The organism is Vibrio fortis (assembly GCF_024347475.1).
Taxonomy (GTDB): domain Bacteria; phylum Pseudomonadota; class Gammaproteobacteria; order Enterobacterales; family Vibrionaceae; genus Vibrio; species Vibrio fortis.
Window position 1 is genome coordinate 230,685 of sequence record NZ_AP025488.1, and the last position, 230,686, is coordinate 461,370.

Annotated in this window: 207 protein-coding genes and 2 pseudogenes (2 of these 209 only partly in view); 107 read left to right on the forward strand and 102 right to left on the reverse strand. The window is 45.9% G+C overall.

The window, feature by feature from the left end; genetic code table 11:
• From OCV50_RS15615 to OCV50_RS15625, 3 genes are all read right to left on the reverse strand, one after another.
• On the reverse strand, positions 1-602 hold the 5' portion of the coding sequence (locus OCV50_RS15615) for a LysR substrate-binding domain-containing protein (RefSeq protein WP_239839290.1). The gene continues 340 nt to the left of window position 1, outside the view; only the first 602 of its 942 coding nucleotides appear in the window; it begins with the start codon at positions 600-602; the stop codon falls past the left edge of the window.
• Positions 603-746: 144 nt separating this feature from the next.
• A complete protein-coding gene (locus OCV50_RS15620) occupies positions 747-2,219 on the reverse strand; it encodes a methyl-accepting chemotaxis protein (RefSeq protein WP_261904827.1) in 1,473 nt (490 codons plus the stop codon).
• Positions 2,220-2,223: 4 nt separating this feature from the next.
• Complete coding sequence (locus OCV50_RS15625; protein WP_261904828.1) at positions 2,224-3,087, reverse strand: ABC transporter substrate-binding protein; 864 nt, start codon at positions 3,085-3,087, stop codon at positions 2,224-2,226.
• A 351-nt stretch (positions 3,088-3,438) separates the two neighbouring features.
• Between OCV50_RS15625 and trhO the strand changes: the two genes are divergently transcribed.
• From trhO to OCV50_RS15640, 3 genes are all read left to right on the forward strand, one after another.
• On the forward strand, positions 3,439-4,422 hold the full coding sequence (gene trhO, locus OCV50_RS15630) for an oxygen-dependent tRNA uridine(34) hydroxylase TrhO (RefSeq protein WP_261904829.1): 984 nt from the start codon (positions 3,439-3,441) through the stop codon (positions 4,420-4,422).
• Between the two features lie 133 nt (positions 4,423-4,555).
• Positions 4,556-4,819 carry a YdcH family protein gene (locus OCV50_RS15635; protein WP_032553577.1) on the forward strand — a complete coding sequence of 88 codons (264 nt, stop codon included), beginning with the start codon at positions 4,556-4,558 and terminating at the stop codon, positions 4,817-4,819.
• Between the two features lie 92 nt (positions 4,820-4,911).
• The gene (locus OCV50_RS15640; protein WP_261904830.1) at positions 4,912-5,382 is read left to right on the forward strand and encodes a GNAT family N-acetyltransferase; all 471 of its coding nucleotides are present in this window, start codon (positions 4,912-4,914) and stop codon (positions 5,380-5,382) included.
• 40 nt (positions 5,383-5,422) lie between these two features.
• On the opposite strand, the gene OCV50_RS15645 is transcribed toward OCV50_RS15640, so the two are convergent.
• Complete coding sequence (locus OCV50_RS15645; protein WP_261904831.1) at positions 5,423-8,350, reverse strand: alkaline phosphatase family protein; 2,928 nt, start codon at positions 8,348-8,350, stop codon at positions 5,423-5,425.
• A 282-nt stretch (positions 8,351-8,632) separates the two neighbouring features.
• On the opposite strand from OCV50_RS15645, the gene OCV50_RS15650 reads away from it, so the two are divergent.
• Positions 8,633-9,790 carry a GGDEF domain-containing protein gene (locus OCV50_RS15650; RefSeq protein ID WP_261905214.1) on the forward strand — a complete coding sequence of 386 codons (1,158 nt, stop codon included), beginning with the start codon at positions 8,633-8,635 and terminating at the stop codon, positions 9,788-9,790.
• Here the strand turns inward: OCV50_RS15650 and OCV50_RS15655 are convergent.
• A complete protein-coding gene (locus OCV50_RS15655; protein WP_239839296.1) occupies positions 9,787-10,068 on the reverse strand; it encodes a hypothetical protein in 282 nt (93 codons plus the stop codon). The genes OCV50_RS15650 and OCV50_RS15655 overlap by 4 nt on opposite strands.
• 314 nt (positions 10,069-10,382) lie before the next feature.
• Between OCV50_RS15655 and OCV50_RS15660 the strand changes: the two genes are divergently transcribed.
• Positions 10,383-11,228 (forward strand): pirin family protein, encoded by an 846-nt coding sequence (locus OCV50_RS15660; protein ID WP_390905162.1) that lies wholly within the window; start codon positions 10,383-10,385, stop codon positions 11,226-11,228.
• A gap of 136 nt (positions 11,229-11,364) precedes the next feature.
• Here the strand turns inward: OCV50_RS15660 and ppnP are convergent, their stop codons facing one another.
• A complete protein-coding gene (gene ppnP, locus OCV50_RS15665) occupies positions 11,365-11,646 on the reverse strand; it encodes a pyrimidine/purine nucleoside phosphorylase (RefSeq protein WP_032553586.1) in 282 nt (93 codons plus the stop codon).
• A gap of 294 nt (positions 11,647-11,940) precedes the next feature.
• Here ppnP and OCV50_RS15670 point away from each other — a divergent pair, with 294 nt between their 5' ends.
• The gene (locus OCV50_RS15670; RefSeq protein WP_261904832.1) at positions 11,941-12,405 is read left to right on the forward strand and encodes a DUF2850 domain-containing protein; all 465 of its coding nucleotides are present in this window, start codon (positions 11,941-11,943) and stop codon (positions 12,403-12,405) included.
• A gap of 373 nt (positions 12,406-12,778) precedes the next feature.
• Positions 12,779-15,319: a glycosyl hydrolase family 18 protein gene (locus OCV50_RS15675; protein ID WP_261904833.1), complete on the forward strand. Its 2,541-nt coding sequence runs from the start codon at positions 12,779-12,781 to the stop codon at positions 15,317-15,319.
• A gap of 115 nt (positions 15,320-15,434) precedes the next feature.
• Here the strand turns inward: OCV50_RS15675 and OCV50_RS15680 are convergent, their stop codons facing one another.
• The gene (locus tag OCV50_RS15680; protein ID WP_261904834.1) at positions 15,435-16,280 is read right to left on the reverse strand and encodes an alpha/beta hydrolase; all 846 of its coding nucleotides are present in this window, start codon (positions 16,278-16,280) and stop codon (positions 15,435-15,437) included.
• Between the two features lie 140 nt (positions 16,281-16,420).
• A complete protein-coding gene (locus tag OCV50_RS15685) occupies positions 16,421-17,011 on the reverse strand; it encodes a TetR/AcrR family transcriptional regulator (RefSeq protein ID WP_261904835.1) in 591 nt (196 codons plus the stop codon).
• Positions 17,012-17,206: 195 nt separating this feature from the next.
• Here OCV50_RS15685 and OCV50_RS15690 point away from each other — a divergent pair, with 195 nt between their 5' ends.
• Positions 17,207-18,163, forward strand: coding sequence for an AEC family transporter (locus OCV50_RS15690; protein ID WP_261904836.1), 957 nt, complete (start codon positions 17,207-17,209; stop codon positions 18,161-18,163).
• A gap of 124 nt (positions 18,164-18,287) precedes the next feature.
• Positions 18,288-19,328, forward strand: a complete 1,041-nt coding sequence (locus OCV50_RS15695; RefSeq protein WP_261904837.1) for an acyltransferase — start codon at positions 18,288-18,290, stop codon at positions 19,326-19,328.
• A gap of 85 nt (positions 19,329-19,413) precedes the next feature.
• On the opposite strand, the gene OCV50_RS15700 is transcribed toward OCV50_RS15695, so the two are convergent.
• Complete coding sequence (locus OCV50_RS15700) at positions 19,414-20,238, reverse strand: AraC family transcriptional regulator (RefSeq protein WP_261904838.1); 825 nt, start codon at positions 20,236-20,238, stop codon at positions 19,414-19,416.
• A gap of 110 nt (positions 20,239-20,348) precedes the next feature.
• Between OCV50_RS15700 and OCV50_RS15705 the strand changes: the two genes are divergently transcribed.
• The gene (locus tag OCV50_RS15705) at positions 20,349-20,825 is read left to right on the forward strand and encodes a YHS domain-containing (seleno)protein (RefSeq protein ID WP_239839304.1); all 477 of its coding nucleotides are present in this window, start codon (positions 20,349-20,351) and stop codon (positions 20,823-20,825) included.
• Between the two features lie 88 nt (positions 20,826-20,913).
• Here the strand turns inward: OCV50_RS15705 and OCV50_RS15710 are convergent, their stop codons facing one another.
• The gene (locus OCV50_RS15710; RefSeq protein ID WP_261904839.1) at positions 20,914-22,380 is read right to left on the reverse strand and encodes a bifunctional NUDIX hydrolase/phosphatase PAP2 family protein; all 1,467 of its coding nucleotides are present in this window, start codon (positions 22,378-22,380) and stop codon (positions 20,914-20,916) included.
• Positions 22,381-22,498: 118 nt separating this feature from the next.
• Between OCV50_RS15710 and OCV50_RS15715 the strand changes: the two genes are divergently transcribed.
• Positions 22,499-23,122: an START domain-containing protein gene (locus OCV50_RS15715; RefSeq protein WP_261904840.1), complete on the forward strand. Its 624-nt coding sequence runs from the start codon at positions 22,499-22,501 to the stop codon at positions 23,120-23,122.
• Between the two features lie 37 nt (positions 23,123-23,159).
• Here the strand turns inward: OCV50_RS15715 and OCV50_RS15720 are convergent, their stop codons facing one another.
• From OCV50_RS15720 to OCV50_RS15735, 4 genes are all read right to left on the reverse strand, one after another.
• Complete coding sequence (locus OCV50_RS15720) at positions 23,160-23,690, reverse strand: DNA mismatch repair protein (protein ID WP_239839307.1); 531 nt, start codon at positions 23,688-23,690, stop codon at positions 23,160-23,162.
• A gap of 8 nt (positions 23,691-23,698) precedes the next feature.
• The gene (locus OCV50_RS15725; RefSeq protein WP_261904841.1) at positions 23,699-24,085 is read right to left on the reverse strand and encodes an MAPEG family protein; all 387 of its coding nucleotides are present in this window, start codon (positions 24,083-24,085) and stop codon (positions 23,699-23,701) included.
• Positions 24,086-24,739: 654 nt separating this feature from the next.
• Positions 24,740-25,207: a YjiG family protein gene (locus OCV50_RS15730; protein WP_032553605.1), complete on the reverse strand. Its 468-nt coding sequence runs from the start codon at positions 25,205-25,207 to the stop codon at positions 24,740-24,742.
• Positions 25,207-25,944 carry a nucleoside recognition domain-containing protein gene (locus OCV50_RS15735; protein ID WP_239839309.1) on the reverse strand — a complete coding sequence of 246 codons (738 nt, stop codon included), beginning with the start codon at positions 25,942-25,944 and terminating at the stop codon, positions 25,207-25,209. Before OCV50_RS15735 ends, OCV50_RS15730 begins: the two co-directional genes overlap by 1 nt.
• A 536-nt stretch (positions 25,945-26,480) precedes the next feature.
• Between OCV50_RS15735 and OCV50_RS15740 the strand changes: the two genes are divergently transcribed.
• On the forward strand, positions 26,481-26,645 hold the full coding sequence (locus OCV50_RS15740; RefSeq protein WP_239840482.1) for a hypothetical protein: 165 nt from the start codon (positions 26,481-26,483) through the stop codon (positions 26,643-26,645).
• 178 nt (positions 26,646-26,823) lie between these two features.
• Entirely contained in the window at positions 26,824-28,260 is a 1,437-nt protein-coding gene (nhaD, locus tag OCV50_RS15745) for a sodium:proton antiporter NhaD (RefSeq protein WP_261904842.1), read from the forward strand.
• Between the two features lie 94 nt (positions 28,261-28,354).
• Here nhaD and OCV50_RS15750 read toward each other — a convergent pair whose 3' ends face one another.
• The 3 genes from OCV50_RS15750 to OCV50_RS15760 all read right to left on the reverse strand — a co-directional run bounded on the left by OCV50_RS15750 (position 28,355) and on the right by OCV50_RS15760 (position 30,730).
• Positions 28,355-28,726 (reverse strand): hypothetical protein, encoded by a 372-nt coding sequence (locus tag OCV50_RS15750; RefSeq protein WP_261904843.1) that lies wholly within the window; start codon positions 28,724-28,726, stop codon positions 28,355-28,357.
• Between the two features lie 89 nt (positions 28,727-28,815).
• A complete protein-coding gene (locus OCV50_RS15755) occupies positions 28,816-29,301 on the reverse strand; it encodes a methylated-DNA--[protein]-cysteine S-methyltransferase (RefSeq protein WP_239839312.1) in 486 nt (161 codons plus the stop codon).
• A gap of 37 nt (positions 29,302-29,338) precedes the next feature.
• A complete protein-coding gene (locus tag OCV50_RS15760; RefSeq protein WP_261904844.1) occupies positions 29,339-30,730 on the reverse strand; it encodes a DNA-3-methyladenine glycosylase 2 family protein in 1,392 nt (463 codons plus the stop codon).
• Positions 30,731-30,960: 230 nt separating this feature from the next.
• Here OCV50_RS15760 and OCV50_RS15765 point away from each other — a divergent pair, with 230 nt between their 5' ends.
• Positions 30,961-31,164 (forward strand): hypothetical protein, encoded by a 204-nt coding sequence (locus OCV50_RS15765; RefSeq protein WP_032553612.1) that lies wholly within the window; start codon positions 30,961-30,963, stop codon positions 31,162-31,164.
• Positions 31,165-31,315: 151 nt separating this feature from the next.
• On the opposite strand, the gene OCV50_RS15770 is transcribed toward OCV50_RS15765, so the two are convergent.
• The gene (locus OCV50_RS15770; protein WP_239839314.1) at positions 31,316-32,206 is read right to left on the reverse strand and encodes a LysR family transcriptional regulator; all 891 of its coding nucleotides are present in this window, start codon (positions 32,204-32,206) and stop codon (positions 31,316-31,318) included.
• 156 nt (positions 32,207-32,362) lie between these two features.
• On the opposite strand from OCV50_RS15770, the gene OCV50_RS15775 reads away from it, so the two are divergent.
• Both OCV50_RS15775 and nagB read left to right on the forward strand, forming a co-directional pair.
• Positions 32,363-32,716 (forward strand): DUF413 domain-containing protein, encoded by a 354-nt coding sequence (locus OCV50_RS15775; protein ID WP_239839315.1) that lies wholly within the window; start codon positions 32,363-32,365, stop codon positions 32,714-32,716.
• A 467-nt stretch (positions 32,717-33,183) separates the two neighbouring features.
• Entirely contained in the window at positions 33,184-33,984 is an 801-nt protein-coding gene (gene nagB / locus OCV50_RS15780) for a glucosamine-6-phosphate deaminase (RefSeq protein WP_032553615.1), read from the forward strand.
• Between the two features lie 389 nt (positions 33,985-34,373).
• On the opposite strand, the gene OCV50_RS15785 is transcribed toward nagB, so the two are convergent.
• The 3 genes from OCV50_RS15785 to OCV50_RS15795 form a co-directional block, all read right to left on the reverse strand.
• Positions 34,374-34,910 carry an MltR family transcriptional regulator gene (locus tag OCV50_RS15785; protein WP_239839316.1) on the reverse strand — a complete coding sequence of 179 codons (537 nt, stop codon included), beginning with the start codon at positions 34,908-34,910 and terminating at the stop codon, positions 34,374-34,376.
• 50 nt (positions 34,911-34,960) lie between these two features.
• Complete coding sequence (locus OCV50_RS15790) at positions 34,961-36,109, reverse strand: mannitol-1-phosphate 5-dehydrogenase (RefSeq protein WP_239839317.1); 1,149 nt, start codon at positions 36,107-36,109, stop codon at positions 34,961-34,963.
• A 142-nt stretch (positions 36,110-36,251) separates the two neighbouring features.
• A complete protein-coding gene (locus OCV50_RS15795; protein ID WP_261904845.1) occupies positions 36,252-38,141 on the reverse strand; it encodes a PTS mannitol transporter subunit IICBA in 1,890 nt (629 codons plus the stop codon).
• 540 nt (positions 38,142-38,681) lie between these two features.
• On the opposite strand from OCV50_RS15795, the gene OCV50_RS15800 reads away from it, so the two are divergent.
• The 4 genes from OCV50_RS15800 (at position 38,682) to norW (ending at position 43,424) form a co-directional block, all read left to right on the forward strand.
• The gene (locus OCV50_RS15800) at positions 38,682-39,551 is read left to right on the forward strand and encodes a glycerol kinase (RefSeq protein ID WP_239839319.1); all 870 of its coding nucleotides are present in this window, start codon (positions 38,682-38,684) and stop codon (positions 39,549-39,551) included.
• A 256-nt stretch (positions 39,552-39,807) separates the two neighbouring features.
• Positions 39,808-40,464: a nitroreductase family protein gene (locus OCV50_RS15805; RefSeq protein WP_261904846.1), complete on the forward strand. Its 657-nt coding sequence runs from the start codon at positions 39,808-39,810 to the stop codon at positions 40,462-40,464.
• 319 nt (positions 40,465-40,783) lie between these two features.
• The gene (norV, locus tag OCV50_RS15810; protein WP_261904847.1) at positions 40,784-42,259 is read left to right on the forward strand and encodes an anaerobic nitric oxide reductase flavorubredoxin; all 1,476 of its coding nucleotides are present in this window, start codon (positions 40,784-40,786) and stop codon (positions 42,257-42,259) included.
• A gap of 1 nt (position 42,260) precedes the next feature.
• Positions 42,261-43,424, forward strand: a complete 1,164-nt coding sequence (norW, locus tag OCV50_RS15815) for an NADH:flavorubredoxin reductase NorW (protein WP_261904848.1) — start codon at positions 42,261-42,263, stop codon at positions 43,422-43,424.
• A gap of 271 nt (positions 43,425-43,695) precedes the next feature.
• Here norW and gltS read toward each other — a convergent pair whose 3' ends face one another.
• The gene (gene gltS / locus OCV50_RS15820) at positions 43,696-44,922 is read right to left on the reverse strand and encodes a sodium/glutamate symporter (RefSeq protein WP_261904849.1); all 1,227 of its coding nucleotides are present in this window, start codon (positions 44,920-44,922) and stop codon (positions 43,696-43,698) included.
• Positions 44,923-45,236: 314 nt separating this feature from the next.
• The gene (locus tag OCV50_RS15825; RefSeq protein ID WP_032553629.1) at positions 45,237-45,593 is read right to left on the reverse strand and encodes a YibL family ribosome-associated protein; all 357 of its coding nucleotides are present in this window, start codon (positions 45,591-45,593) and stop codon (positions 45,237-45,239) included.
• Positions 45,594-45,777: 184 nt separating this feature from the next.
• On the opposite strand from OCV50_RS15825, the gene OCV50_RS23315 reads away from it, so the two are divergent.
• Positions 45,778-45,969: a hypothetical protein gene (locus tag OCV50_RS23315; protein WP_390905163.1), complete on the forward strand. Its 192-nt coding sequence runs from the start codon at positions 45,778-45,780 to the stop codon at positions 45,967-45,969.
• A 7-nt stretch (positions 45,970-45,976) separates the two neighbouring features.
• Positions 45,977-46,519: a DUF4344 domain-containing metallopeptidase gene (locus tag OCV50_RS15830; protein WP_390905164.1), complete on the forward strand. Its 543-nt coding sequence runs from the start codon at positions 45,977-45,979 to the stop codon at positions 46,517-46,519.
• Between the two features lie 89 nt (positions 46,520-46,608).
• On the opposite strand, the gene OCV50_RS15835 is transcribed toward OCV50_RS15830, so the two are convergent.
• Complete coding sequence (locus OCV50_RS15835) at positions 46,609-46,995, reverse strand: tautomerase family protein (RefSeq protein ID WP_239839325.1); 387 nt, start codon at positions 46,993-46,995, stop codon at positions 46,609-46,611.
• Positions 46,996-47,293: 298 nt separating this feature from the next.
• Here OCV50_RS15835 and OCV50_RS15840 point away from each other — a divergent pair, with 298 nt between their 5' ends.
• The 15 genes from OCV50_RS15840 (at position 47,294) to ahpF (ending at position 60,651) form a co-directional block, all read left to right on the forward strand.
• Positions 47,294-47,863 carry an LON peptidase substrate-binding domain-containing protein gene (locus tag OCV50_RS15840; protein WP_239839326.1) on the forward strand — a complete coding sequence of 190 codons (570 nt, stop codon included), beginning with the start codon at positions 47,294-47,296 and terminating at the stop codon, positions 47,861-47,863.
• 83 nt (positions 47,864-47,946) lie between these two features.
• Positions 47,947-48,576: a sigma-70 family RNA polymerase sigma factor gene (locus tag OCV50_RS15845; protein ID WP_261904850.1), complete on the forward strand. Its 630-nt coding sequence runs from the start codon at positions 47,947-47,949 to the stop codon at positions 48,574-48,576.
• The gene (locus OCV50_RS15850) at positions 48,569-49,285 is read left to right on the forward strand and encodes a ChrR family anti-sigma-E factor (protein WP_261904851.1); all 717 of its coding nucleotides are present in this window, start codon (positions 48,569-48,571) and stop codon (positions 49,283-49,285) included. Before OCV50_RS15845 ends, OCV50_RS15850 begins: the two co-directional genes overlap by 8 nt.
• Before the next feature lie 72 nt (positions 49,286-49,357).
• Positions 49,358-50,305, forward strand: coding sequence for a YbgA family protein (locus OCV50_RS15855; RefSeq protein WP_261904852.1), 948 nt, complete (start codon positions 49,358-49,360; stop codon positions 50,303-50,305).
• Positions 50,302-51,699, forward strand: a complete 1,398-nt coding sequence (gene phrB / locus OCV50_RS15860; RefSeq protein WP_261904853.1) for a deoxyribodipyrimidine photo-lyase — start codon at positions 50,302-50,304, stop codon at positions 51,697-51,699. Before OCV50_RS15855 ends, phrB begins: the two co-directional genes overlap by 4 nt.
• 28 nt (positions 51,700-51,727) lie before the next feature.
• Positions 51,728-52,159, forward strand: a complete 432-nt coding sequence (locus OCV50_RS15865; protein WP_261904854.1) for a nuclear transport factor 2 family protein — start codon at positions 51,728-51,730, stop codon at positions 52,157-52,159.
• A gap of 1 nt (position 52,160) precedes the next feature.
• On the forward strand, positions 52,161-52,874 hold the full coding sequence (locus tag OCV50_RS15870; RefSeq protein WP_261904855.1) for an SDR family NAD(P)-dependent oxidoreductase: 714 nt from the start codon (positions 52,161-52,163) through the stop codon (positions 52,872-52,874).
• Positions 52,875-52,876: 2 nt separating this feature from the next.
• Entirely contained in the window at positions 52,877-54,130 is a 1,254-nt protein-coding gene (locus OCV50_RS15875) for an NAD(P)/FAD-dependent oxidoreductase (protein ID WP_261904856.1), read from the forward strand.
• Complete coding sequence (locus OCV50_RS15880; RefSeq protein ID WP_261904857.1) at positions 54,127-55,002, forward strand: DUF1365 domain-containing protein; 876 nt, start codon at positions 54,127-54,129, stop codon at positions 55,000-55,002. The genes OCV50_RS15875 and OCV50_RS15880 overlap by 4 nt, the downstream gene beginning before the upstream one ends.
• 31 nt (positions 55,003-55,033) lie before the next feature.
• Positions 55,034-56,314, forward strand: coding sequence for an SAM-dependent methyltransferase (locus tag OCV50_RS15885; RefSeq protein ID WP_261904858.1), 1,281 nt, complete (start codon positions 55,034-55,036; stop codon positions 56,312-56,314).
• Positions 56,292-56,816, forward strand: coding sequence for a DUF2878 domain-containing protein (locus OCV50_RS15890; RefSeq protein WP_239839336.1), 525 nt, complete (start codon positions 56,292-56,294; stop codon positions 56,814-56,816). The genes OCV50_RS15885 and OCV50_RS15890 overlap by 23 nt, the downstream gene beginning before the upstream one ends.
• Before the next feature lie 3 nt (positions 56,817-56,819).
• Positions 56,820-57,383, forward strand: coding sequence for a chalcone isomerase family protein (locus OCV50_RS15895; RefSeq protein ID WP_261904859.1), 564 nt, complete (start codon positions 56,820-56,822; stop codon positions 57,381-57,383).
• Between the two features lie 15 nt (positions 57,384-57,398).
• The gene (locus tag OCV50_RS15900) at positions 57,399-57,920 is read left to right on the forward strand and encodes a DUF3833 domain-containing protein (RefSeq protein ID WP_261904860.1); all 522 of its coding nucleotides are present in this window, start codon (positions 57,399-57,401) and stop codon (positions 57,918-57,920) included.
• Positions 57,921-58,212: 292 nt separating this feature from the next.
• Positions 58,213-58,770, forward strand: coding sequence for an alkyl hydroperoxide reductase subunit C (gene ahpC, locus OCV50_RS15905; protein WP_032553653.1), 558 nt, complete (start codon positions 58,213-58,215; stop codon positions 58,768-58,770).
• Positions 58,771-59,052: 282 nt separating this feature from the next.
• A complete protein-coding gene (ahpF, locus tag OCV50_RS15910) occupies positions 59,053-60,651 on the forward strand; it encodes an alkyl hydroperoxide reductase subunit F (protein WP_239839339.1) in 1,599 nt (532 codons plus the stop codon).
• Between the two features lie 95 nt (positions 60,652-60,746).
• Here the strand turns inward: ahpF and OCV50_RS15915 are convergent, their stop codons facing one another.
• Genes OCV50_RS15915 through OCV50_RS15940 form a run of 6 tightly spaced genes read right to left on the reverse strand, consistent with a single transcriptional unit; the run spans position 60,747 to position 67,475 of the window.
• A complete protein-coding gene (locus tag OCV50_RS15915; protein ID WP_261904861.1) occupies positions 60,747-62,570 on the reverse strand; it encodes a bifunctional sugar phosphate isomerase/epimerase/4-hydroxyphenylpyruvate dioxygenase family protein in 1,824 nt (607 codons plus the stop codon).
• Positions 62,571-62,581: 11 nt separating this feature from the next.
• Positions 62,582-63,652: a Gfo/Idh/MocA family protein gene (locus OCV50_RS15920; RefSeq protein ID WP_261904862.1), complete on the reverse strand. Its 1,071-nt coding sequence runs from the start codon at positions 63,650-63,652 to the stop codon at positions 62,582-62,584.
• 43 nt (positions 63,653-63,695) lie between these two features.
• Complete coding sequence (locus tag OCV50_RS15925; RefSeq protein WP_261904863.1) at positions 63,696-64,625, reverse strand: AEC family transporter; 930 nt, start codon at positions 64,623-64,625, stop codon at positions 63,696-63,698.
• 9 nt (positions 64,626-64,634) lie between these two features.
• Entirely contained in the window at positions 64,635-65,900 is a 1,266-nt protein-coding gene (locus OCV50_RS15930) for a TRAP transporter large permease (RefSeq protein ID WP_261904864.1), read from the reverse strand.
• 9 nt (positions 65,901-65,909) lie between these two features.
• Complete coding sequence (locus OCV50_RS15935; RefSeq protein WP_261904865.1) at positions 65,910-66,410, reverse strand: TRAP transporter small permease; 501 nt, start codon at positions 66,408-66,410, stop codon at positions 65,910-65,912.
• Positions 66,411-66,470: 60 nt separating this feature from the next.
• Positions 66,471-67,475 carry a TRAP transporter substrate-binding protein gene (locus OCV50_RS15940; protein WP_261904866.1) on the reverse strand — a complete coding sequence of 335 codons (1,005 nt, stop codon included), beginning with the start codon at positions 67,473-67,475 and terminating at the stop codon, positions 66,471-66,473.
• Between the two features lie 423 nt (positions 67,476-67,898).
• Between OCV50_RS15940 and OCV50_RS15945 the strand changes: the two genes are divergently transcribed.
• From OCV50_RS15945 to OCV50_RS15965, 5 genes are all read left to right on the forward strand, one after another.
• Positions 67,899-69,116: a LysR family transcriptional regulator gene (locus OCV50_RS15945; protein WP_261904867.1), complete on the forward strand. Its 1,218-nt coding sequence runs from the start codon at positions 67,899-67,901 to the stop codon at positions 69,114-69,116.
• Positions 69,117-69,214: 98 nt separating this feature from the next.
• On the forward strand, positions 69,215-70,156 hold the full coding sequence (locus OCV50_RS15950) for a DUF1932 domain-containing protein (RefSeq protein ID WP_261904868.1): 942 nt from the start codon (positions 69,215-69,217) through the stop codon (positions 70,154-70,156).
• 30 nt (positions 70,157-70,186) lie between these two features.
• Entirely contained in the window at positions 70,187-71,140 is a 954-nt protein-coding gene (locus OCV50_RS15955; protein WP_261904869.1) for a Gfo/Idh/MocA family oxidoreductase, read from the forward strand.
• Positions 71,141-71,151: 11 nt separating this feature from the next.
• The gene (locus OCV50_RS15960; protein WP_261904870.1) at positions 71,152-72,156 is read left to right on the forward strand and encodes an aldo/keto reductase; all 1,005 of its coding nucleotides are present in this window, start codon (positions 71,152-71,154) and stop codon (positions 72,154-72,156) included.
• Between the two features lie 65 nt (positions 72,157-72,221).
• Positions 72,222-72,956: a PIG-L deacetylase family protein gene (locus tag OCV50_RS15965; protein WP_032553670.1), complete on the forward strand. Its 735-nt coding sequence runs from the start codon at positions 72,222-72,224 to the stop codon at positions 72,954-72,956.
• Positions 72,957-73,078: 122 nt separating this feature from the next.
• Here the strand turns inward: OCV50_RS15965 and OCV50_RS15970 are convergent.
• The 7 genes and pseudogenes from OCV50_RS15970 to OCV50_RS16000 all read right to left on the reverse strand — a co-directional run bounded on the left by OCV50_RS15970 (position 73,079) and on the right by OCV50_RS16000 (position 78,485).
• Positions 73,079-73,857: pseudogene (locus tag OCV50_RS15970) on the reverse strand (helix-turn-helix transcriptional regulator).
• A 20-nt stretch (positions 73,858-73,877) separates the two neighbouring features.
• Positions 73,878-74,411: a YbhB/YbcL family Raf kinase inhibitor-like protein gene (locus OCV50_RS15975; RefSeq protein WP_261904871.1), complete on the reverse strand. Its 534-nt coding sequence runs from the start codon at positions 74,409-74,411 to the stop codon at positions 73,878-73,880.
• Between the two features lie 239 nt (positions 74,412-74,650).
• Complete coding sequence (locus tag OCV50_RS15980) at positions 74,651-75,490, reverse strand: class III extradiol dioxygenase family protein (RefSeq protein WP_032553675.1); 840 nt, start codon at positions 75,488-75,490, stop codon at positions 74,651-74,653.
• Between the two features lie 2 nt (positions 75,491-75,492).
• Positions 75,493-75,843 (reverse strand): protocatechuate 4,5-dioxygenase subunit alpha, encoded by a 351-nt coding sequence (locus OCV50_RS15985; protein ID WP_105058664.1) that lies wholly within the window; start codon positions 75,841-75,843, stop codon positions 75,493-75,495.
• A 1-nt stretch (position 75,844) separates the two neighbouring features.
• On the reverse strand, positions 75,845-76,723 hold the full coding sequence (locus tag OCV50_RS15990) for an amidohydrolase family protein (RefSeq protein ID WP_261904872.1): 879 nt from the start codon (positions 76,721-76,723) through the stop codon (positions 75,845-75,847).
• 27 nt (positions 76,724-76,750) lie between these two features.
• Positions 76,751-77,815 carry a 4-oxalomesaconate tautomerase gene (locus tag OCV50_RS15995; RefSeq protein ID WP_261904873.1) on the reverse strand — a complete coding sequence of 355 codons (1,065 nt, stop codon included), beginning with the start codon at positions 77,813-77,815 and terminating at the stop codon, positions 76,751-76,753.
• On the reverse strand, positions 77,808-78,485 hold the full coding sequence (locus OCV50_RS16000; RefSeq protein WP_261904874.1) for a 4-carboxy-4-hydroxy-2-oxoadipate aldolase/oxaloacetate decarboxylase: 678 nt from the start codon (positions 78,483-78,485) through the stop codon (positions 77,808-77,810). Before OCV50_RS16000 ends, OCV50_RS15995 begins: the two co-directional genes overlap by 8 nt.
• Before the next feature lie 283 nt (positions 78,486-78,768).
• On the opposite strand from OCV50_RS16000, the gene OCV50_RS16005 reads away from it, so the two are divergent.
• Both OCV50_RS16005 and aroQ read left to right on the forward strand, forming a co-directional pair.
• Entirely contained in the window at positions 78,769-79,608 is an 840-nt protein-coding gene (locus OCV50_RS16005) for a shikimate dehydrogenase family protein (RefSeq protein ID WP_261904875.1), read from the forward strand.
• Positions 79,609-79,621: 13 nt separating this feature from the next.
• Positions 79,622-80,065, forward strand: a complete 444-nt coding sequence (gene aroQ / locus OCV50_RS16010; protein ID WP_261904876.1) for a type II 3-dehydroquinate dehydratase — start codon at positions 79,622-79,624, stop codon at positions 80,063-80,065.
• A gap of 25 nt (positions 80,066-80,090) precedes the next feature.
• Here aroQ and OCV50_RS16015 read toward each other — a convergent pair whose 3' ends face one another.
• The 4 genes from OCV50_RS16015 to OCV50_RS16030 form a co-directional block, all read right to left on the reverse strand.
• Positions 80,091-80,435: a ribosome recycling factor family protein gene (locus OCV50_RS16015; protein WP_261904877.1), complete on the reverse strand. Its 345-nt coding sequence runs from the start codon at positions 80,433-80,435 to the stop codon at positions 80,091-80,093.
• An 8-nt stretch (positions 80,436-80,443) separates the two neighbouring features.
• Positions 80,444-80,911: an OsmC family protein gene (locus OCV50_RS16020; protein WP_261904878.1), complete on the reverse strand. Its 468-nt coding sequence runs from the start codon at positions 80,909-80,911 to the stop codon at positions 80,444-80,446.
• Positions 80,912-80,920: 9 nt separating this feature from the next.
• On the reverse strand, positions 80,921-81,313 hold the full coding sequence (locus OCV50_RS16025; RefSeq protein ID WP_261904879.1) for a GFA family protein: 393 nt from the start codon (positions 81,311-81,313) through the stop codon (positions 80,921-80,923).
• Between the two features lie 100 nt (positions 81,314-81,413).
• A complete protein-coding gene (locus tag OCV50_RS16030; protein WP_261904880.1) occupies positions 81,414-82,346 on the reverse strand; it encodes a LysR family transcriptional regulator in 933 nt (310 codons plus the stop codon).
• Positions 82,347-82,479: 133 nt separating this feature from the next.
• Between OCV50_RS16030 and OCV50_RS16035 the strand changes: the two genes are divergently transcribed.
• Positions 82,480-83,163, forward strand: coding sequence for an SDR family oxidoreductase (locus OCV50_RS16035; RefSeq protein ID WP_261904881.1), 684 nt, complete (start codon positions 82,480-82,482; stop codon positions 83,161-83,163).
• 84 nt (positions 83,164-83,247) lie between these two features.
• The gene (locus OCV50_RS16040) at positions 83,248-84,441 is read left to right on the forward strand and encodes an MFS transporter (protein ID WP_261904882.1); all 1,194 of its coding nucleotides are present in this window, start codon (positions 83,248-83,250) and stop codon (positions 84,439-84,441) included.
• A 322-nt stretch (positions 84,442-84,763) separates the two neighbouring features.
• Here OCV50_RS16040 and rlmJ read toward each other — a convergent pair whose 3' ends face one another.
• The 13 genes from rlmJ to OCV50_RS16105 form a co-directional block, all read right to left on the reverse strand.
• Positions 84,764-85,633, reverse strand: coding sequence for a 23S rRNA (adenine(2030)-N(6))-methyltransferase RlmJ (gene rlmJ, locus OCV50_RS16045; RefSeq protein WP_261904883.1), 870 nt, complete (start codon positions 85,631-85,633; stop codon positions 84,764-84,766).
• Positions 85,634-85,845: 212 nt separating this feature from the next.
• A complete protein-coding gene (gene secF, locus OCV50_RS16050; protein ID WP_261904884.1) occupies positions 85,846-86,787 on the reverse strand; it encodes a protein translocase subunit SecF in 942 nt (313 codons plus the stop codon).
• 2 nt (positions 86,788-86,789) lie between these two features.
• Positions 86,790-88,589: a protein translocase subunit SecD gene (gene secD / locus OCV50_RS16055; protein ID WP_261904885.1), complete on the reverse strand. Its 1,800-nt coding sequence runs from the start codon at positions 88,587-88,589 to the stop codon at positions 86,790-86,792.
• Between the two features lie 151 nt (positions 88,590-88,740).
• Positions 88,741-89,199, reverse strand: coding sequence for a hypothetical protein (locus OCV50_RS16060; RefSeq protein WP_261905216.1), 459 nt, complete (start codon positions 89,197-89,199; stop codon positions 88,741-88,743).
• Between the two features lie 212 nt (positions 89,200-89,411).
• Entirely contained in the window at positions 89,412-92,201 is a 2,790-nt protein-coding gene (locus OCV50_RS16065) for an insulinase family protein (RefSeq protein WP_261904886.1), read from the reverse strand.
• A 183-nt stretch (positions 92,202-92,384) separates the two neighbouring features.
• Entirely contained in the window at positions 92,385-93,194 is an 810-nt protein-coding gene (locus OCV50_RS16070; protein WP_261904887.1) for a LytR/AlgR family response regulator transcription factor, read from the reverse strand.
• Between the two features lie 37 nt (positions 93,195-93,231).
• Positions 93,232-94,260, reverse strand: a complete 1,029-nt coding sequence (locus tag OCV50_RS16075; RefSeq protein WP_261904888.1) for a sensor histidine kinase — start codon at positions 94,258-94,260, stop codon at positions 93,232-93,234.
• Entirely contained in the window at positions 94,260-95,588 is a 1,329-nt protein-coding gene (locus OCV50_RS16080; RefSeq protein WP_390905165.1) for a hypothetical protein, read from the reverse strand. Before OCV50_RS16080 ends, OCV50_RS16075 begins: the two co-directional genes overlap by 1 nt.
• Positions 95,589-95,598: 10 nt before the next feature.
• A complete protein-coding gene (locus OCV50_RS16085) occupies positions 95,599-96,351 on the reverse strand; it encodes an outer membrane lipoprotein-sorting protein (protein ID WP_390905169.1) in 753 nt (250 codons plus the stop codon).
• A 61-nt stretch (positions 96,352-96,412) separates the two neighbouring features.
• Entirely contained in the window at positions 96,413-97,696 is a 1,284-nt protein-coding gene (locus OCV50_RS16090) for an ABC transporter permease (protein ID WP_261904889.1), read from the reverse strand.
• Complete coding sequence (locus OCV50_RS16095) at positions 97,684-98,382, reverse strand: ABC transporter ATP-binding protein (protein ID WP_261904890.1); 699 nt, start codon at positions 98,380-98,382, stop codon at positions 97,684-97,686. The genes OCV50_RS16090 and OCV50_RS16095 overlap by 13 nt, the downstream gene beginning before the upstream one ends.
• A gap of 28 nt (positions 98,383-98,410) precedes the next feature.
• On the reverse strand, positions 98,411-99,103 hold the full coding sequence (locus OCV50_RS16100; protein WP_261904891.1) for a hypothetical protein: 693 nt from the start codon (positions 99,101-99,103) through the stop codon (positions 98,411-98,413).
• A gap of 233 nt (positions 99,104-99,336) precedes the next feature.
• Entirely contained in the window at positions 99,337-100,314 is a 978-nt protein-coding gene (locus OCV50_RS16105) for a DUF1214 domain-containing protein (RefSeq protein WP_261904892.1), read from the reverse strand.
• 116 nt (positions 100,315-100,430) lie between these two features.
• Between OCV50_RS16105 and OCV50_RS16110 the strand changes: the two genes are divergently transcribed.
• The gene (locus tag OCV50_RS16110) at positions 100,431-101,312 is read left to right on the forward strand and encodes a LysR family transcriptional regulator (protein ID WP_261904893.1); all 882 of its coding nucleotides are present in this window, start codon (positions 100,431-100,433) and stop codon (positions 101,310-101,312) included.
• A gap of 114 nt (positions 101,313-101,426) precedes the next feature.
• Here the strand turns inward: OCV50_RS16110 and OCV50_RS16115 are convergent, their stop codons facing one another.
• Complete coding sequence (locus OCV50_RS16115) at positions 101,427-102,302, reverse strand: NAD(P)-dependent oxidoreductase (RefSeq protein ID WP_261904894.1); 876 nt, start codon at positions 102,300-102,302, stop codon at positions 101,427-101,429.
• A gap of 12 nt (positions 102,303-102,314) precedes the next feature.
• Entirely contained in the window at positions 102,315-103,217 is a 903-nt protein-coding gene (locus OCV50_RS16120) for a LysR family transcriptional regulator (protein ID WP_261904895.1), read from the reverse strand.
• Positions 103,218-103,299: 82 nt separating this feature from the next.
• Here OCV50_RS16120 and OCV50_RS16125 point away from each other — a divergent pair, with 82 nt between their 5' ends.
• On the forward strand, positions 103,300-103,557 hold the full coding sequence (locus OCV50_RS16125) for a DUF2798 domain-containing protein (RefSeq protein ID WP_261904896.1): 258 nt from the start codon (positions 103,300-103,302) through the stop codon (positions 103,555-103,557).
• Positions 103,558-103,690: 133 nt separating this feature from the next.
• Here the strand turns inward: OCV50_RS16125 and OCV50_RS16130 are convergent, their stop codons facing one another.
• From OCV50_RS16130 to phhA, 4 genes are all read right to left on the reverse strand, one after another.
• Complete coding sequence (locus OCV50_RS16130) at positions 103,691-104,407, reverse strand: YebC/PmpR family DNA-binding transcriptional regulator (protein WP_239839377.1); 717 nt, start codon at positions 104,405-104,407, stop codon at positions 103,691-103,693.
• 96 nt (positions 104,408-104,503) lie between these two features.
• Entirely contained in the window at positions 104,504-104,713 is a 210-nt protein-coding gene (locus OCV50_RS16135; RefSeq protein ID WP_239839378.1) for a DUF3283 family protein, read from the reverse strand.
• Between the two features lie 205 nt (positions 104,714-104,918).
• The gene (locus OCV50_RS16140) at positions 104,919-105,257 is read right to left on the reverse strand and encodes a 4a-hydroxytetrahydrobiopterin dehydratase (protein WP_239839379.1); all 339 of its coding nucleotides are present in this window, start codon (positions 105,255-105,257) and stop codon (positions 104,919-104,921) included.
• Entirely contained in the window at positions 105,247-106,041 is a 795-nt protein-coding gene (phhA, locus tag OCV50_RS16145) for a phenylalanine 4-monooxygenase (RefSeq protein ID WP_261904897.1), read from the reverse strand. The genes OCV50_RS16140 and phhA overlap by 11 nt, the downstream gene beginning before the upstream one ends.
• A gap of 281 nt (positions 106,042-106,322) precedes the next feature.
• Here phhA and OCV50_RS16150 point away from each other — a divergent pair, with 281 nt between their 5' ends.
• Positions 106,323-108,293 (forward strand): acetoacetate--CoA ligase, encoded by a 1,971-nt coding sequence (locus OCV50_RS16150; protein WP_261904898.1) that lies wholly within the window; start codon positions 106,323-106,325, stop codon positions 108,291-108,293.
• A 42-nt stretch (positions 108,294-108,335) separates the two neighbouring features.
• Here the strand turns inward: OCV50_RS16150 and OCV50_RS16155 are convergent.
• The 6 genes and pseudogenes from OCV50_RS16155 to OCV50_RS16180 form a co-directional block, all read right to left on the reverse strand.
• A pseudogene (locus OCV50_RS16155) lies at positions 108,336-111,008 on the reverse strand (polysaccharide lyase 6 family protein).
• 437 nt (positions 111,009-111,445) lie between these two features.
• Entirely contained in the window at positions 111,446-112,135 is a 690-nt protein-coding gene (gene maiA / locus OCV50_RS16160) for a maleylacetoacetate isomerase (protein ID WP_261904899.1), read from the reverse strand.
• A 14-nt stretch (positions 112,136-112,149) separates the two neighbouring features.
• On the reverse strand, positions 112,150-113,187 hold the full coding sequence (locus OCV50_RS16165) for a fumarylacetoacetate hydrolase family protein (protein WP_261904900.1): 1,038 nt from the start codon (positions 113,185-113,187) through the stop codon (positions 112,150-112,152).
• A gap of 9 nt (positions 113,188-113,196) precedes the next feature.
• On the reverse strand, positions 113,197-114,327 hold the full coding sequence (locus OCV50_RS16170; protein WP_261904901.1) for a homogentisate 1,2-dioxygenase: 1,131 nt from the start codon (positions 114,325-114,327) through the stop codon (positions 113,197-113,199).
• On the reverse strand, positions 114,320-115,393 hold the full coding sequence (gene hppD / locus OCV50_RS16175; RefSeq protein ID WP_239839386.1) for a 4-hydroxyphenylpyruvate dioxygenase: 1,074 nt from the start codon (positions 115,391-115,393) through the stop codon (positions 114,320-114,322). The genes OCV50_RS16170 and hppD overlap by 8 nt, the downstream gene beginning before the upstream one ends.
• Before the next feature lie 345 nt (positions 115,394-115,738).
• Complete coding sequence (locus OCV50_RS16180; protein ID WP_261904902.1) at positions 115,739-118,114, reverse strand: response regulator; 2,376 nt, start codon at positions 118,112-118,114, stop codon at positions 115,739-115,741.
• An 86-nt stretch (positions 118,115-118,200) separates the two neighbouring features.
• Between OCV50_RS16180 and OCV50_RS16185 the strand changes: the two genes are divergently transcribed.
• Positions 118,201-118,959, forward strand: a complete 759-nt coding sequence (locus tag OCV50_RS16185; RefSeq protein WP_261904903.1) for a substrate-binding periplasmic protein — start codon at positions 118,201-118,203, stop codon at positions 118,957-118,959.
• Positions 118,960-119,034: 75 nt separating this feature from the next.
• Here OCV50_RS16185 and OCV50_RS16190 read toward each other — a convergent pair whose 3' ends face one another.
• Positions 119,035-119,583, reverse strand: coding sequence for an NADAR family protein (locus tag OCV50_RS16190; protein WP_239839389.1), 549 nt, complete (start codon positions 119,581-119,583; stop codon positions 119,035-119,037).
• A 205-nt stretch (positions 119,584-119,788) separates the two neighbouring features.
• Positions 119,789-119,983, reverse strand: a complete 195-nt coding sequence (locus tag OCV50_RS16195) for a PA3496 family putative envelope integrity protein (protein WP_032553733.1) — start codon at positions 119,981-119,983, stop codon at positions 119,789-119,791.
• A 363-nt stretch (positions 119,984-120,346) separates the two neighbouring features.
• Between OCV50_RS16195 and OCV50_RS16200 the strand changes: the two genes are divergently transcribed.
• The 3 genes from OCV50_RS16200 to OCV50_RS16210 are packed head-to-tail and all read left to right on the forward strand — an operon-like array spanning position 120,347 to position 122,586.
• Positions 120,347-121,171: an ABC transporter ATP-binding protein gene (locus OCV50_RS16200; RefSeq protein WP_261904904.1), complete on the forward strand. Its 825-nt coding sequence runs from the start codon at positions 120,347-120,349 to the stop codon at positions 121,169-121,171.
• Between the two features lie 9 nt (positions 121,172-121,180).
• The gene (locus OCV50_RS16205; protein WP_239839391.1) at positions 121,181-122,113 is read left to right on the forward strand and encodes an ATP-binding cassette domain-containing protein; all 933 of its coding nucleotides are present in this window, start codon (positions 121,181-121,183) and stop codon (positions 122,111-122,113) included.
• Positions 122,110-122,586, forward strand: a complete 477-nt coding sequence (locus OCV50_RS16210) for a transcriptional regulator (RefSeq protein WP_261904905.1) — start codon at positions 122,110-122,112, stop codon at positions 122,584-122,586. Before OCV50_RS16205 ends, OCV50_RS16210 begins: the two co-directional genes overlap by 4 nt.
• 382 nt (positions 122,587-122,968) lie before the next feature.
• Here the strand turns inward: OCV50_RS16210 and OCV50_RS16215 are convergent, their stop codons facing one another.
• Positions 122,969-124,942, reverse strand: a complete 1,974-nt coding sequence (locus OCV50_RS16215; protein ID WP_239839393.1) for a replication initiator protein RctB domain-containing protein — start codon at positions 124,940-124,942, stop codon at positions 122,969-122,971.
• Positions 124,943-126,227: 1,285 nt separating this feature from the next.
• Between OCV50_RS16215 and OCV50_RS16220 the strand changes: the two genes are divergently transcribed.
• From OCV50_RS16220 to OCV50_RS16235, 4 genes are all read left to right on the forward strand, one after another.
• Positions 126,228-127,445: a ParA family protein gene (locus tag OCV50_RS16220; protein WP_239839394.1), complete on the forward strand. Its 1,218-nt coding sequence runs from the start codon at positions 126,228-126,230 to the stop codon at positions 127,443-127,445.
• A 5-nt stretch (positions 127,446-127,450) separates the two neighbouring features.
• Positions 127,451-128,425: a ParB/RepB/Spo0J family partition protein gene (locus tag OCV50_RS16225; RefSeq protein WP_261904906.1), complete on the forward strand. Its 975-nt coding sequence runs from the start codon at positions 127,451-127,453 to the stop codon at positions 128,423-128,425.
• An 87-nt stretch (positions 128,426-128,512) separates the two neighbouring features.
• Entirely contained in the window at positions 128,513-130,657 is a 2,145-nt protein-coding gene (locus tag OCV50_RS16230) for a tRNA(Met) cytidine acetyltransferase TmcA (RefSeq protein WP_261904907.1), read from the forward strand.
• Positions 130,658-131,051: 394 nt separating this feature from the next.
• Positions 131,052-132,728, forward strand: a complete 1,677-nt coding sequence (locus OCV50_RS16235; protein WP_261904908.1) for a DUF342 domain-containing protein — start codon at positions 131,052-131,054, stop codon at positions 132,726-132,728.
• A gap of 89 nt (positions 132,729-132,817) precedes the next feature.
• Here the strand turns inward: OCV50_RS16235 and OCV50_RS16240 are convergent, their stop codons facing one another.
• The 6 genes from OCV50_RS16240 to OCV50_RS16265 form a co-directional block, all read right to left on the reverse strand.
• Complete coding sequence (locus OCV50_RS16240) at positions 132,818-134,932, reverse strand: type I secretion system permease/ATPase (protein WP_261904909.1); 2,115 nt, start codon at positions 134,930-134,932, stop codon at positions 132,818-132,820.
• Positions 134,933-134,947: 15 nt separating this feature from the next.
• A complete protein-coding gene (locus tag OCV50_RS16245; RefSeq protein WP_239839399.1) occupies positions 134,948-136,858 on the reverse strand; it encodes a bifunctional diguanylate cyclase/phosphodiesterase in 1,911 nt (636 codons plus the stop codon).
• 5 nt (positions 136,859-136,863) lie between these two features.
• Positions 136,864-137,535: a transglutaminase-like cysteine peptidase gene (locus OCV50_RS16250; protein WP_261904910.1), complete on the reverse strand. Its 672-nt coding sequence runs from the start codon at positions 137,533-137,535 to the stop codon at positions 136,864-136,866.
• Positions 137,536-137,597: 62 nt separating this feature from the next.
• Positions 137,598-138,989 (reverse strand): HlyD family type I secretion periplasmic adaptor subunit, encoded by a 1,392-nt coding sequence (locus OCV50_RS16255; protein WP_239839401.1) that lies wholly within the window; start codon positions 138,987-138,989, stop codon positions 137,598-137,600.
• A gap of 111 nt (positions 138,990-139,100) precedes the next feature.
• Positions 139,101-140,390 (reverse strand): sigma-54-dependent transcriptional regulator, encoded by a 1,290-nt coding sequence (locus OCV50_RS16260; RefSeq protein WP_261905219.1) that lies wholly within the window; start codon positions 140,388-140,390, stop codon positions 139,101-139,103.
• A gap of 48 nt (positions 140,391-140,438) precedes the next feature.
• Positions 140,439-142,256 (reverse strand): sensor histidine kinase, encoded by a 1,818-nt coding sequence (locus tag OCV50_RS16265; protein ID WP_261904911.1) that lies wholly within the window; start codon positions 142,254-142,256, stop codon positions 140,439-140,441.
• Positions 142,257-142,423: 167 nt separating this feature from the next.
• Here OCV50_RS16265 and pdxH point away from each other — a divergent pair, with 167 nt between their 5' ends.
• The gene (gene pdxH, locus OCV50_RS16270; RefSeq protein WP_261904912.1) at positions 142,424-143,059 is read left to right on the forward strand and encodes a pyridoxamine 5'-phosphate oxidase; all 636 of its coding nucleotides are present in this window, start codon (positions 142,424-142,426) and stop codon (positions 143,057-143,059) included.
• Positions 143,060-143,229: 170 nt separating this feature from the next.
• On the opposite strand, the gene OCV50_RS16275 is transcribed toward pdxH, so the two are convergent.
• From OCV50_RS16275 to OCV50_RS16285, 3 genes are all read right to left on the reverse strand, one after another.
• Entirely contained in the window at positions 143,230-143,964 is a 735-nt protein-coding gene (locus OCV50_RS16275; protein WP_261904913.1) for a helix-turn-helix transcriptional regulator, read from the reverse strand.
• A gap of 446 nt (positions 143,965-144,410) precedes the next feature.
• Entirely contained in the window at positions 144,411-146,240 is a 1,830-nt protein-coding gene (locus tag OCV50_RS16280; RefSeq protein ID WP_261904914.1) for a formylglycine-generating enzyme family protein, read from the reverse strand.
• Positions 146,241-146,384: 144 nt separating this feature from the next.
• Positions 146,385-147,488, reverse strand: a complete 1,104-nt coding sequence (locus OCV50_RS16285) for a PEGA domain-containing protein (protein WP_261904915.1) — start codon at positions 147,486-147,488, stop codon at positions 146,385-146,387.
• 469 nt (positions 147,489-147,957) lie between these two features.
• On the opposite strand from OCV50_RS16285, the gene OCV50_RS16290 reads away from it, so the two are divergent.
• The 5 genes from OCV50_RS16290 (at position 147,958) to OCV50_RS16310 (ending at position 155,157) form a co-directional block, all read left to right on the forward strand.
• Entirely contained in the window at positions 147,958-148,782 is an 825-nt protein-coding gene (locus OCV50_RS16290) for a helix-turn-helix domain-containing protein (protein WP_261904916.1), read from the forward strand.
• A 185-nt stretch (positions 148,783-148,967) separates the two neighbouring features.
• Positions 148,968-152,099: a bifunctional proline dehydrogenase/L-glutamate gamma-semialdehyde dehydrogenase PutA gene (gene putA, locus OCV50_RS16295; RefSeq protein WP_261904917.1), complete on the forward strand. Its 3,132-nt coding sequence runs from the start codon at positions 148,968-148,970 to the stop codon at positions 152,097-152,099.
• Positions 152,100-152,110: 11 nt separating this feature from the next.
• Positions 152,111-152,815: a 1-pyrroline-5-carboxylate dehydrogenase gene (locus OCV50_RS16300; RefSeq protein ID WP_261904918.1), complete on the forward strand. Its 705-nt coding sequence runs from the start codon at positions 152,111-152,113 to the stop codon at positions 152,813-152,815.
• Between the two features lie 110 nt (positions 152,816-152,925).
• Positions 152,926-154,452: a sodium/proline symporter PutP gene (gene putP, locus OCV50_RS16305; protein ID WP_261905220.1), complete on the forward strand. Its 1,527-nt coding sequence runs from the start codon at positions 152,926-152,928 to the stop codon at positions 154,450-154,452.
• 462 nt (positions 154,453-154,914) lie between these two features.
• On the forward strand, positions 154,915-155,157 hold the full coding sequence (locus tag OCV50_RS16310; RefSeq protein WP_239839409.1) for a hypothetical protein: 243 nt from the start codon (positions 154,915-154,917) through the stop codon (positions 155,155-155,157).
• Positions 155,158-155,256: 99 nt separating this feature from the next.
• Here OCV50_RS16310 and OCV50_RS16315 read toward each other — a convergent pair whose 3' ends face one another.
• Positions 155,257-155,427 (reverse strand): hypothetical protein, encoded by a 171-nt coding sequence (locus OCV50_RS16315; RefSeq protein WP_261904919.1) that lies wholly within the window; start codon positions 155,425-155,427, stop codon positions 155,257-155,259.
• Positions 155,428-155,710: 283 nt separating this feature from the next.
• Between OCV50_RS16315 and OCV50_RS16320 the strand changes: the two genes are divergently transcribed.
• A complete protein-coding gene (locus OCV50_RS16320; protein WP_239839411.1) occupies positions 155,711-156,199 on the forward strand; it encodes an Lrp/AsnC family transcriptional regulator in 489 nt (162 codons plus the stop codon).
• An 84-nt stretch (positions 156,200-156,283) separates the two neighbouring features.
• Here OCV50_RS16320 and OCV50_RS16325 read toward each other — a convergent pair whose 3' ends face one another.
• On the reverse strand, positions 156,284-156,991 hold the full coding sequence (locus tag OCV50_RS16325) for a DUF445 domain-containing protein (protein WP_239839412.1): 708 nt from the start codon (positions 156,989-156,991) through the stop codon (positions 156,284-156,286).
• A 204-nt stretch (positions 156,992-157,195) separates the two neighbouring features.
• On the opposite strand from OCV50_RS16325, the gene dmeF reads away from it, so the two are divergent.
• Together dmeF and OCV50_RS16335 are read left to right on the forward strand one after the other, a co-directional pair.
• Positions 157,196-158,113, forward strand: a complete 918-nt coding sequence (dmeF, locus tag OCV50_RS16330) for a CDF family Co(II)/Ni(II) efflux transporter DmeF (RefSeq protein WP_261904920.1) — start codon at positions 157,196-157,198, stop codon at positions 158,111-158,113.
• 9 nt (positions 158,114-158,122) lie between these two features.
• Positions 158,123-158,539 (forward strand): MarR family winged helix-turn-helix transcriptional regulator, encoded by a 417-nt coding sequence (locus tag OCV50_RS16335; RefSeq protein ID WP_261904921.1) that lies wholly within the window; start codon positions 158,123-158,125, stop codon positions 158,537-158,539.
• Between the two features lie 192 nt (positions 158,540-158,731).
• On the opposite strand, the gene OCV50_RS16340 is transcribed toward OCV50_RS16335, so the two are convergent.
• Positions 158,732-160,582, reverse strand: a complete 1,851-nt coding sequence (locus tag OCV50_RS16340) for an ABC transporter ATP-binding protein (RefSeq protein ID WP_261904922.1) — start codon at positions 160,580-160,582, stop codon at positions 158,732-158,734.
• A 433-nt stretch (positions 160,583-161,015) separates the two neighbouring features.
• Here OCV50_RS16340 and OCV50_RS16345 point away from each other — a divergent pair, with 433 nt between their 5' ends.
• Complete coding sequence (locus tag OCV50_RS16345) at positions 161,016-161,990, forward strand: arginine deiminase-related protein (protein WP_239839416.1); 975 nt, start codon at positions 161,016-161,018, stop codon at positions 161,988-161,990.
• A 58-nt stretch (positions 161,991-162,048) separates the two neighbouring features.
• Here the strand turns inward: OCV50_RS16345 and OCV50_RS16350 are convergent, their stop codons facing one another.
• The 5 genes from OCV50_RS16350 to OCV50_RS16370 form a co-directional block, all read right to left on the reverse strand.
• A complete protein-coding gene (locus tag OCV50_RS16350) occupies positions 162,049-162,672 on the reverse strand; it encodes an esterase/lipase family protein (RefSeq protein ID WP_261904923.1) in 624 nt (207 codons plus the stop codon).
• 150 nt (positions 162,673-162,822) lie between these two features.
• Positions 162,823-164,445 (reverse strand): phosphoethanolamine transferase, encoded by a 1,623-nt coding sequence (locus tag OCV50_RS16355; protein ID WP_261904924.1) that lies wholly within the window; start codon positions 164,443-164,445, stop codon positions 162,823-162,825.
• A 248-nt stretch (positions 164,446-164,693) separates the two neighbouring features.
• Positions 164,694-165,272, reverse strand: a complete 579-nt coding sequence (locus OCV50_RS16360) for a porin family protein (protein ID WP_261904925.1) — start codon at positions 165,270-165,272, stop codon at positions 164,694-164,696.
• A gap of 246 nt (positions 165,273-165,518) precedes the next feature.
• The gene (locus OCV50_RS16365) at positions 165,519-166,994 is read right to left on the reverse strand and encodes a Na+/H+ antiporter NhaC family protein (protein ID WP_261904926.1); all 1,476 of its coding nucleotides are present in this window, start codon (positions 166,992-166,994) and stop codon (positions 165,519-165,521) included.
• Positions 166,995-167,011: 17 nt separating this feature from the next.
• Complete coding sequence (locus OCV50_RS16370) at positions 167,012-168,355, reverse strand: glutamine synthetase family protein (RefSeq protein ID WP_261904927.1); 1,344 nt, start codon at positions 168,353-168,355, stop codon at positions 167,012-167,014.
• 343 nt (positions 168,356-168,698) lie between these two features.
• Here OCV50_RS16370 and OCV50_RS16375 point away from each other — a divergent pair, with 343 nt between their 5' ends.
• From OCV50_RS16375 to OCV50_RS16415, 9 genes are all read left to right on the forward strand, one after another.
• Complete coding sequence (locus tag OCV50_RS16375) at positions 168,699-169,445, forward strand: gamma-glutamyl-gamma-aminobutyrate hydrolase family protein (protein ID WP_261904928.1); 747 nt, start codon at positions 168,699-168,701, stop codon at positions 169,443-169,445.
• A 16-nt stretch (positions 169,446-169,461) separates the two neighbouring features.
• The gene (gene puuR, locus OCV50_RS16380; RefSeq protein ID WP_032553788.1) at positions 169,462-170,019 is read left to right on the forward strand and encodes an HTH-type transcriptional regulator PuuR; all 558 of its coding nucleotides are present in this window, start codon (positions 169,462-169,464) and stop codon (positions 170,017-170,019) included.
• Positions 170,020-170,055: 36 nt separating this feature from the next.
• Positions 170,056-171,540 carry an aldehyde dehydrogenase gene (locus OCV50_RS16385; RefSeq protein ID WP_261904929.1) on the forward strand — a complete coding sequence of 495 codons (1,485 nt, stop codon included), beginning with the start codon at positions 170,056-170,058 and terminating at the stop codon, positions 171,538-171,540.
• Positions 171,541-171,571: 31 nt separating this feature from the next.
• Positions 171,572-172,849 (forward strand): NAD(P)/FAD-dependent oxidoreductase, encoded by a 1,278-nt coding sequence (locus OCV50_RS16390; protein ID WP_261904930.1) that lies wholly within the window; start codon positions 171,572-171,574, stop codon positions 172,847-172,849.
• 25 nt (positions 172,850-172,874) lie between these two features.
• Positions 172,875-173,741 carry an N-carbamoylputrescine amidase gene (gene aguB, locus OCV50_RS16395; RefSeq protein ID WP_261904931.1) on the forward strand — a complete coding sequence of 289 codons (867 nt, stop codon included), beginning with the start codon at positions 172,875-172,877 and terminating at the stop codon, positions 173,739-173,741.
• Positions 173,742-173,750: 9 nt separating this feature from the next.
• The gene (gene aguA / locus OCV50_RS16400; RefSeq protein WP_261904932.1) at positions 173,751-174,833 is read left to right on the forward strand and encodes an agmatine deiminase; all 1,083 of its coding nucleotides are present in this window, start codon (positions 173,751-173,753) and stop codon (positions 174,831-174,833) included.
• A gap of 87 nt (positions 174,834-174,920) precedes the next feature.
• Complete coding sequence (locus OCV50_RS16405; protein WP_261904933.1) at positions 174,921-176,348, forward strand: NAD-dependent succinate-semialdehyde dehydrogenase; 1,428 nt, start codon at positions 174,921-174,923, stop codon at positions 176,346-176,348.
• 15 nt (positions 176,349-176,363) lie between these two features.
• Entirely contained in the window at positions 176,364-177,635 is a 1,272-nt protein-coding gene (gene gabT / locus OCV50_RS16410; protein ID WP_150869815.1) for a 4-aminobutyrate--2-oxoglutarate transaminase, read from the forward strand.
• A 326-nt stretch (positions 177,636-177,961) separates the two neighbouring features.
• On the forward strand, positions 177,962-178,618 hold the full coding sequence (locus OCV50_RS16415; protein ID WP_261904934.1) for a Qnr family pentapeptide repeat protein: 657 nt from the start codon (positions 177,962-177,964) through the stop codon (positions 178,616-178,618).
• A 55-nt stretch (positions 178,619-178,673) separates the two neighbouring features.
• Here the strand turns inward: OCV50_RS16415 and OCV50_RS16420 are convergent, their stop codons facing one another.
• The 4 genes from OCV50_RS16420 to OCV50_RS16435 form a co-directional block, all read right to left on the reverse strand.
• Positions 178,674-179,018 carry a hypothetical protein gene (locus tag OCV50_RS16420; RefSeq protein WP_261904935.1) on the reverse strand — a complete coding sequence of 115 codons (345 nt, stop codon included), beginning with the start codon at positions 179,016-179,018 and terminating at the stop codon, positions 178,674-178,676.
• 185 nt (positions 179,019-179,203) lie between these two features.
• Positions 179,204-179,989 carry an EAL domain-containing protein gene (locus OCV50_RS16425; protein WP_261904936.1) on the reverse strand — a complete coding sequence of 262 codons (786 nt, stop codon included), beginning with the start codon at positions 179,987-179,989 and terminating at the stop codon, positions 179,204-179,206.
• Positions 179,983-181,884 carry a methyl-accepting chemotaxis protein gene (locus OCV50_RS16430; protein ID WP_261904937.1) on the reverse strand — a complete coding sequence of 634 codons (1,902 nt, stop codon included), beginning with the start codon at positions 181,882-181,884 and terminating at the stop codon, positions 179,983-179,985. The genes OCV50_RS16425 and OCV50_RS16430 overlap by 7 nt, the downstream gene beginning before the upstream one ends.
• 116 nt (positions 181,885-182,000) lie before the next feature.
• A complete protein-coding gene (locus OCV50_RS16435) occupies positions 182,001-182,729 on the reverse strand; it encodes a UTRA domain-containing protein (protein WP_261904938.1) in 729 nt (242 codons plus the stop codon).
• 211 nt (positions 182,730-182,940) lie between these two features.
• Here OCV50_RS16435 and OCV50_RS16440 point away from each other — a divergent pair, with 211 nt between their 5' ends.
• Genes OCV50_RS16440 through OCV50_RS16465 form a run of 6 tightly spaced genes read left to right on the forward strand, consistent with a single transcriptional unit; the run spans position 182,941 to position 188,282 of the window.
• The gene (locus OCV50_RS16440) at positions 182,941-184,023 is read left to right on the forward strand and encodes an ABC transporter substrate-binding protein (RefSeq protein WP_239839436.1); all 1,083 of its coding nucleotides are present in this window, start codon (positions 182,941-182,943) and stop codon (positions 184,021-184,023) included.
• A 28-nt stretch (positions 184,024-184,051) separates the two neighbouring features.
• Entirely contained in the window at positions 184,052-184,918 is an 867-nt protein-coding gene (locus OCV50_RS16445; protein ID WP_261904939.1) for an alkaline phosphatase family protein, read from the forward strand.
• On the forward strand, positions 184,915-185,817 hold the full coding sequence (locus OCV50_RS16450; RefSeq protein ID WP_261904940.1) for an ABC transporter permease: 903 nt from the start codon (positions 184,915-184,917) through the stop codon (positions 185,815-185,817). The genes OCV50_RS16445 and OCV50_RS16450 overlap by 4 nt, the downstream gene beginning before the upstream one ends.
• A complete protein-coding gene (locus OCV50_RS16455) occupies positions 185,817-186,602 on the forward strand; it encodes an ABC transporter permease (RefSeq protein WP_261904941.1) in 786 nt (261 codons plus the stop codon). The genes OCV50_RS16450 and OCV50_RS16455 overlap by 1 nt, the downstream gene beginning before the upstream one ends.
• On the forward strand, positions 186,602-187,621 hold the full coding sequence (locus OCV50_RS16460; RefSeq protein ID WP_261904942.1) for an ABC transporter ATP-binding protein: 1,020 nt from the start codon (positions 186,602-186,604) through the stop codon (positions 187,619-187,621). The genes OCV50_RS16455 and OCV50_RS16460 overlap by 1 nt, the downstream gene beginning before the upstream one ends.
• Before the next feature lies 1 nt (position 187,622).
• Positions 187,623-188,282 carry an HAD family hydrolase gene (locus tag OCV50_RS16465; RefSeq protein ID WP_261904943.1) on the forward strand — a complete coding sequence of 220 codons (660 nt, stop codon included), beginning with the start codon at positions 187,623-187,625 and terminating at the stop codon, positions 188,280-188,282.
• Between the two features lie 93 nt (positions 188,283-188,375).
• Here the strand turns inward: OCV50_RS16465 and OCV50_RS16470 are convergent, their stop codons facing one another.
• Positions 188,376-189,239 carry a MurR/RpiR family transcriptional regulator gene (locus OCV50_RS16470; protein WP_261904944.1) on the reverse strand — a complete coding sequence of 288 codons (864 nt, stop codon included), beginning with the start codon at positions 189,237-189,239 and terminating at the stop codon, positions 188,376-188,378.
• An 89-nt stretch (positions 189,240-189,328) separates the two neighbouring features.
• Positions 189,329-190,603, reverse strand: coding sequence for an amino acid deaminase (locus tag OCV50_RS16475; RefSeq protein WP_261904945.1), 1,275 nt, complete (start codon positions 190,601-190,603; stop codon positions 189,329-189,331).
• Positions 190,604-190,779: 176 nt separating this feature from the next.
• Here OCV50_RS16475 and OCV50_RS16480 point away from each other — a divergent pair, with 176 nt between their 5' ends.
• The 15 genes from OCV50_RS16480 (at position 190,780) to OCV50_RS16550 (ending at position 209,214) form a co-directional block, all read left to right on the forward strand.
• A complete protein-coding gene (locus OCV50_RS16480; protein WP_261904946.1) occupies positions 190,780-192,213 on the forward strand; it encodes an N-acyl-D-amino-acid deacylase family protein in 1,434 nt (477 codons plus the stop codon).
• 85 nt (positions 192,214-192,298) lie between these two features.
• On the forward strand, positions 192,299-192,691 hold the full coding sequence (locus OCV50_RS16485; protein ID WP_008216122.1) for a RidA family protein: 393 nt from the start codon (positions 192,299-192,301) through the stop codon (positions 192,689-192,691).
• Positions 192,692-192,897: 206 nt separating this feature from the next.
• Positions 192,898-194,412, forward strand: a complete 1,515-nt coding sequence (locus OCV50_RS16490) for a sodium:solute symporter family protein (RefSeq protein ID WP_239839444.1) — start codon at positions 192,898-192,900, stop codon at positions 194,410-194,412.
• Positions 194,413-194,502: 90 nt separating this feature from the next.
• Positions 194,503-195,450, forward strand: coding sequence for a sugar kinase (locus tag OCV50_RS16495; RefSeq protein ID WP_261904947.1), 948 nt, complete (start codon positions 194,503-194,505; stop codon positions 195,448-195,450).
• A gap of 20 nt (positions 195,451-195,470) precedes the next feature.
• Positions 195,471-196,103, forward strand: a complete 633-nt coding sequence (locus OCV50_RS16500; protein ID WP_261904948.1) for a bifunctional 4-hydroxy-2-oxoglutarate aldolase/2-dehydro-3-deoxy-phosphogluconate aldolase — start codon at positions 195,471-195,473, stop codon at positions 196,101-196,103.
• Positions 196,104-196,242: 139 nt separating this feature from the next.
• Entirely contained in the window at positions 196,243-198,693 is a 2,451-nt protein-coding gene (locus OCV50_RS16505; protein ID WP_261904949.1) for a beta-N-acetylhexosaminidase, read from the forward strand.
• Positions 198,694-198,930: 237 nt separating this feature from the next.
• Positions 198,931-200,610, forward strand: a complete 1,680-nt coding sequence (locus OCV50_RS16510) for an LruC domain-containing protein (RefSeq protein ID WP_261904950.1) — start codon at positions 198,931-198,933, stop codon at positions 200,608-200,610.
• Between the two features lie 10 nt (positions 200,611-200,620).
• A complete protein-coding gene (locus OCV50_RS16515; protein WP_261904951.1) occupies positions 200,621-201,061 on the forward strand; it encodes a hypothetical protein in 441 nt (146 codons plus the stop codon).
• A 320-nt stretch (positions 201,062-201,381) separates the two neighbouring features.
• A complete protein-coding gene (gene betI, locus OCV50_RS16520) occupies positions 201,382-201,984 on the forward strand; it encodes a transcriptional regulator BetI (RefSeq protein WP_261904952.1) in 603 nt (200 codons plus the stop codon).
• Positions 201,985-202,051: 67 nt separating this feature from the next.
• Positions 202,052-203,512, forward strand: coding sequence for a betaine-aldehyde dehydrogenase (betB, locus tag OCV50_RS16525; RefSeq protein WP_261904953.1), 1,461 nt, complete (start codon positions 202,052-202,054; stop codon positions 203,510-203,512).
• A 27-nt stretch (positions 203,513-203,539) separates the two neighbouring features.
• Entirely contained in the window at positions 203,540-205,252 is a 1,713-nt protein-coding gene (gene betA / locus OCV50_RS16530; protein ID WP_261904954.1) for a choline dehydrogenase, read from the forward strand.
• A gap of 97 nt (positions 205,253-205,349) precedes the next feature.
• Positions 205,350-206,315, forward strand: a complete 966-nt coding sequence (locus tag OCV50_RS16535) for a choline ABC transporter substrate-binding protein (protein WP_261904955.1) — start codon at positions 205,350-205,352, stop codon at positions 206,313-206,315.
• Between the two features lie 60 nt (positions 206,316-206,375).
• Positions 206,376-207,218, forward strand: coding sequence for a choline ABC transporter permease subunit (gene choW / locus OCV50_RS16540; RefSeq protein WP_239839454.1), 843 nt, complete (start codon positions 206,376-206,378; stop codon positions 207,216-207,218).
• 2 nt (positions 207,219-207,220) lie between these two features.
• Complete coding sequence (gene choV, locus OCV50_RS16545) at positions 207,221-208,429, forward strand: choline ABC transporter ATP-binding protein (protein ID WP_261904956.1); 1,209 nt, start codon at positions 207,221-207,223, stop codon at positions 208,427-208,429.
• A 287-nt stretch (positions 208,430-208,716) separates the two neighbouring features.
• Complete coding sequence (locus OCV50_RS16550) at positions 208,717-209,214, forward strand: MarR family winged helix-turn-helix transcriptional regulator (RefSeq protein ID WP_239839456.1); 498 nt, start codon at positions 208,717-208,719, stop codon at positions 209,212-209,214.
• Positions 209,215-209,288: 74 nt separating this feature from the next.
• Here OCV50_RS16550 and OCV50_RS16555 read toward each other — a convergent pair whose 3' ends face one another.
• Positions 209,289-211,625, reverse strand: coding sequence for a putative bifunctional diguanylate cyclase/phosphodiesterase (locus OCV50_RS16555; protein ID WP_261904957.1), 2,337 nt, complete (start codon positions 211,623-211,625; stop codon positions 209,289-209,291).
• Positions 211,626-212,098: 473 nt separating this feature from the next.
• Between OCV50_RS16555 and OCV50_RS16560 the strand changes: the two genes are divergently transcribed.
• Positions 212,099-213,412, forward strand: coding sequence for an ABC1 kinase family protein (locus tag OCV50_RS16560; protein WP_261904958.1), 1,314 nt, complete (start codon positions 212,099-212,101; stop codon positions 213,410-213,412).
• A gap of 87 nt (positions 213,413-213,499) precedes the next feature.
• Here OCV50_RS16560 and OCV50_RS16565 read toward each other — a convergent pair whose 3' ends face one another.
• From OCV50_RS16565 to OCV50_RS16575, 3 genes are all read right to left on the reverse strand, one after another.
• A complete protein-coding gene (locus OCV50_RS16565) occupies positions 213,500-214,129 on the reverse strand; it encodes a bifunctional 4-hydroxy-2-oxoglutarate aldolase/2-dehydro-3-deoxy-phosphogluconate aldolase (RefSeq protein ID WP_261904959.1) in 630 nt (209 codons plus the stop codon).
• Between the two features lie 4 nt (positions 214,130-214,133).
• The gene (locus OCV50_RS16570; RefSeq protein WP_261904960.1) at positions 214,134-215,093 is read right to left on the reverse strand and encodes a sugar kinase; all 960 of its coding nucleotides are present in this window, start codon (positions 215,091-215,093) and stop codon (positions 214,134-214,136) included.
• A 115-nt stretch (positions 215,094-215,208) separates the two neighbouring features.
• Positions 215,209-216,642 (reverse strand): PTS transporter subunit EIIC, encoded by a 1,434-nt coding sequence (locus tag OCV50_RS16575; RefSeq protein ID WP_261904961.1) that lies wholly within the window; start codon positions 216,640-216,642, stop codon positions 215,209-215,211.
• Positions 216,643-216,902: 260 nt separating this feature from the next.
• On the opposite strand from OCV50_RS16575, the gene OCV50_RS16580 reads away from it, so the two are divergent.
• Positions 216,903-218,102, forward strand: coding sequence for an enolase C-terminal domain-like protein (locus OCV50_RS16580; protein WP_261904962.1), 1,200 nt, complete (start codon positions 216,903-216,905; stop codon positions 218,100-218,102).
• A gap of 214 nt (positions 218,103-218,316) precedes the next feature.
• Here the strand turns inward: OCV50_RS16580 and OCV50_RS16585 are convergent, their stop codons facing one another.
• On the reverse strand, positions 218,317-219,024 hold the full coding sequence (locus OCV50_RS16585; RefSeq protein ID WP_032553830.1) for a GntR family transcriptional regulator: 708 nt from the start codon (positions 219,022-219,024) through the stop codon (positions 218,317-218,319).
• Between the two features lie 187 nt (positions 219,025-219,211).
• Between OCV50_RS16585 and OCV50_RS16590 the strand changes: the two genes are divergently transcribed.
• Together OCV50_RS16590 and OCV50_RS16595 are read left to right on the forward strand one after the other, a co-directional pair.
• Positions 219,212-219,757, forward strand: a complete 546-nt coding sequence (locus OCV50_RS16590; RefSeq protein WP_261904963.1) for a glutathione peroxidase — start codon at positions 219,212-219,214, stop codon at positions 219,755-219,757.
• 9 nt (positions 219,758-219,766) lie between these two features.
• Positions 219,767-220,213: a DUF3429 domain-containing protein gene (locus OCV50_RS16595; RefSeq protein WP_261904964.1), complete on the forward strand. Its 447-nt coding sequence runs from the start codon at positions 219,767-219,769 to the stop codon at positions 220,211-220,213.
• A 42-nt stretch (positions 220,214-220,255) separates the two neighbouring features.
• Here the strand turns inward: OCV50_RS16595 and OCV50_RS16600 are convergent, their stop codons facing one another.
• Positions 220,256-220,822, reverse strand: coding sequence for a sugar O-acetyltransferase (locus OCV50_RS16600; RefSeq protein WP_261904965.1), 567 nt, complete (start codon positions 220,820-220,822; stop codon positions 220,256-220,258).
• Positions 220,823-220,935: 113 nt separating this feature from the next.
• Positions 220,936-221,934, reverse strand: coding sequence for an adenosine deaminase (gene add, locus OCV50_RS16605; protein WP_261904966.1), 999 nt, complete (start codon positions 221,932-221,934; stop codon positions 220,936-220,938).
• 125 nt (positions 221,935-222,059) lie between these two features.
• Here add and OCV50_RS16610 point away from each other — a divergent pair, with 125 nt between their 5' ends.
• The 4 genes from OCV50_RS16610 (at position 222,060) to OCV50_RS16625 (ending at position 226,403) form a co-directional block, all read left to right on the forward strand.
• The gene (locus OCV50_RS16610; RefSeq protein WP_261904967.1) at positions 222,060-222,995 is read left to right on the forward strand and encodes a LysR family transcriptional regulator; all 936 of its coding nucleotides are present in this window, start codon (positions 222,060-222,062) and stop codon (positions 222,993-222,995) included.
• Between the two features lie 124 nt (positions 222,996-223,119).
• Entirely contained in the window at positions 223,120-224,586 is a 1,467-nt protein-coding gene (locus tag OCV50_RS16615; RefSeq protein ID WP_261904968.1) for a glutathione synthase, read from the forward strand.
• A gap of 242 nt (positions 224,587-224,828) precedes the next feature.
• Positions 224,829-225,338, forward strand: coding sequence for a TetR/AcrR family transcriptional regulator (locus OCV50_RS16620; RefSeq protein WP_261904969.1), 510 nt, complete (start codon positions 224,829-224,831; stop codon positions 225,336-225,338).
• A 9-nt stretch (positions 225,339-225,347) separates the two neighbouring features.
• Positions 225,348-226,403, forward strand: a complete 1,056-nt coding sequence (locus tag OCV50_RS16625) for an alcohol dehydrogenase family protein (RefSeq protein WP_261904970.1) — start codon at positions 225,348-225,350, stop codon at positions 226,401-226,403.
• Positions 226,404-226,512: 109 nt separating this feature from the next.
• Here OCV50_RS16625 and OCV50_RS16630 read toward each other — a convergent pair whose 3' ends face one another.
• The gene (locus OCV50_RS16630; protein WP_261904971.1) at positions 226,513-227,595 is read right to left on the reverse strand and encodes an HDOD domain-containing protein; all 1,083 of its coding nucleotides are present in this window, start codon (positions 227,593-227,595) and stop codon (positions 226,513-226,515) included.
• 214 nt (positions 227,596-227,809) lie between these two features.
• Here OCV50_RS16630 and OCV50_RS16635 point away from each other — a divergent pair, with 214 nt between their 5' ends.
• Positions 227,810-228,124, forward strand: coding sequence for a hypothetical protein (locus tag OCV50_RS16635; protein WP_261904972.1), 315 nt, complete (start codon positions 227,810-227,812; stop codon positions 228,122-228,124).
• Between the two features lie 62 nt (positions 228,125-228,186).
• Here OCV50_RS16635 and OCV50_RS16640 read toward each other — a convergent pair whose 3' ends face one another.
• Together OCV50_RS16640 and OCV50_RS16645 are read right to left on the reverse strand one after the other, a co-directional pair.
• Entirely contained in the window at positions 228,187-229,086 is a 900-nt protein-coding gene (locus OCV50_RS16640) for a homocysteine S-methyltransferase family protein (RefSeq protein ID WP_261904973.1), read from the reverse strand.
• Positions 229,087-229,270: 184 nt separating this feature from the next.
• On the reverse strand, positions 229,271-230,080 hold the full coding sequence (locus OCV50_RS16645; protein WP_261904974.1) for an SDR family NAD(P)-dependent oxidoreductase: 810 nt from the start codon (positions 230,078-230,080) through the stop codon (positions 229,271-229,273).
• A 231-nt stretch (positions 230,081-230,311) separates the two neighbouring features.
• On the opposite strand from OCV50_RS16645, the gene OCV50_RS16650 reads away from it, so the two are divergent.
• On the forward strand, positions 230,312-230,686 hold the 5' portion of the coding sequence (locus OCV50_RS16650; RefSeq protein WP_261904975.1) for an MATE family efflux transporter. It continues 1,005 nt past the right edge of the window; the window shows 375 of its 1,380 coding nt (coding positions 1-375); the start codon lies at positions 230,312-230,314; its stop codon lies off the right edge, out of view.

Below are 230,686 nucleotides of genomic sequence, written 5' to 3' on the forward strand. Positions count from 1 at the left end.
AATCGATAATTCAGACACTCTTCTAATGTGACTTGTTGTTGCTTGGCTAAAGGGTGATTTCGCGAGACGTAAAAAACGGGATAGGTCGTCGCTATGCATTGAGATGGAAACTCCGATTCATTGTCTGGCTTATCAACATGAAACGAGAAATCCACGCTTCGGTCGGCTAGCTGTTGAGTGGGCTCTTTGGCGACTGGGAACTCAACTAAACTCGCCTTTGGAGCGTGCTCTTTGAGCGCAGTAATCAAAGGAATACTGACAAAACCACTCATCAAAGGAGGCAGTGAAATAGCGAATGTTTGGTCACACGATTCTGGTGTAAACGCGGATCTGGCAATCAGACTCTGCATGTTTCGAAGTAACTCTTCCAAGGGCTCTTGCAGTTCCAATGCCTTCTGCGTCGGCACCAAGCCATTGGATTCACGATAAAATAAAGGGTCGTCAAACAATTCACGTAAACGCCCCAAGGTTCGACTCATTGCGGGTTGCGACAAGTACAGCGCTTGTGCCGCTCGGGTGACATTGCGTTCTTTGATTAAAACGCTCAAGGAGACCAATAAGTTGAGATCAAGACGAGAAAGCTGTTGTTCTAGAGTTACCATCTACATGCACCTAAGTTATATCACTTTATTACTATTATCCTTTTTGAAATAAAAATCACCTTTATTAAGACTCTAAAAGACAGAAAGCCCCACCGAAGTGGAGCTTTTGCGTTGTAGCTCAGCTACAGGGTATGGACAGGCAATCTAGTATTTGAAGCGATCAATTTGCCCTGATAGCTCCTCGGTGTGACCCAAGATATCTTCTGCCAGTGATTGCAGGTTGCCATTGACTGTCTGCATGCGGCTCGCACTCGCATCCAGCAAGTTCATGTCATCAGCCACAGTAGAGCTCACATTTGATTGCTCTTCACAAGCTGAAGCGACAGAGTCAACCATCTCATTAATTGAAGAGACTGAGCTGATGATACTGATCAAGGCTTCTTGGATTTCATCCGAGCTCTCTTTAGTTTTCTCCACCAGCTGTTTCGACTTCTGAGTGGCATCAAAAGAGGCCGATGCTTCTACTTGTAAGCGCTCAATAATGGTTTCGATTTCATTGGTAGATTCGTGCGTCTTCGATGCCAAAGCGCGAACCTCGTCAGCAACGACCGCAAAACCACGTCCACTTTCACCCGCACGTGCCGCTTCAATCGCTGCGTTCAGCGCAAGTAAGTTGGTTTGCTCAGCAATGGCTTTGATTACCTCAATCACACGACCAATGTCATCACTACTTACCTTCAATGAATTTGCACAATCCGCAGCACTCTCTAGGCTTTGTACCAGTTCACCGATGTTCTGTGCATTCACTTCAATCGTTTGGCCGCTGCGGTGGCTAAGCTGCAACGCATCGTTTGATTGATGCAGCGTATTTTCAGTGTGTGCTGCGATCTCTTTCGTCGCGATATTGAACTGCTCAATCTTGCTCAGGCTCTCGTGAGTTAGGCTCGTTTGTTGGGTGGTTTGAACGTTCATCTCATCACGCAAGTTCGCAATCGCGTGACCATTACCTGTAAGGTGTTGTGTGGTTTTTGCTGTATCAACAATGATGCTCTGTACGGTCGCTACGAACTGGTTAAACGCGCTCGCAAGCTCAGTGACTTCATCATCCCCTTTCTCTTCCACTCGAGACGTCAGGTCACCACCACCAGCAGCAATGTCATTCATGTTCTCAGACATCTGTTTGATTGGCGCAACCACTTTACGGTCGAGTACAAAAGAGATAAGAAGTAAGTTAATCGCAAAGACACTGAACATGATCAACGACGATACCTGCATGGCATTGGCCAGTTCATCACGAGCGGCTTGCTGATTAAAACCAATTTCGACTTCACCGACAGGCAGGTTATCCCAGGTAATAGTCAGTGACGACAGCGTTTCTACAGGCAAAGAGTTAACACTCGCTAGCGCCTTACCGTTTTGATCGAGAACTGAAATAGAGGCGATAGAGCTCTTTTGTGCGTAAGCATCAATGATATTCTGAACCAGTGCTTTGTCGTACACATAAACAGGTTCTTGTAGGATAACCTCAAGCTCTGAGACCACTTCAGAGGCATTGAGTTGCGCCTGAGACTCTGCGGCATTCTTACTAATGAAGTACTGAGCTGGCAGAGCAACCGCTGCCACTAACACCATGACCAATGCGATCATCAGTACCATTTTCTTTGTTAATTTGTTCATGTGACTACTTCCGATTCGCTAGTGGGTCAAAATAGTATTTTTCAGGCATCGCCTGTGTCTGTTGTGTGAGGTATGGGTTATCAAGATCGATAATGACGCGTTCTTGTAACTTGGCGAGTGACAGCGCCATCTTTACTTCTTTGTCAGCAAAGAACATCTCTTCATAAGTGCCGTCTTCAAAGATCTCATTGATGATACTAAGCAGATGTTGCTGTAGCTCACTCTCACCTTTCTTTACGAAAAACATGTAAGGCATTCGATAGCGCAGCATGATATGGCTGTCTACGGCAAGCGGTAGCTCAGGATGGGATTCGACCTCAGCAAAGGGTTCCATCACACCGCGAGCAAAGAAATGACAGCGATTGCCCGCCAACATCATTTCAAAGATATTCGGATACTTAAGCGATTTCGCCGTTTTGATGTTGTTGGCGTCAATGATGAAAGTGTCTGGCCACGTTTTACCTGAGCAGATAGTGAACCTCTGCAGATCAGGCAAGTTTTGAACTCCGGCAAGCAGGTTATGATCGTTTTGATGGATCAAACCAATGCGCATACCGAGCATGCCCCGAAATATTGGGAAGTGCACCGGATCAAAGCGCTGCTCCATATCAATACTGGTCGCAGTCCATATTACATCCAGCTTGCCAGACTCTAAGTCCGCCATCACCCTAGAGCCAGCAGGCTCACCCGTTTCGGCATAAACAAATTCGATACTGTCAAAGCGCTCTGAGCGCGCTACCACCTCTTTGATGAGTGTTAAATGCAGCTTTTGGTCGTCAGGCTTACCCGCGACTTTTAGTGGCTCAGCAAATAATGGCATTGAGGTCATACTCGTAACCAGAGCCATTACTGATATTAGTTTCTTCACATCTATCCCCCGTCGATATTGATGCTGTTACCTTATTATCTCGGTAACAGAATAGCAAACTGTAACTTTTTGAGTTTGATATGTGACATATATGGCATTTTGTATGGATTAAATTTTTAAATTGTCATTCATACGAAACAGATGATGAGAAGGCTATCTTTGAAAGTGAGGAGGAAGAAAAACCCTTAGAAAGTAAAAACCACACATAAAGAGGTGCTATATAGCCCTAACTTTGGTTGGTTTTTGTGCTCGACAAGCTTAGCTATACTCACGCCGAAAACTATTTATAAATCCCTCACTGACAAGTGAGATTGCTCTGGAATTACGCTCCAGCTCGCGAAAGGAAAAGTCATGTCTCAATATGTTGTATGCGCACTCTACAAGTTTGTCGCACTGGATGATTACCAAGATATCCGCCAACCACTTACTCAACTGCTTCTCGACAATCAAATCCGTGGCACCTTGCTGCTTGCCCAAGAAGGCATCAATGGCACGGTAGCTGGCTCACGCGAATCAATCGACGCTCTGCTTGCTTGGTTCAAGCTTGATGAGCGCCTAGCTGATGTTGTCTACAAAGAGTCGTTCAACGAACAACAACCGTTCAACCGCACTAAGGTTAAGCTCAAAAAAGAGATCGTAACCATGGGTGTGGAGGGAATCGACCCTCGCCATGTCGTGGGTACATACGTAAAGCCAAAAGACTGGAATGAACTGATCTCAGATCCTGATGTGGTACTGGTCGATACTCGTAACGACTACGAAGTCGACATCGGTACTTTCAAAAATGCGGTCAATCCAAACACAGAAACCTTCCGTGAGTTCCCGCAATACGTTGAAGACAATCTGGATCCTACTAAACACAAAAAGGTAGCGATGTTCTGTACTGGTGGCATTCGCTGTGAAAAGTCGACGGCTTACATGAAAGAGCAAGGCTTCGAAGAGGTGTATCACCTTGAAGGCGGCATCCTAAAGTATCTAGAGGAAGTGCCTGAAGAAGAGAGCATGTGGGAAGGTGATTGCTACGTGTTTGATGGCCGTGTTGCGGTTAACCACCAGCTTGAAAAGAGTGGCTATGATGTATGTAACGCTTGTCGTTTGCCAATCACTGAAGAAGACAAACAGTCTGCTGATTTTGAAAAAGGTGTAAGCTGCCCTAAGTGTATCGACAAGCACACTGAAGAGCAGAAGCAACGCTTTAGAGAGCGTGAAAAGCAGGTACAGCTGTCTGCGGCTCGTGGTGAGACTCACGTCGGTGGCGATGCTGCACAGCTGATCGAACAGAGAAAACAGCAAAAACTCGAAAAGAAAGCTCAACAACGAGCAAACAATAAATAATTGTTATTTTTGAGATAGATAGGGCACTTTTGGTGCCCTTTTTTATTACTTTCGAGCTTTGCGTTCAGTGACACATTTCTTTAATGGTTGTGCTTCTATACTGATAAGCAAACACCTGAATGAGGACACTCGAATGCTCAATGAAAACCACGCTTTTATCCTAGATTTCCCTGAGTTCAAACTCGATATCGTGCAACTTAACCACGACGACCCTAAGTTCAAAAACAACATGCAGAAGTACCACGAACTCGACTACACCATTCGCGAACTTGAAGTTTCTGGCAGTCCAATCGATGACGACAACATGCACAATCTAAAAGTAGAACGCATGGAACTGAAAGACACCCTCTACAAGCAGCTTTCTCGCCACCATCAACTTGCTGAAGAGTCCAAATAAAAAGAAATCGAATTCAAGTAACAACGACACATAGCTATATAGATACAGTGATACATAGATAAATAGATAGATACAGGGACGTTCTTTCAACAATGAAACAAGGTGTCGAGCCTCATCCATTACGCTACTCGCCAATTCTTCCTTCAGAAGCTGAAACGCAGTTTTCTATGATAAAAGAGGCACTCTATTGTCATGTCGAAGCCGTATTTGGGTGGGATGATGAATATCAAAGGCAACGAGTAAACAATGACTATCAACTAGACTGGTTTTATTGGATAGATGATGGAGATGATCGAGTCGGTTTAGTCTGCTACAAACCCTACCAAAACGCCTACCATGTACACTTACTGATCATATTCACGCCTTACCAGAACCAAAAGCTAGGGTGTCGAGTAATGAGAGATATCCAAGAGCTCGCCATCAAAGAAAAGCGTGAAACGATTACTCTTTCTAGCTTTAGACGCAATCAGCCAGCGATCGCTTTCTATCAAAGGTTGGGCTATCAGATAACCGATGATAGCGAAGCAGATTTTGTTAGTATGTCGCTTCGTATCAACGAATAGAGACGCCGTTACAAACCGCCTCTATCCGCTGTTCTCTAGACTATTTTTGAATGTCTAACTTATCGACAAGAGACGGGAAGCCCCAACCGTTTTCACCAACCACAACCTGCTCACCCGTTAGGTACTCAAACAAGGTGGGGGCCAATGAGCCATTCGCTTCGATCGTCAGTGGTGTTGAACTTTCGCCAATCGGCTCACCCCAGAAACCAATAAAGGCATCTTTCTCAAGATAATCTTCACCGGCATGTCGCCCCGGCACCTTGGTGTTGTAACCAATCCCCTCTTTCGGAAATAGATTCACCGTACCGGCTCTATCTTCCAAGTAGATATTGGCCAACTGGTTTACTGAATCGGGCCTTGGTGTAAATCGTGTCAGTTGCGTCCACTCATCTGCGTGACACCAAGTCGAAGGCTGAGACTTAACTGCGCGATTTAAGCACTTATCGACCAAACGAGAGTAAGCGGCAAACTCGGCATCGGTAGGTTTAGGAAGGTAAGTGTTAAGTTGTTGCGTATTCAGTAACTGTGGACGCTGACCAGTCTCTAGTGACTCATAAAACAGCTTGTCTCCTTGACGTGTAATCAACTCATCCACACGCAACTGGTCACGGTTACCAATCACTCTTACAGAGCAACTCTCCTCAGTACAAGCCTGCTCGCGCACGACCATATAGTCCAGCGATTCGGGTAGACGCTTTGCTATCTGATCAATGATATCGATGTGGGTATCTTTAGGGGCTGCCAACGGAGTCCACTCAGTTAACTCTTGATACACGGGCTGTACCTTCCAACCCTGCTGCGAGTTAAAGAAGTCCATCATAAAGTTACCCCCCGCAGTCGAAGCCACCACGACATCCACCGCCTTAAGGCTTGGGTAATCGAGAGCATTAGTGATCTTCGGACCTTCCCCTTCATCGGATGAAATTTTCTCAACCACGATTGGATAATCAAGCTCTTGCTGAAGACCTTCTAGTACCTGTTTTTCTGGGTTAAGCGCATAGAATACTGGCGTTAAACCGTGATCTCCGGCCATGCCCCACAAGGTTCGCGAATAGACACCTGCAGACTTATAAGTGTTCTCCACTTGTGTCAGCCAGTAATCCAAGCGGTTGAGCTCACCAGTTGGCATCAGAATTTCATCGCTAAACGGGCCAGTGAAGTGAGCAAAATGATCCGGCCACGGGTTATAGATCAAGGTGTAATCCGGCATACCTTGTCCATCTAACTTAGCGTATTGGGATATCGCCTGCTCGACCTGTGCCTTTTTGGCAAACTTGGTGAAAAGATCAAAGCCAGAGATCCTTTCATAAGATTGGATATCTTCGATTAGCGCTTGGCGCATTTCGGTCAGAGACTGCTCTACATCCGCTCGTTGTTCTAACTCTTTCAAGCAGCGCTTTTCGCCATAGTCACGCAAAGACTCACCGAATCCAAGATTCACCAAGCCATCGTAAGTGGTGTGTGCGTTCCAGTCGTACTGAGCATTGCAGTTCAACGTCTTTAAGTAGTTAAGGCGATCAAACATGGTTTGGACCTTGTTATCTGCCATCAACACATCTAGCTGCAGTGCATCATTACCGAAGAAGTAATATGCGCGGTCGATCTCTCGATCAACGAAGTGGAAGTTCGGAACGCCTGTTCCGCCCTCTCCTGAAACTCTCGCACCGGTTTTAATGATCGGCAGATTGCGAACACTGATGGTTGGCGTTGAAGAGATACCAACTCGGCTAATATTGGCCTTGTTTTCGTTGTATAGTCTCTTAAAGAAAGGCAAATAGTACTGGTCTTGATACGCCTGTTCAGCCAATTGCGCCATAAAACTCACCTGTTGCTCATGTGGCGGCTCAATCACTTGTTCAAGCTTAGGTTTGTACTGTTCGCGGTTTTGATGGTGCTGATTCGCAATCGAGATAAATGGGGCAGTCGGGTCAACCAAACCTTCAATCAAACCTTGCTGTAAGCCATCAACGGTCACTTGCACCGCGAAGCGACGGTTTTGCTGAGAAGAGAGAAATTCAATCAAATCTTGCGGATTGTCATCAAAGGCTTGCCGCATCCAATCATCAAGTGCGTCTGTTCTCTCTTCTTTAAATACAAATTGGCGATATGCCTTGAGCAAGTTGAGACGAACAAAATCGATCAGGGTGACGGTGAGAGCTTGTGCCTTGTTGTTCGGTTTATTAGCGTTTTCCGGCTTACCATCTTCGACAATGGTCATCAATGCTGAGCGAATGTCGCTTGGCTCCATGCCTTGCGCCGCCTTGTCGATCAAACCCACAACAATCGGTTGGATTTTATTGATGATAGCCAAATCTTGTTCGCTATCAGTAAGGTAAGTATAGCTATCTGGCAGAGTATCCATATCTCGCCACACACCTAAATCAAACAAGGCATCGTAGATCACCACCATATTGGCAATAAACTTGTCATCTACCCGAATGCCCTCATGGTGCCCCGTTGATTCTGTTGACGTGTCTGGCTGCTGATGACTCTCCGAATGTGCTTCGCTTATTTCTTCGGCATCGCCAAAATGGTACAAGCTATGTTCAAAGCCCTTTAGCGTGGGTTCATCGTAAATTGTCGCCAGATACTCTTTAAACACATCTTCACTACCAATGCCTGCATAACGGTCATAATAGCTATACAGAAAATAACCAAGAGGAATCGAGTAAGTAGGATTTGATAACTGAGCGATGACACGCGCTTTGGTTTTCGCATCCAATGGCAGCGCTAATATGTAAGTGTCTAACGTCACGCCAGCAATCGTAAACAGAGCAGCATCGCGAGTCAGAGTTGCAGAATAGCTCAAACTCGACACAACCTGATTTTTCAAAACTTCACTTGAACTGAATACACCACCAATTACAGGAGTTTCTGAAAGTTGTGCCTGCACACCACTCGCCACTAGGCTTAACGGAAATATGCCCAGAACAAGCGCTGAACGATAAGGACGAAAAAGCTTCTTCATTGAATATCCTTTGACTTCGCGATCGATTTATAAAACTGGCGTATTGTTTCATTCCACATTCATTAGTCAACCTTAGTTTGCGACGAGAAAAAATGACAGCCTGTCTGTTATTGAGTGAACTGATACTTACAGAGTGAGTTATTTATATGAAACTTAGAGACTAATCACACTATTAGCTGTTATTTGTATCATTTATTGGAGCAATTTAACCTAAGATTAAGAACATTAATTTCCACTATGGCGTACAAAATGAACAAGTTGGTCGGAAGACACCTAGAAGAGATGGCCGATATTCGTTCGACTCGAAAACAGAAAATCGTCTACTCCTTTTCGCTAACCTCTGCAGCGTTGTTTGTTTTCTATACTTGGGCATATTTCCAAGATGGCTATTACACCCTGTCTGTCTTTGAAATGATGTTCGCCATTATTGCCGTCATTAACGCCGTTTATATTAAAAAGGTTCAAGAACCCCACTATTGTGAATTGTTGTTGAGCTGCGTATTGCTAATCCAAGGTGTTGTGCTGTTTCTCTATAGCGGAACCATCCCTGAGCGTATGCTTTGGCTTTATCCGATCTTAGCCGCGGTTATCTTTATTAATGAATTTCGCATGGGGTTGATCCTCAGTGTTACCTTCTTACTTTTTCTTAGCAGTTTGATGGCATTTATCCCTCATAAATTCGCACTGCCGTTCAACAGTACACACCGCTTCTCTCTAAGTCTTGTGACCATGAGTGCCGTGTGCCACGTGTCATCTTATTACTACACCAAGGCTGTGGGCTATATTCAACGCTTATATCAAGAAGGGATTGAAGACCTTGCTTACCGAGATCAACTCACAGGGCTTGCCAATCGTTGGAGCTTTGAACGTTGGGCAATCGAGAAACTCAACACCGTCAATACGAATAATAGTGTGACGGCTTTGGTCTTCTTAGATATCGATAACTTCAAAACCATCAATGACAGCTTTGGTCATGATGTTGGCGACAGTGTTCTACAACACTTTGCCCAGCGATTGAAAAATAACCTTCGCAGTAAAGACCGATCAACTCATAAGCATGACTATTCGATTGCCCGCTTCGCTGGCGATGAGTTTGTATTAATGCTCTATGATGTGAGAAGCAAGCAAGATTTAGATGGCATTTTGCAGAGAATCAGCGGCTTGTTTGAAAACGAAAACCTGACCAACAATCAAGTCGGCACACTCACCTTAAGTATTGGGGTGGCAATGTATCCTAGTGACGCGACCGATCTTGCAGAGCTGACACGCTGTGCAGACAAAGCGATGTATTATGCCAAGCACTCTGGTAAAAACCGTTTCGCTTATTACCAAGACGATCTCACGACACCACTCATTGAGGATGGGCACTGTTCTGAGCCGCGCAAAGCCATCGAGACAATACCAAGTAATGTCACCGCTTTACACCAGCAATCTAGTTAGCCAGCCATATACATAGCCCATAGGCTGACCAGACCAATAATCACTATCCAAACAACTTGACGCTGCTTGCTCGGACTCATTCTCTTTGGTTTAAGAACCGGTTTAAACGCCGCGTTTTTTGCTGATTGGAAGAAAGGTCTATCAAGCTCTTCCTTCTTTTTTCTGCGTCGAAATGCCGCGTTTGCCACTTCGGTAAAACGCTGACGTTGATCAGTGGTGAAGTCGTTTTCGAAACCAACTCGGCCACTTCTATCGTTGTGTTTAGATTGCACAGCCATCGTCGCCTCCTTGGCTAGACTATCCCTTATTGTAAGTATAGTCAGTAATCGCGAACTTTCTGATATTCAAGATCACGATTATCACCCAAGCTCACTGCAACAACGTTAACATCTTCTTTTGAAAATCTTTGAACTGCCATAAATAGCAGCAACAAAACGAACTCATTCCCTATGAAATCGACGCTTCACTGGCGCGTAACCTTCCATTTTTCACTTGTTCGAATTTTTCAAACAAGCCCGTCAGTTTTGTGCCCTGTTTGAGATTGTGCTTCCTACTTAGACTATAGGTATTGAAACATTTGGAGATAACAACCATGGAAAATCGACGTATTACACAAATCATGAATGCTCAGGCAACGTCCGACGGCGATGGTGTGAAAATCCAACGAGCTGCAGGATTCAACAACGCCAGCTTCTCGCCTTTCTTAATGATTGATGAACTCAAATCCGATGAGAGTAAAGATTACGTGGGTGGCTTTCCACCGCACCCTCATCGCGGAATCGAGACTCTCACTTATATGCTCCAAGGTCATTTCCAGCATAAGGATCATATGGGCAATGTCGGTGAGCTACGCAGTGGTGGCGCTCAATGGATGGCCGCAGGTCGCGGAGTGATTCACAGTGAAATGCCAATGATGGAAGAAGGCTCTCTGCATGGTTTCCAAATATGGATAAACCAACCTGCTCGCGACAAGATGAAGCCTGCTCAATACCACGACTTTCAAAGTGAGACCATTACTGAATGGGGTAACGAGAAGATGGGGCTACTGCGACTTATCGCTGGCAACGCATCAATTGAGGGCACACAACTATCCGGGCCATTGCAAACAACGGGGGTACCACTCAATGTTTCAGACTGGCGAGCACAATCAGATCAAACGCTGACGCTCACAACCGAAAATGATCACAACGCGTTCGTTTATGTTTATAAAGGCTCGGTTGAATTAGGGTCACAATCTCTCGTTGCTGGACAATTGGCGCTATTGAGTAAGGCTGAAATTCTGGAGATGATCGCGAAGGAAGAGTCTGGAGTACTGATTTTTTCGGGAGAACCCATTAACGAACCTGTTGTTCATTATGGCCCGTTTGTAATGAATAGCATGAAAGAGATAGAACAGACGATCCATGACTTTAACAATGGCGTCTTTGAAACCTATTAAGAATTTTGTCTTCTCGTTGGAAGGCTACTAAAACGTGACGTTATCCACTGCCAAGAATATCGTTCACTGATTCGCCACGCTCGATTGGAGCGTGGCTTTTTTCTTGGTCGCTTAGCGAGTACAGCAACCGACAGTATTACAAGTACTCACAAAGGTAAGCAGTCGCTTCCGCAACCTTAACATCGAATGAAGAATCACCTGCTACTTCAAACGAATCACCTGATTTAAACGTTGACCAATCGTCTTCACCAACACGCTTAATCGTTAATGCACCTTTGACTACTGTCATTCTTTCTGGGGCAGCCGTACCAAATGTAAACTCACCCGCTTGCATCACACCTACACTGACATCTTCACCCTCTTGTGAAAAACCAAGAGATTTAACGCCACCATCGAAATAGGTATTTTCTTTAATCATTGTACTTCCTTGTCTTTAATCAGAACGGCGTGAGCTTATCAAATGCCTCATCACCAAAATTACTTGCTTGAATGTTTTAACTAATTCACCCGTTTCCTACAAGCAATTAATCGTCATAAGTTAGTGCTTTTGAGTGTTCAATCAACTCGCTGCAAATACCAAACTAGCGCCCACTCGAAGTGTGAGTTTGCTTCACAATGTGGATCCTGCTTCTAACTTTGACAACTTTCATTGCAAACTGAGTATTCAATAAATAAAATCGTCCTTTGGAAGATGAAGGAAACAGCCATAAAAATGGGACAAAAGGATTCGAAAAGCAGAGACTTATTGACTCAGGCGCTGTTTTACCTACTTTTATTGATGGGGCTTATTGCCGCCGTCTTTGCCAGTTATACCGCTTATCAAACGCATCAGAAGTTTATCGATCCGAGTAATGTCTACGGCACATGGATTGAGGTAGGCGCGCCTCCTTATGACACCGATATCCTTTCCCTATCTGAACAAGGTGTGGTGATGAACCATCGCCTAATCAGCACCAACTTTAAGTTCAATGGCAAGACCATCACCATCAATACCGGGTCTGGAGAAACCGTGTACGCGATAAGTGGCACCTTCAATTCACCTCAACTTAAGCGCTTAGTTCCAAACATCCCTACGCAGCAATTCGTAAAAGAAGGGTATGAACATACCGCTATCCCTCTAAACAGCAGCGCTGTACAGCAAAGACGCGCTTCTTTGGCTGAGCAATTCAGCAAATAACCCGTTCATTTCAAAGCACATCTGATTATTCGCTGTTTTTAAAAACACTACACTACTTCCATTTTTCAACATAAAAATATGCAACTTCAAAAATTTGCATCATGTCGTGTCGTAAAAACTCACTTATGAGACCATTCCACTGGTTGCGATAATTTTATAAAACATGGACTCGACCTCTCACCCATAGCGCAACAACTTTGTAACAAGTTGTGATTTTTTCGTTGTCCATCGAAAACGGATTTATTTTCACTTATGAAATAAAAACTCTCTCGAATACTGAACTCGACGCCTCACCTTAGGGGCTGATTCGAAGATACAGCCGATTTAGCTGACCGCTGTGTACTTCAACCACATTCAAGGAGTGAGAGAAAATATGATTCGTTTAAACACGTGTGCGACCGGCATAGCACTAGCGCTATCAGGCACGGCACTGGCCGCACCTACCGCACCAAGCATTGATATGTATGGTTCCAATAACCTGCAGTTCTCAAAGATTGAACTTGCGATGGAGACAACCTCTGGCTACAACGACATGGTTAAATACCATGACAAAGCCAAGATCGCGGTTAAGTTTAACCAATGGAGTGGTACCGCTGGCGATACGTACAACATCTACTTTGATGGTGTAAAAGTAGCGACTGGCGCGATTACTGGTAGTCAAACCACCGCGTCGTTTGAATATGGCCAAGGCGGTTTGTATCAGATGGAAATCGAGGCCTGTGACGCAACGGGATGTAGTAAAAGTGCACCAGCACAAATCACCATTGCCGACACCGACGGTTCTCACCTTGCTCCACTCACTATGAACATCGACCCGAACAACAAGACTTACAATACAGACCCTAACACGGTAGTAGGTACTTACTTTGTTGAATGGGGTATCTATGGTCGAGACTACACTGTCGACAACCTACCAGCTGACAACCTGACCCACATCCTTTACGGCTTCATCCCAATTTGTGGTCCAAATGAATCAGTAAAATCGGTCGGTGGTAATAGCTTCAACGCACTGATGACTGCCTGTAAGGGTGTCAATGATTATGAGGTGGTTATTCACGACCCTTGGGCCGCGTTCCAAAAGAGCTTCAATCAAGCAGGTCATGAATACAGCACGCCTATCAAAGGCAACTATGCAATGATGATGGCTCTGAAGCAGCGCAATCCAGATCTAAAAATCATCCCTTCAATTGGTGGTTGGACGCTATCAGATCCCTTCTTTGACTTTACAACTAAAGCCAACCGAGACACCTTTGTCGCGTCGGTGAAAAAGTTCTTAAATACGTGGAAATTCTATGATGGTGTCGACATCGACTGGGAATTCCCAGGTGGCGGCGGTGCAGCGGCTGACCTCGGCGACCCTGTTAATGACGGCCCAGCTTACATTGCTTTAATGGCTGAGCTGCGCGCGATGCTAGACGAACTTGAAGCTGAAACCGGCCGCACCTACGAACTCACATCTGCAATTGGTGTCGGTTACGACAAGATCGAAGACGTAAACTACGGCGATGCTATCCAATACATGGATTACATCTTCGCAATGACTTACGACTTCTACGGCGGTTGGAACAACGTTCTCGGCCATCAAACGGCACTCAACTGTGGCAACTTTATGCGTCCAGGCCAGTGTGACGGCAGTGGCATTGATGAAAACGGCGAACCATACAAAGGTCCAGCTTACACCACAGACAATGGCATTCAGCTACTGCTTGCGCAAGGCGTGCCTGCAAACAAACTGGTTGTTGGTACTGCTATGTATGGTCGAGGTTGGGAAGGCGTACTTCCATCGACTCTGACTGACCCGAACGACCCAATGACAGGCGTTGGTAACGGTAAGCTGAAGGGCAGCACCGCTCAAGGCGTTTGGGAAGATGGTGTTATTGACTACAAAGGCATTAAAGCCAATATGTTAGGCGCAAATAATCAGGGCATTAATGGCTTTGAATACGGCTATGACGAGCAAGCTGAAGCGCCTTACGTTTGGAACAGAACATCAGGTCAATTGATCACTTTTGATGACGACCGCTCTGTGAAAGCGAAAGGTGCTTATGTGCGCAGCCTTGGCCTTGCGGGTCTTTTCTCATGGGAGATTGATGCAGACAATGGCGATATCTTAAATGCGATGCACGAAGGCTTGGCCGGTGGCACAACTGACCCAGTCAACCGCAAACCAACTGCATCGGCAGGTGCAGACCAATCAGTTGAGGGCCCAGCTTCTGTTTCTCTAGATGGCAGCGCTTCAAAAGACAGCGATGGCACCATTGCAAGTTATGCTTGGTCTCAAGTGAGCGGTACAGCTGTAACTCTGGCTAACGCCAATGCCGCTGTTGCAAGCTTCGATGTTGTAGAAGTGACTCAACAAGAGACGCTTACTTTCAGCCTGACAGTAACAGACAACGAAGGCGCAACATCAACAGACACTGTGGTAGTCACAGTAACACCGAAGAACACAGACCCAGTCAATACGGCTCCTGTCGCGGTTGTTTCGGCGCCTGCTGAGGTGAACGCTGGTGATGTTGTTGTGGTAGACGCCTCAGGCTCAACCGATGCAGACAACGATACATTGAGCTTCACATGGAATGTACCCGCTGAACTTAACGCAACGGTTCAAGGTGCATCTGTGAGTTTCGTTGCTGGTGAATATACGCAAGATACTCTGTTTAACTTCTCGGTTACGGTGAGTGATGGTTCGGAAACATCTGTTGCTTCTACTTCAGTAAAAGTCCTTAAGAAAACAACGGGCGGTAGTACGTGTAGCAATGCTTGGGATGCCAACACTGTCTACACAGGCGGTGACCAAGTGACTCAAGGCAATACGCTTTGGGAAGCGAAATGGTGGACGAAAGGAGATGATCCTTCACAGTCTGGCCAATGGGGAGTTTGGAAAGAAATTGGCCCTGCAAATTGTGCTAACTAAGATCAGTGAAAATCTAGTCTCAGCTAAAACCTAGGCTCAAGCCCAATTAACAAAAAGGCCAATCTCATCGCAGATTGGCCTTCTTCAGATCTGACATTTATCTAGAACGACGCGATTAAATCAGTGCGTCGAAGCTTTCAAAAACTTGCGGGCATTTCATCACTCGACCGTGCCCCTGGCCTTGAGTCGTCACCAAGGTCACTCGCTCCATCTCGTTCGCAGCACGCTCCGACACCGAGTACTTAGTGAACTTGTCTTTCTCATCATGCACGATGATGGTATTGGATTGGCGAAGCGCCAGTTTGCCATAAGGGTCGACCGACTGAATTGGGTAATTGAACTGCTCTTCAACTTCACCAACCACCGCTTCAAAGAGCTTCATTGAGTAACCCGATCGAGCCACGCTGCCGAACAAGTTTTCTAAGTAGTCGAGCACTGGCGCGATCAAAAGAAGTGGCTTGTTCTCAAGCTTAGCGTGTTTGCACTCTAACGCCGAAGCCGTGCCCATACTGTGCCCAACTAAACCAGCAACGTCTTCGATGGTATCTAGAATCGCTTCTAAGCCTTTAACAAATGCTGGAATGTGACCGTACACACCATCACTACCACCATGCGCAGGGTGGTCATAAGCAAGTGCGGTAAAGCCTTTGGCTGCAATATGCTCCATCAGAGGATAAAACTGACTCGCGGTACCAGACCAGCCATGAGTGAGCACCCAAACCGGACCAGAACCAAGTGAGTATGTTTTTAGAACACCGTCACGAGTTGTGACTTCGCCCTTAATTAAACCTTGTGGCTCACTGTTCTTGGGCTCTGAACGGACTGGCGTTAGTAGGAGCTTACGCGCAGTTTTTTTAGCGTGGCTTGGCGCAAGAATGTAGTGCAGGTTAGTCGTCGCACCAATCAAACTGCGCTTGAAACTGAATTTCGTTGAGGTGTTGAAATAAATTTTGTCACTCATGACGGTTCCTTTTGTCCACTCTATAGTGAGTTGGCCTGTTAGCTCAGCCGAAAAAGAACGACCGTGCTTTTTGTTATTTTAAAAAATGGCACCCATCATTGGGAGCCAGTTTGTCTATATTCTGTCTATTTTCTAACGGGTTATCGCTTCCAACTCGCGATTAATCGTTCTACACCATTCCAAAAATGGTCGTGACTCGCCTGTTGACCATGTAGTGAATAGAACAAATTCGCACTCAAGTACAAACCATACAACTCAAAGATGGCCTGTTTAGGTTCTAAGTCGGCTCTAAATTCCTGATTATCAATGGCTTTGGTGATCTGAATCGTCAAGTAATCGATCCAAACTGCGATCGTTTTCTGCAGTGCTTGCTGGATAACCGACTTTTCACTAGCAACATCTTTCCACGCATCGATAAACATACAACTGCCTTGAAAGGAGTGATTCCAACCGAGCCAGTTATCGAGTAGCTGTTTCAGTTTCGCTTCAATATCACCATCACCCAACTCGCGAGCAGGCACGATGACACGTTCAGTGAAAACTTGATTCGAATATTCAAGAACCGCTAACTGCATGTTCTCTTTAGAGTTGAAGTGAGCAAAAAGACCACTTTTCGACATGCCACATTGCTTTGCCAACTCGCCAATGGTCAAACTTTCCAGACCATTTTCACTCGCTAGGGCAAAGGCATGACTTAAAATATGCTCTTTAGTTATTCTTCCTTTACTCATCATTCATCACATAAAATTGAGACCTTTTATTTTTAGCACGTTCGTTCTTTTTTGCAATTATTTTTTGGTTCTGCTCAAAATTTGATTTCTGTGTCGATGTTATTTGTGGAAAAATGCGACAGTACTCAATGCGTTTTAATTCATCGTCGCTTATTGCTGCGATCACTCTTCATAAAAACCTAGCAAGGACTGCACATGACCTCTCTTTGGCAACAATTTGCGTTTTCCGCCTCAATTACTGGGCCTATCTGCTTAATGTTGGTGCTCGGTGTCATGCTCAAACGCATTGGGTTGATCAACGAAAACTTTATCGATGTTGCCTCAAAGGTGGTTTTTCAGGTCACCCTGCCAGCGATGTTGTTCTTAAGCATTGTTCAGTCTGATCATGACTTCGCTGCCAGCGGTAAATTGGTGGTATTCGGCGTCGTCGCTAACTTCCTGTTCTTCCTATTTACGACGCTGTCGACTCGGTTGGCTTTTTCAGAACCAAAAGATCAGGGTGTCATCGTTCAAGGAGGCTTTCGAGCTAACACCGCCATCATCGGTTTAGCTTATGTAGCGAACATTTATGGAAACGATGGCGTTGCACTGGCTGCAATTTATGTCGCCTCTTTGACTGTGCTTTACAACATTCAAGCCGTGGTCGCGCTTACACCCAAAGGACAAGAGTCTGGTCAACAAGCGGTACAAGTTATTGTCAAAACCCTCACCAAGAACCCGCTGATCATCGCAATTACACTTGGCGTCGTGTTCTATGCACTATCGATCCCTGTACCTAAAATGGTCTCTGACGCAGGGCAGTACTTCGCCAATATGACGCTCCCGCTGGCACTTCTATGTACCGGTGGATCGTTAGATATTGGCTCTCTAAAGAAAGAGAAAGCTTCAACTTGGTTTGCCACCAGCTATAAATTGGTACTGGCTCCATTGACCATTACACTCGCGGCGCTGTTTTTTGGCTTTAAAGAACAAGATCTCGGACTCATCTTTTTGATGAGCGCAGCTCCAACGGCTGCCGCTAGCTATGTCATGGCGAGAGCAATGGGCGGTAATTCAACCTTAGCCGCCAATATCATTGCGCTGACAACCGTGATGTCACTAATCACTTGTACCCTTGGCATATTTACCTTGAAAGCAACTGGATTAATATAGCTGCGAGTCGCTTCAAATAAACAGGCTTTGACTGGGTAATAACCGCACTTTCTTTTGATTTAAAGCTAGAGCAAGACACGAGAACACTGCTAACTTCTGGGAAAATTTTTCTAAGAGTCTTGTTATGTCTACCGCTAGTTCAAAGCCGTCCACACATATTGCCAGCCTAGAGTTAGGTCGTGTGGTGGCTATTTTGGCGATCATCGGCTTACACTGCCAAATGGCCCTCTCTTATGCACTAATCGATGAGGTGCCATGGGTAGGCTATGTTCTCAACCAAGCAGCTCGCTTTGCCGTTCCGCTGTTCTTTTTAATTTCTGGTTACCTCATTCAACCCAAGCTCACTCGTTCACCTTGGAGCACATTAACGAGTTACTCCAAGCCGCTTCTCAAGGTTTGGCTGGCCTGGAGCGTCATCAGTTTATTGATGCCGTTTAACTTGGGCAAAGTCATGGAAGTCGGTTACCTCGCAGAGCGTGAAGGTTACTGGAGCTTCCTAATGTCGACACCACTGAACAGCTTATTCGAAGGTGGTTTGGTGCACCTATGGTTCATCCCTGCTCTTATTTGTGCCGTTGCCATTCTCGCACTGCTCATCGAAATGAGCCTAACCAAAGCGATCTTGCCTTTGGCGCTCGCGTTATACCTCTACGGAATCTTGGCTGGTAGCTACGCTCCTCTGACTGAATTGGAAGCGCCGATTTTCACACGCAATGGGCCATTCTTCAGCACGCTACTCGTTGCCATTGGATTCATGATTCGACAAAACAGTTGGCGACTCACTTCAATGCAATCTATTGCGATGGCTGCATTGGGAATGATCATCCACTTTGGAGAGGCTGCTTGGTTGATGGGATTTGACGTCGCATTCAACATCAATGACTTCTTAGCGGGCACAACGCTCTGGGGCACTGGCGTATTCATGTGGCTACTGGCAAACCCAAACATAGGTGACAATCGTTGGATTCGAGCCATTTCAAGCCGAATGCTGGGTATCTATGTCAGCCATCTACTGCTAATCATCGTGATGTTTAATATATGCGGAATACTCGGTATTACAGGTTTGTCGAAAGACATTCTCACTTACAGCATGACGATAATTCTAAGCTTCGGCTTAGTCGTCGCACTTGAGAAAAGCCCATTACGTAGCATATTGCTTCGCTAATTCATTCTCTGATATAGCCTACTCAAAAAACAGCCCCGCTCATTGCAATCAACGAGCGGGACTCCCTTTCCCAATACACTTTTCGTCAATCCAAGCTCTCTTTCAACCATTGCCTTGGCGATACACCTGCGACATGCTGGAAAGCGCGTGAGAACCCTGAATAGCTGGTGTATCCCACCTCATCGGCTACCCAGTTAATCGGCTTATTTTGTAGCAATAGCGACTGAGCAACGGACACACGCCATTTCTGCACATAGTCCCCCGGAGTCTCCCCGACTTCGCGTTTGAATGTTTCAATGAACTGAGTGCGAGACATTGCAGCAAGAGAGGCCATCTCAACCACAGAATAGTGACGCGCCGGAAGCTGATGTATAGCAGACACCACCGATGCAAGGCGCGGGTGAGCAAGTGCAGAAAACACACCTTTGTTTATCTTCTGCTCCTCAATCAGGTGTCGAAAGATCAGCGCCATCAAGGCATCGCTCAACCTATCCATTAAATATTGCTGACCCGAAGATTGCTGAGTCGATTCGCGAAACAGCGCATCAATCACGTGGCTTAAATTTGGGGCGCTTTTAAAAGGAATGACAATCACCTCTGGCAACGCAGACAACAAGGGGTTTGTCTGACCAGAACGATATTCGACACTAGCACATACCAATTCAGCCCCCTCCCCAACACCTTCTATTGCGTGCGAGGTGTTGTTTGGTAGGTACACAATACAGGGCTCAGAAAGTTGTTTAGGCTCACCACCATTTCGGGCTAACACTAACTCACCACGAGTTAATACATGTAAATGTCCTTGTGTGCCTTGTTCCCCATTAAAAGACGACACTCCACACAAACGACCAGAGTAAAAAACACCGGTGCGTATCGAAAAATATTCCATCAGTTGTGACAACAGGTCCATAGCATCTCCGAACGATTCGCCTACTTTTTAGGTCTTTTGTCTCTCTATAGACCGGACAAGTCCGCTAATTTATTCATACAAGCTAACCAAACAGAGACAAGGAATACGCTATGTCACCTATCAAATCAGCAGGTAAAAAATTCACTCTTGCAGCAGCACTAATTGGCGCGAGTTTTTCAGTGATGGCAGCAGATATCGACATGAGCGTCGATAGCAATGATTTGGCGATTAAAGGCTATGACCCTGTAGCCTACTTTACGGATGCAGGCGCAGTACAAGGTTCACCTGAATTTACGGCCACCTATAAAAATGCCATTTATCAATTTGCGAGCAGTGAAAACCGCGACCAGTTTCGTGCAGATCCACAAGCGTATGCACCTCAATACGGCGGCTATTGTGCATTTGGTGTGGCAATGGGTAAGAAGTTTGAAACAGACCCTAACGCATGGAAAATTGAAGACGGTAAGCTCTACTTGAACTTAGATAAATCTGTTCAAAAACGTTGGTTGGAAGATACTCAAGTATTTATTCAAGATGCCAACACCAACTGGACAAGCATCAAGACTGTTGAGGCTGACAAGCTTTAAAAAGACACCGCTTTTCACTTCCTGCCTTTTAATCAAAACGGAAGAGTATGACTCTTCCGTTTTTTTCCCTTTAGATGAATGTGCCTCTCTAACAATGCTTAAAGCGTCGAGTGAGATAAGGCGAACCCACTAAGATCCAGAGCACCCCAATCAAAATAGCCAGTGCATTCACCGCTAAGAGTACGATACTGGTTGTTGCAGACGAGACTAAAGCCATGCTCACTCCTGCAATCACCATCACACCGATTATTGAAGCAATAACTTGCTGCCAAGGGTTAAGTTTCAAAACGTTCGATTGCTGATTATTCATAAACAAAGAAATGAACAAGCCAAGCGCGGCAAACCAAGCAAACACATAGAGAGGCTGCAACAGTTGTAAGGTACCAAAGAGATAAACCACCAGTAACAACAGCCACAAACGCTTCGATTCAACTAACCGCTTCTGATCTGCGCCTCTAAATTGGTAGACCTTCAACGACAGTAAAGCAATCAAACCACCTAAGCCGATTCCGGCGATAATGTCTGTCGGGTAATGAACACCCAACCAAACCCTAGCTGCGCCAGCAAGAAGCGACAGTGCAAACCAACTGACAATCGCTGTACTTGGACTGATATAGCCATGCTGTTCACCTCGCTTTGTTATCCAACCTAGTAACAACCCGACAACTGCCGCCGCTTGGGTTGTGTGACCACTCGGAAAACTAAATCCGCTGGCTTGAGCTTGCTGCAAGCTTGGAAGCAGATAGAAAGGACGTGGAATGGCGAAACCCATTTTTAGAAGGTTGACGGAATAAGCCGTGGCGAGCAGTGCAAAGGCAAGCGTCAGACCATAACGTAGGGGCAACAATAATAAGAACAGCACCAGTAATCCGACCGCAAATGCCCCTTCACCTAAGCCATTACCAATAGTGAGTAAGCTACCGATGATTGGCATTGATTTAGCCCAAGCTTGAAAAGAGACCATAAACGGTAATTGCTCTGTATGAAGTTCACTTGCTCCATTGATCAAGTCCTCGAGCACATGAAAAGCGCTGGTGTGGCTCGTCTTGATCCAAGATTTTAGAGCGTCGCTATCACTTGGATAACGGTACTTATCAACAACAGATGGCGTTAAAGGCGCAAGGTAAACCTGACGAATTTCTTTACCAAAGTGCTTGGAGTTAAGAGCAGGGATGATTTTCGCACCGAAACGGTTCTCGATAGCAGGGTCTATATAACCAACACTCTCTTTGGACTGGCAAGCAAAAACAACTCGATTGTCGTCAATATCAAGCCGCTCTCCCACATCGACAGTTATCCCTGTCTCTTCGAACGTTTCTCGTTTCGCGGCAGCCTGAAATGTCTCATCACTATCAATATAACCACCGGGCAAAGAAAGCGTGCGCGTCAGGTAATCTTGAACAAGAACAACCTCACCATCACTATTACGAATGACGCAAGTCGCACCTTTGGGTTGATAAGGCTTAACCTGCTGTGAATCCTGATTTGGTTGAGCAAAGACCGACAAACTGAGTACGCTGATAAAGACGAAAAGTGGCAGTAACGCATGTTGCAAAATAAAGCGCCCATAGTTGTAATAATTAGGTTGCTATTATGTTCCAATAAAGCCTCTCTGTTCCAGCCAAGTTTAGCTATACTCGGACTTAATAAGTCTTTATTTTTCAGGAAGAAGAATGACTCTACTCCGGATCTTTGTAGTTAGCCTTTTCACCTATTCAACGCTTGCTTTTGCCACACCTTGGGCCTTTGTAAAAAGCGAAGATGGCATCACAATCCACAAACGCGACCACGGCAATGGCTTGGTAGAAGTTCGAGCTCAAATGCAGGTCGAGACCAGCTACTCCGGATTCTTGTTGTTACTAGAAGACAGCGACAATGTGCCCAACTGGATCGATAATGTGTCCCACAGTGAAGTGCTGATGCAGATCTCCGCTAACGAAAACATTGTCTATACCCAATTCAAAGCTCCATGGCCGGCTCGTGACCGAGACATGGTTACCTACTCCAAATACGAGGTCGAAGAAGGACAATTTACTCTGACGATCAAAGACGCGTCGAACTACCTTGCAAAGGAATCTGGGTATATTCGCATTCGCGACGTGGACGCTATTTGGACTCTACAGCCGCTCACTAACGGCTTCACACACATCAACTACACAGCCTATGTGAACGCAGGTGGGATACTGCCTGATTGGCTAATGAATCGCTTGTCAGCCAACAACGCTTTTAGCACCTTTCAAAAGCTCAGAAATCAGCTTCCAAAGTACCAAGGGAAACAGCACCCAAATTTAAATTAATAACGAATCAATACAGGTCGTCAGAAAGCTCACTACCCTAACTTCGCCTTGCCAAATCGCGAGCGAGAATCAAAGCTAAGCCAAAGATTTGCAGAAAAAGGGCAATGTTTTTATAGAGCGTCATTTGCTCTTCTAGAGCCTGAAGAAGCTCGGATAGGGTTAGATTATCGAGATAAAAATCATCAATGCGTGTCCGTTGCGATTGCTGAGCTTGATTAATCATCATCATAATCTGAGAAAGGTTTTCAACGGTGATCTCAGGCACCTCTCCGCTCACCCACACACCTAACTGGCCTCGCATCGCTTCCTCTAACTCAGGTGTGACCGCAGAGTTGGATGAGGTACTGATGTCCATATGTAGCAGCATGGATTCTCGCTTACGTTCTAACGTCTCTATAGTGTTCCACGCCAGCTGAATAGAGTAGATATTACCCTGCTGACGCTCGCGATATTGGGCTTGCTCAACCACCATTTTGTCGAGCACTAGGCTCGACACAACAATGGCGAGAATGTTGAGCACCAAGCCGGCTAATACGATCATCCATGGTGGAGGGAGGCGTAACGCCATGGCTATCCTTACATAAGTTTATCAAATGGCAGATAAACCAAGTTTAGGACAACCAGAGACACCATGCTGCCAAAGGTTAAATACATACCTTGTTTTCGGCCTTTTAGGCTGCGAGCAAGAATGCTCTTCCCGTGAATGATACGCCCCGCGATAAAAGCGATGCCGATGATATGAATCAACCAGACATTGACACCGTTAAACTCTAACAGCGCCATTAAAATCACAGTTATCGGGATATAGTCCATCGCATTACTCTGTGCAGATCGCGCGATTTGCAGCGATTCGACACCACCATCAGCATGGGCGACCTGATTCTTCCTTCTCTGCTTGATCACCTCAACGGCTAACCAGAGCATAATGAGGGCGAGTATAGACGCGTATAACGCTGTAACCATGATATTTCCTTATCTTCAATAATAACTGACGAGTATAAGCCTTCTTGATTCAGTCAAGCTTGCTCATCTCCTTGTAAGAGATCTCTCACAACCGACGTAAGAGATCTCAAATAAGCTTCGCAGAATATACTCAAAAAACAAACTCAACTTATTGTTTTCTAATGAACAGCGCACAAATCTTTCTAATTATTGAACTGAATTATAGTTTTGCTCCATTGCGAGTGAAGTCACAAGAGTGTTTAATTAACTTGTCGACAGGGAGTTGGCAGGAACAGGAAAAGCCTAATGGATTGGGTATCTTCAGGATGAAGATTTGATAGCACAGGAAGGGTTATCAGCAAGGAAGTCACACTCTAGGATGAGTTGCTTATCAGGATGATAAGGTCAGGACACCGCTAGGAAGGCGATGAATTGGATAGGTTAATGGAGTTAACCAAGTCAAGGAACGATGCAGGGAGCATACGTTACCTTATTTAAGAATAAATAAGAGACAACGTTGGTAGCAGGAAGGCTACGAAAAAGAACAGACCCCGTTTGGTGTAAGCCAAACGGGGTTTCTCTATTTTAGGGACTCGATAAAAATCACCAATATAACGCTTCGCCTTTTGTCGCGTTCAATCTGATTCATTTCTTGGTCTCTAAATAGTCAGTCGGCTATAAAAGTACATTCATGACCAACATCGCGCCGAACGCATTCAATACAGAGATAGCAATCATCACTGGAATATAACGGCCTTCCGTACCGATAGGTCCCATAATACGTCCCATGTATTGCACTTGAGAGCCCATTAGATAAATCGCAGGCGCTAAGATCGCAATGTGAGTCCCGTTTAAAATACCTTGGTCAAACAGCGTAATAACAACGCCCACAGCGCCGCCCATCGACATCCAAGCTCCGATTAGTACTGCAGCGGCTTCACCCGGAAGACCAAACACAGCCATAATAGGGGCGAACACACTGCCCATCAGATCGAGTGCACCAGTGATTTGCAATGCCTTGATGATCACAAAGGCCATCAGCACGTTTGGCAGGGTCGACGTAGTCGCGATCACCCAGCCTTTTTTAGCACCTTCAACGAAAATATCCGTCACCATAGGTTTCTTTGCTTTTACTTCGCTCATTATGCTGCCTCCTCTGTCATATTTTGTTTTTTATTGGAGTCCGACTTATCTTCTTTGCCCTCTGTGATATTTAGATAAATACGGAATAGGTTGGCACCAACAAACTTAAAGACAAACATCACCGCAACAGCAAGGCCGATCGAAGATGAAACCGCTAATGAACCATCGATCGTGGTGAGGGTGAACAGCACGGCACCAGAAGAGAAAAAGTTTACAATGGCAGCACCAGCCGTGAATTGGAACATGGTAAACACATCGGTTTCACGCTTAGTCAAATGCCCCTCGTCTTTGAGCTGCCTAGTCATAGCGGCCCCGGCATCCGTACTTTGTAAAGACGCAATCAAGGCTAGGCCCGAATTACCTGGAATCCCCATCAATGGACGTAGAAGAGGTGTTAACAACTTGCGAGCAGCCTCTAGTGCGCCGTAGTGTTCAAGGACATTAATCATTCCTAACGCAAACATCACAGTTGGAATCAAAGTCAGCGCGAAAATGAAACCGTCACGCGCGCCACTGCCGCCCTTACCACGTAGTGATGTGGTGGCAGCTTGGACGCCGTCTGCTGTCTCACTGACATCATAGGCGACCTTACCGAACGAACCATTTAGCGTGGTAAAGTCAAAAACGCCATACCACTCATTAGATTTGAGCAGGCCGGAAAAGAACACTATCGCGAATGCGAGAGCTATATAACAACCAATCGTCACTTTACGATCGGTTTGAGCAGGATTAGTCATAATTGCCTCTATACATCTTGTTTATGTGGAACAGAACACGTATAGATAGTGCAAAGTAATGCACATTGAGATAATGACCAAAATCAAGAGAGCAATAATATTACCCAATCAAACATAAGCAAAATATAAAACTGTGAATTAGCTTAAATTGCAGGTTATGAGGCTATATATTATTTAATAATTAGAATACAAAACCAATTATTGATAGAAAACAAACCATAAACAATTGCCAACATTAAGTATCAACTTCCTCAATTTAAATAACACTCCGTTCTCATTATCTCTGAAAGTCATGTGCGAGATCTCTTACACTAAATTTCACTAAAATTATATTTCCAATACATTACATACACTTAGAGTATGAGACTAAACCCCAAACAGACCGTACAGAGCACTGAATAGGCACTATTTACGAGCTTGATGATGCTGAGCCTTAACAGCAAAGATATGAGCTCAAAGTGAAATTTCAGCGTTCATGGCTGCTATAGACTGCGATCAGCCAATAGGAAGGAAAGAGAGCAGTGGTTATTATGGAAATGAGAACATTAAAATACCAAGTAATGGGCAAAGGTATGTGGATCAGTGCAACTGTTTCACGTGTTGTCGCTGACAAACTTGCGCTGGAGTACCAATCTTACGGTTGGCCCGTTGAAGTGTGTACCGTTGATCAAGCTGTCGTTTTTGATCGCAGTGCTGCTTAATATTGGCAACCACAGATAAAGCTCTATCAACAAATGAGTTGGTAGAGCTTTTTCATTTTTATCTCTAATACGATTCACTAATCTCTTGAATTATTAAGAGTTCTATCACACTACGCAGCCATATTTAGGTCTACGCTTTTACGCGTACAGACTCATCTAATTTCATGGAGCGTAAATTATGGCAGGCACAAAGATCTTCGTCTTTCTCTTGGCGATTCTTCCCTCTTTATCTTTTGCCAGTGAGACAGGAACAACTCACGCCCTCAATCTCACTCAGTCTTCAATTGGCTATCTGTGTCTGGCCATTTTCGTTATCGCCTACGTGTTTGTGATGATGGAAGAGTATCTGCAATTGCGAAAATCGAAGCCAGTTCTGCTCGCAGCTGGCCTCATATGGATTGCGATTGGCTTAACCTACCAAAACCATCAACAAATTGAAGTCGCCCAACAAGCCTTAGAGCACAACCTTTTAGAATACGCAGAGTTGTTACTGTTTCTACTTGTGGCTATGACCTACATCAGCGCCATGGAGGAGCGTCGCCTATTCGATGCGCTGCAAGCATGGATGGTGGGAAAAGGCTTTAACTACCGTTCACTGTTTTGGCTCACCGGTATTCTGTCGTTCTTTATTTCTCCAATTGCCGACAACCTAACCACTGCGTTATTAATGTGCGCTGTGGTTCTCAAAGTCGCAGGCTCAAACCCGAAATTTGTTAACCTTGCCTGCGTTAATATCGTGATCGCGGCCAATGCGGGCGGCGCATTTAGCCCGTTCGGTGACATCACCACACTTATGGTTTGGCAAGCGGGCTATGTGAGCTTCTCGGAGTTCATGCCATTGTTTATCCCATCAGCAGTCAACTACCTCGCTCCTGCGTTAATTATGTCTTACTTTGTTCCGACCACGCAGCCAGACACCGTCCACCAGCATGTTGAGCTCAAACGCGGTGCAAAGCGCATTGTATTTCTGTTTATCATGACCATAGCAACCGCCGTTACCTTCCACGCTGTGATTCATTTCCCTCCAGTGATCGGCATGATGATGGGGCTAGCGTATCTGCAATTCTTTGGCTTTTTCTTGCGCAAAACGCTACCCAAATCATTGGCGAAGAAGAAAGCAATTGCGATTGCCAACCATGATGAAGCGGCACTCAAACGCTTAGGTTCAGTGGTGCCATTCGATGTGTTCAGACGTGTATCTCACGCCGAGTGGGACACACTGTTGTTCTTCTATGGTGTTGTAATGTGTGTGGGTGGTTTGAGCTTGCTCGGCTACTTAGAACTAGCATCAGGCGTCATGTACAGCCAATGGAACCCGATTTGGGCCAACATCATGGTGGGTATCCTCTCTGCGATCGTCGACAATATTCCTGTGATGTTCGCAGTGCTATCCATGGAGCCAAGCATGTCGATTGGCAACTGGCTTCTTATCACCTTAACGGCAGGGGTTGGGGGTAGCTTGCTTTCGATAGGCAGTGCTGCTGGTGTCGCTTTGATGGGGGCAGCGCATGGCAAATACACCTTCTTTGGTCACCTAAAATGGATGCCTGTTATCGCGATCGGTTATGCCCTCAGCATTGCCGTACACCTCGCAATGAATTCGAGTCTGTTTTAAAACCTAACTTGATCACAGGCTAAAAAGACAAAAGCGCGGTAAAGCGCTTGAAATGGAGGTATTCGCCGAGTGGGTTCGTTAGCAGCTCGGCGAATTACTGTTTCGATTCAGGGACTCGTGTCCAAACGTTGCTCAATTGAAGGCCCGGACAGCCGTTGCAAGTCAGCTTTCTTCCATCGTTGTGAATGCGCATCACTAACCCTGGACCTATTTTGCTGCTCGCTGAGTTTAGTTCGATACTGATCAAATCATCGTCGACGCTGTAGTCGCGAGTGATGCTGATATCCGTGGTTTGGTAGCGTACTTTGCCCGATTCAAAGATCAAATAGCTCTCGTTTTCCGGGTTTTCATACATACCGCTGAATAGGACCAATTGAGGAACCTCAAATGGTTTCGTTGTCTCGCTCAAACACCCAGTCAATAAAACGCTACTACACCCAATCGCCGTAATAAATTGTCGGTTCATAGAGTTTTCTATTTTTATATTTCTTTATTAAGTTTTTAAATAATAAGCAGTGATTTATATAAATACCAGAAAACAATAAGAGCATTTATTCAACTAATTGATAGAATGCCTTCTAATTTCAACAGCGCGGACTTTCTTTCGACACCGCCCGCATAGCCGGTCAGTTTGCCGTTTTTACCAATAACGCGATGACAAGGCACTATGATAGAAACTGGGTTCTTTCCATTAGCCAAGCCGACGGCTCTGACCGCTTTGGGATTGCCGATTTCATCTGCAAGCTGTTGGTAGCTCCATGTTTCACCAAAAGGAATACGCGTTAGAGCTTGCCAAACTGACTGTTGGAATGGCGTCCCTTCGGCTGCAATTGGTACAGAAAAATGGTCTCGCTCTCCGGCAAAATATCCATCTAGCTGTTGCTTAGTTTTCTCAAACAACGCAAAACTATCATCTTGTATGCCCAGATCTTCTGGCTTAGTGGTATGCGTTTCAAACCAAATACCCAATAATCCTTCATCGCAGCCTTGTATCGTCACAATACCCAGTGGGCTGGTGTAATAAGTAAATCGTTTCATCATTGTCATTCGTTCTCTTAACGGTGCTTCACCGCGAAATTTAAAAATGGCTCCAGCAATGGAATGTTGCGTAGCTACCCCATGGTGAGACCTTACTTGCTGTCACGGTAGGGTGTTGATCGATGTATTTCTTCACGATTAAATCACCTGTGAGCAGGTGATCCGGTTCGCTCAAACCTCTCAGTAATGCGTACTGTACTGTCCAAGGGCCAATGCCTTTAATATCGAGCCATTGGCTTGGATGTTGATGATTGTTCTCAACCATATAAACCGCAAATCTGTGTAAGGTATCTTTTCGACTCTGCGGCATTCTTAAAAAGCTAATGTCAGCCTGAGCAACTTGTTCAGGCGTTGGAAAATAGGTCGCTTGTTCTTTTGGTGACAACTGCTTGGCCAGCAAATTCAATTGACCTATCGCCGCTTTCACCGACACCTGCTGCCCCAAAATAGCGCGCACACCGGCTTCCCAAGGCGACCATACTCCAGGAATACGAATACCGGACTCTTGGATCAATGAGGCGTCGACATTGCCTAGGTGCGCTTCAACTCGATTGATGTCGACATCGAGATCGAACATTCGACGGATTTGACGAATCAAATTTCTCAACTGATTCATCTGGCTGAGTTCGAACTCAACTTCCAGCACATTGGTTGGGTGTTTGCTGCTCTTAACGCAACGAATACGAAACCACCCTGTCGCCTCATTGATGATTACCGTTCGTTGATAGTAATCCTCCCCGACTTCCTCAACACCCTCAATCATACGTTTGCGATAAAAGTTCAACATGTGCTGCCAGTTAATCGTCCCTTTCATGGGTAAAGACACAATATTGGTCGTCGCGCTGTAAGATCCGGACTTTCGGATCTGTGATGGAGACAATTTCAGCACCTTAAGAAAGGCATCATTAAATCGGCGTGTACTCTTAAATCCACAAGCAAACCCAATATCAGTAATGCTCATCTGACTATTATGCAGGAGCTGCTTTGCAAACATGAGTTGGTTATAGATTGCGTATTGCTTAGGGGAAACGCCCATATATTTACTGAATAAGCTGCGAAGATAGCGGTCTGAGATGCCTAAGCGCTGACACAGAGCCGCACTGTTACCTTCGGCTAAACCACCTTCTTCAATCAGCTTTTGTGCTCTGAGAAAAGTCGTCTCAACGCCCTTCCAAGCTGGCGAGAAAGGGACGCTATCTGGGCGACAACGCAGACAGGGGCGATAACCCGCTTGCAGTGCCTGCGCTTGATTCGAGAAATATTCGACGTTTTGTTCTTTCGGTGGCGAAGCTGGACAGATGGGGCGACAGAAGATCCCTGTCGTCTTCACGGCAATAAAAAACAGTCCATCAAAGCGTGCATCTCTCGCAAGGCGCGCTTGTTGACACTGAGCACTGCTCAGATCGCTGTATTGATGAATCTTGCCTTCCATATGCCTACCTTAAAAACCATAACACTAAGTGATGAGTTAAAGTGTAACGACAAGCGAAACGAACGCTAGCCATTTTCGGAAGTGAATATGCATTAAATTGAATTTTTTAATTTGCTTTTGGCAGAGTTCAACTACCCTTAAGAGGGAAGAGAGGGTTCTCTCGCAACGTCACAGCTGTCACTTGGCGCTTAAGATGCCGAGGCTAGCTGAATAACAAGGATAAATTGGCTATGGATCTGCACACCTGTCGCATTGTTCTCAAGAACAAGCAAGTTCTCACCTGTCAGTCTGTCGAACAGTCTCTTGGCTTTCTCGAAGATACTTCGCAAAGCGGCATCTCAATGATTGAGATTGACGCCACTGACGGTCATCAAATCCACTCTTACATGTCTCACTCGTTAGAAGAGTCTATTGAGAACTTAATGAATTTATGACATCTCTCATGTGTCGCTCGCCTTCGCTGGCTTAAAACTATAATGGCTCTCAATCGGGAGCCATTATTTCTTTATCTATCTATTTCTAAGAGTCTATGAGTCTGAGTACTCAGCCTTTTGACCAACTTCTACCAATCACAACCCAAACGGGCTATTCAGGCGCAATCTCAGCGGCTTGCTGCAGGGTATAGGCTGTAGATGGGTCAATCTCTTTAACCAACTCTTCCACCTGCATGATTGCATCCACCGAAGTACTCGATTTACGGTAGCTCAGATAAATCGGACGATACCAATCTTCTACCCCTTTTACCTTGTGCAGCTGACCTGACTCAATAAAGGGTTCAACCAAAGATACTGGAAGATACGCACTGCCGCCTTTTTCTAGAATAAAGTCCAGCGCTATACGCGCTGTTGATGTGCGTAGATAAGGAGCTGGCACTTTTGGGTGTCGCTCTGCATGCTCTGAGCCGAAACGCGTTCCCCAATCCACATAGACGTATTTGTTTTGGAATACGCTTTCAAGGTCGTCGGGCTGTGTCGATACCAAGACGAGAACTAAATCCGCGACCTTTTTGCAGTTCAGCTCCTCCGCTTTGATCTGATCGAAAGCAAAGGCCATATCCAGCGTGCGCTCTAGCAGATTTCGGTTGAGTTGCTCGCGACCCATAACCTCAGCCATAAAGCCGTAACCACCGAAAGAGTCTGTCACTACACTCAAACAGTTCTGCAAGTAAGCATCCCAGATATTTGGTGTACCGCCCAAGGTTAATTGAAGCGCCTTACCACTCTCTAAAGAGAGTTCAAACTTAGCCTGTTGAAGCGTTGAGACCATCACTTCTGCATAGCCTATCAAACGCTCACCAGAGGAAGTCAGCTTAATATTGTTGCGATCACGTATAAAAAGCTGAGTATCAAAATAGCCTTCAAGCTGTTTGATACGGGCACTCACGGCCGCTTGTGTTAAATACAAGTTTTCAGCAGCACGACCAAAATGGCGCACCCTTGCAACCTCAAGAAAGGTTCTAAATACTTTCACATCCATCAAATACATCTCTGTAATAAATCTGCTAACTAGCAGATCTAGGATTGTTTATCGTAAGGGCAAAAAGGTTTTGTTTTCCATTTTTCCCTTTTAACAATATTTTCGCGTGAGCAACAAAAACACTAATTTCAATCCAACCACATTACTGAGGCTGTTATGTCTGAGACCGAATTCCGACACGGAAAAAAACGTTTTTATGACACCAATAAATTCCCAAGAGGGTTTGCTAAGTCAGGTGATTTTACTCTTGTCGAAGAAGAAATCCTAACCTTGTTTGGTGATACCATGCTAGCACTTGAATCGGGCGAACTTGCACCGACGAATGCTGAAGAAAAACACTTTGTGAAAGTGTTATCGCACCCTCACAAGGCGAAGTCTAAGTTAGAGCGTGTTTGGTTGAAATACATCCAGCTTGCTCGCGGGCGTCGTCGCTTCCACACTCTTAATGGCTGCAAACGTGGCGACGTACCAAGAGAAGAGTACGACAGCGAGTTAGTGTTGGAAGATTAATCTTCTTAGCTCAAGGTGTTTCCACGCCTTGAGCTTACTGACCTACGTACGCCCTCTACAAGTGTAGCGAATAAGCGCTCCTTTACAATATTTTTATAAATTTCATAATGATAGCGAGATTCTTCTCATTATCACGCCTCTGCGCGCCTCAAGCTTAAAGCAACCGAAAACTCTTCACTTATCATTCTAAACAGCAAAAATAAATTTCGTTTTTTTGAGCTCGCGTTTTGCGACAAATCAAGAGACGATAATTCAAACAAAAACTCCTTTTATGACAAGCAGATGAAGCTTGTTTAACGATGATAAATATCCCTATATATATTGTGCAATTTTGAGACTTACTGTCACAGATATCATTAAAAAACTAAAAATTTGACCTAAAACAATGGCAGAAACAGATCACTTATTTTATAATGCGAATTAATGTTTCAGCACACTATAAATTATTTATCTTAGGGGCTACAAAAATGAGACTTATTCCTTTAAACAACGCGGCACAAGTAGGTAAATGGGCAGCTCGTCACATCGTTGACGCAATCAAAGCATTCAACCCAACAGCTGATCGTCCATTCGTTCTTGGTCTACCTACTGGTGGCACACCACTAACGACTTACAAAGAGCTAATTGCGCTATACAATGCGGGTGAAGTTAGCTTTAAAAACGTTGTTACATTCAACATGGATGAGTACGTAGGTATCGATCCTAACCACCCTGAGTCTTACCGTACTTTCATGTACACAAACTTCTTCAACCACGTTGATATTCAAGAAGAGAACATCAACCTACTAGATGGCCAAGCAGAAGACATCGACGCTCACTGCGCAGCTTACGAAGAAAAAATCCGTTCTTACGGTAAAATCAACCTGTTCATGGGCGGTATCGGCATCGATGGTCACATCGCATTCAACGAACCAGGTTCTTCTCTAGCATCTCGTACTCGTATCAAGACGCTAACTGAAGAGACTCGCATCGCGAACTCTCGCTTCTTCGACAACGACATCAACCAAGTGCCAAAATACGCACTAACTATCGGTGTTGCGACTCTACTAGACGCTGAAGAAGTAATGATCCTGACTATGGGTCACAACAAAGCGCAAGCTCTACAAGTTGCTATCGAAGGTTCTGTAAACCACATGTGGACTGTTACAGCGCTTCAAATGCACCGTAAAGCTATCATCGTTGCTGATGAGCCAGCTCAACAAGAGCTTAAAGTTAAGACTCTACGCTACTTCCAAGAGCTAGAAGCTGAGAACATCCAAGACCTATAATCTCAGGTTTTGTTGAAACGAAAAGCCACCTCGGTGGCTTTTTTTGTGCCTGCTATTTGCCACCTACCGATAGAGTAAATTCAGAGAGAAGTGAGACTAGCGGAGACAAAGTCAACTGCGTGCAAAACGCCAATGGCAGTGAGAAGTCATTCTGAAAACAGTGAAGTAGCGAAGATAATGAAGAAAGATAAGAGCGAGAATAAATAGAAGAAAGCGAGCTTTCCCTAACTCAAGTTGGCAACCTATAGGGGAAGGTTGATCTAAGCCGAGCTGACTACACTCAAAGGCTAAAACTCAAAGAAAGGGAAAGCGGTGCAATTAGATAAATGAAATAACCAGAATCGATGGCTTAAGCGACCGAAAATAGACAGCTGAAACGCAAAAAGCGATCACACAATCAGTGCGTTGTCGCGACAAAGAGTATTGATGAGATCAGTAATGGCTAGAACGATGGTCGACTGAACCTTCTGATTGTGGCGCCCCAAAAACATATCGAGCATTGGACCCGACATCGACGCAACCATGTCAGCATCGTATTCAATCGGCATGATCTTTTGAATGGCGTGAATTCGATTTAGCTCAAACAGAACATTAGGGTCAGTGAAAGAAACCTCATCACCTTGAATTTTCGCCCACTCTTTCAAGGTGACAAAAATCTCTAGGTCATCATAGACTTCTTTACTGATGACACCCAAACCTAGCAGCAATTTAGCGCGAACCATGATCTCGCCTAGTGGACCTCCACTGTTAAGGAGAGGCTCAACAACAAACTTCACTGCGGTGTCATCTTTCTGGAATATGCTTTTCAGAACCGTATCTACCGTGTCATCCAATGCATCGTAAGCCGCCATAAAACAAGCATTGGCTGTCGTCGCCTCTGCAAGTGCTTCAAGGAGTTCTGTTTCATGGCTAGGATGTATTGGCATAACGGCTCTGCAATAAGAAAGTGCCACAGAAGTGGCACTTTGATGATTTATCATTTCAATGCTTGGTAAGCTTGTTCCGCTAGTTTAACAACTTCTGAGTCGATATTCAGCTCAGAATAATGCGCTAATGTCTCAGCAAAACCTTTTTCTGCGAACATTGCTTGAAGTTCAACCGCTTGAGGGTCATCTTCATTCTTGTAGTGGAATGCTGCAGCAATTGCTTTAATCAAATTCTCATTTGGTAAGCCGTATTCTAGCGTACCATTCAATGGTTTGACTAGACGATCTTGTGGGCTAAGTTTACGGATTGGTTGACGGCCAACACGGTCAACTTCGTCACGTAGGTAAGGGTTTGCGAAACGACCCAGAATCTTTTGAATGTAAGCTGCGTGAGCTTCAGGATCAAAACCGTAGCGTTTGATCAGCACCGCACCACTTTCTTCCATCGTTGCCGTAACTTGCGCGCGAATCTCATCATTCTCAATAGAGTCTTTAATTGTCTCAAGACCTGCAAGTACACCTAGGTAAGCCGTAACTAGGTGGCCAGTGTTAAGAGTAAATAACTTACGCTCAACAAACGCCATTAGGTTGTCTGTACACTCCATGCCTGGAATGCTTGGGATCTCGCCTTTGAACTGAGTCTCATCCACGATCCACTCGCTGAACGTTTCAACCGTTACCGCTAGAGGGTCTGTCTCACCCGCTTCTGCAGGCGGTACAATACGGTCAACCGCTGAATCAACGAAACCGATGTTCTCTTCAGTGAATGCTTTCATCTCATCAGATAGATGCTCAAGCACTGCCGCTTTAAGCTGGCTAGTACCACGAACCATGTTCTCAGCTGCGATGATGTTCATTGGCGCAGTGTTGCCTGCTGCTGCACGCTTCTCGATACCTTGAGCAATCGACTTAGAAATGATCTTTAATACTGTTGGACCAACCGCAGTAGTGATTAGGTCTGACTCAGCGATGCAGTCAATCACTGCGTCTGTCGCTGAGTTAACTGCCGTTACGTTCTTAACAACTTCAACAACGCACTCTTCGCCAACAATCTTAACTGGGTACTCTTTACGCTCGATTAGCGCATTAACGACTGTCTCATTTACGTCTGCAAAAGTGACTTCAAGACCTGCATCAGCAAGTAACTTACCAATGAAACCACGACCGATATTACCAGCACCGAAATGTAACGCTTTCATAATGTTTAGACCTTTTAACTGTGTAATCTATATAGGTGACGGTTCAACAACTTACTTCTAAACCGTGAGCTATCTAGACTGGGAAAATGAGGCCAGGGGGGACTGGCCTCGTTCACTCAGGAGCTTGACTTAAAGCTTCTTATTATCCGTTTAGAATCTTCAGAACATCCTCTGGATTAGTGGTGTTCTGTAAGCGTTCCACTGCTTCTTCGTCATCAAGTGAATTCGTGATAGCCATCAGTACCATGTTGTGCTCGTCACCTTGAGCGGCAATACCGATTACCATCTTCGCGATATCGTCTTCGTCTTCGCCCCATTGAATACCTTCTGGGTACTGACAGAATACGATGCCGGTTTTTTGTACGTGCTGTTTCGCTTCAATCGTGCCGTGTGGTACTGCGATAGACTCACCTAGGTAAGTAGAAACCAGTTCCTCACGAGCAAACATGCCATCAACATAAGCTGGTGCTACGTTGCCAAGTTTTACTAGTTGCTCACCAGCAAACTTAATCGCTTCATTCTTGTCTGTTGCTTTAAGACCAAGGAATACTGCATCGCTTGTTAGCGCTAGACCTTCTTCTTTAGACTCTTCTTGTGCTGGCGCTGCTGCAGGCGCTGCTTTTGCTTCGCCGCTCTGTGCTTCAACAAGCTCTGCTACTAGGTTGTCGTATACCGCACCATCTAGGAAGTTGCTTAGAGACATATGCATTGCACCAGGAATGGTTTTACGTGCACGGTCTGTTAGGTCTTTGTGTGTAATAACAATCTGTGAATCTGCTGGCAGGTTGTTAATCGCGTAGTTAGTTACTGTGATGTTTAGGCCTGCTGCATCCACTTTCTTACGTAGTAGACCTGCACCCATTGCACTTGAACCCATACCCGCGTCACATGCTACGTATACCGCTTTCACATCTGCTAGGTTGATGTCTGCACCTGTTGCTGCACCTTTAGAAGACGCTTTCATGTCTTTCATTTGTGCAGATGCTTTCTCTAGTGAATCTTCGTCGTCACCTTGTGCTGTTGTTTTAAGAAGAATTGACGCTACGACAAACGATACTGCTGTTGCTGCGATAACCGATAGAATCACACCGATGTAAGAACCTTTAGGTGTCATCAGTAGAATCGCGAAGATAGAACCTGGAGACGCTGGAGAGATTAGACCCGAGCTGAACATTACGTTAGTGAATACACCAGCCATACCACCTGCGATAACCGCTAGAATCAGACGTGGGTTCATTAGAACGTAAGGGAAGTAAATTTCGTGGATACCGCCTAGGAAGTGGATGATAGAAGCACCCGCAGCAGACTGCTTCGCACTGCCTTTACCAAATACCATGTAAGCAAGTAGTAGACCTAGACCTGGACCTGGGTTCGCTTCGATTAGGAAGAAGATTGAACGACCGATCTCTTCAGACTGCTGAATACCTAGAGGAGAGAAGATACCGTGGTTGATCGCATTGTTTAGGAAAAGGATTTTCGCAGGCTCTACAAAGATAGATGCAAGAGGTAGTGCACCCGCTTCAACCATTGCGTTAACACCAGCCGCTAGACCACCGGAAAGTACTTTCACTGCAGGACCGATTGCAAGGAATGCAATGATTGCGCAGATCATACCGATGATACCAGCAGAGAAGTTATTCACGAGCATCTCGAAGCCGCTCTTCACTTTACCGTGAACTGCTTCATCGAATTTCTTGATTGCAATACCACCTAGTGGACCAACAATCATTGCTCCCATGAACATTGGGATGTCCGTACCAACGATAACACCCATTGTTGTGATGGCACCAACAACCGCACCGCGGTCACCGCCAACCATTTTACCACCAGTGTAACCAATCAGTAGTGGCAGCAAGTAAGTGATCATTGGACCAACCATAGACGCTAGCGTTTCGTTAGGAAGCCAACCAGTTGGAATGAATAGTGCAGTAATGAAACCCCACGCAATGAATGCGCCGATGTTTGGCATTACCATATTGGATAAGAAACGACCAAAGTTTTGAACCTTAATCTTAGCTTCTGGTGATAACATAGGTAGAACCCCGTAGTGTATTGGTTGGTCAAATGACCGAAAGTGTGTGCTCAAAAGTTGAGTAAAATCTAACACAAGATTTTGAAAACGCACGTTCGCGCCAATTTAGTGATCCAAATCACATAGGAAAAACAACAAGGAGTTATCAATAATGACTTTGATCACATATTTAAGGTGAATCTAAATTACAACCCCAAATAGATGAGATTAAGTCTCATTTAATGATGATTTAGATCACACTTTACCCCCAGAGGGTAAAAAATAATTAGTGACTTAAATCACACTTTAGACAACACCACTCAATAAAGCACAGATCGCAGGCTAAAAACACAGCATACCAAGTCTAATTTATATGCATCAAAGTGACTTAAAATAGATATTATGTAATTTAATTACACAATTGTCGTGTAGGGACATTTAACTACTAATCAAAGTTACGGTTCTCATATCATCAGGTGTCTACTCTTCTTATGTACAATTAATGATATAAAGAGAACAACGAAATACATCGGATGCCGACGAATCAGAAGAGTGCCCCTTATGACATCAGATAAGCTATCAACATCAGCACTTGCCAAACTAAAAGGTCTAGAGCCCAAAGTTCTTTTTAACCAGTTAAAGAGTGCTGGCTATATTGTACGAAATGAGGATAAGTGGGTATTAACGGAACGTGGCGAAGCGTTCGGTGGAGAATATGTCGAGCACACAAAGTTCGGTCAATTTATCGTTTGGCCTGAAAACCTACTAATCGATACCGCTTCTACTGCTGGAACCACCCTTACAGCGACTCAGCTCGGTCAATCACTTCAACTCAGCGCTAAAAAGATCAATCTATTGCTCAATGAACTGGGTTGGATTCGCCGTGAAGATGATGGATGGCACGTAACGAACACGGGTTTAAAAGTGGGTGGTGAACAAAGAGAAGATAAAGTCAGCAATAATGTTTTTGTGGTTTGGCACGATACGGTGGCCAAGAACAAGCGCCTCAAACAATCTGTGGTTGAGTTTCTAGGTAAAGATGCGGAAAGCCATTCAACGGATGTCTCCTTTTCTAGCTTTAGACAGAAATTCGAAGCCAAGCACCGCACCTTAGATGGGCACTACGTTCGATCCAAGGGTGAACTCATTATCGATAACTGGCTTTATATGGCGGGAGTTGTGCATGCCTACGAGCGACCTCTCCCTATCGCAACTGAAATCGTCAGTGATTTCTATTTACCATCCGGTAAGGTCTATATCCAATTCTGGGGAAGTGACAAAGGCGCAACAGACGCCAAGCAAAAAGAGGCAACGCTGCAAGCTTATAAAGAGCACGGTTTTGACCTAATTGAAATCTATCCCGAGGATATTCCTAACCTCGATAGTGTGCTCCCTCCTCTATTAAGACAATTCGGCATTAAGGCCTATTAAACGACTCCACCCCCTCAGTAACACCAATAATCCAACCAAGCTCACATGATTATGGACAATTTAGTCCATAGTCATTTGAGATCTTCGCTATTTTTCTCTTACTTAAGTTCCTTTATCTTACACCCATCGATTTGAGCTACCGCAGATTCTCGATCATTGGGGCATGTTCGATGACCAGTTAGGTTGTCCGTTTATTGTTGACGTTACTGAACATTAAACCCTAAAACATTTATTCATATAGATACTAGGAGCCAACATGACTCATCCAATCATCAAAGATTTGAACACTCGCTACACTGCTAAAAAATACGATGCTGACAAACGCATCTCTGCGGAACATATGGACATCATCAAAGAAGCGCTGCGTCTATCTGCGTCTTCTATTAACTCTCAGCCTTGGAAATTCATTATCATTGAGAGTGACGAAGCTAAACAACGCTTCCACGACACTTTTGAAAACATGCACCAGTTTAACCAACCGCATGCAAAAGAAGCGTCTCACACTATTCTTTTTGCTCACGATCCTAAGTTCACAAAAGAGAAATTTGCTAAGCGTGTAGATGCTGAAGTAAGTTCAGGCCACCTTCCAGCAGACATGTACGACATGTTCATGGGTGCTTACGCATTCGCAGACATGAATACAGACGAAGAAGGTTTCAACGGCAACTGGACTAAAGCTCAGGTTTACATTGCTTTGGGTAACATCCTACACACTCTAGCGCGTCTAGGTATTGCATCTACTCCAATGGAAGGTGTTGATTCTGCACTGATTGGTGAGAAGTTTGCTGAAGAGCTAGAAGGTCACGTTGTTGATGTAGCACTAGCAATTGGCTACCACAAAGATGGCGAAGACTATAACCACGGCCTGCCAAAAGCGCGCCTAGCATTAGAACAAGTTGTAGAGACCCTATAATTCGTCTCTAAGATACGATCATCGTTCATATAATCGCACTGCTTTATTTGGCCAGACACACGTCTGGCCTTTTTTGTGTCTGGAAAGAAATCAAACCAATCTAACGAAAACATTTCAATCATTCTTACTTCCCAACGTCGCTTACACCCCTAACGCAAAGGGACACATAAGAGTCATAAAGACCCAAAAAACAGCAAAGTCAAAATGACACAAAACAAAAGAAACCATCAAAAATAATCCATTAAAATCAAAAATTTAAAAAGTTGGCACGAGCGATGCAATGTAGACCTTAGAAACATTCATAGAAGGTAGTATCGTTATGACAATTCACGTTAAATCAAATGTCCATTGGGTTGGTATTCACGACTGGGAAACTGAGCACTTCCACGGCAAAGAGTACCATATGAATAAAGGGACAAGTTACAACTCGTACTTGATTCGTGAAGAGAAGACTGTGTTGGTTGACACGGTAGACCATAGATTTACTGATCAGTTCTTGGCAAACCTAGAGATGGAGATTGACCTCAATGAGATCGACTACATCATCTGTCAGCACGCTGAGGAGGATCACTCAGGGGCGCTCTCGGCGCTCCTAGCTAAAATTCCTAACACACCCGTTTATTGTACTGAAGCTGGCGTTAACTCCATCGTTGGTCACCACCACCAGCCCGACTGGAACTTCCGCACAGTGAAGACAGGTGACACGTTAGATATTGGTAACGGCAAACAGCTTATCTTCGTTGAAATGAAAATGCTGCACTGGCCTGACTCTATGGCGACCTATCTTACCGGTGATGAGGTGCTATTTAGTAATGACGCTTTTGGTCAGCACTACTGCGACGAGCGTCTATTTAACGACCAACTCGATCAAGTAGAGCTTCACGAGCAGTGTTTACGCTACTTCTCGAACATCCTGACGCCATTCGCCCCTCTGGTAAAAGCCAAGATAGAAGAAGTGCTGAGTCTTGGTGTGCCGATCGATGTCATCGCCACCTCACATGGTTGCATCTGGCGTGACAACGCAACTCAGATTGTCGAACAGTATTATGAGTGGTCTAAAGCGTACAAAGAAGATCGCATCACCATTGTTTACGACACCATGTCGAACAATACTCGAATGATGGCCGATGCCATTGCCAAGGGTATTCGTCAGGGTAGCCCTAATACTGCGATTAAGGTCTTTAACATTTCGAAGCACGATAAGAATGACATTCTCGCTAACATCTTCCGATCTAAGGGTGTGCTCGTTGGCTCTTCGACTATGAATAACGTCATGATGCCCCAAATTGCTGCACTCCTTGAAGAGATGCATGGCCTGCGCTTCGCCGACAAAAAAGCTGCTGCTTTTGGTTCATCGGGTTGGACTGGTGGTGCCGTCAAACGTATCGACCATCGCTTACGTGAAGCAAACTTTGAGGTGAGCCCACCACAGCACATCCATTGGAAACCAGATACCGATGCTCTGCGTCAGTGTATTGATTACGGTGCGACTCTGGCCGAGGTCTGGAACCAAGATGAGTCATACAGCCAGCCTAAAGTAGTCGAGCCGCAAGCAACCAGATTAGAAGCATCGGACACGCAAACAGACGCACCTGACTCTGAAAAAGTTGAACAACCACTGCCACATGCCGACGACTGTACTTGCTGGCGCTGCACTGTTTGTGAGTGGGTTTACGATCCTAAACAGGGCGAGCCAAACCAAGATGTCGCTCCAGGCACACCTTGGAATCAAGTACCCGATAGCTTCCTATGCCCTGAATGCCACTTGGGCAAAGAAGTGTTTGTGGAGGTGTAACATGGCTCCCATCATTGTTATAGGCAGCGGTTTTGCTGCCTTACAAACCATCAAGATGATACGTAATAGTGACGCTGAACGGCCAATCACGGTGATCACCGCAGACCAAGGGGTGGAATACAACAAACCAAGCCTGTCGCATGTGTTCAGTGAAAAGCAGTGCCCAAGCGATCTTGTCACGCATACGCCACAACAGCTTGAGCAAAAATACCGTGTATCCATGATCACCAATACACGAGTCACCTCACTCAACACTGATGATCGCACCTTGATCACGGAGCATGGTGAGCGTTATAGCTACTCGAAACTCGTATTGGCGACAGGCGCAAACACCTTTGTGCCACCAGCATTGGCAGAGCATCAAACCTCGCTATTAACCATGAACAGTTTGCAAGAGTTCACTCAAGGTCACGAAAGACTTCAAAAAGCCAATACCGTCGCGGTAATAGGGGGTGGACTTATAGGCGTCGAACTCGCTCTAGATCTGCAATCATCCGGTAAGGAAGTGACCATTGTCGAGCCTGCTCCAACGCTACTCGCAAGCTTACTCCCTCGGTTTATTGCAGGAGAGCTAGAAAACGCTCTAACTGACGCAGGTGTGCAAGTTAAGACGCGCTCGCAGATCACGCACATAACAGATAACGGACGAAACAAAACCTTATCGCTTGATGTGCCGACATTCGCCTCAAATGAACAAAAGCAATCTATAGACGTCGATGAGGTGATCGTTGCGGCGGGGCTTAAACCCAATATCGCACTGGCTAAACAAGCCAGTATCGCTACTCAACGCGGCATTTTGGTTAATGAACAGATGCAGACTAGCGCACCGGATGTTTACGCGATTGGTGACTGCGCCGAGATAGAGGGGCAAATACGCGCTTACTTGCAACCGGCTATCTTATCGGCCAATGTGCTTGCGAAGCAGTTGATTGGGCAGCCGAGCAAGCTAGCCTTACCGCACATGATGACAAAAGTGAAAACGCCTAAGTACCCGATACTGTTTTCAGGAACCTTTGGAAAAGATGACCGTTGGGAGGCCAGCATCAAGTCTAATGGTATCGTAGCAAGGGCCTTTGACGAAAACAGTAAAATGGTAGGCTTTGTGGTCACAGGTGAAGAGTCTTCCTCTTCTTTTGCGTTATTTCGTGAATTGCAAACGGCTTAATGCACAACAAGAGTCGAAAAGAAGAAAAAAATGGGCGGTTCAAACCCAAGCTGAACTGCCCAATAATTAACTCAAGAAGAGCGATTCCGAGTTACAAATCTAATGAACCTAAAAGGTAACACGGCTTACGCAATTATGGTGTAAGTGCTTGTAAGCTAGTCACTTAATAATCCCTTACTTTGTTACTGGCTTTGTATTTTAGCTACAAAAAAAGCTCCACGATTAACGTGGAGCTTTTCATTTAAGGGGGCTTGTTTAATCACTAAGCAGATTAACCAATAAACGAAATATAGCCTTGAAGGATGATCAAGTTAACGATATCGATGAAGAATGCACCCACAATCGGTACCACCATGAAAGCTTGTGGCGAAGGACCAAATCGATTCACCAATGAGCCCATATTCATCACTGCCGTTGGCGTTGCGCCCAAGCCAAAACCACAGTGACCACCAGACATTACCGCGGCATCGTAGTTTGAACCCATCACTTTGAACGTTACGAAGTACGAGAACAAACCAAGAACGACGGCTTGCACGGTCAAAATCACTAAGAATGGGATAGCCAGATCAAAGATGTTCCACAATTTCAGGCTCATCAACGCCATAGCTAGGAACAGAGATAGAGACACGGTACCCAGAATATCCACCGTTTCACTGTCTGTTTTGTGCAGCTTCGTCACTTCGAATACGTTGGTGATGAACACACCGATAAACAGTGCGTAAACAAAGTCTGGGATCATCAGCCACTTAATTTCAAAGGTCGATACCCACTGCTCTAAGTACTTAGCACCAGTAATACAGATAAGAAGGATAAACAGAACTTCAATCACCTTCTTGGCTGTTACTTTGTCTTCTTCATACTCGTTGTAAGTCACAAGCTCTGGGAAGCGTTCGTGGGTATGCGTGCCCGTACCGTACTCTGATTCAAGGTTGTTTTTATCAATCAGCTTTTGTGCAACTGGGCTACCAATCAAACCACCGATGATCAGACCAAAGGTCGCTGAAGCCATCGCGATTTCTAGTGTATTGGCAATACCATAAGTATCAGCAAAGGTTTGAGACCAAGCCGCACCGGTGCCATGACCACCCGACAGCGTAATTGAGCCTGCGATAAGACCCATTAGTGGATCTAACCCCAATCCAGTTGCCAAGGTAACGCCCACACCATTCTGAATAATGATGTATACCGATGCGACAGCAAGGAATAGAAATACCTTTGCACCGCCTTTCATCAACTGGGTGTAGTTCGCGGCTAGGCCAACCGTTGCGAAAAACATCAACATAAATGTGTTTTGCAACGGTAGAGAGAACTCTAAATCAATGCCGTTGAAATGAAGACCTGTGATTGCAAGCGCGACAAGCAAGCCACCAACAATGGGCTCTGGGATATTGTACTTTTTAAGAACTGGGAGCTTCGCGTTAACAAAATGACCTAGAAACAAAACGCTTATCGCGATTAGGAAAGATTCTAGTGGCCCTATTGAAATTAAATGATTCATATCACCTCTATATTTTTACGTTCCTCATCTTCCCTAATGAGTCTAGTTTTATCTGTAGTTTTTGGTGCTGCTCTACCTGTGTTTATGCAAATGGTGAGATAGTGAGTTTATAAAACGCTCCACAATAGAGCGAAAGACAACCAAGATGTTAGTCCTAGGTCAAATTTGACGAGGTTTAGGGTGTTTTGTGACCATAATCACCTCGAAAATTCACGACAACATTTGGTAACTTTTAGTATTAACCATCGTTCTGGAAACCTAAAAAAGCAAAAAGGAGCTATTAATAGCTCCTCTTTCATTACCAGCTTTGGCAATTAGAATTTTTTCGGTGCGTAACCAGTCATAACCTCTAGACGAAGCTCTTTGCCGATCTTTGTCATTGGGTGAACAACTACAAGTCCCTTTACAGACTTTTTCAGTTTGCCCATATCCGCTTGCTCAGCTTTGGTAATTTCACGGCTAAAAGGCATATCTAGCAATGCTTTACGCTCTTTGTTTACGTCGTAGCTTTGCTTGTGTTTCAGCTGTGCAATTTTCTTGGTTAGCTTTTTAATTTCGTCTTCAAATTGACGAACAACGGGACGATCATTACGAGCCTTAGCAGCCGCTAACTTGTGGCGACACTTGTCTAGACGGTTGTTAATTTGTTGAAGTTCGTTTTTAGCACTCATAATAATTTCCTAAAATTAAGCAAGCCAATGCGGATTGGGGCGCGGAGTATAGCACAAGGGTTGACTCGAACCGAAATTTATCTGCTAAATACACTCCAAGCTAAATATAGCCTACACTCACAAACGATCGTTAGACTCTAAATTTCGACACTAGAGCTCAAAAACAGAACAATAGGAAGTGAATATGCAAGCCATCAGGAAGACTGTGACTCTCGGTTTTATGACATGTGCGCTACTTGCCACCCCTTATGCGTCATCAGAAACGCGACTCCCTGATAACATCACCATCGAATATCTAAAACCCACCAACCAACAAGACTCGAACATTAAAAAAGCCATTCAAGACGCCGTTGGTGATTCGATATGGTGGAAATGAAGGCCCAATGTATGACCCAAGTACGCATGTCGTTCATATGCCATACACCTTCTACGCAGAGTCGGCGAACTACTACCGTAAAAACAAGTATCAAGAGAAGTATGACAAGTCACCTGAAGCGGGAGCCGTCGATACTTTGCTGCATACACTTCTGCATGAAGCGGCCCATGCTTACATCTACGATCACAAGATACCGGTGTTAGGCAAAGAGGAAGATGCCGCCGACAACTTTGCGACTCTCATGTTGATTGATTACATTGAACATGGCGCTGACGCGGCAATCAGCGCAGCCGATCTATTCGCTTATGAGTCTGATGATCGACCTGAATACTACGATATGGGGGACTATATCGACGAGCACAGCTTCGATCTCCAACGTTACTTTTCGACACTCTGCCTCGTTTACGGCAGCGATCCAGAAAGTCACAGCAATCTGTTAGATGAAGTTGAAAATGACTACTTAAAAGATCGCAAAGAATTTTGCATCGAAAACTACGACACTCTAAGCACCAATTGGCATCACTATTTAACCACCCCAACAGACGATTAAATTCATCACATTAAGTATCAAACCAATAAGCCTTGAGCGACGTGTTTGACGCTCAAGGCTATCAAAGATGCACAAGCTATTAGTAACGTTTAGACATTGATTTTATATTTTAGGTCTTGGGCTTCATCGCCCGTCATACCGCGAAAGCCCCAGCAGTGTGACGGCTGTTCTTTAATGGTGATCTCGATATCAATAGGTGACAATCCCAACTGGCGTTCAACCTCACTGAAAATGGTCTTGATGAGTCGCTTTTTCGTCCCTACTGTGCGCCCTTCCATCATGTTGATCTCAATAACCGTATAAGCCTCAGTACGACCTTGAGGGAAAAAGAAATCTTCTTTATCTAAAGGGACAAAACGGTGCGCTCGTTTATCGTCAGGTAAACCTAACTCTCGGTTTAAGCACTGTTGTAATACGTCTGACAACTGCTGCTTAATCGGGTTTATGTGTTCCTTAATTCCATAAATTACAATCATGACCATTCCTTGGATTTCGATGATTTGAGTACGTTCAACGAGTTCTAAAACTATGCTACGAGTCTGTATCAACCACATCACACATACTACGCAATAATCTCTATAAAAGAGAGTGTCATTGCTTCTTTTCTAGACAGCTCTAACAGAATGCTCGATGCCCAGTCATTCTCCATGAACTGAATACTATGGCAGTTTGATCGAAAATAAATAGCCCAGCGTATACCAATAACAACCTCTCTTTCAGCACTACGGATGATTAAGAAAGAGCATCTTTATTATTTATTGGGGCAGGCTTTCAATGGAAACAAAAACTGACTACGCAATCTTCCCATTGCCACTCTTCATTCTCCCCGGCGGTCGACAACGCCTGAGAATTTTTGAGCAAAAATATCTCACCATGGTAGCGCAAGCTGCTCAAGGGGACGGTTTCGTCATTGCAACTCACGACAATCGCAACAACAGCCCACTCAAAGACTGGGGCACTAAGGTAAAAATTGTCGACTTCAATCTGTCTGACGACAAGCTACTCGAGATCGACGTAGAAGGTGAGTACTTGGTAAAGCTATTCAACGCTCGAAGAGACGAAACAGGACTCTTGAAAGGCGATTTTGAGACCCTTCCTCACTGGCCAAGTCTGGACTGCCAGCTTCCTCCTGTGTTTAGCGATTTTTTAGTGCAGCTATTCAGAGAGCATGATGCGATCCGAGAACTCTACCCCAATACGAATTTTGAAGACCCACAGTGGATTTGTGCTCGACTTCTGGAAGTCATGCCGCTACCGATAGAAAAGAAAATACGCTTTACCTCTCCATCAAGTTTTCCTGCGCTGGTTCCTTTTTTAAATCAGATAATTACTGGGCAAGAATAACAAATAATTTTTTTCTTTTTGTTTGATCCAAACATCACTTTCTTCCGTATTACTCCTCAAACCCGGATGAAGGTTAGTCTATTATGCAATTAGGTAAAGTAAAAAACGAAAAAGCCAAGGAGTCTGTCATCGTACCCGACAGTAAAGTGCCGCCAGAGTTATCCAGCTGGCTAGTTTTAGTTGCATCTCATCGAGACAAGCAAGCGTTCACACGTCTGTTTCAGTTTTTCGCACCCAAAATCAAACGTTTCGGCATCAATAAGTTGGGGAGCGCAGCCTCTGCCAATGAATTGGTCCAAGACACAATGACCAACGTTTGGAAAAAAGCGCACCTCTACAATAGTGAGAAAGGGGCTGCGACGACTTGGGTCTACACGGTAATGCGAAACGCAGCATTCGACATGTTACGTAAGGTCAAAGCAAAGGCCGAGCAAAACATCGCTGATGACATTTGGCCCATCGATGCGGCTTTATCTGAAGCGAGCGATGACGAAAGCGAGTACAGCGATCATTTAATGAGTCGACACGTTCGCAATCAAATAGACAAATTGCCACCCGCGCAGAGAACCATCGTTGAAGGGGTTTATTATCAAGAGCTGTCTCAAGAACAATTGGCGCAGCAACTCGGAGTGCCTCTCGGCACAGTGAAATCAAGACTGAGACTCGCACTCGCCAAGTTGAAGCTTCATATGGGAGAACAGAACCATGATTAAACATCACCCAACTGCGGAAATACTCAAAGACTTCGCCACTGGAGAGCTTCCAGACTCTCTCTCTTTGATCGTATCGAGCCATGTAGAGATGTGTGAACAGTGCCAAGCCGAAGTTATGCGTCTAACCGAGCTCGCTGCATCCGATAGTTTTGGTTCAGATGAAATCATCGCTGATGAGCTAATTGAAAATCAGGTTAATGCGGTTTTACATGGCAATGATGACATTAATTCTGCCGACTTCGACATGAGCTTAATTGACAGCATCACTGCGGATGAACAACTCGATGTCGTTGTTGCGAGTGAAGAACGCTCACCACAACGAATAAAAGTCGCCGATACAGAATTCGAATTACCACGTGCTCTAAACCAAGTGGTGAGAAAAGACTGGCTCAACCTAGGCAAGATCTCACGAGCTCGACTCGATTTTGAAGATGGCGACCATCACACCAGTCTTCTGCACATCGACAAAGAAGGCGCTGTACCTTGCCATACCCACAAAGGCTTTGAGATCACCCTGCTTTTAGAAGGCAGTTTTGAAGACGAAATGGGTGAATACCATAAAGGCGATTTCATCTGGTTGGATGGTGAACATACTCATCAACCTTTCACTAAGGAAGGATGTGTGTGTCTGACGGTGTCAAGCGATGCTCTATACTTTACAAAAGGTGTGAGTCAATTATTTAACCCAATTGGCAAATTCATTTATTAATGATTGAAACAAGTTAATAAACACACCATCTTATATACAACGTCTTGAGTAATGTTTAAAAGGATTTGACCTATGAACAAAAAAATAAAAATCGGCATCAGCGCTTGTGTTGCAGGACACAAAGTTAGATTCGATACGGGTCATAAACGCTCTCGTTTCTGTACCGACGACCTAGCCGACTACGTTGAGCTAGAGCCAGTGTGTCCAGAGATGGGAGTCGGGCTTCCAACGCCCCGCCCTACGATTCGCCAAACCAGAATGTTGGATGATGTGATTCACGTGTCTCGTCCAGACGGTACTGGTGACGTCACCAACGAGCTCATTGAATATGGGCAAAACTATGCGAAAAATAACGAGCATATTGCCGGTTTTATCGTGTGCCAAAAAAGCCCGACATGCGGCATGGAACGCGTAAAAGTGTACCATCACCACGGCCGTGGCTCTGAATCGACAGGCATTGGTATGTTCACCAAACAGTTGATGGATCATAACCCGCTGTTACCGATAGAAGAGAACGGTCGTTTGAATGATCCGATTCTTCGCGAGAACTTCATGACTCGCGTATTCACATATCAGAAGTGGCTCGACTTGGTCGATGAAGGCGTTACCAAGCACAAACTTATCCAGTTCCACAGCGCGCACAAGTACCTTGTAATGTGCCACCACGTCGAAGGCTATAAAGAGCTCGGTAAACTTTTGGGTGAAAGTGATCTGGAAATTAACGAGCTCGCTGAACGCTATATCGAAGGGCTAATGACAGCGCTGCAACATCACGCCAATCGTGGTACGCATGCCAACACACTTCAGCATTTGCAAGGCTACTTCAAAAAGCAGCTTAGCAGTACGCACAAGAAAGAGCTGTCACGCCAAATCAATGATTTCCGTGAGGGTGTTATCCCGTTATTGGTGCCTCTAACGCTGATCAATCACTACTTGATGGAGTACCCGAACGAGTACTTACAATCACAAGTTTATCTGAACCCGCACCCACAAGAACTTAAGTTGAGATACGGATATTGAGCACTCTACTCTGGATACGACGCGACCTGCGCGTTCATGACAATCCAGCTTTGATCTCTGCAATTGAAAACGGCGCTACTCACGCCGTTTTTATTTCTACACCTAAACAGTGGCAGCAACACCACTTAGCACCGATTAAAGCGGACTTTATTTATCGTCATTTAACTTTGCTTTCGGAGCAGCTCGCCTCGTTGGGCGTTGAGCTTGTTCATTTAAAAGCAACCGATTTTACCGACCAAGCAAGCACTCTTGCCCGTTACTGCCACGCGCATAGCATTACCGAAGTAGTTGCCAACTCTGAGCCAGAAGTAGACGAGCAGCAGAGAGACGAAGCGGTTCGCGATCTCGGTATCCCATTGACCATCTTTGATTGCGACACCATAGTTCCTGTTGGGCGAGTTCTCAACCAACAAGGCGAAATGTTCAAGGTGTTTACTCCTTTCAAAAAGGCTTGGCTCAAATACGTTCAAGGCTCTGGTATTGACTGCGCCCATTATCCGAAAGTTGCGTCAGAAAACGCACAACCCAAACTAGACACCTTATCCCGAGAGTACGATTTTGACTTCCCGAGGGAGGACTCCTCCCGCTGGCCGTTAGTCGACAATGTACTGGGTCAAGTCGTGCCGCAATTTCTCGCTGAGAAGCTTTATCACTACGCAGAAAATCGAGATATCCCATCAATAAAAGGGACCTCTGGGCTTTCACCCTATCTTGCCATTGGCGCTATCAGCCCACGCTGGTTAGCCATTCAACTGATTCAAGAACACCCGGAACTTTTGGTCGATACTCAATGTGCTGAGTTTTCTTGGCTCAACGAACTTATCTGGCGTGATTTTTATAAGCACCTGATATTTCACCACCCAAGGTTGGTTAAGGGTGAAAACTTCCAAGAGAAATACAACGGCCTCACTTGGCACAACAATCAAGATGACTTCCAGCGTTGGTGTGAAGGCAAAACCGGCTACCCATTGGTGGACGCTGCCATGCGCCAATTGCTCGAAACAGGATGGATGCATAACCGCCTGCGAATGGTGGTTGCCAGCTTCTTAACCAAACACCTGTTAATAGACTGGCGTTGGGGCGAGCGCTTCTTTATGGAGCATCTTATTGATGGTGATTACAGTGCCAACAATGGTGGGTGGCAGTGGGCTGCGAGCACCGGCTGTGATGCACAACCTTACTTTCGAATTTTCAACCCGATCACGCAGAGTGAAAAGTTTGATCCTAAAGGAGTTTTCATCCGTAAGTATCTTCCAGAGCTGCAAAACATTCCCGATAAAGACGTGCATTTCCCGCACACATTCATCGCTAAGAGTGGACAAAACAGTAGTTATTGGGGACCTGTCGTTGAGCACAAAGAAGCACGATTAAGGGCCCTAGATTTTTATAAATAGCACGACAGATGGAAGTGAGAGTGAACCCATGGAAAATTCACGATGGCTAGATAATTTTCTTGATATGTATAGGCAGCTGGGTACTGAAGACTTTGGTGCACTCCAAGATGTATACCACCAAAACGTCCTATTCAAAGATCCACTTCATCAAGTAGATGGGCTAGACGCACTTACCCGTTACTTTGAGAACATTTACACCAATGTAGCTAGTTGCCACTTTACTATTGTCAGTACATTTAAATCGGGTGAGGAAGCAGCTGTCTATTGGTCGATGGAGTTTACACACAAGCAACTCAATGGACGCAAGCCTATCACCGTTGAAGGGCACTCTCATTTAAAGATGAAAGACGATCTGGTGATTTATCATCGAGATTATCTTGATGTGGGCTCCATGCTCTATGAGCACATCCCAGTTCTTGGCTGTGCGATTAAATCCATTAAGCGAAGAGCGAGTCAATAGCATGAGAATCCTCATTACAGGTGCTACCTCAGGCATCGGTCGCGATTTAGCAATCAAATATGCTCAGCTCGGGCACTCCGTTATCGCCTGTGGTCGCAGCCAAGACAAACTCGATTCATTAACGAGCGAACACAGCAGTATCGAACCACTGTGCTTTGATCTTTTGGATTACGAAAACTATCCGAACATCGGTTCAGATAAAGGCCTCGATATGGTCATCTTGAACGCAGGTGATTGCGAATACATCGATGACCCCATTAACTTTGACGCAAAGCTGTTTGAACGAGTGATAAACATCAATTTGGTTTCCATCGGTTATGCGTTAGAAGCTTGGCTTAAATCTATTAGGCCCGGAGGGAGAGTTGTCTTAGTAAGTTCCAGTGCAGGGTTCTTGCCGCTACCAAGAGCAGAAGCCTATGGCGCTTCTAAAGCTGCACTTACTTATTTAGGCCGAACGCTCGCCGTCGACCTCGCAGCACACAATATCCACGTATCTCTCGTTCACCCTGGCTTTGTTGACACCCCACTAACTGAGCGAAACACGTTCTCTATGCCTATGATTATAAGTAGTGAACAAGCCGTTCAAAGAATCATCAGTGGACTCGAACAAGGAAAGAGCGAAATAGATTTTCCTCGCAGGTTTATCTTCATCATGAAGTGTCTGCGATTTTTACCTCAGTCGGTTTGGCATAAGCTTGCCTCAAGGATGGTATAACAATGAAAAAAATTGCCATTATTGGCTCCGGAATCTCCGGACTCACTTGCGCACACGTATTAGATAAACACCACGACGTCACGGTTTTTGAGAAAAATGATTACGTAGGTGGGCACACCGCCACCGTCGATATTGAACACCAAGGCAAGGCATTTTCTATCGACACAGGTTTTATTGTTTTCAATGATCGCACCTACCCCAACTTTAACAAACTGCTAGAGCAACTTGGCGTCGATCGCCAAGAGACAGAAATGAGCTTCAGCGTTCATAACACTGGCACTCAGTTTGAATACAATGGTCACAGCATCAACTCGCTGTTTGCCCAACGAAGCAATGTCTTCAAGCCACAGTTTTGGACCCTGATTCTCGAGATCATTAAATTCAATAAGCTGTGTAAAGAACGCTTTCAAAACAATCAGTTTACCGAGGATGAAACCCTAGGCGACTTCCTAAACCATTACCGTTTTTCCGACTTTTTCAGCCAGCACTACATACTGCCTATGGGGGCCGCTATTTGGTCGACAAGCTTGGAAGAGATGGAGCAGTTTGAGCTTAAGTTCTTTATCCAATTCTTCTTCAACCATGGGTTACTCGATATCACCAACAGGCCACAGTGGTACGTGATTCCAAAAGGTTCACGCTCCTATGTCGACGTTATCCTATCTCGCTTATCTAAACCCGTTCAGCTCAACAGCCACATCAAACAGGTGACCCGCTACGAAAGCGAAGTTGCCATTGAATTTGAATCCGGTGATGTAGAAACATTTGATGAAGTGATCTTCGCTTGTCACTCTGATCAAGCACTGGCGCTATTAGGCGATGCCACAGAACAAGAGCAAGCGGTGTTGGGTGAGATCCCATACAGTCGCAACGAAGTGGTGCTTCACACAGACACCAAGCTGTTACCAGACCGTAAGCTTGCATGGGCAAGTTGGAACTATATGTTAGATGGCAACAGCCAACGACCAGCTTGTGTTACCTATAACATGAACATCCTGCAAGGCATTGAAGACGAAACCACCTTCTGCGTCACCCTCAATCAGAGAGAAGCTATCAATCCAGATAAAATCATTCGTCAGTTTATTTATCATCACCCAGTACTCAACTCCAACACCGTTCAGGCACAACAGCAGCGTGAAACCATGTGCGGGCACAATCGCACTCACTTTGCTGGTGCTTATTGGTATAACGGATTCCATGAGGATGGCGTACGCAGCGCTCTCGACGTCACCAAGCGCTTTGGGTTAGGGCTATGAGTACGGCAACTCGCCATTTCGATGAAAACACAGAGCGCAGTGGTATCTACTGGGGCAATGTAAGGCACCGCCGTTTTGGTGCCATTACCCACGAGTTTAGCTATCAGCTCTATATGATGGGTCTCGATTTAGACGAGGTTGAGCAAACAACCGCGCGCAGCTTTGTATTCGGGACTCGTTGGTTCAACCCAATCCGGTTTGTTGAGTCAGATTATGTGCCCGAAAAAACCTTCGATGGAAATAAGACGTCAAACAACTATGAATCGCAAAACAGCGACCAAACGTTAAACCGCAGTGAACCAAAATCTCTAAAGCAGCGTATAGCACTCAAAGTGAAATTACTGGGCGGGCATTGGAGCGAATCTAACCGCGTCACTATGCTCGCACAGTGCCGTTGTTTCGGGATTTATTTCAGCCCAATCAACTGCTTCTTTTGCTTTGATGAAAACCTGGAGTGCCGTTACATGCTTGCAGAGGTCAGCAACACGCCTTGGCGCGAACGACACTACTATTTGATCGATATGCAGCAAGAATTGAAGGCAAAGAAAGATTTCCATGTGTCACCGTTTATGGATTTAGACATGACTTATCACTGGAAGATTAAGCCTCCATCTCGCCGCACTTTAGTCCATATTGAGAATCACAGGGACGAGCAATACCCCGGAGACAAAAAGGTGTTTGACGCCACGCTGGCATTAGAGAAACAACCGATGACTGCCAGTGGTATCCGACAAACGCTAATGCGAACTCCGGCTATGACCGTTAAGGTTGTGCTAGGCATTTATTACCAAGCTTTGAAACTGTTCATCAAAAAGGTGCCCTTTATCTCGCACCCAGACTCAGTATCTAAGCCACCACAATACAAGAATTAACTAAGACGAGAATTTTCTCAGCGAGGTCTACATGGAACAGCTTGCCAAACAAAATCACAACATCAAGCAGCAGCCTCAAACCGCAGTGCTGAACAAAAATTGTAAGTATCGAAGCCTTGTTTTTACCATCTTAGAACGCTTACAGGGAGGTCAACTCGAAGTAATCGAAGGGGATGAGCATTCAATATTTGGCGACAGAGAAGCGACGCTTCACGCCGAAATCGTTATTCATGATTCTAGTTTCTTCAAAGACGTTGTTCTTAACGGCAGCATCGGTGCTTCAGAAGCGTATATCGATGGAAAATGGACAAGCCCGCACCTAACTCGTGTTATTCAAATCATGGCTCGCAACCAGCAACAACTCGACGAACTTGACGATAAGACACAATGGCTTAGCAAGATAAAAAACTTATTCCTAAGAAAGCAGAATGCCAACACAGAGCAAGGTTCAAAGCGCAACATCTTAGCCCATTACGATATTGGTAATGAGCTGTACGAGCGCTTCCTAGATCCATCAATGCAATACTCCTCTGCTATCTACAGCGAGCAAGCGAGCCAACTAGCAGACGCTCAACAAAACAAGATGCGTACCATCTGTGAACGTTTGGAGCTCACCGAGCAAGACAGCGTGGTAGAGATAGGTACAGGATGGGGCGGACTCGCAATCTTCATGGCGCAAAACTACGGCTGTCACGTCACAACCACGACCATTTCTGATGCTCAGCACGAGCTTGCTAAGCAGCGTATTGAAGCTCTCGGGCTAAGCAAAAAAATAACCCTACTCAAAGAAGACTACCGTAATCTATCCGGACAGTACGACAAGTTAGTCTCTATCGAGATGATTGAAGCCGTTGGTCATGAGTATCTTCAAACCTTCTTTACCACCTGTTCTCAACTTCTTAAACCGACTGGAAAAATGTTGATACAAGCGATCACCATCGCAGACAGCCGCTACGAGAAGTATCGCAAAGGGGTCGATTTCATCCAGAAGTACATCTTCCCAGGAGGCTGTTTACCATCTGTAGCCGTCATGACCGGACACCTCGCTCAAAGCACTGACCTTGTTGTCCAAGAAATTGATGACATCGGTTTGCACTACGCGCGCACTCTAAATGATTGGAATGTCGCCTTTGAACAGAGCTGGGATGAACTACAAAGCCTAGGGTACTCAGAAGAGTTCAAGCGACTATGGACCTTCTACTTCTGCTATTGCGAAGGCGCCTTCCTAGAACGCGTGATAAGCACTCATCACATTGTGGCGCGTAAGCCTCGCTACTTTGGAGCAAAAGATGAAACGGTTCTGGATTATTAACCTTGTTCTGTTTCAAGCCACTTGGGTAAGCAGTGCCTTTTTTACTGAGCAAGCCGTCTTTATAGCGCCGCTGTTGGTGGCGCTTCATTTCTTTCTCTCACCCACTCGTCGCGACGACTTCCGTGTTCTACTGCTGCTGCCTATCGGCCTACTTCTTGATAGCTTGATGATCGGTCTTGGCACCTTTTCCGCTCATCCAAACATTGCGAATCAAACTTGGTTTCCAGTGTGGCTCGCTTGTTTATGGGTGATGTTCTTAATCAGTTTCAACCACAGTCTTAATTGGATAATGAAATGTCCGAAAGTGATCCTCTTTCTCCTTGGCTTCGTAGGAGGTACTAGTAGCTACTGGGGCGGCATCAAGGCTGGTGCGCTTCAGGCCACATGGCCAGATGTTTGGGTGTTATCCACCCTTGCGGTCAGCTGGGGTTTAGTGATCCCACTGTTAGTGGCCGGCTACTCGTATCTAAACAAGCCTAATATGGCGGAGACAACGAGGTGACTTATGGCTTATTCATCACAGGGTCGTGCTAAAGCTCAGCGCCACCCTCATTATTCTCAATGGAAGCGCTACGTACTGTCGGTGCTTGCAACACTGTTTGCGTGCAGCGCCCTTGTCTTTCATAACGCCGCCAAGGCGTCGCCAGTCGGTGACTTAAATAAGCAAGGCGAAGGTGAGATGACCTATCTTTTTTGGACGCTGTACAACGCCGAGCTCTACACCACCCCCACTCGCACAGAACAAGCACTGAAAATTGAATATTATCGTGATATCGAGAGCAAAGACCTCGTCGATGCCACGCAAGACCAGTGGGAAAAGCTCGGCTATTCAGACAGCAAAATAAAAAGCTGGATCGCCCCACTTTACGACATGTGGCCTAACGTCAAACAAGGCAGTACTCTGACGATTCGCGTATCAGAAAATCAACAAAGCCAATTCTATTTTGATGAGCAACCGATCGGCACCATTACTGATACCCAATTCGGCCCAGCCTTTCTCTCTATTTGGTTATCGGAAAACACGTCCGAACCAGAACTCCGTCAGCAGCTCCTCGGGCTCAACAAATAAAACAGGACATGATGAATGAAAACAGGATGGTTACTTCTACTTTGCTCTCTACTAATTGGGTGTGGCTCAGCCAACTTATCCGAACATACGGGCACCACACCTGAGCTCAAACTCGAAGAATTCTTTGACGGCAACCTTATCGCCTATGGAATGGTACTTGACCGCTCTGGCAACCTGCTGCGCCGTTTTAAAGCGGATTTGGTCGCAGAGTGGCAAGGAGATCAAGGCGAAATCAAAGAGTGGTTCCGCTTCGCCGATGGTGAGCGTTCCACACGAATTTGGAAGCTGACCAAAACTGGAGACAATACCTACACTGGCACCGCGGGAGATGTGATAGGCGAAGCCTATGGCGAAACCCAAGGCTCGGCACTCTACTGGCAATACACCCTCGAGATAGAAGTAGACGGTTCGATGTATGAAGTAACGCTTGATGACTGGATGTTCTTAATGGACGACAAACGCCTGTTCAACAAAACTGAGATGTCCAAGTTCGGCTTCAAGGTCGGCGAAGTCATACTGTTTATCGAAAAGCGCTAACTACTGCTAACGCCAAGACACACATATCAGTTAAACACGCACAGCAGCGCATCAAACAAACCTCGACTCACTCTTTGAGTTGAGGTTTGATGTTTATACGTCCTCAAATCAGCTTTCATAGCACTGTCCTATCACTAGGTTTTCCTTTCAATAGCTTTTGCCTTTCATACTTGATAGCTATCTCCTATCAGAACAATAGAAACGTCCGAATTTACCCTCTGAGCCTCTCGGGGCAATATATATCCATCGACGCAAGGCAGCGTCAAAACAACAAATTAAAGAGAGTAAAATCATGATCAACACAGAAATCAAACCATTCAACGCAACAGCATTCAAAAACGGCGAGTTCGTAGAAATCACAGAGCAAGACGTGAAAGGTAAGTGGGCAGTATTCTTCTTCTACCCAGCAGATTTTACTTTCGTATGTCCTACTGAACTTGTAGACCTACAAGAGAAATACGCAGAGCTTCAGTCTCGCGGCGTTGAAGTTTACTCAGTATCAACAGACACGCACTTCTCTCACAAAGCATGGCACGATACGTCTGACAAAATCGGTACTATCGAGTACTTCATGGTAGGCGACCAAACTGGCACTATCACAAACAACTTCAACGTAATGCGTGAAGGTCAAGGTCTAGCAGACCGCGCTACGTTCCTAATCGACCCAGAAGGTGTTATCCAAGCAATGGAAATCACTGCTGAAGGCATCGGTCGTGACGCTGAGGACCTACTACGTAAAGTGAAAGCAGCTCAGTACGTTGCAAACAACCCAGGTGAAGTTTGCCCAGCAAAATGGAAAGAAGGCGAAGAGACACTAGCACCATCTCTAGACCTAGTAGGTAAGATCTAAGCATCTGCTAACCGATTCTACAGGCGCACCTCAGCCTGCCTCCTAAAGGGCTTTGGCGCGCCGCTTTAATACTCAAAACCACATCCACGCGATGTGGTTTTTTTGTTTTTATTCAAAATGTTAGAAGAAACTTTTCGAGTCGATTAGTTTCACCGATTATTGATAGGTTTTACCTACCAAACTAATAGAAACGTCCGAATTTACCAATTGTGATGGTCAAGGCAATATAGCTCCATCAGCGCAAAAGAGCGCCCCCGAACAGAAAAGAAAAGTAGGCATATCATGTTAGACCAAGCAATGAAGCAACAACTGCAAACATACTTAGAATTCCTAAAAAATGACGTTAAGCTCGTTCTTAGCCTGGATGAAAGCGAAACAGCAAGCAAACTAGAGAAGCTGGCAAATGACATCTCAGAACTATCGAGCAAAGTTGTGGTTATCCGTGACGATAGTGCAAGTGATCGCAAGCCAATCATGCAAGTTCTAAACACAGAAAAAGGCACGAGCATCGGTTTCGCTGGTCTACCTATGGGTCACGAGTTCACGTCATTGGTATTGGCACTTCTACATAGTGGTGGTCACCCAATCAAGCTTGACGATGAAGTGATTGAGCAGGTCAAAAACCTTGGTCAACCGCTGAATGTTGAAATCTTCATTTCGCTGTCTTGCCAAAACTGTCCAGAGGTTGTGCAGGCATTCAACATGATGTCTGCAATCAACCCGCTGATCAAAACAACCATGATTGATGGTGCAGCCTTCCAAGACGAAGTGAAGTCTCGCGACATCATGGCGGTACCTAGCGTATTCATTAACGGCGAATTGTTCGGTCAAGGTCGCATGTCACTGGCAGAGATCCTAAACAAAGTCGATTCAGGCGCAGCAGAGAAAAAAGCACAAGCATTAAGCAAGACTGCTCCTTTTGATGTACTAGTTGTCGGTGGTGGTCCAGCAGGTTCTTCAGCAGCAATCTACGCAGCACGTAAAGGCATCCGCACTGGTGTAGTTGCAGACCGCTTTGGTGGTCAAGTAATGGACACAATGGCAATTGAAAACTTCATCTCAGTGAAAGCGACAACAGGACCTAAACTGGTTGCAAGCCTAGAAGAGCACGTAAAAGAGTACGGTGTTGAAGTGATGACTGAGCAACGCGCAGCCAACATCATCGACGCTGAAGACACAGAAGACGGCTACATCCACGTTGAGTTAGAGAGCGGTGCAACACTTCGAGCTCGCACTGTAATCACAAGTACAGGTGCACGCTGGCGTGAAATGAATGTTCCTGGTGAGCAAGAGTACCGTAACAAAGGCGTAGCGTACTGCCCACACTGTGACGGCCCACTGTTCAAAGGCAAGAAAACAGCGGTAATCGGTGGTGGTAACTCAGGCATCGAAGCCGCAATCGACCTAGCGGGTATTGTTGAACATGTAACGGTTCTTGAGTTTGCAGACACACTGCGTGCTGACCAAGTACTTATCGACAAAGCAAACGCAACACCGAACATCGAAATCATCAAGATGGCACAAACAACACAAGTGCTTGGCGATGGCAACCGAGTAACAGGCCTTGAGTACAAAGACCGCAACACTGATGAGCTAAAACAGATTGAGTTGGCAGGTATCTTTGTTCAAATCGGTCTAATGCCAAACAGCGAATGGTTGAAAGGCACTAAGGTTGAGCTATCACCACGTGGTGAAATCGAAATTGACGCACATGGTGCAACATCAATGAAGGGTGTGTTTGCTGCAGGTGACGTAACAACCGTTCCTTACAAGCAGATCATCATCGCGATGGGTGAAGGTGCAAAAGCAAGCCTAGGTGCATTTGACCACCTAATCCGCAACCCAGCACCAGTCGCTAAAAAAGTAGCAGAAATGGCTTAATCAAATCGCGCACTAAGCCTATCAAAATAGCAAACCACCACTGAATTCAGTGGTGGTTTTTTGTTTTGCACAACAGATAGGTATGCTGATTAGGTTTAATCTTGATAAGACTGGGAAGCCAGACGAATAAAAGCGTTGGTTTCCCCGTATTTTTTATACTCGCCTACACGCTGCACCACTTCAAAGAACAGGCCATTCACTTCCTTGGTATAGAAGTGGAAAAACGCACCTGTATCGTCTTCGGTGTAAAGAATATTGTTTTGTTGCAGCTGTTCAATCGACTCATCTTCTAAATCGAACTGTGCCTGAATATCTAGGTAGTAGTTATTCGGGATCTTCAATTGATAGATAGGCGATAGGTTAGCCGCTGCTTTGAAGATGTCTCGGCACTCAATCGCAATCTGGTTGATGCTCGCCCCGTTAGAATCATTTAGGAATCGCTGAGCCGAAGTGCGCTTAGCACTGGTGCTGTTGAGTGCGATCTTAATGTTCTCGTTCGGGCTTTTAATGGTACGACTGGTTATCAGGCCGTTGATGTCTGGCAGATCGAAGCTCTCTTCCGGCACAAAGCCAAAGATGGATTTGTAGAAGAACAGATTTGATAGCAAGGTTTCAGGTGGCACCACTTGACCAATATGGTCAACGCGAATCAAATTATCATTTAGCGCAGATGTTTGCTCGACGAGCTTAAAGTCAACATCGTAGAACTTGTCTGCTTGGTTCTCATCTAACAGATGAATCATTAAGTTGCTTGAACTCTTGAGCGTTGGAATATCCAGCTCATTTTCTTGGCGAGCTTGGAAAATCGCTGGGCTATTGTAGCGTTTTGCCAGTTCAACCAAACGATCTGAATCTTTGGTTAATACGCCTAACGCACACACAGATTCACCATGACCTTCTAAGTAAGCCTGAGCGTTGCTGTTTTTCTCGTAGTTAAAGACGAAGTTAATATCACCTACTTGGTAAAGGTCGACATTCTTGCTCTTGTGGCAATGTGTTTTGCTAAAGCCTAATGACTCAATTACATCGGTAAATGGGTTATCTTCACGCTCTTTTACCGCAAATTCAATGAAGCTCAAATCAGACACGCTCGGCATCTCAAACAAATTGTTGGTCTGATCTTCTAGCCATTTCAGTGAGCGCACACCATCAACTGCTTTCTCTTTCGGAGAAGAGGCTCGGAACTCATCGTTAAACACTTCATGAGAGAGGTAATCATCGTAACCTTTATCTTTGAGTGTTTTCACAAAGTCGATAACTGGGAAATCGCCTTGCCCCGGGAAGCAACGGTAGTGGCGGCTGTATTGCAAAATATCCATCTGCATTTTTGGCGCATCAGCGACCTGCACTAAAGCAATCTTTTCCACTGGAATATCTTCACGCAGCGTATCCAGTGTGTTGCCACGAGCAAACATGTGAAAGGTGTCCAATACCACACCAAGGTTCGGATGATCGACCATCTTCACCAAATTCCAAGCGTCATCGTAATCGGCAATATGACGCCCCCATGCCAGCGCTTCGTAACCCAATTCCATGTCTTCACGCTTGGCCAGTTCTGCCAAGGCATGCAGATCTTCAGCGCAGCGGTCAAGATTATTGGTCGAAAGTGGATTGACGTTACTGCACATCATTAGCCGTTTCGTACCCAGTTGATGTGCCAGATCCATCTTGCGCTCCATCATCTTGTATTTCTTTTGACGAAGACCATTTGGCATCCCTTCCATATCTCGGAAAGGTTGTAGAACCAAGATCTCAAGCCCCATGCTGTCAGCGATACGTTTAACATCGGCTGCAGAACCACGGTACTGAGTTAAATCATTTTCAAAAATTTCGATGGCATGAAAACCGGCTTTTGCCGCTGCATGCATCTTCTGTTCCAGAGTGCCAGATAGACAAACGGTCGCAATTGAATACTTCATCCTGAACTCCCCTAATTAACCAGTGCAGTAACATCTTGAACCGGAACGTACTGCTCCGTTTCTGTCGCTTTGATGATGGCGTCGATCACCAACAGGTTTTGTAGGCCATCGTAAATGCTGACTTTTGGCGTCTGTTCTTCGCCACGAATGAGAGCGCAGAAATGCTCAAGTTGACGCTTAAGTGGATCTTCACGCGTTACTGGTTCTTGGCGCTCTTCCATTGCATTCCACCAAGAAGGCGTCACACCCTCTTTAAAAGACTTAATCTGCATCGTCGGGATCGATAGCGAGCCGTTAGTGCCAGCCACGTGGTAGCAATCTTCAGTTTCGTAAGTCGCGTAGGTCTTGTTCTCTTGCGAGGTTTGTTCCCAGCTGCGCGGGCTTGCCGAGGCATCGGACAACATGAATGAACCCAGTGTACCGTTGGCAAATCGCAGCGAGATTGCGGTTGTATCTTCCACTTCGAACTCGCGGGTCGCGCTTGAATTGAGCGCTTGGACACCAACAATATCGCCAACCAGATGACGCAGATTGCCAATCTCATGAATCATATTAATTAAGATCGGGCCGCCACCTTTAACTTTGCGCCACTCGCCTTCGTTGTAGTAGTAATCAGGCTTGTAGAACATCGCGCTGCCCATGATAGATACCGTCTTACCCAGTTCGCCGCTGTCGATGATCGACTTAGCTGTCTCAAGCAGTGGGCTATAAGCACGGTGGTGGCCAACCAGCATTTTTGCTTCTTCACGATTTGCGTGTTTAAGAAGCTCAATAGCATCTTCTATCGAATCAGTAACAGGCTTCTCGACAATCGCAGGCACGCCAGCATTGATACACTCGTGCGCTTGAATAGCATGCAGGCGATTTGGTGTCGCCAAGATCACACCGTCTGGCTTGTCTTGAGCAAACAGCTCTTCTAAGCTGGCGTAAACCTTAACGCCATATTCTTCGCCAACCTCTTTTGCACCCGGAGAAGGATCAACAATCGACGCCAACTGACATTGCGCGTTTTCAGAAACCAGTTTGATGTGTGTTTTCCCGATCAGACCTGCCCCAGCGACAGCAATTTTAACTTGTTCCATGTTATGACCTTATTTTTCATTCACGCTCTACAGGCGTCTATTTTTATGATGATGTTGTGATAGCAATTACGACGGACAGCGAGAGTCCAGAGGCCACCGTCGTGATAATTAGAGTGTTTAAACAGAAGCGTTGTTGTTGATATAGCCCACCTAAAATGGGGTAGATGGACAACATCGGTGACGCTGCAAAGATCAACAAGACATACTTAAGATCCCCTTCTACGGGTAGCGTCATCAGCAGTGCAACGACCACCAACGGGAAAAACACCAGCTTCATAGAAGAGACAAAAGCGATTCGTCTGAACTGCTCAAATTTCAGTGACTGCCCCAGCGCCCCACCGATAGCAAACAGAGCCAATGCAACCGATGTTTTCGCAAAAATGGATACCCCTTCCGTCACGAATTCTGGCAAGCGAATCCCCGCGATATTCACGACCAAGGCAAAGCTGATTGCTAGAATAATTGGGTTTCGACTAATACGACCCGCGACAATCTTTAGCTGCTCACTGATGCTTGACGAACGACCTTGAGCGAACTCCAGTGAAATCAAACTCAATGGGATAAACACCAGATTCTCAATCAGCACACACATTAAAAATGCTTCAATGAACTGACCGTCGTACAGCGATAACACCACTGGAAAACCGACGAATGCGCTGTTTGGCATTCCACTACCCAGACCATTAATAAAGCTTTCAGTCCAAGTGGACTTAAGTAAGCCTTTGCTGACCAATATCGCGACAGTCATCGCGCTTAAACCAGCAATGGCATACACCAGCATGAAATTGACGTGGATGACCTGCCCTAATTCAATGCTGCTCAAGCTGCTGATGATCACGGCTGGCAGCGATACATACAGCACGAACTTGCTCACCTCAGCGACGAATTGTTGGCTAAAAAAGCCTTTTTTGGTCGTGAGGAACCCTACTGCCACGATAAAAATCAGTGGCAGCAACACTTCAAATACAAACATTGTTTTTCTCTAGTAGCCGAATAACTTCGGTAGGAAGAGCACGCTCTGTGGTACGAAAGTGATAAAGAACAGCACCACGACTTCCAGTAGGAATAGAGGAATAACTTGCTTAGATATCGCAGCAATCCCGACCTTGGAGATGGTATTGGAGACAAACAGACAGATGCCCATTGGTGGTGTAATCAAACCAATCATTAGGTTGAAGATAACCACAATGCCAAAGTGAACAGGGTCGATACCAAAGCTCATCGCAATCGGATGGAAGATTGGGATCAGAATCAGCATGGCTGCAATACCCTCAAGGAACAGGCCCACCGCCAGTAGGATTAGGTTCACCATGATTAGGAACATAATCGGATCTGAGATAGTGCTAAGCACCTGTTGGCTAATGTATTGAGGTACACGCGAGAACGTCAGCAGCCAGTTTGCAACAGAGACAACAGCAATCAGAATCAATACGATAGAAGAGTCGCGCATTGAGCGCATAAACACTTCAGGTAAGTCGCTGAGTTTGATTGATTTGTACATGAACATGCCGACCGACAGCGCATAGAATGCAGCAAAAGCAGCCGCTTCAGTCGGCGTTACAATACCCATTAGAATTGAGCCAAGGATAAAGATTGGCATCGTTAGCGGTACAAAGGCTTTAACCAAAGCCTTGCGACGACTGGTTCGAACACCGTTGTTCACAATCTTATGTTTAGTCGCATAAAAGAAAACAAACACTGACAGGGCGATTGCCGACAAGACACCCGGAACAATACCCGCTAAGAACAGAGCTGGAACCGAGACACCACTGGCAATAAGCGCATAGATGATCACCGGAATACTCGGTGGGATCATAGGACCAATCACCGAAGAGGCAGCGGTCAGTGCTGATGAGAACTCTTTGCTGTAGCCCTCTTTTTCCATTTGAGGAATAAACACTCGGCCCAGTGCCGAAGTGTCTGCGACCGCTGAACCTGAGATTCCGGCAAACATCACCGAAGACCAGATATTTACTTGTGCTAAACCACCGCGGAAGTGTCCCACCAAGGCGTTAGCAAAATCGATAATACGATTCGTAATACCACTCTTGTTCATCAGCTCACCAGCGAGAACAAACAGTGGAACAGCCAGAATAGAGTATGAGTCTAATCCGCTAAAAATTCGTTGTGCAACAAGGCTGATTGAGATTGGAGTGCTCGTTACGTAGAACGACATAGCCAAAATAATGGCAAACACTAGCGGAACACCAAATACGAGCATACCGCCCATTAAAGCTATTGATGGCATAGTAGATCCTTATACATCGCCTTGAGTGAGAGAAGAGACTGGCGCATTGGCGCGTCGAGATAGCGTGACGTGTTGTGCTAAACGCAATAGAGCGGCAACAAACAGACAGATACCACCAACCACTAGCGCAGACTGGAAGTAGTACATGCTCAAGCCAATACCCGGTGATTCGATACCACCGCGTTTCATGACAAATAGGTAGCCGGAGTAAGTCATGATGCCCGCCGATACTAGCACTGCGATATCAACCACAATCGCCAATACCTTTTGGAAAATCGCCGACTTGACTGAATCTAGAACTGCAAATTTAATGTGCAATCCTTCTAAGTAACAGAGAGACGTACCAAACATCACACCGTAGATCATTGAGTACTTACACAGCTCTTCACCCCATAGAACTGAGGTATTGAAGAAATAGCGTGAGATAGTAGTGACCAGCATGACTGCAAACAGTACAAACAGAGACGAACCTGCGCAGAATGCCAATAGTTTTTTATATTGTTCCATCATAATTCCCTATCTCCTTGGGAAAGCGCAGCATTGAGACCATCAATGCTGCGAACATCAGAGTTACTTCGTTGCAGTCTCAACCGCTTGGAGTGCGCCATCGATCCATTTCGAATCTACGGTGCCTTCAAGCCATTTGATTACCGCTGGCTGAGTTTTGTCGCGGAATTGCTTCTGCTGCTCTGCTGTCAATGACGTGATCTTCATGCCCTTCTTACCTAGCGTTTCTAGACCTTCTGCAGAGTTAACCTGCTGAACAGCTCGGCCAACCGTACCTGCAACTTGCGCTGCACGGTCGATGATCGCGCGGTCTGCATCCGATAACCCTTGGTAAAAGTCATCATTCATTAATAAGAAATCGGTGCCATAAACATGACCATCCAGCGTGATGTACTCTTGTAGCTCGTAGAACTTATTTGCGCTGATAACGCTCACTGGGTTTTCTTGGCCATCAATAACACCGGTTGTTAGAGCTGCAGGTACTTCAGGGAAGGCAATAGGCGTTGGCTCAGCGCCTAAAGATTTCAGCAACTCAACATAAAGCGGGGTTGTCATTACACGAATTTTTAGACCTTTTAGGTCGTCAGGAGATTTGATTTCACGCTTCGAGTTTGTGAAATGACGAAAACCTGTTTCACCGTACGCTAGGTTGCGCAAGCCAGTCTGTTTTAAACACTGCTCATTGAGCTGCTGGCCAAACTCACCATCTAACACTTCCCAAGCAACAGGTGCTGAAGGGAATAAGTACGGAATCTCTAGAACATTGGCTTCTTTACATAGCTTAGAATAAGCACCAGACACCATTGTCATGGTCAGCATTCCCTCTTGCGCAGACTGAAGCAGTTCAGTTTCGCCACCAAGTTGACCCGATGGGTAGATGTTGACTGCAATACGACCGCCAGACTCCGCCTCTACGATATTTTTAAATACCTGAGTCGCTGCACCCTTCTTAGAAATCGTCCAATCCTGAGAGTCAACGTGACCAATCGTAATGTCGATATCCGCAGCTGATGTGTTTGCAGCAAATGCCAGTGATACAGCCAGTGATAGTGTTTTTATAGTTTTCATTCGATGGAACCTCCTGTTTCATTGCCGATAAAACTAACACTGGGAATTAACAAAACAAAATTCACTTACTGAAAGCATTATTCAAAAATTAGATAACCTGCGTTATAAAAGAGTTGTTCATAAATAAAAATAAACATAAAAAATCAAAAACTTAAAACCAAAGAACAAGCATAATTTCCATCAATAATTGATTAAATTTGATATTTTACAAATTCGTTAAATTTGGAGAATGAAGTCACACTTTAGAAACAATATATCATTCGCTACTTCATTGAGTGTTTGAATTCCGTTACTAATATGTCCATAGATAAGGGCGTCGAGTATTTCGAGCTACATCATACTTAGAGTTATAACTCTAAGTTTAAAAAGTGTGATTTATTTCATATTCCATGCTGTAAATACAATCAATAGTAAGGAAGCGGTGTGTTTAATATTCCCAATTTACGTCACCTTAGGGCCATTTCTGAAGTCGTTCATACAGGAAGTATCAGTAAAGCCTCTGACACAGTTTTTCTCTCTCAACCCGCAATCACACAAGCCATTTCCAAGCTCGAGAAAAGCATGAACAGCGAACTCTTCGAACGCACTAGCGATGGCATGACACCAACCAAACAAGGTGAAGCCTTTGCTTTGCGAATTGATCGCGCTCTAGAAAGCATCAGTCAGGGCATCTCGAATGCGCTTAAAATTGCCACTAAACAACGCAAAAATAGCGTTCAACGTTACCTGTTCAATATCACAACCACACAGTTAAAAGCCCTGGTTGCTGTTGCAAATGGACAGAGTTTTACTGAAGCCAGTCGACTACTCGAAGTGTCTCAGTCATCGGTCTATCGCGCCTCTAAAGATCTCGAAGAAATTCTGGGCTTTACCCTTTTTGAAAAGACCAGTACAGGTATTGCACTCTCTAAGGCTGGAGCCATACTAGACAAAGCGAGCAAGCTTGCTTTTGTTGAGATAAAACAAGGACTTGATGAGGTTAACCTGCTCAGTAATCGACACAGTTCAGTGATCACTGTTGGCTGTTTGCCTCTGGCAAGAACCTGCTTACTTCCAAGTACCATTAATGAGTTTTCTAAGGCCTACCCAGACTGCCAAATACACGTGATTGATGGCCCTTATAAAGACCTGCTTAACCACCTCAAATATGGCGAAATTGATATTTTAATAGGTGCGCTACGCTTTCCTGTACCCAGCACCGATATCCGTCAAGAGACGTTATTTGAATCGAAAAACACCATTTTGTCGCGAGCTGACCACCCTTTAGCGACTAAAGAGAAAGTCAGTATCAAAGAGCTTCAAGAGTCGAGTTGGGTTGTCTCCTCCAGTGCAACACCCGCACGTAAAATGTTCGAAGATATGTTTACCAAGGCATCGCTTGAGATACCCAATCGCTTAATTGAAGCCAGCTCGCAAATGCTAGTCAAAGAGCTATTACTAGGTAGTGATCGATTAACCCTTCTTTCTCAACATCAAATCAGGCGTGATCTCGACGAGGGTCATTTAGTCGCTCTCCCTTTTGAAGGTGAAGAGCAATCCAGACCCATTGGTTTAACAGTTCGAAAAAACTGGTTTGCCACTTCTGTACAAACTCACTTCTTGCAATTATTGCGAACAAACGGGGTAAAAATGTCTTTGTAATAACCCTATTATTTTCAAAATTGAATACCCTTTGACTTAATTTGATTATCCGCACCCAATACCAAATGTTAGTGTTTGACCATAGCCAAAGATAATTAATGAAGAAAAAGGTGGTTATAGTGAAAGTCAGTAGGATCGCATTTATTGGTTTTGGCGAAGCAGCTACAACATTTATTTCTTCTTGGAAGAATAGAGCACCAGAAATAATAAACGCCTTTGATATAAAGACGAACAATATATTCACCAGAGAACGGAAACTTCTCGAATATATTGATAAAGGTGTGCAAGGGACATTTCGCCCTGACGAAGCAGTACAAGGGGCACAACTTATTTTTTCTCTAGTCACTGCAGATCAAGCTGAAAGCGCACTGCATCAGATAGTAGATTCTCTGACTAAGAAACAAATTGTGCTCGACTTTAACTCTTGTTCACCGCAAACCAAACAACGATTAGCACAGACCGTTGAAGCACAAGGCGCAGACTACATCGACATTGCCATTATGGCACCAGTGTTGACATCACAGCCCAATATTCCGCTCTACCTGTCCGGCCAGAAAGCGAAAAAAGTCGCGGAGTACTTAACGCAACTTGGTTTCGACACAGAGGTTATCTCAGAAAATGTGGGGGATGCTTCTAGCATCAAGATGTTGCGCTCAATAATGGTCAAGGGTTTAGAAGCACTGACGACCGAGTGTATGTTGGCCGCGCGTAAATCTGGCGTTGAGCATCATGTCCTCAAATCACTAAGCAAAACCTACCCAGAGTTAGAGTTGAGCCACTTAAGCCGTTACCACATGGAGCGGATGCTCAACCATGGTGAAAGACGCCACGCAGAATTAAAAGAGGTCGCAGCGACCTTAAACGAGCTAGGCATGAGTCACTCGATGGTCGAAGGAGCAATGAACTGGCATCAGTCGCTCGGTGAACTCAACATCGAAACGTCAGAGCAGTCTCTCGCTCAACTGTCTGACCAGATCATAGAAAAACTGCAGGTCGCAGATAATGAATCGACCGCAACTAAATTACAAAATATCCAATAGTTTAATCGCTTGAATACAAAAGGAATGATTATGAAAGTGTGTGTAGTAGGCGCTACGGGTGCATTCGGCCAAAAACATTTAGAGGCACTGCGTAATATCGACGACGTTACCGTTACTGCGATGGTTGCCCCTGAAGCGGACAAGCTTGATCAACTGATCACAGATTACAATCAAACGGCTCAAGGCTTCTCTTCACTTGAAGAAGCACTCAAGTCTGACAACATCGATGCTGTGATTCTAGCCACACCAACTCAAATGCATGCTGAGCAAGCTATCGCATGTATGGAAGCTGGCAAGCATGTTCTGGTCGAAATCCCAATGGCAGACAACATTGAAGACAGCTACAAAGTGGTTGAGACTCAAAAGAAAACGGGTGTTGTTGCTATGGCTGGTCACACTCGCCGCTTTAACCCAAGCCATCAGTGGATCCACAACAAGATCGCATCTGGCGAGCTAAACATTCAACAAATGGATGTTCAAACCTACTTCTTCCGTCGCACCAACACCAATGCCAAAGGTGAACCACGCACTTGGACTGATCACCTACTATGGCATCACGCTTGTCACACTGTTGACCTTTTCCAATACCAAACCGGTGAGAAGGCATCAAAGATTCAAGCACTGCAAGGCCCGATTCACCCAGAGCTCAACATCGCTATGGACATGAGCATTGGCATGAAAACGCCATCTGGTGCGCTATGTACGCTATCACTATCTTTCAATAACGACGGTCCATTTGGCACCTTCTTCCGCTACATCTGTGACGAAGGCACCTACATCGCTCGCTACGACGATCTATTCGATGGCAAAGAGAACCCTATTTCATTGGAAGGTGTCGCGGTTTCAAACAACGGCATCGAGCTAATCGACCGTGAATTCTTCGATGCGATTCGTACAGGCCGTGAGCCAAACTCAAGTGTCGCAAGCTGCCTGCCAGCCATGGAGACACTGCACGCATTAGAACAACTGCTAGAGCAAGAGTAAGGAGCCCGGCGATGATTACACTAGGTGAGCACTCACTCGCGCCAGTCGCCCTTGGATGTATGAACGTTTCTCACGCATACGGAACACCTCCAAGTGAAGAGCACAGCATCAAGCTACTTAATAAGGCGCTTGATCTTGGCTACAACATGCTGGATACCGCAGCTCTTTATGGTTTTGGTAACAACGAGAAACTACTCGCTAAAGCAGTAGGTCATCGCCGTAATGAATTCTTCCTTGCCAGCAAGTGCGGCATGTTTAAAGGCCCCGATGGTAAACGCGCGATTGATGGTCGCCCAGAGACAATACGCAAGACATGTGAAGAGTCACTGCAGCGTCTCAATACCGATGTGATTGACCTCTACTACCTGCACCGCTGGGACAAAAATGTGCCGATTGAAGAGAGCGTTGGCGAGCTGTCTAGGTTGGTTGATGAAGGCAAAATCAAACACCTCGGCCTATCTGAGGTATCGGCAACCACGCTGGAAAAGGCACACCAGATCCACCCGATAGCAGCGGTTCAATCGGAGTATTCATTGTGGTCACGCAACGCAGAGATCGCAGTGATTAATAAATGCCAAGAGCTAGGAAGTACCTTTGTGTCTTTCAGCCCTGTGGGGCGCGGCATCCTGAGTGGCGAGCTGCAAAGCAATCAATTTGTCGATGGTGATATTCGCAATGCGATGCCGAGATTCAATGCAGAGAACTTTGAATCTAACTTGTCGGCTGTAAATAGGTTCGCTTCTCTGCTGCCAATTTTTGCTGAAGAGAACGTATCACTACCTGCGCCAACTCTGGCTCAATTTGCCTTGGCATGGACGCTGGCTAAAGCATCTCACTCGATTGCACTACCAGGCACCACTAACTTTAAGCATCTAGAAGATAACTTAAACGCACAGCACTACACGGTTTCGAACGCCCTGCTAGAACTGGTTGAGCGCACTGTACCGCAAAAGGCATTTGTTGGCGGTCGCTACAACGCGCCTACTCAAGCCGAAATCGATACCGAACAATTTTAACCAAATAAAGAACATAAAAGACACGCTCATCAGACGAGCTCAAGAGTAAATAAAGGATTAATAACATGACAACAAAGAAAACAGCTTTAGTAATCAGTGCCCATTCAGCAGATTTTGTATGGCGTTGTGGCGGTGCCATCGCCCTTCACCAGAAGCTGGGCTACGAAGTGACCATTGCATGTCTTTCATACGGTGAGCGTGGCGAGTCTGCAAAGCTATGGAAACAAGAAGGCATGACACTTGAAGACGTTAAGCGTATTCGTCATGAAGAGGCAACAGCAGCAGCGGCAGCTCTTGGCGTAAGTGACATTCGTTTCTTTGACTTCGGTGATTACCCACTTGAAATCGACAAAGAAGGTAAGTACCAGATCGTTGACCTGATCCGTGAGATTCAACCAGAATTCATCATGACGCACTCTAAATGGGACCCGTACAATACAGACCACATGTACGCAACTGAGATCACTCTGCAGTGCCGCATGATCGCACAAGCTTGGGGTCATAACCCAGGTGAGAAAGTACTAGGCGCACCTCAGGTTTACCTATTCGAACCGCACCAAAGCGAGCAGATGGAATGGAAACCAAATACCTTCCTAGACATCTCTGAAGTGTGGGAAAGCAAGAAAGCCGCTATTGAGTGCATGCAAGGTCAAGAGCACCTGTGGACCTTCTACGAAAACCTAGCAGAAAACCGTGGCAACCACTTTAGACGTAACTCAGGTGGCCAAGCGGGCGGCAGAAGCTGTCAACACGCTGAAGGTTTCCAAGCGATCTTCCCGCAGTGTGTTGATTCGCTGTAAAGCCTCTAAACAACCACACCGGCCAACAAGCAAACAGATAAATAACCTAAGCCCCGCTACACTGCGGGGCTTTTTGTTATCGTTAATCATCTACCCTTCTCAGGGCGCAGCAAACATCCGAGCTAAGCCGATACTGTTTTAAGGTAATCAGTCGGCGTCAGTCCGAATTTCTCTTTAAAACGCTGGCTAAATCGCCCTTCAGACAGATAACCACACGCCAAGGCTAACTGAGCAACATTGCTGTAGCCACTCTGTATCAGATACAAGGCATGAGCTAAGCGAACTTCCGTGAGCACCTCTCGAAATTGGGTACCTTCTCGCTTTAATTTACGAATCATGGTCGCACGACTCATGGCAAATTGCGCAGCAACATCGTCCAGAGCATGCTTGTCACTGGGTGAGCGAGACAAGTGGCGACTCAGCTGCTGACGAAAGCTGGTATTTATGCTTGGAAAGAGTTGATGTAGAACGCCTTTTTCTGCCAACTGCTGATATAAACCAAGCACCCAAAAACGCTGCGTCTCACCACTTATCGTTTGGGATTCAAGCGAAAACAGCGCATTCAGAGTACTTTGCAGTGCCTTGTCAGATTGAAAAATGGCTCACTCTTTTCACAAGCTCTATTGCTACTCAGTTCCAGCATCGTCTCTGTCGGAGAGCAGTGAAAAGTGAATACCCGAGAAAGAAATCGCCCTTTTTGTGGCAGGTTCTCAAAGCTCAATGAGGCGGAGGCTTCACACAACAACAGCTCGGTACTCGAGAGATCTTGAACCGATTCTTTCCAAAACAGCCGCTTACTTCCAGCCATGATTTGAATGATACTCGGAGAGTGAACCCGCACATTTCTGAGCTTCTGAAGTTGTTCCGCTCGAAAAAGAGTCACTTGATACTGAGCGTTCATTAAGCCTCCTAAATGATCGACTAACGTGTATACGTTGCCGTTAATGTTGCCTTATCAATAGCAATGCTATTGAGTGTAAAACCAACCACGGCTGGTGGAGTATTCTCATCAAGGCCTAAGGTCGCCTTTGGTAGTGCCCACACTGTAAATTGATAGCGGTGCATACCATGGCCTTGGGGAGGACAAGCACCGCCAAACCCTGTAGTGCCATAATCGATACGAGCCTCCTTGCCACCGAGCTTACCGATATCAACACCTTGCGCTAGCTCGGTTGTTTTGTTTGGAATATCAAACGCAACCCAATGCCAAAAACCACTGCCTGTTGGTGCATCTGGATCGTAAGCCGTTACAGCAAAGCTCTTGGTGCCTTCCGGTACATCCTTCCACATCAATTGTGGCGATACATTGTCGCCATCACAGCCCCACCCCTGATATTCAAATTTCTTAGCCATTGGGTGGCCTTCCTGAATGTCTTGACTAACCAGCTCAAATGCTTGAGTTGAACCTGCGACTAAAAGACCTAGTGCGAGTAGAGATAGTGTTGGTAGTTTCATTGTTCGATTCCTTTTGTGAGTTCGGAATCAGTCTATCGTCAGTCACATCGTACAACTCCTCTATAAGTATCACATCAAATTTAATTTAAACAATTTTTGATACTTTTAGTATCTTTCTGAGTTTTGTATAGCGGAAAAACCCAAAAGAAACCCAGTTTTATAACCACATTATCCAGACAAATAAAAAGCCCCAGAGCATGACACTCCGGGGCTTTTTAAACATTTGACGGTTAATGTAATCAGCGGTTTTCTATCAACATGGTGCCAGCGCCGGTATTCGACACGGGTGCGTGATAGCTGCTTTTCAGCACATTAAGCTCGCCCGTCAATGCACCACGCATACCAAGCCACATAATGAATTCCGCACCTTGCGCGCCACCCTGCTCTACTAGGTCGTAGATCGAAAGCTTAGTCAGCTCTTCTGGGTTGTCGATCAACTTCTTCATGCAGTAAAGGTCGAACTCTTTGTTGATAAAGCCGGCACGCTCACCGTCCAACTGATGAGAAAGACCACCAGTTCCAAGCACCACAACTTTTAAGTCTTTATCGTAGCTTTCAACGGCTTTACCAATCGCTTTACCTAAGTCGTAACAACGTTTAGGTGATGGCATTGGGTGCTGTTCTACGTTGATACATACCGGAATCACCTTCATATGACCGTAGCTGAAGTTTGGCCACATCAGTTGCATTGGAACAGTTAGACCGTGATCAACTTTCATCTCTTGGCAGATGGTAATATCGAACTCGTTCTCAACCAGTTCGTTACAGATGTGCCATGACAGCTCTGGATCACCGTTGATTTCTGGAATAGTTGGAATACCCCAGCCTTCATCGGCATTCTTGTAACTTGGCGCTGCACCAATCGCGAAAGTCGGTTTCTTATCTAGGAAGAACTCTAAGCCGTGATCATTATAAAAAACGACCGCAACATCAGGTTGTACTTCATCTAGCCAGTGGTGAATCGGTGGATACGCATCAAACAGAGGCTTCCAGTATTCAGTTTGTTGTAGATTGTTCTCAATTGCTTTACCAATTGAAGGAATGTGGGAAGTGGTAATTCCGCCAACGATCTTTGCCATAACTATTTCCCTGCCTCTACTAGCATCTGTTTAAATTCTTCAACTGTCATACCCGTTTGCATCGCACCAATATCTTGCATGTTGAGCCCCAACATACCGACGAATTTAGCAAGGTAATAGATACTGCCACCTTCTGCGATCAACCCTAAAACATCACGCTCTTTAATTGCCGTCTTTTGAGCTTCCGTCAGTCCATATTTGTCACAGTAGGCCATTTCATCGGCTGAAAACGCATCGCGTCCCGCTTGCTCGTTAAGTGAATGACACATCTTGTTCAAGCCATAGCCTTTACGCGCCATCGCGCCATCAAACATGGTTGTGCCGGGGATCGGCTTATTATTTAGGTAAGTCATGTTACACGCTCTCCGGCCAGTAAAGTTTCATTGGGTTAGTGACAAGTAGTGCTTGCTGCTGCTCTACTGTAGTCGCAATTTGTGGAATCACATCCACTAAGTGGCCATCATCAGGAGTGTGTGACTTCATGTTTGGATGTGGCCAGTCGGTGCCCCAAAGTACGCGGTTTGGAAACAGATCAACCAAGGTCTTAGCAAACGGCACCACATCGGAGTAATCCGGTGGCGTTTGAGTCAAACGCTCTGGGCAGCTCACTTTGCACCAAATATCTGGGTTACGCTCCATCAACGAAATAAACTTGCCGAACTCTTGGCTATCAACACCTTTTGTCACATCAGGACGACCCATGTGGTCAATCACCACCGTCATGTTGAGCTCTTCTAAAAACGGCGTCACATCATCAATGTCTTGCGCTTCAAAATAGACCACAACATGCCAACCTAGTGGGCGGATCTTCTCAGCGATCGCTTTGAGCTTTTCAGTTGGTACTGTATCAACTAAGCGCTTCACAAAGTTAAAGCGAACGCCACGAACACCAGCTTTGTCCATCGCTTGCAGCTCTTCTTCCGTGACAGTTTCGTCAACGAATGCAATGCCACGAGCTAACTCACCAGCGGTCTCTAGCGCATCAACAAGCGCGCGGTTATCTGTACTGTGGCAAGAAGCCTGAACAATCACATTACGGCTAAAGCCTAAGTGATCACGCAGGGCAAAAAGCTGCTCTTTTGACGCGTCGCACGGGGTGTACTTACGCGCCGGAGAGTAAGGGAATTTAGCCGCAGGACCAAAAACGTGACAGTGGCTATCCACTGCGCCTTCTGGCACCACAAACTTCGGCTTGCTTGGATTTGGGTGGAACGGTAGGTAATCAGCGTCCATGTTTCTTCCTTGTTATTTTCAGCAGGCTTACAGCCCAAATACGGTGCCATCGAACAGCTTTCTTGCTGTGCGAAGGATCGCGGCGGACTTCACTTGATTTTGTTCAACGTCTAGCACCACGCTCATCTTTCCGATTGGGTGTTCAACATCGATATGTATTTGTTTTTCTATTTCGACTTCAGCAAGTTGCTTGGCTGGGGCGTCATTCAAGATGCAGGCACTCGCGACACTCACCGCACCTAGCACGCCAATCGACGCATGGCAGCGATGGGGGATAAAAGTTCGCGTTGAAATACCACCACCATATTGAGGCGCGCTCACCAGTGTCATTTTCGGCACACTTAATTCACGAACATCGCCGAGATTCATCATTGGCCCAGCTTGCAGGCGTATCGACTCCAGGCGTTGCTTAAGTTCGGAGTTGTCATCCAATTGCTCGCGAGATTCGTCGCCTGTGAGGCCAAAATCTTGCGCTCGTAGCACCACGACAGGCATACCGTTATCAATCAAAGTCACGCTCACGCCATCAATCACGTCGACTTCGCTCCCCGTTGGCAATAAAGCACCGCAGGTAGAGCCGGCTGTATCTTCAAAGCAGACCGCTAGCGGAGCCGCGGTATTTGGGACTCCATCAATATGGCAGTCACCAGCATAGGTCACTTGCTTGTTTGGGGTTTGCACGGTAACCGTTGCTACCTGCTGTGTGTTCTCCATGAAGATGCGAACCGAGGTTTGACCCTCTTGTGCTTCTACTAGTCCACGTTCAATCGCAAACGGTGCAACACCCGCTAAAATATTGCCACAGTTTTGCTTGCCACTAATAAGCTTTTGGTCAACAAATACCTGTTGAAATAGGTAGTCAACGTCGACGCCTTCACGTTTTGACGATTCCACTATCGCCACCTTCGAAGTGAGTGGGTCTGCGCCGCCAATACCGTCGATCTGTCTTGGGTCCGGGGTACCCATCATCGACAACAAAAACTGCTCACATGCTTGCTCGTTCTCTGGTAAATCCTTGCGCAGGAAATAGGCTCCCTTCGATGTACCAGAGCGCATCCACATGCATGGTGCACTGAAGGGATGACTAGACATATTTCAGCCCTTTCTCTTCTAGGCGGCCACGCATTTGATAGATGTCCAGACCCAACTCGCCGTTCGCTAATCGAACACGCTTTGCTTCTTCACGTTCCATGCGCGCTAATGATTCATGCAAAACCTCTTCCGCTTCCTCGCGACGTACAACTACAACGCCGTCTTCATCCGCAACCATCACATCACCTGGGTAAACCAAAGCGCCGGCACAATTCATTGGCACGTTCACCGAACCCAGAGTCTCCTTGATGGTGCCTTCACTGAAGATCGCTTTAGACCATACTGGGAAATTCATTTCGCGCAGGTCACGAGTGTCACGTACGCCACCTTCGATGATAAGGCCGACCACACCGCGCGCTTGCGCCGATGTCGCTAGCAAGTCGCCAAAGAAGCCGTGATTAGAAGGGGAAGTCGGTGCGAATACCAAGAAGTCACCCGCTTTTGCTTGCTCGATCGCTACGTGCATCATCCAGTTATCACCCGCTGCACCTGAGATGGTCAATGCAGAACCTGCAACCGCGTCGCCTTGGAAAATTGGGCGCATGTAGTGAGCCAATAAGCCCTTACGGCCCTGAGCTTCATGAATGGTCGCCACACCACATTGACGCAGGCCTTCAATAATCTCTTTGTCTGCACGCTGAATATTTTGTACTACGACGTTGTTCTGCATTTGTGTTCCCTCTTAATACATTTCGGCAGGTGAATCCCTTCAAAGGTAGTTACTGCTCGCTGATGTATTCACTATAAAGAGGTGCTGACAAAGGCGATATTTCAATTATTTCGCAAGGTATAAGATTTTGAGATAGGAAGCGCAATCGCGCCTGTTACCACGTGCGTGCTGCGCCCTGCGCTATCAGTAATCTTCAAAAATTGAATGGGTGTTAGGAAAAAACAATTATCGCGAGAAAGAGGGTTTTGCTAGCGTAGTGGCAAATAACGATAAGGAGTGAATCATGATTCAATGTCGACTCATAGGGCAGAACATCCAACGTTCTCAATCGCCAGACTTTCACAACGCCCTTGCTGAAAAGCTTAATATTGAGCTGCACTATCAACTCGAAGAGCTGACCACCAATAGTGCAGAGTCACTCCACCAGCACACTACTGACTTGTTCGACAACGAGATTGATTCCGCGAACGTTACCTACCCCTACAAAGAACAAATACTATCGGTCGCCGATCAGCTCGCGCCTTGTGCCAAGCGAGTTGGTGCGGCCAACACGCTAGTTAAACGTGACCAACAGATCATCGCTTACAACACGGACTACAGTGGCTTTATCGCTGCATTTAATCAGTTTGGTCAGCACAAGCTGGGTAAAGTAGTGGTGCTTGGTTGTGGTGGCGTCGGCAAAGCAATCTGCTTTTCACTTGCCGATCTCGGTGCGACAGAGATCGCAATCTATGACCGGGATCTAACAAAAATGAATAGCCTTGCGAAGCTGCTTGCGGCTGAGAATATAGATACCGTATGCTTGAATGAAACGACGCTAGAAACAACGGTACAGAGAGCAGAAGGTGTCCTCAATTGCACGCCTATCGGACACTATCAAACACCTGGTTGCCCTATTGATCCCTCTTGGTTGCAGCAGCAGGCTTGGTGTTTTGATGCCGTATACATCCCACGGGAGACAGAATTTCTGAAAGCCGCACAGCAGAAATCGATCAATACGTTGAGCGGCTTTGAGCTCTTTTTCCATCAAGCGCATGATGCGTTCACCTTATTCACCGGTGTCCAAGTTTCAACTCAACAACTCAATACTTTTAAGCAAACACAGCTTGCGAATTTACGTTAAGGACAATGACTCAATGAAAAAAATCTTATTACTCAACGGACCAAACCTAAACCTACTTGGCACACGTGAGCCTGCACAATACGGCTACGAAACACTGGCTGACGTAGAAGAAAACTGCCGCAAGGTCGCAGCAGAGTACGGTTATGACGCTGAGTGTTTTCAAAGCAATACCGAAGGCAGCCTAATTGATGCTATCCACAAAGCGGGTCGCGAGTTTACTCAAGGTGAATGCGCTGGCGTTGTGTTTAACCCGGGTGCTTACACGCACACGTCGATTGCTCTTCACGATGCCATCAAAGGGGTTGAGGTACCAGTGGTTGAAGTTCATATCTCAAATGTGCATGCGCGCGAAGCCTTCCGCCACCACTCGTACATCTCACCTGTAGCCGCAGGCACCATCATTGGTATGGGCACAAAAGGCTACAAATTAGCGTTAGATTTTCTGTTAGATAAGTAATCAAACTTGATGAGCCTAGGGGCACTTACAGCCCTTCAAACTCATCAATCGCGATGCGCGCTTCTGTGAGTGAACAGCCAGATTCACTGACCAATTGAGCGACGGTCATGGAAGGCGTTTGTTGAAGCAGTTGTTGCAGGCAAACTGTTGGCTTAGGCAATACTTTGTCAATTGCAGTCACCATCCAAAGTAAGGGAGCATCACTAAGTTGCTCCCTTAATTTATGTAGCTGCGCCTCTTCACCCGTTAACATCCAATTCCGAGAACGTCGAATGCGTTTTAACTGACAGCCACTTTGGGCTGCTAAGGCGAGCACCTGTGCCTTATCTGGCACGCGGTGGACAAAGCTATTGAGTACAACTGAAAACATAGTGTGGCTTACGAGTCTATCTCTACCGTGATCTCGGTTTTTACGGAATTGGCAATGAAGCAGTTACTGTGCGCCAAATGATGCAGCTTTTCGAGCTGTGTATCCGATGGGCGCTTATCACCAACAAATTGAATTTGAGGCCTAAGCGTAACATGACTGACCCAAGCTCGCCCTGCTTTATCTTCTTCCAGAACACCGATTGCATCATCAACGTAAGACTCAATCACGTACTTGCGCTTGGCTGCAATCCCCAAAAACGTCAGCATATGACAACTGGCAATCGCAGCAATAAAGGCTTCTTCAGGGTCAACATTTTCCTCAACAGAGAGTGGCAATGGCACTACATGAGGTGATGACGAGGCGGGTACAATAACACCCCCATCAAACTCCCACGTATGTCCGCGACTATATTGGTTATCGCTAAAAGCCTCATCTTCACCTTTGTTCCAGCGAACAATCGCACCATAATCCGACATACTTTCTCCTTAGCGATCCGCTGGGTGGTTGACACCATCATTGGTCACCACATCACCAATATCAAAAGGATTCACCCCTTCTAAACAACCAATATTGAATCCATATTCATTTGGGCTGGAGCGACGTTGATGGTGAGTGTAGATACCGCAGTTTGAGCAGAAGTAATGCTTAGCGGTATTGGTATTAAATTGATACAACTTGAGATGCTCCGCACCTTTGAGGATCTTGATGCCATCCAAGGCTACTGAGCTCACTATCGCGCCTTTGCGACGACAGATCGAGCAATCACAACGGCGTGGTTTTTCGATGCCATTAGGTAGGCTGAGCTCTAACTCCACCGCACCACAATGGCAGGTCGCTTTATGAAAAGGTTTAATAACCGTATTACCAACGAGTTTCATTCTTCTCTCCAATCACATCCATGTATTGCTCGCATCATAACCAGTTCTGCGCTCACTGTCCGCAATGCTATTTGCAGTTCGAGAGTTTTGTCATATCGCGTTAATTGATTGATTTGTCATTCAAACGACTGAAGTTTTCGAACAGAAAATCCAAAAAGAGTCGAATACGCTTAGGCTGATATTTCTTACTGATGTACACCACATTTAAGTCTGCACTCGACACGTTAGTCGAGGTATTAAAGTTCTTCATGTAGCCATTGAGCAGAGTCACAAGGCGCTGGTTATTAATGTCATCTTGCACATCCAGCACCGACTTAAGCGCAATGCCCTCGCCTTTTAATGCCCAGTAGCGAATCACTTCTCCATCATCAGAAAAGCGTTTGGGCACTACAGTAATCGACTTTTTCATGTCTTGGTCTTGGAAGTGCCATGTCTTGAGTTCTTCATTGCTACGCAGCATTGCTAAGCAGTCATGGTCAACGAGATCTTGAGGTGTCAATGGTGTTCCGTGCTTGGCGAGATATTCTGGTGAAGCGCACAGCACACGCCTGCTTGGTGACAAGCGTCGGGAGATCAAATTACTGTCCGCAAGTTCACCATAACGAATCACAAGATCCATACCAGACTCACCAATATTCGAGAGCTTGTCGTTCAAATACAGATATGGAATCACGTCAGGGTACAGCTGACAAAACTCAGATAAAATGGGCAAAATATACTGCTTCCCGATGTCTTTCGGTGCCGCAATTCTCAATGGGCCTTTCACCTCTTTAACCCCATTTTGAATCAAGTTTTCCGTTTCACTCACGCTGTCTAGAATTTCAATACACGCCTTATGGTACAGCTCCCCCGAGTCGGTCAGAGACACATGCCTCGTACTTCGGTTCAAAAGCTTCACGCCATATCTTTCTTCTAGAGCTTGTAACCGAGCTGTCATGGTCGCAGGCGACAACCCTAGCTCACGACCCGCTGCAGCTAACCCTTGATGTTTCACAATGCTGACGAACATCGCCATGTCTGAAAACTTATCCACTCGCTACCCTTCCTTACCTTTAGATTCATCATTCATAAAAACCGAATAATGAATTCACATTTTAGCCAATTATCAAAATTAGTCGAATAAATATAATGACAACCATCAACAGAACAACGCAGGAATTCAGACCATGAACAACGAACTAACGGCCCCAAAAAAGAGCACCTTCGTCATCATTGGTGGCACATCAGGGATCGGCAAAGCACTAGCGATGCAATTAAGAAATGAAAACAACACTGTGCACATTGCTAGCCGACACACAGGTCTTGATATCAGCAGTGAGAAGTCGATTTGTGAGTATTTCGAATCGATTGGTGTGTTTGACCACTTGGTTGTTACAGCTGGCTCATACGCTCCAGCAGGAAAAGTGACGGACGTTGCTATCGAAGATGCCAAAACAGCATTTGATACCAAATTTTGGGGCAGCTTAAACGTAGCTAAACATGCCGCGCGCTACATGACACCAAACGGCTCAATCACTCTTACCAGCGGCATGTTGTCACGCAAAGTAGTCGCGGGGACTTACGTAAAAACCGCCATCAATGCCGCACTAGAGAGTGTAACCAAGGTGCTTGCGAAAGAGCTCTCGCCGATTCGCGTGAACGCCGTCAGCCCTGGCTTAACCATGACTGAAGCGTATAAAAACATGGACGAGTCTGCACGTTCAAACATGTACGAGAATGCCAAACACAAATTACCCGCGGGCAAAGTAGGCGAAGCCTCAGAGGTCGCGATGGGATACCTACTCGCAATGAACAACCCATACATGACGGGTTCAATCATCGACATCGATGGCGGCGCTTTACTCGGCTAACCACCTCGCAAAGACACAAAGTACAACCGTTGGGGCGTGTATCTAAACGTCCTAACAAACAAGAATTTAGATAGGTAACTCATCATGAAACAAGAAAAAATCCCTTTCCAAGTATGGATTCTCACCCTCGCAGCATTTGCCATCGGTACCGCTGAATTTGTTATCGCAGGCCTTCTACCACAAATCGCCTCCTCACTTTCAATCACCGAAGGCCAAGCGGGCTATCTAATCAGTGCTTACGCGTTAGCTATCGTTATCGGAGGCCCGATCTTAACCATCTACCTTGCACGCTTTAACAAGAAAATGGTGCTCATCGGCTTAATGGCCTTATTCATCGTCGGCAATGTGTTTTCGGCACTAGCACCTAGTTACCCATTACTACTGGCAAGCCGTGTCATCGCAGGCTTAGTGCAGGGGCCTTTCTATGGTATAGGGGCGGTTGTTGCGACCAACTTGGTGTCTGAAAAAATGGCAGGGCGTGCTGTGGGTCAGATGTTCGCAGGTTTAACGCTCGCTAACGTTCTTGGTGTCCCTGCAGGTACATGGATCGGCTTGCAATTTGGTTGGCACACTACCTTTTTCATTGTTGCAGCACTTGGCACCATCGCAATGACCTCTATCTTTACGTCAATCAAATCAAGCGGTCACAGTGAAGCGAAAGACATCAAAACTCAACTTATGGCGTTCAAAAATCCAATGCTGTTAATCAGCTTAGCGATCACTGCCTTCGTTTGGTCTGGCTTCATGACGCTTTACGGCTACTTAGCTCCTATTGCTATGCACATCACGGGGTACGGTCAAGAGTCTGTTACATGGATCTTAGTGATTGTGGGTGCGGGTCTGATCATCGGCAACATTTTGGGTGGACGCTCTTCAGATAAAGATCTAAGCAAAGCATCAATGTTTTGGGCTGCTGCACTTATCGTTTCACTGGTTGTCGTTGGTCTGGTGGTTGATAACAAAATCTTGTTCGTTGCAGCTGCATTTGTCTTTGGTATCGCATCATTTGCGAACGTTCCCCCTATGCAACTTCGAGTGATGAATCACGGTGATGAAGGGCAAGAGTTAGCAGCAACCGCCAATATCTCTGCATTCAATCTGGCTAATGCCTTCGGTGGATTCCTTGGCGGCATGGTACTCGACAGCCAACTAGGCGCAGGCATGATTCCGTTCGCAGCCATTGTTGTTCCTGTGATTGGCTTGCTACTTATCGCCAAAGCCAACCGAGCAAACAAACCACAAAGCAACGCTATCTTCAGCCCTGCGGAAAGTAAGTAACGCGATAGAGCAACTCGGTGAGCGGCAATAAAAAGGGTATATCGATTATCCCGCCTTAGGAACACCTCAATCACCATCGAGGCGTTCCTACAGGCAAAAGAAAGGCTCGCGTGACTAGTGCGAGCCTAATGCTGTTTAGGGGGTAAACTGCATAGATTAAATGGAGATTATTTTGTTTAAGTTTGCCGCAATACGGCAAGTCTCCGCTTGTAAGTCTCAGTTTTAAATGATTAACGAGAATTAATCAACTTTTATAAGTTAGAGTCAGGTCAATTAAAAACCTTAACTTTTACAATGACTTATTAATACAGTGTTCGCTTAATCATGCCAAACCACGCATTTGCCAATACCCTTCACCGTGAGTAGCGAGATCTCGATGCAAAAATTCCAGCACATCGGCGACCTTTCCAGCAAGGCCTTGCGGCGGATTAAACAGCAGCAGTCCACTACCAATAAGGCGGTCATCCCCTTTCGGGTCGCGCAGCCTCAGCTCTGCCTTAATCGGATTTGGTAACTCTTCAGCTTGCATCGCATCGAAACAGTGACTAAGGATCAGCGAGCTCTTATCTTCGGTGTACAACGGATACCAAATGAGTGCAGAGACTTTATCTGATTTCTGGTATGCCTTCGCCAACGCATCAATCACCGCAAGGTATTCATCGTCGCTTTCATAGGGTGGATCAATCACCACCAGCTGATGTCGGTCACTTTTAGCGACCACATCTGGTAGTGCTATCAGCCCATCGCCCGCACTAACATGCAGCGCACTAGAGACGCCACGCTGTTGCTGGATCTCTTCAATATTGACACGTAGCAGATCGGCCTCAGATTGCTGAATATCGGAGAAATAGAAGTTATCTTGGCTGCGTCCATGCTGATAAGCGATCGCAGCAGACCCCGGATAATCGGTAATCAGTTGATTAGGATTGTAGTATTCCAAAATCGAGATAAATGATGAGAAAGCACTCGGTAAGTAACCTTTGTTGCGCCACAGATACCCAACACCTTCAGCAAACTCGCCTGCGTGGTTGCTCGGTGCTGTGGTCAAGTCGTATCGTGCTGTCCCTGAGTGCGTGTCAATCACAGTTAAGCTCGAATGTTGCTGCATAAGCATTTGAACAAACTCACTCAATACTGGATGTTTAAGTGCATCTCCGTGATCGCCCACATGACATTGATGTCGATATTCCATTGCTTTGCCTCGTTTCCAACAAACATCTTATAAACATAAGTCATATTGGGTGGAGACGCTGCGCCAATGTGCAGATTTTTGAAATAGAGTCACTTTATCTAACCTATTGACCTCACTAAAAATAAAGCCCCAAGATTGAAACCAACCTTAGGGCTTTTTGTTTATTGAGTACTCAAGACTCGGGCCTAACAATGCATGTGAAGCACATTAGGCTATGGGCGACTCTCTTCCAGTTCATCAACGGGTTTCACTTCATAGTGACAAGGCAGCAATCCAAGTAATTTCGGGAGAGTAATACCGACCGAAATTGAAGACCAAGTACCACTCGCAATGCCCACAACCAATGCAATCGCAAACCCTTGCAACGCTGCACCACCGAGTAACCAAAGCGCCGAGACCGTCAACAATGTCGTACCTGACGTCACCATAGTGCGTGAGAAGGTCGCTTTCACCGATTCGTTAAGCAGGTTATCTGTATCACCGTTTGGATTACCACGCAGCATCTCGCGAACACGGTCGGCAATAATGATAGAGTCATTGAGTGAATAGCCGAGAATCGCTAACACCGCTGCCAATACTGTTAGGTTGAACTCAAACTGAGTCAAAGCGAATAAGCCGAAGATGATGGTTACGTCGTAGATGATAGCCGCCAGAGCCCCCAGAGCTAAACGCCATTCAAATCGAACACTTAAATAAAGCATGATCATTAAGAAACACACCAGTACCGCGAGACCACCTTGGTCAACCATGTCTTGACCAACTTGAGGACCAACGACACTGCTGTTGAGCACTTTCACTTGGTCGCTCACCGAAGCTAGAGCATCCACCAAATTAGTCTGTGTTGCATCCGTCAGCTGGCTGTAACGTATTGTCCAGCGGTCTTGTTCTGCCATACCGACCACTTGAACGTCTTGTTGGAATGCCGTATCAAGCTTTGCTTTTAGCGCGTCTTTGGTTACTTGATCAGAGAGCTGAACCTCGGCAACGACACCACCAGTGAAGTCTAAGCCCCAGTTAAACCCTTTTACTGCCACGAGCATCACAGAGCTCATGAACAGCACGATAGAAATCGCCGACATCACCTTACGCAGGAGAGTCATATTTCTGTCTGAAAAATATCGGTCTGAAATCGTCATTTTTGTTGAAGTACTCATGCTTAAATCCTTACATCGCGGCGTTGATCACGCCCCCAAACCAAGTTGATGATCGCTCGTGAAGCAAAAATGCCCGTAAACATACTGGTTAGAAGACCTAAGCCCAGTGTCAAAGCAAAGCCCTGTATTGGTCCATTACCAATGGTGTAGAGCGCAACAGCCACAATCATGGTGGTGAAGTTTGCATCGAAGATTGACGAGAACGCGCTATCAAAGCCACGATCGATAGAGCTAGCAAAGCTGCGTCCCTCTTTCATCTTGTCTCGGATACGTTCAAAGATAAGCACATTGGTATCTACCGCCATGCCGACAGTGAGCACCAAACCCGCGATACCTGGTAGCGTCAATACCGCCCCCGGCAGTAACGCAATCAAGCCAAATAGGGTCACCATGTTTAAGATCAGCGCGCCGTTCGCAACCCAACCAAGGCGACGGTACCAAAGCGCCATAAACGTAAGAGTAAGACCTAAACCAAGTGCCAGAGCAGCAAAGCCGTTGGTGACGTTTTCTGCACCCAAAGATGGGCCAATGGTACGCTCTTCAATGATGGTAACAGGCGCTGTTAATGAACCGGCGCGAAGCAATAAAGCCAGCTCTTGCGCTTCAGCCATGGTGCCAGCACCTGTGATTCTGAAGCGACTACCCAATTGAGACTGGATATTCGCCACACTGATCACTTCACTGGTTTTCTCACTGTTACCGGCTCTGTCGCGGCTATACTCGCTGTATACCGTCGCCATTGGTTTGCCGATGTTATGACGAGAAAACTCAGACATTTTCTTACCACCCGCAGAATCAAGCGTGATGTTAACTTCAGCGCTGCCCATCTCACCAATACCACTGCGTGCATCGATAATATGTTCGCCACTCAGGACGGCTTTGCGAGCAATAACGACACGGTTACCATCGGTATCTTTTAACGTCTGTGTGTTTCGCGTTGGGTTATCGTACACAGAGTAGAACGCCAATGAGGCCGTCGCACCAATCACGTCTTTCGCCGCAGCTGGGTCTTGTACACCTGGCAATTCGATACGGATGCGGCTTTCACCTTGGCGTTGAATTGAAGCTTCCGTGATACCCAGCTCTTCGATACGGCTGCGCATGATTTGCAGGTTTTGTTGAACCGTTAGGTTGCGTAGCGTTCTTTGTTCATCTTCAGACTGCGTCAGGGTGAGCTGTTTGTCTGAGCTATCACGTAGCCATTGCGGGAACTCTTCACGAATCAGCTTTTGCGCCTTTTCAAAATCCGCTTCCGTACGGAAGTCAAACTGGACTTGATTGTTCACAACCTTGCCACGCGCATAGCGCACTTGGCTGGTTACCTCGTCAACCATCGCTTGAGCTTGAGCGTGATAAACCGGAGCCATATCCACTTCGAGTAAAAACTGCACACCACCGCGTAGATCAAGACCAAGCTGAATCGGTGCAAAGCCCATATCTGTCAACCATTTTGGAGCCGCAGGTTCCATTGCCAAAGCTACCGTTGCGTTATCTAGAAGGCGTTCATTAAGCACCTCCTTGGCTTTCGCTTGTTGTTCGGCATCTTCTAGAATTACGACTAATCGGTTGTCTTTCTGATAAGCCGACTTGGCTTGAATGCCTTCGCTCTCGAGGTATTGAGTGACCTGAGTCGCGTCGATTGTCTGTTGAGAACGGTTGTTGATTTGAACAGAGGCATCTTCGCCATACCAAGAAGGTAGAGCGCTGAGAATCATGATAATAATGGTGGTGATCAGCACCACGTATTTCCACTTTGCATAGTGGTTAATTTGTTGTCTTGGGTTCTGCTTTTTCACAGGCAAGATCTCTTCATTTAAAGCTAATAGTGCATCAACGTGCCGTACGCTTCGCTCTCCCTCATCATGAAGAAGATAAAGTACAGATGTGCACGATGACTGATTGATAATGAGAAACGTCGATTGTTGAAAACAACCGCTTCTCAGAGTGAAACAATCAGCTAATTAGCTCTCTAAAATGAGAGTATTGGATATTGCCCTCTTTCCACCCTGCAAGCCGAGAGGGTGGTGAAGCAACAATGCTAGTCCAATGCTGTGTGGCGTCCATTAACGGATCGCTAAGTAGCAGAGAAGCGAGCAGAGAGGGAGGAGAAAAGTCAATCAGCAGGTGATAAACCGGCTCAATATCGGCCGAGCCATCTTGCTCATTACTGAGTATTCGACGAAACGTGCTAGCTTGCAGACTCGATTCGGAGTCATGATAGTGTGAGCTGTCCTCCTTGGGTGGAATCAGCTTGGTTTGCTCACACGCCTGTCTTGTTTCTGAGGATAATTTATGAGAGGAATCAGTAAATTGCTGACACAACTGGCTGGTTGAAGTTGCTGTTTGGAAAGGCTTGGCAGGAAACGAGTAGCCATGACTGTTCACTAAGCCAAAACTCAGTACAAACAGCATCAACACTAAACGCGCGCCAAACTTCAACAATTCAAAACAATCCTAAATGGTAGAAACGACGACAATATATAACAGCAATGAAAGATACAATTGATTTAAAAGCTGCCAAATTCATATTTGACACAACGCTGACAATCTTGAGGCAATAAAAAAGCCAAGCAACATTGGCTTGGCTTTGGATCTATGGCTAACGTGCGAGGCTATCGCAGGCCTTAAATTTCAGGTCGAAGAATATTCTTATAGTGGCGGCTATTCTCACCAAACAGACGCTCGGCCAGCACATCCATATCTTGACTAGAAATAGAATCGACTGTGCCTTCTACATCGAACAGAGCCTCAACGCCAAAATCATAAATAGTATAACGAGAAACAAACCACGCTTGATCCACAGGCGCCGATTCTAATGGTGAGAAGTCGTTCACGAGTTGCTTACCCGCCGCTTTAAGCTCATCGTCAGAGATGCCTTTAAGCAGATCCGCCACGACCTTATCAATGGCCACCTCTACTTTCTGCGCGTTATTTGGCGAGATTAACGCCCCAATAAACCAATCATAACTGCGCTCACCATCTTGTGAGATCCAATAGGTATAAGGGGAGTAGTCCAAACTCAACTCTTCGCGAATGTAAGCATCTAAGCGTGTCGTCAAGATACGCTGCATCAAATCAGTCATGAACACTTCCTTCGCAGACACGCCCACCCCAGTCGGAGGGTTTGACAGATCAGCAGCCGGCACCTTAGAGATCACTCGCAGAATGTATTCTGAGCTCTGCTCCGTATTCGCAGCTATATCAACACGCTCTTTATTGGGCAATTTATAAGGCACTGAAAAATCTGGAATCGACGCTTCTTGCAAAGGAATCGAAGCCACATATTGACTGACCAAGGGTTTCAAGATACTTGGATCGATGTCTCCCACAACAACTAGCTGGTTGTTGCGATTTTGCAGGAACAAAGTTTGCTGAACAGCAAGAACTTGTTCAACCGACACATTTTCTACCGCACTGCCATCTGTCAAATAATGACTGCTATTCACTTGGTAGGTATTGTGGTTCATAGCCTGCTCGAATTGCCCCATAGGACCTTCTAAATAGGCGGTTCTGCTCTGTATAAACTCCTGCTTTACCGCTTCCAATTGCTTCGGCGAAACATTCGGTGACATTGCGATTGCGTTAAGAGCAGCAAAGGCTTGGTTGAGGCCATCTTGATAGAATTTAAATTCAATACCGTGACGGGTTGATTCGATAAAGGAGTACAACTCGATACCTTCTCTATCTAAATGCGCCTCCAGTTCAGAACCAGTAAAGCTACCCAAACCGCTGCGAGCTATGGTTGGAATCGCCACATCTGCTGCTGGGTATAGACTCGGATCAAGCGCCATTCTCCCGCCAAGGCTGGTGTAGTACATCCCAACTTCATCATTGGCATAAGTGTCTCGCAGATACCACATCTCAACGCCATTACTTAACGTCCACTTTTGAATGTTAGGATCGGCATACGCCTGCTCGACCAACACCACTTCACCGGATGTTGTTGGCACAGCAAAACCATGGTCATGAGTAGCCTGAGCCGTTTTTACACCACGCTCAGCATAAGCCGCTTTCAGGCTCACCATTGTCTGCTCAATCGCACTTTTATCTTCACTACTGTCTACCCCTAGAACCCAGAAGTGATCACTAGAAAGTAGACTGCGAATATTCGCGTTAATGGTGTTTACATCGAGGCTCTCGACAAAAGCCTCCAAACTGGCTTTCTCATCCTTTGCCGATTGCATCGGTGCTTCAGACACCAGACTACCAACCTTATAGTTAGCAAAATCAGGCCCTTCCATAGCATCCCATTCACGCTCGACATTCTGTAACCAATCTATGTAGTACTGTTTCTCACTCACGATTTCATCTTGTGACACACCATAATCACGAAGTGAGGTCAGTGCAGAGATAAATTGCTGCTGGGAAACCTCTCGGGCACCGACAGGAAATGCGACACTGGTTAAGGAGTAGCGTTGATATTCCATTGAGTAGCGTTCAGAGATGATCCATTGGGTTGGCAAAGCTGCATCATTAAACACGGTGCCTAAGCGCTGTTGGATAATGCGTTGAGATAGGTCATCTAGCCAGCGTTGATGTTGCTGTTCATGGGTATAGACAACTTCTGATCCTCGATTGAACATCAAGGTAATGCTTGGTGATTCGCCACCTTTTACATACTCAACGAAGTCACCTTCATTGAACGAGGTGATTCTCTGTTTTTCCGGTCTAACAGTTTGGCCACGGTTCCAATCGGCAAACTTCTCTTTGATGAGTGTAACCGCATCGTCTTTGTTGATATCACCAGCGACAACAACCTCGACTAATTGAGGCTGATACCAAGTTTCATAAAAGCTTCTTAGACCTTGTTGATCGGCTTCCAGCACTGACGCTTTGGTGCCAAGCGCATCATTAGACTGGTACTGACCACCCTCGATGAAATAGTCGTAAAATTTATCGGCTAGTTGCTTATCTTCCAGTCTTGAGTAACGAAACTCTCCAAGAATCACGCCTTTCTCTTTCTCCACTTCAACGTCAGCAATATCAAGACCATCACCAATATCGCGCATCCAAGTCAAAGCTTGAGTTAATTGAGTGTTGTCTGGCAGGTCGAGTTGGTAGACCGTCTCTTGGTAAGAAGTGTATGCATTTAAATCAGCACCGAAGCTAACACCTGCATGTTCAAATAGGCTAATGACATCGTTTTGAGAAAAGTTGTCGCTACCATTAAACGCCATATGTTCAACAAAGTGGGCGTAGCCCTTTTGCAGCTCTGTTTCTTGGAAAGAGCCAGCATGCACCACAAGTCGTACCGATACCGGAGCTTCATGATCGCGATAAACGTGGTAAGTCAGGCCATTTTCTAACTGGCCCGATGCCCAATCAGGGTCGGATTGAACTCGGTCACCGTTTGGTGTGGAACTACAACCGATCAAGGTCACGCTTAGCGCAACCATTAAACAATAATTTTTCATAACAACCTCTTATATGTCATGCGTGACAATATATGGTTCAAATGAATAATTCTTGTTTAATACTAAATCAAATGAATATCTTTGTGATCAAGATCGACATTTTATAAATCTACTGCGTTATCTGATCTATCAAATCACAATTACAGTCGTGTTGTTTGACGCACAGCAGACACTGGTTCTCAATCACATTCCTTTAAAAAGTCCTTGTGAAGAACGACTTACTGGTAGTTTCACCCCTGAAACAAACGCCGACATCTGCCCCGAGAAGCTCTTGCTCACCTTATCAATCGCCGCGACTCTCACTACTACTGAGCGATGGATTTGCCAAAAGACGTCGGGTTCTAATTGACCAAGCAACTCTTTGAGAGACGTACGCAAAATGAACTCTTCTACTTTGCTCCCCTCCCCCAACTTAAACACGGATACATACTTATCTTCCGCTTTGAAATAGAGCACATCCTCTACCGAGATAAGATGAATATCATCTCCGGAGTGCGCCTTAAGCCAGGTAAGATATTGCGGTGTCGCCACGGTTTGAGAAAGCTGCTGGATGTGCTCCATTAACGAACCCATGTCGACAGGATGTGAACTGGACTGGTGCACCTGTAGGCGCTCTTTGAGCTTTTGACAGCACGAGAATAGCCTTTCTTCGTTGATCGGTTTGAGTAGGTAATCTGTGGCATTACGCTCGAAGGCTTGCACCGCATACTCATCATAAGCTGTGATAAAAACCACTAACGGTGGGTTCGATTGCTTTTGTAACTGCTTCGCCAGCGCCATACCATCGAGCTCAGGCATACGGATATCAAGAAAGACTACGTCCGGTTGGTGCGCCTCTATCAATTGCTTAGCCTCTAAACCATTGTGCGCTAAACCAACAATGTCGAGTTCTGGCCAAACATCAGCCAAGCTCTTATCAAGATGATGGCGAAGTAGAGGCTCGTCATCAGCAATGATCGCAGTGAAGCCGTTGTTAGTTGCCATATTCGCCATTATTCTTCCTTAAAATTCACACTGTAAATCGCCATTTTTACTGGCCTGAGAGCGGTAGTCTTAACTGAGCCGACACCCCACCGGTCGCTTGCTCTTTAATTGATAGCGTTGCTTGTTCATCAAAAAGCATCGCAATACGTTGTCGAATGTTACTCAGCCCGACACCATGTCCACCGCTTGACGATGTGCTCGACAAGCCTAAGCCATTATCAACCACATCAATGACTAGCCGCTCTTGTTCCACACTAAATCGAATAGAAATGTACCCCCCAGCAGCCTTCGGCTCTATCCCATGAGTTAGAGCATTCTCAACCAAAGGCTGAATCAAGAATGGAGGGATTACTTGGGATGAATCAACTTGGCTATTGTCTATATTGAAAGATAAACGCTCACCGAGGCGAATTTTCTGAATATTAAGGTACGCGTCAAGCAGATCGCTTTCCTGAGTAATCGTTGATTGTTCACTTCGGCTATTGCGCAGTGTCACACGCAAAAGCTCCGTGAGTTTATCCAACATCAGTTTCGCCTTGTCACCATCAGTCTCAATCAGTGCGCTGATGGTTGCTAGTGTGTTAAACAAAAAATGCGGTTCAATTTGGCTTTGCAGCTGCTTAAGCTGACTTAGTACTACCACTTTCTCTTGGTCTGCTTGGCGGCGTTTCGCGATTTCTAACTCATTGTCTGCACGTAGCTTTTGCTCACGAGTATAGAAGTAGTAATAACTGACGGAGCAGAAAATAACACCTAAGAATATCACTGATTTAAGCTCAGAAATCCCCTCACCGAAAAAGCCATTCAACCAGTAATGGGCATTGAGTGTCCCGACCGTCAGTGCAAACACCATAGAAATGGCGATCTCCAGCAGACGCGAAGTGTCAGGAAATAACTTGATCAGAACAAAAGAAGATAAAACCGCGCTGTAGCCAAAGCCAAAACTGATCATGGCATTGGTGAATAATGAGCCTCCCCAAATACTTTGAGTGGTCACGCTAATGGCGATACAAAACAAGGTAGTAACTAACCAACTCTTGAACCAAGAGTACTGTTTACATCCAGATTCACTCATTAAAATCTTCCTTTAATATTTAATAGAATCATATGACTATCGGGCAAATTAGCGTAAGCAGAATCCTTATTTCCGCCTAAAAAGCGTGCAGCAAGTTCCAGTTCAACCGATGCGTTGCCACTGTCGACTGCTTGATAGTTGATCCATTGCGTTGCAATAATGCCGCCATCTTGCGGAGCGACCATAACATCTAAGGTGGGGGTGACATCATCAAGCCACGACCATACTGAAGCGCTGTCCGCAAACCAATGCCGCCAACCGCTTGAGTCCAATGACCAGTGAAACATCAGGTTATGCTCGACAATATTGGCATGTTGATATCCCTGCGCGTACGTACTTGCCAAAGGTTGCGTCGCAGGCACTTGAGACAAGTCTTGAGCTCGCTCTAGCGCTGTCTGCCACTCCGACTGACTCCAAGCGCGGCTGTCATACCAATATTCAAGTACAATGTTATGCCCCGTATCATTGGCCCATGTCAGCCCTGCTAATGCTTGGAAAGCTTCACCCTGTTCTTGCAGTTGAACGGGTTGATATTGTTCATTCGGTAGCCCGTAGCCAAGGCTGTGGCGTTGATAGACCATTGATCCATGAAATTCCCAAGCTAGGTTGAGAACCGACACCAAGCTCGCCCCCAACAGGCCATGTCGTACATCATCGTAATAAGCCAACCACTGATACTCATGGTCACCGATCATGTTGTAGCGTTTTAGTCCAAAGCCTTGTTGCTCACTTGCGGCTTCGAGTTGATTGACCTCTTGTGAACTCCAAGAGGAATCACTGTAAAGCAGTGTCCACTCACCGCTGTGGTCAAACATGGATAAAGATGCCACGCCAGCTCCCTCCTCAGCCACTATCCCCACTGGGTTTTGGCGATAAGGTTTGATCACATCGAGTGGTCGGTAGCCATAGCCGACACCCCAGTCCAAGCGCATCTTGCCAAGCGTAATATCGACATACTGTTCCCCCGTGAGCGAGGTGGAAAAACTGGCACTGTGTTGCCAAAACAGCTCTCGCACAATCAGCTGCGTATCACTGTGACTATCGGGCACTTGTTGCTGACTTTGCTCGTGATAGAGGTCATCCCCTTTGATTGAGAACAAACCAAGCCATTCGGCATAATTAACCTCAAGGTCGAGTAAGGCATTCACCGATTGACGATGATATTCCGGTGCCGTAAACCATGGTGTTTCGCGAGCTTGCACTGTTTCAGCGCTCACTTGCCAATCCCAAGCCAAGCTCAACGTCTCATCAGCAACAGCGTGGGCGCTCATCAATAAAGCCCCCGTCAAGCCTATTGTTTCTGGGCGTGCAAAGGAAAAAAGGTTCATAGTATCCAACCTACAGCCCTGACACGCTGTTACGCGACAAATACGCAGGGTTATAGTACTTGTCTGCCAATGACTGCTCGCTGATCTCCTGATACTCAATCAAAGTGCGCTTGTTGGGTTGAATCTTATCGAGCAAGCTCATCGCCACAACACTTGGCAAACCGTTGCGCTCTCCTTCAGTAAACCACGCCTGCTTAGCAAGCTTTCCCGATCGTAAATAGAGATCCGCTTTGATAGGGAAAGCTCGGTCTGTGGTCAGCCACAAGTCAATCGCTTGATAGCTCGCACCTTTGGTCTTTGCAGTGAGACGCAGTTGATGAGTCTCAACTTGTTGGCCGTCTTCTAAGTTCAGTGGCACTTGCTGTACCCACTCACCTTGATAATCTTCGTTCCATGTTAAGGTCGAGATATCACCAACAGAGGCTTCACCCAGCAGTTTTTGCATCGGTGTAATTCGAATTGGTCGGCGTGATTTAGGCATCAATAACCAGTAGTTATCTTCGATCATCAGCATCTTTTGTCCCGCTTCCACAGCCGATTTGAAGATCACCAGTGACTCACGATTTGGACGCGTGTAGACGTTGTACTGACGCGTTTTATCCAACTGATCATTCTCAAAGAGATGCACCATAGAGACCACCTTGGAGGCTTGCTCACTGTTAAGTCGGTAGCGATCGGCTTTCGCAATCATCTCGGTCACTTGTTCGGCATCAACTGCCCAACTCGAACCACTGAATGCAGTGAACAACATCAACACCAACATCGTGGCTCTATGAGCCCAAATGGTCTGATTTGAGCGTCGATTCGAAACAAAATTTGGGAGATTAAACATAAGTCAGCGCCTCTGTAATGGGCTTGTTCACACCCTTGCGAGCAGCAAAGTAAGCAGCGATTAAGCAGATAGCCGTAACACCAACCATGGCGTAAGCCACCAGCTCAAATGAGAAATAGATATTCAATGGATAGCCGTCTGTACGACCTGGAGGCGGCGGCATTTGCACATCCACAACCAGTAGTAGAACGGTCACGACCGCGCTGGCGAAGGCGCCAAGTAAACCACCGAGTACCGCCAACAAGCCCGCCTCTTTCAAAAATCCGGCAATAATTTCAGATGGATAGCTGCCCAATGCCGATAGCGTTCCCATCTCGCGGGTGCGCTCAGTGACCGACATCGTCATGGTATTAAAGAGAGAAACAAACACCACCAACGCCATCACCGCCCCCATGATGCCGAAGATCCGATCATAGAGATCTTTCACTTTGACGTAGAAAAATGCGCGATCTTGCCACGGAGTGATCTCGATCTGCGAGCTATCTGTGTTATCACCACCGCGCTGTTTCAGCTTCTGTTGTAAACGTTGATCAACTTGAGCGGTCTTTTCGGTCTCAAACAAAAATACCGATAGTGTGCTCACGCGATCAGTGGCAAGCAGTTCTTGAGCTTGGCTGATGTGAACATACAACTGGCGTTTATCTAACTCAGGAACTCCTGTTGAATAGATACCCTGCACCTTGAAATCAAAGGCATTTAGCGCACCGTCACTGGTGGTCGCAAGCAGCGTGACCCAATCACCGACACTCACTTTCAAGTTACGGGCTAAATCTTTGCCCAGCATCACTTGCGGCTCGGTATCGTCGTATCTTGGTGAATCGATACTGGTTAGGGTTTGGCCCTGTCGAACATCCAAAAACGGCCCTTTCATGTCGAACTCACGCTCATTGACGCCGGTTCCCATAAAGATGGTGGATTTAGAACCATTAGAGACCAATCCACTGAAGTAGACTCGGGGCTGAACGCCGCGCACATCGCTATCGCCAATAATCAACTTGGTCAGCTCACCTGCGTTGTCTAATCCATTACTTAGTGGCGTATCTTCATCTTGTTCAAAATAACCCGGCGTACTCAATGTTAAGTGTCCGGTATCGCGCGCAGTCGACTCTCGAAGTGATTCGTAGGTGTAGAGCCCATAACCGCCCGCCGAAGTAAGCGCAAACACGGCAATCGCCACGATCAAAACCGATAGCAAGCTGCGACGCCCATTGCGCAGGAGATTAAGCCACGCCAAACGCAGCGAAAGTAGAAAACCGAATCGCATTAACTTGCCCATGAGATCGCCTCCTGATTCAACGTTGAAGTAACAAGCTTGCCGTCCACCAGCTCAATCACTCTGTCGCAGCGGCTGGCCATTCTTGGATCATGGGTAGCAACGATGAACGTAGTACCGAACTCGTGCCCCAGTTCGCGCATGATGTCGATCACTTTATTGGCTGTTTGGCTATCCAGGCTTGCTGTTGGTTCATCGGCGATCACTAACTTAGGCTTATGAACCAAAGCTCGAGCAATTGCGACACGTTGTTGTTGGCCACCAGAGAGGTTATCTGGTCGGTGATGTAGGTATTGCGCCAAGCCAACGCGAACCAACATCTGCTCCGCTTGTTCATGTTGCTCTTCTAGGCTCAACCCATTGAGCATCAAAGGGTAGGCGACATTTTCAAGAGCCGTCATCACTGGCACCAAGTTGAACTTTTGGAATACGAACCCTAATCCGTGGCGACGAAAACGCGCAGCGGGAATGGCTTGTTCTGGGTATGCCTGTCCTTCTATCGAAATCGCCCCTTGGTAATCTCGATCTAGCATTCCTAAGATATTCAGTAAGGTACTTTTGCCTGAGCCCGATGGGCCACACAGCGCGACCATTTCACCTCGCTCGATACAACCAGAAACCCCATTGAGGGCATGCACACTCTGTTCACCCGTTTGGTAGCGCTTTTTAATCGCTTCGAACACTATCATCTTGTTATCTCCCTTCTTCGAACGGCTGTTATTGAGCCTGACCAACGAGTGCTTTTGCCGTCATGGTTTCAATATTGCTGCTGTCTTTCTCTTCCATCACCGCCAGCCAAGATTGTGCTTGTGTCAGGTCTTCTGCTCGAATCGAAGCGGTAATCGCGTAACGATAAATCCAAGCCGTTGCTGCGAAGTGTTGCTGCTTAAATCCCTCTTCAGCGAGTAGGTCTAAGTAAAGGTCATAACCGCGATCAAAATGGTTAAACATGTCTGGCAGCGAGGTATAGGTGGTTGCAGCCATGGCGCGGGTGAGGTAAGAATCTGGTAATCCTTGAACACGAGGTTGCTCATGAATAGGTTGCTCTTCGTCTTTTAGCAACACCAAGGATTTATCGATGGTCGATAAGCCCTTCTCGACATACTTCATCTTGTTCCAAGGCAGAAAAGCATCGCGCCCTTGAAGGGTTTCAGTGCTACCCAAGTAGACCAAAGTTAGTGGTGTTGCACCTTCTTTATCGAGAATCGCTTGCAGCGCATCATGAGCGGCTTCAACCATCTCCTCATCACCTTGAGCAGCTTGGTTATACATGGAGAGAGCCTCTGGCGTTGGATTCGCCAATACAGGCGCGCTGACCGCTAAACCAAAAGCGAGTGCTGATACAAAAATAGAGGCTTTAATCGACTGCAGTGTGTTCACTGCATTGAATGGTGTGTGGCTTGCTTTCATCTTGGTATTCCCTTTCCTGTGTTGATGATGAAAGGTTAAACCGAGCGATGAAAAGTATTTTATGAATGCGATAAACGGTCAATCAGCCGCGTGAATGGTAAAAATCATGAGTGAATGGTTAGCGATTTAAGCAAATATCAGTAACTACGATTCTAAGCAAAAAATAGCCGCAGGTTTGCGGCTATTGGATTTAACTTTGAATAGGGGTTACTTCTTGGATTCGACGATTTAAATCAGCCGACTTTCTTAATCATCGTCACTGGGTTGTAGCCTTTCTCTCCCTTGCTGACAGGCTCGCTTGGGTTGTAATGGCGCATAAGCACATTAAATTTGCCCGTAGTATTACCTTCCATCGTTGGAATATTGTTTGGCTGGCCCTCACATCCAAAACGGAGAGTGTAAGTGCCATCGCTGTTCATCACGGGTTCCATTTCACTCGAAATGTTAGCCTTGTCGTTAAACATACGCCCATCAGCGTTGTATACGGTCGCAGACCAGAATGCTCCTGCCTTCGGATCTTTAAAAGTCGTCTCGTAACATGCATTCGCATCGAAATACTGACTGGTTTGATAGATGTTGTCTTCGACCATCGCACCACCCCAACCGCCAGCAGCACCAACGTAATTCATATAATCCGTTTGGCCACTTTCTTTGTTACCAAACGCCTTTGATTGGTCGTATCCGTCACTGAAATCGATGTTGCCAGCTTTATCCGTGGCCTTAAATGACGCCATATCCCATTCTTTCACAACAAACGGTTTCTCACTGCTGGTTTCAATCTTCAGGTTACGACGAGCATCATCTTCAAGAGCACGGACAATAACAAATGCGTGATCAGTTTTTGCACTGATTTTATGACGACCCGAGCCGTAGATCATTGGCTGAGTCTCGTGGTTTTCATCGACAACTTGCAGCGACACATATTGGTCAGTTTCCGGAACAGTCACATAGACATCATCATTCGACATATCGATGACAGAAACGGAATAAAAGGTGTCACGATTCATTCGAACAACGAACTGCTCTTCTGGAACGCTGCTCGGTACTGGCATCTCAAAGAATGTATTGATACCACCCGCTTTCTCCACCACCGCGCCGAGACGCATATTTGTGTATGCCTGAGCAAAATTATCTTCCGTGACAATAGTTGGCGCTGCAAAAACGCTGGTTGAGAATAAAGCGACAGCAGTAAGGGGAATTAGTGTTTTCATAGTAGCGACCTTTATATTTCAAAGTGAATGTCATTTGGAAGAGTATTATTTGCTCCGCCGACAGTGATCACTTTATACTTCCAATATGGAAAGCGAGGAAAATAGGACTTGCCCAGATGGAAAGTGTAGACTTGAACTTGCTGCGTACTTTTGTACTGCTGTGTCAATCGAATAGCCTTAAAAGAGTTGGGATGAAGTTGGGGATCTCAGAGAGCGCAGTCAGCAAGCAAATGACCAAGCTAAGAGACCAATTGGGGCATCCACTATTCGAACGCACCACGGAAGGGTTGAGACCAACGCATTACAGCAAATCTATTTTGCCCAAGATTGAACAAGCCTTGTCCTTAATGCACTCCGCTACCTCACCAGCAACATTCGATCCAGCTACTTATGAGGGGCCAATTACCCTTGCTTTCTTCGCCTCCACACTCGAATTTTCAGGTGTTCATTTGTTTAGGGAACTCTCGCAAACATTCCCCAAAGCACAAATAGAGCTGAAAACTTGGGCATCGGATACAGAACAAAAATTAGAAGAGGGTGATATCACCTTAGGTGTGCACTTTCTAAATGAAGACCGTAGTTCCAATATATTCCAGAAACGTATCATGGCTGACCAACTGGTGATCGCCGTATCAAAGTCATTGGGGCAACTAACATGGGAAGAGGCATTGCAATTGCCTTTTATCAAGATCCGAAGCCAAGGTTGGAATGAAGAACGTTACCGATATTTAGAAATGTTGAGAAACAGTGGTATTGACCCCCATATCAGTATCACGGTGGACAACTTTTCAGTTGCGAGACAAATACTGGATCAAGGTGACCACGCCTGCGTGTTAAGTAATAGTTGGAAGGACGCTTCGCTCAACACCATAGAGCCTCCCAAAGCGCTTAGGATTGATCTAAATCTTGTATCCTGCATGCGCCTTGTCGATCGTCAAAGCCCACTAAACCTTGCCGTTCATGAAGTGATTAAAAAAGTTATGCTTCAGTCTGAATAGGTTTCAATCTAGATAGTTAATACCCTAAGGCGAGCGAGAGAAGCCCATAATCATTTTGCACAAATAAAAATAGCCGCAGGGTTGCGGCTATTGGATTCAGTTCTATAAAGACTATTATTTCTTAGATTCTTCAACCACGGCTTTCATCAATACTGAAGTATCCATGCGGCCTTCGCCCTGTGCAGATAGCGCTTTGTAGGCGTTATTGGTCTTTTCCGTTAGAGGAAGTTTCACGCCTTGACGCTCAGCTTCATCTAGACAGAAGCCTAGATCTTTAATCATCCAGTCGATAGCAAAACCAAAGTCGAATTTGTTTTCCGACATAGTGACAGCACGGTTCTCCATCTGCCATGAGCCTGCCGCGCCGTTTTTAAGGCAATCAACCAAAGTTTGGATATCTAAACCTGATTTTTCAGCAAGCACTAAGCCTTCTGACAAACCATTCAACACACCTGCAATGCAAATCTGGTTAACCATTTTCGCACGCTGGCCTTGGCCGACCTTACCCATGAGAACCGATGATTTACCGTAAGCTTCAAATACTGGTTGCAGGTCATTGAATAGCTCTTGCTCACCACCACACATGATGGTTAACACGCCATTTTCTGCGCCCGCCTGACCGCCTGAAACGGGTGCATCCATGAAACGAACACCCGCTTTATTTGCAGCAGCTTCAAGCTCTTCAGCAAGGATTGCAGACGTTGTTGTGTGGTCAACAAGAATTGCGTTTGGCTTCATAGCGGCCAATGCACCTGTTTCGCTGGTTGTCATGCTGCGTACGTCATCATCGTTGCCAACACAGACAAGAACAACATCCGCTTCTGCCACACACTCAGCTACGCTCTCAGCGGCCTTCCCTTGGTATTTATCAGCCCAATCTAATGCTTTACTGTGAGTTCGGTTAAACACCGTTACCTCAAAACCCGCTTTAACTAGGTGGCCTGCCATTGGGAAACCCATCACACCCAGTCCGATAAAACTTACTTTCATTTCTTTCTCCTTTTAAGAGGCGGGCGCTTGATTGTGGAAGGATCGAATGCTTTCAATCAATGCATTAATCAACAGCGTCAACGCCTTAGGCTGATATTTTCTCTCTTTGTACACTAAATATGCCTGTCGGTCACCTCGGTGGTACTCAGGTAACAGTTGAATCAGATCCATATTGGGCGAGATATGACGAAATGGCAGTGAGGCCACACCTAAGCCGTTCTCTATTGCTTCCGCCACTCGGTGAATATCATTGACCACAAACTTTGGTTGAATGCTGATATTGCGGTCTAACTTATCCCCTTTGTAGAGCGGAATATTCGTCACATGATCCACGCTGACCCAATCTTGCTCTGCTAGTTGTTCTGGTGTGGTTATAGCGCCTCTACGTTGCACGTATTTCTCGCTGGTAAAGAAACCATGCTTGGCTTTAAACAGAGGACGCGCAATCATCCCTTCCAGATTGGAGACATTGAAAGTGACTAATAAGTCGCGATCCGTTTCAGGAACTAAGTGTTGCTGACTCAATACCAAATCCAGTTGCACCCTTGGGTATTGAATTAGAAAGTTCTCAATGGTTTTACTCAGAAAACTGCCATAAAAGTTATGTGGTACGGTCAGCTTGATCTTGCCTTGAATGACATCCTTACCCTTGATCAGGTCGACAAAGCCCGCCTGCAGCGACTCCATACCGCTGCTGAGCGATTGAAATGCCGCTTCGCCATCTTCGGTCGCGACCAACTCACGCCCCTTCTTCTCAAGTAGGCGAATCCCGAGTCGCTCTTCAAGAGCCGATAAGCGACGAGACATGGTTGAAACAGGTAGCTGTAATGAGCGCGAAGCCGATAGTAAAGAGCCCTTCTCTACTACAGCACAAAATAAAAACAGATCGTCAATGTTTCCATATATGGAATTCATAGTTCTTTATATGCCTATTTTTCTCATTTGTGGATAGGAGTAACCTTAACTCAACGAACAAGAAAAATCATTAGGAGCAGAGATGAACAACAAGCTTCACTATGTCACTGCGACACTATCATCATTGGTCATGGCACTGCTGATGTCGGGCATTATTTCAGGTACCAAGATGGGATTTAGTCACGAATGGCCGCCAGTTTGGTTAAACAGTTTTTTGATGGCATGGCCATGCGCTCTGGTATTGAGCCTAACGCTGCTACCCAAGGTGAGAAAGCTTGCGGAGTGGATTTGTAAGCCAAGAGAGTCGCAAAAAACGGCTATCGAGTTATGCGATGAGTGATCTCAATCAGTACCGTTTTTTCATCGTTCCGGCGGAACAATGATCAAGGTAAAATCGCAAACATAAAAAAAACCGAGCACTAAGGCTCGGTTTTTCCATTTAGCTTTTACTCAATGAGTAACACGCAACTGAATTAAAGCTCAGCGTTGTGGTAAACCTGTTGTACGTCATCACAGTCGTCTAGAAGGTCTAGGAACTTCTGGAATTTCACTGCATCGTCACCCGCTACTGGCGTGTGAGTTTGAGGTACGAACGTGATCTCTTCAACATCTAGCGTTAGATCTGGGAAAGCAGCGGTTAGTGCTGTCTTAGTCTTGAAGAACTCAGTCGTTGGAGCGAATACAGTGATCACACCGTCTTCTAGTTCAACGTCAGTTACGTCTACGTCGTCCATCATTAGCGTTTCTAGAATGATCTCGTCATCTTCGCCTTTGAATTGGAATACCGCTTGGTGAGCGAACATGTGAGAAACAGAACCTTCAACACCGATTTTCGCACCAGTCTTAACGAAACATTGGCGAACGTCTTGGAAAGTACGGTTACCGTTGTCTGTTAGACAGTCAACGATTACGCTTGTGCCGCCTGGGCCGAAACCTTCGTAACGAGCTGGTACGTAGTCTTCACCACCACCGCCGTTTGCTTTATCGATCGCTTTGTCGATAACGTGTGCAGGTACTTGGTCTTTTTTCGCTTTAGCAATCAGGTGCTTAAGCGATAGGTTCATATCTGGATCTGAACCGCCATTCTTCGCACACATGTAAATTTCTTTACCGTACTTGGAATAAACTTTAATTTTTGCGCCAGCTGTTTTCGCCATAGAGGCTTTACGCACTTCAAAACTTCTTCCCATCGGGATCTTCTCTCTGATTCAATTAACGGGGCAAATTCTAGCAAAATACCGCATCATTTCAATTCTGCGGCACTGCTGGGTAAGCGTGGTCTGCAATTATGCGACACCCATTACCTGTTTGTATTTCTCTACAGACTGCTCAAACCAAGCTTTCTCTTGTGGGTCAGTGAGCTTCATTGCTTCTTCAACAATGGCTTCAGGGCCACATTTAGCTTGCTTCAATTGCCATACGAAAAATGAAGCCTGCTTATCCAGCTCGATCTTGTTTTTCTCATCGGGTGGAAGGAGTGAAAGGTTGATAGACATTTTCAGCCTTAGTCTGTAGTAAACTTGGCCGAGAAATATAGCATATAGGGGTCTAGTAAAACCAATATTATGAATAAAATTCCGCTACAAAGCGCTCAGTTATGCGCCCTAACATCAACTCATAGGGCGAAGTATCCACTCTTATCACAAATTGCTCACAAATCCCCTATATGCTCGATTCAACTCTTCAACAACAGAGATGGGGCTAGACGTCCTCGTTGAATTGATCGCATTTTGATGCGCAGATGAAATCGTTGCTATGCAGCCCCTTGATAGAGTGGCTCCACCAAGTCACCGTCACCTTCCCCCACTCCAATAAAATCGAAGGGTGATGAAACTCCTCTTCCGCCAACGCGGCTACTTTGTCGCTGAATGCCCATGCCAGTTTAAAGTTCTTAAAGCGATAGGTTTTCTCCAACTGCGGTATGCCCTCTCTAACAACAATTTCCCAGTTTTGTAACTCTTGAAGCAGGCTCTGCTGCTCGGATTCGTTCAATGCCTTGGCATCACTGGTACAGGCTTCGCATTTTAGTTCATTCAGCATGTGTCGCTTCCTTTGGTTCAAATAGTGGTGGTAATAGACCCGACTGACAGGCCAAATCAGCTTGGGCAATAAGGTTCTGTTGGCTTAACTCAAATAACTGCGTTAATCCATCAATGACGAAATACTTGGGTTGCATGATGTCAATACGATAGGGCGTTCTAAGAACAGTCTGCAGATCGAACGTTTCTCGAATAACATTGGACTCTTCCAAGGCGTACAAGGTTTCCGCTGGCGATGAGAGGATTCCACCACCATAGATTTTAGTTTGTCCCTGTTCTTTCACTAAACCGAACTCAACGGTAAACCAGTACAAACGGGCAAGGTAAGCGCGCTGCTTTGGGGTCGCCGCTTGTCCTAAACGACCATAGTGCTCGGTGAAAGAAGCGAAGCTTGGGTTGGTTAGCATGGCGCAGTGACCGAAGATTTCATGGAAAAAGTCCGGCTCTTGCAGGTAATCGAACTCATCACGAGTTCTCAGAAATGTCGCGACCGGAAAGCGCTTGCTGCCAAGTAGTGCAAAGAACCGATCAAAATCAATTAAAGCGGGCACAGGCTCTACCTGCCACCCTGTGGTGGAGGCGAGTACTCGATTAATTTCAGGCAGTTGCGGCACTTTGTCCAAAGGTAAATCCAATAGACGTAAGCCCTGCAAATACGCATCACAGGCTCGATCTTGAATCACGTGCAGTTGCCTGCTCACCAAGTCATGCCATATCGCATCTTCTTGGCTGTTCCAATCAACCCATCCATCTTGGCTGACTGGTTTAGAATGATAATGTGTCACTGCATCCCTCCAATTGGTTGCCTACTTTAAGCGTATCGTCCCTCCCTTTAACCGCCAGTTTGCAGCAATGGATTGCAAACACAGAATCTGTAACAATTACTTTACATTACAATCAAATTACTGATTTTATTAACTTTAAAATACTCAGATTCAGCGATAAAACCACCAATCCTACTTGATAGCTATACAGTTCGTACGTGCATATGATCATGGCTGTTGTTTGACTTTGGATATCGTCGGTACAAGACTGAATCTATTAATTTTTTATCAAAGAGGCACTCATGGATAAGAGTGAACCAATCTGGCAGCCAAGTACGGAGCGTATTGCTCAAGCAAACATCACACGGTTCATGGAACGACTAAACCAAGATGGTTTAAATCTCGATAGTTACTCCGCTCTGCATCAATGGTCTATCGAACACCCACAGCGTTTTTGGCATCAAACTTGGGCGTTTTGTGGCGTTGTGGGCTCACAAGGAAGTGAGATCAGTATTTTGGGTGATCCGCGCTGGCAGCAATCACAACCAAATCGAGACACACAATGGTTCCCTGACGCCAAACTCAACTACGCTGAGAATCTGCTTAAGCATGCCCACCAGCAACCGGACGCACTGGCCATATGGTTTGAAAATGAGCAAGGCGCTCAAGCGCAATACACATGGCAGACGCTGTATGACGAAGTGTCTCGTGTTCAACAATGGCTCATAGCGTGTGGTGTGACGAAAGGCGATACCGTCGCGGCGTATACCCCGTATTTGCCAGAGGTAGTGATCGCCATGCTCGCCGCGACTAGCTTAGGTGCAACTTGGACATCAACCTCTCCAGACTTTGGCGTTGAAAGCGTTCTGGAACGTTTTGGACAAGTCCAACCTAAGGTCCTGTTTACCTGCGACGGCTACTCATTTAATGGCAAACATTTTGACATGTCAGAGAAGAATCGAGCTCTTTCCCAACAGATACAAGGACTAAAAGAAGTTTGCCAGATAAACTACATCGGCACAGACAGCGCACCGACATCTTCCTCTCATCACAACTGGCAGGAGGTTGTCTCTTCTTATCAAGCGCACCCGATCGAGTTTGCTCAAGTGAGCTTCAATGATCCGCTGTTCGTCCTCTACTCTTCAGGCACTACAGGTAAGCCTAAGTGTATAGTGCACAGTGTTGGTGGGACGCTGCTCAACCATCTAAAAGAGCATCAACTTCATTGTGATATCAAACCAAACGAGCGCGTTTTTTATTACACCACCTGTGGCTGGATGATGTGGAATTGGCATGTATCTTCGCTTGCGAGTGGCGCTTGTTTAGTGATCTTTGATGGCAGCCCAATGTGTCCGAACCCCAATGTTTTGTGGGATCTCGCTCAGCGAGCCAATGTGAATCTATTTGGAACATCAGCCAAGTATCTAGAGGCGCTGGAAAAGGCATCATTCAAACCCGCTGAGCACGGTTCGCTACCTGACTTAAAAACTCTGTGCTCGACAGGTTCAGTGCTCTACCCTGAACAGTTCGATTTTGTCTATCAGTCGATAAAATCAGACCTGCACTTAGCGTCTATCTCCGGTGGTACCGATATCTGCGGCTGCTTTGTATTGGGTAATCCTATCTCTCCAGTTTTTCGCGGGGAGTGTCAAGCGGCCGCTCTAGCGGTGGATGTACGGGTATTCAATAGTCAAGGAGAAGCCATCACTGAGCAGCGAGGCGAGCTAGTCTGTTGCAACTCAGTTCCAAACTTCCCTAACGGTTTTTGGAACGACAATGGCGAACGCTATCACGATACCTATTGGAGTCGCTTTGAAGATACTTGGCACCATGGTGATGATATCAAACAGAGCACTAATGGCGGTTATGTGTTTTACGGGCGCCGTGATGCCACACTCAACCCTGGTGGCGTACGTATCGGTACAGCCGAGATCTACCAACAAGTGAACCATATACAGGGTATCGTTGATTCTATCGCGGTCGGTAAAGAAACGGAGCGTAATGAGCAGATCTGGCTATTTGTGCAGCTCGAATCGCAGCATGAGCTTACCGAATCGCTAAGAACAACGATCAAGAGCCAGCTAAAAGCGGCGTGTTCGCCAAGGCATGTACCTAGCCAAATCTTTGCTATCAGTGACATTCCTAAAACCCGCTCTGGCAAGTTGGTGGAGCTGGCCGTGAAACAGGTCGTGAATGGTAAGAGTGTAGAAAACCTCGGTGCTATTGCGAATGCCGAGGTTTTGGAAGAAATAAAGCGAGTTGTTTTGCGTTAACGTTTCAGTAAAAGCCCCCATCAATATCAGGGGCTTACTTTTCTATCTTTCTACTCGTTTGACTAGACGCACGTCATCAACATAGCCAACCAGTCCATCTGCTGGTTCGCCAGGGTAACGTATGGAGAACTCGTCAATGCGAATCTCTAGCTCATCATCAATAAATTGGTCATGTGCTAAAATTTGCTCCGAAGTGAAATTGATAGTATCGATCTCCATAAGAGCGAATATCTCCAGTGAATCATAGCCTTGCGTATTAAAATCAAGAGTCACCTGTCGGAAACAATCCTTGATACTACCTTGGGGAGCGTCGTCTAGATCTTTCACGTGGGCCCTTGCTTCAGCAACAATAGTCCCGCTGTTAGGCAGGCGTAAGCCGTAATGTAAGGTGCTTAGTGAGTCTTCCCCTTTTTTGTCGCAATAGTACATGGCAAATGTCATGTCTGTCCCTGTAGGCAACTCATCGACAACTTGACTTATCCCAGGCTTAGAATCGAAGTCATGCGTTGATTCACCATACTTAAAGCGGATTCGAGCGGAACCATTACTGCCTACCGCATCACTAAAGGCACTGTCACCAGAGCTCCCAACATCACCTTTTCCTTCTGAACTGCCCTCATAAACTGCCCAGACGGTGCTGGTTCCACCATCAGCTCGCCATTGGCCTAATTGATGGTCAGCAATGTCTGCAAATACGGTAATACTCTCAGGTAAACTGAGTTTCAATGACGCAACTTTATCTTCCTGAGCAGTAAACTCTTCGCTGACCCAAGCATAATCACCAACATCCTGCCCCTGTATCGTTACTTCATCGCCTAGCGAGAGTTGATAGGCCCCCTTCACAAACGCAGAAATGGCATAGCGGGTGTTCGCTTCTAAAGCAACATCTTGGCTTACCACACTGTTAGATTGAAGCTGGAGACTGCTATCTCGAGAGAATGCTTGCTCTCCTGTCACTGTCGAAGCATTCTGATAACTCCAGTGACTAAGACCTTCATCAAAAGCAGAGTTCTGCAATGCGACTTCTATCATTATCGCTTGAGGTTTAACTAAGCTATAACTCAATGGCCCGACATCATCGTAGCTAAGAGGTTCGTAAATCACCGAAGAGGTGAGAGATTCATCGGCACCAACGGTAGTGGTTTCACTGCGCTCTTGACCATCAAGATCAATCACTACATCACTAAACTCTCCCTTTTCATAATCAGTAATTGCATCAAGGTTAGGTGAGTTCAACGAAGGGCGATAAATCCCTTTTTCATCCTGCACCAAGTTTGCACTATAGAATTCAAAGCCAGGCTCGGTAACTTTGAGAGTATCGCTGTCAGCAAACTCTTGCCCAAACACAACATTACCCGTCACGTGTGTCGATACATCAAAACCTCGCTCCGATTGCGTCAACACTGGGCCGATAGCCATATCAATCAAGTTGTTCGCTAAATAAGCCAATTTAGGCGCTGTCGATTTGCTACCACCATCGATGTTTAAGCTATTAACGCTGTCGACAATGGTGTTGTGAGCCACGTGAACATTCTCGAATTGTTGGTACCCGTTGTCACCATCACCTGCCCCATCTGAGCCCATTAGTACAATGCCGCCATGATGAGTGGTATTTTTGTAGCGAGCACCTTGAATGTAGTTATTGGTCACCACATGATCGCCATCGACCAAGCGCAGGCCACCGGCAAACGGATAGTCCTGACTCAAGATGAAGTTATTACTAATGGTGGCGCCGCTGCCATGACGCGTAGTGATAGAGCCGTAGCTATTTAAGACCGTGTTGAAGCTGATTGTGTTGTTGGTCCCTTTGTTTGACACCACTTCCGCTTCGCCCTGAATATTTTCAAACACGTTGCGAACAATCAATGAGTCACCGGCATACTGATGAGTATCACTCAAGCCAGTACGAATAGCTTCATAATTGTTGTCACTGCTCTGAGCGTACATCTGACCTTCCGCAGGCGCTCGGTTCGCAATATAGTTGTTATAAACAATAATGCCTTGCGCAAGTTACGCGAGTTGGGTCTCTTCGTCCCAATCACCAGAGACCCAACGGTTAAAGGAGATCATTGGAGATGCGGTGGTTTTTCCACTTAGAATACTGTGATCGAGCCAATTATTCTTACCATAAATATGTACCCATTCACCCGATGTACTGTCTCCCGATGTGATGCCTTGATCAGCATCGACGTCGATGATTGCGATTTCGGTAATACGACAGTTGTGACAAAGGTTATGAGTACCAAAGCGTGTAGCAATCAGATTACTGCTGCTACTCGTCGCGCCATCAAACACGAAGCCTTGTAACTGTACATAACTACCACCCATCGCAATTTTTGCATTACCTGTAATCACCGCTTTGCCTGGGTTTTGGGCTGCGACTTTAATCGGGCTCTCTTTTGTACCGGTACCACCATATGTAATCTCCAGGTCGACATACTCACCGTCGGCTAAACAGAGTGTGGTGCCCGCAGCCATATCCTGGGATACCGCGTTCTCAAGCTCCGACGTCGACCCAAACACTTCAGAACATTGAACAGAAGGTACCGTTAATATGTCTTCTGGCAGCAGGTCTGATAATACGTCATTCGACCCTCCCGGCACTTCAGGCGGCGTGGTTTCTTCGCCACTGCCATTGGGTGTTGTTGTAGAATCTTCACTACAGCCAACGCCCAGAATCAACATCAACACCACACTCAACTTAGATAACTTCATCGAACAGCTCCATTGCTTACATTGTTATTTGTATTACAATGTTACAAATAACAATAACTATCCGTGACACGACCCGCAAAGTCATTGCTTTGGTCTATTTTTCATACAAATTGTGAAGCCATTCAACTGACACTTATCTCCACTAAACGGCTCTCGAGCCCATCTCTACGTATCTACTAACAGGTATAATATGAGCGGATAAGTCTTTGTTCTAAATACAACAAGTCAATGGCTTTCGTTAGTGCCATGCAACGCGCTTTGAATTGATAGGTGTCTTGATTGACAGAAGTGCTGATGCAGAAATGGTTTGGGGGAGCAAAGACCTATATTGAAGATTAGGTCATGCATCCCCCAGATAGACAGTGAATTCCGCCGGATAAAGAGTGTATTACGCCGGAATCAGGATGAATTAAATCAGTTTCAGATCTTTATTCTCTTTATGGGGATGAAGCAGCATCCGCTTGATTCTCTGGCATAGCATCAATAAACGCAGGCAACTGGTTACACGCTGCTACGATCGAGTTAATCAGCGGATAGGGCGACATATCAAGGTCAAATCGCAAGGCATTGTAGACTTGTGGTACTAAACAAATATCAACGATACAAGGCGAATCCGTGAGGCTATACAGAGAGTCGCCATGTACTTTTCTGTGCTTCGCCAGCTTCTCTTCTAGAGCACAGAAACCTTGGCTCATCCAATGATGAAGCCAAGCCATTTTCGCCTCGTGATCGCACGACAACTCACGCTCCAAATACTGCAACACTCGCAGATTGTTAAGAGGGTGAGTTTCCATCGCAATATCCTGAGCCATCGCCAACGCTTGATAGCGAAGCGGTGTTTTCTCAGGGATCAACAAGTTGTCTGGGCTACTCTCACACAAATAGTTTTCGTCTAAATATTGCAAAATCGTCAGCGACTGATTGAGTTGAACATTGCCATCCACCAGCACCGGCACTAGTTCACTGGCATTGAGTTCGCGATATTGTGGAGCATGCTGCTCGCCACCATTGCGCACCAAATGCACCGACTTAGACTCATAGCTGAGTTGCTTTAGGTTCAATCCAATGCGCACTCGATAAGCCGCCGATGAGCGCCAATACCCGTAGAGTTTGATCCTCTCACTCATTGCTTACCCTCTTACTAGGAGCCTTGATACTGGACGACTTGTTGATCGATCGCACCGAAGATCGACTGCCCTTCCCTGTTTAGCATCTCCAACTTGATGGAGTCACCAAAGGTCATGAAGCGTGTTGTCGGTTGACCATCACGAATCGTCTCAATCATGCGCACCTCTGCGATACACGAGTAACCTACGCCACCTTCTTGAATAGACGTGCCATGATCTGTGCCCTGTTTATTCGATACGGTTCCAGAGCCAATAATGGTGCCTGTCGACAACGGGCGTGTTTTCGAGGCGTGCATGACGAGCTCAGCAAAATCAAACGTCATATCAACCCCAGCATTAGGACAACCAAAAGGCTCATTGTTGTAAGTAGAGATCAGAGGTAGGTGAACTTTACTCTGTTGCCAGTCTTGACCGAGTTCATCAGGAGTCACCGCGACTGGAGAAAAAGCGGATGAGGGCTTTGATTGGAAAAAGCCAAACCCCTTGGCGAGCTCAGCCGGAATCAAACCTCGCAAAGAGACATCATTCACCAGCATCAACAAACGAATCGACGCCTCTGCCTGAGCTCGGCTCGCGCCCATCGGCACATCACCGGTAATCACAGCGACCTCTCCTTCAAAATCTATCCCCCACTCGTCACTCGCAAACTCAATGTCGTCGCGCGGGCCAATGAAGGAGTCAGAGCCACCTTGATACATCAGTGGATCGCTCCAAAAGCTCTCTGGCATCTCAGCGCCACGCGCCTTTCTGACCAGTTCAACATGGTTAACATAAGCACTGCCATCCGCCCATTGATAAGCGCGTGGCAGCGGTGACTCGCAAGTCGCCGCCTCAAAGGGTTCGCTGCCTTCGACTCTCTGGTTATTGAGTGCTTCATACAATTCAACCAGTGACGACTCAACCTGTTGCCAATGGTCCATCGCCATCTGCATCGTCGGCGCTAGATGCAAAGCATGAAAGATTTCTGTCGCAGGAACACATTGTGATAAATCTCGACTCACGACCATCAATAGCCCATCGCGAGTCCCGTTTTTCTTCGTTGCTAGTTTCATCCTTGCTCCCTACTTCTCTTGCCAACTGTAGACATATTGTTTGTTCTCTACCGCGTCTAGTTCATCAGAAAATGATAGAGCGTGGCGTGTATCAATCATGACGGCGACTTCATCTGTGAAGGTTTTCTTATGCTCCAACCCTGCTTTGAATGCCTTAGGGTGAGGGCCATGCGAGAAACCTGCAGGATGGAACGTCACCATCCCTGCTTCAATGTTGTCGCGACTGAAGAAGTCACCCGCATGGTAGAAGAGCACTTCGTCGTAATCATCGTTGTTATGATAAAACGGCACCTTAAGTGCGCCGGGGTCGCTCTCTATCGGACGCGGCACAAAAGTACAAACCACAAACCCCGCCCCAACAAAGGTAGTGTGAGCAGATGGCGGTAAGTGGTAACGGTGCGACATTAAAGGTCGGATATCGCGCCAATTGACCTTCACAACTGCCAGGTCACCATGCCAGCCAATCGCATCTAATGGATTGAATGGATAAGTGATCACACTCGTCTGGTCATGGCGCTTCACATACACTCGCGTCTCGTCTTCTGAGTATTGAGCCTGAAACGCCTCATCGATTGAAGGCACCTCAAGCACCGCAGGATCGAACACCGCGTGGTTACCCACCATGCCCTTCTCTGGCAAGGTATACGCCGCATCGGTGTTTTCAATCATCAAGATAAACATCGGCTCATTCGGCTCTAAACGCCAGCTGGTGGAGCGCGGGATCATCACATAGTCACCATCTCTTAGCTCTAAGTGGCCATAGTCACAATAAAGATGCGCACTGCCTTGATGAATGAACAACAGCTCATCGCCATCGGCATTACGAACTAGGTGCTCCATATCGCTATCGACTCTCCAAACCCGTATCTTGCAATTGGCGTTGTGTAACAGGTGTGGTACTTGCCAAGGAGATGTCTGGCTGGCGGCTTCAATACGGCTAAAATCAAAGGCTCTAGGACGCAGATCGCCCTCCCACTCCGACCAACCAGTCGGGGCATGCTGATGATGAAAATGCGCAGCAGGGCCAAAGAAGCCGCTTCGCCCCGCTTCTCGCTCATAGATTGCCTCTTTGGGAAAGTCAGCGTGTGCTTGCTTCGAGCACGTACCCTCACGGTGAGGAAAAGGGATCCATTTACTCATCGGTCAATACTCCGCGTCGGATCTGATCCTCTTCAATCGATTCAAACAGCGCTTTAAAGTTACCCTCACCAAAGCCCTCGTTCCCCTTGCGCTGAATGATCTCAAAGAACACTGGTCCAATAACAGTTTGAGTAAAGATCTGGAGCAAAATGCCATCTTTGGTCGGTGCGCCATCAATTAAGATACGTAAATCTCGAAGTTGGCTGGTATTTTCGCCGTGGCCTTTTACGCGCTGGTCGACTTTCTCGTAGTAAGTGTCAGGGGTTGGCATAAAGTCCATGCCTCGGTCGCGCAAAGTAGACACTGTTTGATAGATATCGTCTGTCGTCAGGGCGATGTGTTGGATCCCCTCACCGTTATATTCACGAATAAACTCTTCAATCTGAGATTTGTCATCAGAGGATTCATTGATCGGGATACGGATCTTGCCACACGGGGCAGTCATAGCTCGACTGACAAGACCTGTGAGCTTACCTTCAATGTCAAAGTAGCGGATCTCTCTGAAGTTCCCAATGCGCTCATAAAAGCCGGACCATAAATCCATATTGCCTTGCTTGACGTTGTGGGTCAGGTGATCAATCTCGTACAAACCCACATCTGCACCGGCTAACCTCTGATCCGCGTCATCGTAGAAGCGGAAATCGACATCATAAATACTCTGCTTTCCGTAGCGGTCAACAAAGTACAGAAGGCTCTCACCGATGCCATAAATCGCAGGGATGCTAAGCTCCATTGGACCAATGTCTGTGATGTACTCCTCTCCCCCATTGTTCAGCGCCTGTTGTAGCGCAGCACTGGCATCGTGAACGCGAAAAGCCATGCCGCACACTGACGGGCCATGTACTCTCGCAAACTCCTCAGCTTGGCTGTGAGGTTGCGCATTAACAATAAAACTGATGTCCCCTTGTCGATACAGCCACGCCTCTTTTGAGCGGTGCTTGGCAATCTCGGCAAAACCCAGTGACACAAACAGCGCCTTAAGTTGTTCTATCCCTTCATCATTAGCTGCTGTGTACTCAACGAATTCAAAACCATCCGTACCTAACGGGTTGTAGCTATCGACCATGTTTCTCTCCTTGTGAAAATTGAAGCACGTAGAACGCGCCTAACTTAAACGTGGAACAGAATTCGAAATATTGAAAATCTTCAATTAAATCAGTCAAAACGACAAGTCACCCCGAAAAATGTAAACAAGATGTTACACCCAAGAGTAAGGGCTCTGAAAGTCAAACCAATCAAGCGATTGAACACTAAAAGCGTGGTTTACAAGACAGGCCAAGTGTGAATGAATTGTTACAACAGGCTGATTGATTAAGTTTGTTGTCAAACGGATTAGAACATAACGCGCACAAAAAAACGGGCCATACAAACAGTCTGTATGGCCCGTTGGTGTGTCTAGATGAGAGAAGAACTAAATGATTTGCTGCTCCACTCCATCTTTGTCTTGTGCTTGCTTTGGCTGACTCAAGAACTTCTCAGCAGCGGCCAACAGCTTATGCTGATTAACAGGCTTGGCGATGAACTCATCCATCCCAGCCTCAAAGCAGAGGTGCTTGTCTCTTTGCACCACGTTAGCGGTTAGGGCAACAATGGGTACATGTCGCTCAGAGCCCTCTTCGATGGCACGAATCAACTTAGTTGCTTCAAAACCATCGAGTACTGGCATCTGGCAATCCATAAAGACAATTTTGTAATCCGCCTTTTGGTACATCTCAACGCCGATCTTACCGTTTTCAGCAATATCTACCTCAAGTCCCAGCTTTTTGATCATCATCTTGGCGACTTGCTGATTCACTCGCGAATCTTCAACCACCAGCGCTTTGCCTTCAAATTGCGGCAGTGGTGCTTGCTCAACTTGAGGTTCTGCTTCAGGTGACGGTTGCTCAGTCGAAACAGACTTGAATGATACTTCACCTCGGTTGGCATAAGTGAAGCCCTTCTCAGAAGCGTGGTTTGAGAGGACACGGTTCACCGTCCACTTTAATTGGTTATCGTGGTAAGGACGCGCAATATACGCCACATAACCCACTTGCTTAGCTCTCTGCTCGTCCTCAAGGTGTGGATCTGCGGATATCATCACAAGGAGTGGGCACTGGTCATTGAATCGTTGCGTTAAGGTCTCCGCTAATTGGAATCCATCAACGGATGGCATTACCTTATCAATCAATATTAAATCGTAAGGGGTATTTTTCTCTAGCGAAGCTGCCACTAAGTTAACGGCCTCTTCAGCACCATCACAACTGACCGACTCGCAACCGAACGCTTTCAGTTGAGCGGAAGTAATGCGCATATTCAGCTGACTGTCGTCCACTAGCAGCACCGAGACCTTGTTCATATCTACTTGGGTTTGTGTCACTTCACTGCACACATCAAAGTCAGCGGAGAAGTAGAACGAGCTGCCCTTACCTTCAATACTGTACAGTTCCAGCTTAGAGTCCATCAATGTGACAATTTTCTCACAGATCGCCAGACCTAGTCCGGTACCGCCATAGTTTCGAGTAGTACTGCCATCAGCTTGTTGGAACTTCTCAAAGATGCTGACCTGCTTATCCTCTGCAATCCCGATCCCGCTGTCTTTCACTTCAAACTTAATTCGAACCTTGTCGCTGTTTGGGGCGCCATTCAATGATGGCTCTAAGAACAGGGAGAGCGTCACATGACCTTGTTCAGTGAATTTAATGGCATTGCCGACTAAATTATTCAGCACCTGACGCAGTTGAGTTCCATCACCTTTGATCACCGCTGGAATACGCGGGTCGGTTATCAATTGGAAGTTCAACGATTTTTGTTCAGCTTTAATACGGAATGTCGACTCTACATCATCAATAATATTGGCAATGCGGAAAGGCTCTGATTGTAAGTCGAGATGCCCAGCCTCAATCTTAGAGTAATCGAGTATGTCGTTGATAAGATCTAAGAGCGTCAATGATGAAGTGTTGAGCATGCGAACATACTCTTTTTGCTCTTTGGGCATATCCATATCCGCCAACAACGATGATAAACCGATGATCCCATTCATTGGCGTGCGTATTTCATGGCTCATATTCGCCAGAAACTCACTCTTGTTTTGGTTAGCGACTTCAGCGGCTTCCTTGGCCTGCTTTAATTCTTCATATTGCTGACGAATACGTTCGATTGACTGGTTATAGCTGTACTCAAGAGTGGTGATTTCATCAGAGTAAGTATGTCCAACCGGTGCTAGTTTTTGCGGGCCGGCTTTCTGATCTTGTTCATCGATTTGAGAAGAGATGGTCATCAAACGTCGAACGACAAGGCGATAAACAACGGTCAGACACACAAGTGACAGCAGGAATACCTTCACTGCCTCAAATACGGCCAGAACCAATACTCGATCAACAAAATCATCCAAAATAAGGTTAAGGTCTGACTGCACTGTCAATGTCGCGAGCGGGTATTCTTTCCCCCCCATCTTGTAAACCATATCCCAAGTTTTGGAATAGGCTCTACCGACAATGGGTTGCCCTAACTCAGTCACAACCTGGTTATCGTCTTCAATAAGAAGATAACTGACCGTAGGTAGCTGAAACACACTGTCTGCTTGTACTTGCAGTTGATCGCGATCCTCAACCCAAAGGCTTGAGGTTAATCCAGGAAGGTGACCCGTTTTTACTTGGTCAATTTGAGTGCTGATGTAAGAAACGCGATCTTGGTACTCAACATATAGGCTGAGCCCTGTCACAATAACAGTGAACAAAGTGCTGATAGCGATAATAATCCCGATGAGTTGTCGAGATAATCCGATATAGCGCTTTCCTTGTTTCACCATAGATAAGTTCCGTTTATTAAGTTTAGTAAATTACTATTACTCAACTAGTATAATAGTAGTCGTCCTACAAATAACCAGGGAAGGTTATGAAAAAATATCTTCTTTCAACTGCAATAGCAGCTTTATTTTCAAGTGGTTACGCGTTTTCGTCCGAACCACTCCATCACTACATCATTGCAAGCCAAGCTCAACCTTTTCAAATAGAAAAAGAAGGCGGTGCGCATGAAGGCATGGTGACAGACATCGTCGAGGCCGTCTTCCAAGACAGCAACTACGACATCAACTATCACACCTACCCATTTAATCGCATGATCTCTAAGCTTGAAGCTCGAGAAAACGACAACTGGGTAACCTATGGCAGCCCAAGCTGGGGAAATATCCAAGCTGAGAACCTCTCAGACATCCCAATTTACAATGTAAAACACGCTCTACTGAGCAGCAGTAAGAAACCATTTGAGTTCAATAGCATCGACGATCTAGAAGGCAAGGCAGTGGTACTGCTGCTGGGGTTTGAATACCCAAACCTTGATCCTTATATTGCCGAAGGCAAACTCAATGAAATTCGAGTGAAAGACTATACTGCCGCTTTCCGTGTACTGAATCGAACTCCTGGAGACACTGTGTTTGTCGAAATGGAGTCACGAATCAAGTACAACCTCAACGATCAAAACCTTGATATCAATGACTACCAGCTACAAAGGTTTGGTTCGGTAATTAATGATTACCCTATTCACCTCGCCTTTGACCCTCAAATGAAGCCTGAACTGCAATCATTTATCAATCAGCGCTTAGTAGAAATGAGAGATAATGGGCAACTTGATGATATTGTTAACAAATATCTTTAATTCACCCACACACCTTTGATCAACCTTTGCAAAAATTAAGCCTCAAGTATCACTTGGGGCTTTTTAGTATCGTGATTAGTATTGCGCCTTGAAGCTTTCTCTTGGACGTGCAAACAACAGTGGCACAGAAAACAAATCTCGCTCACGGTGTGTTTCCATCGGCTTTAAACAGACAGGCTGAGCGTTAAGCTGGCTGCGCACGCTCATCAAGATTCTACCAAGATGATTTTCACCCTTGCCATCTCCCCCATCTCCCCAAAAGCTATCTTTGTGGGAATGCTCTTTAATCACTGAATCACCCGTATTGATAAGAAACAGTGCGAAGCAAGGATTCTGTTTGAATTTCTCAGTCACGATAAAGCGCATAACGTCCACACGAATGTCATACCAATCGTCACGCACTTGTGCATCAAAGTCACGACTCAGTGAAAAAGCTTCTGCGGGCGAGCTTGCTGTGTATATCTGTTGCCTCAGCTTTTCACAGGTAAACTTCATTGCTTGATAATAGTGCTCGCTGGTGGCCCACACCTTGTCTCCCACACGAATTGGGCAAGCCGCAAAATTTGAAAGGTAACCATTTGGATCTTCGGGCTCATAAAACAGAACCTCTTTGTGACTCGCCATTGTCTACTCCTCACCAACAGTGCATCCCAGCGCCTATCTTTTCTTTTAAAACTAGTGCTGCGTAATGGTAGTGTCAAATAGGGGGAGCTTATGATTTATGAGTCTGTGAATGGGGTTCACTAAAGTGGTAGGAATAGAGTGCAGTATAATGGAGCATGAGACAGATAGAGCAGCATTGCGCTGCTCTAAAAGAACTGATCAAAGATCAATGAATCAAGCCTAATTCTCTCGCTTCTTCAAGGCTCAAACCGCTTTCTCTAATTTCTCTAAGAGCCTCAATACGACGGCGAGCTTCAGCCGATTTCATCTGTTTCTCTGGTTTTAGGGATACTTCTTCATCACCATCCCACTTGTTTGCGATATTCGTCATTTCATCATGGTTGATTGAATTAATGGACATGTTTTCCTCCGAAAAGCACCATGTAATGGACAGGTAATCTGTAGCAAATGCCATTTCTGTTGTTAAGAATTTCTGTACCGAAATGTGATGATTCCGACGCTTCATAAAGCTAATTAACAAATGCCTCATTTATACTTTGCCAAGCCGAATTTATGCCATTACATTTAAAAGATTCCCCATAAGAAATGTGGTTTGATCTAACTCTCACTTTCGTGGCCTCCCAGACGACTTGCTCCCCTGAAATTTCCTGCAAACGGATACAAATTAATTACGAGTCACTTCAATATTTCTGAGCTCTTTACTTTCCCTATAAGTACAACATGATATTGATAATAATTATCAATATCATAACGAGCGATAACTATGTCCAGTGAACTAAAAAGCGCGCCACTGATTGAGGTAAAAAACCTCTGTGTCGACTACATCACCGACGATGGTGACTTCAATGCGGTTAAGTCTGTGAGCTTCCATATTGGCAGAGGAGAAATCTTTGGCCTTGCCGGTGAATCAGGGTGTGGCAAAAGCACCATCGCCTTTGCCATTAACCGTCTACACAAGCCGCCTGCCTTTATTTCTGGTGGCGAGATCTTGTTTGATGGACAAGATCTATTGAAACTCTCCGATTCTCAACTCAACACATTACGCTGGAGCGAGATTGCCATGGTGTTCCAAAGTGCCATGAACTCTCTAAATCCAGTATTGACCATCCAAGAGCAGTTCGCCGATGTACTTCGTCATCACAAAGGAATGAACGACGAGCAAGCTAAAGACCGAGCCGAGAAGCTGTTAGATCTGGTCAACATCCCTCGCAATCGTCTTCCTGAGTATCCTCACCAGTTTAGTGGTGGGATGCGACAACGCCTAGTTATTGCCATTGCACTAGCATTGAATCCCAAGCTAATCATCATGGACGAGCCAACAACCGCGCTTGATGTGGTAGTACAGCGGGAGATCTTGCAACAGATACACCAACTAAGAGAAGAGTTCGGTTTCTCTATCCTATTCATCACCCATGACTTGGCGCTAATGAGCCAATTGTGCGATCGCATTGCCATTATGCGCTATGGCCAGATTGTCGAAGTCAACGATGCCCATGAAATCCGTAACAACCCACAGCACGAGTACACCCAAAAACTATGGAGTTCATTCCCAAATATTCACGAACAGTCACACGCGATTGCGAGCTAGGAGATCATGATGCAAAAACCAATTATTCAGGTTAAGAACGTCGTTAAAGAGTTCACGGTCGGTGGTGGACTGGGCAAAGAAGAGATTTTCAGAGCACTACATGGCGTCAGCTTTGACCTCTACGCAGGGAAGACTTTGGCGTTGGTGGGTGAATCAGGTTGTGGTAAAAGCACCTGTGCAAGATTGATGACCAAGGTCTACCCTGCCACCGAAGGTGAGATTTTGTTTAACGGTCAGGACATCTCTACGCTTAAAAGTCGCAAAGAGATTCTAGATTACCGCAGCAAGGTACAAATGGTATTCCAAGACCCATTTGGCTCACTCAATCCGACTCACACCATAGAGCACCATCTAACTCGCCCGCTTAAGATTCATAAACAGGTAGACTCAAAACAAGCGCTTGAGAGCCGCCTCAAGGAGTTATTAGATCTGGTCGAGCTTCCTATCGAAACTTTGGCTAAGTACCCACATGAGCTCAGTGGAGGCCAAAGACAGCGTGTTAATCTAGCAAGAGCACTCGGTGTGGGCGCACAAGTGATTTTGGCTGACGAGCCGACCTCAATGCTCGATGTATCAATTCGTTTGGGCGTATTAAACCTCATGCAAAGAATGAAGAAGGAGCTCGGTATCGGTTTCCTTTACATCACCCACGATCTCGCGACCGCTCACTACATAGCAGAAGAGACCGCGGTCATGTACAAAGGGCAGATCGTCGAATGGGGATCAACTCAATCGATCCTAACCAACCCGCAGCACCCCTACACCAAGCTGCTGATTTCAGCAGTACCGGATCCCGATCTTCCATTTGGCGAACTAGTAAAAAATGAACCAAACTATTCAGTAGATGCCGACCTCGTACGCGAGCGGAGCAGTATTATTCAGCATCAAGTGAATCAAGTTGCTGAAAATCATTTTGTAAAACATTGGGATAGTGTTGCATGAATGAATTAGACGCATGGTTAGAGAGTATCGAAACTTGGTATCGCTCTCGAAAGCATGATCAAGTAAGCAAACTTGAAAGTCTGATCTTAACGCCTCCAGATGCGATCTGGGGGCCGTTGATCAACGACAAGCAGAGTAAGGCGATTGCATGTTGGCTCGATGGTTGTTTACGAGTTTATATCCACTACAAACAATCCACTATCGACCAGTCAGATAAAGCCTTTCAATTCGTGATGTTTGCTTATAGTAAGCTGCAAGCGGTATCGAGTGATGCTGCGGCGGAAACAGAACTGCGCGACTGGTGCACGAAACGTATGCAACATTTATGCGTGCTTGCGCTCGAATTTGCTAACCAGCAACAAGACCCACGTTGGCAAGGCGAGTCGGAAAGATTGATCGAATCCCATGTAAAATTCATGACTCATCATCCGCATAACGGTGATCAAGTGAATCAACCGTCTCACGTTCATTGATCGCGGAAAGATGATCAAGGAAATCACGGCTAATTTTGATCTCACTCTTGATCATGCTTTCGATACTGAGACCAGAACAACGCCCAATAATCACTTTGATGGCACGTTTAGCCACTGATTTTTTAGGCAAAAAAAAGCGAGCTCCAGTGGAACTCGCGAAAAATCTATTCAGTATGATGTAACAAAATATGAGCCAATCTATTAATCATAAGAAAGGACAAAAGGTTGTCTATTCGGGATAAATAATAACCAGTGGCATCATGCTCAATGTCAGTGAATTGTCAGCGTTAGGTGCGTTTACCATCAATATCCAATCAATTTCATGAAACGATTCATCGAGTCACTATTTCGTCAACTTCTAGCCTATTCAGAAGCAATCAACTTAGTGACCGATGGCCATCTCATCTAATGCTTGAAAGACGTTTTCGTCCAAGTGCCCTTCATGAATCTGCTTACACACTTTACGTCTTACAGCCAATCCGGAGATCAAGCGTTCGATCGACAGGTGTTTGTTGGTATCACGATCGTTATACAATTCAATGGTGCGGCTTAACGTTTCGTAAGGAATCACTTCCTCTGCCACTCTCAACCAATCAAGCTTCTCTACAAGCTCTGAGCACTCTTCTTTAATTGAAGCGTGTGAATGTCCTGTCATAGCGGAAAGAGCCGTTATACTACGTTCTAGAGCCTCTGGAGAGGTATATCGAGAAAGAGTAATGGTGATTTCATCAGCATTGATCTCAACAGAGTGCTTTCTCAGCTTAACTCGACGCCCCAACTTGCCGCGCGGTGAAGGCGCTTTTCGCTGAATAGGCTCGAACTCTCCATCGATAATTTCTGACAGCTCTTCTAACTTCTGTTTCGACACCATTTCATTGCGCAGAGGGTTTGGCAATGTTGGCGCCATGTTGCGCTTACCCGCATTAGTGGTACGAGCACGTGAATAGCGAAGAACTTCCTCCACATTGCACTTAATATCAACCTGGTAATCGACCGTTTTATCTTTTTCGATCATTGAGGTGATCGTTAGATGGTAACCCCATAAATTGACTAAGAATGTATCGTCTTGATCGCTGACTTCACCCAATTTCCTTAATTCTCGGATCAAATCCATCGAAAAACGACGCCAATCGATGTTTCTCGCAAGTTTTTGGTTCAGTTCACTCAACAACATGCAATCGGAATGACGACGCGCCATACGGCTTCTGAAGTAAGAGTAGAGCTGGAATACCAAGGTATGCTGCTTCAGAATTTCAGGCGGAAACAGGAAGAAGTAATCGCGAGTAAGCAGTTCTTCGTAAAACGAAGGTTCCCAAACAAGAATGTACAGATTAGGTTTAATGCGAATTTCACCGTCAGCGCCCTCTGTTGGTGCCTCTTCTGACGCTGTGATAGTACGCGCTAGAAAGCGGAATCGGTCACTCTTGAAGCCCTCTGGCATATTCTCGCTCAGCCAGCGACCGGTCAGTTCATGCAATTGAAAATCGGTAAATTCGATACGATCAATACTGTCGCGAATGGAGTCGCGTGCTGGGCCACTGTCTTTCTTACCACGAAGAGAAAGAATATCCGTAATGTACAGTGGCGTTTTGTTAGGTGTTGATTTTGCATCAAGATGATAATCATCTTGGTGGTGATCATGATACTGCACCGTAAGCGTAAACAGTGCAAACAACGTCATAAGATCGTCAACAGTCATGATATTTTTCGATGATCTTGTCTCGATCACAGCTCGTGTTCCTGAGATCGAAACCATCGATTTTTGATAACTTTTGCGAGTGCGTGGTGGCGCTAACGCTTGATCGATAATACCAGCCCAGTTAGTCGGTGAGACGATAAATTGATCCGCCTCGTCCTTCATCGTTGGTGGCGTATTTAAGCCGTGCTCGTTCAGCAAACGCTTATTCACTTTCGTTTGAGCCAATGCTTTAGAACGTTTCTGTTTCTCGCTCTGTTTTACGCTTTCAGTGACTAAGCTAGTTGCACCGAGTACTGAGATTAATTGATTCGGATTAACAAAGCGATGAAGCATGGTTTTTCCGGCTAGACCTTCTTCGAAGCGAACCGGGATCTGTTTGAAGAGGCCAATATTAACGGCTGCTCGTAGTCGTTGTTGAAGTGCGGCACGAGTGACTTGACCATCTGTAGCATCAATGATTTCAGTTGTGGATACATAACCATCTTTACTGCTAAAACCACGCAGGGAGATCAGATTAAGGAGCTCAACAATACTTTTGGTAACGCCCTTAAAGTGTTGATACTGCTCTATCCATTCTACTGCGCTTTCTGATACCTCAAATAAATGACCATCTTTGTGGCTTCTTGCCTTAATCAGTAATTTTTCATCTGGTTTCATTTTTGATCCGTATCACACTAGCCGTAATTTCACTATAGTTCCTGAAGAATAAAGAAAAAATGATCATAAATAAAGAGAATTTATTATCTTTTAAATAACTGATCTTTTTGATTAATCTGATCTTAATTGATTAAGTGATCTAATGATCTGGCGGTTAATCCCCTTGTAAGTTGCTGAATAATAGAAATAAAAAAATATAGCGCTGGAAAGCATGATCATATAACTATCGAAAACATGATCAAAGTAATTCGGAAAGCATGATCAATAAACGCCAGAACGATGATCACTAAGTTATTGTAACTATGATCATTATCGTTCCGAAAGCATGATCATTAGCACTCTACAGCTTATCCACAGAAGGGAATGAGTTCGTCGCCTATGAAACTGAATTGTGAATAGAATTCGTCACACATGATTAGGAACGATGATCATGGAAAGGGGAATTTGCTGTGGTTTTGCTCGTCATTGCCGAATATTTCGCCTTGTTTGAGGTTTAAGGACCTAATCTTCCATTCAAGCCAATCGTTGGCACTGTTGGGGAAGCATGATCACGAAATAAAGTGACATTTGTATTTCAATTATATGTTGATTGAATTTTCAGGCCAAACCTCGAAATTAGGGCTCAAACCCCAGTCTATCTACATTCTTCCGTAATTTAGACTCAGAATTACATGCTTCCGGAGCTATATACACTTGATCATTTTTCCGAAGATGGATCTTATTGAAAAGCACAATGGCTTGATCAAGAGATGGGTTAATATCCCTTGATCATGCTTCGTCGACCGTGGTTTTGTGGAACAATGAAATGATGACTCTCCTTGATCATAGTTCCGTTCTGACAGTGCTATCTGCATCCAATATCGCGCTTGCCACGATTTCTATTTAATTGCTCATGAAGGCTTGATTGAACTGTGACTCCATAGAATTCTGTTCAGAACCTCAGAACCTCAGAACCTCAGAACCTCAGAACCTGTTTTTTCAATAGAAATCACATTCACCGTAATCTGTGCTTGAATTTCAATCGTTCCGAAGAGAATGCACCAAAATTCATTTACATTGTAAATTGGTGACAATGTAACATTTTAAAAGTGGCTAGTTGGGTGACGCATTATCGTGGATATTTGGGGGGATTTTTTGTTCAGCTGTCATCATTACTTAGCACACAAAACAACACAAGCAATCAATTTTATGTGATTTTACTCATAAATGGATGTTCATGTTTTTGTTGGATTTGTCCTTATTTGCTGTACAATTCTTACTAAGTTAACCATAACGGAAATTGGCAATGAAAAGAGAACAAACGATTGATAAGCTCTATCAGCTAGCCGAACAGACTCAACAAGTTCAGGCTGACAGAATTGAGATCATCTTAGAGGAGCGAAGTGATGAGCACTTTCCTCCAATGTCTAAGGCAATGATGGAGACACGCTCAGGTCTAACTCGTCGTAAACTAGACGAAGCGATCACTAAGCTTGAATCGGAAGGCCATCAGTTCACAAAAAATAACGCCAACCATTACTCGATTTCTCTTACCGAAGCACACATGCTAATGGATGCAGCTGGCGTAGCTAAGTTCCACGAACGCAAGAAACACGCAGACAATAAACCTTGGATTATTAACGTTCAGAACCAGAAGGGTGGAACGGGTAAATCAATGACAGCGGTACATTTGGCTGCTTGTCTCTCTCTTAACTTGGATAAGCGTTACCGTATCTGTTTGATTGACCTTGATCCACAAGGCTCTTTGCGTCTGTTTTTGAACCCACAAATCAGTGGTACAGAGCATGACAGCATCTATTCGGCTGTTGATATCATGTTGGATAATGTGCCAGAAGGCCAAGAAGTGGATTCGGCGTTCTTACATAAAAATGTTCTACTTCCAACGCAGTACCCGAACTTGAAAACGGTGTCTGCGTTCCCTGAAGATGCAATGTTCAACGCGGAAGCATGGCAGAGTCTGTCTCAAGACCAATCTCTAGATATTGTTCGTCTATTGAAAGAGAAGCTGATTGATAAAATTGCTGATGATTTTGACGTGATCATGATTGATACCGGTCCACACGTTGACCCGCTAGTATGGAATGCAATGTACGCGTCTAACGCACTATTGATTCCATGTGCTGCTAAGCGTCTTGACTGGGCATCAACCGTTAACTTCTTCCAGCACCTACCGACGGTTTACGAAATGTTCCCGGACGATTGGAAAGGCCTTGAATTCATTCGCTTGATGCCAACCATGTTTGAAGATGACAACAAGAAACAGGTTTCTGTATTAACAGAAATGAACTACCTGTTGAATGATCAAGTTATGATGGCAACAATTCCTCGTAGCCGCGCATTTGAAACGTGTGCCGATACTTACAGCACAGTTTTTGATTTAACGACAAGTGATTTTGAAGGCGGTAAAAAGACACTGGCTGTCGCTCAAGATGCCGTTCAAAAGAGTGCTCTCGAATTAGAGCGTGTATTACACAGCAACTGGCCTTCACTTAATCAGGGATAATCAACATGGCAATTAAAACATCTGACTTAAATGCAAAGCTATTTGGTAAAGCGAATAAGCGCCGAGTAGCGACTCCTCAAGAAGCTCAAACGGCAGCAAAAGAGCAGGCTCAAGTGATTGAACTGGCTGTTGCTGGTGAACAAATGGTGTCTTTTGAGCTTGTTCGTATTCCTGCTGATAAAGTGGCAACGCAGACCGTGGTCTTTGAAGAGAATGCTCGTGAGCAATCTTTTCTTAACGAACATGCACTTTCTGACGTTTTAACCACACTCAAAGAGCGTGGACAACAATACCCAGCCGTTGGTCGCAAGAACAAAGATGGCAAGATTGAGGTTCTAGACGGTAGCCGTCGTCGTATGTCTTGTATTCTTGCGGACAAAGAGTTCCTTATCTATGTTGCTGAGAACATTAACGGCGAACACGCAAAGTTCCTTTCTGACGTTGCGAATGCGCACAAGCCTCTTTCTCTATATGAGAAAGGTAAAGAGATGCAAGCTAAGCTAGACAAAGGCGAAGCTGAAGATCAAAAAGCACTGGCGAAAATGTTCCAGTGTAGTGAAGCGTTAGTGAGTGGTGCATTAAAAGCGGCGTCGCTTCCATTGGAGTTGTTACAAGCTTACCCAAATGTGAGTGACTTGGGTCGTCCAACTATCGTAAAACTTCACAAACAGTTTGGCGCTTTGAATGAAGAGCAGCAACAAAGCTTACTAACTAAATGTGATGCTACTGATGGTTTTGTTTGGCAGCGTAGCGATGCACAAGGTGTTACTCGTTTGACAAAAGATGTGACTGAAACGCTAGAGAACTGGATTTCTGAACTAGCGCCAGCACCAGCGAAAAAGGCCACACCAAAAGTTGAACTGGTTAAAGGTCGCGCTTCTTATAGCCGTAAAGGTGCCAACCTAGCATTGAACCTTAAAAAAGTGGATGATGCGACGATGGAAGAGATCCTCGCTTTTGTTCAATCTAAGCTTAACTAAGCTCTTAGTAAATCAATTAAAAGCCGCTTGATGCGGCTTTTTCTTTACCTGTGATAAACTGTGTTTAGATGAATGTGGACACAATTTATGACGACTCTTCCTTTCTTAACTCAACTCTCGACGATTGCCTTTCATAATAACCACCGCTACGGCGTCCTACTCGAAGGCGATGAAGCGTGGCAATCCAATGAGCTGCAGTCTTATCTCACTTATTTAAATAACTCAAACTCAGATAACTCCAATTTAGATGGCAACAAGGCGTTCGTTTTGGGTGACCTGAATATGCCCGGCGCTACTACGATTGCGTTTAATAAAGGGCAGCAGTTACTGGGCCAAGAGTGCCAAGTTTTGATTTGTGATTTTAAAGCTGGATTTGATGCAAACAGCTTTACCGCTGCGTCAGGTGCGTTAGTTGGAGGAGGGCTTCTTTTTATTATTCCACCAACAGATTGTGATACGACTTTTTCAAAAACTGACGGGGCTTTAAATAACAATCCGTTCGCCTCTTCAAGCAATAAAGCGTTGTCTGATGTTTGGCTAAAGCTTCAGTTTGATAAGCTCATCGGTTTATCTCAGCAAGCTCCGTCAAAAGAGTCGGAACCTCCCACACTACCTGACACGATAATTGCACCTGATGGCTTCGATAAATACGCGCAACAAAAGCACGCGATTGAAGCGATAGAAAAGGTCATGTTTGGTCATCGTAAACGCCCCTTAGTTCTAACGGCTGATCGCGGTCGCGGTAAAAGTTCAGCTCTGGGGATCGCTTCGGCCAATATTATGAAGTCAAAAGACTGCGTTACTATCGTCGTCACAGCGCCCAACGTTAAGGCTGTTCAACCTCTGTTTGAACACGCGCAACAGCAACTACCGAACGCTTCGATGGAGAACCGTCATACACTCGTTAGCGGCAAAAGCAGAATCGTTTTTGTTGCACCTGACGAAGTACTCAGAACTCAGCCTGATTGTGACCTTCTGTTGGTTGATGAAGCGGCTGCAATCCCACTGCCAATGTTGAAGCGTATGGTCGAGCGTTATCATCGTATGGTTTTCTCAACCACGGTGCATGGTTATGAGGGGAGTGGGCGTGGCTTTGGTATCAAGTTTGAAAAGTGGCTCTCTGAGCATCGTCCGAATTGGCGCTCATTTAAACTTGAACAACCTATACGTTGGAACGTAAACGATCCTTTGGAAGATTGGCTGTTTGAGACTTTCTTACTGGATTCTGATATCAACGTGTTGCCTGAAGATGTTGAGCTTAACTCTGATGAATTGTCCTGGCATCAATTTGATAAGCAGTCGTTACTCGACAACCCAACAATACTGACTCAATGTTTTGGCTTACTAGTCAGTGCTCATTATCAAACGTCTCCCAATGATTTGATTCAACTTTTGGATAACCCAGAAATGTCACTGCATGCACTGTTTTCAAATAAGCAGTGTTTGGGTTGTGTTTTGACGGTTGAAGAGGGCGCTTTGGATGATGAGCTTATCAAAGACGTTCAACTTGGAAAGCGTCGCCCTCGCGGTCATCTAGCACCAACACTTATCGCTAATCATTTAGGAGTTCATCAGGCTGGAGTTGAGAAATGTCTTAGGATCATGAGAATTGCTGTTCACCCTGATATTCAAGGTCGTGGAGTAGGGCAGCAAATGATTGGTCATTTAGTGAGGCTAAATATTGATTTTGATTATTTGGCAACGAGCTTTGGTGCGACTCACGAGCTTATCGATTTTTGGTGTAGCAACGACTTTGTCTCTGTTCACCTTGGCCATCAGCGCGATCAATCTAGCGGCTGTCATTCACTATTGATGTGCCGAGCTTTGAATGAAAACAGTTGTGATTGGATTGCTAAGGTGAATCTTCACTTTGACTCGAGCTTGCGTTATCTACTGTCGACGACATATGCGTCATTGGAGACTTCTATCGTACGTTCATTGATTGCCTCTCAACCTGGCAACTCGTCGAGTATAGAAAATTCGTCTTTGCTTGATCACTACGTTGAGGGAGGAAATGGTTTTGACAGTGTCGGCTTTATGCTTGAGAACTTGATCTACGGCTTGGATAAATCGAGCCTTCATCAAGTGACAGACTTGTTGCTTTGGAAAGTTGTTCAGAAAAAGTCATGGAGTCAGTGTTCTGAATTGACCAATCTTGCCGGTCGCAAGCAAACTGAATCCGCTCTTCGTCAGGATCTTGGATTGCTGCTTTCAAATTTACAGTGTAAATAGAGACAGCCTCTAATTCACCCTACTCATCGATTTACAGTGTAAACTGAACTACGACTCAATTTACACTGTAAACTCGTTTTTCATATCGGCTGTTTTGCCCTTCCTTTGCCAACTTGAATTATTGCTGATTTGTACTAGCGGCAATAAATTCACTCCCCTGATTCTCTCTCATAGACCTGTCTGACAGTGTCCACATTATCAGCCATAACTGACGGTGGTTAGATCGATTTAATGCGTTAAGTCAATAAGTTGCTAATTGAAGTGTAGTAGCTCAATATTGAGAATATGTTCAGTAAAGTGACTTATCCCTTGTTATTGAGAAAGGAATATGTTCACAAAACAGTATCTTCTATAAACTGAAATCATACTTTTTTGCTAAGGAAGTGGCAGTCGTATGTGGGACAACATAGTTACATTGTCTGAGGATGGAAAAGAAGTGATTGCACGGTTGCAATCAGGCTTTGTCGTGGATAGCAATTTTGACCAGAAAGAGTTACCGGCATCACTGGCGAAGTTGGAAGCCCAGCAATTCTATCCTTTAGAAGATGAAGTTATTCGCTTTGTTAACTTAGCAAAAGAGGGCAAAGGAGAAGCATACGAAGGCGTCGCTGTAGCGCAAATGCGTAATGCCAGTATGGTTGTAGAGTTGTCTGATGATGAGATGCTTGCCAGTATTACTGTCACCGGCGCTTATGCAGGGCGAGGGCTAAGAGGCGCAGAGATTGTACACGCGCTTGCTCAGGCTCACGTAACCAAAGGCATCAATAAACTCGCACTGAAAAAGGTGCTGGTGATGAGCAACAAACTTAAGGCGGGAGAGAAGTTTACCCAAGCGGTGGCGCAAGGCAAACAGCCAGTAAAAGGCAAAGATGCAAAGTTTGAAGCTCTCGTGCCTGACATTACCCACCAAGTTCTTAAACCGCGCAGTAAAGACTCTGGCAAAATTGATATGCGCGATCTGGGTGAAACCATCACCGTCGGTGAAAACGACCCCGTGATGAGGCGAACGCCAGCCACCAAAGGTACCGCTGGTTTCACTGTTCAAGGAAAACTCCTACCTCCACTTCCGGGAAAAGATAGCCTGCTAAAACCTGGAAAAGGAACGACTATCTCATCTGACGATCCAAATCTTCTTGTCGCCAACTGCTCTGGATTACCACTCATTAAAGAACGCACCATTGAGGTCGATGAGGCCTTGTGTCTAAACAGCGTGAGTGTGGCAACGGGCCACGTGAAGTTTAAAGGCAATGTGTTTGTCTCTGGCAATATCGATCCTGGCATGGTGGTTAAGGCAACAGGCAGCGTGACTGTCGGTGGCTTTATTGAATCTGCCGAGGTGCAGGCACAAGGGGACATCAAAGTTGCGAAAGGTATCATCGGTCATACCGTCAAAGAGGGTGAGTGCAAAAGTTGCAAAGTGTTGACCAAGGGTTCAATCGAAGCGAGCTATGCTCAGTATTCAGAGCTGCAAGCGGGTACTGATATTCGACTGTCCGTTCACAGCATGAGTAACGAGATACGTTGTGGTCATGATTTGATTGTCGTCGATGGTATGAAAAAGCATGGCACCTTGAGCGGCGGTGAAGCCAAAGTTGGAGGTAAGGTTGAATGTGTGTTCCTCGGCGTTGAGGGCGATACAGCAACCAAGGTTCACTGTTTTGCCCGTTATGATAGCTATAAGCAGAAAATGACGGAACTGAGGGACGTGTATAAGACTGCGCAAGAGAAAACAATGGATGTGATTCGACAAGAATTGGAGTTCAAAAAGAGACCCAAGGCGGAGCGCACTGACGAAGAGGCACAGCGCATCGAGTCGATGAAAGAGCAAAACAATCAAGCCATTGAGTCAACCAAACAGCAAATAGATAACTTGGAAGCTGAGTTTGATACCTTACTTGAAGAGTGCACGGTAGAAGCACATGAAAAGGTTTATACCCGCGTAACCATTCAGTATGGAGATGAGACAGTTACCACTAAGCGCACTCACGGCGGCAGCGTATTCTCGTTCAATCAATACGAGATTCAATGTTCCTTCAAAATGGAGAAAGAAGATATTGGGGAGCAGCTATAGCAATAGCACTCACTTCTCCTTATTAGAGAAAAACAAGAATAAAAAAAGGAGCCACTGGCTCCTTTTTGCGTTCTATTAAGAGAGTCTATTTAGCTAACGGCTCTTACTTTACCTTGCTTAAGATCCGACAGTACTTTGGCTTTCGGTCCGTCAGCGATGATGCAGCCTTTCTCCATTACAATCACGCGGTCGACTACATCTAACATTGACGTTTTATGCGTGATTAGGATAAGTGTTTCACTTGGCAACAGCTGATTAAGTTGGTGCTTGATGTGCATCTCTGAGCGGTTATCCATAGCACTGGTTGGTTCATCCATTAACAGTACTGGAGGACGACCTAAGAAAGCACGAGCGATAGCTACGGCTTGACGTTGACCACCTGAAAGTAATCCGCCGCCTTCACCCACTTGACGCTCTAAGCCCGCAGGGTCTTGCTGAGTAAAGTTTGTCACACCTGCTCGGTTGGCAGCATCCATGACATCACGGTCGTCTACCAATGGACGACCTAGCGTAATATTGTCACGAACTGAGCCATAGAACAGGTTACTGTCTTGCGGCACGCAGCCTATATTGCGACGTACGTCGACGTGGTGTAGTTGCTCCATATCGGTATCATCAATGCGTACATGGCCTTCTGTCGGCTTATACAGGCCCATAATGAGACGTTCTAGCGTTGTCTTACCTGAACCAATACGACCGATGATTGCGACCTTCTCTCCTGGGGTAATGGTCAGGCTGAGATCGCGTACCGAAGCGATAGGTGAGTCAGGGTAGTGGAAGGTCACTTTATCCAGAGCGATATGGCCCTGAATGATAGGACGATGGATATAACGCTTACCTTCTTCTTGTTCATCAGGCATAGCCATGACTTGCTCAATCAAAGTCATTGAAGACTTAGCTTGGTTGTAGCGAGTCGATAAGATAGACAGTTGAACTAATGGACCAATCGCTCGTCCGCTCAACATAGTTGCTGCAATCAAACCACCCATAGTGAGATCGCCTTCGGCAATCAAGTAAACACCAAAGATGATCATACCCACGTTGGTACTTTGCTGAACAAAACCAGCGGTGTTTTGAATGCTGTCTGTAATTCTTCGGCTCTTAATATTCCAGTTTGCCATGTGTGCAACGGCTTCTTCCCAACGGAACTGGAATTGGCTTTGCGCGCTGAAGAGTTTAACCGTTTCTAAACCCGCTAAGCTTTCGATAAGGTTCGCGTACTTTTGGGAAGCGAGACGAGAGCCTTCTTCAATGGTACGGCGCAGCGGCCCCTGAATGATGATGGCGTAGATGACCAAAATCACTACACCAACAATTGGTACGTAAACCAGATCGCCGGCCATTAGCCAAATCAGCGTTAGGAACAGAATTGCGAAAGGGAGATCAATCAATGAGCCAATCGTAGCGGAAGTGAAGAACTCACGAATCGATTCGAATTCCTGCAAGTTCTTTGCGAAAGCACCGACGGAAGCGGGTTTAGCTTCCATACGAATCCCCAAAACTTTACTAAATAGCTTGGATGAGATCAGGATGTCGGACTTTTTACCTGCAATGTCTATGAAGTAGCTGCGCATTAACTTGAGAAGGAGGTCGAACATGAACACCACAAAGATACCACTCGCCAGTACCCAAAGCGTCTCAAAGGCGAGGTTGGGAACGACCTTGTCGTACACCAAGCGCGTAAACATCGGCGCAGCAATCGCAAATAGGTTTATCAGAATTGAGGCGATTAACACATCACGATAGATCTTTTTGGACTCCCAGATCGTGCCCCAGAACCAGTGGCCGTGACGTGTTTTTAGAATCTCAGGCGAGCGCTCATCATAACGAAACTGCTTTTTAACTAAGAAGTAGCGGCCAATAAACTGCGCTTTTAACTCTTCCAAAGGAATGAGAATCGGCACCATGCCACTTTCAGCGGTAATGATTTCCGCTTCTTGTTTCTGAAAATCAATTCGGTTGAGAACGCATGCTTCACCCTGCTTGAGAAGCAGTACCGCGGGCAGAATCAGCTCTGGAATACTCTCAAGGTTCGCGCGGTTCTCCTTGGCAACTAGCCCCGCACGCTCAGCAGAGCGAGGAAACAAGAAAGGAGTAAGTTTGCCATCTGCAAGAGGCAGCCCATTAATGAGCGCCTCTGGAGAGTTTGCTAGACCGTAGTATCGGCTGACGTATATCAGCGAATTCAGTAATGGATCTTGCATTAAATACCCACCTTACTACTTATCAACGATGAAGCCTTGGAACACTTCAACGTAGTTATCTGACAATGTATCGAGCTGTGTTTGAGTCTCGATACGTGAGGCGATGGTGGTGATACCCAAGTTGTGGGCCGTTCTGGAGATCGACGTTAGGGTGAATTTCTGTTTTTCATCGTCCAAGTTGTGGGTGTAGAGGTAATCCAACTTAACGTAACCTGGACGGAACTCATTAATGTATTCCAGAGATTGGAAGTTACGACCGTAATTGTCCACACCGAATACTGCGTTTGTATTGCGTATTGCAGTGCAAAGCAGTGCCGTGTAGTGCGGTTCATTAACAAAACAGTTCTCAGGGATCTCAAAATGCAGCATGTGGCTGATAGACGCATTCTTGCTAAGTGTCTCACCAACCCAACGGATGAAGCTTGGCTCAGAGATGCTGCTTGCTGAGATGTTGATAGCCACAGGCGTGGTGATCTCTTTGGCATGTAGCTTCTCAATCATCTTCTCGATTACGTACTGATCGAGTTCATGGCTGGCACCGAGTTGCTCAAGCGCAAACAGGTATTGAGCAGCGCTGTAGCGAACCCCATCCTTTTCAATTGCTGAGAACACTTCTTGGTGGAAGGTTTTACCGAAGCTGTTATTAGCAGCTTGCAAACGGAAGGTGAAGAGATCGTTGATGATCGCTTCTTCAACCAGTGTACGCCACTGTTGTTTGCCCATTACTGCGCCGTGATCATCAGCAGTAATGTAGCCGTAGGTCATCTCACGGTTCGCTTTTGCTACTGAGAGTGCATTATCCACCAGCGACATGATCTCTGTGCTGGTCTTGCTTTGGCTACTGTGAGTGACACCGAGTGAGATATTCGCACGAGCGGTTCCCGTTGGATCTGAGCCCAATCCTTGAACGCAGTTAACGATGCTGTCAGCAATGAGTTTAAGTTCGCTTTCATCAATATTTGGCAAGATAAAGCCGAACTCGTCTTTTGAAATACGCGCCATGGTTAGATCTGGTGATGAGATAGAGGCTTGTAGGTGCTCTGCTAAGTCGTGGACTAACGCATCGCCCTCTTGGTAGCCCTTGTCATCGTATTCGTCGGCAATGAATTGAGCCTGAAGAACCGCTAAGCCACCGACACTGGATTCTGCTAACCATTGATTAAGCTGAGACATGTAGTAAGCGCGGTTACCGAGTTGTGATACAGGATCGATATAAGCGCGCTCACGTAGACGTTGTGCTTCTTGCGCTTGGTTTTTGAAAGCCTGTTCAACCTGAGTCGACATATGGTTAATGCCATCGACAACCAGGATCAGATCTTTGGTTTTTGGTCGTGCGAGGGGTTCACCAAACTGGTTCTTCGCGATCTGGTTCATTTTAGCGATGATCAAGTCCAGAGGTTTCAATGATCGTTTTACGATCCATGAAATCGCCAATAAACCAATTACAAAGATGAGAGCAAAGACGGTTGCTAAGCGAGTAAAGGATTGCCAAAGCTGTGCGTATGCAGGGCCAGGGTGGCTAACAATTTCCACTTCGGCTAACTGCATCCAACCACTGGTGATAACACGACGGTCATGAATTGGTTCAAACAGATCGAGTGAAGTAAACCAGCTTGGTACAGCGCTCGGTTTTACCGGGTATGAACGTAGAATATCGTCGCCACTATCAAGGAAGATAAGTCTCACGACGGAGTAGGAGCTGCCATCAAACAATGCATTGATGACTGACTCAACCGCGATCGGGTCTTTGTCCTCAAGGTAAGGAGCTAGCGCTAAACCAACGGTATTGATGGTGTTGCTTACCTCAGAGCGTTGTTGTGCCTCTAGGTGGCCTCGAGTGGTATTAAATTCGATCATAAATACTGATGTCATCAGCAATATAAAGACCGCTACCATCCCGACTACAAGCTGTTTATATAAAGTCATTGTACCTACTCATCGTAATTGATAATGGGTTTGTTTAATTTTAGAGAGCGCTCGCGCGAACGAAGATCGTTCCACAAGCTCAATCTGGATGATTTACCTGCAAGCTGTCCGTTTCCTGCTGAAGACTTCATTAGCCATAGGTTTTTACCGTTAAAGCTGTATACCGGTAGTAAGTCTCGGCGTGTTGACGCTCGCTTAATTTCTGGATTTAGGTTATCCAAAATGACTGGTTCTGCACTGGGTGTGGAGTAGTAGGCCAGTACCATGTGGAACTGGTTGAGCTCCAACGCTTTTACGTAGACCAGTCTCAGTTTTTTGTCAGGGACACCAAGCTCCAGTAGCGAGAAGTATTTGGCGATGGTGAAGTCCTCACAATCACCTGCATTACTGCCCAGAAACTCGAGTGGTGTGGCCCAGTAATCTTTCTTGCCCCACAAAACGATATCGTCGACAAAGTAGAGCTGGTTGAAGAATCGATTGACCGATTCCAGTTTTTCAGTCTCACTTTGTGTGCTAAACAGCGCGATGTTCGAGAGCCAAGTCTCGACTCGTTTAGCGGCTCGTTGCCCATAGATTTCAGAGACCGCACTTACCCAGCGTTGCTCAGTTGTGTTCAAAGCAAATGAAGCACAAGACGATATTAGAGCGAGTAACGCAATCGCGGAACGAAGCTTCATTAGTAAACTGCCTTGTTACTGTGGCAGTCATCTGCGTTAAAAGGGGTAAACATCACACCCCCTTACTCTTTCAATGCATTGTTTTGAGCGCTAAGTATCGGCTTCAACATGTAATCTAGAACGGTTCTTTTGCCAGTAATAATGTCAACTGACGCCGTCATACCCGGAATAATCGGCAGCTCTTCATTGTGTCCAAAGCTGTACTTTTCGGTGCGCACACGCACGATGTAAAAGCTATTACCCTCTTCATCTTGAGTGGTGTCGGCACTGATGTGTTCCAGCACGCCTTCTAGGCCTCCGTACTTAGTGAAGTCATAAGCGCTGAACTTAACAATGGCGGGTAACTCTGGACGTAAAAAGGCGATGTCTTGTGGGGCGATCTTAGCCTCCACAAGCAGTGAATCTTCAGTTGGAACAATTTCGACAATATCCATACCTGGTTGGATAACACCGCCAACGGTATTGATACCTAATGTTTTGACGGTACCTGTGACAGGGGAGATAACTACCGTTCGATTGACTCGGTCTTCCAAGCCAACAGCGGATTCGGTAAGAGCAGAGAGCTTATCTTGCGCTTGGTTTAGCTTCTCTTGCTGTTCAGAGCGGAATTTCAGTGCTGCGTCGACGCGGCTGAGCATGGACTCTTTGATGGCCGAGCGCAGTACAGGGATTTTTAGTTCGCTAGAGGTTAGCTCACGACGCGTATCGTTCACTTGGCGCTGCAGTTTAAGCAGCTCGATACGTGGCACCACACCCTCGTCAGCGAGTGGCTTGGTGATATCTAACTCTTTGCGAGCAAAGTTGTAGCTTTGACGTAGGTTGTCGACACGGGCTCTAACCTCGACTAAATCTTGTTGCTTCTGCGCGACTTGTTGTTCAAACACAGACAGTTGGTTACGTAGATTGTTAAGGTCTTGGCGGTATTCGGCTTTTTGGCGTTGAATCAAGTCCGGTTGACGTTCAATAAACTGTGGTGGGAAGGCCAGTTTTCCGTAGTTGAGGGTGACACTCTGTTTCCAGTTATCGACGGAGAAGTTTTCATCAATCACCACACTGGTGAGAGAGGCAGAAAGCATTAGTACGCTTGCCGTAAGGTTAGCCACCTGCTGTTCGCGTTCACGGAAGTCAGAACGAAAACGCGTATCATCGATTAGGAGCAGTTGTTGACCTTTTTGTACCTGTTGACCTTCTTTTACTAAGATCTCTTTAACTAAGCCACCTTCAAGGTTTTGGACAACTTGAATTTGAGAGGAGGGAATGACTTTACCTTGGCCGACAGTTACTTTGTCAATCTCTGCCCAAGCTGCCCATCCGATCGCAGCAACAAAGAATAGAACGATAACCCACAACATTATCCGCGCGCTGGTTGGCGTGTTGAGTAACAGTGCCGCTGTTTTATCATCGACATACTCAAGTTCGGTATCGTTCAGCTTGTTGTAACTTTGTTGGCTCATAACAATCCTTGTCTGCGAAATTTAGTGCAAGCCTATTGAGTGTATTCTTACTTCTAAGAAATGTTAAGATCTTGTTCCCATAAAGCGTTGTATTTATAAATATTTAATCAACTATCGATTTTTGAAATCTGTTTTATCCAATTGGTGCTTACGCAGCTTGTCATAAAGTGTTTTACGAGAGACTTGCAGTTCTTGTTGAACCTCTTTGAGCATGCCTTGGTGACGGTGCAACGCTTCTATTAAAATGATCTGTTCAAAGTTGTCCGTTCGTTCACTTAATGAGAGCTGCTTGATTTGTGTGTCGGACGTCTCTTCGTCTTCACCATTCCGACCTTGTTCCGAATCTTCTGGTTGCTTTGCTTGTGTGAGAACTCTAAGCTCGGCCTCTTGGCGCAGTTGGCGTAAGTTCTCAGGCCACGGCTTGGCGATCAGCCTCTCTATATCTTGTTTGGTGATGATTGGTGGCGGCAACTGATATCGACTCGCTGCACCTCGCGCAAAATGCTTAAACAGCGAACCGATGTCTTCGGGTCTTTTGGCCAGTGGCAACAGCTCAAATTGACGAAACTCCCCTTTAATTGTAGCGGGTACAATTGTAGATGCGATAATGATACAAGTTGCATTTGAATTGCACTCGTTTTCATGAAGCAGCGTTGATTTTACTTGCTTGAACCACTCCCATTGCTGAGACATTAATACTTCTGTTTCACGGATATAGAGAGTTCCTCCACGATGCTTTACACAGAGTTGCTTGAGAAACTCGCAAAAGGTCTCTTGATCCGATTTAGGCAGGTTGAACGCTGCGATAGGGTAGAGCTCTCCCCTTTGCTGGCTGTGCAAATCGTGGGTGTACTGCGCCGTAATGCGCTTGCCCGTTCCAATGTCCCCTTTGAAAATGATCATCGGGTCTTTGGTTATATCGAGTGTGATTAAATCACGTCTCAGAGCGACCATAGAAGGTGACTGACCAATCAGCTTAGGGCCGACATGGGTCTGCATTGCCAGCTCTTTGCGCAGGAGGTTGTTCTCTTCAACCAGAGCCAATTTATCTGCGGCTTTGTGAATCGCAGCCATCAGAGCATCAACAACAAACGGCTTTTCAAGAAAGTCACATGCGCCCACTTTCATTGCGGTAACGGCGGTTTGGACGTCACCATGCCCAGTTAGAACAATCACTTGAAAATTCGGATTGTGCTTTAAAAGCTGCTCAGTAAATTGAATGCCATCCATCACTGGCATGTGTATATCGGTGATGACGACTCCCGCCTGGGTCAACGGGATTTGTTTTAGCGCCTCTACAGCGTTGGGGAAGCAGTGAACCTCAATGCCTTCAATGAGCATTGCTTGTTCTACGGAATCTCGAATCGCAGGTTCGTCGTCAATAAAATAGAGTGCAGGCATGGTTGTCAAAGCGACATTCCTTGTTATCAGTCATTATCATCAGCACTCTTAATCAGTGCTTGAGGTGTTATTGCATGCGTTGTGCAAGGGAATTCTTAGTGAGAATACCATGCCACAAGGCTCGCGCCGCGTTGCTGTGATGGTGCCGTGATACGCTTCAATAATCCGCTTTGAAATCGATAGACCAAGCCCTAGCCCCTCTGGTTTAGTGGTGAAGAAGGGGTCAAACAGTTGCGATAACTTTGACTTGGGTAAGCCGACACCGTTGTCCCAAATATCAAGAACGCAAACTTGAGATTCGAGCTTCCACTCAAGGCCGATCTGAGGGCTAGGTTGCTGATGCAGAGCTTGGGCGGCGTTGTGAATCAAATTCACTAACACTTGCTCTAACTCGGTTGGGTGGATCGCGACCTGGATATCGTCACTGATCGAGGTCATTCGCAGTGTAATTCCGTGTTTGATCAGTAGGGCACTCAAGATCCCAGTGGCATTGTTGACCGCTTGATGAAGGTTGGCGGTGTGGTTCTCTTGCTTGGTCACTTTACGGGTAAAGACTTTTAAACGCGCGATGATGTCGGTGATGGATAAGTTGAGCGCGAGCATTTTTTCCAAATTGCCTTTCACCATATCATCGCGCCCCATTTCAAGGAGCTTGAGGCTGTTTTCGCTGTAAGTTCTTAAGGCGGCTAGCGGCTGATTTATCTCGTGGTTGATACTCGCGGAAAGCTCGCCCAATACGGCGAGCTTGGCGGTTTGTGTCAGCTCTTGCTCTGTCTGTTTGAGTTTGCTTTGAGACTCTTGATATTGATGTATGGTCTGCTGTAGCTGCTGATTTGATTGCTGTAGGTAAAGGGTACGCTTGTTGACTGTCTCTTCGAGCTTATGGTTGAGCGTGGTGAGTGCGACTTTGGCTTTGTAGGTTTGACGCCATGACCAAGCGATCAACAATACTAGGCTGTATATCACCAAGAATATCACGTCGATTTGCATGACTTTTTTCATCTCAGTGTCGCGGCCTTTGAGAGCAACAACTTGATATTGCTGGCTACTGGTTGCAGCAGGGTAGATGTTGAATGCGCCCATTTGACTCATTTTTTGAGACGGTAATGCGGTACTGGCTTGCGGTAGATTGAGAAAGTCGTCAATCAAGGTGATTTTATCTAGCCCATATTGACGCTGCTCGGCAATCTGTTGTTGCTGAGTTGGAGTCAATGGTTGCAGCGAGTGGTAGAGCCATTGTGGCTGGCTTGAGAGAAATACGACCTGGTTGTTGTCGAGTACCACAATGTCGAAACCATCGCTGGTTAGTATCTCTTCAATGTTTTCTAGACTCACTTTTACCGTCAATACCCCAACAATCTCTTGTTTCACGTATAAGGGAGAAGAGAGAAAGTAGCCGCGAACGTTCGATCTCGCACCAAGCCCAACGTATTGAGAGCTGAGACCGTTGATCGCTTGCGTGAAGTAGGGGCGAAACGCAAAGTTTTCACCAACAAAGGTCTTCGGATCTTGATAGTTACTCGATGCGACAACGGTGCCGCTATCATCGTGGATATAAATGGTGTCGGCCAAGCTTTGGCTCGCCCAGTCTTCTAGCAATAGGTTGAGTTGCTGTGCGGAAGTTTGCCCTGAAAAATACCCGAGTATGCGAGGATCGTGACTCAAAATCGCAGGCACTTGTTTGAACTTGGCGATCTCAGAATCGAGCTGAAGATTGGCTTTGTTCGCTGCCTCTTGCAGTTGTTCTCGAACCAGTCGCTGCTGATACTGCTCGGCTAATAAATGTGTGGCAGCAAAGCCCGCAGCGCCGAGTGACAGTGAAGCGATAACAAAAGGGGTGAAAAAACGGGATATTTTGTTGGCCAAGGTGAACTCAGAGCTGGTTGAAAGTGTATATAGATTAGCAACATGGCTATCAAAGTACCGAGATCTTGGTAACACCGAACCTAATAGCCAACACAATCAGGGAGCATGGGCTTGAATTTCCCCAAGCGAAAGCGCAGAATCACAAAAAAATGAAAAGGAGCAACGAAATGGAACTGAAAGATATTCGCCGTGAATATGCTCAGGGTGGATTGAGACGCAAAGATTTAGCGGCTGATCCTATTGACCAATTTAACCTTTGGCTTGAGCAGGCTATCGAAGCCAAACTTACCGACCCAACTGCGATGACGGTTGCCACGGTCGATAAGGACGGCCAACCTTTTCAGCGTATTGTGTTGCTAAAGAATGTCGATCAACAAGGTTTCGTTTTCTACACTAACCTAGGCAGCCGTAAAGCGCAGCAGTTAGAACACAACTGTAAGATCAGCCTGCACTTCCCTTGGCACCCACTTGAGCGCCAAGTACACATTACTGGTACCGCAGAGAAGCTGAGTGCTGTCGAGAACATGAAGTACTTCTCTTCTCGTCCAAAAGAGAGCCAACTGGCGGCAATCGCAAGTAAGCAGAGCAGCCGCATTTCGGCGCGTGGCATCTTGGAAGGCAAATACCTGGAGCTGAAACAGAAATTTGCTAAGGGTGAAATCCCAGTGCCAAGTTTCTGGGGTGGCTTCCGTGTTCGAGTCGACAGCATTGAGTTTTGGCAAGGCGGCGAGCACCGTCTGCACGATCGTTTCCTTTTCTCTCGCCAAGATAACTGCTGGGACATCGACCGACTTGCGCCATAGTTAAGCTCATCGAACAGAGTTTATTAAAACTAAATACATAAACACCGCGCTGTAACCTTAAAGGCTAGCGCGGTGTTTTTTTATGGCTTTTGAGAGGAGACAGTAGAAACAGAACAACCAATCTTCATCAAGCGTTGTGAGTCATATTGGGTGCATGTTGAACATCATGACTAATCCGTCACCGTCACTTCACTATGCAGTACCACAGAAATCTGCCTATTGAGCAAGCTTTCGGGAATCACGGACCCAAGACCTGAGTCCAATGCAAACTCAATCAATTGGCTCTTACTGTTAGCATCAAATTTTTGCTTGAGGCGTGCCACGTGTCCCTCAACCGTTTTGATCGAAATCGTCAGGATCTGTGCAATGTACTGAGGCTTCTTTCCAAATAGCAGTAAAAACAGTACTTCGGACTCGCGTGAAGTGAGTTTTTTATTGAGCTTTGATTGTCTCGGCTCTGAGCCCGCAATCGAACCATCACATTTCTTGGCAGTGGTCGCTTGGCAAACCCAGTGACCCACCTCTAAAATGGCAGTGTCGGTCAGCTCTTGACCATAGAAGATGGTGCCCTGTACTTCACCGTCGTCGTCGAGCCAAGGTGTTTTGGTAAAAATATGGGCGTGCCAACGACCATCAGGGTAAGGGTGAATATCTAGAATTTTTAAAGTCTTACGTGTTTCCATCACGTATTTATCTTGCGCTCTGAAGTCCTGCGCACATTCCGTTGTTTGGCTTGGCATATCGAAGTCTGTCAAACCTGCGCAGTTTTGGCTGTCGGTTAAACCGATCAGTCGATTATAGGCCTGGTTAGCGTAAACAAAGACAGAGTCAGTATCTTTGCATCCCCAGCAGCCCGGTAATTGTTCAAACAGAGAGCGTTGTATTGAGTTAAGTGTTTTCGACAAAATATTATCTCAGCTTCGGAACTAAGTTAATGATATCAGTTTCTTATAACGCTGTATTGAAAATTAGTGGGATCCTTTCGAAACGATGATCAAGGGAACGATGATCAAGGCTGAGGAGGGATCTAAGGTTGGGGGATGGGTGAAATGATATTAATAATTGAGTCGCAAGAGCATATTTAAGGCAAAAAAAAGCCAGCCTGAAGACGGGCTGGCTAAAGACAAGTTCTGCCTTGTCGACGTGTAGAAGATTTCAGATTAATCCACGAGGGTCATGCAAATTAACCTGAGGTATCAGTGAGATACCCAGAGTGACTTACTACTCTGTCGACAAATTTACTCCTAGGAGTGCAAATGCATAAGGGGGGAATTCCCCTATAAACCAGACTCAATGCGACAAATGAGAGTTTAGAGTCCGGTTTTGTGCCACTGAGTGAGTTATCGAGAACTTATAGCTCTCGTAATACCCTAAAGCCTAGGTGATTGGCCGCAGTTGTTGGCGGAACGTACAGTTCAGTGAAGACCTTCGCCTCTTCTGGAGAGAAGCTCCACGCACCACCTTTCGCGATGCCTTTCTGGTTGGTTGTCCATTCCCACACATTACCAACCATGTCGTAGAACCCAGTTGGAGTCGGTAAGAATGATTTCACTGGCGAGGTGCTCACGTTTGACCATGGTGTCCCTGCCCAGCCTGTATTGGCTTTGCCTGAGCGAAATTCGTTACCCCACCAGAAGTTGGTGTCTTGGCCTGCACGTGCTGCCGCTTCCCACTCCTGTGGAGTAGGTAGACGATAGGTAAAGCCTGTTTTTTTAGATAACCAACGCGTGTAAGCCTTGGCATCGTTTTGACTGACACAGACCACAGGTGAGCTGTCAGCTTGCTTAAAGCCAGGGTTTCGCCAGTAACTATTAGACACGGCTGTGATCTCGGTATTGGCGAAGGTGTCGCAAGTGTTCATTAACTCTGCGTCTGTTTGGTAGCCAGTACTATCGATGAAGACTTTAAAGTCTTGAACTTGGGTTGGTGTTGCCGCGAGAGCAAATGGCTTTTTGATCGTCACTTGTTTGGCATTATTCTCACCTAACAGGTAGCGACCCGCGCCAACAACAATCATTTCTGGGCTTTGGTTATCATCACCCATAGGGTCAGCAAACTTGCTGCCGACGTTGAGCTTATTTTGCTTAGCTTGCAGAACGGCTCTTAGGTTGTGATCGCGAGAGATTTTAAGCTCTTGATGGAAAGAGAGATAACCCTCTTTTTTAATCGTCACCATGTGTTGACCTGTTGGTAACATTACTTCAACTGGCGTGCTACCGTAGTTAACACCATTGATTGAAACCTTGTCGTTGTACTGGTTTGAACGGACCACCAAGTTAACCCAAGCGACCTCTTTTTGCTGGTCGTCGGCTTTCTGGTCGGTTGCTGTAAAGCAGTGAGATGATTGAATGCCAAGCAGGCGACAAGGTGTGTTCTTGTCTGGACGAGTTTCTAGGCTTGCGGTGATGTTTGCTTGGTAACGGTTTTCGGCACCAAACCCTGAGCTTGTTACTTTGTGTTGTAGAACGTGAATGTTGAGCGATGTCGATGCCAAATGCTCTTTCGCTTTTTTTGATTCTGTAGCGTTGTCGATCACACTGTTCTGGAACTGCTCGACAGCTTTTTGAAGCGCCAATGTCACCGTTTGATCCGAACACTGCGCTAGTGTCATATCATCGCTGCAGCGGTTGGTAAAACTAACTGTTTTCTCCTCAGCTTTGGTGATTTCACCTCTAAGTCGGTCTGCTCTCGCTCGCAGTTTACCCTTGTTCAGATCTGCGATTAACGCTTCAATTGCACTCTTTTCTGTTTGGAAAGCCTCTAGCTCCATCATCAACGCGTGTTGCTTTTGCTCTGAGTCAGAAACAGCAAGTTTTCCTTCTTTTACCAATTTCCAAGCATCTTGGAACTGGTTTTGAGCGGGCGATATATCGAAATCTGGCTCATCAATCATGCGGCTATAGTCTTGCTCTAGGCTTGCCTTCGCAACGGTAAGCTTTTGCTCAGATTGTTCAGATAACTGAGTAAGACGGGCGATTTGCTGTGCTTGAATGTCAATTTGGTTCTGTTTGTCCGCAATCTTCTTCTCGACAGCCGCCAAATCGGCATGTTTGTCGAAAAGTGAGCTTTCAATGTTGATGACAGAGGCGGTGACTACGGGTGGTGTCTCTTCAGCGACAACAGCTGGAGTCATTAAACTAGGAGCAAGTGCAAACAGTAGAGTGGGTAAACCTTGGCGCATGGTGGGCTACTTCATTCGTAAATGGGTGAATCAAATGTGTAAGCGAAAGCCATATTGGCTGCAGTTGAGTCGTATCACTATCAACACAATGGAGAGTTATATATCGGCTTAGTTCTGTAATAGCACTAAGCCGATAGACAGGTTTTAGCTTTCCTTGTTTGGAAGAAGCTTAACCCAGATAGTATCGCTGCCGTTGACGGTTACTGTGCGGTTGTAAGATTCGTAACCTTGTTTTGAAACAGTGACTTGGTGGCGACCGCTTGGTAGTGCAACCTGAAGAGGTGTACTGCCATACTTGATACCGTTGATGGTCACAGAGTCATTGTATTGGTCAGAACGCACGGTCACGTTGGCCCATTGCTTATTGTTCTTGTCAGTCGTTGCCGTGTCATTGCCCGTTAAACAGTAGCGTGTTGATACGTTCAACAGGTTACATGCGGCAATGGCTTCTGGTTTTGCTTGCAGCTGAGCTTGCATTTGCATGAAGTACGAGTTGTTACCAGAGAAGCCACTCTTGATCGGTTGGCTGTCTTGAACATGGATATTCAGTTGAACACCCTGCAAGTTTTGTTTTGCTAATGTGCTTTCTGTGAGCTGCTCAAGCAATTGGCTCTTGAACGTTTGAACCGCTTTTTGGTTGGTTAGGTATTTACCTTGAGCGGTACACTCACCCAGTGTCATTGTCGACGCACAAGTGGTGGTGTAGCTGGTTTCTAGAACGGCACTTTCGCGCAGTTCTGTTGCAATACGTTTTACACGTGCTTCAACTTTTAGCTCTTTTAGATTGGCCAACTCATTGTTCAGACGAGCTTGCTTTTGCTTGATTTGAGAAAGGTGAATTTCGCTCTCGTTGATCGCTTGTTGGTTGTCTAGCTGAGCCGATTGATTCTCTTTAACGGCTGCCCAAGCATCTTGGTAGCTTTTCTGAAAAGAGATGAGATCGGTTTCTGGATCTTCGAGTAGACGGCTGTATTGTTTATCGAGTGCAGACTTGGCTCTATTGCGTTTTGCCTTGAGTTCTTCACCCTCACGCACCAATTTGCTGTTCTTGTTTTGTAGCTCTTTTAGTGTCTCAGTAGCCGATACTTGTGTCGCTGAAATACGCTCAATATCTGAGTTCTTGTCGGTGAGTTTTGCATCGATAGCTGAAACGGGATCGACTTGATTCAGTTCTTCAGCTGATACCGATGCAGATACCCAAAGAGGGGATAGCGCAAGCAAAAGCGCTGAAATTCGAAAGTTAGTCATAGGTCCCTGCAACTTATAGATTGAAATTGGCTCGGTGATAAAGTGTCTACTTCCTAGTTGTAAGTCACTAGTTTATTAGCAATTAACACAGTACCCGACTTTATACCGTTTTATTCCCTTGCAATCTACTCAAATAGGTAGACTTATTACTAATTTTTATAAATTGAAGGTGATTTATTTGAGCTATATACGAAAATTTTCCGCAATGCTCTATCGATGAGATTCTCAATTATGAGTCAAGCAGGGCAGGAGTGGCGGCTCATTTTACTCTGGGTACTAAAAGTTGGTTTTACACTCCCCGTAGTTTATACACTCTTGATCATCTTTCCGGAGGCATGATCACCGTGATCGCAATAATGATCATTTGGTTATTGCGTGTGCTAAATGACTCTCATGATCATTTACAAATTCATCTTGGGCTAAAATCAGAGTATTATTCCCGATCTGTAACTATCAAAACTGTTTCGACATGCCAAAATTACCCATCATGCCCAATCTCGATCTTTCACCGCTAGGCTTATCAGGCCCTCGCCCTGCTGAGATCGTGACTCTGCCATCTCATATGGATTGTCACGAGCATCAGTATTCGCAAGTGGTGATCGGGCTAAAAGGGCAAGCCGAGTTTGAAGTCAGTGGTAAGGGCAATTTAGTCGGTCCGGGTCAAGGTTGTGTGGTAACGGCTTGCTCTGATCATGCTTTCGGTGGTGTGGTTGGCCAATCGGACATCTTGGTGTTGAATATGCCTCTGCCAAGTAATGACGACCCTTTGATGTTAGAGAAAATCAATCAGCTTGCGTCTTCCAATGTTTACTTTCAATTGGATGGGCAGATCCAAAAGCTGATTCAGATGCTTGTGCAAGAGATGCAAGCGAGCCCAGATGATCTGTTGCTAAGCCGCGCCTGCAATGACACCGTGATCGCACTGTTGCAGCGTCATATCTCCGAATTTGAAACGTCCGTTAAAGAGTCACGCTTTGATCTTGAAGCGCTTGATCGCTATATCGAGCAACATTTAGCAAATAAGATCTCAGTGGCACAATTGGCGGGTAGCGTGTTTTTAGGTGAGAGCCAGTTCCATATGCTGTTTAAAGAGCAGATGGGCATTACGCCACATCAATATGTGCTAGGTAAGCGAATTGACCGCGCTCGCCGCTTAATTGAACAAGGAAACCTTAGCCTCGGTCAGGTTGCTGAGTTGGCTGGTTTCTCTGGTCAATCCTCCTTTACCCACACTTTTTCCCGCCTTCAGGGGATGTCACCATCTCAATACAAAAAGCAAATAAGTGTTAAATAGTGAAACAAAACGGCACATTCGTTTGAAGTTTCATATGTGATGATGTTTTTGTTTTGTTAATAAAGCGAGTTTTTAGCAAAAAACTCGGAGTTTTTGACAAGTATTCCTTATATACTCTCAATACACTGCAGCCATTGTAGAAATCTCGGACGTTTTTTGTTCGGGTGTGAGATTAAGGAAAACGCATGTTTACAGCTACTGATGTGTTAAAACCAGAGTTCAACGAGCAATCGCTTGGTGAGCTGTGGTCGCTTATCTCACCATTATATATGGTGGATGAAACCCAATGGCTAGAGCAACTTCTGCCGCTAGCTACGCCTTCTGAGTCTGAAAAGCAACAAATCACGGACAAGACAACCTCGCTTATCGAAACGATTCGTGCAGACAAAACATCGATTCAAATGATCGATGCGCTGCTGCTTGAATACAGCTTAGATACGCAAGAAGGTATTTTGTTGATGTGTCTTGCAGAAGCACTAATGCGTATCCCAGATGCTGCCACTGCTGATGCATTGATTCGTGACAAGCTCAGTGTTGCTGACTGGAAATCTCACCTGAAGAACTCTGACTCTGTGTTTGTGAATGCATCCACTTGGGGTCTGATGCTAACAGGCAAGGTTGTGGGTCTTTCATCGAATGAGCAGAGCCCAGCTCAGGCGGTAAACCGTCTAGTGAACAAACTTTCAGAGCCTGTGATTCGTAAAGCGATGCACCAAGCGATGAAAGTAATGGGTCATCAGTTTGTTTTGGGTCGCAGCATTGCTGAGGCACAAAAGAACGGCAAACCAATGCGTGACAAAGGCTTTACCTATTCATACGACATGCTAGGTGAAGCTGCATTAACGACAGCTGACGCAAACAAGTACTTTAAAGATTACCTAATGGCGATTGAAGCTGTAGGTCGAGACACTTATGTTTCATCAAAATCTAGCCCAGCGCCATCTGTCTCTATCAAGCTTTCTGCACTTCACCCTCGTTACGAAGTGGCGAATGAAGAACGTGTATTGACTGAGCTATGCGACACGCTAGAGCAGTTACTGCGCCGCGCGATTGAGCTTGATGTTGCGATTACCATTGATGCAGAAGAAGCGGACCGTTTAGAGCTGTCTCTGAAACTGTTTGAGAAGCTTTACCGCAGCGAGCTTGTGAAAGGTTGGGGTAAGTTTGGTCTGGTTATTCAAGCGTACTCGAAGCGTGCACTACCGGTATTGGTTTGGTTAAACCGTTTAGCAAAAGAGCAGGGCGATCTGATCCCACTGCGTTTGGTAAAAGGTGCGTATTGGGATAGCGAGATCAAATGGTCGCAACAAGCGGGCTTTGATAACTACCCAGTTTACACACGCAAAGAAGCGACCGATGTTGCTTACTTAGCATGTGCGCGTTACCTGCTAAGCCCAAGTGTTCGTGGCAATATTTTCCCGCAGTTCGCGAGCCACAACGCGCACACGGTTTCTGCTATTGCTGTAATGGCAGACCACAAAGACTTTGAATTCCAACGCCTACACGGTATGGGTGATTCCCTGTACAACAACGCGATGGAAGCTTACCAACAGTCAGTGCGTATCTACGCGCCAGTTGGTAGCCATAAGGATCTACTTCCTTACTTAGTACGTCGTCTACTTGAGAACGGTGCAAACAGCTCGTTTGTACACCGCTTAGTTGATGCTCGTTGCCCTGTGGTAGAGCTAACTCAACATCCAGTAGACATGCTTTTGGCGTTCGATACGTTGAACAACACTAAGATCCCATTGCCACCATCGGTATTCCCTGAGCGTAAAAACTCTTACGGTGTGAACATTGATATCGAAAGTGAAGCGCACAGTTTTGAAGAGCAAGTTAAAAGCTTCTTGGATAAACAGTGGACTGCTGGCCCGATCATCAACGGTGAAGCTCTTGCCGAAAGCATGATCAAGGCAGATCAGAATGTTGAACAAGTAACAGCGCCTTACGATCGTCGTATTAATGTGGGTCAGGTGGCTTTTGCAAACCTTGATCATGTTTCCGAAGCGATCAGTGGTGCCGATGCGGCGTTCGCAGATTGGAATGCGACTTCTGTTGAGGTTAAAGCGGCAGCTCTTGAGAAGCTGGCTGATCTGATGGAAGAGAATCTAGCTGAGCTGGTGGCAATTTGTCATCAAGAAGCGGGTAAGACGATTCACGATAGCATCGATGAAGTGCGTGAAGCAGTAGACTTCTGTCGTTACTACGCAAAACAAGCAGACAACCTACAAGAATTCGAACTGAAAGGCTTTGATGGCCAAGTTCGTTTGGCGTCTCGTCAAGGTCGTGGTGTGTTTGTATGTATCAGCCCTTGGAACTTCCCATTGGCGATCTTCCTTGGTCAAATCACAGCGGCATTGGTTGCAGGTAACACTGTGGTAGCGAAACCAGCAGAGCAAACCAGCTTAATCGCTGCTCGCGCGGTCGAGTTGATGCAGCAAGCAGGCTTCCCTGCAGGCACAATTCAGCTTCTACCTGGTCGCGGTGCAGAAATCGGTAGCGCACTGACCAGCCATGATGCGATTGCAGGTGTGGCGTTTACGGGCTCTACGCCAACGGCTCAACGTATCAATGTGTCATTGGCAAGCCGTACAGCTAAGCCAGTGCCATTTATCGCGGAAACTGGCGGTCAGAATGCAATGATCGTCGACAGTACAGCACTTCCAGAGCAGGTAGTACGTGACGTTATTCGTTCAGCGTTCGCGTCTGCAGGTCAGCGTTGTTCTGCACTGCGTGTGCTTTACATCCAAGAGGATATTGCTGATCGCGTTGTTGCTCTTATCCAAGGTGCAATGAACGAGCTGAGTGTGGGTATCCCGCACCTGCACAAAACTGATGTTGGCCCTGTTATCGATAGCAATGCGAAACAGAAGCTCATGACTCACCTTGAGAACATGACTAACACACAGAAGCGTGTTGCTCAGCTAACGTTAAGCGATGCGTGTGAACATGGTGATTTTGTTCCACCAAGCGCTTTTGAGATCAACGATATTAGCTGCCTAACTGAAGAGCAGTTTGGCCCAGTGCTGCACATTGTTCGCTACAAAGCGAGCGAGTTGGCACAAGTGGTTGAGCAGATAAACCAAACAGGCTTCGGGCTGACTATGGGTATTCATAGCCGTAACGAAACCACTTACCGTTGGATTGAAAAACACGTTCGTGTGGGTAACTGCTACATCAACCGTGACCAAGTTGGTGCGGTGGTTGGTGTGCAGCCATTCGGTGGTCAAGGTTTGTCAGGAACAGGACCGAAAGCGGGTGGACCACACTACCTATACCGCTTCACCGATGTTCACTTTTCTCAAGCGCAGGCATAAGGAGCGATATCATGGTTCATCAAGTGACAGGTTTTTCCGATGCATTTCAAGCGTGGGAACAGTGGAACCTAACCGATTTTGATCACAAGAGTGCTCAAATTCTGGCATTAAAATCTGAGATCGAGAGTCAATCAGCGCCATTGGCGTCGGTGGCTGGCTATCACATCGAGCAGGCCTCTTCTCTATTAGAAAAAGAGCACCTACTCGTAGGGCCTACCGGTGAGACTAATGAGCTATACGCGGCTGGCCGTGGTGTGGCTTTGGTTATCGTTGATGAGACTCAAGATTCACTGCCAAAGCTGCAAACAGCGACAGCAATGCTGACTGCAGCACTTATCGCAGGTAACAGCGTGATTGTGTGTAGTGATGATACTCAGTTCAACACTTTGATCGCGGATGCAGCAAAACAAGCGAATCTGCCATCAAACCTTGTTCAAACGACATCGTTCGATGCGTCTCAACAGCTACTAGCTTGTGACGTTCGCAGCGTGGCGTATGTGGGTAATCCACAAACTGAACAAGCGATTAATTTACAACTTGCTAAGCGAGACGGCGCTATCGTCGGTTTAGTGTCTGAAACGGATCTGACAGCAATGCATGTTGCTCACGATCCACACCTATCGTTGCGCTTTATTACCGAGCGTACACGAACCATAAATATAACAGCCGTGGGTGGTAACGCGACCTTGCTCGAGCTTGGAAGTGAAGCCCACTAACCTTCAACACCACTGATTACTGGAGGCAACTTCGGTTGCGCCAAGACATCAGGAACCCTATCTGACAAAACTTGGCCAACATTATGTTGGCTAAGTTTTATTGGCTAGGCATGGAAGGATTTTTTCTAAATGAGGACTATCAAATGATAGAAAACAGTTTTGCAATAACATCGACGTTCATTGCGTATCTAATTATGATGCTGGCAATCGGGGTTATTGCTTACAAACGTACATCTAACTCAACAGACTACTTTCTTGGTGGTCGTGCACTAGGCCCTTGGCCTGCAGCACTGTCTGCTGGTGCGTCGGATATGAGTGGTTGGCTACTACTAGGTCTGCCTGGTTATGCGTATGCAGCAGGTGTTGAAGCGTTCTGGTTGGCTGGTGGCCTACTAGTGGGTACTTGGGCTAACTGGCTAATCAGTGCTAAGCGTCTTCGTACTTACAGCATTACAACAGATGCATTGACGCTACCTGAGTTCCTATCTCGTCGTTTCAATGATACGTCTAAGCTGATCCAAACAATTTCTGCTTTCTTCATTCTTCTCTTCTTCCTTTTCTACACGAGCTCAGGCTTGGTAGCGGGCGGTAAGTTGTTTGAAACAGTATTTGGCTTAGATTACACCACAGCGGTTATCATCGGCACTGTATGTGTTGTGTCGTACACGCTATTTGGTGGCTTCCTAGCGGTATCATGGACTGACCTTGTACAGGGTCTACTGATGTCTGCAGCACTACTTATCGTGCCAATCGCAGCGATGAACGGTGGCCTTGGTCAACTGTCTAGTGATCTGCACAACATCAACCCAGAGCTATTAACGCTGTGGAATGATGCGAAGGGTGAGCCTCTATCAGCTATCGCAATCATCTCTCTAGCGGCATGGGGTCTAGGTTACTTTGGTCAGCCACACATCCTAGCGCGTTTCAAGGCAACACGTACTAACAAAGACCTAGGCACTGCGCGTCGTATCGCAGTGGTATGGACTGCACTGTCTATGGCGGGTGCGATGTTAGTTGGTCTGGTTGGTCTTATCTACGTGACTAACTCTGGTGCGCCTAAGCTAGACGATGGCGAGAAGATCTTTATGCTTCTTGTTAACGCAATGTTCCACCCAGTTATCGCTGGTATCCTATTGGCGGCTATCCTAGCGGCAATCATGAGTACTGCGGATTCACAACTTCTTGTATCTTCATCAGCAATGGCAGAAGACCTTTACAAGCAAGTTCTGAAGAAAGATGCGACATCTGAAGAGATCGTTCGTGTAGGTCGCTTTGCGGTAATCATCATCTCTCTTATCGCGCTATTCCTAGCGATGACACCTGACAGCTCTGTACTTGGCCTTGTGTCTTACGCTTGGGCTGGTTTTGGTGCTGCATTTGGTCCAGCTATCGTGATGAGCCTGTACTGGTCTCGTATGAACCGTAACGGTGCTCTAGCGGGTATCGTTGTAGGTGGTGTGACTATCGTACTTTGGAAACAGTTCACGGGCGGTTGGTTCGACGTGTACGAAATCGTACCGGGCATCATCTTCTCTACGATCTCTATCGTGGTTGTAAGCCTAATTACTGGTGAGCCAGAAGAGTCTGTTAAGAAGCAACACGAGAAATTTGAAAAGCAATTGGTTGAATTAGACTAATTCTTCACACGCCAATCTATTGAAACAAAGAGTCACTTCGGTGGCTCTTTTTTTATGTCTGTACCTATCCATTCAAAAGTCATGCTGTTCTCTAAGAAACAGCTTGTGGAGGTTCGTTTGGGCGGAGGGATGGTTTATATCTTTCAGCTCATCATATTTTCTTATCAGCTCAGAAGATGAATGTTCGATGCAAGTCTCAAACTAACAGAACGACAAATTAGAATTGTCTTTTCGATGACTTTCTAAACAAGTTTACATTGTAAATTATCGGCGCTTTGTGACTGAGTCTTTCATAGGGCTGAATGAATACTAAGCTCGCCTTGGTTCAAAAAACAGTTTACCGATACGGTGTTTTTTTGAACTTAGCCCTCATTTTTATAAATCATACGGTGAATGTTTGAACTGAATTGGACATGATGTGTCAATTGTCAGTAATGAGGACAAGCCGGATAGGATAAAGGTATGCCAGATCTATATTGCAAAACGTGTAAGAAAACCACTCACCACAAGTCGATCATGAAGCGTTGTGAGATCGCGCCGGAAACCTTATCAGGCCGTATGTTGTTGCTTACCTCGAAACTGTTTAGCGGCACTCAGTACTATGATATGGAAGTTCAACACTTTTGCAGAACATGTAATTGCCGAGCTGAAGATCTTCCTCAGAAAGAGAACGAAAATGTTGCTGCGCAAGTGGGGCTTGCTTAACTGTTGATCGCTCGTCTCTGAAAGAGTTACTTGTTTTTAAAGACGATACGGCTACGGGAATAATCATTAAAAAACCTCCACGAAGGAGGTTTGATGTGCTTAAGCGGCTTGCTTGAAACCTTCTGGTTCAACGGGAAAGCCATCTAATTTAACTTCCCAGCCGTAGCCTGAATATTCGTTTGCAAGTGCTTGTGCGACATCTTTAGATACGGTTGCTCGAGTCCATAAGCCAATGCCGTAAGGTTTGTATGCGATTTCTTGTGTTTTCATATATAGAGTCATCCTTTCTCTTTGTGCAATCTATTATTCACACACCCCTCAATAGATACTTTTCTCTATAGCTCAACTTATTTGTTAAAAAGGTCAATTTTATAACATTATATTAACAGCGTGAAATTGAATTTATAAGCTGTCGGTATGTGTGTTTGTGTTTATATCTTCCATGTAAATGTGGCGTTATCGATCGGTTTTAAATTCTGTGAGCCGTGCTCTGCAGGTTTTGGTTAAGCATGGAATATACTCACCTTATATTGAGACTGTTTATAGAGATGTTATGCCTCAACACCAATTGGATCGTATCGATAAAGAGATACTTCGAATCTTACATATGAAGGGCCGACTGCCTGTGGTTGAACTGGCCAAGCAGGTAAACCTGACAACCTCACCATGTTCAGATCGTTTGAAGCGTTTGGAGAAAGAGGGTTACATCACAGGCTATCACGCAGAGCTGTGCTCAGAGAAGCTAGGCCTTGATGTTCAGGTGTTTATTCATATCCGTCTGGATCAAACCAGCTTTTCGATTTTTGATAAGTTTGCACAGGCCGTCGAAATGATGCCTGAAATTGAAGAGTGTTATTCGCTATCTGGTGACTTCGATACCATGATCAAAGTGCGCGTAAAAGACATGAAGGCGTACCAGTCGTTTATGTCTACCAAGCTAGGAACGCTACCGGGCGTCATTCAGACCAGGAGTGAAGTGGTTATCGAAGAGCATAAAAAGGGGTTTGGCGTGAATCCAGAATTGCTTGCCACCTTGGGCTAGAACGAATTTAAGTTATTGTCACGGAAATAAAAAATGGAAGCCACACGGCTTCCATTTTACGTTCTAAAAGAGAAGATTAACGGTTTATAGAGTAATTGCCGCAGAGATAACGCCAATCACACCACCGAAAACACCACCCCAAACAACAAGCCAGCCTAGGTGCTCTTTAATCATCTTCTGCACCATCTCTTTCACGAGTTTTGGTGTTAGTTCGCTTAGGCGCTGATCGATAATGGCTTCAATGTTCTCTTTGATTTCATCCATCATTGCTGGAGATTCAAACTGCTCTTTAAGGGCATTTTTCACCGAGTCGCTCTGTCCGATCTCAATGATTGAAGTCTGCATCTTTTCTACAAATGGTTCTTTCAATGGTTGAAGCGCTTCTGTGCCGCCGAGCATTGCCAACATTCCGCCAAATTGAGAATTGGCGATCACTTCCACCAAGGAATCGAATGCAGGGTTAAGGTCAATCTTCTTGATCACTGGCTCTAGGTTCAGCGATTGCCCACCCGCCATTTCACTACTCAAGAAGCGGTCGATGTTACTTTCAGTAAAGAACTGTTCCATCATCAACTGCTTGATTGCAGCCTTAAATTGCTCAAAGCGCGCTGGAATCACACCAGAACCATACAATCCCGGCACTTTCTCAAACAGCATGTGAATAGCGAGCCAGTTGGTAATCGCGCCAGAAAATGCGAATAAGCCCGCGTAAAGTAAGTATTGGCTAGCAGTAAAGTAGCCCGCTGCTAATAAAGCCAAAGCTACCGCATTAGTGATAACACTCTTGTTCATAGTTGATCTCTAGATTAAGTCTTGCGCGCATTTTAAAAAAAATTAGGAGAGAAACAAATAGAAAGCATCAAGGTTGTTCATGGATATAGGCTATTTATGGGTTTACTGGCTTGTCACGGTTTATCGCTTGATCGTTGACTTTGTTTGATAGTCAAACTACATTGATAGGCAAGTATTTTGATTATCAAACTAAATGGAATAATAATGAACCCTCAAGTTAAGCATTCGCACCACTTTTCTGCGCGTAACCAAACTGGTGAGCGACGGACTTTTTATGTCTTGTTGTTAACGGTGATTACTATGGTGGTGGAGATTGGGGCAGGGACGATATATGGCTCAATGGCGCTGTTAGCAGATGGCTGGCATATGGGGACCCACGCCGCCGCGTTTTGTATCACGCTGTTCGCGTATCGTTATGCGAAGAAGCATGAAAACAGTGAACGCTTTTCATTTGGTACAGGCAAAGTCAGTGTTTTGGGTGGCTACACCAGTGCCATTGCATTAGGGATTGTGGCGTTACTGATGTTTACTGAGTCTGTACATCGTTTGTTAAACCCACAAGCTATCCAGTTTAACGAAGCGATAGCGGTGGCGATTATTGGTTTAGCCGTGAATGTAGCAAGTATGTTTTTGCTGGGTGATCATCACCATCACGACCATCACGACCATCACGACCATCACGACCATCACGGCCATGACCACAGCCACCATCATCATGATCACAACCTTAGAGCCGCTTACATGCATGTGTTGGCCGATGCGCTAACCTCTTTGTTGGCGATCGTCGCGCTGCTGTTTGGTAAGTTCTATGGCTGGAATTGGTTAGATGCGATCATGGGGATGGTCGGCGCGGTTGTTATCTTAAAGTGGACCATGAACCTACTCAAACAGACGAGCCCAATCCTGCTAGATGAAAGTATTGACTCAAACTATCGCCAGCAGATTATTGAAGAGCTTGCTCCGGATGCGGAGGTGATCGATCTGCACATATGGAGAATCAGCGGCCATCACTATTCAGCCGCGATTGCGTTGCAATCTGATGGTGACTTAACGGTGAATGACTTTAGGCAACGACTGGCGAAGTTTGATAAGATTAACCATCTTACTCTTGAATTAAATTAGTCATTTGCCATGCAAAACCTTGAACACCTAAGTCAGCTTATTACCGAATTCTACGACAAGATGTCTTCTTGGGAGCAGTCGGTTGTGAAAGAGACGGGCTACTCGCTCGCTCAGGTACACACGATAGAGGTGTTAGGTGTTCATGGTGCTTTGCGTATGAAAGAGCTGTCTGAGAAGCTTGGAATCACGACAGGAACGCTAACGGTTCAGATCGAAAAGTTGGTCAAAGCGGAGTTAGTTAAACGTTGTGAACACCCAACAGACAGACGCGCTATCGTGGTTGACTTAACCGAGGCAGGGCAGGAGATTCATACTCAACATAATCAGTTGCATCTCGATCTTGTGAATGACTTAACCAGTGGGATGTCGTCGGAAGAGACACAGATTCTGACGGCGTGCTTAGAGAAAATGAATCGTAAGTTCTAGTTGATAAAAAGCTAGCCAATAAAAAAGGCTAGCCTCCCCCCGAAGTCTAGCCTTATTCCAGAACGCGCAAGCGAAGCGTCTTTGTCTGTTAGCCATAGTATATAATTACGACATAACATTCTGCTACGTCCAATTTACGTCTATCTAACAAATTAGTGTGAATCGCCCCGCATATTTAAAACTGGATACAAATTAAGCGTTGGACGCTTGTTCCAGATCATCTCCGATAAAGCCACCGGTTTGGTGATTCCACAGTTGAGCATAGATACCATCTTGTGAAATCAATTCTTGGTGTGTGCCTTCTTCTACGATGTTGCCTTGGTCGAGTACAATCAAACGATCCATCGCTGCAATCGTCGATAAGCGGTGCGCAATCGCAATCACCGTTTTACCTTCCATCAACTCAATCAGGCTCTCTTGGATTGCCGCTTCTACCTCAGAATCGAGCGCTGAAGTTGCCTCATCCAGTACCAATAACGGTGCATTCTTAAGAAGTACACGAGAAATCGCGATACGTTGACGCTGACCACCAGACAGCTTCACACCACGCTCACCCACTTGAGCGTCGTAACCTAAGTTGCCGAACGGGTCGGTTAAGGTTTCGATAAACTCATGTGCATGCGCTTGCTTGGTTGCCGCATACAACTCCTCGTCGGTTGCATCTGGACGACCATAAAGGATGTTGTCTTTTATAGAGCGATGCAGTAGCGAGGTGTCTTGTGTCACCATACCGATATTGCTGCGCAGCGAATCTTGAGTCACTTCCGCGATCTCTTGTCCATCAATTAAGATGCGACCTTTTTCAACATCATGGAAGCGAAGTAGTAGGTTAACCAGCGTAGACTTACCTGCACCAGAGCGACCCACTAGGCCGACTTTTTCGCCCGGTTTGATATTCAGGTTAAGGTTGTTGATTACCCCTTTGTTCTCACCGTAGTTAAAGCTGACATTATCAAAGTGGATACCCCCTTGTGGCACTTCCAGTGGTTCAGCATTTGGTTTGTCTTGAATCGCAATCGGCTTGGCGAGTGTCTTCATGCCATCAATTACGGTACCCAAGTTTTCAAATAGGCCACCGATCTCCCACATGATCCACTTCGACATACCATTGATACGCAGTGCCAAGCTGACCGCGATAGCAATCGCACCAACGGTGATCGCATCATCTAACCATAGGTAAATTGAGATGCCTGCAATGCTGAAAACCAGTAGGTAGTTAGCAAACTCAACCCACACGTTAAAGCCAGTAACTAAACGCATTTGGCGGTAAACCGTATCGAGGAAGCCTTCCATTCCCTCTTCAGCGTACTCTGTCTCACGCTTGCTGTGTGAAAACAGTTTAACCGTCGCGATGTTGGTGTAGCTGTCCACGATTCGGCCTGTCATCAAAGAACGTGCGTCAGCTTGCTCTGAAGAGACGTCCTTCAGCTTAGGCACGAAATGCAGCTGAATACCGATGTAAACGAACAGCCAGATCAGCATCGGAGCCATCAATCGCCAATCGGATTCTGCGAGCATAAACAGCATGGCCGTAAAGTAGACTGTTACGTAGACGAACACGTCGACCATTTTTGTGACCGTTTCACGCACCGCGAGAGACGTCTGCATTACCTTGGTTGCGACACGTCCAGCAAAGTCATCTTGATAGAAGGAGAGACTCTGCTTAAGAAGGTAGCGGTGAGCAAGCCAGCGGATCGACATTGGGTAGTTGCCCAGCAAAGTTTGGTGAAGCAAGAGTGAATACACAGCAATCATTATTGGCATGACGACCAATAGTAGAATCCCTAAACCAATCAGAGTGGATTGATTGTCCGCTAGGAAGGTCTCTTTATTGCTGGTCGATAACCAATCCACGAGTTGACCCATATAGCCGAATAGGGCAACTTCGATGATCGCGATAGTCATACTCATTAAGCCGAGGAGCAGTAACGGTTTTTCAAAGCCGCGTGTGTAATGGCGACAAAAAGCCAATATGCCGCTTGGGGGCTGTATTGGTTCGTCTTTCGGGAAGGCCTCGGTAAAGCCTTCAAATTTCTTAAACATAGATTTCCCTTAGTCAACCTCTGCATCTGTGTGCAAAGTTGTAATTATTGTGGTGATGTTACGTCACGAGTAAAACAAGTCTATGACACCGCAATAAGCGAAATCATAGTTATATTTGAATGAGTTAGGGTTGATGTGAAATGAGACGTTGACTGACTGCCGCGGAATCAACGTGTTATGCAACAGAGGTATCCTAACGCTAATTGGATTAAATTGTAACCAAAACTGACACTTAGCGTAATATTCCTGTTTGAATAGAGTGCGATAAATGAACTGAGGGTAGCGATTGATATAGTGCAGTAAAAATTAGTGAGGATCTGCCATTTGGCAGGAATTATTGAGGTTAGCTAATGAAATTATCAATAATTCAGTGAATTTTCTCGTAACAACCTGTTTACAATTGTCGGGTAAATTCCAGATAGGGACAGTTGAGATGTTAAACCTACATGAAAAATCACTACAAACAACGAATGTACAAAATGCAAACTGTGTAGTGATGGTGCCACCTAAAGAGTTTCGTTTTAACGAAGAGACTGCGCGCGACAATGAATTTCAGCAGCGCGTTAACCTGACTCAAGACGAAGTGAAGTCACAAACCATGGCTGAGTTTAAGGCGATGGTTAAAGAGCTTCGTAAAGAGGGCGTACAAGTAGTCGAGTTTGATTATCCTGAACTTGGTGTTGAAACACCGGATGCGGTTTTCCCAAATAACTGGTTTAGTACCGTTAGTGATGGCAGCTTATACACCTTCCCAATGGCGTGTGAAAACCGCCAACATGAAGTGAAGCCTAATGCTCTCATCGAAGCACTTGAAGCTTCAGGCCGCATTGTAAACCACGTGGATACACTCGAATCCTATTTGCAGCAAGGTGCTTACCTTGAAAGCACAGGTGTTATGGTGATCGACCACGTTAACAAAACTATCTATGCTGCACTCTCTCAGCGCTGTGATAGAGAAGTATTGGAAGACTACGCTAAGCGTATCGGTTATTCACGAGTGGTATCTTTCCAAACGGCGTTGCCTTCGGGTCACCCGATTTACCATACCAATGTGATGATGGCGATTGGTGATAACTTCTGTGTTATTTGTGATGAAGTGATTCCAGAGTTTGAGCGTCGTTTTGTCGTGAAGTCCCTTGCGAAAGACAAACAAGTGATCTCTATTTCGATCGATCAGATGAACCGTTTCTGTGGCAATATCCTGCAGCTTGAAACTGTGAATGGCGATAAAGTGATTGCGATGTCTCAGTCGGCTTTTGATGCGTTCTCACCTGCGCAACGTGCTCAGTTAGCGACTCACGGAAAACTGCTGCCATTCAATGTAAAAACCATTGAAGACATTGGCGGAGGTTCGGTTCGATGCATGCTGGGTGAAGTGTTCTTACCCACGCGAGTAAATCGTCTGTAACTTGTAAACATAAAAAAACCACTTCACGACGAAGTGGTTTTTTTGTACCTGAATTCTCTCAACGAAAGCTTTTATGCTCTATGAAATGATTAGAGCGCTGTACCACCTCTTTTGAATACACGAGTGCCGTGTGGTTGAGATTGAGCGCGCAGGTGTCTGTTGCTCCTTTGAGGTTCGCGTCTTCAAGTGTGACGGTACCATCCCCATGGTTCTTACCTAATACGATTCGTCCTACGCCTGCATCATAAGTGCCTGTAATCACACCAATTGGCACGTCGATGTCATAGTCACCCAATCCATCGTTGAGGATGTGTTTGGTTGAACCAAAAATGAACCCAAGACCGTGGTTAGAGAGCGTCTTAGCAATAGTGGCACCATTGTGTGGTGTACCAGCGGTAATGATGCACGTATCAGCAAACTTGGGCTGGTAATGCTTAAAGTAGTGACGGATCAGCAAGCCGCCGAGTGAATGTCCAAAGAAGTAGACCTCATCATTTTCATCAAAACGGGCTGTGACAAATCGATTCAGTCGCTTAGAAGCCGATGGAAAACGCAATGAGTTATAGGCAAATTTATGGGTTTGAAAGCCGCGCTTTCTGAAGTTTCTATCTAGATACTGCATGATCAATGCAGGCATATAGAGGCCGTGAATTAATATTATGTGCTTGTTTTTATTGTTCATTTCACCTCCACTTGTTTCTATGTTCAGTATATTGAGTCGTCATTGCAAACTCAATAAAAGTTGCCTTCGTTAAGAAGAGGTGAGTGAGCTGTGAGGAATAAGGAGCAGAGAGGGCCTACATGGTAAGCCCTCTGTTGATCATGATGTTAGTTAGCGACAAGGCGCAAAGATGTCTTGGTTTTCTCGATACTCTGATGTCTCAACATCCATGATGCCTAGCAGTGAATCGAATAAATTGTCATGAGAAAAGTTCTGCTCTTTGGCGGCTTTTCTTAAGCATGTCTGATTTATGCCTTTTTGCTCGGCAAACCCGTCTGACATCCATACCATCATTGGGACATGAGTTTGCTCTTTGGGTGCTAATGAGTAAGGCATACCATGCAGGTAAATACCGTTCTCTCCTAAAGATTCACCGTGATCAGAGATGTAGATTAGGGCGACATTATATTGGTCTTCGAGAGACTTTAAGTTGTCGATTAACTCAGATAGGAAGAAGTCGGTATATAAGATGGTATTGTCGTAGCTATTGACCACCTCTTCGTTGGTACAGTTTTCGATGTCTGCACGTGGGCAATCGGGTACAAACTTCCTATGCTCCTCTGGGTAGCGCTCGAAGTACGTTGGCCCGTGGGACCCTGAAATGTGATAAAAGAGAATATTGTCACGCTTGAGGTCTGCTGTATCTTGCGTGAAGGTTTCGAGCATTGCCGTATCATAACAGACCTCGTTGTTACACAAAGGGTCGCTATCTTGTGGCGTTAACGTCATCTCTTTAATGTGGTGTGCCACGCTTTTATCTCCACCATCGTGCTCGCGCCAAATGGAGTGGATACCGGCTCTAGCCATAATATCGACGACATTATCTTGGTTGTAGGCGATCTCTTTGCTGTAGTTACTGCGATTCATGTTGGAGAACATGCAAGGAACAGAAACGGCTGTCGCGGTGCCGCATGACTGAACATTTTGGAAGAAGATTGGGTTATGGGGCTTGGTATGAGCATTGGTTGCTTTATCGTAGCCGTGGTACTGATAGTTATAGACACGCGCAGTTTCCCCTAAAACAAAGGCCACTAGGGTCGGCTTTTGATCACCTGTCTGGGCAGGTTTTAGCGTCGCATCAAGGCCAAGCTGTTTGTATGGGATCGGCTCTTTGATGTAGGTGTTGTTGATGTATTTCGTGGTGGCAGCAACGTACTCGGTTGGAATGATCATTTTTTTGATGTACGAGTGATTGCGCCCGAATGAGACATAGTCTTTGTAAAAAAACGCGGCGACGAGTGCCACTACCAATAACGATCCGACTAAGCTGACTGCCTTCCACGTCAAGAAATGGCGCCATGATTGTATTTTTAGTGTGGTGCACGCTAACAAAGCCGCGGGCACACCGCCCATAAGTACAAACCACAAAATGGAATATGCGCTGATGTAACTCCCAGCTTCATGACTGTTGGTTTCGAAGACATTTTCGACCATGCCGTAGTCGACCAAAATGCCATAGTTGAACATAGCGTAACTGACTAGGCTGGATGAGAGTAATAACGCAATAAAGAACCAGCGAGCAAACTTGGGCCAGTTGAATAGGTGAAAGATAAATAAGAAAGCGGCAAAAAAGAACACGGGTATTGAGAGAATAAAGCCTGTGCTTTCAGATTGCGATGCGCTGATTAAGTTATAGAGCTCGCGAGTTAAAGGGACATTGACAATCACCACATAATAGATGGCAAGAAGGAAGGGGAGGGTGTTGAGTGATAAATGCAAATGTAGCTTTTTCATGGACATATTTCCTAAATGTCATGGTCTCTTTTCGTGCATAAAGCCGTCAGAGAGGGTTCAATGATTACGCATTACCAAGGGTTGCTATCAGTTTAGACCGCAGTTTCTGTCATCCGCAAAAATGTGCTTTTGTTAGTCTATACAGCTGACTAATGACCTCTAAGTAGTCAGCTGTATAGACTTTATTGACGGGCAGACACCAGCTTAAAAACCGTGCTGCCACTCTGTGCTGGGCTATTTCTGTGGGATTAGAAGTTGTAAGAAACGCCTAAGCTGACACTGCTGAACGTGACATCATGGCTATCCATGCGCACGGTGTTGCCAGCAATGGTTATTTTGTCTTCAATGTTGACCGTATCTGCTTGAGAGATAGCGCGTAATGTCAGGTTTTCAATCGGTGAATATTCAACCCCGACACCAAAATGCAGACCTGTGCCGCTGTCGTCTCCGGCAAACGCACTATCGGTCGCGTTCAAGTCAACATAACTTAATCCGACCAGCACAAATGGGCGGATGCTGTTATCAAACGTATAACCAAGGTTTGCAGATGCAGAAAGCGAAGTTGGAGACATCATCTTGGTACCACTTTGCTTGTAATCAGCATAATCGGTATAGCCCAGTTCGACACCAACGATACGGTTAAACTGGTAGCCACCATAGAGAGTGTATCCAGTACCTTTAGCGTCTAAGCTGCCTGTTCCATCAGTATCAGATTTCTGAAAAGCGCCAATACCAGCACCAACGTAAGTGCCACCATCAACTTGGGCTGCGAAAACGGGTGCAGACATTAAACTAAATGCAATTAGAGCGGATGTGAATTTATTCATGACGTAAATCTCTCGACTGTTTTGTGATGTTCGTCATGTTATTAAATATGATTAATTTATAAAACCATCAGGAATGGAATCTATCCTTGCAACACATTGTTCTATAATGTTGCGATTATTTTGGGGGAAAGTGACGCTAAATGTCATTAAAGTTATAAAAGTTGTTTTTATAAATAAGCTTGAGTGACAAGAGAGATCAAAAAATGCCAGTATTTCTACTGGCATTTTGTATGTTTAATTAAAGGGTTAACCTATTACTAAGAAGAAGATAGCCGTCGCGATGATACCGATCAGTGCGTATGGGAACTGAGTTGTTGCGTGCTGCATCGATGTACACCCCGAGCCTTGTGCTGACAGAACCGTTGAATCACTGAAGAAACACGAATGGCTGCCTGCCGCCGACGCGGATAGTAGTGCTGCTACTGTTAGATGCAGTGGCACACCAAGCTGTTCACCAAGTGGTAATACGATTGGCATTGCTACAGCGAATGTACCCCATGAAGATGCTGTCGCGAACACTAGCGCGCCAGTGATCATGAAGATGATTGCAGGGAAGTAAGATGCAGATAGATAAGGGCTCACCGTTTCGATGACATACTGCGTTACACCCAAAGAATCGTTAACTGACTTCAGCATGAAGCCGCCAATTACCGTAGCCAGTGGCAACAACATCACTTTGATACCGTCGTAGACTGCTTCGAACATGTCGTTCATCGAGATCAGACGCTGCACACCGTAGAAACAGATGGTAAAGATGATTGCGACAAACACACCTGCTAGTAGATCGATACCGAAGTACCAGCTCGCGGCAACCAATACCACCATTGGCAATAGGAAGTTGATTAGACCCATTGTCGGGTTTGTGTGCGCTGAGATGTCTGCGCCAAAGTCGATATCTGTTGCGCCATCTGGGCGAACTTGACCTTTTTTCGCTCGCTCTTCAGCGGCTTTCATCGCGCCTAAGTCAGGCAGTTTTTCCATTGCAACCAGAAGTACAATTGCCAATGTTACCCAGCCGTATGCCATGTAAGGAATCGCTTCGATGTACGCTTTGATGCCTTGACCAGCTTCAGCAACGCCATTTGCTTCCAGCAGTGAACTAAAGAAGATAGCCCAAGTTGAAATCGGAACCAGAATACAGATAGGTGCAGCGGTCGAGTCCACAAGGTAAGAGAGCTTCTCACGTGAAATATTGTAGCCATCCGTGATTTTCTTCATCGAAGAGGAGATAGCAATCGCGTTCAGATAGTCATCAATGAAGATCAGAATCCCGAGGAAGAAGGTCATCAGCATAGACTGCTTACGGCTTTTCACCTTAGTCACCAGCATATCGGAGAAGCTTAAGATACTGCCCCCTTTCTCAAGAATCGCAATCAAGCCGCCCATTAGGCCACAAACAAGCACGATCCATGCGATGGTTTCGTTCATCATCACATCCATAGAGATGCCAACGATCTGCTCCACTGCTTCGGCAGGGTTCAATAGCAGCACACCAGCAATTGTGCCACTAAATAGTGCCTCTACGGTGCGGTGTGTCGTGAGTGCGAACACCAACACCAGAGCCGTTGGAAGCAAACTCATCCACCCGTAAGCTTCTCCTTCTTGGTGGTTCAATCCAATTGAAGTGAAGAACACGAACGTCGCCACCACCAATAGGGATACCATGATGTGTTGAGTGTTGATCTTCAGCGGCGCGTCCAACGCCTTGGTTTGCGTAGTCATACGTATATTTCCTTTATTTATGCTGAGTGCAACATCCATTCGATTTCTAATGGGGTGATTTCGCGTTCAAAGTCGGCGAGTTCACTCCGTTTGCAAGCTAAATATAAATCGATAAAGTCTCTAGAGATGTACGGAGCCAGCTCACTGCGTTCTAGCTGGTCGAGTGCCTCTGACATACGCAGTGGTAGGTCAATTGCATCATCACTGAGGGCTTTAGGACATTGGTCTTTGGTATAGTTTTCACTCGCTAATACCGCGGAAAGTACTACTGCAGCGAGAATATAAGGGTTAACGTCAGCTCCTGCTATACGATGTTCTATTCGGCGATTTTTACTATCGCTGATGGGCACACGCATAGCAACACCACGGTGATTTTCTCCCCAGTCGGCTTTCGTAGGTACGTAAGCGCCAGGAACAAAGCGGCGGTAAGAGTTTACGTTAGGACAAATCAATGCCATGGAGTCGGATGTTTGAGCTAGCATCGCAGCCATGGTTTGATAAAAGAGGTCACTGGTTTCGCCATCGGCTTGGCTAAAGTGATTGTTGCCGAGTGCATCCACTAAGCTAAGGTGAATGTGCATGCCATTACCGGCTTGGTCGCCAAATGGCTTAGCCATAAATGTGGCATCAAAACCGTGCTGGTGGGCAACCTGGCGGATTAGACGCTTGGCGATGATCACTTCATCACACGCTTTGAGCACGTCTTTTGAGTGGTTAAAGTTAATCTCAAACTGTCCCGGAGCGGATTCCGAGAGTGCACCAGAGGTATTCAACCCCTGCTCTTGTGCGACCTTGTTAAGGTCGGAGAGAAAATCAGCATAGTCATCGAGGCCGTCTAAGTCATACACCTCGGTATCTTTCTCGCGTGATTTTTTGGTTGGGTTAATCGCGGTTTGCAGCGCGCCCATCTCGCCACGCTTTTTGTCGATGAGGTAGAACTCAAGTTCTAAGGCTACGCATGGGTACTGATCTTTAGCGTGCAGTTTATCGAGCATGTCTTCGACGATATTACGAATGAATAGCGGGCTTGGCTGCTCTGCTGTTTCGTCCATCATGCTCAGTAATACCTGACCGACTTCTTCTTTCGCCGTTGGCATCAACGTATCGGCAACCGGGAAACAGATGTTATCTGGCTCGCCTAAGTCTTCACCCAGCCCTGCACTCTCCACCACATTGCCTTTGGTATCGAGAGTAATAGTAGAAAGTGGCAGCGCTACTCCTTTGCTTAACTTCTCTAGTGCACTGACCGGAATTCTTTTTCCTCTTGGTGTGGCATTAATATCGGTGAAAATGAGATCAACAAACTCGATGTTGGGCCATTTTTGTCGAAAATTTTTAACTTCCTGTAGATACGATTCCATTGAGTTCTCCAACTAGCCTCTGTACAGCAAACTTAAATCAACAAAAAATAAACAATTTAGTTGTGTTGATAAGACTAAAGTCTAAGATTTTTGTTTTATTTGCTTAAAATACAATGGTTTATTTTGATTTTCTTTCAAGTTGTAAATTTTATGAAAGATGTTTTTGTTAACTATTTTGTAACAGGTGATCGGTTTTTGCTCAATATAATGAGCAAAATTAGCTGTTTTTTTGACCAAAAAGGAGGCGTTGGTCACGATTTGGTCAGAATATCGAACATCGGTGTTGATAATTTTGTACATGGTTTGTAGTGTAAGTGTTAAATAAATCGAGCACGGAAGTAACATGTCTACACAAAGCAAACCCATTATTGGAATTGTTAGCTGCGCGAAAGAGTTGGGTGGCTATCAAATACAAGCTGTTAACGACTTCTACTTAGCGGCAGTAAAAGATTTCGGTGGGCTACCACTGATGCTAGCGCCAGATATGTCGAGTGAAGATATCGAGCGAATTCTAGAGTTGTGTGATGGCTTTTTATTTCCGGGAAGTCACTCGAATGTCGCACCACACTACTACAACGCGACGCATCAAGAAGCAAAGAAAGATGAAGCGCGAGATGAGCTCTCTTTTTCATTGCTACGCAAAGCGATTGATAAAGACATCCCTTGTTTAGGGATTTGCCGAGGCTTTCAAGAGATGAATGTAGCGTTGGGTGGTTCGTTAAATCCTGCGGTTCACGATTCAGGTTTTAATGACCATCGAGAGATCCAAGTCGACGATTTTGAAGAGAAATACGCACCATCACATGCGGTACTGGTGCAAAAGCAGAGCCTATTTGAGAAATGGCTGACAGAGAATCACTGGGAAACCACCGTCTTTTTTGAAGTGAACACCCTTCATAATCAAGGTGTTGACCAACTGGCACCACAACTTCAAGTAGAGGCAAAAGCGCCTGACGGTTTGGTGGAGGCATTCAGCCTACCAGGGCAGAAATTCTTTGTTGGCGTGCAGTGGCACCCAGAATGGAAAGCAAAAACCAATCATTTCTCACAAATTTTGTTCAAAGAATTTATGATGGCTGCCTCTCTATAAGTTAGGAGCCAGATAAATGGACAATCAAGAGATTGGTAAAAATATTGTTCAGTTACGAAAAGAACATGGATTGTCACAACGAGAATTAGCCGAGCGAGCTGGCATCACACATAGTGCCATCTCCTCTATTGAGAACGCTAAGGTCAGCCCTTCAGTGAGCTCGTTGCAAAAAATAGTGAACGTTTTTTCGTTGTCGCTATCGGAGTTTTTCACCTTCGAAAAACCTGCGAGCGATGAAGTAAAAGTGGTCGTTACCCCTGATGAGTTGGTGGAAATGGGCAGTGAGTCCGTTTCAATGAAGTTAGTCACCAACGGCAGTAAAGAGCAGGTCATCGGGTTTTTAATTGAAGAGTATGCCCCACATGGCACAACCGGTGCGGCAGAAATTAAACATGAAGGCGAAGAGATCGGGACCATTCTTGAGGGTGAAATCACGCTTGAGTACAAAGACCAATCTTATGTCCTTAAACAAGGCGAGTCGTACGTCATTGATACCACTCAGCCGCACAAGTTTACAAATCACACAGACAAGGCTTGTCGAATGATAAGCGCGCATACGCCAACCACATTCTAAGTGGGCCTTGCCTTGTTGTGATAACAAGGAGAGCGTATGAAAACCCAAGAACAATGGATTGAATTACAAAACAGTCTAAACATCGAGAATCGAGCATTTATTAACGGTGAGTATACGCTTGCTATCAGCGGCCAAATGCTTGATGTCGTTAACCCAGCAACGGACGAGACGCTTACGGAGATCGCTCGTTGCCAAGAAGAAGATGTTGATCTTGCGGTAACATGCGCTCGTCAAGCCTTTCAAGCGGGTGAATGGAGCAACAGCGCCCCATCTCACCGTAAAGCGGTTCTGAGCTTATTCGCCGACCTTATTGATGAACACCGTGAAGAGTTGGCTCTATTAGAAACGCTCGATACCGGTAAACCTATCAACCATAGTGTCTCTACAGACATCCCGGGTGCAGCTGGATCTTTGCGTTGGTACGCTGAAGCGATTGATAAAGTCTACGGCGAAGTCGCACCAACCGAAAAAGATGTTCACGCGTACATTTCTCACCAACCGATTGGTGTTGTTGCTGCAGTGGTTCCATGGAACTTTCCGTTGTGGCTAGCCTGTTGGAAGCTTGGCCCGGCGCTTGCCGCGGGTAATAGCGTTATTCTCAAACCCTCAGAAAAGTCCTCTTTGACGGCGATCTTCCTTGGCAAACTGGCTAACCAAGCCGGCCTACCACGCGGTGTATTTCAAGTGATCACCGGTTTTGGCCATGAAGCTGGAGATGCTCTTGCGAAACACGACGATGTCGATTGTATTGCCTTTACCGGTTCAACCCGCATTGCTGGTCAACTTATGGTTCGCTCTGGTGAGTCCAACCTAAAGCGTGTCTTCGCTGAAGCGGGCGGCAAGAATGCCAATATCGTTTTTGAAGACTGTGACGACCTTGACCGCGCTGCGGCAGAAACGGCGGGCGGTTGTTTCTATAACCAAGGCGAAGTGTGCGTAGCGGCGACTCGATTGCTGGTTCATGAAAGCATCAAAGATCAATTTGTTGAAAAAGTGATTGAAGCGTCTAAAGCCTTTACGCCTAAGGATCCTATGGATACCACTTGTTCTATGGGCGCGCTTATCGACCAAGGGCACAAAGCCAAGGTGTTGGAGTACATCCAACTTGGTCAAACCGAGGGGGCAACCCTGCGCTGTGGTGGTGATGTCGATGGCAAAGGTGCTTTTGTTGAGCCGACTATTCTCGACAACGTCGACAACAAAATGCGTGTCGCGCAAGAAGAGATCTTTGGCCCTGTATTGTGCGTGATTCCTTTCAAAGATGAGCAAGAGGCGATCGCCATTGCTAACGATTCGAAATATGGCCTAGGTGCCGCTCTTTGGAGCAGCAATATTAATCGCGTTCACCGCGTAGCAAAGCAACTTCAAGCGGGTTCGGTTTGGGTCAATAACTACAACGAAGGTGACATGACTGTCCCATTTGGTGGCTTCAAAATGAGTGGTAATGGTCGCGATAAATCACTGCATGCCATAGAGAAATTCACTGAAACCAAAACCACTTGGATTCGCCTACACCCTTAAGCTTGCTGACGAATAATAAAGGAATAGAACAATGAATAAGCATACGGACTCGTTTTACGCGCACTCAGTACCAAACATGCCAGATTTCCCCCAACTTCAAGACAACATCGAATGTGATGTGTGTGTGGTTGGCGCTGGCTTTTCTGGTTTATCTTCAGCGCTGCACTTGGCAGAGAAAGGCTTCAAAGTGGTAGTGCTAGAGAGTGCGAAAGTTGGTTTTGGCGCAACCGGTCGCAACGGCGGTCAGATCGTTAACAGCTACAGCCGAGATGTTGACGTGATTGAAAGCCGTTACGACCAACCCCAAGCCAAAGCACTGTGTGACATGATCTTTGAGGGTGGCGACATTATTCGCGGCCTTATCGATAAGTACGATATTGAGTGTGATCACAAACGTGGCGGCCTGTTTACGGCACTGAACAAAAAGCAACTAGCAGGCTTAGAGCACCACAAGAAAAACTGGGAGCGCTACGGTAATGATCAACTGACTCTGCTTGATGCCAATGAGGTAGAAGCGGCAGTCGGTACCCAGGTTTACACGGGTGGTCTACTCGATATGCGTGGTGGTCACATCCATCCTCTGAAACTGGCTCTTGGTGAAGCAGCAGCGTTTGTCTCTTTGGGTGGCCAAATTTTCGAACAATCTGCAGTAACGTCATTAGAAAAAGGTGTAAACCCAGTGGCGAGAACGGCGCAGGGCAGCGTGAAGTGCAAATACCTTGTACTAGCAGGTAATGCTTACCTTGGCGGCCTAGCACCAAACATCAGTAACAAAGCGATTCCATGTGGCACGCAAGTGGTGGCGACGGAGCCGCTTACTGAGGAGCAACTTAAGCAGGTGCTGCCAAGTGACTACTGTGTTGAAGACTGCAACTACCTACTGGATTACTTCCGTCTAAGTGCGGACAAGCGCCTACTGTTTGGTGGTGGTGTGGTGTATGGCGCACGTGACCCACAGAATATTGAAGCCTTGATTCGTCCTAAGCTAGAGAAGGTTTTCCCTCAATTGAAAGGGATCAAGATTGATTACACTTGGACGGGCAACTTCCTTCTAACTTACTCGCGTATGCCTCAGTTTGGCGCATTCGACGACAACATTTATTACCTGCAGGGCTACAGCGGCCACGGCGTAACTTGTACTCACCTAGCAGGCAAACTATTGGCAGAAGCCTTAACCGGACATGCAGAGCGATTTGATGCCTTCGCCGCATTGAAACACTATGCCTTCCCAGGCGGCCGCCACTTCCAAATCCCATTCACAGCAGTGGGTGCAGCGTATTACAACCTAAGAGACAAACTGGCTATCTAATCCAGATACAGATAAGGAACATCGAATGAGTAGAGTAGTGAAATTTGCAGCCTTACAACTGACTAAGAGCTGGGATCTGGAAGATAACCTCAACAAAGCCAAGCAAGCGATTCGTGAGGCATCAAGTAACGGCGCTAACGTGATTCTGCCACAGGAGCTGTTTGCAGCGCCTTACTTCTGTAAAAAGCAGGAAGCAAAGTACTTCGAATTGGCTGAAGAGACCGAGAACTGTTTACTGATTAAAGAGATGAGCGCACTGGCTAAAGAGCTAGGAGTGGTGATACCGGTAAGCTACTTTGAAAAAGCGGGTAACACCTTTTTTAACTCCTTGGTGATGATCGATGCGGATGGCACGGTACTCGACAACTACCGAAAATCTCATATCCCAGATGGCCCGGGTTACAGCGAAAAATACTACTTCAGCCCGGGTGATACTGGCTTTAAGGTGTGGAAGACCAAGTTTGGTACCTTTGGTGCAGGCATCTGTTGGGATCAATGGTTCCCAGAATTGGCTCGCAGCTTAGCCCTGCATGGTGCAGAAGCAATCTTCTACCCAACCGCCATCGGTAGCGAACCGCAAGATCCAACCCTAGATTCTCGTGACCATTGGCAACGCACAATGCAGGGCCACTCAGCGGCGAACTTGGTACCAGTTATTGCGTCAAACCGCGTAGGTACTGAAGTCGATGATGGCATTGAAACAACCTTCTACGGCTCGTCTTTCATCACTGACCATACCGGTGGCAAGCTCGCTGAAGCTCCGCGTGAAGGTGAAGCGATCATCTACGCAGAGGTAGACCTAGCTGCAACTACACAGGCGCGTCACTCATGGGGACTATTCCGCGACCGTCGACCAGATCTGTACGGCAGTGTAGGCAAACTGGCGGTATAAGGAGGCACTATGCAGCTATCAACCACGCCTCGACAAGATGGCTTCTACTTTCCGGCTGAGTTTCAACCGGTGAGTGAAGTGTGGCTTGCTTGGCCTGAGCGAAAAGATAATTGGCGTGAACAAGCGCTGCCTGCACAGCAGACCTTTGCTCGCATTGCCAACGCGATTTCGGAAGTAACCAAGGTGTGTGTGGCGGTTAGCTGTAAGCAGTTTGATAAAGCTCGTGCTCTTCTTCACTCCGATGTGCGACTGGTCGAGATCCCATACAACGATGCTTGGATGCGAGATATAGGCCCAACGGTCGTAGTGAACGCCCAAGGTGTTCGTCGTGGTGTCAGTTGGCAGTTTAATGCGTGGGGCGGTGACTACAACGGCCTTTACGATAACTGGCAGCAAGACGACCTAGTGGCGAGTTCGGTGTGCGATATCATCGGTCTTGACCACTATCGCGCTCCGTTTGTTCTGGAGGGGGGGGCCATTCATACCGACGGTGAAGGCACGCTTTATACAACGCAAGAGTGTTTACTTAGTCCGGGGCGTAACCCAGAGATGAGTCAGCAACAGATAGAAGCGAACCTCAAAGAGTATCTTGGTATCGATAAAGTCATCTGGCTTCCTAAGGGATTGTTTAACGATGAGACCGACGGTCATGTCGATAATCTGATGCACGTGATTGCGCCGGGTAAGGTGGTATTGAGCTGGACTGATGATCCAAGTGACCCACAGTTCGAACTGTCACGTCAAGCCGAACAAGCGCTGCAGTCACAAACTGATGCGCAAGGTAGACACATTGAAGTGATTCGTTTGCCATTGCCGGGGCCTTTGCACTACAGCGAGGCTGAAGCCAGCGGTGTCGATAAGAGTGAAGGCATGGTGCGTGACGCTGGAGAAAGGCTAAGTGCTTCTTATGCAAACTTTCTTATCGTAAATGAGTATGTCTTTTTACCTCTGCTCGATGATACAACCGACTCGCAGGCGATAGAGATACTGCAACAGGCAATGCCTGAGCATCAAGTGATAGGGATCCCGTCACGTGAGGTGTTATTGGGTGGTGGCAATATTCATTGTATTACCCAGCAGATCCCTGCTTAACCTTCATCAATTAAAATTACTAATAGCCGCGTGTGACTGAATCAGTCAGAGAAGAGCGGTATTGTTTAGCTGTCAAAAGGAATCACCATGCAACAAATTAACAACCAAACATTGCTGTCGTTTATGGTGTCGGACCAAGACCAGGGCATTGCTGTCACTAACCCTGCGACTGGTGAAGTGCTGGGTTATGCCCCTATCTCTTCAGAGCAAGCCATTTTAGATGGTGTAGAGCGTGCGAGTGTCGCGCAAAAAGAGTGGGCGGCAAGGCCAGCGAAGGCTCGTGCTGCTCTGTTGAATAAGTGGTATCAACTGCTACTTGAAAACAAAGAAGACCTTGGCCGTTTAATGACGCTAGAGCAAGGTAAACCGCTAGCAGAAGCGCAGGGTGAAGTACTCTATGGTGCGAGCTTTATCGAATGGTTTGCCGAAGAAGCCAAGCGCACTTACGGAGAAACGATTCCAGCCCCAAGTGGTGACAAGCGTCTTGTGACCATTAAGCAGCCGATAGGCGTCGCATGTGCGATCACGCCATGGAACTTTCCAATTGCAATGATCACTCGCAAGGCAGGGCCAGCACTGGCGGCGGGTTGTAGCTTCATCGTCAAACCATCGGATTCTACACCTCTATCTGCGTTTGCTGTTGCGGAGCTCGCGTACCAAGCCGGTATTCCTCACGATGTGCTGCAGGTGACTTTGGGTGAAAGCTCTCGTCAGATCGGCGCAATTTTTACCTCTCACCCACTGATTCGTAAGTTCTCGTTCACGGGTTCTACACAAGTCGGTAGTGTTTTGATGCAGCAGAGTGCGCACGATATTAAACGTACCTCAATGGAGCTTGGTGGCAACGCGCCATTTATTGTGTTTGATGATGCAGATATCGATGCAGCTGTTGCAGGTGCGATGGCATCGAAGTTCCGTAATGCAGGTCAAACGTGTGTGTGTGCCAACCGATTCTATGTTCACAGCAAAGTCTACGATGAGTTCGTGACTAAATTTGATGCAGCGGTACAGCAGCTTAAGGTCGGCAACGGTTTAGATGAGGGCGTGAACATTGGCCCAGTGATCAGCGAATCAGCGAAGGCGGGTATTCAAGCACTGATTGATGGCGCAATTGAACAAGGCGCGCAGCCTGTTTCGGAAGTAGCGACCCTTGATGGCTTGTTCATGCAGCCGGTTGTACTAAAGAACGTCACTCATGACATGCACATTGTCTCGCAGGAGATCTTTGGCCCTGTCGCACCAGTGATTGCATTCGATAACGATGAGCAACTGATCGAGATGGCAAATGACACCATTTACGGCCTCGCATCTTACTTCTACAGCCAAAACATCCATCGCGTTTGGAAGATCGCAGAAGCGTTGGAGTACGGCATGGTCGGCATTAATGAAGGCATGATTTCTACCGAAGTGGCTCCGTTCGGTGGGGTAAAACAGTCCGGTATCGGGCGTGAAGGGGCAAAACAAGGTATCGATGAGTACATGGACATCAAATATCTCTGCTTTGGCGGCAACTAACTTAAGGACAAGACAATGACAAACCAACAACTACACCAAAGAAGAAGCCAAGTAATCGCTCAAGGTATGGGCGCACTTTATCCCCTTTACGTTGAGAAAGCAGAGAATGCGCATGTGTGGGATGTAGATGGTAATAAATACATCGACTTTGCCGCAGGGATTGCAGTAACCAATACCGGCCACTCGAATAAGCGCATCAGTGAAGCTGTAAAAGCGCAGCTGGATAACTTTTCTCACACGTGTGCAATGGTGACGCCTTACGCTTCGTTCGTTGAACTGGCGGAAAAGCTGACTGAACTTGCACCTGGCGATAGCGAAAAGAAAGCGATTTTCCTAACCACGGGTGCTGAGGCAGTAGAGAACGCAGTGAAAGTTGCACGCGCTCATACTGGTCGTAGTGGCGTTATCGCATTCAAAGGTGGCTTCCACGGTCGTACAAATATGACGATGGGTCTGACAGGTAAAGTTGCGCCATACAAAGCGGGCTTTGGTCCTTTCCCGAATGAGATCTTTCATGCACCCTACCCAAATGCATTTCATGGTGTGAGCACGGAGCAGAGCCTGCAAGCGCTTGAAGACCTGTTTGCATGCGATATCGAGCCATCGCGCGTAGCTGCGATCATCTTCGAACCTGTGCAAGGTGAGGGCGGTTTCTACAAAGCACCTGCTGAATTTGCACAAGGGCTACGTGAAGTGTGTGATAAGCACGGCATCATGCTTATTGCCGATGAAATTCAAACTGGCTTTGCGCGTACCGGTAAAATGTTTGCTACGGAATACCTAGGCATTGAACCAGACATGATGACGATGGCGAAAGGCATCGCAGGCGGCTTCCCTATCTCTGCTGTGGTAGGTAAAGCGGATGTGATGGACTCGGCACTGCCGGGTGGCCTTGGTGGTACATACGCAGGCTCACCACTAGGCTGTGTTGCTGGTCTTGAGGTACTCAAAATTATCGAAGAAGAGCAGTTGTGTGCGAAAGCGATGGGCATTGGTGAAGTGGTTAATGCTCGTATGACGAAACTTCAAGAATCTGTACCGGCAATTGGTGAAATCCGTACTACGGGTGCGATGATGGCGATTGAGTTTGCGTGTCCTGAAACGGGTAAACCTCTGCAAGATCTCACTAAAGCCGTTATCAGTAAGGCACAAGAGAATGGGTTAATTCTGTTGTCTTGTGGCGTGAAAGCGAACGTAATTCGCCTGCTACCACCATTGACGATCGAGTCTGAGGTTCTTAGCGAAGGTTTGGATAAGCTTGAGAAGATCATTCTTGAAGTCGCGTAACGCAACTTATTCATTTTAATTAATAAAGAGCACTATGAAGTGCTCTTTTTTTGTGCGGATTTACAATGTAAATGTGGCTTTTCACGAGTTTATTAATGTTTGAGAACTCTTGAGTATCGCTGCTTTCTGTATGTCTCTCTGTTTGATTAAACTTTTTTCTGCAAAGGCGCATAGGGAAATTTGAAAAATACCCTGTTAAAGACGCTTCTAGGTGCGTTAAATTGGCGATTTTGGGGTGTTTTAAATGTTTGTTTTTAAAGGTTTTTAAAATCGTGACTTGGTAGTGAACCAATGTTACGTTTCGGGGACGCAAATAAGGAGCGGCCATGAAAACCAAAAACCACACTTATCATCAGCACGATTTCTCTCATCAAGACCTTAGTTATTTGGCTTTTGAGTCCTGCACTTTTTTGGAGTGTAACTTTCATAGCGCTCAGCTAAAAGAAACCACGTTTAAACATTGTAAGTTTATTGAAACTTCCGACATGGAAGGGTGCCAGTTTCACTTTGCTGATCTGAGAGATGCTAGCTTTCAAGACTGTAAGATCGCGATGGCCAACTTCAGTAATGCCAATTGCTTTGGTATTGAATTCAGGAACTGCGATCTAAAAGGCGCGAATTTCTATCGAGCTAATTTTGCCAACTACGTGACGCAGAAAGTCTTCTTCTGCTCGGCTTATATCACTGGTTGCAATTTGTCCTATACAAACCTAGAGAGCGCCAACTTAGAGAAGTGTGAACTGTTTGAAAATCGTTGGATAGGTGCGCATTTGGTGGGAGCGTCGATGAAAGAGTCGGACTTGAGCCGCGGTGTTTTTTCAGAGGATGCTTGGACTCAATTTAGCTTTCAAGGTGCGAACCTATGCCATGTTGAGCTTGAAGGATTAAACCCGAAAAGAGTAGATATGACAGGAGTTCAAATTGCAGAGTGGCAGCAAGACCAGCTGCTTGAAGCGATGGGCATTGTTGTGATGCCTGATTAAATGTACTGCTGGCGAACCGAAAACTAGCGGCTCAAACTCTGATTTCTATCCGCAATCAGTTAGGGGCATTGTTGCGATAATCTGGCTCGGATAGATTTTCTGCAAAGCCGATTTCACCGATGATGTAGAGAGCACTGCCAATCGCATCTAAGGTTTCATTGGAGTTTCTTTCAGGCACGTTAACCACGGTGATATTACTGTAGTCGTGAGATGGTGAGGTCGCATCGGAAGGAGCGTAGCTGTTACACACGATGCTTTGACAATCATGCTGTTGCGGTGGCGCGCTTGGTGAGTTTTGAGTCGTCAGGTTTTGAATTGAATCTATATCGAATACATCCGAACTCTCTGCACTTAGTGCGTATCCCGAAAACACTAACAATAATGATGCAATTACTCTCATCGTAAAATCCAACTCTATTCATAACTCACACCGATAATAGCGAAATCGAACTTGAATTGCACAGTGTTTTTTATAAATCTGATTTGCTTGTATATTGTTGGGGTGACCATTTTCTACATCATCTTAAGGTTTTGAGTGCGTTGGCTGGAATGATGGTTTGTGGAGCAGGGTTGTCGAGGGTTCGTTTAGCGAATGGTGGAAAGCCCAAAGTTTCGGGTAGGCTTTCCTAGGTAATAGCCTTGTCCCCATTCGGCACCCACTTGTTTGGCTATCTGCAGGTCGGAAGACATTTCGACGCCCTCCATTACGATCATTCGCCCATGAAGCATGAAACTCTCTTTGATGTCCGGGAGAGATTGAACAGGGTGGTTGCGAAGTTGTCGCAAAATACTTTTGTCGAGTTTGACGATTTGTGGATTAACCTGCTGAACCCTAGGTAGGTCTGAATTTCCGGAACCGAAGTCGTCGATGGCAAGAAGGCACCCGTGACTGCGCAGCTGAGCAAGTTGCTGCTCTAATGGAATCCGTGAATCAGAAACTTGTTCAACGACCTCGATAACAAGGTTTGAAAAGTCATAACGGCTGTTGCTAGCATCATTTTGCTGTACACAATTGAACATGGTTTGCCAGACTCTTGGGTGTCGATGCAGGTACGCAATACTTGCTGGATTAAAATTGATGAACAACTTACCAGAGATCTTATCTTTGTATTTTCGATAGTTAATTGCATGTAGCGTGGCAGCGATCAGATCCATTTTTATGCGTGTGAGCCGAGATAAGTTTGAATTAAACAACTGCTCAGGCGAAATACTCTCACCTCCTGCGTCGGTACAACGCAGGAGAGCTTCATGCCCAATCAAGGTGTGTTGATTAAGCTCATATATCGGTTGAAACACGGAAAGTACCTGATACCTTCCAAGTGAAAGCGTGTAACCTTGTTCGTCTTCAAGTAGGGATTGAATGCTTAACACTGCGGTGCCTTTGTTTCGTTCTGAAGTTTAAAGCGTTCGAGAATACGTTGCTGCTTAGCTATTTCAGAAAGCTGAGTATTCATATGCTGATTGGTCTTTTCTGTTTGAGCGATGACTTGCTGCCCGAGCTTGGTAATTTTTTGCGTATTCTTACTCACTTCAAATGACACTAAGCTTTGTTGTTCTGTCGCTGTTGCTACTTGCCCAGTGAATTCAGAAATATTACTGATATTTTCTTTTACCAAGTGCAGGGTTGTACTGGCTTGTCGCGCGCACTCCACAGCATCGGTTACGTCATGTTCGCTCACTAAAATCGCCTCAGCCATCAGGCTGGTACCTGAACGAAGCTGCTGGATTTTGTTGTGGATCTCTTTCGTTGATTCTTGAGTGCGAAGAGACAGCAAACGCACGTGATCTGCAACGACAGCAAAACCTCGCCCCGCTTGACCAGCTCTAGCTGATTCAATGGTTGCATTCAATGCGAGTAGGTTAGTTTGATTCGCAATTTCACTGATGACATCAAGAATGCTACCTATGCTGTCTGTTGCGGCGATTAAGGTGGCAGATTGGTTGGACACTTTCGCCATGTTAGAAGAAAGCCTTTGAATGCACTGCTCGGTTTGGACGACGACATCCACTCCATTCAATACGTTCTTATCCGCCTCTGTGGCATTTTGAGCAGCGTGTTGAGTATGTTCAGCGGTGTCTTGCGCTGCAGCGGCCATTTGCTCTATCGCCGTCGCAAGGCTATTCAGTTCTGCGATTTGATGATTGATATGGTGATCGGTTTCGAAGGACGCAGACTGTGTCATCTCAGCGTGATTCTGTAGCGTGGTCGAGACACTTTTTGAGTCCAACATTTGTTGCTGTAGATTAGCAATAAAGTGATTAAAGTTGTGCGCCAGTTTGGCGAACTCTGTATCAGTATCCGTTTTTAAGCGCTGAGTAAGATCAGCGTCGCCAGACGCAATATTTTCAAGGGCGGCGTTCAAATCATCAATGGGTCTAAACAGATAGCGAATCGCCCAGTACAAAGACAGAGTAACAAGGATGAGGGAGATACCAGTCAGACCCAGTAAGTCAGTGCTTAACTTAGTGAGGTCGGCAAAGACCTTCTGTTCATCAATGACAGCTCCGATGTACCAATCTTCCCCTTCAATTTTTTTCAAACTGACCAGGTGTTTTACGCCGTTGAGTTCTAGTTCTGTGACCCCTTGTTTTAGATGTACACCCGGAACAAATTCTGAAAAGGAGTGGCCATTGTAGTGATTGTTCGGGTGCGAGATGACCGTACCATCATTGGTCATCATAAACAGGTAGCCAGAACCAAATAGATCGGTTTGATTAATCAGCTCTGCCAACGGTTTCAAAGAGACATCAAACACGACGTTGCCGATAAATTGGTTAGATTTATCAACCAATGAAGAGGCAACGGAAATGATCATCTGATTGGTCGACGAATCGATATAAGGTCTTGTGATTACTATGTCATTAGAGTGGCTAGCTTCTTGGTACCAAGGTCGATTTCGCACATCATAACCTGCTTCTGGGATCCAACCATCATTTGAGATCAGGGAACCGTCGTGCTCGTAGCCAATGCCTACAGCCTGAAAACTCTTTGTGAGCGAAGGCGTTGAGATCGCCTCTAGGGCCAACTGGCGATTTGAAGCGTCAATGATATTTAAAGAGTGCGTTACGGAGTTAACGAGCTCTCTTTTTGCGCGAAGCTCATGGGTCACAGTGAAACTGATGCTTTTTGTCAGCTCATGGACACTGGTTTCTACTTGGCTTTGAAAGGTCGAATTTGTGGCTTGTTGCTGAACATAACCGACGAGTGAAGCAACGGTGACAAAGAGCAGGCTTGAAGCAATAATGATTTTTGACTGGAATTTCATGAAGTGCGATTGATTTTACAAATGGTTTAACCGCATATGATATATAGAGCAAACGTGAATAATGGTTATACCTTTTATAACCAATGGTTACATACGTCCTCTGTCCTTATCTTGTGTTAACCAATGCTATCAATGTGAATCATCACCGAATCGGGGCGCCAATATTCAAACTCGCAATCCATCAGCTCGCCATCTTGCTTGTAATTGACTCGGCAAATTTTTAGTACCGGTTGACCCTCTGAGAGATTGAGTGCTTTAGCTACGTGTGCTGGCGCTGAGGTGGGTATCACATCAAACCGTGAACGCTGGGTTTCATAGCCATAACTCTGTTTATAGATGTCGGTGAGTGACATCCGGAGATCGTTCGAGAGGATCTCTGGAAATAGATTGGCGATCAGTACATTCTCAACAAATAGCACCACTCTACCGTCGATGTAGCGCAGTCTTTCAATGACATGAATGGGAGTAATCCCCTCGACTTCTAGTGCCTTGGCGTACTCTCCGGCCGCCATTTCAGAGCGAGTGTTGATGAGTCGAGTTTCGGCAATCCGGTTCTGGTCTCGAATCATTTGATGAAAGTGGCAGCGTGATAAGGGGTTGTAACGGATACGCTCAGACGACACAAACCAACCGCGTCGATCTTCTCGGTATATTAATCCTTCGGTTTCAAGCGAGATAAGCGCATCTTTAAGCGTGATGCGCGTAGTCGAAAAGAGTTCGCTGAGCTCTCTCTCTGAAGGGAGTTTTTGCCCCTGTTTGTAGATGTCAGACTGTATCTGTTCTCGGATACTGTGTTTGATTTTTCCTAATTGTGTTTGTGAGTGGTTGTTGCCCGGCATTCTCATCGCTGATCTAGTCCATGATTCGTTGTTGTTACCAGTATAAGTCGGCTGTTTAACAGTAATGTGACAGCTAATCCTGCTTAAATGTCGCGCTGTTGAAATAGTTTTGCCATATAAATGCATTCGAACTGTCAAGGAAGTTGTCATAAACCGTAACAATTGCCCTTTAGCATGCAAAGTGAACTTACTGACCTAGTCCAGAAGGATAGAGACAATGAAAACTTTGCTTTGCCGCTCAATCGTAACGCCATCAAAATTGATTGGTGCAACCTTGATGACAGCGACCATTTCAATGCCAGCAATGGCTACTGACACGGATTTAAATGCACTAGTAGAAGCGGCTCAAAAAGAGGGAGCAGTTTACAGTGTGGGTATGCCTGATAGTTGGGCTAACTGGAAAGACACGTGGGCTGACCTAAAGGAAAACTACGGGCTAAAGCACCAAGATACTGATATGAGCTCGGCTCAAGAGATCGCAAAATTTGAAGCGGAGAAGCGCAATGCGACTGCAGATATCGGTGATGTAGGCTTTGCGTTTGCACGCGTTGCGGTAAAGAAAGATGTGACTCAAGCATACAAGCCATCAACTTGGGACGACATTCCTGAGTGGGCTAAAGACAAAGATGGCCACTGGGCTCTGGCGTACACTGGCACTATCTCATTCATCTCAAACAATAATCTTGTGAAAAATGCACCTAAGTCTTGGAGCGATATCCTTGAGGGTGACTACAAGGTGACGGTTGGGGATGTAGGCGTTGCAGCACAGGCGAATAACGCGGTATTGGCGGCAGCGTTCGCCAATGGCGGAGATGAAACGAACCTAAAACCGGCGATCAAGTACTTCGCTGAACTCGCAAAACAGGGCCGTCTGTCATACACAGATCCAAACATGGCGAACCTAGAAAAGGGTGAAGTTGAAGTCGCGATCATGTGGGATTTCAACGCGTTGAACTACCGTGACAAAATCGACCGCGAGCGCTTCAGCGTTAACATTCCACAAGATGGCTCAGTGATCTCGGGTTACACCACCATCATCAACAAATACGCGAAAAACCCAAATGCGGCGAAACTGGCTCGCGAATACATCTTCAGCGACCAAGGTCAGATCAACCTAGCAGAAGGTTATGCGCGTCCAATCCGTACCAATGTGACTCTGCCTCAATCGGTACAGGATAAGCTCATTGCCAACGAAGAGTACGGCAATGTTCACCCTGTGTCTGACTTCTCTGCATGGGAAAAATCAGCACGTCGTCTGCCACGTCAATGGCAAGAAAGCGTTCTGATTCATCAGCAATAAGTTCCGTTTGTTAGCAAGAGAATAAGTCATGAGCAATAAGGTCATCCTTGTTGTTCTAGATGGACTGAATTATCAGGTAGCTCGTCATTGCATGGGCTACCTTAACGGTCTTCTAGAACTGAGCAACACACCAACCAGCGAAAGCGATTCGCAAAATAATCTGACGCCATCACAAGCCAAGTTACGAGCGACGCTTTATCCGATGCAGTGTGAGCTGCCTTCGATGTCACGCCCACTTTATGAATGCATCCTAACGGGTGTCCGCCCTGTAGAGAGCGGTATTGTTAATAATCAGATTGTCCGTCTTTCCAACCATGATTCGATCTTTAGCTTGGCCAAAGCTCAGGGTAAAACCACCGCTGCGGCTGCTTATCACTGGGTGAGTGAACTGTATAACCGCGCGCCATTTGATCCTGTGCGCGATCGATTTACTCACGATGAAACGCTCAATATTCAACACGGCTGTTTCTATCACTGGGATCACTACCCTGACGAGGCGCTGTTTCTTGATGCTGAGTATCTGCGCTTAACTTATCAGCCAGACTTCTTGTTGATTCATCCAATGAACATCGACGATATGGGCCACAAGTATGGCTTAGATTCGTGTCAGTATCGTAACAGTGCACGCGGCGCCGATATCTTGCTGTCGAACTACATTAAAGGTTGGGTTGAAGAGGGTTATCAAGTCATTGTTACCAGCGATCACGGTATGAATGACGACCTTTCTCATGGTGGGATTTTGGCCGAAGAGCGTGAAGTTCCTTTCTTTGTGATTGGCGACAAATTCACTCACCAAGAGTGCCAAGTTAAGCAGACTGATATCTGCGGTATCGTGTGTCAGCTCCTCAACCTAGAACACAATAAATCTTACACTCAGGAATTGTTAGCCTTATGAGCAGTCCTGCCATCACGCAAAAACCGAATTCATTCAAAGCCAATACGTCTAAGCCTGTGCGGTCTTGGTTTAAGCGCTTTAAGCCTGTGCTATGGCTAGCTCCATTTGCACTGTTTTTCTATCTGTTCCAATTGGCGCCTATGGTTTGGGTGCTTATCAACAGCTTCTTTTATGAAGGCGAACTGTCGCTTGAAAACTACATTGAGGTGTTTGACTCCGCCTTCATGATGCAAGCATTCAGCAACAGCCTTTGGTTATCTTTGTGGTCGAGTGTGTTCGGCCTAGCGATCGCGACACTGTTGGTTTCCTCTTTGCGCCGTGTCGATTGCAGAATTCGCGACGGGGTAATCGCTTTTACCAATATGAGCAGCAACTTTGCTGGCGTCCCACTCTCTTTCGCTTTCATCATCATCCTTGGAACCAACGGCGCGCTCACGTTGCTGCTTAAGCAATATGGCTTGTTGGGGGATTTTGACCTGTATGGAAAGTGGGGATTGCTGGCGATCTATATCTACTTCCAGATCCCACTGGCTGTGCTTTTGTTGTATCCGGCCTTTGATGCATTGAGCGATGACTGGCAAGCAGCTTCGGCGCTGCTTGGCGCGAAAACTTGGCAATATTGGCTCAAGGTTGGCCTTCCGGTGCTATCTCCAGCTCTATTTGGCACCTTTATTATTCTCATCGCTAATGCGATCGGCGCGTACGCCAGTGTCTATGCACTCACTTCAGGTAACTACAACGTGATAACCATTCGAATCGCAAGCTTGGTCTCGGGCGATCTGTTCCTTGAGCCTAATCTGGCAGCGGCGATTTCAGTGATTCTGATGGCAATGTTGGCATTCATTACCGTGATTAACCAATGGCTTATCAGTAAGAGTTATGCAGGGAAGAAAAGCTAATGCAAAACGTTAATACGCGCTTTCACAAAATGGTGGTTTTCTCGATTGTTGGCATCATGCTGATTCCGATCTTAGCCACCTTTATCTATTCAATTTCATCTCGTTGGGGAGCGACCATACTGCCTGATGGCTTTACTTTAGACTGGTACATTAGCCTGTTGACAGACCCGCGTTTCTTGCAAGCCTTTGGTCGTTCGCTGTTTATCTGTATTGCGGCGCTAACATTGAGTGTGGTGCTGATTCTTCCGGCGATATTTGTGGTGTTCTACTACTTCCCTAAGCTCGATAAGCTGATGAACATCATGATCTTGCTGCCGTTTGCAGTGCCTCCAGTCGTCTCGTCGGTTGGGCTGTTGCAGCTTTATGCTGACAGTGAAATCTCGTTGATTGGCACACCTTGGATCTTGATTGGTACCTACTTCACCATCGCTCTGCCATTTATGTATCGCGCGATTGCCAACAGTTTTCAGGCGATCAATTTGCAAGACCTGATGGACGCTGCGCATCTACTAGGAGCAAGCACCACCAAGGCCTTTTTGTTGATCATTCTGCCAAACCTCAAGAAGGGGTTAATGGCATCACTGTTTCTCTCGTTCTCGTTTTTATTGGGTGAGTTCGTGTTTGCCAATATCTTGGTCGGAACCCGCTACGAGACGTTACAAATCTATCTATACAACATGCGTCAAACCAGCGGCCACTTCACGTCTGCCTTGGTGATGACCTATTTCCTATTCATTTTCTTACTGACTTGGATGGCAAGTCGATCTAGCCGTGGAGTCAAATAATGAGTTATGTAAACGCACACAATCTAACGAAAAGCTTCGGTGACAACACCGTGTTTGAAGACATTCAATTTACGATTGAAAAAGGCGAGTTTATTACCCTGCTTGGCCCCAGTGGTTGTGGTAAATCTACCTTGCTGCGCAGTTTGGCGGGTCTGAATCCTGTTGATGGTGGTGAGATATGGGTTAACGGTGAAGAGATCACCCATCAAGCACCACAGCAGCGTGGTATTGGTATGGTCTTCCAATCTTACGCGCTGTTTCCAAACATGACGGTAGAGGGAAATATCGCGTTTGGCCTGAAAATGAAAAAGTTATCGGGCGATGAGATTAAACGTGAAGTGGCCAAAGTGATTGAGCTAGTGGATCTAAAAGGCAAAGAGAGTTTTTATCCACATCAGTTATCAGGTGGTCAGCGTCAACGCGTTGCTCTAGCGCGTGCGTTGGTGGTGAAGCCGCGTATTCTGTTGTTGGATGAGCCGCTATCGGCGTTGGATGCAAAGATCCGTAAGCATCTTCGTCAGCAGATCCGTGATATTCAGAAAGAGATGGATCTGACGACCATCTTTGTTACTCACGACCAAGAAGAGGCGATGATCATGTCTGACCGCATCTTCTTGATGAACAAAGGTGAGATCGTGCAAGCGGGCACGCCAGAAGAGATCTACACTCAACCTGCTAATGAGTTTGTTGCCGGATTCATGGGCCACTACAACTTGGTTCAAGCGAATAAAGCCAAACAGCTTTTCGACATTGATACCGACTGGAAGGTGGCAATTCGCCCAGAGTCAATTTACGTGAAAGAGCAGGGCAGACAGTACGGTACCCACATTTCAACACCGAAAACGGGGACCATCCGCAATCATCAACTGCTGGGCAACGTGATTCGCTACCAAGTGGATGTGGATGATTGTGAGCTGACCGTCGACCTTCTCAATCGCTCCTCTGAGCGTCTACTCGCAAACGGAAGTGAGTTAGAGTTGCTGTTTAATCTAAATGAAATTGAACCTGTGAGAGCCTAAGATGCCTAAGCCTTTGTATGTTTTTGATATGGACGAAACCCTAGTCAACGGCGATGCTGCGATGATGTGGAATGAGTTCTTAGTCGAAAAAGGTATTGCGAGTGATGCAAGTTTTGTTGAAGAAGATCAGCGCCTTATGGGTCTTTACACCCAAGGTAAGCTGGATATGGAAGATTACCTAACATTCGCCATGCAGCCGCTTGCTGATATGACGACACAACAGGTGAATGCCTTGGTTGAGGAGTGCGTTGACACCAAAGTTCTACCTAATCTGTTCAAGCAGACCCTGCCATTGATAGAGCAGTTAAAGCGCGATGAAATCGACATGCTGATCATCTCTGCCAGTGTGACTTTCTTGGTTGAAGTGGTTGGTAGAAAGCTGGGCATAGAGCATGCGTTAGGGATCGATCTGGTCGAGCAACAAACGCGGTATACATCGAAGATAAAAGGTGTACCGAGTTACCGAGAAGGTAAAGTGACTCGCTTAGAGCAGTGGATTGCAAAGCAGTCCAAGCGCTACTCTGACATTCATTTTTACACAGACTCGATCAATGATTTACCGCTTTGTGAATATGCGGACTACACCTATTTGGTTAACCCGTGTCCACGTTTACGAGCATTAGCCGACAGGCCAAATTGGCAAATCCTCGATTGGGGTTAAAATTGACTCTCTACTTAAACAAAAACTCCGACGCTAAGTCGGAGTTTTTGTTTGTGATAGGTTCGCTTTACTAAGACGTTGTGATGGCTAGCACTAATCACCGAGAGGCTGTCGGTCGCCTCCACCACGGTAGGAGTCTAAAGCAACCTTCAAGCGGCGCAGTTTGTCGCGCGAGCGGTTCTTGTGATTGACTGCCATGCCCATTGAAAGCACATCCACTAACGCCAGCATTGCGTATCGAGATGCCGATGGCTTGTAGATAAAATCTGTTTCCATGTGCTTGATAGGTAACAAGATATCCGCAATGTTTGCCAATGGTGTATCTTGTGGCGTAATTGCGATGATCTTAAGCCCGTATTGCTTCGCTAACTCGGCGGTTTCGGTGATAACGGGCGTAAAGCCTGTCGCGGAAATCATCACCATCACATCATTGGCATCGGCTGTTGCGGCAACCATGCGTGACATTAAGCCATCATTGTACGACACCACTGGATAGCCTAAACGAAATAGTCGGTGTTGCAGTTCTTGAGAGGCTATAGTTGAGCCGCCACCCATGCCGATTGCAATGATCTGTCTGGCGTTGTGCAGCCAGTTTACCGCAGTTTCAACATCTTGTTCTTTGAATAGAGTGCGGTTGATGTCTAGGCTCTGCTTAATCGATTCGTAGATACCTTGATAGCCAGTTTGGTTGACCGGTTCGAGAATAAAGCGCTGGCCAACCGTTAGGGTTTGAGCAAGCTTGATCTTCATATCACGTACGTTGTTACAGCCAATCGCCTTAGCAAAACGTGTAATGGTAGCTTCACTGACTTGCGCGTTTTCAGCGAGTTCTGTAATGCTGGCTTTGGCGGCAAAATCAATGTCATCCATGATTAGCTTGGCGACTTTTTTCTCGGCATCACGAAGAGCGGGAAAACGCTCCGTTATCTGTGAAATGATATCTACTTCTAAACTCAAGAATCCTGATCCTTTGTTGATGGGGCTAAGCCTTAGCCCCGTTAGTATATCTGAATGCTTCGCTGATTCTAGCTTATTGAAAAATCGAGCTAGAAGCAGGTCTCTACCCAGTTTGTGACCTGATAGTCGTCATCGCTAATAGCAATGTAACGCCACTTATCGAAAGTCAAACACGGGTGTGAGGTTGAGAACGCAATCATGTCACCCACTTCAATCTCTGAAGAGCCGTCCGTTTCCACAAAAGTATGTTGATCCATCACGGCTGTTGCTGTCAGGCCCTTTACTGAAATAGCTTCGCCATTGCGATATCCGCGTTCAGCAATAGGTAATCCAGCATCAAAGGCCACATCACGCTTACCTAGCCCAATCACCAGTTTGGTTGGCTCTGGACGAGAGATAACATACGCCCACACCTCAAGTGCAGATTCTAAATCCCCACCCAGTTCACACGCGTAACCTTGGTTTACTTGTGCGCGCTGCAACACCTTACTTTGAGCATCTAGGTAGATCCCAGTATCGTGAATGGCATAACAACCTGGGCGGATGATCGCCAAGTAATCGGTTAGGTTCGCCAAGCACTCTGCCACCACATCATACCAAGCCGATCCCGCGCCAGTGATGATTGGTTGTCCTGTGAGCAGTCCATCTGATGCAAGGCTTTCGACAGAGCTTAGTGCTTGCTTTAAGAAGGTACGAATGTCTTGCTCGGCATTGTCGCCATGAATCACACCTTCGTACACCTCAATACCCGAAAGAGAAAGTGCAGGCGCGTCTTGAATGGTTTGCGCAAGCTCAAGAACCTCTTGTGGTGAGCGACAGCCACAGCGCCCGCCTGGTACGCCAAACTCGATCAGAACCTTTAGCGTTTGTTCGGTGTTAGCAAAGTGTTGACTCAGTTGCTTTACGTTTACTGGTGAATCGACACAGCAGTAAAACTCAACGTTGAACTCACGAATAAGTTGTTCAACGATCGCAATATTGGTTTTACCTACTAATTGGTTGGCCATGATGATTCTTTTTGCACCCGCCATTGCCGCAATCTCTGCTTGTGCAGGTGTCGCAACAGTAATTCCCCAAGCACCATTTTCTAGCTGCTGACGAAAGAAATCAGGCGTCATCGATGTTTTGCCGTGTGGTGATAATTTCACCTGATGATGATCGGCGAATGATTGCATCCAATTCAGATTATTGGTTAAGGCTGATTGTTTGATAATTGCTACCGGAAGCGAAATATCTTCATCGACCAGTCGATAAACACCGTTCTCAGTTTGTGATACTGCTCTCCCTTTTTGGCCTCTTTCAGTCAAGACGAAACAATCTTTTTGATACTTTATAACATCTTTTTGTGCAGGGTTATGTTTCATTGCTGATCCCTAACATGATTTAAGTGGTTGTTATTTAATGTTTAAATCTATCTTGTGTTTGTTTTGTGATAGAAACTATCACACAAATTAAAATATTATGTGTGTTTTGTCACTGAAAATAATCGGCTGGATTTTTAATATAGCTCCATCAACAGAGTGGATTGAGAGAGTGAGAAATGTTGTTCGATACGATAATTAAAAATGTAGAGGTGTTCGATGGCACCGGCGAACAATCGTTTTGTGCCGATGTAGCAATCCTTGATGGAAAAATTGCCGAAATTGGCAGCATTGATCATGAAGATTGTGGCCAGTTAATTGAGGGAGCAGGCTTAGCATTGGCTCCTGGATTTATTGATGTACACACACACGACGACACCAACGTCATTCGTTACCCAGACTGCATACCAAAGATCAGCCAAGGTGTGACAACCGTGATTGTTGGTAACTGCGGTATCAGTGCCTCACCAACGGTTTTAGCGGGTGATCCACCAGATCCTATGAACCTTTTAGGTGCGCAGGCTGATTTCAAATACCCAACCTTTGCCGCGTATGCACAAGCGGTGAAGGAAGCACAGCCTGCAGTAAACGTAGCAGCCTTAGTGGGTCACACGACGCTGCGTAACCAAGTGATGGACGACCTACAACGCACAGCAACGGAAGATGAAATTGCAGAGATGCAAAACAACCTTGATTTAGCGATGGAGCAAGGCGCATTAGGTTTGAGTTCAGGCTTGGCTTACGCAAGTGCGAAGCAAGCGAACGCCAATGAAGTGATGCAGTTAGCAAAAGTGCTGTCTAGTCATGGCGGTATTTATACCACGCATATGCGTACCGAATTCGAAGAGATCTTAAGCGCGATGGAAGAGGCGTTTGAGACCGGGCAATACGCAAAAGTACCGGTTGTTATTTCCCACCTTAAATGTGCAGGTGCGGGCAACTGGGGCAGAACAGTTGAAGTGCTTGATTTAATGGACAAGGTTTCAGAGCACCAAGACGTGTCTTGCGACTGCTACCCATATTCAGCGAGCTCTTCGACATTAGATTTGAAACAGGTGACGGACGATTTCGATATCTTCATCACTTGGTCTGAAGCAAAACCAGAGCATGCAGGCAAAACCCTTAAGCAGATTGCTGATGAGATGAACCTACCACTGATGGACGCTGCGAAAACGCTTCAACCAGCCGGTGCGGTTTACCACTGTATGGATGAGAACGACGTAAAACGCGTCTTGAAATACAAGCTGACCATGGTTGGTTCCGATGGTTTGCCTAATGACCCGCATCCGCACCCGAGATTGTGGGGTACTTTCCCGAAAGTGTTAGGCCACTACTGCCGAGATGAAAATCTGTTCTCGCTACCAGAGGCGATTCACAAAATGACGGGAATGTCGGCAGAGCGTTACAACTTGTCTGGACGAGGCGAAATTCGCCAAGGTGCATTTGCTGATTTGGTTTTATTTGATCCAAACAATATTAAAGACACAGCAACATTTGAAAATCCTATTTCAGTTGCTGAAGGAATAGAAAGTGTATTTGTAAATGGTGAGTTAACTTACCAAAAAGGAAAAGTAAGAAATAATCGTTCTGGCGTTTTTATTTATCGTAATTAACTGAATCAACGGAAATAAAACGACGAATTAATTTAAATATATTGGAAAACAACCAATATTATCTATAAAGAAGTGGAGTTAAAAAATGACTATTAAACGTTACGGTGTTGAAGGCGGAACAGGTACAGGCGGACAACATTTACCATTTGCACGCGCAACAGAAGCGGGTGGTTTCCTATACGTTTCTGGCCAGACACCGATGACAGATGGTGAAGTAGTTGAGGGTGGCATTATTGACCAGTCTCGCCTAGCAATCCAAAACTGTGTCGATATCATGACTGAAGCTGGCTACGGCCTAGAAGACGTAGTACACGTAAAGGTTGTACTAACGGACTCTCGTTACTTCCAATCTTTTAATAAGGTATTCAAAGAGTTCTTTGGAGCTAACCCACCGGCACGTATCTGCATGGTGTGTGACCTAGTTGTAGACGTGAAAGTTGAAGTAGATGTGACTTGCTACCGCGCTGACCGCGTATAGTAATAACCTAATCACAATAACCTACTTAGAGAGTATTGGGGCGTAGTCATCCCTGTTATTATTCCTTAATACTCTCACCCTACATTTATAAAAATTGCTTTAATTAAAATATACAAAATAAATAAAGCAATTATATGAAATATAAAATGAATGAATCATAAATAAAAGCTCTGGAATGAGCTTAATATTTCACTGAGAGGTGTCAAATGAACAGCACTCTTTTTCTAACAGGCTTCGGCGTGTACGTATGTTTTTTAATTTGGTTAGGCTGGTTTGTCTCGCGTAATCAAAAATCTGGCGAAGATTTCTTATTAGGCGGCCGTGGCCTGCCACTATTTTTAGTACTTGGTACCACAGTAGCGACGATGGTCGGTACGGGTTCAAGTATGGGTGCGGTTGGCTTCGGCTACGCAAATGGTTGGGCGGGTGCTCTATACGGAATTGGCGGTGCTGTTGGCATCCTATTGCTTGCGTTATGGTTTGCTCCGGTTCGTAAGCTGAACTTCATGACAATGAGTGAAGAGCTCGCGTATTACGTGGGTGCTAACCGAATCGTGAAAAACGTGGTTGGCCTACTCATCTTTATCGCGTCCATCGGCTGGTTAGGTGCACACATTCTAGGTGGCGGCATGTACCTAGCGTGGATTGCTGACATCGACCTGAACCTTGCGAAGATCATTATTGCAGCGGCATTCACTATCTACGTTGTTATCGGTGGTTACACAGCGGTTGTATGGACCGATACTATCCAAGCAATCATCCTTTTTGCTGGTTTCATCTTGATGGCGGTGATGTCTGTGAACCATATTGGTGGCATGGATAACCTTTACGCTGCGATGGACCCTGCTGCTACAAGCTTTTTAGCAATCGATAAACTAGGCATTCTGCCTGCTGTTTCTCTGGCTGTGGTTATCGGTGTTGGTGTTCTGGCAACGCCTTCATTCCGCCAACGCATTTACTCTGGTAAAGACGTTTCAACTATCCGTCGTTCATTCGTGGCTTCTGGTGTGTTGTACCTTTTCTTCTCTATCATTCCAGCGATCATTGGTATGGCAGCACACGCTATCGACCCAACGTTGGATAACCCTAACTTCTCGTTCCCTTACATTGCAGCAACGGTACTTCCAGTTGGTGTTGGCATGATTGTTCTTATCGCTGGCCTATCTGCAACCATGTCGAGCGCAAGCTCAGATGCGATTGCGGGTGTATCTATCCTACTGCGTGACGTATACGTGATGTTCACAGGCCGTGTACCAAACAAAGAATCAATGATGAACTACTCTCGCCTAGCTTTGGTTGTGGTGATTGGTTTTGCACTGCTGTTCGCATTGACGTCAAACGACATCATTGGCTACATCACTAAGATGATTTCAACGGTAATGTCAGGCATGTTCGTGTGCGGTATGTTGGGACGCTTCTGGAGCCGTTACAACTGGCAGGGTGCGATTGCAACACTGGTTGGCGCCTCTATCGCTTCTTTCACTGTAATGCTAAGCGCAGACCTAACAGCCTTCTGGGGCAACCCAGTGATTCCATCTTGTCTATTTGCACTAACAGCGGGTGTGGTAGTAAGCCTATGCACACCAGCTAACCAAGTGACTCCTGAAATGGCAAAAGCGATTCTTGATGACGAGCGTGCTCTGATGGAGATGGAAATGTCTGAGACTGGCGTCCTTGAAGAGGAAGCTGCACCTCAACGCCCTGCAAATCAAACAAGCTAAACCTAGTCTCCACAACGGGTTTGCTAAGTTCTGGCCCTGCTTGTCTGCAGGGCCTTTTCCCCAAATTATCTTTCTATTTTAGGATCGGCTATGCCTGCATCTTCTCATTTCAATATTGTTTTCTTTGGCGAATGTATGCTCGAAATCAGCGGCTCTCCATTAACCAAAAAGTTTGGCGGTGACACGCTAAATACCGCGCTTTACCTTTCTCGCTTAACTCAAAATAAAGACCTATCAGTGCATTACGCGACAGGTCTTGGTAGTGATGAACTGTCTCAAAATATGATTGATAGCTGGCAGTTAGAAGGTATTCAAACCAATTTCGTAGAGCGCATTGCGAACAAGCTTCCTGGTCTCTACATGGTCGAAACCGATGAGACTGGTGAACGACACTTTCATTACTGGCGCAACGACGCGGCAGTCAAATCTTACTTCCAAACTGACGACCTGAATAAGCTTGAAATCGCGCTGACAGAGAAACAAGTCGACGCGGTTTACATTAGCGGCATCAGCATCGCGATTTTAGATGACACCTCACGTGAACGCCTGTTGAAAGCCATTGGCGTATTCTCAAATCAAGGCGGTAAGGTGATTTTCGATAACAACTATCGCCCACAACTTTGGACGACTGACCAAGCCCAACATTGGTACGCCAAGTTATTGCCATTGGTAGACATCGCGCTGATCACCGAAGACGACGACCTACTTGTTTGGGGTAACTCAGAGAGCGTTCAACAACGTTGTCTTCGCTTGGGCTGCCAAGAGATCGTTATCAAACGTGGCTGTGAGCCATGCAAAATTGTTCAGGTAGAAAGCGGCAAGGTAGTAGAAAACTACGTATCAGCGACAGCTGTTGCGAACGTTGTTGATACGTGCGCTGCCGGAGACTCCTTTGCGGCGGGTTACTTAGCTGCACGCTTAACGGGCGAGAGTGCTACCGAAGCTGCTGAACTCGGCCACCAATTGGCTTCTACCGTTATTCAATATTCAGGCGCCATCATCCCGGTAAGCGCTATGAACCACCTAATCAAAAAATAGAAAAATAAAGCGAAATTATTATGTCTCAAGAAATGATCAACACACTTAAGCAATTCAAAGTTATCCCTGTTATTCAAATCAACAAGGTGGAACACGCGATTCCATTGGCAAAAGTGTTGGTTGAAAACGGCCTACCAGTGGCAGAAGTGACGTTCCGTACCGAAGCGGCAGCGGATTCGATTCGTGCGATGCGTGATGCCTACCCAGAGATGTGTATCGGCGCTGGCACAGTATTAACCCGTGAGCAGATCGACCTTGCGAAAGAAGCGGGCAGTGAGTTCATCGTAGCGCCAGGTTTGAATCCAAACACGGTCAAGCGTTGCCAAGAGATCGGCATGCCAATCGTTCCTGGCGTAAATAACCCAAGCCAAGTAGAGCAAGCGTTGGAGCTCGGTCTTAACTTCTTGAAGTTCTTCCCAGCAGAAGCGTCTGGTGGCATCAACATGGTGAAATCTCTGCTAGCGCCTTATGTTGATGTGTCGTTAATGCCTACTGGCGGTATCGGCAAGCATAACGTCAATGACTACCTAGCCGTCGATCGCGTGGTGTGCTGTGGCGGTACTTGGATGGTTTCTCCAAAAATGATCGAAAACGAGCAGTGGGACGAGATTGCAGTGCTGGTTCGTGAAGCGGTTGAGCTGGTTAGCCAGTAATACGTTTGTGGGCTCGTTCGTTTTTAATAGGCGATAGGCTTTGAGCTCACGACAAACAGCAGCAGTGGCTGATGATTCTGTTTTGTGAATCGCCTCCGATAAACAAAACAGAGCCCCCCGTTATATAGGAAAACTAATAATGAAAAAAACTATATTGTCTCTATTAATTTCAGGTTCACTAGTATCCCCAATGGCGTTAGCAATGGCTCCGAATTCCGATCTTAATTTAATGCCGTACCCACAAAAGGTTGAACTACAAGCTGGCCAAGTAAAGGTAGACGGTGACTTCAAGGTTTACATCAAAGGCTTTAATTCTGATCGCGTTGAGTACACGGCAAAACGCTTTGTCGACCGTTTGGTACGCCAAACCGGTATTCCGATTCTGAATTGGCAGGTTGATAGTGCAGACCAAGCAAATCTGATCATTGATATCGACGCAGCTCCAAAGTCTGAAATTCAAAACATCGACTCTGTAGAGTCTTACAAGATCACCACTCAGGGTGAACAAATCACGCTGAGTGCCCCAAGTCCTTATGGGGCTATTCACGGTATCGAAACCCTTTTGCAGCTCGTTGAAACGACAGCGACTGGCTACCATATCCCTGCCGTTACGATTGTTGATGAACCTCGCTTTCGGTGGCGCGGTGTTTCTTACGATACGTCTCGTCACTTTATTGAATTTGATGTGTTGATTCGTCAGTTAGATGCGATGGCTTCTGCGAAAATGAACGTGTTCCATTGGCATTTCTGGGACGACCAAGGTATTCGCATTCAAACGGAATCTTGGCCGCGTCTATGGTCAGAAACCACCGATGGTGACTACTACACCAAAGACCAAGTTCGTTACTTAGTTGAGTATGCTCGTAACCTTGGCATTCGTGTGATTCCAGAAGTCTCACTGCCGGGACACTCATCTGCTGTGGCGCATGCTTACCCACGCTTAATGTCGGGTGGGGAAGGTCAAAGCTATGACCAAGAACGTGGCTGGGGCGTGTTTGAGCCATTGATGGACCCTCTAAACCCAGAGCTTTATGAAATGCTGGGTGATGTGTTTGATGAAGTGACCGAGTTGTTCCCAGATGAGTACTTCCACATTGGTGGCGATGAGCCGAATTACTCTCAATGGATTAACAGTGAAAAGCATCAGAAATTCATCCAAGAGAACGGCATTGATGGCGAGCGCGGTTTGCAGTCTTACCTCAACGTAAAAGTTGAGAAGATGCTGGAAGAGCGTGGCAAGAAGATGACGGGGTGGGATGAGATTTGGCATAAAGATCTGCCGACGTCTATCGTGATTCAAAGTTGGCAAGGTCACGACAGTATTGGCCGTGCGGCGAAAGAGGGCTACGCAGGCATTCTCTCTACCGGCTACTACTTAGACCAGCCTCAGCCAACAAGCTACCATTACCGCAATGACCCAATGCCAACGGGAATCACGGTTGATGATAAGCTTCACAGTGGCGAGAAATTCGTGACTTACCAATGGCAAAAGCCTCGTTCTAAAGGCAGTCCACGTAAGGGAACGCTTACTATCATTGAAGCTAAAGACGGTACTTTCCGTGCGTTCAGTGATTACAACGGCAAGTCTCGCGAAGAGATTTATATCCTCGATTATGTGCCGGGCAAAACCTTTGTCGGCCACTTCGATAACTTTATGTCGTACACGGAATTTAACCTGAACCTCAATCCAAATGGGTTCTCTGAGGGCAGCTACCAATTGATTGGTAACGTGCGCTGGCCAACGACAGGTGAAGTGATTGCAAGCAGTGATATCGAAGGCAGTGTAATCCCTGAGCCAAATGGTGGTTACCCTGCAGAGCTCACCGATAAAGAAAAAGATCTTATCTTAGGTGGCGAGATCACCATGTGGCTAGAGAATAAAGACAGCCTCACGGTAGAAAACTACCTATGGCCTCGTAGTTACGCGATTGCAGAACGTTTCTGGTCGGATGCTGAGTTGACTGATGAGCGCAGTATGTATAAACGTATGAAAGCGATGGACACATGGTCGGAAATCTCAGTAGGCCTGCGTCACCACGCGGATGCCGATATGTTGTTGAAGCGCATTGCCAAAGACCAAGGTATCCAAGACCTGCGTGTTCTTTCAAAGTACACCGAGCCAGCACAATATTATGCTCGCAACTGGGAGAAGTGGAACTCAACAGAGCCTAAGGGCATTTTGTACAGTCAATATGAACGCCTAAACCGCTTTGTTGATGCACTGCCAGTAGAAAGCTACGCGGTGTATGAGATGCAAGATTTGGTTAACGAAGTCGCGACAGGCAACCAACAGGCATTGGATCAACTTGCTGAGCATTATCAGCAAGCAAAGTCGGCTGCACTTGCCGCTGAAACTATCTTTGCTTCCAATGTCTCTTCGGTAGAGACTGTGGTGGTGGCAGAGAAAACCGTCGAAGTTGCCGATCTGGCGTTAACCTTGATTGCTAAAGCGAAAATGGGTGAGCAAATTCGACAAGCAGACGCCAACGCCTACCAAGCGATTCTATCTGATGCTGCAAAGATCTACGATGAATCGATCATCGCGATTGTTCGTCCAACAGAGCGATTGATGAAACACTTAACTCAGTAATGAATCTCCTCATTGAATAGAAATGTAGCCGCCCAATGAATAGTCGGGCGGCTTTTTATTTTAACAGCCAACTATACTTCTCCGGATTCGTCTCTTTTAGGACGTCAACTTCATTCTCAAAATGAGAAACCTCTCTCCAATGTTGCTAACTTAATGAAATTAAAAGACTAATTTTTAGGCATCATCCTTGCTCTCTTCTACTTTACACATTTACCGTCAGTTGAGAGAGGGAACGCAATGAGAATATGGAATCCACTGGTCACGGCAGGCTGTATGATCCCCAGCCTAGCGCTTGCACTTACCACGTCAGATTTTATTTTTGAGTCAGGCGCTGACAGCTCGAATTACTCCGCAAAAGGCAAACCGAATGACACCTATTCGATAGCCGATACACTACCCCATGACACTTTAGACAACGTTTATTCGATGCTGCCCGAAGGGGCTTATGTCAACAGTGCCTTCATCGCGCCAGAGCGTTACTCAAACATCGATATTGATGATGAGCTGGGTGGCGAAGCGTTTGCTTCTGCCAAGGTGACGTTTCTAAACGAAGGGGCAGGCTACCGCAATGCGTTAGGCTACTTTGTTTATGACACCAATAACCCGCCAGCGTCGGTCGATGACATTACTGCCCACACCATTATCTTTCCTAACAGCTCAAAAGCACCAGATGGTGAGATGATCGAAGGGGATACCATAGATTTAGACGTTGAACTGACGGCAGGCCAAACCTTAGCGTTCTTCGTGATCCCCAATGGATGGGGGTGGTCGGGTTCTTATAACAACATTGAATCACTGGGCAGCTGGGGAACGCCATTCTATAGCTACTCTGAACTCAATCCAGAAACGACAGCAAGCCTGCGAAGACATAATGTTGCCTTCATTGATACAGAGAATGAGTTCTTCGTCTTGGGTTTTGAAGATTTACACCGCACGGGGGGGGATCATGACTTCAACGACCTTCTATTTACCGTTGAAATTACACCGTTTACTGCGGTTGATGGGGTTAACACTGATGGTTCGACAGACTCAAAGTATGAGCCATTAGTGCAGCAAGACAGTGATATCACCATCACATCTGTTTATCCGAGTGGCAATGAGTATGCGACGATCGCGTTCGAGGATAGATGGCCATTGATGGGCGACTACGATTTCAATGACGTGGTTTGGCGTTACCAAATAACAGAACAGCTAAACGGCCAACGTGAGCTAAAAAACATCAGTTTTGATTACACCCTACAAGCGATGGGAGCTGGATTTTCAAACGGTTATGGTATTCATCTACCGGGTGTTGATCCAAGTAATATCGCTAACGCAACCCTGATGCGTAATGGTGTAGCAGTAACGCACTCGATTGTGAAACAAGGCACTAGCGATGCGGTGTTGATTGTCTCTGAAGACCTTAAAGTTGACCTTCAAAACCTAGGTGAACTTACTGAAAGTTGTACCTTCTATCGCACGCAAGTCGACTGTTTGGGGACGCAAACTGTTGGTGCACTGCAATACCAACTCTACGTCGAGTTCACCACTCCTGTACCGCGTGACATTGTTGGCTACCCTCCCTACGACTCGTTCATTTTTGCCGCTAAGTACATGTATCACGGCGACTTTACCAATGAAGCTCCTGGGTTCACTTGGCAGACTCATTTAAAACAGTTTGCGGGTACCAATGACATGAACAACGCTTTCTTCAATACTCACGATGACAAGTCGGACAATATTGCTTCATTTACTACCGAAAACAATATGCCTTGGGCGATCAACATTCGCGACGAATGGGATCACCCGATTGAATACACAGACATTTGTGAGGCTTACCTAACCTTTGATGATTGGGTGGAAGCGAGTGGTGAGAGCCATGGTGAGTGGTACAAAACCGCTGTAGAAAGTACCTCTGTATCAGCAACGGGCGAATAAGGAGAGCGTCATGAAAACATCTATTAAATCAGTCAGCCTACTTGCGATTCTAGCCCTTACCGCATGTGGAGGTGGTGGCGGAGGTGGCGGTGGTTCAACGGCTCAACCTACTGCGACCGTTGCTGCAGAAGATATCGTCGCTTCGCGTGACTTCTCGTTTGATGTCGGTGAGAAAATCACCTTATCGATTGATTATTTGGGGGAAACCAAGGGAGCATTACACCTCTACTCAAAAGCAGCCTTTGTTAAAGCCGATGGTGAAGCGATTCCAGATCCGGTTTCGCGCATCACGACGATCTATCCAGATCTCACCGATGAGGTTGAGCTAGAGATCAATTCGAACTGGGACTCACTCTACGTACGCTGGGTACCGATGACCAGTAGCGAGTCTGAGCAGACGTGGAGCATTTCCCTAGGAGAGCCGAGCAACAGTTATCACCTAACCTTTTAATTGATCATTGTTTCACTTCAAATCGAGCGGAGAGTACGACGTTGTACTCTCTGTTTTTGTGCATTGTCTCTTAATGTTCTCTGATTGATTATTGAACAACTCTTATCAAAAACAATCGACCAATAAACATCATACCTCAAATCTTTTGGTTATTTATTTAGAGTGCTAATGATTGGTTAACTCTTTGTTTTTATGTGATTTGTTTTAGGTTTTGGGTCTGCATCGTAACCATTTTGTTAAAATAATCATTTGAACCCTAACTAGTTTTCTGTCATTTTATAATTAATTGAACGTTCAATAAAAAATAAAAGGACTCACAAATGCCCAAGGTTGGGATGCCAGATATCCGAAAACCACAGCTAGTACAAGCCACAATGACGGTGATCGATCGCGTCGGTTTGCACTCGGCCAGTATTGCTTTGATCAGTAAAGAAGCTGGCGTATCTACTGGAATTATCAACCACTATTTTGGTGGCAAGCATGGGCTACTTGAAGAGACGATGCGCGAGATCTTGCGCCAGTTGTCGGTAACCATCACCAATGCTCTGAAAGAGCTTCCCGTCAATGCTCATCAAAAAAGAATCAATGCCATCATCAACGGCAATTTCGAAGGCTACCAAGCGGAGAACAAGGTCGCGAAAACCTGGTTGGCGTTTTGGTCTTACTCAATGCATGACGCTCAGCTTAAAAGGCTGCAGCGAGTGAATGAGAAACGCCTTATTTCTCATTTGCTTATCGAGCTAAAAGCTCTTTTAGAGCCGGAGCAAGCTGAGTTGGTTGCTCACGGAATCGCATCCTTAATTGATGGTATTTGGTTGCGTGGGACGCTTAACCCCGAAGGTATTGATGCAAACAAAGCTCGTGCAATTATTAATGATTATCTCGATAAGCAGCTGACGTTCTACGCACTGAATGTCGATTAGTACGCTAAAAATCTCATAATTTTAATGGGCCAACAGTGCCCAAACATAGACAAAGTCAGAAACTCAAATGGAAATGAACTCTTTATACATAGATGGACAAAGCGTTACCGCGACCTCGGGGGAAACCTTTGTTAGCACTAACCCAGCTAATGGTGAGCCGATCGCGATTGTTGGCCAAGCATCTCAATCCGACCTCGATAAAGCTGTTGAATCGGCCAAGCGCGGCTTTGCTGTGTGGTCCTCAATGACCGCTGTGGAACGCAGTCGTATTTTGATGAAGGCGGTAGAAATACTTAGAACACGAAACGATGACTTAGCAAAGCTTGAGGTTGCAGATACTGGCAAGCCACTGCAGGAAGCGATTGAGGTGGACGTCGCCTCTGGTGCTGACGTGATCGAGTACTACGCGGGCCTTGCACCTACACTGCAAGGTGAGCAGCAACCGCTCAGCGAAAGTCAGTTTTTCTATACTCGTCGTGAGCCTTTGGGGGTCTGTGCCGGGATTGGTGCTTGGAATTACCCAATTCAGATTGCAATGTGGAAATCTGCACCCGCATTAGCCGCGGGGAATGCAATGGTGTTCAAGCCTTCAGAAGAGACCCCGCTTACGGCGCTAAAACTGGCGGAAATCTTTACCGAAGCGGGTCTGCCTGACGGTGTCTTTAACGTTGTTCAGGGTGATTACCGAGTCGGCCAAATGCTGACTGCTCATCCAGATATTGCCAAAGTCTCTTTCACCGGTGAAACCGGTACCGGTAAAGCGGTAATGACTGACAGCGCTAAGACCCTTAAGTCTGTCACCATGGAACTTGGCGGTAAGTCACCAATGATCATCTTTGATGATGCCAAGCTCGATGATGCAGTGTCTGCAGCCATGGTCGCTAACTTCTACACCCAAGGCGAAGTGTGTACTAACGGTACTCGTGTTTATGTTCATGAAAATATCTATCAAGAGTTTGTTGACCAACTTAAAGCGCGCACAGAAAAGCTCGTAGTCGGTGACCCAATGGACATCGAAACGCAAATTGGTGCGCTTATCTCCAAACAACACCTATCTAAAGTTCTTGAAGCGATTGAGATGGCTAAGCAGTCTGGCGCAACACTACTGACTGGCGGTTATCAAGTGACGGACAACGGCCTTGCCAATGGCAACTTTGTTGTTCCAACCGTATTTGTCGATTGCGACGACGACATGCCCCACGTGCAGCAAGAGATCTTCGGCCCAGTGATGTCGGTGCTCAAATTTACCGATGAAGATGATGTGATTCGCCGAGCGAACGATACCCATTACGGCTTGGCGGCGGGGGTCTTTACCCAAAACCTAGCGCGAGCTCACCGCGTTATTCATCAAATGCAGGCAGGGATTTGTTGGGTTAACACTTGGGGGGATTCACCAGCAGAGATGCCAGTCGGTGGTTACAAGCTTTCTGGTATTGGGCGCGAAAATGGCCCTGAAACCCTACTTCACTACACCCAAACCAAGAGCATTTTGATTGAGCTAGGTGACTACGCCAGCCCTTATGCATAACGCTTAACCCCTCACGGAGAACAGAACATGGAACAACGCTACGATTATATTATCGTCGGCGCGGGTTCGGCCGGCTGTGTGTTGGCTGATCGGCTAACTGAAAGCGGTCAACATAGCGTTTTATTGCTAGAAGCTGGTGGTACGGATAAGAGCATTTTTATTCAGATGCCGACAGCCCTTTCTTACCCGATGAACACGGAAAAGTATGCTTGGCAGTTCGAGACTCAGCAGGAGTCAGGACTAGATGGCCGTCAACTGCATTGTCCTCGCGGCAAGGTATTAGGTGGTAGCTCGTCGATCAACGGCATGGTTTACGTGCGTGGTCACGCTTGCGACTTTGACGAGTGGGAAGAGCATGGTGCAAAAGGTTGGAACTACCAAGCGTGTCTACCTTATTTCCGCCGTGCTGAATCTTGGAATCAGGGCAGTGATGTCTATCGTGGTGGTGATGGCCCTGTTGGAACCTGTAACGGTAACGACATGGCACTGAACCCTCTTTATCAAGCATTTATTGATGCGGGTAAAGATGCGGGCTACCCAGAAACCAAAGACTACAACGGTTATCAGCAGGAAGGCTTCGGTGCTATGCATATGACGGTAGATAAAGGGGTTCGAGCCTCCACATCTAACGCATATCTACGCAGAGCACTGAAGCGTTCCAATCTCACCCTTATTAAGGGCGTGGTGGTTCGAAAGGTATTGCTAGAGCAAGACTCCAAAACATGGAAAGCAACCGGTGTTGAGTTTGAAAAATCTGGCAAGGTTCAAACGGCTTCTGCATCGAAGGAAGTGATCTCTTCAGCTGGTTCTATTGGCTCTGTTCAACTACTTCAGCTATCCGGCATTGGTCCGAAAGCGGTGCTAGAAAAAGCGGGTGTAGAGCTAAAGCATGAACTCCGTGGCGTCGGTGAAAACCTACAAGACCATCTAGAAGTGTATTTCCAGTATCACTGTAATGAACCTATCACGCTCAACAGTAAATTAGGGCTCGTTAGCAAGGGCATGATTGGCGCAGAGTGGATTTTAACTCGCAAAGGATTAGGTGCGACTAACCACTTCGAATCTTGTGCCTTTATTCGCTCTCGCAAAGGTCTGAAATGGCCAAATATTCAATATCACTTTTTGCCTGCAGCGATGCGCTACGATGGGCAAGCGGCCTTTGATGGTCATGGTTTTCAAGTCCATGTTGGCCCGAACAAACCCGAAAGCCGAGGGACAGTGGCAATCACTTCAGCCGACCCACACGCGAAACCTGAAATCATTTTTAACTACATTTCGACAGAACAAGACCGTCAGGACTGGCGCGATTGTATTCGTCTGACGCGCGAAATTCTCTCTCAACCGGCGATGGATAAATTCCGTGGTGAAGAGATCCAACCGGGTGCTGATGTCACCACTGATGAAGCGATTGATGAGTGGGTAAAACAGAATGTTGAGAGTGCCTACCATCCGTCTTGTGGGTGCAAGATGGGCGCAAATGACGACCCAATGGCCGTGCTGGACGAAGAGTGCCGAGTACGTGGTGTGGCTAACTTACGCGTGGTCGATTCGTCGGTATTCCCAACCATCCCTAACGGGAACTTGAATGCGCCAACCATCATGGTTGCCGAGCGCGCCTCGGATTTCATATTGGGTAAAACGCCACTGGCTGCAACCGATGTACCCGTTTGGATTGCACCTCAATGGCAAGACACTCAGCGCGAAAACGAACCGTTAAGAGCATTAATCAACGAAAGCTAATTACATATCGAGAATCGGTCGCGCATAAAGACCGAGCAAAAAGTATGAGTCAGAAACCACATCGACGTGGTGAAAAGGAAGAATAAAAGGAATCACTATGACAATTATCCGCACCGTGACTAAAAAGACATTAGCCGCTTCGGCCATCAGTGTATTGGCGTTGAACGCACACGCTGCCGTCGAGCCTCAACAGTGTGAGAACGTGCGCTTTGCAGATGTTGGCTGGACCGACATTACGGCAACGACTGCAGTAACCACCGAGCTGCTAAAAGGACTTGGCTATCAAACTAAAACAGATCTGCTGTCTGTACCTGTTACTTACTCTTCAATGGCGAATGGCGATATTGATGTATTCCTTGGCAACTGGATGCCAACGATGGAAGGCGATATTGCTAAGTACCGCGAAGCAGGAACTGTGGAAACTGTGCGTGCCAACCTTGAAGGTGCGAAGTATACATTGGCTGTTCCAAAGTATGTTTACGATGCTGGCGTAAAGAGCTTTGCTGACCTCGCTAAGCACGCAGACAAGTTCAAAGACCGTATCTACGGTATTGAGCCGGGTAACGATGGTAACCGTCTAATCCAATCGATGATCGACTCAGACGCATTTGGACTAAAAGACTTTAGCCTTGTTGAGTCGAGCGAAGCGGGCATGGTTTCACAAGTGTCACGCGCGGCACGTCGCAACCAATGGATTGTTTACCTTGGTTGGGCACCGCATCCAATGAACAGCAACGTTGAGATGGAGTATCTAGACGGTGGTGATGACTTCTTTGGTCCGAACTACGGCGGCGCGAATGTCTACACAAACGTGCGCGCGAATTACTTATCTGAGTGTTCAAACGTCGGTCAGCTTCTGCAAAATCTAGAATTCTCTCTGGAGATGGAAAATGAGTTGATGGAAGCCATCCTTAACCAAAACGTTCAACCAAACAAGGCTGCTCAACAGTGGTTAAACAGCAACCCACAACAAGTGGAAGCGTGGCTTGAAAACGTCAAAACGTTGAAGGGTGAATCTGCTTCAGAAGCCGTGTCTGCTTATTTGAAACAAGTAAAAGCTTAACGTTAATTTCCAAAATGGTGAGTTGCGTTTGGCAACTCACCGAAAATCAAAGGCAATATTGTGAATTTTATTACTGAAAACAAAATCCCAGTCGGTCAATGGATGGAAGCTGGTGTTGATTGGCTAACGATCAATGCTGCGGGACTGTTTGATGCCATTTCGATTTTTCTAGAGACGGTTATTCTGTTTCTGGTGGATGTATTTAAGTGGATGCCGCCGGCTCTGCCGATTTTAATCACCGCGGCTCTCGCGTGGTATCTACATCGTAAGATCTCTTTGGTTGTGTTTGTAGTCGCGGCCCTGCTGACCATTCTTAACCTTGGCTACTGGCAAGAAATGCTGGAAACCTTTGTCCTCGTGTTTGCGGCGACAACGATTTCCGTATTAATTGGCGTTCCAGTCGGCATCATGGCAGCCCATCGCCCTTGGCTGTACACAGTCTTAAGGCCGATTCTTGATTTAATGCAGACGGTTCCAACCTTTGTGTATCTAATCCCGACCTTGGTGTTGTTTGGTCTTGGGATTGTGCCGGGGCTCATCTCGACCATTATTTTCGCTATCGCGGCACCGATTCGCCTGACCTATTTAGGGGTAACTAAGGTGCCTGAAGAATTGGTCGAAGCGGGCAAGGCATTTGGTGCTAGCCGAATGAAACTCTTGATGAAAGTTGAGCTGCCTGCGGCTCTGCCAAGCATTATGGCTGGTGTGACTCAATGCATTATGTTGTCACTGTCTATGGTGGTGATTGCTGCATTAGTCGGGGCAGATGGTTTAGGGAAACCAGTTGTTCGAGCGCTGAACACTGTAAACATTTCTCAAGGCTTTGAAGCGGGACTCGCTATTGTTCTTGTGGCGATCATTCTTGACCGCCTATGTAAAACACCGAACCAAAAGGAGGCTTAATCATGAGTCATGACAAGCAAAGAATGGATGCAATTACCATTAAAAACCTCGATGTTGTGTTCGGTGATAATACGCAACTAGCACTTGAAAGGCTCGACCAAGGCAAGTCTCGCCAAGAGATCATCGACGAGACAGGGCAAGTGGTTGGCGTGGATAACGTTTCATTGAATATCCAAGAGGGTGAGATTTGTGTGTTGATGGGGCTTTCTGGCTCTGGCAAGTCATCCCTTTTGCGCGCTGTGAATGGCTTAAACCCAATTAGTCGTGGTTCTTTGGAAGTGAAAGATGGTGAAAAGCAGGTCGATCTTGCCCAGTGCGATGAAGCGACACTTCGTCAACTGCGTACTCATCGCGTATCTATGGTGTTCCAAAAGTTTGCGCTAATGCCTTGGCTGACTGTGTTGGATAACGTGGCCTTTGGTCTAGAAATGCAGGGAATGGCAAAAGATGCGCGCCGAGCTAAAGCACGTGAGCAGCTAGAAATGGTTGGTCTTGCTGAGTGGGAAACCAAATTCCCACATGAGCTCTCTGGCGGTATGCAGCAGCGTGTCGGCTTAGCGAGGGCGTTCGCGATGGACACCGATATTTTGCTGATGGATGAGCCTTTCTCAGCACTCGACCCTCTGATTCGTGCTCAGTTGCAAGATGAACTGATTTCACTGCAAAACAAACTGAATAAAACCATCTTGTTCGTAAGTCATGATTTAGATGAAGCCTTAAAAATTGGTAACAACATTGCGATAATGGAATCGGGGAAACTGATTCAACATGGCAAACCCGAAGAGATCGTATTGAAGCCAAAAACCGAATATGTGAAAGACTTTGTGGCTCATACCAACCCGCTGAATGTGCTCAAAGGGCGCTCTTTGATGCAGCCTTTAGCTGACTTAGAACAGCAAGACCAAAGCTGGAAAGTATGTACGGCAAAAGATGTGTGGATAGAAGAAGTTGAAGGTGCTCTTAGCATTAAAGGGGAGAATGACCTCAGTCTTCTTAGGTGGCAACCGTCGGACGTAGACACGCTGGATATCGAGCCGTCGACTCTGGTATTGGCGAGCCCAGAGATTGGAATGCGCGATGCTATTAAACTTAAGCAGCAGAGTGACTACCCTATCTTGCTTGTTGAGGGGCAGCAGCTCGTGGGAATTCTAGACGATAGTGAGTTCTATAGTGCGCTCACGGGTGACTTTCAGCTCAACGATGCGGCTTAATCTACTTAACAGACAAACGAGAGAGCCGATATAGGCTCTCTGATACGCACCTCAGCCATATACCAATCCGCCTCTTATCCTATGTGATCTCACAAAAGTGCCACGCTATACAGGTTTAGGGTTTGAGAAAAGATTGAGAATAGTAAGAACATAAGTACAATGCGGAAAAATCAATGAAATAATCCATCAATTTACAGTGTAATTTCTATCATGTTGCCCGTATGACGGCGATGATTTTTGTTGTACTGTAAAATCACCCACAGCATATAAGTACAAAGGTCTGCATCTTGGACAAACATGACGAAATTTTAGTCGCTATTCGCCAAATTATTCGCGCTATCGATTTACACTCGAAGAAGCTGAGTAAAGAGTATGGTTTGACTGGCCCTCAATTGATTTTAATGAGAGCAATCCAAGAGATGGGCAATGTGACGATCAAAGAGTTATCGAATCACACCAATGTGAGTCAAGCAACCACGACCACCATCATCGACCGTTTAGAGCAAAATGGCTATGTACAGCGTGTGCGCAGTGTCGCAGACCGACGTAAGGTGCACGCCAATCTAACCGAAAAAGGCCAAGAGCTGCTAAACAGTGCGCCACCACCTCTTCAAGACAACTTTGTTAATAAATTCCAGAACCTAGAGCCGTGGGAGCAAAGCTTGTTGCTGTCTTCAATGCAGCGAATCTCTTCGATGATGAACGCTGAAGATATTGATGCAGCACCTGTATTGCAGTTAGAAGGCATTACCAATACGGTGAAAACGGACGACTCCGCTAAGTAGTCCTTTACTGATGTTTTAGACACACCTATTAAACGAAAGACCACGCATCATCGCGTGGTCTTTTTTATTGCTTGCTAGTCACTCTGGAACTTAGCTATCAGAGCTAATACGTCATCTTCCGTAACTGGGGTGCCGTAGTAGTAACCTTGCAGGTAGTTACAGCCTAAACGGGTGAGGAAGGTTTCTTGCTCCTTAGTTTCCACACCTTCAGCGACGACTTTGAGAGAGTAATTTTTGGCGAGACGATAGAGCACATTCACCATCTCTTGTTTGGACGGATTATTGTTTAATATCTGATCAACGAACGACTTGTCGATTTTTAAGGTATCGAACGGATAGCGAATCAATTGATTGAAAGACGTAAAGCCCGTACCAAAATCATCGATGGCTAAGTCGACTCCAATCTTTTTCAATTCAAACAACACATCCAATTCCGTCGTTTCGTCGGGAACAAATGCGGTTTCGGTCACTTCAAATTCGATGTTCTCCGCAGGTACTCCGGCACTGATTAGCATGCGATTAACATCGGCAGGAAATCCCGGCGACATTAACTCAAGGCTAGAGATGTTAATCGCAAATTTGAGTGAACGATTTCCTCTGTCGATCAGTCGTTTTGCTGCCATTAAACCATTGCTGATCACCCACATATCGATGTCACGAATCATGCCCGTGCGTTCGGCACAAGGGATAAACTCGTCTGGTCCAATATTCTGCTGAGCGAGCTCAGGGCAGCGCAGTAACAGTTCAAACCCACGCAAGGTTTTGGAAGACGCATTGATGATTGGCATGAATGAAAAGCTGAACCCATCTTCGTTGAGTGCTTTGATTAGGGTCTGTTCAATCAAAAGCTCTTTGGCCACCACTTCTTCGAGATCGGAGTTATAGAAGTAGTGACGAGCGTCAGACTCTTTGGCGACATACATGGCTCTGTCAGCTTGGATCATCAAAGAGTCAGTAGTGAGGTTCTCGTTATGCTCATTGATTTCAACCACCCCTAGACTGATGCCAACACGGTAGCGTTGATCTCCAAGGAAAAAGTTGGATTCGAACTGCGCTTCAATGCTTTCAAGTACGCTCAAAATGTCAGAGAGTCGCGTGATACCGTAGGTGTATATCGCGAACTCATCGCCACTGAGTCGAGCAAATAGATGAGATTCAAATAGACGTCCGCGTGAGCGCTGTAGAATTTGTTGAGTGGATGAGGCAAAGCGTACAAGAAGTTCATCACCCGCATCGTGACCATAGTTGTCGTTTACCGCTTTAAACTTATCGAGATCAATATAGATAAGATAGCTGGTACCGTGGTGTTCTTCTGATAGCAATTTCTTTAAGTTCTGCATGAAGAAAGTGCGGTTGTCGAGGCCTGTAAGTGCATCGGTTTCTACTAAAGTTTTGACGCGTTCAAATACCGATTGATAGCTTGGATCTATCTGGTCTTCGTTATTCTTTTGATTACCTTCATCGGGTTTTAGGGTGTTGAGCTCTCTGGTGTATGCCTGTAGAGGTTGTAACACTTGACGATAAAATAGAAAGTAACCGCCGCTAATCAAAAGCAGTGTAATCGCTAAGGTGACTCCGCCTATGGAGATCTTGGCTTGGTTGAGTTGGCTTTGGTAGTTCTCAGGGAAAACATGCAAAGAGGCTGAGATAAATGGGTCAGTATGTTTGAAAGCGACGCCGTCAGAATAATCCACATCCATCTTCATGGCGTGATTATCAAAGGCGTGATAGTTGGTGAGTGCGGCAACTAATGGCTCTGATTCGTGTACGGAAAACTTGCTCCGTTCTACGCCAGTCAAGAATCGATAATCAAAAGAAAAACCGAATGGTAACTGCTCTTTTAATGTGGCTTTGAAGCTGTCGAATACCGAAATCGGTAAGATGAGAACTGCAATACGGTCGGGGTAACCATCAAGGGTGTGAGCTGTGATCGCGTAGAGTTTACCATCGATGATAGAGAGCTTTTCTGAATTGTTCGGATCAGACAAATAGGTGCGGCCTGTATCAAGGAAAAGCTGGTTTGATTGGTGTTTTAAAGTTTGCACTGAACTTGCAATGAGATTGGACCGTGAATCGATGATCGCAAACGAATAGGAATTGTTGGTGTTATAGTCAAACCGCGTGCTACTTAATTGTGTATCGATTGATGCAAACGCGTCATACACTGTTCGATTCAAATCTGCGCGTTTTATAAAATTTTCTCTTTCCGCAATGTTGTTTAAGAAGGCCTTTTGATCTCTTAGCTCTTCTCCCATCTGCTTCACCACAAATTCAAGCTGTACACACCACTTACTCACGATCTGATTTTTAATTTGATGTTCGTAAGACAAGTAGTAAGCAACACCACTTGAAAAGACAATAATGAAAATAGCGGGTATAAAAATGCGAGCGGCTTTGTTCGTTAAATCCATACAACACTCCAATCTTGCCATCGTCCATCCATGGCCAATGGCTGTTATGCTACCTTGCACATAGTTCAAGTTAGGTCAGATCTCCGACCTTTGCAAAGGGATTTAACAGAGAATTTAAGCCTGTGACTGAATATCACATTTCTATTGTTTAAATTTAAACGCTAATCGATAGATTTATTAATTTTCAATGCCTTACGGCGCCTGGTCTGATCGGGTAAATGAGTCTTTCATCAATGCCTTGATCCTGTTTGAAAGCAAAATTACCTCTTCTTCAGGTAGTCCCCCGCTTCAATCACCACATGGATTAACGACTGCAAGTGACTCCTTGATTTGATAGGGTATTTTATAAACGTTCCACAATTTGAGTGTGTCGCTTTTTGGGATGCGTAGAGCTCATGTAAATAATCGTTTTGGCAATCATCCAAAGCACGGTTTTGTTCGTATACAGAGCAGTTAACTATGAGAGAGTTTTTATGTCAGCAAAAGAAAGGAATATTCCAACCCACCGTATTTCTCGCTTCGGTAAGTTTGCATCTTTGGCGACTCGTGTTGCGGGTAACGTGTTAACGGAAGGAACAAAGCAGATAGTGCAGGGTAATCGCCCCAAAGCGCGAGACTTATTGCTGACACCTCAAAACATCGGACGATTGACCGAGCAGCTCGCGCACTTGCGTGGAGCCGCCATGAAGCTTGGGCAGATGTTATCGATGGATGCTGGCGATGTGCTTGAGCCTGAATTGGCAGATATCTTGAGCAGGCTTAGATCGGATGCTGATCCTCTCCCTTCTAAACAACTTAACCACGTGCTGGAAAGCTCTCTGGGAGCTGATTGGAAGTCGGAATACATCGCGTTTAACTTCAAACCTATCGCCAGTGCCTCCATCGGGCAGGTGCATCAAGCGTACAGCGATGCGGGCGATAAACTGGCTGTAAAGGTGCAATACCCAGGGATTCGAAAAAGCATCGATAGCGACGTTGATAACGTGGGCACCTTATTAAAAGTTGTCGGATTGATTCCTGAATCAGTGGATTACAAGGGCTTGTTAGAAGAAGCGAAAAAGCAGCTGCATGATGAAGCGGACTACCAGCGAGAGGCGCAGTTCGCGATACGTTATCATCAAGCGCTGCAGGCCGATGCTCATTTTGTTGTACCCAAAGTTCATCTACCGAGTTCTTCTGATGCAGTGCTTGCGATGGAGTTTATTGAAGGGCAATCGGTCGAATCGGTAGAACATGCGTCACAAGAAACGCGCAATTTTGTGATGACGAGTCTGCTTGAACTGCTGTTCAAGGAGCTATTTGAACTCAAGATGGTGCAAACTGATCCTAACTTCGCTAACTATCTCTACAACGAAAAAACCAACCAGATCGGCCTGCTCGATTTTGGGGCGACGCGAGAATACAGCGACAAATTCAGTAACGGCTATCGTCAGGTGTTTCGCTCTGTGATTGAAGGCGATGAAACCGCTCTTAACCGAGCTTTGGAAGACATTGGCTTCTTTAGCGACACCATTGTTGATAGCCAACGACAAGCGGTATTGAACCTAGTGAAAATGGCTTGTGAGCCTATGCTGGTCGAAGGTGAGTATGACTTTAAGAGCAGTGATCTTGCCAAGCGACTGCGAGAGGCTGGAACTATTTTGAGTATGGAGCAAGAGTATTGGCACACGCCTCCAGCTGACGCCTTGTTCCTACATAGAAAGATTGGGGGCATGTATCTGCTGGCTGCAAGAATTGGCGCCAATGTTAATATCCGACAGCTGGTGGCTCCTTATCTAAGCAGCTAATAGCGGTACCAGTTGAAGTAGCTGTTCGTGAAGTATCCAGAGTCGAGCAAAAAGGCCAGAACCTATCAGGATCTGGCCAGTCCTCGTTTAGCGTTTTACTTGTTCAACAATTTCGCGGGTTAAGCGAGCAATCTCATCCCATTGTTGGTTCTCTACCAACTTCTTATCCACCATCCATGTGCCTCCACAAGCAAGCACTTCTGGCACTGCTAAATAGTTGTCGATGTTACTTGGTGTAATTCCGCCCGTTGGCATCAGTCGGATATTGCCGTATGGACCAACCAATGACTTGACCATGTCAATGCCACCAGAAGCCTCTGCAGGGAAGAATTTGAGTGTTGTTAACCCCATTTCTAGAGCAGCCTCGACGGTACTTGGGTTGTTCACTCCAGGGATGATGTCGATACCAATTTCTTGGCAAGCCTTAACTGTGTTTGGATTAAAGCCAGGAGATACCACAAAGGTAGCGCCTGCCTGTTTGGCTGCTAAAGCTTGCTCGCCATTAATGATGGTACCGGCACCGATAAGCATGTCAGGTTGTGCTTCACGCAGTAGGCGAATGGCTTCAACCGCCGCGTCAGAGCGGAAGGTGATTTCAGCCGCAGGTAGGCCGTTTTCCGCTAACACCTTGCCAAGTGGAATAATATCTTGCGCATTATCGATGGCGATAACTGGAATTACTTTTAGTGCTTTTAATTGATCGTTAATAGTTGGCATGAGTTTATTTCTCGATAAGAGTAGAAAGATTGTCTGTGACAGATTGTGGGATGATTGCCCCATGATGCTGGATGACTAACCCAGCCAGCGCGTTACCATGTTGACACGCTTGTGCAACGCTTCCGCCCGTTAGGTAACGTGCAAGGAATCCACCATTAAATGAGTCTCCCGCAGAGGTCGTATCAACCACGTTGGTGACCGATTTTGTTGGGATAGAGACAGGATCTTGGTTGGGATTTTCGCTGATCAAGCAGCCCTCAGAACCCATCTTAACGACCACGATTTGTACGCCGAGTTTATGCAGTCTAGCAATTGTGTCTTGCGGGGATTTGTCTTGCCAAATCAACTGTTCGTCATCGAAGGTAACAAGTGCAATGTCGGTCGCTTGGTAAGCAAGTAAGTACGCTTCTTTGGTTGCTGAGATGCTTTCCCAAAGTTTCGGGCGGTAATTGCTATCGAATGCAGTCTTAACCCCGTTGTTACGCAATTTGTCTATTTTGGCTAGCAGTTCAACTCGGTCTGAGTTAGGCAAAATAGCCAGAGAAATGCCGCTGAAAAAGACCATGTCAGCATTACTTAGCTGAGTCATTACATCCGTAAATTTTGGGTGTTGAACCATATAGCGCGCCGCGGAGTCATTACGCCAATACAGAAAGGTGCGCTCGCCCTCATCGTCCAATTGAATTAGGTAGAGCCCTGGAGAGCGTTTTGGGTCGCTCAGTACCAAGTCGGTTGATATCCCTTCATTTTGCCAACGACGGGTCATTTCTTGGCTGATTGAATCGGTGCCAAGCGCGGTTACGTAGCTAGTACGAACTTGAGAAAAAGCCACATCTTGTTTGAGGCTGCGGTTCAAATATATCGCAGCGTTCAGTGTGTCTCCGCCATAGCTTTGGATCATGTTGCCAAAGGGCGCACCATTTAGCTCAATCATGCATTCACCGATGATTGCGATATGGGTCATAGAATAAACCTTAGAAAGAAAAACTTAGAATGAAGGTTAGAAAAGTAAAGCGTGATCATCAGGAGCGACGATCACGCTTGGCTCGTTTAACCCCACAGTGGTGAGGCAGGGGGATTTACTTATTATCGAGCTTTACAAGTAGCATGGTCAGAACATAAGAGAGTGCGAATACACCTACTACGCCCATCAGTGCTTGAACAAAGTTCTGAGTACCGCTAGCTAGGTAAGCAGGCAAGCTGAATACCGAAGATAGAATGTAGCTCGTTAGGTGAGTGTCAATCGTTACAGAGATAGCACCGAATATGCCCGCAGCTAGACTCGCAGTCATCATTGCTTTAGTGTACTTGGTTAGAACACCAAACAGAGCCGGCTCTGTGATACCTAAGATAGCTGTGACACTTGAACCCGCAGTAATTGAAGACTGCTCTTTAGACACATACTTACGCTGTTTGTGCCAGATAGCCATGGTTGCGCCCGCAATTGCCATGTTGCCCAGACACATGATTGGCATTAGCAGGTCCTTACCGTACAACGCGAAGTTGTTGAGGCTGATTGGCGTCATACTATGGTGGATACCAAACACAATTGTGATTGGGCGAGTTAGGCCAAAGATAAAGCCTGTTAGCGTTGGAGAAATCTCAAGCAGTGAGCTCATCACCCAACCAGCGCCGTTACTTAGCCAGATGCCAGCAGGACCAACAAAAGAGAGTGTGATTGTTGAAGTCACGGTAAACGCAAGTAGAGGGGTAAATACCGGTTTCGCGGAAGATGGTACTAGACGGTCAACAAGAGGAGTCACCTTAGACAGCAACCAAATCGCTAAAATAGCGGGTACGATCGCCCCGCCGTAGTTCAGCAGTTCGATAGGCACAACACCAAGCACTGTTAGTTCTGGCGCGGCGCCAGCGTCTTTAAGTAGCGTTGCTTTCTCAACCAGCAGTGGCGCTAGCATGGCTGAAGAAACTGCCAGTGCGATGTATTCATTAACTTTAAACACCTTAGCTGCAGAGAAAGAGACCAGCATAGGTAAGAAGAAAAACACAGCCACAGAGATAGAGCGGAAGAAGTACACCGTATCTGAGGTTTCAGAGATAATATTAGTCGCGATAAGCCCTGATAGCAGACCCATTAGCATACCAGCTCCCGCGATAGCTGGTACCACTGGGCCAAAGATACCAGCGACAATACGCATCACGCCTTGGAACAATTTGCCTTTTTCTATTTCGTCAGTCACAGAGTCGTCAGCTTGTTGCGTGCCTGACAGCGCGTTAAACCATTTTTCAACTTCTACTCCGATGATCACTTGAGTTTGACCCTGTTGGCTTACCATGCCTTTTACGTCTGAAATCGCTTTGACAGCATCTTCATCAGCCAAAGACTCGTCTGCCAATTTGAATCTCAATCGAGTCATACAGTGAGTGATACTCACAATGTTATCTTCACCGCCAAGAGCGGAGACTAATAACTGTATATTTTCATTAAAACTTTTCTTTTTGGGTGATGACTTTGAGTTATTAATAACAGCATCATTCTTTTCAACAATTTGCATACAACACCTGTTACTGGGAGATATTTAACTCGAGCAATCATAGCGATAAGCGTTTTTAATCCAATGGGATAAAAAGAGATCCCAATCACAATTAAATTTCTAATAATTTATTTTTTACCATTTTTCAGCAATTGGTATGTTTTGTTTGTGAAAAAAAATCACTTAACGTACCAATTATTTTTGAGCAAAATTTAGCGCTTGAAATGTGGTTTTTAACGCGGTTAGATAATAGGAGTTGACTAAGTTTAGGTTATTTAATTGTGAAAGAAACTATTATATCTGACGTCCAATGCGTTATTACAAAACCGGATAGACATAACCTCATTACCGTAATCGTTGAAACGAATGAGGGTGTGACTGGCTTTGGTTGTGCGACATTCCAGCAAAGACCATTAGCTGTAAAAACCATGGTTGACGAATATTTAAAACCTATTCTCATTGGAAAAAATGCCAATAATATTGAAGACTTATGGCAAATGATGATGGTCAATGCATATTGGCGCAACGGACCTGTTATTAATAATTCGATATCTGGCGTTGATATGGCATTGTGGGATATTAAAGCAAAACTTGCTGGTATGCCGCTGCATCAACTATTTGGTGGTAAGGCTCGCGATGCTATTCCAGTGTATACACATGCAACCAGCGATACGATGGAAGGTATTTATGACCTAGTCGATTCATTTTTAGATAAAGGCTATCGTCATATCCGTTGTCAATTAGGCTTCTATGGTGGTGTACCGACACAGCTACATGCGACTCAAAACCCGACTGAAGGTTCGTATTACGACCAAGACCAGTACATGGACAATACCTTAACCATGTTTAAGTCGTTGAGAGAGAAATATGGCAATAAATTCCACATCTTACATGATGTGCACGAGCGTCTTTTCCCAAATCAAGCTATTCAGTTTGCCAAAGAAGTTGAGCAATACAAGCCTTACTTTATCGAAGATATTTTGCCGCCAAACCAAACGGAGTGGCTCGATAACATTCGCAGCCAGAGCTCGGTATCATTGGGCTTGGGTGAGCTGTTTAACAATCCTGAAGAGTGGAAATCTCTGATTGTTAATCGCCGTATTGATTTCATCCGTTGTCACGTTTCACAGATTGGTGGAATTACACCAGCTCTGAAACTGGGGCATTTATGTCAGACCTTCGGTGTGCGTATCGCATGGCACTGTCCGCCAGACATGACCCCAATCGGTGCAGCAGTAAACACTCACTTAAATGTGCACCTACATAATGCTGCCATTCAAGAGCATGTAGAGTATAACGCTAACACTCATAAAGTATTCCCGAACGCAGCAGAACCTATTGATGGTTACCTATACGCTTCAGAGGTCGCTGGTATCGGTGTTGAAATGGATCGTGAAATGGCACAGGAATTCCCAGTGATGTACCGTCCTCACGAGTGGACACAAAGTCGACTCCCAGATGGTGCAATCCATACACCATAGCAATCACCTTCAAATCAAATAGCCACGTTCAGTGGCTATTTTTTTTATGTAAAGTAAAACTGAGATTATTAGTAGTGATGATTAGTATTCGCTTTGTGAATAATTAAAGATAATTACATTATTTATTCTATGTGTAATATTGAACAGTGTATATTAACGATTGTTATAAATTTAATGAAAATCAATTCAATTAAAGAGTTAGATATTATAAAGGTTATTTCTTATCTCTATAGCTCATGCTTTCGCTATTAAATGGCGTGTGATAGGTACACTGGTAGTTGATATCGATAATATCACTGACGATAAAGAGTTCACCTGAAGCCAAGAACCCTCGATTGGTAATATTCATGGCTGCAGCATTTTTCTTACAGCCGAGTAATTCAGCATCATCCTTTGAGACGTTTACCGCCTGATAGGTGGTGAGGTAGCTGTCGATTTCAAGTCCAATAGATAAGGCATGTTTTTGGATGGAGCTTTCGATGATATCGGCGTTCATCTCGGGGAATATACGAACGGGTATTCTTGCTTCTTCTACTTGCACAACTTTATTGTTGATCAATCGTAGGCGTCTAATTTTCCAGATGTACTCATCATCTGTGAGTGAAAATATCTGCTGTTCATGTTGATCAGGGAGGGCTTTATTAAGCTGAAGTTTTTTGTAGGAGATCTCTTCGAAGCTGTTTTCAGTAATTGAGTTGTAAACAAGCGGTGTGCCGATAAGTGCGGTATTAACGAAGTAACCCGAACCCACTTTAGATTTGACCATGCCGATCGCTTCGAGCTTAGCCAAAGCCTTACGGATCGTAAATCGAGACAGCCCATAGATCTCAGAGAGTTCTCTTTCTGCAGGGAGCTTATGGTTGATGCTGTTCTGGCAGATCTTACTAACAATATCTTGAACAACTAATTCATACTTCTTCATTCTCAGAACCCAAAAACACTCATCATGACTAAATTATAGTTAACTAAATCAGAGACTCAGCGCACTGCGTGTGGCTCAAAATTCTAACACATAAGGTGAAACAGAATGGTGGGAAATAACGGTGGAAAGTGATCAAAAGCCGACCTTAGTGAGTAAAACTAAGACTACCAATCATTGAGATACACGGATGAATAAATATCAACTTAGCTTGGCAACACTCTGTCTGAGCGCGCTACCATTTGTGGCTAATGCGTCATCATGCCCCGATATACTAAAAGGCTCACAACGTCTGTTGAACTCTACTGATGAAGTCAATTTGTGCGAAGAGTTTCATGGCAAGACCATACTTGTGGTCAACACCGCAAGCCAGTGTGGATTCACTTCTCAGTTTGGTCAGCTTGAAGCGCTCCATCAAGAGTACAAAGATAAGAACTTCACCGTGGTTGGGTTCCCTAGTAATGACTTTCGACAAGACAAAGGCAGCGAGGCAGACAGTGCCAAAGTGTGTTATCTAGATTATGGCGTGACATTCCCGATGATGGCGCGTTCTTCAATTTCAGGGCCTGACGCCAACCCAGTGTTCAGTGAAATCAAGAAGCAAGCTGGCGTTTCTCCACGATGGAATTTCTACAAATACCTGATTGATAAAGAAGGTAAAGTGGTCGGGACATTCGGAAGCTCGACTTCACCCTCAAGCGCCACCTTGATAAATGCCATTGAGCAACAATTGTAGGGAGGCAATATGTCAGAAACAAAAAGCACCATGCTAAGGCTAGGTTATCTTGGCCTCATACCTTTTGCGTTCGGCTTGTTGCTGATGTTGTTAGACGCTCAATTTTTCTCCTTGGCGGGTGACCAGCTCTTCGTAAGCTACAGTGTTGTTATTCTGAGCTTTCTATCTGGCGTGCTGTGGGGCAGAGCCATTGACTACCCAGAACAAAGCTTGAGCCGCAAAGCGCTTCTACTGAGTAATGTCTTTCTACTCATTGCGTGGGCGGCGTTACTGCAGGGAGCAGGCAATACCAGCTTAACCATCATCGTACTAGCAGCGGGCTATATCGCGGTTTGGTTCTCCGAACACAAGCTCAAACCCAAACCACAGAACCAAATCCCCGAAGGGTACATGGGTATGAGAGGAATCTTAACTACCAGTGTTGTGGTGATGCATGGAGCTGCTTTGCTAAGTTAAGAAAAACGGCTATCGAAATGATGGCCGTTTTTCTTGGTATGTTTAGGTGGTTTGCTTTTCAACATCGAGCCTGCGAATCAGTTTTGCAGGCGTTCCGCCATATAGACAATCAGGTGGTACATCGCTGTTGACTACCGAGTTGGCTGCTATCACCGAGCGGGCGCCAATCGTGACGCCTTGGTTGATCACGCAGTTTCCACCAATCCAAGCGTCGTCTTCAACTGTAATAGGCTGGCAAAAGGTTTCCCATTTACGGCGGCTTCGATGATCCAATGAGTGAGAAGCGGTATAGAGCTGTGCACTTGGACCTATCATCACATTGTTGCCGATCTTAATGTTCGCACCATCCAGCATCACCACATTCATATTGATGAAGGTATCGTCACCGATTTCGATGGTCTTACCGAACTCACAATGAAAGGGAGCACGCACAATACTTTTGCCCACTTTACCAAATAGATTGGCCTGCAAGCGGTCTTGCTGAGAAGCATCGATGCTTCGGTTAAATTCAGAGAGAGCGTGCAACGCATGAGTACGCATTTGGTCGATTTCTTGATCAGCGCCATCGAAGATCTCGCCTGACAACATTTTTTCGAGTTCTGTTTTCATCTCTGTACCACTCATTAGTCAATATTGAATATAGAGTAACGACAAATAGGTAATAAAAAAGAGAAAAGCTTTCGCCTTTCTCTTCCGGATTTATTCGAGTTATTGAGCTCTAATTAGATTTGGTCTGCAAAGCTCATTAGGTGTTGTTTTACTTCGTCTGAAGCAAACGCGTTTTCTACAGAGTACTTGTAGATTTGCGCGTAATCTTCTTTAGTTAGGTCGAACGCTTCACATACACGCTTAACTTCGTTAGTCATGGTTGTGTTCGATACTGTGCGGTTGTCAGTGTTGATAGTTACCACGATACCGTCTTTCTGGAACTCAGAGATAGGGTGGTCGCTGAACTTGTGAATACACTTAGTCTGAACGTTACTTGTAGGGCAAGTTTCTAGTGCAACCTGCTTCTCTTTCACGATGTTGTACGCATCTTCATTACCTTGGATGTGAACACCGTGACCAATGCGCTCTGCATCTAGTAGCGTTACTGCGTCGTAAACGTTTTGACCGTGCCACTGCTCACCAGCGTGAACTGTCACGCGGTAGCCTTTTTCGATAGCGTATTTAGTGTACTCTGGGAATTCTGCACAGAAACCTGGCTTTTCACCGCCTGCGATATCAAATGCAACGACACCTTTGCCTAGGTAAGCTTGGCCCGCATCAATAACGTCTTTGATTGAATCTTTCGGGAACATACGAAGAACAGAAAGGATGTAGTTACCTTTAATGTCGTATTTCTCTTCCGCACGCTTCATGCCTTTTACTGCGCTCGCGATGATTGCATCAAGAGATAGGCCTTTGTTTACGTGAAGAATTGGTGCAAAACGTACTTCTAGGTATTTTACGTTTTCAAGCGCTGCATCTTCGTATAGCTCGAAAGAGATGCGCTCGATCGCTTCTTCAGTTTGCATCACTTTAAGTGGCAGGCTGAAACACGCAAGGTACTCATCCAGGTTCTTACAGTCTTCTGGCACAGTAAGAGACTCAACTACGGCATCACGGTCTGCAGGAAGCTCAATATCGTATTGCTTTGCAAGATCAATGATGGTGTCTGGACGAACGCTTCCGTCTAGGTGGCAGTGAAGATCAATCTTAGGGAGTGCTAGAAAGTTCATGAGTATTCCTTAGTTCTATTATTCTTGAGTAGTTAACTCATAGGTTATATGGGTCTAAATTACCAACTTCATGATATGATTGAAAGTGACATAAAATCATTTTTGATGTGAATCTGAGGAATATCATGGTTGATGTGAAGCGATTACTGAAATGCGATATGAATCTTTTGCTCTGCTTACACGTTTTACTTGAAGAGCGCAGTGTAAGCAAGACTGCACAACGAATGTTTCTCAGCCAATCTGCGGTGAGTAAACAACTCACAAAGCTAAGAACTCTGTTTGATGATCCCCTATTCGAGCGTGAGTCGAAAGGCCTATTTCCGACACCTAAAGCTTTGGAAATAGCCCCGAAAGTGCATCAAATACTTCTCCAAGTAGAACAACTTACCGTACCTGTAGATTTCGACCCACTGGGCAGTGAACGCACCTTTAACATCGATCTCGTCGAAACCGCTTATACCGCGATCTATCCTAAATTTATGCCCAATGCACTCGCTCAAGCGCCAAACATTACCATCAATAGTACAACTTGGACGGGTGAAACCTATAAACGTTTATTAAAGCGAGAGGTGGATTTTGGTATTGGTATTTTCGAGTTAGACGAGCGGGCAAGTACTCATGTTCATAGCATCCCCTCGGATCTGAACTACGTTGAGTTGCTGCAAGACTATTCAGTCTGTTTGATGCGTAAGGATCACCCAGCACTGAAAGAAGAGTGGAATTTAAAGACGTTCCTCAAATACCGACACATCCAGTTGGTCACGGGTGGCGTCGGTGATTGGTTGTTACTAGAAATACTGCAAGCGAAGCAGCTTAAGATCAATAAAGCGGCCAACGTTTCTGATATAACAAGCGCCGTTAAACTCTGTAAGCAAAGTGATCTGTTGATGTGTTATCCCTACAATTCGGTAAGGGACTATATTGAAAGCGGTGAGCTGGTGATGAAAGAGATTCCGATGGAGTTGGTACCTGGTGGATTGTTCTTATTGTGGCACCGTTACTACGACTCTGAGCCAAGCCACAAATGGCTCAGAGAGTTGATTATCGAACAGACTCGATAAACATCCATCATTTTGAGCGAACTCTCACTTTAAAGCGAAGGGACGAAAATAATTTTACTGTTTTTCGTCTTTTGGGAATAAGCGTCGTCTTACCTTAGGTGCTCCTAGTAAGTAAAGAAACAATATGAAAACCAATACTCAATCGTTAGTTCCACAACAACTCCTGCAAGAGGCCTGTGAGTGGGCGATTATGCACGGCGTCGCGTTTCGTCAACCTGATAATACAGCGCGACACTGTCCATTCAGCATTGCGCCGATGACCATGACGCGTAAAAGCTTCGACCATTTGAAGCGTGTTGTCCCATTGATCACCAAGCTGATTAATAATGTGTCGGAAGATCACGATTTTTTGCAGTCCTCTTTAAAGGACATGGCCAAAGCTGATCCATTTTTTGGCCGTTTAATGGCACTGCATCGTCAAGCTCATGGCGATAACACTCAGCGACTGTTCCCCGCTCGCAGACCACTGTTGTTGATGCGCACTGATTTTATGGATGATCGAGAACATGGAGCTAAAGTTGTCGAGTTTAACGGCATTGCAGCAGGAATGGGCCCCTTTGGTCAAAAAGCCACAGAGCTGCACGAGTTTTTGCAGAACCAGTGGCCACAACATTTTTCATCGTGGTTAGAGCAAACATCGGCCATCCCAGCTGAAAATAAAGGACTGGAACAGTTAGCACTGGGCATCGCAAATGCGGCTAAAAAGATCAAACACCATTTTGATGAGTCGGGTAGACCGACGTTTTTAATGGTGGTACAGAACAACGAAGACAATGTCTACGATCAGCATTTGTTAGAAATAGAGCTACAGAAACAGGGCGTGAGAACGGTACGTCGCACATTTGAACAATTGAGCTGTCAGCTCAGCAGTGGTGAAGATCAGCGCTTGCTGCTCAAAGATGTTGGTGGTGTTGATGTCGTGTACTTAAGAGCAGGATACCAATATTCGGATTATTGGATGCCTGAACTCAATGAAGATGTATGCTGCCAAACTCTCAGTCAGACTCGTCTGTTCATAGAGCAACACCATGTGGCGATGAATGCCACCATCAGTCAACAATTGGCGACCAGTAAAACGATGCAGATGTTGTTGACCATGATGCCTGTGAGTGAATATTTGCGCTGGGGGTTAACTCTTGAAGAGGCAGAGTTGGTTCAGAGTGTGCTGGCCGATATGAAGCCCATCAGTGAAGCGACGATCGCTTGGTTCAATGAACACGCAGATAAGCAAAACTGGGTGCTGAAAAATCAAGGAGAGGGCGGCGGTCACTGTGTGTTTGGTGATGAGGTGTCGAAAAAGCTACAGCAGTTAAATCCAAATGAATACGATGCTTGGGCATTGATGCAGAGAATCTACCCTCATGAGCGCGATAAGCCAACACTGGCGGTTAGAGATTCTAAAGCCAATTTAGTCAATGATTTAGTTAGTGAAATCGGCTTGTTTAGCATCTATTTCGAGGGGGAACCTATGACTCAAATGAACGGCTACGCTGGCTATTTGATTCGCAGTAAACCCGCCAGTGAAAACGAAGGTGGTATCCACAGTGGACAAGGGATCCTCGATTCACTGATGCTGATTGACGAGCCATAAATTACCTCTCGATGAAATCATTCAAGAAGCCAAAATCTGTGCGTGGATTTTGGCTTTTTCGTTTTTATCTCCGCCCAAATCAACATGATGTGGTGAATCTGGATTACACAATCATCGAATCGTGAACGAAACACCGCTATTGACATGGGTAGAATGATCGTTCTACTCTTATGGGTAGAACAACCATTCTACCTTTGTGAGTGCGTTGATGTATTTCCTCTGAAACGTATCGAGATTGCTCTATGTTGAAAGAACAGATAGCCGCAGCTCTTGAAGTTGCATTTAGCCAACACGGCTTTGCTGAACCCAGTGTTGCTCAATTAAAAGCGGCATGCGGAGTGAGCCTAAGAACCTTGTACAAACATTACCCATCGAAAGAGGCAATGATTGTTGGCGCTCTTGAACATCGTCATCAGCGTTATTTGAGTTTATTGCTCGAAGAAGCCCCACAAAGTGCAGAAGGGAGCATCGAACACGTGTTCACGCGCCTTCAAAATTGGATGGAAGAGTATGCTCCACATGGTTGTTTGTCGATGAACGCCATCGCCGCGTTCCCTGATAATGAGCTGATCAACCAAGCGGTACTCGACCACAAGCATGAAGTGCGTGCCCTGTTGGGGAAACTAAGCCAAAACGAAGCGTTATCAACTCCATTATTTTTATTGCATGAAGGCGTCTCTAGCGCATGGCCAGTGTTGGGCCAAGCAGCCGTTGCTTCTGCGAAAAAGACAGCCAAGACGCTGTTAAACTGAGGATTCATTATGAGTTTTGATGTACCAGCAACGATGAAAGCCGTTGAAATGTTAGGCCATGGCGGAGAAGAAATGCTGCAATATCGAGAGGATGTCTCGGTGCCAACTCCTGAGCCTAACGAAGTTCTGATTAAGGTGATGGCGGCAGGCGTCAATAATACGGATATTAACACCCGTATTGGGTGGTACTCGAAAAGCGAGGACTCTGATGATGCAAGTTGGTCCGGTGAATCTTTGAAATTTCCACGCATCCAAGGTGCGGATGTGTGCGGTATGATCGTCGCAGTGGGTGAGCAGGTGGATGCCTCACGTATTGGCGAGCGTGTGATGATTGAGCCATGCCTTACAGAAGTATACGGTCGAGATCTGCCTCAACCTTGGTACTTTGGTTCTGAGTGTGATGGTGGCTTTGCTGAATACACTAAGGTCGCATCCAAGCACGCGTACGCGGTTCAAAGCGAGATGTCTGATATTGAGTTAGCTTCGTTTCCTTGTTCATATTCAACTGCTGAGAACATGCTTACTCGCGCGAACGTTGTTGAAGGTGATCGCGTTCTTATCTCTGGTGCTTCGGGTGGTGTGGGCTCTGCCGCGATTCAGTTGGCCAAAGCGCGCGGTGCGTATGTGATTGCGATAACTAGTCCTAGTAAAAACCAGCAGTTGCTTGAACTCGGTGCCGATGAAGTCATCCCTAGAGATGCGAATCTTGTTGAGGCATTGGGTACGAATAGTGTCAATGTGGTGATTGATTTGGTGGCCGGTGACCAGTGGCCGCAGTTTTTGGAAGTGTTAAAGCCCGGCAGTCGTTATGCCGTATCAGGCGCGATTGGCGGTGCGATGGTAGAGCTAGATGTGCGTACGCTTTATCTCAAAGACTTAAGCTTCTTTGGGTGCACAGTGCTTGAGCCAGAGGTATTCCAAAACCTGATTAATCGAATCGAGAAGCAGCAGATTCGTCCGATTGTTGCTGAATCATTCCCTCTGGCTGATATCCACAAGGCACAACGAGAGTTTTTGAAGAAAAACCACGTGGGCAAGATTGTCTTGGAAGTTGCAGAGCGCTAAAGGTAAGTGGTTGACTACCTATAAAAATTTACAAAGGGGCTCAATTGAGCCCCTTTGTTGATTTATTTAGCGATGATGTTTTTACTAGGTCGTCTGTCTGTCTGATGACTTATGACGCGACGTTGAAGTCAGCAGTTTCAGCTTTGATTGTCTCAACAATCGCCAATGTTCTCGGTTGTGTGATGCGTTGTTCACTCCGTTTTTCGAAAGTCTCAAGATCAATGATTCCTGACTGCAACAACGACTGCAACTCACTCAGATAGTTGGCTTCTAACACAGTAATAGCCAATGGCGTAGCCGCAAATTTCTGCGATTCTTGATACGCGATCGCTAACAGCACCGACTCCGGCAGTTCCCAGAATTTGGCGAGTGTGTAGGTCAACTTAATCGCATAGCTATTGATTAATCGCTTAAACGCCGTGGAATTTGGTGGCACATTTGGGTCGACATGACGAAAGGCTTCCACCATTACTTGGAAGATGATCATCTTACCTAAGTTACGAATAAGTCCAACGAAATACGCTGTTGATTCGTCTTCGCTCGAGGCGCTATCTTTCAGCAGTTCTCTTGAATAACACGCTGTACGTAAGCTGTGATCCCAGATCTTTTCACCAAATTGTCGCCAGTAGATGTTTACTGTTGGCGAGAACTCTTTCAGGTAGGCGTTAATTACCCCCTCAATTAGGCCTTGTGAGCCCATATTCATGAAGGCGGTTTTTAGGTCTGTAACCTCTCTTTCAGAGCGGCGATAGCGCGCACTATTAGCCAGCTTGATCATATCAGCCGCCATGCTTGGCTCTTTATCGATCACTTTTAACAGAGCTTCTACATTAAATTCGTCACTTTTCAGCTCACTCATTAAAGTGGTGATTGAAGCAGGCATCACTGGAAGCTCAGTAAGCAGTGCCTTTGGTGACAGTAGCAGCTTTTCGATACGAGCAGCAACGAAGTCACTGAATGGGTCTGATTCTGTGTTCAATCGAGATTCACCAAACAGGTAGTTAAGAAAGTCAGCATCGTGCGGACTAAGCGGCTTATCGGCTCTTAACGTGTGTTGGGGTGCTGGTGGCTGGCTAGTCTCTGAGTGTTTCTGTTGAGAGATGTTTTCAAGGTTGTTGACTGATTCTGGAGAGGTTTTTAATGGTTGCCCCTTCAAAGAAGGGAATAGTGCTTGCAACACTCTTTTGAACATTGAGTGGGATCCTAAAGAAAATCATAATGCGAATCTATATCCACAATTATCTCATAGGAATTGTATAAATTAAATCAATGAGAGTCTTTTAGATTACAAACCCTTACGAATGGTTACTTAAATGTTAAGGACGGTCCGATATAGTGCGCCTGAGTGTTAATAATTAAAAAACCAATAACACCGTATTGGGATAATAATTTAGAGAGAGATTTTCATGCTTGTCTTTACAGCAGATTCACTAAACTTGGTTTTGGACTTACTGAAAACAGCCGACTATACGCAACACAACATTTACTTCAATGATGGCCAGCATCAACAACAACTGGCAGGTTTTGAGATTCAGTATGAAGATTTCGAATGCAACGGTATGTTCCAACGCCTAGAAGTTGGCTACCGCATGAAGATGGCTTCGGGAACGGTGGTAGGATTCTGTTTCAACAATGGTTTGTTGAAAATGGAGCCAATGAAAGCGGTCGCACCGAAGCAGGATATCGGGACACCGAGCAAAATTGCAGAGTACAACTTTTAGTTTCCTACTTTAGCGCAATCCTTTTATTAAGCTGGGTCCACATGCACCCAGCTTTTTTCTTATCAGCGGGATAGACTTAACTTCCATTCGCTCAGTGCTTGAATGTGCTTTGGACCAATGCCACAACAACCTCCGATGATAGTTGCACCTAGCTCATACCAACGTTTGGCATAAACCAAATAGTCCTCTGGTGACAACTCTCGCATACATTGCAATGTATCGTTCGCTTCATGTTCGCTGCTGATCGGCGCAAAGTTATTTGCATAGACACCAATCTCGATTGAGCTATCTAATTCTCTCAGTACCTGTTTCGCATCTATGATTGCTTGCTCCATCACTTCAGGAACCGAGCAGTTAAAGAGTACTGCCGCTGCATCCGATTGAACTGCCAATTTGATAGCGTCGCTGACAGCTTGCCCTGAACGTAGCATAGCCGTCGAGCTCGTCGCGTCGCTAAGGCTGAACGCGTAGTAGCAAGGCTTGTCTGACTCTTTCAATACGTCATGAATTGCATTGAACTCTTCGAGGCTGCACAGCGTCTCTACGATCCACAAATCGACATAGGGTGCTTGCGCATCATATAAGGTTTGTACAATGGGTTTTGCTTGCTCTGCCTTAAATAGATCGGGACGGTAGCTACCAAATGGTGGTGGGATGGCACCCGCAACCGCCACTGGGCGCTTCGCTGCACTTGCGACTGATTGAGCAAGTTTTCCAGACAGCTCTGCGAGTTCAAAGCCTTTTTCAGCAAACCCTTTTTCGCCGAGATGGAAGGGAACACACGCATAGCTGTTGGTGATGATCAGCTCCGCACCTGCATCGATAAAATGTTGATGCGCTAGGGTAACAAATTGCGGAGCTTCGATAAGTGCTTGAGCACTCCAAAGTGGCTGTGAAAAAGGAGCGCCGATCTCTTTGAGCTCCCTGCCCATACCACCGTCTAATATTGTGAGTCTGTTCATAGTCATGCTCATATCCGTGACAGAAATTCTAGCGACACCATATCAGACACAATAGGCGAAAACTACGTTACGGTTGTGCTCGAATTAAACTATTGCCTTCGTGACATCGAAGAATGGTGAACGGTTCATGGAAGTTGAGACAACAAAGAGGAAGGTAGCGGCACTTCTGTACCGCTATGTTGGATTAGACTTTCGCTTCAATCAGGCGGTCTAGCGCCTCTACCAGTTGCTGGTTTTTGTGGTTGTCGAGAGCATCGGCGTGAGGGGGCTTAAATAGCCCGGAGTCATTATCAAAGTATTGACCTGATACATCAGCAAATTCATCCGATAGTGCGGCTCTGCATAAGATGTCTGCACCGATTGCTAGGTCGTTGCCATCCAAGCCATAGGCCTCTTTGACCAGTTTGCTGCCCAAAAACGAAGCTGGATTAACGGCAATCACAGATGGTCCATTCCCCGCGAGTGATTGAGCCAGTTCCATAGACCACATATTAAGAGCGAGTTTGCTTTGCGCATAAATGGGGCCATGAATGTCACCAGCATTGGGGCTAGTGAGCGCATTAAGATCGACCGAAGCTTGCGCTGCTGAAGATAGGTTGATGATGCGGCCATTGGCATCGAAAAGAGGAATCAGCAAACGAGTGAGTCGGTAGGGGGAGATAGTATTGACCACGAAACGTGTGTCTAGATTGTCTTTTGTCGTTACTTCTGAAACGCGGTACACGCCCGCATTATTAATGAGAACATCTAGTTTACGGTGATTGCGGATCACCTGCTGAGCGAACTGCTCGACCTCTGCCAATACCGATAAGTCGGCAAGGTATTGTTCAATTTTCGCCTGTTTAGAGAGGCGGCTTAAGCTGGCAGCGACGCGTTCTAACTTGACGCGGTTTCGGCCGTGAATGAGTAGGTGGTGTCCTTGCTGAGCCAATTCTCGTGCGGTCTCCAAGCCAATCCCATCGGTCGCTCCTGTGATAAGAATTATTTTTTGCATTATTAACCCTTCAAAAAATAGCTGGAGCAACTTTTATAACAAAGATCACCTGCGCAAAGTTTTTGTCGTGTCACACGGTTACAGAGGAGGGGTGGTTAAATAATGCACAGATCACGAATGGTGCAAAGATTATATACAAAACGTTGAAACTCATTCAGGAATGTTGGCGCTAATCTTTCTCCGTGTGCTCCGTATACTGCATGCTGAGAAAACAGAAGAAAGAGCCCAACTATGCCGCTAAGCCTGCCAACCACTATGCGCATTGTGATTGAGAAAACCTTGCCGTTAACGGTAGGGGTTTTTGCGATCATGATGGTTCAACTTGTGGACTCGATTTTTATTGGGATGTTGGGTGTCAATGAGCTCGCAGTGCACGGTATCACTTTGCCATTTCAGGCTGCATTTACGGGTGTTCAAGTCGGAATGGGCGTTGCAGCAACTTCGATTATTTCACAGGCCGTCGGGGCGAAAGATCGACGCAAAGCGAGCTCGATGGCGACGTTGTCCGTGGGTGCTGGCATGGTCGCGATTGCGCTGCTGTGCTTTTCTTTAATTTTAGCGAGTGACTGGGTATTCCACTCGTTTATTGCTGATGTTCCTCAACAG

What these genes read in the sequence shown, in the direction of transcription:
- OCV50_RS16335 (WP_261904921.1), top strand. Translation starts at nt 158,123, where the DNA reads ATGCAAAACCTTGAACACCTAAGTCAGCTTATTACCGAATTCTACGAC.
- OCV50_RS15720 (WP_239839307.1), bottom strand. Translation starts at nt 23,690, where the DNA reads ATGGCGTTACGCCTCCCTCCACCATGGATGATCGTATTAGCCGGCTTG.
- OCV50_RS15790 (WP_239839317.1), bottom strand. Translation starts at nt 36,109, where the DNA reads ATGAAAGCGTTACATTTCGGTGCTGGTAATATCGGTCGTGGTTTCATT.
- pdxH (WP_261904912.1), top strand. Translation starts at nt 142,424, where the DNA reads ATGGAACTGAAAGATATTCGCCGTGAATATGCTCAGGGTGGATTGAGA.
- OCV50_RS15920 (WP_261904862.1), bottom strand. Translation starts at nt 63,652, where the DNA reads ATGGAACAAGTTAAAATTGCTGTCGCTGGGGCAGGTCTGATCGGGAAA.
- betA (WP_261904954.1), top strand. Translation starts at nt 203,540, where the DNA reads ATGGAACAACGCTACGATTATATTATCGTCGGCGCGGGTTCGGCCGGC.
- OCV50_RS16480 (WP_261904946.1), top strand. Translation starts at nt 190,780, where the DNA reads ATGTTGTTCGATACGATAATTAAAAATGTAGAGGTGTTCGATGGCACC.
- OCV50_RS16620 (WP_261904969.1), top strand. Translation starts at nt 224,829, where the DNA reads ATGTTGAAAGAACAGATAGCCGCAGCTCTTGAAGTTGCATTTAGCCAA.
- add (WP_261904966.1), bottom strand. Translation starts at nt 221,934, where the DNA reads ATGAACTTTCTAGCACTCCCTAAGATTGATCTTCACTGCCACCTAGAC.
- OCV50_RS15835 (WP_239839325.1), bottom strand. Translation starts at nt 46,995, where the DNA reads ATGATTGTAATTTATGGAATTAAGGAACACATAAACCCGATTAAGCAG.
- OCV50_RS15660 (WP_390905162.1), top strand. Translation starts at nt 10,383, where the DNA reads ATGGAAAATCGACGTATTACACAAATCATGAATGCTCAGGCAACGTCC.
- OCV50_RS16370 (WP_261904927.1), bottom strand. Translation starts at nt 168,355, where the DNA reads ATGGAATCGTATCTACAGGAAGTTAAAAATTTTCGACAAAAATGGCCC.
- OCV50_RS15955 (WP_261904869.1), top strand. Translation starts at nt 70,187, where the DNA reads ATGAAAGTGTGTGTAGTAGGCGCTACGGGTGCATTCGGCCAAAAACAT.
- OCV50_RS15655 (WP_239839296.1), bottom strand. Translation starts at nt 10,068, where the DNA reads ATGGCTGTGCAATCTAAACACAACGATAGAAGTGGCCGAGTTGGTTTC.
- choV (WP_261904956.1), top strand. Translation starts at nt 207,221, where the DNA reads ATGAGTCATGACAAGCAAAGAATGGATGCAATTACCATTAAAAACCTC.
- OCV50_RS15975 (WP_261904871.1), bottom strand. Translation starts at nt 74,411, where the DNA reads ATGAAACTACCAACACTATCTCTACTCGCACTAGGTCTTTTAGTCGCA.
- OCV50_RS15995 (WP_261904873.1), bottom strand. Translation starts at nt 77,815, where the DNA reads ATGTCTAGTCATCCCTTCAGTGCACCATGCATGTGGATGCGCTCTGGT.
- OCV50_RS16190 (WP_239839389.1), bottom strand. Translation starts at nt 119,583, where the DNA reads ATGGCGAGTCACAAAGAGGTTCTGTTTTATGAGCCCGAAGATCCAAAT.
- OCV50_RS16320 (WP_239839411.1), top strand. Translation starts at nt 155,711, where the DNA reads ATGCCTCAACACCAATTGGATCGTATCGATAAAGAGATACTTCGAATC.
- OCV50_RS15845 (WP_261904850.1), top strand. Translation starts at nt 47,947, where the DNA reads ATGCAATTAGGTAAAGTAAAAAACGAAAAAGCCAAGGAGTCTGTCATC.
- OCV50_RS16440 (WP_239839436.1), top strand. Translation starts at nt 182,941, where the DNA reads ATGAAAACTTTGCTTTGCCGCTCAATCGTAACGCCATCAAAATTGATT.
- OCV50_RS15930 (WP_261904864.1), bottom strand. Translation starts at nt 65,900, where the DNA reads ATGCCATCAATAGCTTTAATGGGCGGTATGCTCGTATTTGGTGTTCCG.
- OCV50_RS15685 (WP_261904835.1), bottom strand. Translation starts at nt 17,011, where the DNA reads ATGAGTAAAGGAAGAATAACTAAAGAGCATATTTTAAGTCATGCCTTT.
- OCV50_RS15895 (WP_261904859.1), top strand. Translation starts at nt 56,820, where the DNA reads ATGGCTTATTCATCACAGGGTCGTGCTAAAGCTCAGCGCCACCCTCAT.
- aguB (WP_261904931.1), top strand. Translation starts at nt 172,875, where the DNA reads ATGAGTAGAGTAGTGAAATTTGCAGCCTTACAACTGACTAAGAGCTGG.
- norW (WP_261904848.1), top strand. Translation starts at nt 42,261, where the DNA reads ATGGCTCCCATCATTGTTATAGGCAGCGGTTTTGCTGCCTTACAAACC.
- ppnP (WP_032553586.1), bottom strand. Translation starts at nt 11,646, where the DNA reads ATGATTAAAGAAAATACCTATTTCGATGGTGGCGTTAAATCTCTTGGT.
- OCV50_RS15935 (WP_261904865.1), bottom strand. Translation starts at nt 66,410, where the DNA reads ATGATGGAACAATATAAAAAACTATTGGCATTCTGCGCAGGTTCGTCT.
- OCV50_RS16570 (WP_261904960.1), bottom strand. Translation starts at nt 215,093, where the DNA reads ATGACCCATATCGCAATCATCGGTGAATGCATGATTGAGCTAAATGGT.
- OCV50_RS16435 (WP_261904938.1), bottom strand. Translation starts at nt 182,729, where the DNA reads ATGAGAATGCCGGGCAACAACCACTCACAAACACAATTAGGAAAAATC.
- OCV50_RS16170 (WP_261904901.1), bottom strand. Translation starts at nt 114,327, where the DNA reads ATGAGTAAATGGATCCCTTTTCCTCACCGTGAGGGTACGTGCTCGAAG.
- OCV50_RS15760 (WP_261904844.1), bottom strand. Translation starts at nt 30,730, where the DNA reads ATGGAAGGCAAGATTCATCAATACAGCGATCTGAGCAGTGCTCAGTGT.
- OCV50_RS16025 (WP_261904879.1), bottom strand. Translation starts at nt 81,313, where the DNA reads ATGAAACTCGTTGGTAATACGGTTATTAAACCTTTTCATAAAGCGACC.
- OCV50_RS16090 (WP_261904889.1), bottom strand. Translation starts at nt 97,696, where the DNA reads ATGGGCAAGTTAATGCGATTCGGTTTTCTACTTTCGCTGCGTTTGGCG.
- OCV50_RS15925 (WP_261904863.1), bottom strand. Translation starts at nt 64,625, where the DNA reads ATGTTTGTATTTGAAGTGTTGCTGCCACTGATTTTTATCGTGGCAGTA.
- OCV50_RS16495 (WP_261904947.1), top strand. Translation starts at nt 194,503, where the DNA reads ATGCCTGCATCTTCTCATTTCAATATTGTTTTCTTTGGCGAATGTATG.
- secF (WP_261904884.1), bottom strand. Translation starts at nt 86,787, where the DNA reads ATGAGTACTTCAACAAAAATGACGATTTCAGACCGATATTTTTCAGAC.
- OCV50_RS15650 (WP_261905214.1), top strand. Translation starts at nt 8,633, where the DNA reads ATGGCCGATATTCGTTCGACTCGAAAACAGAAAATCGTCTACTCCTTT.
- OCV50_RS15680 (WP_261904834.1), bottom strand. Translation starts at nt 16,280, where the DNA reads ATGAGTGACAAAATTTATTTCAACACCTCAACGAAATTCAGTTTCAAG.
- OCV50_RS16140 (WP_239839379.1), bottom strand. Translation starts at nt 105,257, where the DNA reads ATGCTGAATGAACTAAAATGCGAAGCCTGTACCAGTGATGCCAAGGCA.
- OCV50_RS16240 (WP_261904909.1), bottom strand. Translation starts at nt 134,932, where the DNA reads ATGCAAGATCCATTACTGAATTCGCTGATATACGTCAGCCGATACTAC.
- OCV50_RS16630 (WP_261904971.1), bottom strand. Translation starts at nt 227,595, where the DNA reads ATGTTCAAAAGAGTGTTGCAAGCACTATTCCCTTCTTTGAAGGGGCAA.
- OCV50_RS16595 (WP_261904964.1), top strand. Translation starts at nt 219,767, where the DNA reads ATGTCAGAAACAAAAAGCACCATGCTAAGGCTAGGTTATCTTGGCCTC.
- OCV50_RS16455 (WP_261904941.1), top strand. Translation starts at nt 185,817, where the DNA reads ATGCAAAACGTTAATACGCGCTTTCACAAAATGGTGGTTTTCTCGATT.
- gabT (WP_150869815.1), top strand. Translation starts at nt 176,364, where the DNA reads ATGACAAACCAACAACTACACCAAAGAAGAAGCCAAGTAATCGCTCAA.
- OCV50_RS15750 (WP_261904843.1), bottom strand. Translation starts at nt 28,726, where the DNA reads ATGAACCGACAATTTATTACGGCGATTGGGTGTAGTAGCGTTTTATTG.
- OCV50_RS16290 (WP_261904916.1), top strand. Translation starts at nt 147,958, where the DNA reads ATGCCAAAATTACCCATCATGCCCAATCTCGATCTTTCACCGCTAGGC.
- OCV50_RS16360 (WP_261904925.1), bottom strand. Translation starts at nt 165,272, where the DNA reads ATGAATAAATTCACATCCGCTCTAATTGCATTTAGTTTAATGTCTGCA.
- OCV50_RS16325 (WP_239839412.1), bottom strand. Translation starts at nt 156,991, where the DNA reads ATGAACAAGAGTGTTATCACTAATGCGGTAGCTTTGGCTTTATTAGCA.
- OCV50_RS16405 (WP_261904933.1), top strand. Translation starts at nt 174,921, where the DNA reads ATGCAACAAATTAACAACCAAACATTGCTGTCGTTTATGGTGTCGGAC.
- ahpF (WP_239839339.1), top strand. Translation starts at nt 59,053, where the DNA reads ATGTTAGACCAAGCAATGAAGCAACAACTGCAAACATACTTAGAATTC.
- OCV50_RS15715 (WP_261904840.1), top strand. Translation starts at nt 22,499, where the DNA reads ATGACTCTACTCCGGATCTTTGTAGTTAGCCTTTTCACCTATTCAACG.
- OCV50_RS15985 (WP_105058664.1), bottom strand. Translation starts at nt 75,843, where the DNA reads ATGACTTACCTAAATAATAAGCCGATCCCCGGCACAACCATGTTTGAT.
- norV (WP_261904847.1), top strand. Translation starts at nt 40,784, where the DNA reads ATGACAATTCACGTTAAATCAAATGTCCATTGGGTTGGTATTCACGAC.
- OCV50_RS16280 (WP_261904914.1), bottom strand. Translation starts at nt 146,240, where the DNA reads ATGCGCCAAGGTTTACCCACTCTACTGTTTGCACTTGCTCCTAGTTTA.
- OCV50_RS15765 (WP_032553612.1), top strand. Translation starts at nt 30,961, where the DNA reads ATGGATCTGCACACCTGTCGCATTGTTCTCAAGAACAAGCAAGTTCTC.
- OCV50_RS16355 (WP_261904924.1), bottom strand. Translation starts at nt 164,445, where the DNA reads ATGAAAAAGCTACATTTGCATTTATCACTCAACACCCTCCCCTTCCTT.
- OCV50_RS16365 (WP_261904926.1), bottom strand. Translation starts at nt 166,994, where the DNA reads ATGACTACGCAAACCAAGGCGTTGGACGCGCCGCTGAAGATCAACACT.
- putP (WP_261905220.1), top strand. Translation starts at nt 152,926, where the DNA reads ATGGAAGGATTTTTTCTAAATGAGGACTATCAAATGATAGAAAACAGT.
- OCV50_RS16450 (WP_261904940.1), top strand. Translation starts at nt 184,915, where the DNA reads ATGAGCAGTCCTGCCATCACGCAAAAACCGAATTCATTCAAAGCCAAT.
- OCV50_RS16565 (WP_261904959.1), bottom strand. Translation starts at nt 214,129, where the DNA reads ATGCCAACTATTAACGATCAATTAAAAGCACTAAAAGTAATTCCAGTT.
- OCV50_RS15870 (WP_261904855.1), top strand. Translation starts at nt 52,161, where the DNA reads ATGAGAATCCTCATTACAGGTGCTACCTCAGGCATCGGTCGCGATTTA.
- OCV50_RS15825 (WP_032553629.1), bottom strand. Translation starts at nt 45,593, where the DNA reads ATGAGTGCTAAAAACGAACTTCAACAAATTAACAACCGTCTAGACAAG.
- dmeF (WP_261904920.1), top strand. Translation starts at nt 157,196, where the DNA reads ATGAACCCTCAAGTTAAGCATTCGCACCACTTTTCTGCGCGTAACCAA.
- OCV50_RS16065 (WP_261904886.1), bottom strand. Translation starts at nt 92,201, where the DNA reads ATGAAAAATTATTGTTTAATGGTTGCGCTAAGCGTGACCTTGATCGGT.
- OCV50_RS15880 (WP_261904857.1), top strand. Translation starts at nt 54,127, where the DNA reads ATGAGTACGGCAACTCGCCATTTCGATGAAAACACAGAGCGCAGTGGT.
- OCV50_RS16485 (WP_008216122.1), top strand. Translation starts at nt 192,299, where the DNA reads ATGACTATTAAACGTTACGGTGTTGAAGGCGGAACAGGTACAGGCGGA.
- OCV50_RS15915 (WP_261904861.1), bottom strand. Translation starts at nt 62,570, where the DNA reads ATGAAGTATTCAATTGCGACCGTTTGTCTATCTGGCACTCTGGAACAG.
- OCV50_RS16120 (WP_261904895.1), bottom strand. Translation starts at nt 103,217, where the DNA reads ATGAATTCCATATATGGAAACATTGACGATCTGTTTTTATTTTGTGCT.
- OCV50_RS15795 (WP_261904845.1), bottom strand. Translation starts at nt 38,141, where the DNA reads ATGTTATCACCAGAAGCTAAGATTAAGGTTCAAAACTTTGGTCGTTTC.
- OCV50_RS15620 (WP_261904827.1), bottom strand. Translation starts at nt 2,219, where the DNA reads ATGAACAAATTAACAAAGAAAATGGTACTGATGATCGCATTGGTCATG.
- OCV50_RS16350 (WP_261904923.1), bottom strand. Translation starts at nt 162,672, where the DNA reads ATGAACAATAAAAACAAGCACATAATATTAATTCACGGCCTCTATATG.
- OCV50_RS16260 (WP_261905219.1), bottom strand. Translation starts at nt 140,390, where the DNA reads ATGCCTGCACTCTATTTTATTGACGACGAACCTGCGATTCGAGATTCC.
- OCV50_RS16075 (WP_261904888.1), bottom strand. Translation starts at nt 94,260, where the DNA reads ATGAGTGAATCTGGATGTAAACAGTACTCTTGGTTCAAGAGTTGGTTA.
- OCV50_RS16085 (WP_390905169.1), bottom strand. Translation starts at nt 96,351, where the DNA reads ATGTTGGTGTTGATGTTGTTCACTGCATTCAGTGGTTCGAGTTGGGCA.
- OCV50_RS15740 (WP_239840482.1), top strand. Translation starts at nt 26,481, where the DNA reads ATGAGAACATTAAAATACCAAGTAATGGGCAAAGGTATGTGGATCAGT.
- OCV50_RS16510 (WP_261904950.1), top strand. Translation starts at nt 198,931, where the DNA reads ATGAGAATATGGAATCCACTGGTCACGGCAGGCTGTATGATCCCCAGC.
- OCV50_RS16390 (WP_261904930.1), top strand. Translation starts at nt 171,572, where the DNA reads ATGAATAAGCATACGGACTCGTTTTACGCGCACTCAGTACCAAACATG.
- OCV50_RS16635 (WP_261904972.1), top strand. Translation starts at nt 227,810, where the DNA reads ATGCTTGTCTTTACAGCAGATTCACTAAACTTGGTTTTGGACTTACTG.
- OCV50_RS16100 (WP_261904891.1), bottom strand. Translation starts at nt 99,103, where the DNA reads ATGAAAGCAAGCCACACACCATTCAATGCAGTGAACACACTGCAGTCG.
- OCV50_RS16195 (WP_032553733.1), bottom strand. Translation starts at nt 119,983, where the DNA reads ATGTCCATTAATTCAATCAACCATGATGAAATGACGAATATCGCAAAC.
- OCV50_RS16220 (WP_239839394.1), top strand. Translation starts at nt 126,228, where the DNA reads ATGAAAAGAGAACAAACGATTGATAAGCTCTATCAGCTAGCCGAACAG.
- OCV50_RS16000 (WP_261904874.1), bottom strand. Translation starts at nt 78,485, where the DNA reads ATGCAGAACAACGTCGTAGTACAAAATATTCAGCGTGCAGACAAAGAG.
- OCV50_RS16430 (WP_261904937.1), bottom strand. Translation starts at nt 181,884, where the DNA reads ATGAAATTCCAGTCAAAAATCATTATTGCTTCAAGCCTGCTCTTTGTC.
- OCV50_RS15640 (WP_261904830.1), top strand. Translation starts at nt 4,912, where the DNA reads ATGAAACAAGGTGTCGAGCCTCATCCATTACGCTACTCGCCAATTCTT.
- OCV50_RS15700 (WP_261904838.1), bottom strand. Translation starts at nt 20,238, where the DNA reads ATGGACCTGTTGTCACAACTGATGGAATATTTTTCGATACGCACCGGT.
- OCV50_RS16080 (WP_390905165.1), bottom strand. Translation starts at nt 95,588, where the DNA reads ATGAACCTTTTTTCCTTTGCACGCCCAGAAACAATAGGCTTGACGGGG.
- OCV50_RS16615 (WP_261904968.1), top strand. Translation starts at nt 223,120, where the DNA reads ATGAAAACCAATACTCAATCGTTAGTTCCACAACAACTCCTGCAAGAG.
- OCV50_RS15850 (WP_261904851.1), top strand. Translation starts at nt 48,569, where the DNA reads ATGATTAAACATCACCCAACTGCGGAAATACTCAAAGACTTCGCCACT.
- OCV50_RS16560 (WP_261904958.1), top strand. Translation starts at nt 212,099, where the DNA reads ATGTCAGCAAAAGAAAGGAATATTCCAACCCACCGTATTTCTCGCTTC.
- putA (WP_261904917.1), top strand. Translation starts at nt 148,968, where the DNA reads ATGTTTACAGCTACTGATGTGTTAAAACCAGAGTTCAACGAGCAATCG.
- OCV50_RS15730 (WP_032553605.1), bottom strand. Translation starts at nt 25,207, where the DNA reads ATGAGCGAAGTAAAAGCAAAGAAACCTATGGTGACGGATATTTTCGTT.
- OCV50_RS16475 (WP_261904945.1), bottom strand. Translation starts at nt 190,603, where the DNA reads ATGAAACATAACCCTGCACAAAAAGATGTTATAAAGTATCAAAAAGAT.
- OCV50_RS15735 (WP_239839309.1), bottom strand. Translation starts at nt 25,944, where the DNA reads ATGACTAATCCTGCTCAAACCGATCGTAAAGTGACGATTGGTTGTTAT.
- OCV50_RS16375 (WP_261904928.1), top strand. Translation starts at nt 168,699, where the DNA reads ATGTCTACACAAAGCAAACCCATTATTGGAATTGTTAGCTGCGCGAAA.
- OCV50_RS16245 (WP_239839399.1), bottom strand. Translation starts at nt 136,858, where the DNA reads ATGACTTTATATAAACAGCTTGTAGTCGGGATGGTAGCGGTCTTTATA.
- OCV50_RS15775 (WP_239839315.1), top strand. Translation starts at nt 32,363, where the DNA reads ATGTCTGAGACCGAATTCCGACACGGAAAAAAACGTTTTTATGACACC.
- OCV50_RS15980 (WP_032553675.1), bottom strand. Translation starts at nt 75,490, where the DNA reads ATGGCAAAGATCGTTGGCGGAATTACCACTTCCCACATTCCTTCAATT.
- nagB (WP_032553615.1), top strand. Translation starts at nt 33,184, where the DNA reads ATGAGACTTATTCCTTTAAACAACGCGGCACAAGTAGGTAAATGGGCA.
- OCV50_RS15990 (WP_261904872.1), bottom strand. Translation starts at nt 76,723, where the DNA reads ATGGACGCTGATTACCTACCGTTCCACCCAAATCCAAGCAAGCCGAAG.
- OCV50_RS15645 (WP_261904831.1), bottom strand. Translation starts at nt 8,350, where the DNA reads ATGAAGAAGCTTTTTCGTCCTTATCGTTCAGCGCTTGTTCTGGGCATA.
- OCV50_RS16205 (WP_239839391.1), top strand. Translation starts at nt 121,181, where the DNA reads ATGCAAAAACCAATTATTCAGGTTAAGAACGTCGTTAAAGAGTTCACG.
- OCV50_RS16415 (WP_261904934.1), top strand. Translation starts at nt 177,962, where the DNA reads ATGAAAACCAAAAACCACACTTATCATCAGCACGATTTCTCTCATCAA.
- OCV50_RS16255 (WP_239839401.1), bottom strand. Translation starts at nt 138,989, where the DNA reads ATGAGCCAACAAAGTTACAACAAGCTGAACGATACCGAACTTGAGTAT.
- hppD (WP_239839386.1), bottom strand. Translation starts at nt 115,393, where the DNA reads ATGGTCGATAGCTACAACCCGTTAGGTACGGATGGTTTTGAATTCGTT.
- OCV50_RS16115 (WP_261904894.1), bottom strand. Translation starts at nt 102,302, where the DNA reads ATGAAAGTAAGTTTTATCGGACTGGGTGTGATGGGTTTCCCAATGGCA.
- OCV50_RS16150 (WP_261904898.1), top strand. Translation starts at nt 106,323, where the DNA reads ATGGATAAGAGTGAACCAATCTGGCAGCCAAGTACGGAGCGTATTGCT.
- OCV50_RS15695 (WP_261904837.1), top strand. Translation starts at nt 18,288, where the DNA reads ATGTCTACCGCTAGTTCAAAGCCGTCCACACATATTGCCAGCCTAGAG.
- OCV50_RS16420 (WP_261904935.1), bottom strand. Translation starts at nt 179,018, where the DNA reads ATGAGAGTAATTGCATCATTATTGTTAGTGTTTTCGGGATACGCACTA.
- OCV50_RS15900 (WP_261904860.1), top strand. Translation starts at nt 57,399, where the DNA reads ATGAAAACAGGATGGTTACTTCTACTTTGCTCTCTACTAATTGGGTGT.
- OCV50_RS16070 (WP_261904887.1), bottom strand. Translation starts at nt 93,194, where the DNA reads ATGGCGAATATGGCAACTAACAACGGCTTCACTGCGATCATTGCTGAT.
- gltS (WP_261904849.1), bottom strand. Translation starts at nt 44,922, where the DNA reads ATGAATCATTTAATTTCAATAGGGCCACTAGAATCTTTCCTAATCGCG.
- OCV50_RS15885 (WP_261904858.1), top strand. Translation starts at nt 55,034, where the DNA reads ATGGAACAGCTTGCCAAACAAAATCACAACATCAAGCAGCAGCCTCAA.
- aguA (WP_261904932.1), top strand. Translation starts at nt 173,751, where the DNA reads ATGCAGCTATCAACCACGCCTCGACAAGATGGCTTCTACTTTCCGGCT.
- OCV50_RS16315 (WP_261904919.1), bottom strand. Translation starts at nt 155,427, where the DNA reads ATGAAAACACAAGAAATCGCATACAAACCTTACGGCATTGGCTTATGG.
- OCV50_RS16130 (WP_239839377.1), bottom strand. Translation starts at nt 104,407, where the DNA reads ATGGGAAGAAGTTTTGAAGTGCGTAAAGCCTCTATGGCGAAAACAGCT.
- OCV50_RS23315 (WP_390905163.1), top strand. Translation starts at nt 45,778, where the DNA reads ATGCAAGCCATCAGGAAGACTGTGACTCTCGGTTTTATGACATGTGCG.
- OCV50_RS15950 (WP_261904868.1), top strand. Translation starts at nt 69,215, where the DNA reads ATGAAGAAAAAGGTGGTTATAGTGAAAGTCAGTAGGATCGCATTTATT.
- OCV50_RS15785 (WP_239839316.1), bottom strand. Translation starts at nt 34,910, where the DNA reads ATGCCAATACATCCTAGCCATGAAACAGAACTCCTTGAAGCACTTGCA.
- OCV50_RS16505 (WP_261904949.1), top strand. Translation starts at nt 196,243, where the DNA reads ATGAAAAAAACTATATTGTCTCTATTAATTTCAGGTTCACTAGTATCC.
- OCV50_RS16165 (WP_261904900.1), bottom strand. Translation starts at nt 113,187, where the DNA reads ATGAAACTAGCAACGAAGAAAAACGGGACTCGCGATGGGCTATTGATG.
- OCV50_RS16020 (WP_261904878.1), bottom strand. Translation starts at nt 80,911, where the DNA reads ATGTCGGATTATGGTGCGATTGTTCGCTGGAACAAAGGTGAAGATGAG.
- OCV50_RS15690 (WP_261904836.1), top strand. Translation starts at nt 17,207, where the DNA reads ATGACCTCTCTTTGGCAACAATTTGCGTTTTCCGCCTCAATTACTGGG.
- OCV50_RS16535 (WP_261904955.1), top strand. Translation starts at nt 205,350, where the DNA reads ATGACAATTATCCGCACCGTGACTAAAAAGACATTAGCCGCTTCGGCC.
- OCV50_RS16015 (WP_261904877.1), bottom strand. Translation starts at nt 80,435, where the DNA reads ATGTTTTCAGTTGTACTCAATAGCTTTGTCCACCGCGTGCCAGATAAG.
- OCV50_RS15840 (WP_239839326.1), top strand. Translation starts at nt 47,294, where the DNA reads ATGGAAACAAAAACTGACTACGCAATCTTCCCATTGCCACTCTTCATT.
- OCV50_RS16250 (WP_261904910.1), bottom strand. Translation starts at nt 137,535, where the DNA reads ATGAAGCTTCGTTCCGCGATTGCGTTACTCGCTCTAATATCGTCTTGT.
- OCV50_RS16285 (WP_261904915.1), bottom strand. Translation starts at nt 147,488, where the DNA reads ATGACTAACTTTCGAATTTCAGCGCTTTTGCTTGCGCTATCCCCTCTT.
- OCV50_RS16610 (WP_261904967.1), top strand. Translation starts at nt 222,060, where the DNA reads ATGGTTGATGTGAAGCGATTACTGAAATGCGATATGAATCTTTTGCTC.
- OCV50_RS15965 (WP_032553670.1), top strand. Translation starts at nt 72,222, where the DNA reads ATGACAACAAAGAAAACAGCTTTAGTAATCAGTGCCCATTCAGCAGAT.
- OCV50_RS15675 (WP_261904833.1), top strand. Translation starts at nt 12,779, where the DNA reads ATGATTCGTTTAAACACGTGTGCGACCGGCATAGCACTAGCGCTATCA.
- OCV50_RS15670 (WP_261904832.1), top strand. Translation starts at nt 11,941, where the DNA reads ATGGGACAAAAGGATTCGAAAAGCAGAGACTTATTGACTCAGGCGCTG.
- OCV50_RS16490 (WP_239839444.1), top strand. Translation starts at nt 192,898, where the DNA reads ATGAACAGCACTCTTTTTCTAACAGGCTTCGGCGTGTACGTATGTTTT.
- OCV50_RS16210 (WP_261904905.1), top strand. Translation starts at nt 122,110, where the DNA reads ATGAATGAATTAGACGCATGGTTAGAGAGTATCGAAACTTGGTATCGC.
- aroQ (WP_261904876.1), top strand. Translation starts at nt 79,622, where the DNA reads ATGAAAAAAATCTTATTACTCAACGGACCAAACCTAAACCTACTTGGC.
- OCV50_RS16300 (WP_261904918.1), top strand. Translation starts at nt 152,111, where the DNA reads ATGGTTCATCAAGTGACAGGTTTTTCCGATGCATTTCAAGCGTGGGAA.
- OCV50_RS16585 (WP_032553830.1), bottom strand. Translation starts at nt 219,024, where the DNA reads ATGAAGAAGTATGAATTAGTTGTTCAAGATATTGTTAGTAAGATCTGC.
- OCV50_RS15875 (WP_261904856.1), top strand. Translation starts at nt 52,877, where the DNA reads ATGAAAAAAATTGCCATTATTGGCTCCGGAATCTCCGGACTCACTTGC.
- OCV50_RS16035 (WP_261904881.1), top strand. Translation starts at nt 82,480, where the DNA reads ATGAACAACGAACTAACGGCCCCAAAAAAGAGCACCTTCGTCATCATT.
- OCV50_RS16445 (WP_261904939.1), top strand. Translation starts at nt 184,052, where the DNA reads ATGAGCAATAAGGTCATCCTTGTTGTTCTAGATGGACTGAATTATCAG.
- OCV50_RS15940 (WP_261904866.1), bottom strand. Translation starts at nt 67,475, where the DNA reads ATGAAAACTATAAAAACACTATCACTGGCTGTATCACTGGCATTTGCT.
- nhaD (WP_261904842.1), top strand. Translation starts at nt 26,824, where the DNA reads ATGGCAGGCACAAAGATCTTCGTCTTTCTCTTGGCGATTCTTCCCTCT.
- OCV50_RS15855 (WP_261904852.1), top strand. Translation starts at nt 49,358, where the DNA reads ATGAACAAAAAAATAAAAATCGGCATCAGCGCTTGTGTTGCAGGACAC.
- betI (WP_261904952.1), top strand. Translation starts at nt 201,382, where the DNA reads ATGCCCAAGGTTGGGATGCCAGATATCCGAAAACCACAGCTAGTACAA.
- OCV50_RS15890 (WP_239839336.1), top strand. Translation starts at nt 56,292, where the DNA reads ATGAAACGGTTCTGGATTATTAACCTTGTTCTGTTTCAAGCCACTTGG.
- OCV50_RS16340 (WP_261904922.1), bottom strand. Translation starts at nt 160,582, where the DNA reads ATGTTTAAGAAATTTGAAGGCTTTACCGAGGCCTTCCCGAAAGACGAA.
- OCV50_RS16005 (WP_261904875.1), top strand. Translation starts at nt 78,769, where the DNA reads ATGATTCAATGTCGACTCATAGGGCAGAACATCCAACGTTCTCAATCG.
- OCV50_RS16215 (WP_239839393.1), bottom strand. Translation starts at nt 124,942, where the DNA reads ATGAAACCAGATGAAAAATTACTGATTAAGGCAAGAAGCCACAAAGAT.
- OCV50_RS16575 (WP_261904961.1), bottom strand. Translation starts at nt 216,642, where the DNA reads ATGCAAATTGTTGAAAAGAATGATGCTGTTATTAATAACTCAAAGTCA.
- OCV50_RS16230 (WP_261904907.1), top strand. Translation starts at nt 128,513, where the DNA reads ATGACGACTCTTCCTTTCTTAACTCAACTCTCGACGATTGCCTTTCAT.
- OCV50_RS16600 (WP_261904965.1), bottom strand. Translation starts at nt 220,822, where the DNA reads ATGAAAACAGAACTCGAAAAAATGTTGTCAGGCGAGATCTTCGATGGC.
- OCV50_RS15865 (WP_261904854.1), top strand. Translation starts at nt 51,728, where the DNA reads ATGGAAAATTCACGATGGCTAGATAATTTTCTTGATATGTATAGGCAG.
- OCV50_RS16640 (WP_261904973.1), bottom strand. Translation starts at nt 229,086, where the DNA reads ATGAACAGACTCACAATATTAGACGGTGGTATGGGCAGGGAGCTCAAA.
- OCV50_RS16460 (WP_261904942.1), top strand. Translation starts at nt 186,602, where the DNA reads ATGAGTTATGTAAACGCACACAATCTAACGAAAAGCTTCGGTGACAAC.
- OCV50_RS15800 (WP_239839319.1), top strand. Translation starts at nt 38,682, where the DNA reads ATGACATCAGATAAGCTATCAACATCAGCACTTGCCAAACTAAAAGGT.
- OCV50_RS15805 (WP_261904846.1), top strand. Translation starts at nt 39,808, where the DNA reads ATGACTCATCCAATCATCAAAGATTTGAACACTCGCTACACTGCTAAA.
- OCV50_RS16060 (WP_261905216.1), bottom strand. Translation starts at nt 89,199, where the DNA reads ATGCTGTTTGTACTGAGTTTTGGCTTAGTGAACAGTCATGGCTACTCG.
- OCV50_RS16625 (WP_261904970.1), top strand. Translation starts at nt 225,348, where the DNA reads ATGAGTTTTGATGTACCAGCAACGATGAAAGCCGTTGAAATGTTAGGC.
- OCV50_RS16095 (WP_261904890.1), bottom strand. Translation starts at nt 98,382, where the DNA reads ATGATAGTGTTCGAAGCGATTAAAAAGCGCTACCAAACGGGTGAACAG.
- OCV50_RS16385 (WP_261904929.1), top strand. Translation starts at nt 170,056, where the DNA reads ATGAAAACCCAAGAACAATGGATTGAATTACAAAACAGTCTAAACATC.
- OCV50_RS16200 (WP_261904904.1), top strand. Translation starts at nt 120,347, where the DNA reads ATGTCCAGTGAACTAAAAAGCGCGCCACTGATTGAGGTAAAAAACCTC.
- OCV50_RS16235 (WP_261904908.1), top strand. Translation starts at nt 131,052, where the DNA reads ATGTGGGACAACATAGTTACATTGTCTGAGGATGGAAAAGAAGTGATT.
- OCV50_RS16590 (WP_261904963.1), top strand. Translation starts at nt 219,212, where the DNA reads ATGAATAAATATCAACTTAGCTTGGCAACACTCTGTCTGAGCGCGCTA.
- OCV50_RS16645 (WP_261904974.1), bottom strand. Translation starts at nt 230,080, where the DNA reads ATGCAAAAAATAATTCTTATCACAGGAGCGACCGATGGGATTGGCTTG.
- trhO (WP_261904829.1), top strand. Translation starts at nt 3,439, where the DNA reads ATGTCTCAATATGTTGTATGCGCACTCTACAAGTTTGTCGCACTGGAT.
- OCV50_RS16185 (WP_261904903.1), top strand. Translation starts at nt 118,201, where the DNA reads ATGAAAAAATATCTTCTTTCAACTGCAATAGCAGCTTTATTTTCAAGT.
- OCV50_RS15960 (WP_261904870.1), top strand. Translation starts at nt 71,152, where the DNA reads ATGATTACACTAGGTGAGCACTCACTCGCGCCAGTCGCCCTTGGATGT.
- puuR (WP_032553788.1), top strand. Translation starts at nt 169,462, where the DNA reads ATGGACAATCAAGAGATTGGTAAAAATATTGTTCAGTTACGAAAAGAA.
- ahpC (WP_032553653.1), top strand. Translation starts at nt 58,213, where the DNA reads ATGATCAACACAGAAATCAAACCATTCAACGCAACAGCATTCAAAAAC.
- OCV50_RS16110 (WP_261904893.1), top strand. Translation starts at nt 100,431, where the DNA reads ATGGAAAGTGTAGACTTGAACTTGCTGCGTACTTTTGTACTGCTGTGT.
- OCV50_RS16345 (WP_239839416.1), top strand. Translation starts at nt 161,016, where the DNA reads ATGTTAAACCTACATGAAAAATCACTACAAACAACGAATGTACAAAAT.
- OCV50_RS16180 (WP_261904902.1), bottom strand. Translation starts at nt 118,114, where the DNA reads ATGGTGAAACAAGGAAAGCGCTATATCGGATTATCTCGACAACTCATC.
- OCV50_RS15705 (WP_239839304.1), top strand. Translation starts at nt 20,349, where the DNA reads ATGTCACCTATCAAATCAGCAGGTAAAAAATTCACTCTTGCAGCAGCA.
- OCV50_RS15635 (WP_032553577.1), top strand. Translation starts at nt 4,556, where the DNA reads ATGCTCAATGAAAACCACGCTTTTATCCTAGATTTCCCTGAGTTCAAA.
- OCV50_RS16040 (WP_261904882.1), top strand. Translation starts at nt 83,248, where the DNA reads ATGAAACAAGAAAAAATCCCTTTCCAAGTATGGATTCTCACCCTCGCA.
- OCV50_RS15755 (WP_239839312.1), bottom strand. Translation starts at nt 29,301, where the DNA reads ATGATGAAACGATTTACTTATTACACCAGCCCACTGGGTATTGTGACG.
- betB (WP_261904953.1), top strand. Translation starts at nt 202,052, where the DNA reads ATGGAAATGAACTCTTTATACATAGATGGACAAAGCGTTACCGCGACC.
- OCV50_RS16225 (WP_261904906.1), top strand. Translation starts at nt 127,451, where the DNA reads ATGGCAATTAAAACATCTGACTTAAATGCAAAGCTATTTGGTAAAGCG.
- OCV50_RS15770 (WP_239839314.1), bottom strand. Translation starts at nt 32,206, where the DNA reads ATGGATGTGAAAGTATTTAGAACCTTTCTTGAGGTTGCAAGGGTGCGC.
- OCV50_RS16125 (WP_261904896.1), top strand. Translation starts at nt 103,300, where the DNA reads ATGAACAACAAGCTTCACTATGTCACTGCGACACTATCATCATTGGTC.
- rlmJ (WP_261904883.1), bottom strand. Translation starts at nt 85,633, where the DNA reads ATGGAATATCGACATCAATGTCATGTGGGCGATCACGGAGATGCACTT.
- OCV50_RS15830 (WP_390905164.1), top strand. Translation starts at nt 45,977, where the DNA reads ATGTATGACCCAAGTACGCATGTCGTTCATATGCCATACACCTTCTAC.
- OCV50_RS16135 (WP_239839378.1), bottom strand. Translation starts at nt 104,713, where the DNA reads ATGTCTATCAACCTTTCACTCCTTCCACCCGATGAGAAAAACAAGATC.
- OCV50_RS16465 (WP_261904943.1), top strand. Translation starts at nt 187,623, where the DNA reads ATGCCTAAGCCTTTGTATGTTTTTGATATGGACGAAACCCTAGTCAAC.
- OCV50_RS16500 (WP_261904948.1), top strand. Translation starts at nt 195,471, where the DNA reads ATGTCTCAAGAAATGATCAACACACTTAAGCAATTCAAAGTTATCCCT.
- maiA (WP_261904899.1), bottom strand. Translation starts at nt 112,135, where the DNA reads ATGAGTGAGAGGATCAAACTCTACGGGTATTGGCGCTCATCGGCGGCT.
- OCV50_RS16555 (WP_261904957.1), bottom strand. Translation starts at nt 211,625, where the DNA reads ATGGATTTAACGAACAAAGCCGCTCGCATTTTTATACCCGCTATTTTC.
- OCV50_RS16105 (WP_261904892.1), bottom strand. Translation starts at nt 100,314, where the DNA reads ATGAAAACACTAATTCCCCTTACTGCTGTCGCTTTATTCTCAACCAGC.
- OCV50_RS16515 (WP_261904951.1), top strand. Translation starts at nt 200,621, where the DNA reads ATGAAAACATCTATTAAATCAGTCAGCCTACTTGCGATTCTAGCCCTT.
- OCV50_RS15725 (WP_261904841.1), bottom strand. Translation starts at nt 24,085, where the DNA reads ATGGTTACAGCGTTATACGCGTCTATACTCGCCCTCATTATGCTCTGG.
- OCV50_RS16310 (WP_239839409.1), top strand. Translation starts at nt 154,915, where the DNA reads ATGCCAGATCTATATTGCAAAACGTGTAAGAAAACCACTCACCACAAG.